This is a genomic window from Sphingomonas sp. S2-65, from assembly GCF_021513175.1.
In the GTDB taxonomy this organism is placed as follows: Bacteria; Pseudomonadota; Alphaproteobacteria; order Sphingomonadales; family Sphingomonadaceae; genus Sphingomonas.
The window spans coordinates 925,001-1,154,862 of record NZ_CP090953.1 but is presented as its reverse complement, the minus strand read 5'-3'; the positions used below and the strand labels follow the sequence as shown (position 1 = coordinate 1,154,862).

Here is a 229,862-nt window from a genome sequence, read left to right as displayed (position 1 = left end):
CAGCATCGCCGAGATCAGCAGGGTGCCGATCAGCGGAACCGCGATCAGCCGCGCCATGTAGCGATCGATCGAGTTCATGCGGTTCGCGGCTGCCTTGCTCTTGCTCTCGGCGCCGGCGCGCCGCCTGCTCGTGTAAAGCAAGAGCCTATAGCCCTGGTTCCGTAGCGTGCCACCCCCAAAGTAACGATGTGCCGCTACGGGGTGACGGATCGCCGCCAATCTCTATATGACGCTCCATGCATTTTCTCGACCAGGCCAAGATCTTCGTCCGTTCCGGCTCGGGCGGCCCCGGCGCCGTCAGTTTCCGGCGCGAAAAGTTCATCGAATATGGCGGCCCCGATGGCGGCAATGGCGGCAAGGGCGGCGACATCATCTTCGAAGCGGTCGCCGGCCTGAACACGCTGATCGACTTCCGCTACACGCAGCACTTCCGCGCGCAGCGCGGCCATGGCGGCTCGGGGTCGAACCGCACCGGCGCCGGAGGCGACGATCTGGTGATCAAGGTGCCGGTCGGGACCCAGGTGCTCGCCGACGATGATGAGCGCACCCTGCTCGCGGATCTGACCAAGGCGGGCGAGCGTATCGTCTTCCTGCGCGGCGGCGACGGCGGCCGCGGCAATGCCAGCTACAAGACCTCGACCAACCGCGCGCCGCGCCAGCATGGCACCGGCTGGCCGAACGAAGAGGCCTGGGTCTGGCTGCGCCTCAAGCTGCTGGCCGATGCCGGGCTCGTCGGGCTGCCCAATGCGGGCAAGTCGACCTTCATCAACCAGGTGACGAATGCTCAGGCCAAGGTGGGCGAATACGCCTTCACCACCACCCGGCCACAGCTCGGGGTGGTACGCCACAAGCAGCGCGAGTTCGTCGTCGCCGACATCCCGGGCCTGATCGCGGGCGCGGCGGAAGGTGCCGGGATCGGCGATCGGTTCCTCGGGCATATCGAGCGCTGCCAGGTCCTGCTGCACCTCGTCGACGCGAACGATGCCGATGTCGCGGAGAGCTTCCGGGTGGTCCGCGACGAGTTGGAGAATTACGGCGCCGGACTGTTGGACAAGAAAGTCATCGTCGCCCTCAACAAGATCGACACGCTCGACGACGAACTGATCGCCGCGCTGTCGGCCGAACTGGAGGAGGCGAGCGGCTCGCCGGTCATCCCGATCTCCGGGGCGAGCGGCGTGGGTGTGGACTGGGTGCTAGACCAGCTTCTCGAGGCGATCGGGCCGGAAGCGACCAGGGTAAGCGCCGACGACGAGGGCGAAGACACGATCGAGTGGTCTCCGCTTTAAGCGGCGATCTTCGCCCGCGACCGAGTTGGCGTGCGCGTCGGCGCGCGCTAAGCCCGCGGCATGCCGGTCTTTCCGCCCGCCTCCTGCCCGCGCCTGATCGTGAAGATCGGCTCGGCGTTGCTCGTCGATGCTGACGGCCAGGTACGCCGCGCCTGGCTGGAGGAGATCGCCGCCGCCATCGCCGACCGGGCCGCGCAGGGGCAGCAGGTCGCGATCGTGTCGTCGGGCGCAATCGCGCTGGGCGCGCGCCGGCTCAATCTGCCCAAGGGCGGCCGGGCCAGCCTGGAGGACGCCCAGGCCGCCGCCGCGACGGGCCAGATTGCGCTCAGCCAGACCTGGGCCGAGGTGTTGGGCGCGCAGCACCTTACCGCCGCGCAGATCCTGGTGACGCTTGGGGATTTGGAGGATCGCCGCCGCTATCTGAACGCGGCCGCCACGCTCGACCGGCTGCTCAACCTCGGCGTGGTGCCGATCCTCAACGAGAATGACAGCGTCGCGACCGAGGAGATCCGCTTCGGCGACAATGACCGGCTCGCCGCCCGCGTCGCGCAGGCAGCCGGGGCGCAGGGTGTCGTGCTGTTGTCCGACGTCGACGGTCTGTACGACCGCAACCCTGCCCAGCCCGGCGCGCAGCATATACCCAGGGTTGAACGGATCGACGCGGGGATCGAGGCAATGGCCGATGCCGGTTCGGCCTCGGGCATGGGTTCGGGCGGGATGGTGTCGAAGATCGCCGCCGCCCGCATCGCCAACGCCGCCGGCGCACACCTCGCCATCGCGTCGGGACGTGCGCCGCGCGCCCTGTCTGGCGAGGCACGGCATACGCTGTTCGTCGCCGAACGCGCAGCGCCGGCGCGCAAGGCCTGGCTTGCCGGCGGGCTCACCACGCGCGGCACGCTCCACGTCGACGCTGGCGCGGCCCAGGCGCTGGGGCAGGGGCGCAGCCTGCTCGCTGCCGGCGTAACCCGGGTCGAAGGCAGCTTCGCACGCGGCGACCTGATCGTCGTGGCGGCTGACGGACGGCCAATCGCGCGCGGCTTGTCCGAATATGCCAGCGACGAGGCGGACCGCATCCGCGGCCGCCGCAATGAGGAGCAGGCCGAATTGCTTGGATACGCGCCCCGCTCCGCGCTGGTCCACCGCAACCACATGGCGCTGCTGTGATCCAGAGGACAAAACCTTGAGCACCATTGCTGTCACGGGAGGCACTGGCTTTGTCGGCTCGCACCTGATCGAACTTGCGCTGGCCGCCGGGCATCAGGTCCGTGCGCTCGCGCGCCGCGACCAGGCGGAGAGGCAGGGCGTCACGTGGATCCGCGGCGATCTTGCCGCGCGCGAGGCGATGATCACTCTCTGCGCGGGCGCCGAGGCGGTGATCCACGTGGCGGGCGTGGTGAACGCGCCCGATCGCGCTGGCTTCGCAGCGGGCAACATCGACGGCACCCGCAACATGCTTCGCGCGGCAGCGGATGCCGGCGTGCGGCGCTTCGTCCATGTATCGTCGCTGGCCGCGCGCGAGCCAAGGCTCTCCGCCTATGGCTGGTCTAAGGCGGAAGGAGACGCGCTGGTCCAGGCTTCCGGCCTCGACTGGACCATCGTCCGCCCGCCGGCGATTTACGGCCCTGGCGACCTGGAGATGCTGGAATTGTTCAAGCTGGCGAAGCACGGTTTGGCGTTGCTGCCCCCTGGGGGCCGGCTGTCGGTGATCGAAGTGGGCGACCTTGGCCGCTTGCTGCTTGCGCTCGCGGCCACATCCAATTGTCCGCACATCCTCGACCCCGATGACGGGCGCGAACACGGATGGAGCCACCGTGAGTTCGCGCTCGCGATCGGCGCCGCCACCGGCAGGCGCATCGCTGCCTTTGCCCTGCCGCGGCTGGTGCTGAAAGCAGGCGCGCATGTCGATCGGCTGGTGCGGGGCAAGAACGCCAAGCTCACGCCCGACCGAGTCGATTATTTCTGCCACGCGGACTGGGTAAGCGACCCGGCCCGGCGCCCACCCGCCAATCTCTGGCTTCCCGGCATCGACACGCCGGCCGGGCTGGCCGCCACTGCCGCGTGGTATCGCGGGCAGGGGCTGCTCTAGGGCTTGCAATAGAAGATTTCAGCGGCTTCACTGGCGCGGCGGTAGCAGTGCCGGAGGTTCTCACCGGACACCAAGACTGGGAAAAACGCGTTTGGCCTGAACGTTTCTAAACTTTCGCGGCCGTCCTCGGCGTCCGCCTCTTCAACGCCGCGCGCCCGCCGCATTCGCTTGGCACGCGCCGGTCATAGCTTTAAGGACCCGCCGCATGACCGACCGTGCAGAAATCTTCGAAACCGTCACCGCCCAAATCGAGCCGTTCAACAAGAAGGGCGTGGCGCTGAGCGATGGCACCAGTTTCGCCGGCGACCTCGAATGGGACAGCCTCACCGTCATGGATTTCGTGGCGGCCATCGAGGACGAATTCGACATCATCATCACGATGAACATGCAGGCTGAGATCGAGAATGTCGGCCAATTGGTCGACGCAGTCCAGAAGCTGAAGGGCTGACCACGCCGTGACCGACGCGATCGATACGCCCGAGAAGCTGCCCGAGAACCCGGCCCAGGTCGCTCCCGAGCGCGACCTGATGAGCAAGTTCGACGGGCTCATCGCCGAGCGCGAGGCGCTGCTGGACAGCGGCGTGACCGATCCCTTCGCAATCGTGATGGAGCAGGTGACGTCGCCGACGCAGGCGGTGATCAAGGGCAGGGACACGATCCTGCTCGGTACCTACAATTACATGGGCATGACGTTTGATCCGGACGTGATCGCCGCCGGGCACAGCGCGCTCGACGCGTTCGGCTCGGGCACCAACGGCAGCCGCATGCTCAACGGCACCTTCCAGGATCATATGGAAGTCGAGCAGGCGTTGCGCGACTTCTACGGCGTTTCGGGCGCGATCGTGTTCTCGACCGGCTACATGGCCAATCTCGGCATGATCTCGACGCTGGCCGGCAAGGGCGAGTACGTCATCCTCGACGCCGACAGCCACGCCTCGATCTATGACGGCTGCAAGCAGGGCAATGCCGAGATCGTCCGGTTTCGCCATAACGACGTGAACGACCTCGACAAACGCCTCGGCCGTCTGCCCGCGGAAGCCGGTAAGCTGGTGGTGCTGGAAGGCGTCTATTCGATGCTGGGCGACATCGCGCCGCTCAAGGAGATGGTCGCCGTCGCCAAGAAGCATGGCTGCATGGTGCTAGTCGACGAGGCGCATTCAATGGGCTTCTTCGGTCCCAATGGCCGCGGCGTGTATGAGGATCAGGGCCTCGATGATCAGGTCGACTTCGTGGTCGGCACCTTTTCCAAATCCGTAGGTACTGTCGGCGGCTTCTGCATTTCGAGCCACCCGAAGTTCGAGGCGATCCGCCTGGCCTGCCGCCCGTATATCTTCACTGCCTCCCTCCCGCCGTCAGTGGTCGCGACCGCGGCGGCCTCGATCCGCAAGCTGATGACCGCGCATGACAAGCGCGCCCGGCTCTGGGACAATGCGCGGCGAGTGCATGGCGGGCTCAAGGAAATGGGCTTTCGCCTCGGCACCGAGGCACCGGAAAGCGCCATCGTTGCAGTGATCCTGGAAGATCAGGAGCAGGCGGTGGTGATGTGGCAGGCACTGCTCGACAACGGCTTGTACGTGAACATGGCTCGCCCCCCGGCGACGCCTGCCGGTACGTTCCTGCTGCGCTGTTCGCTATGCGCGGAGCACACCCCCGAGCAGATCGAGCGCGTGCTTGGCATGTTCCGAGCCGCAGGGCAGTCGGTCGGTGTGATCGGCTAAGGGGCGCGCCTAAGCTTTTCACATACGCCGGGCTCGCCTAAGCTGATGCCATGACGGATGCCGTGATGGCCACCGATACCGAGCAGAGGCTCCGGGACACCAACTGGCGGCTCAAGCTGCTGGGTGCCCTTGCGCTGTTGGGGATTGTCGTGCTCGGCGCGCTGATCTTTCTGCAGTACCGGACGGAGGCGCAGCGCGACGAGGCCATCCGCCTGCAGCAGCACACCTTCGAAGTGATCGTCCGGACCAACCAGCTGTCCGGCGGCATATCCGCAGCCGAGGCTGCGCTGGGCCGTTATGTGGTGAGCGCGGATAAGGCGCTTGGGCAGCAATATGTCGATCAATGGGGGCGTGCCGGCGAGCAATTGCTGCGTCTCCGCCAGCTCACCGGCGACAATCCCGATCAGCAGGCGCGGATCCGCGCGTTGCAGCAAGCCTTCGCCGCGCGCGGCCAGGAACTGAACGACACCGCCCTCTACTCGACCTTCAAGCGCCACAACGACGCTTGGGGCAGTTATTACCGCGTGCGGCAGAGCCCGGCGCGTACCCGGCTGGAATCGCTGCTGGCGCAAGTGGTCGATTCTGAACGCATCCTTTTGCGCGACCGTACCGCGGCAGCGGATGATCTGCTGCAGAGCGCGACCTATGCCTCGCGTATCCTGACGGCCTTTGGCGTTTTGATCGTGCTGGGCGCCATCCTGCTGGGCTGGCTCGCGATCGAGGCGCAAGGCGACAAGGTGGCTGCCGACGCGGAAGCGCATGCCGAGCGCGAGCGTGCCGTCGAGTTGGAGGACGCCGTCGCGGCAGCAACCGAACAGTTGCGTCAGGAAGCACGTGAGCGTGAGCAGGCCGAAGCCCAGCTTCGCCAGATCCAGAAGATGGAAGCGGTCGGACAATTGACCGGCGGCATCGCGCACGACTTCAACAACATGCTGGCCGTCGTCCTGGGCGGGCTGGAGATGGCGAAGCGCCAGTTGCACGGGTCCGCGCCCGAAGCGCGGCGGCACATCGAAAACGCCATGGACGGCGCGAGCCGAGCCGCAGCGCTGACGCGTCGTTTGCTGGCGTTTTCTCGCTCGGAGCCGCTGCTGCCCGAGGCAGTGGAAGCCGGCGCGCTGATCGCCGGCATGTCCGACCTGCTGGACCGCACGCTTGGCGATACGATCGCAGTGGAGACGCGGGACCTGAGCGACGGCTGGCGGGTGTTCGTCGACAAGCACCAGCTTGAAAATGCCGTCCTCAACCTAGCGGTGAATGCCCGCGACGCGATGAACGGCCGCGGGCGGCTGACCATCATCACCGGCAAGGCGGATCACGCGGTCGGGACGAGCGGCGAGCGGGTGGCGGGAGAGTTCGTCACGCTGACGGTGCAGGACAGCGGCTGCGGCATGGCGGCGGACGTGATGGAGCGGGTGTTCGAGCCATTCTTCACCACCAAGCCGGTCGGCAAGGGCACTGGCCTGGGCCTGAGCCAGATCTTCGGCTTCGTGCGGCAGTCCGGGGGTGAGATCACGCTCGTCTCGCAGGAAGGGCAGGGCACGACGGTCACGCTCTCCCTGCCGCGGCACTTCGGGGCGGTGGCGGCAGCGGTCGAGGTAGCGGTGGCGCAGGTGGCGAATGCCGAGCGGGCTTATGACATCCTGGTGGTGGAAGACGATCCGCGTGTGTTGAACGCCACCGTGGGCGCGCTGGAGGAGCTGGGGCACCGCGTGACCGCGTGTCAGGATCCGCTGCAGGCGCCGGGGGCGGTGGACGGAATGGCGGGGCTGGACCTGATTTTGTCCGACGTGCTGATGCCGACGCAGACCGGGCCGGAGATGGTGGCGGCGCTGGGCGAGCGGATCAGGGGGGTGGCGGTGCTGTTCGTCACCGGGTTTGCCGGAGAGGTGGATGCAGAGATATTCGCAGGGCGTTCGGTGCTGAGAAAACCGTTCACGATGGCGGGTTTAGCACGCGCCGTGGACGAGGCGGTGGAGCTGGAGGCGGGGCGGGGGGACCGGGTGGCGGCGGAGTAGGGTGAGCTTCTGGTTGACGGTGGAGAGGTCCCCGGCCGAAATCAGATTTTCCTTTGCATCGAATAGGTTAGGCGTCGCGTTGCCATTTGACGCGCGGTGTCGCGGCTCAAGCCAAGGGCGCGCGCCATCGCAGAACCGAGCAAAGCGTCGCCCAATGCCATCAAAACGAGCTGCAAAGTCTCTTCATGCAGCGAAATCGCGGCCAAATCCTGCCCTTCGGCGATGTGATCGACCAGATTGTGGATCGCCTCGAGGATCGGATCGAGCGCGTCCTGGTTGCCGTTCAAGATCATCCAGCTGGCCAGCGCCCCGGCCCCCTCGGTATCGAAGGCGTCGAAGGTGAGGTCGACCACCTCGCGCGGATCATGCGTTTCCGCCCGCGCGCGCACCACCGCCGCGCCGATCTTGGCCGTCACCCGCTCCGCAATGCACGCCGCCAGCGCCTTTTGCAGCCCCGCCGCCGACCCGAAATGGTGGAGCAGATTGGCATGCGTCCGCCCGATCGCGGCGGACACCGCCTTGAGCGTCACCGCCTGCGGGCCGGACGCCAGCAACAGCGCGCGGGCAGCCTCAAGCGCGGCGTCGCGCGATTCTTCGGGAGAAAGCCGCCGGCGCGGTGTTATTGACATCGATGTAAGTAGGGCTATCTTTGTGTTTCCCGATTGTCTCTGGAGGAAAGCCATGGCGAAAGCAAAGACTCCCGCCGACCTGGCGATCACGCCACGCGACCGGCGCTTCGGCCGCGGCGTGGAGCGTGCGCGCTGGTGGCTGAACGGCGACCCCGTCGCCACCGCGTTCTACAACGCGCTGTCGGTCACCTTCCCCAAGGGCGAGGGCTTCTTCATCGACAGCGTGCGGAAGTTCCGCGCGGGCACCCCGCCGCGGCTGGAGGCCGAGATCAACGCCTTCATCAAGCAGGAAGTGATCCACACCCGCGAGCATGTGGCGTTCAACCGCCATGTCACCGACCAGGGCTATGACATCCGCCCGCTGGAGGCCGATGTCGACGCGCAGCTGGCGCTGACCAAGGACCGCCCGCCGATCGGCAGCCTGGCCGCGACCCTGTGCCTGGAGCATTTCACGGCGATCCTGGCGCACGCGCTGCTCGCCGACCCGCGCCACCTGGAAGGCGCCGAGCCCGAGGCGGCGGCGATGTGGCGCTGGCACGCGATCGAGGAGATCGAGCATAAGGGCGTGGCGTTCGACACCTGGATGCACGCCACCAAGGACTGGAGCCGATGGCAGCGCTGGCGGATCAAGTCGTTCGTGATGCTGATCACCACCTGGCGCTTCTTCGACGGCCGCCGCCGTGGCATCCTGGAGCTGTTGCGCCAGGACGGGCTCACCGGCCCGCGGATATGGGCGAAGCTGGCCTGGTACGCGTTCGGCAATCCGGGGCTGGCGCGCAAGGTTGCGGGCCAATGGTTCGCCTTCTTCCTGCCGGGCTTCCACCCGTGGAATCATGACGACCGGGCACTGATCAACAAGGCCGATAGCGACTATGCGGCTGCCGTGATGGCGTGAGGGACGGGTGCCGCCGCTCCGGTCGGGCGGCGGCACACGGGCCGGTCAGGCGCCGGACGGCCGCTCCGTGGCGCTGACGATCTGGTTGCGGCCGTATTGCTTGGCGGCATAGAGCGCCCGGTCGGCGCGCGACAGTGCCTCTTCCAGCGTTTCCGCGCCGAGCTGGGCAGTGCCCGCCGAAAAGGTCACCGGGCCGGTGTCCAGCATCGCCAGCGGCGAACTCACCATTGCGCGCGACACGCGCTCCAGCACGGCCGTCGCCTGCGCCTCGACCGTGCCGGGGAAGAAGATGGCGAATTCCTCGCCGCCCCAGCGGGCGAGAAGGTCCTGCTTGCGGGTCTCGGCGGAAATGCGGGCGGCGAAATCGCGCAGCACCCGGTCCCCGGCAGCGTGGCCGAGCGCATCGTTGACCTGCTTGAAATAGTCGAGGTCGAGCAGCGCGAGCGTCCCTTCGCTCCCGACGTGATCCTCCATGCGGGCCAGCAGGCCGCGCCGGTTATAGGTGCCGGTGAGCACGTCGCGATGCGCCGCGGCGTCCAGCGTGATGGTGCGCCGTTCGGTGGCATAAGCGGCGCGGTTGATGCCGGCGAGCAGTTCGGCGCCGATGTCCCGGTTGCGGACGCTGGGGAGCGTGGGCATTCGGCCCTGTTCGAGATCCGCCAGCGCCTGCGCCGCGCTGCGCACCGGCGCCAGCAAGGCCCAGATGCCGCCGATCGCGAGCACCGCCCCGACCACCGTCGCGCCGGTGAGCAGCAGGGTTTCCCAGAGCTGGAACCGGCCGGCGAGCGCGTGGAGGAGGATGAAGGACAGCAACGGGATGTGCGTGGCGAGGAAGCACAAGGCGAACAGGCGCAGATGCAGGCTCTTGGGAAAAATGACTGCGCTTGCTTCGTAAATCCGCATCGACATGGCGGAACGCCTCTCCCTTGCTCGGCCGATGTCCTGCACATCGCGCGCGTGGAGAGCGGCTGTAAGCGGGAGGTGGTGGGAGGGCTAGATGGTATGGCGGTTGGTTGGGGCTTGGGGATTGGTCGGCAGTGGTGGGCATATTGGCGGTGCTGCGCCAGGACCGGCTGACGGCTGGCGGGTATGGGCGAAGCTGGCCTGGTACGCGTTCGGCAACCCGGGGCTGGCGTCGGAAGGTTGGGGGGATTGGTTCGCGTTCTTCCTGCAGGGCTTTTACCCGTGGAGCCATGACGATCGGGCGTTGATCAACAAGGCCGATAGTGAGTATGCGGCTGCTGTTGCGTGAGGCTAGATATCTTCAACTAATCTCGGAAGCTCTATCAACAGGATGTCAGGTCGTCCTGAGCTTTTTACATCTGCTCGAGGATTTTCGTAGGAGCGCGCCACAAGTTCTTTTACACGGTCCCATAATCGGGCGCATTGTTGCTGATCAACAGCATCGAGGCGCTGAAGAGCCTTATCGAGATGCGCAATTGCGGATGATAGCAGCTTCGGATCAGGTCTAGCAAATCTCGCTTCTCCCAGTATGTAGAATGTTGCGGCAGTGAATGTAAGATCATGTCTTTTTGAGACGCGGGAAAATCTAATTGCATCCATGTAGTGTCTTCCCGCCTCATCTACATGACCGGTTGTAAATGATAGCAAGCCAGCGCCTGCGCTGGCGAAAGCTTTCTCGGCGGTGCTGGTTGTAAGCTTAGAGAGTGCGTCTACGGCCGCTTGTGCCTTTCCGATTTCCTTGGTCTCGTTGTAGACCAAAAGCGCAGCGTTGACTGCGCCCCAGTCCGTGGCATGGCGAGCCATAATCACGTCTGCGTATCGCAACGCGCGAGCTGGCGCGTCTGTATAGATCGAGGCGCAGTTGCAGATGAACGCTAAAGGGTGAGCTTGGAACGGCTGGTCCGATGCCCACTGATAAGCCGAACGCAAGGCCGCCTCGTACTGACGAGCATCGCGTAGAAGATTTGCCCTTGCCTCGAACGCGTCGTCTTGTATTTCTAGATTAGGGAACCGGTAAGTGAGTGTTCGGTTGCTTTTATCACTTACCCAGACGGCTTGAGCGACCGCATTTTCTGTTGGGCTTGCTAGACCAGCCTTCACAAGCTTAAACACAGCGCGCTCAGTGACGCCATTTCTCTGTTCAAGTGTGGCGAGCGCGAGCGCAGCCTCGCTCTGTGTTTTTGGAACAGAGGCCAAGCCTTTCAGTCGCTTCTTAAGCGGCATTGCTGCCCGACTGCCTCTCCCGCTCAACTCAGCAGCAGCCACCTCTGCCGATTGAATGAGTGGATCAAACTTCAGAGCATCAGATCTCCAGAGGTAGGGTAGTGATGATCGCAAATCGCCGACGATATCATGGAACTGGACCAACGCACGAAGGACCAATCTATTTTGGGGAGATAGGAAGTACGCTCGCATCAACCAGTGGTGCGCCTGTTCATACTGTCCTAAAATTGAATAAAGTCGAGAAAGGTCCAGAGTGAGTATGGCGTTCCTAGGGTATTGTAGCAGACGACTCTTATATAACCGTATGCTGTGGCGGATGTATGACTCATCCTGCTCCAAAGCGGCCAAGTTGCGGCGAACATCCGTGAGGTCCGGGGTTGGAGCGATTTCCCTTTTAACAATGTCTATAACTCGTTCTTCTACGAGGCTTTCGTCGGCTAAGAGGCGAAGCCCACCCTCCCAGACGAGAGATTTATCGCCTAAAGCCAATCCTGTTGAGAAAATGTCCGCTGCGGCGGAAGCGGTAGCTTCTGACCGCCATCTTTCAAGGTCGACGACATATACATCTGGGTCAGCAGCGGCTGCAGTCGGGAGAACCCGCGCGGGAGAAAGTTCCCACGGCGCCATTGCACGAAGAGGGCGCCAACGTGGGATTACATTTCGGGATTCGCTAGACGGCTTAACCTGCATTTTTGCTCTTGCTGATGATGACCTTAGTGCGAGCAAGGTCCAAACGCGTGATATATCGAGCTAAGTCGTACTGATTAGGCTTTCCGATAAAGCGCCTGTCACCTCGCTCGCGCCATTTTGGTTCGCAGAGTTCCGCAATCAACGACACGACGAAATTGAATTCCTCGATCGCCATCTCGTCCCATGACTCGTCAGCGATAGCACGCGCCTCTTGCAAAAGATCGGCGAAGGCACTTTGCCAATACGGAAGTACAAGGGAAACGGTATCGCTCCAGCCGCCGCTTGAAGATAGCGGCCGATGTTCAGGTTTCAGCCTAGTAATAATCTCATCGGTCACGCTCGTGCCGGTAAGAAGGTAATGCGCTAGGCTGCCTAAATTGTAGAGGTCCCCTGCTCGGTAGAAGCCAAACCTGGCGTCAGCCCTTATCGCGCTGTCGAGAGCATATATTTGCTCAGGAGGCGCGAACCGTCGATCGCCAACGCATTGGCCGCCATCATGTGCTACACTCATCAGGGGAGTTGTGGCCCGACCTAGGTCAGCGATCTTCTGAGTTTCACCCGCGAAGACAAGCGCATTTGCGGGCTTGATATCGTTGTGGAAAACTTCCCCACGGTGCAGCTGTGATACTCCTACACAATACTCATGAAGCGCTGAAATAATCCATAGAAGATCAAATTCTGCTCGCTTAGAAACTCGCCTTCTAAGATCTCCTTCCGCAAGTTCGAAAACCAAAAAAAACAGAAAATCGGTTATACCTTCGTGGATTACGCTCTCATTTCCAAAATCTAGTGCTGTTACTACTCTATCCATTCTGTTTCCGAAGCAGTGTTCTAGAATGTCCCGCTCGAACTGATGTGCTTGTGTAGCTTTCAGAAGGTTTCCAACCATGTCACTTGGATCAGCGCCCAAGACTTTGCTGAGATCGGAAGCCTTCAAAAATGCCTCAGTCCCGCGAGCGTCACGACACCGGTAAGCGACGGAAAAGGCGCCCGGAGATTGTCCTTTGATAGACTCTACTTTTTCGTAGACGTGCCACTCACGTGGATTGCGACCTCGACCAGTGAGTGACCTTCCGACGAGTGAATCTGCAACCCCCAACTAAGCCCCCTCCAATTTAGCGCTTCGGTTCAAGTATCGCTCAGCTATTGCTGGTCGGATACCGCTCCTCTCCTCGTCTGGATCTCGAAGACTGAAGCGTTCGCACATCACTTCCAGAGAAGCTGTTGAATGTCGAGCTTTTCCCTCATTCTGTTATAGCGGCGCAACAAGCTCGGGCAGAAGGTTCGGGCGCTCATGCAGCACCTCCGCTTAACGCTGGAGTTTGGGCTGTGCCAATTGGAACAGCACGATCAGCGACGGAACAAGCGGTACTTCCGCCCCGCTCTACGAACTCCGGGCACCTCACCAGCGCCGCCGAGCTGGTCACGACCAGGGCGCAGCTGCGGTAGAGCGCCATGGTGGCGCTGCGCTGGGAGTTTGACCGCGGCGATGCGGCCGCTGAGATCGAGTACGGCCAGGCTGCTGTCTGACGCGAGAACGGTGTTGATCGCCGCGCCTGTGCTAGTGCCGGGACGGAAGGTCACCAGGTGCTGCCGGTTTCGAGGGGAACGCTGGCGGCGCAAAGGGCTCACCCGTCTGGCCCCGCGCCCCAAGGTTTCGTCAACGTCTCCCCGCATTTGCGCGGCCTTGCACAAGCCGGTATGGAATGCTCTATCTCCCCGAAACTCAAAGGACAGGGCATGCCGTCTGAAATGCCCCAGGCGCATGTCTGGGCGCCTGAACACCTCCAACTTGCAGTCACGGCGGCGGGCGTCGCTTTGTGGGCGTGGAACGTCGACGACGATGGGTTCACGATGGACGAACGCGGCTTCGCGCTGTGGGGGCTGCCGTGGCGCGACAAGGTGACGTTCGAGGAACTGTCCGCGAACATCCACCCGGCCGACCGCGACCGGGTGCGCGCGGCGTTCGCGGCGACGCGGGCGGTGCTGGGCAGCTATGAAACCGACTTCCGCATCCTGGTCGGCGAGGAAGTGCGCTGGGTCGCGGCGCGCGGGAAGGGCGAGGATGTCGGCATGGTCGGGCGGACGATGTTCGGGATCTTCCTGGACGTGACTGCGCGCAAGCATGCCGAGGAAGGCAATGAGCTGCTGGCCGGCGAGATGAGCCACCGGGTGAAGAACCTGTTGTCGATCGCGTCGGGGCTGACCGCGATCACCTCGCGATCGTCGGACAGCACGCAGGAGATGGCGCGCGAGCTGATCGAGCGGCTGAGCGCGCTCGGCAGGGCGCACGACCTGGTGCGGCCGCTGCCCAACGGGCAGGGCGGCGACGCGCTGCTGGGCGACCTGTTGTCGGTGCTGCTGGCGCCTTATGACGATCTGGGCGCGTTCAGCGGGCGGGTGCGGGTGGCGGTGGAGCGGCTGGGGGTCGGCGCGGGTGCCGCGACCAGCCTGGCGATGGTGATCCACGAGCTGGCGACCAACTCGATGAAATATGGCGCGCTGTCGGTGCCCACCGGCACGCTCGACGTGTCCAGCGTGGCCGATCCGGAGCAGGTGGTGCTGAGCTGGGTCGAGCGGGGTGGCCCGTCGGTGGAGGCGCCGGAGAAGCTGGCCGGTTTCGGCAGCGACCTGGTCCAGCGCAGCGTGCGCGGGCAGCTGGGCGGGCAGATCGAGCATGACTGGTCGTGCGACGGGCTGATCGTCACGCTGCGGCTGAGCCGGGCGCGGATCGCCATGTAGCGGGGTGGTGGGGCGGCGGTGGCGCCGGCCCCACGCCCGTCAGGCAGCCATGCGCGCTTCCGGGTCCGCGTCGCAGTCTCCGCCGGAGTCGCCGTCCAGGTCCAGCGCATAGCGGGCGCAGGGCGCCTCGCCGCCGCGCGCGGGCGCGTAGAGCTGGATGGTCTGGCCGAGGGGCTTGAAGCCGAGCTTGCGCAGCACCCTGCCCGAGGCGGGATTGTCGACGAAATGGCCCGACAGGACGCGGCGGATGCCGCGGGCGCGGGCGGCGCGCAGGGCGGCGCCGGCGGCTTCGGTGGCATAGCCGCGGCCCCAGGCGCTGGGGGTGAGCCAATAGCCGAGCTCGTGCGAATCGCCGATCCGCTGGACCGCGGCGGCCCCGATCAGGCGGACCTGCGCGCCGGCATGCTCGAAGACGAGGAATTTGGGGTCGAGGGGGTCGCGGAACTCGGCGACGAACTGCGCGGCGGCATCCTCGCCATAGGGCCAGGGCACGCGGCGCAGGTTGCGGCACACGGCTTCGTGGCCGATCGCGCGGGCGAGATCGGGGGCATCCTCCGGCCAGCCGGGCCGCAGCGTCAGTCTTTGCGTACGCACGAACATGACCAAACTCCTCGGTCCTGCGGAGCTCCAAAGCGCATCACTGTGACACGCCGTTTGCAGCCGCTTGTCGAGGGAGCATGAAAAAAGGGAGCCGGGGCGACCCGTCTCCCTTTATCAGCTGGTCCGTCTTGCTCGGACCCGGGTCACCCTGGTGGGCAACCCGGCTGGTTACCCGATGTTATTCGGCGGCTTCCGCAATCATATCCACCGAGCAGAATTTGCGGCCGAGACGGCCCTGCTTGAAGGATACGCGGCCGTCGGTAAGCGCGTACAAGGTGTGATCCTTGCCCATGCCGACATTGACGCCTGGATAGATCTTGGTGCCGCGCTGGCGCACGATGATGTTGCCCGCGACGACGGCTTCGCTGCCGAACTTCTTCACGCCGAGACGGCGGCCTGCAGAGTCGCGACCGTTGCGGGACGAGCCGCCTGCCTTTTTATGTGCCATTTGCTAAACTCCTCGTGCCTGCGCTCAGCCGATGGCCGTGATCTTCAGAATCGTGTGATTCTGACGATGGCCATTCTTGCGGCGATAATTGTGGCGACGACGCTTCTTGAAGACGATGACCTTCTCGGCCTTCGCCTGTGCGACGATCTCTGCGGAGACGGTCAGGCCGTCGACCGACTTGAAGTCGCCACCTTCGCCCGCGAGGAGGATATCCCCGAGCGTGATGGTCGAGCCGGCTTCGCCATCGAGCTTCTCGACGACGATCTTGTCTCCTGCGGCAACGCGATACTGCTTGCCGCCCGTGCGCACGATAGCGAACATCGGGTCTCTTCTCTAAATCAAATGCATGTGCCCGCCATGGCAAAGCCCGGCAGGAGGAACGGCGCAGCTAAGGGATCGCCCTTGCGAAGTCAACCGGGCAGGGGCAGTTTTTGGCCCCGGCGTGCCGTTAATGGCGGTGTTCGGGCTTCAGCGTGTAGCGCCCGCCGGCGCGGCCGTCGAACAGCCCGGCGATGGCGGGATGATCGACCGGCTCGTCGCTGTCGTCGACCACCAGGTTCTGCTGGCTGACATACGCGATGTAGCTCGAGTCGGCATTCTCGGCGAGCAGATGGTAGAAAGGCTGGTCCTTGGCCGGGCGGACATCCTCGGGGATCGAATCGTACCACTCGTCGGAATTGGCGAAGACCGGATCGACGTCGAAGATCACGCCGCGGAAATCGAACAGGCGGTGCCGCACCACGTCGCCGATCGCGAACCGCGCCGAGGAGACGGGAGGCATGGGCACCAGAGCTTCAAGGGGGGACGACAGAACGGGGGTACGCGGCATATCGTCCAATCTAATGCGCGGCGATCTTTGTACAAGGACCCGCTTGCGGACCCCGAAGCCTTGCGCTAGAGGCCGCCGCTCAATTCGACCGGTGCCGCGGTCCCCCCGAGGGATCAACGCACCGCGCCTTGCGGAGAGGTGCCGGAGTGGTCGATCGGGGCGGTCTCGAAAACCGTTGAGCCCGCAAGGGTTCCGAGGGTTCGAATCCCTCCCTCTCCGCCACTTCCTTTAGGGATTTTAGACTTAGCGATTTTGTAGCGGCACCGCGGTGCGTGATACACAGTCTGCCCGTAGGCGGGTATGCGGGTCTCGCTTGTTCCTCAGTTCGAAGGTGGAACTCCAACGGTCGCAGTTCGATGTTGCTGTGTTCCGTTCTCGCTCAATTCCCGGCGTCCTATAACTGGCTCCGTCCCGCTGCTGGTAGCTGTAGGTGTTTCTATGCGCCCTGAGTCGGCGCGACCGACGGACTGACACTAATCTGGATCCCCAAGTGGGATTTCAGACGCAGGCGGCTAAAAAGTCCCAACCTTGACATCCTGTTCTCCTTCTCGATGAGTTCCATCTTCGGAGTAAAGAGCAAAAAGCTGCACATATAAATGGCGACGCGCCGAGTCACGGCTCGAAGAGAAGCTCCACTCGGACGGAAGCGTTTGAGTAGAGAGGAAAATAAAGCAAAGTTGACTGTTAAGAACAAACTCAGCATCTTCGATCGGGACAAGATGGGAGGGGGCTATGAAATATTCAATTTGCGCTTCGGCCATTGCGGCGAGTCTGTTGGCCGGATGCGCGACCGTCACTGTTCCGGTGAACCGAAAAGTTCCTGTGAAGCAGGCTTGCGGGCCGTTGGCTGCACGTAAATGTGCACCCAGCATGGGCACCGCTCTCCCACTCACTCGACAATACAAGACAATCGAAACTGACGCCGCCGGCGAGCCTCGCCTCATGACCTATCTCGGTACAATGGTCGGTCACGACAATCGACGTGGTGAGCCGGGGGCAATTTGCGGCGGAGGTACAACATCGCCTTTCAAAGCCGAGGATAGGACGACTTCCACGTTCACGAACACAATCGAACTTGTTTACACACTAGAACAGACTATCGATGTGGGAATCAAAGCCGATTTAACGCAGGCTATGGTTGCGGCGGGAGTGCCGGTTCAAATCACGGATCGGCTTCAAACCGATCTTGACGCATCAATTTCACAGCTCAAGAAACAAGTGGTCAATGCTAAAGCGACTCTGGCAGAGTATCAGCTAAAGTCAGAGATCCTAACAGAGCTTGACGGCTCAGAGAATGATGGGCGGTTCGCAAAATGCCTTGCGGCTCTCCTGACCGGAAATTGGCGTCTATACCAAGCGGTGTCAGGATTTTATGTGTCCGATGGTCGGTTAGATTCTACCACGACGGATAATATAATCGTTAATTTGGTTGCCCGTGTGAAGTTGGCTGACCCGACCGTTGATGTCGCGAAGTCTCGGCGAATTTGAATTCTGTGGCCACTCAGCGAATTAAAACAGCTGTGAAGCCTTATTTTGTCGTAGTTGGAGTGTCGTTCTACAACAGTCCCCTTCATCCATCGATAAGCTGAATGTGCAGCCAGTTTCGAGCCCCATAACAAAGAGGCGGGATCGTCGTTTCGGCTGTTCTTGCGGGCCGCATACTAGCCAGGTTCATGCTTAGGCCAGCAAGCAACGCATCTGTGAGTGGAGCATGACGAAACAAATGCGCATTCTGTGGTAGGGCGTTACACGTGTCGGTTGCCCGCGCGGATAGATGCAACGCGGCCCTTCGGCTAACGGCCGAGTTCAAGCAAACGGCAGCACCTGAACCAGCCTGTTAGCTGCCGGTCCGCTTCTGCATCCCGGTTCGCCGCGGCAAACGGCGAGAAGTGGAGCGTGAACTGCCACTCCCGCCGCAGCGCAGCCGGCAACCGATTTCGTTCCAAGACGATCGACGGTGACGGTTCGGCAACGCCTGCTGCAGTGTTTCCGGTTGGCGCGCGCCGCGCCCCGCACCTGGCGTTCCGTTCGCCTGGCAGCGCCACTACACGTGGTTTTCGCGCACTCGGCTGTCGCGCTGATCGAAGATCTTCTGCATGTCCGCCATGTTCTCGGTCCCCCAGGAGCATAAGGGCTCGAGCGCCTGGGCAAGGCTTTGGCCGAGCTGGGTCAGCGTATAGTCGACCCGAGGCGGCACCTCCTTATAGTCGTTCCTGCGTAACACGCCGTCGGCTTCGAGTTCCTTCAACTGCTGGATCAGCACCTTGTCGCTGACGTCGCGCACGGCGCGCTTGAGCTCGCCATAGCGGGTCGGCCCACGCAGCAGGAAATACAGGATCAGCGGCTTCCACTTGCCCGAGATGATCTTGAGCGTCGCGTCGAGACCGCAAGTGAAACGAGGTGCGATGGAAGCGGGATCGGTGCCAGCGGTTTGGAGCGTTTCGGACATCAGGGGTACTTACCTAAAGGTGCATACTTGTCCGTTGGTAGGTAAAGGGCCAGCTGCATGCAACCAAGAATTGGAGGCATGTAATGAACCGACTGGAAGGCAAGACCGCGATCATCACCGGCGGCGGAACGGGTATCGGGCTGGCTTCGGCGAAGCGCTTCATCGAGGAAGGCGCGTTCGTCTACCTCTTTGGCCGCAGGCAGGAGAAACTGGCCGCCGCAGTGGCCACACTGGGTGGGAATGCCCGCGCGGTGGCGGGATCCGTCACCGATGCGGCCGACCTCGACCGGTTGTTCGACACGGTGAAGCAAGAGCGCGGGACGCTGGATATCCTGTTCGCCAATGCCGGAACCGGCGCGCTGGTGCCGCTCACCGAGATCACCCCCGAGCATTATGACGAAACCTTCGACATCAATGTGAAGGGCACGATCTTCACCGTGCAGAAGGGCCTGAAGCTGATGGGCGAGGGTGGTTCGGTCATCCTCACTGGATCGACCACCGGTGTGATGGGAACGCCCGCGTTCAGCATCTACAGCGCGTCGAAGGCCGCGGTTCGCAACCTGGCGCGCAGCTGGGCGCAGGACCTGCGCGGAACGGGTATTCGCGTCAACGTTTTGTCGCCTGGACCAACGCTGACCGAGCTGGCGGCCGAAGTGGTGGGTCGCGACGCGATGATCGAGATGGGAGCCACGACGCCGATCGGGCATGTCGGCGATCCGTCGGAAGTGGCGGCCGCCGCCGCGTTCCTCGCATCGTCGGACAGCAGCTTCATGACCGGCAGCGAGCTGTTCACCGACGGGGGTCTCGCCCAGATCTGATCAACTCCGCCAGCGGGCAGTGCTGCCCGCTGGCTCGAGACGTGGTGCTCGGGTCGGGCTGTCGGAATACGCTTCCTGTCGCGCTCGGCCGTCCTGCGATGCGCCCGTTGGACTACCTTGCTTCAAAGTTTCAGCTTGGACGAGACGAAGAAGTATCTTCCAACCTGATCGTAGATCGCCGTGTCCTTGTAGACGGGGTAGATTCGCGGCGGCCTTTGGTTCGTCGCGTTGCGCACGCCTGCCGAAAGCATCATCCCGCCGGGGAAGTCGTGGCTCGCCGTCAGATCGGCGTAGAGATAGGGCGGCAGCCTGTTGCGATCATAGACTTCGTCGGACGCGGCGCTGATGTCGTAGCGGCTCGCGCCGATGAACCGCAGGCTCAGTCCGACGCCGACCCGGCGCCCGCGCCACGAGGCCTGGCCGCTCGCCTGCAGCTTGGGATGTTGCCAGTCTCCGTCGTAGCGGACGTCGCCGACGACGAGGCCGGGCGCGCTCTGAACGATGTGGCGGAGCAGATAGGTGCCGTTGAGTTCGAGCGACAACTGCCCGCCGCTCCGTTCGTTTTCATATGCCAGGCCGAAGTCCAGCCCGCGCGCCACCATGCGCGAGGCATTGACCTGGCTGGTCGCGATGCTGGTGGCGCTGCCGGTTGCGGGATCGCGCGTCACGGCGGCGCAGAACGGGTTGGCGATGCTGGGCAGATCGACGCAGAGGTTGAGCACCGTAGTATAGTCGAACTGCGTCACGGCATCGCGAATGTCGATGTTCCAATAGTCGAGCGTGAACTCGGCACCGGGCAGGAAGCCCGGGCGCAGCACGCCGCCAAGGGTGAGACTGTTCGAAGTTTCCGGGCGGAGGTCCGGATTGCCCCGGGTGGTGACGACCGGGCCGACCTTGAAGTCGCCCAGCGGCACGACGATGCCGAGCGCCCGGCAATTGGCCGAGCGGGTGGGGTTCTGATAATAATCGGCGGCTTCGCACGGATCGGTGATCGAGCCTGTCTGCCGCAGGATCGGGACTTCATAGAGCTCGCCGAAGTTCGGCACCCGCACGCTGCGCGAGCCCATCGCCCGGAACATCATGCCGCGCGACGGCGACCAGGTGCCGCCCAGCTTCCAGGTGCCGGTACTCCCTATCGAATTGTAGCGTGAGGCGCGGTAGGCGCCCTCCAGATCGAGGCTCCTGGCGAACGGCAGGTCGCGCAGCAGCGGCACCTTGGCCTCGCCATAGGCCTCCCACACGCGTTGCTCGGCCGCGAGGTCGGGATGCACGGTGTAGCCCGACCCGCCATAGGCGTATTCGCTCGCGGCCAGCGGATCGTCGCGCGTCCGCAGCGCCTCGCGCCGGTGCTCGACCCCGAGCACTGCCTGCACGTCGCCATGCGGCAGCGACACCGCACGTCCCAACAGGCTCAGGCCCCAGATCGCCTGGGTGTTGAGCCGCCGTTCCTTGCGGGTGCCGAGCACATAGCCGGCGAGTGCGCGTGAGGGTGGTGCCTGGCTGAAGATGTCGAGCGGGACGCAGCCCGCGGCGCGCGCGGCCGGATCGCGGCAGACCGGGCGCCCGGTGGCCGGGTCGGCGATCGCATCTCGCGCGGCAAGCCAGTGCGAGGCCACGGGGTTGTTGGTGGTGCGGACGTCGTCGGTCATCCGGCCATATTGGTGGAATGCGCTCCAGCGGAACGCCTGCCCGAGATCACCGTCCAGCTGCTGTCCCACCGTCAGCGTTCGGCGGCGATGCGTTTCGCGCATCACCGGGAAATTGCCATAGGTCCGGTCGATCCCGATCGCGGCGAGCCCGTTGTCGGCCATGAAGCGGCGCACCCCGTCGGGCAGGAAGGGGTTGTCGAGCCTGGCGACCGCTCCGCCCGCGCCGGTGAACCAGGTCGTGCGGCTGTCATCGCGGTGGAGGGGAAAGCTGGCGGTGCCGCGATAGTCCGATCCGCCGAGATCGGCATAGCCGCGATAGGTGAGCGTGTCGCTTAGTGCGTAGTCGAGCCGGCCCAGCGCGGCGATCGCATCCAGTCCGCCGCGAAGCTGGTCGGCATCGCGCAGGTTGCGGCCGTCGCCGCCATTCCCATAGCTGAACTGGCCGGGATAATAGCTGCGGTCATATGCGGCCGGCCGCGGCACGCCGCCCTCGACGATGTAGGACTGACCCGCGACGTAGAAGCTGGGCAAATAGGAAAAGTAGATTTGCCGGAAGTCGGCGATGGTGACCTGATCGGGGATGCCGTCGTTCGCGCCCTTATTGTCGGGATTGGCGACGCTGCGCAGATAGGAGTTGTAGCGCTGGGCATAGGCTAGCGGCGCCACGCGGGAATAGGTGCCGCCGAGCACCAGCGATCCGCGGCCATCGGCGAAGCCGGCGCCGGCCGACAGCGAGATCGCGCGCTCGCCGGCGTCGCCGCGCTCGGACACACCCTGCGTCGCCGACAGCGTCACGCCTTCGACGCGCTTCTTCGTCACGATGTTGACTGCGCCGGTCACCGCGTCGGCACCGTAGATCGCGGTGGCTCCGCCGGTGATCACTTCGATGCGGTCGATCATCACCGCCGGGATCATCGTGATGTCCACCGCGGAAGAGCGCGCCGAGCCGGAGACGCGGCGCATGCCGTCTATAAGGGTAAGGCTGCGATTGGGGCCCAGTCCACGTAGCGACACCGACGAGACGCCTGCGTCCCAGGGCTGGCCGAACGCGTTGTTGAGCCCGATACCCGCCGCGACCGATGCTTCGCGGGTGAGCACGTCATAGGCCGAGTTCCGCCCGAACCGCGCTTCCGCTTCGAACTTGACGACGCGGACGGGCATGGCCGAACCGGTCCTGGCCTGGGGTATGCGGGATCCGGTGATGACGATCGGCTCGGGATCGGCGACGACGGGTGGTCGGGTGTCGATCGCCAGTACCGCGAGGCTGCCGTCGAAGGAAAGGACGCGCAGGCCCGAGCCGGCAAGCAGGTGATCGAGCGCGGTGCGGACGGGCATTCGGCCACGCACTCTTGCCGTCTGGCGACCGCGCGCGGCATCGCCGGAAACGAGGACCTGGATGCCGGCTTGGCGCGAAAAGCGGCGCAGGCCCGCGGCTGCCGGCTGGGCGGGTACGTCGAAGGCGCGCCAATCCTGCGCCTGGGCGGCGGGCGCGCCGCTGAAGGTGCTCAGCGCGGCGCCTATCGCCAGCAGAGTTGCACGATTGGGCATCGACGCAGCGCCTTAGTTCGCGCTCAAGGCTTCCCGATGACCAGCGTTCCGTGCTGCTCGCGAACGCGGGTGCCGCTCAGCGTGGCGGCGGCCTTGGCGAACTGGTCCGGGCGATCGGATCGGAAGCGCCCCACGATCGGGACGCGGCCGGTGGCTGGATCGGCGATCACGATACGCACCGCGTTGACCTGGTTGAACCGCTTCGCCGCGTCGGCGATCGAGATGTCCTCGAACCAGAAGCTGGCAGGCGCCGCAACGGACTGGATCGCCGGGTCGATCGTCAGCGCATTGCCCGCGTGGAGCATCACCGCGCGATCGCGTGCGCCCTCGCGCCACACCCGCACGCTGCCTTCGCGCACGCGGACCGCGCCGCCCTGTGCACCGACGCGGCGTACCGAATACACCGTGCCGGTCGCCTCGGCATAGACGAGCCCCGAGCGGACGACGAAGGGGCGCTGGCGATCCTTGGCGACATGGAAGGTGGCCGCGCCGCGCTCCAGGGTGATCTGGCGGAGGCCCGCGCTCATCCGGGCTGTGACCGCGCCATCGGCGGCAAGCGCGACCGACGAGCCGTCGGCCAGCGCCAGTTCGCGCGCCGATGGCGGCGCGGGGGCACGCAGCGCCGGTACGCCGAGGAACAGCCCGGCAACCGCGCACGCCGCAATCGCCAGCCCTGCGCCCACCGCGCGCCGCGGGATCGCCCAGCAGCGGCGCGTGGCGGAGAGGGGCAGATCGTCGTTGCCGGCTATTGGCAGAGTGCGGGCGGCCACGGCTCCCTCGAGCACATGATAGGACGCCTGCGCGCGCAGATATGCGCCCGCATGACGGCGATCCGCCGCGAGCCATGCCGCGAGTTCGGCCTCTCCGGCAGCATCCATGCTGGAAAGCGCGTCGCGGGCGACCCAGTCGGCAGCCTGCGCGTCAATGCGTTCCCGTGTCTCGAGCTCCGTCAAACGACGCCGCCTCCTGGCTGTTGATACCCTCGTCCTGATCCGCGGCCATTTTCATCACGCGTCGGATACCGCGGGCTACATGATTTTCGACGCTGTGTTCGCTGATCCCCAGCCGCTCCGCCGTCTCGCGCTGCGACAGCCCCTGCAGGCGGCGCAATTCGATGACGCGCCGACAGGTGAGCGAAACCGCGGACAGAAGTTTGTCGATTCGTACGAGCTCCTGCCTGGCCTCGACCGCGCGATCGGCACGGGGATATTCATCCTCGACGCTGCAGAAGTCGAAATCCGTCACCGCTTTCTGCCCGGCGACCTTTTCGCGCCGGAAAAGGTCCATCGCGATCGAGCGCGCGGTGGTGAAGAAATAGGCGCGGCCGCTTGCGATATGGTCGATCGTGTCGAGCGCGGCGAGGCGGCAAAAGGCTTCCTGGATCACGTCGTCGGGGTCGAGCTGGCTGCCCCAGCGCCGCACAAGCCAGCCGCGCACGTCGGCCTCGTGCGGCAGGATCTCCCGCGCCACCCATCGAACGATATGATCGCGTTGCGCCGTCATGACCTGCGCGGCCGACTCCGAAGCTGCAGCACCCAACCCATGTTGGGCCTGGGCACGCCCTAGCCTCGCTTCGATGACGTCCCGGTGACAGTCCTCGTGCTGCCGATGTCTGCCAGAACGTCGCGCACTCGCAACAAACCTGTCGTCAAACTGTAATTTAATTTCACGTGACGGAAACTTTCTAATCCCGCGTCGGAGAGCTGTTCGCTTTGACCACCGGGGGGTTTTCGTGTCGTTTCAGGATCGAATGGGTTTCGCGTCGCTTGGCGCATTGGCGCTCGCCATGGCTTTCCCGGCTGCGGCGCAGGTCGCTTCCCCACCGGACTCGACCGATGATGGCGAAGTCGTCGTCACGGGCAGCGCGCTGCGCAACCAGGAGACCATTTCGCAGCGTCGCAAGGCGCTGGGGATCGTCGACTCGATCGGGCAGGACGATACCGGCGACCTCGCCGATGAGACGCTGGCCGAGGCGTTGATCCGCCTGCCCGGCGTCAACGACATGCAGACGCTGTATGGCGAGCAGACCGCCAAATACATGTCGATCCGCGGCATCTCGCCCGACCTGAACTTCGTCTCGTTCGACGGCATCGGCATGTTCTCCGCCTCGAATGACGGCGCCGGCAGCCGCCGCGTCGACCTGGCGCTGATCCCCACCCAGGTCGCGCAGACCACGCAGGTCTACAAGACCTTCACCGCCGACCTCGACGGTGGCGTGATCGGCGGCGCTACCAATATCGTTCCCTACAGCGCGCTCGACGGGCGCAATCAGTGGAACCTCGACGCGCGCGTGGAATACCGGCCGAGCTCGACCGACGTGGATACGCGCAATGCGCTGGGCGACTATGCCGACACCAAGTTCGGCGGCAGCATCAAGGGGCTGATCGTCCAGCGTTTCGGTGCGCAGGATCAGTTCGGCGTGGTGGCGAGCGCAAGCTACACCCAAGAATCCTGGACCGCGTCGAAGCCCAACATCAACGCGCGCACCTATCTGACCGCAGCGGGCCGGCCCGCGAAGGAAGATCTGTCCGACTGGGACGGCAACGCCGCGATGCCGAACCGCGTGCGTACGCTGAACTATACCAAGTTCCGCAAGCTCTATGGCGGCTATCTGGGCCTCGAATATCGCGCGGCGCCCAACGTGACGCTCTCGGCTTCGGCGTTCGATTATCGCCAGGACGAGGATCAGACCCTCAACGACTACCGCGTCGACAGCATCGCCAGCCCGGTTTATTCGAGCCCCAACGTTGCGCGGATGAAGATCGGCGTGATCCGCCCCTTCGTGAACTATGACCGGTTCGCGACCGAATCCCGCGGTGCCATCCTCAAGACCCGGTGGGAAATCGATCCCGCCACCGTGCTCGAACTACGCGGCGCTTATGGCCTGAGCACGTTCGACAACACCGATCTTGGCGCCGCCTACACCTACAGCCCCGCCGCCGACTTCGTGACCTTCGACATGAGCAAGCCGCGGCCGACGTTCGAATTCTCGAACCCGGCCGACATGGTCAACCTGGCCAATTACCGCGCCTATTCCGCAGCCGACAGCACCAACGCCGCCGACTTCGAATCCTGGGAAGGCCGCGGCGACCTTCGCCACAATTACTCGAGCGACAGCCTGGGCCTCGGCTTCGCCGCCGGCGTGGATTTCCGCACAGTGGACGCAGCGCGCGACATGACCACCACCAACTATGTCGTTCCGGCGAGCGCGATCGGCGCGATCGGCTTCGTGCCCGGGAACGCCTCGTTCGGCTTCCCCTATCAGACGGTCTATGTCGACCTCGCCAAGTTCAACGCGCAGGTGAAGCCGTCGCTGGCGGTCAACCCCGCGTCGAGCGCCAGCGCCTCCTTCGCCAGCGACTATGGTTATCGCGAGTCGATCCTCGCCGGCTACGCCAATGCGATGTTCGCGGCCGACCGCACCCGGATCATCGCCGGGGTCCGGATCGAGGATGTCGATTATCGGGCGAAGGTCCCGCAACGGGTGGGCACCGTCTTCAACGGCACCGAGCAGCGCTATGACGGCGGCTATCGCTATGCGCTGCCGTCGGTCAGCGTCACGCAGGACTTCTCGGATACGCTGCGCCTGCGCGCGGCCTATTCGAAGTCGCTCGGCCGTCCCGCGTTCAGCGACATCGCCCAGGCCGAACTCGTCAACAACGAGAGCCTGACGATCACCAAGGGCAATCCGGACCTTCGTCCGCGCAAGGCCGACAATTTCGACCTGGCGCTCGAGCAATATTTCAACGGCGGAGACGGGCTGGTCGCGCTCAGCGGCTTCTACAAGAAGATCGACGACGAGATCTTCGAGCTGCGCACCACGCAGGATCGCGGCGGCATACTCTATGACGTGACCACCCCGCTCAACGCGACCAGCGCGTCGCTCAAGGGCATCGAGCTCCAGTTCATCGACAATGACATCGCCTGGCTGCCGGGCCCGCTGCGCAACAAGATGGGCGTGTCGTTCAACGTCGCGCGGATGTGGGCGCACATGTCCTATGTCTCGGGCGGCAACACCATCGAACGCGACAACCTGCTGTTCCAGCCCGACTGGGTGATCAACGCCAGCACCTATTTCAAGCTTCCCGGCGATGGCGAGCTGCGCGTCGCCTATCGCTGGGCCGACAAGAACCTCAACACCGTCAATGCCCAGCCTTATGCCGATTACGTGCTCAAGGCGCGCGGGCAGATGGACGCGTCGCTGCGGCTGCCGATCACCGAGCGCGTGATCGTCAAGCTCGAAGCGAACAACCTGCTCGGCAACGATTACAGCATGATGCACGGCTATTTCTCCGAGCGGTATACACTGACCCAGGACCGCAAGTTCTTCGCCGGCATCGTGTTCAAGAACTGAGGGTGGCGTGATGACCAGCTTCACTCGCCGCCGCCTGTTGCAGCGCACCGCACAGGGCCTCGCTTTCTCGGCTGGGGCCACGCTGATGCCGCCCAATGTCCGCAAGGCACTCGCGCACGCGCCGCGGCGCAGCGGATCGATCCGCGACATCAAGCATGTCGTGATGCTGATGCTCGAGAACCGTTCGTTCGATCATTATTTCGGCACGCTGCCGGGGGTCCGCGGCTTCGGCGACCCCAAGGCGATGACGCTGGCGAGTGGGCGGAGCGTCTTCCACCAGCCCGACGCGCAGCATCCCGACGGCTATATGCTGCCCTTCCACCTCGACACCCGCGACAGCGCCGAGCTGATCCCGTCGACCAGCCATGCCTGGGCGACGCAGCACGCGGCGTGGAACGGCGGCAGGATGGACAATTGGCTGCCCGCGCACCGCGCAGCCGATGGCGAGCATGGGCCCTATACGATGGGCTATTTCAAGCGGCAGGACATCCCGTTCCACCACGCGCTCGCCGACGCCTTCACCATCTGCGACGGCTATCATTGCTCGGTGCTGAGCTCGACCCGGCCCAACCGGCTTTATTATCTCACCGGCACCATCGACCCGGAGGGGCTGGCCGGCGGTCCGCACACCACGCAGAAGACGCCCAAGGAAGGTCTGCGCTGGACGACCTATGCGGAGCGGCTGGAAGCCGCCGGCGTCAGCTGGAAGGTTTACCAGCACGCCGATGATGGCACCGGCTTCAACGTGCTGCGGCTGTTCAGCCAGTTCATGGACGCAGGGCCACAGTCGCCGCTGCGGCTCAAGGGCATGCCCGCCGCGTCGGACGGCGAGTTCGAATGGGATGTGATGCACGATCGGCTGCCCGCCGTGACTTGGCTGTGCCCGAGCAACGAGGCGTCGGAGCATCCGCACAACTCGATTCCGTCCGCCGGCGCCGAGTTCATCGCCGCCAAGCTCGACGCGCTCGCCGCGAATCCCGATGTGTGGGCGAAGACTGCGTTCATCCTCAATTATGACGAGAATGACGGGCTGTTCGACCATGTCGCGCCGCCCGTGGCACCCGAGGGCACCCCGCACGAATTCGTGAACGGCGTGCCGATCGGCGCCGGCTTCCGCGTGCCGGCGATCATCATCTCGCCCTGGACCGCGGGCGGGTGGGTGTGCAGCCAGAATTTCGACCACACGTCGGTGCTGCAGTTCCTCGAACAGGTCACCGGCGTGCGCGAGCCCAACATCTCGCCCTGGCGCCGCCGTAGCTTCGGCGACCTGACCGCGGCGTTCCGCTTCGGCGCGCCGCCCGCGCGATTGCCGCAGCTGCCGAGCACCGCCGGACTGTTGCATCGCGGCCGCCACGCCAAAGGGCATCTCGAGCCGCCGCCGCTGCTCGAGGAGCAGCTGCCGCCGGTGCAGGAACGCGGCGCACGCCACCGCATCGGCTGACCGGCCACCTTTTCACGCAAGTTCAAATCCGGCCCGCGCCCAGGCGCGGCTTCTCAGGGGGTATCCATGACGTATCGGCAGTTCCTTCTTTGCAGCGGCGCGGCGGCAATCGCCTTCGCCCATGCCGTACCCGTACACGCGCAGGCCCAGGCCGAGGGGCCGTCGGCCGGCGCAGCCGCTGAGCAGGCGCGTGGCGAAGGCAGCGTCCGTGGCACGGTGTTCAACACCGTCACCGGCGACTATGTCCGCAATGCCGAAGTGCGCGTGGCGGGGGCCAGTGCCGTGACCTATTCGGAGGAGGGCGGTGTCTTCCGCCTGGGCAACCTGCCCGCGGGCGAGGTGCGCATCGTCGTGCGCTACACCGGACTGGCCGAGCAGGTGATGACCGCGACGGTGGTTCCGGGTGAGACCGCCACGCTCGACTTCCGCCTCTCCGCCCAGTCGCTCGACGGCGTCGGGACCGAGGGTGAGAATTCGGTCACCATCACTGCGATCCGCAACGGTCAGGCCGCGGCGATCATGGAACGCCGCGCCGCGACCAACGCCAAGACGGTCGTCGCCGCCGACAATTACGGCCTGCTGACGATGGGCGATGTCGGCGAGTTCATGAAGCAGATGCCGGGCATCTCGCTCGATTATACCGAAGTCGACGCCACCAGGGTGCGCATCGGCGGCCTCGATCCGAAATATTCGACCTTCACCACCGATGGCGAGCGCATGGCGACCGCCACGTCGAACAACAACAATGGCCGCGAGAACTCGTTCGAGCAGATGTCGATCACCGGCATCGAATCGATCGAGCTCAACAACACGCTGACCGCACGGATGGATGCCGATGCTCCGGGCGGGTCGATCAACCTGCGTTCAAAATACGCGTTCCAGCGCAAGGGGCGGACGCTGCGCCTGCAGGTCGGCGGCATCGGCACTTCGGATTCGAGCCTTTCGCCGATCTATCTGCCCGACGATCGCAAGCACGCCACGATCAAGCCCTCGGTCTCGTTCGGCTATGGTGACGTCTTTCTCGACGGCACGCTCGGCATCGCCTTCAACGCCAGCTACAACGCCAATTTCGTCCAGCAGGACCGCATCCAGACCGACTGGTCATACCTCGCCGACGGGCGCGTCCTGCCGTATCAGGTCATGTGGCGCCCGGGCCCCAAGGAAACCAGCCGCACCGCCGCCAATCTGAATCTGGACTATAAGGCCAGCGACGCGCTGACGCTGTCGCTGCACGGCACCTATTCGTTCTACGAAGTCGAATATTTCAACCAATACACCTATCTGATCTTCGGCACGACGACGCGCTCCTACGCCTCGGCTGATTCGACTCCGACGCACATCGTCGTCGCGCCGAACCTGACCAATACGCGCCTGCACACCCAATATTCGCACCGTTATGCCGGCACCCCGGCGATGCTGATCGCGCCCAAGCTGGAATATAAGGACGACAGCTTCGAAGCCCTCGCCCGCGCCAGCTATTCGAGCTCGGAGTTCAACTTCCGCGACAACGACAAGGGTTTCTTTTCGCGGACCGACAGCCGGCTGACGCGGATCGGCTTCACGCTCGACCGTGCCTCGGAAAGCTCGAACGAATGGACGCTGGCGCAGACCGCCGGCCGGCCCTGGGGCGATCCGACCAGCTACAATCGCGACGACGATATCGGCAACAACATCCGCACCTCGCAATCCGACGCGCGCAACGAGATGTATGGCGGCAATCTCGACCTGACGAAGAAGGCCTATCTCGGCACCGTGCCGGTCTCGTTCATGGCCGGCGCAGGCGCTCGCATCAACGAGTGGACCACCGACGAGGGCGCCTACGACCAGTTCCAATATGTCGGCCCGACCGGCGACCTCACCCAGCGCGCGCTGGAAGCGGTGATCCCCGCCACCCAGCGATACAAGTTCGAGATCATCGGCTTCGACGCGGGCAACCTTAACGCGCAGAACTGGCGCGCCGACAGCAACTATGCCGTCTACGACATCTACAAGGCGCACCCCGAATATTTCGTACCGGACACGATCGGAAACCTCCAGCGCGACCTCGACAACAGCAAGCGCGTCAAGGAAACCATCGCGTCGGCTTATGCCGAGGTGCAGGGCCAGGCGGGCCGCGCCAAGTTCGACCTCGGCCTGCGCTATGAGAATACGCGTACCGAGGCGCAGATCGCCGACATCCGTTCGGAAGCCGAGGTTCGCGCCGCCGGATTCAACTCGGCCACCGTGGCGGGGCTGCTGTACAAGTACAACAATGGCGCCTTCGGCACCCGCAAGGGCAAGTACGAAAACTGGTTCCTGAGCGGCGGACTGAAGTACGACTTCACCGACCGCCTGGTCGGGCAGGTCTCGTTCAGCCAGTCGATCCTTCGCCCCGATTATGGCAATCTCGGCGGCGTCGTTTCGATCAACGACGACGCGCAGACCGTGACCGTCCCGAACCCGCTGCTCAAGCCCGAGCAGTCGGTAAAATACTTCGCCAGCCTGCAATACTTCCTGGAGCCCTCGGGCATCCTCGGCATTTCCTATTACAAGCTCGACATCAAGGACATGCAGGTCACGGGCATCGAAGTCGATCCCGCGGCGGTCGGCTTCGACCCCAACGAATATGCCGGCTACATCTTCCGCAGCGCGCAGAACCTGCCCGGCACCAGCACCAACAACGGCGTGGTCGTTGAATATGACCAGCAGCTGACCTTCCTGCCGGGCGTGCTCAAGGGGCTCGGCCTGCGCGGCTCGGCGACGTTCGTCGATCCCGATGGCGAGCGCGTGAACCTGCCCAAGCAGTCGGCGAACTGGGGTGTCCGCTACAGCCTTGCCGGCTTCGACGCGCAGCTGACCGGCAACTGGCAGTCCAAGTACCGCGTCAGCGCGCTGAGCAACACGCCGACGACCGCCAATAACGGCATTCTCTATCACACCGATCGCGCGCTCTGGAACCTGAGCCTGGCCTACAAGATCGACAAGAACTTCGAGCTGCTGATCGCCGGACGCAACATCTTCAACTCACCCGACATCATCTACTCGAACGAGCGCAGCCGGGTGCGCTCGTACACGGTGTACGGATCGATGTGGAATGTCGGCCTGAAGGCCGCCTTCTGACCTGCCCTTTTTCGAAAGACGATGTCATGGCTCTTATGATCAATCGCCGCGGGCTGGTGCTCGGCGCGGGGCTTGGGCTCGGCGCGCTGCTGGTCCCCGGAGGGCAGGCGCTCGCCGCGCAAATGCTCGGCGCGCAGGGTTTCACCCATAGCGTGGCGAGCGGCGAACCCGCGGCGGACTCGATGCTGCTGTGGACGCGCTATGTGCCCCGCGGCGGCGTAGACAGCGTGCGGCTCGAGGCCGAGGTGTCGCTTGATGCAGAGTTCAGCCGGCCGATCCCCGCCGGCACGATCCGCACCGGCGGGTATCGCGACTGGACTGCCAAGATCACCGTCGACGGCCTGCGACCGGGCACCGTCTATTATTATCGCTTCATCGCTCCCGACGGCAGCAAGTCGCCCGTCGGCCGGACGAAGACGCTGCCGGTAGGCCACGTGCGCAGCTTCGGCCTTGCGGTCTTTTCCTGCTCCAACCTGCCTTATGGCCGGTTCAACGCGTATGGCCATGCCGCGGCGCGCGACGATCTCGACCTGTGGCTGCATGTCGGCGACTATATCTACGAGAACGGCACCGCGACGGTGAACCCGGACAAGTCGATCGCCGGGCGCGGGCTCGCCCCCGATCACGAGATCCTCGCGCTCGCCGATTATCGGATGCGCTATGCCTGCTATCGCGCCGATCCCGACCTGCAGCGGCTGCATCAGGTCGCGCCGATGGTGGCGCTGTGGGACGATCATGAGTCCGCGAACGACAGCTGGGAGGGTGGCGCCGCCAACCATCAGCCCGCGACCGAAGGCGACTGGAACATCCGCCGCGCTGCCGCGGTGCAGGTCTATCGCGAATGGATGCCGGTGTCGGACGAGCCCTGGAAGGCCTATCCGATCGGCACCCTGGCGACGCTGTACCGCACCGAATCGCGCCTGCTCGCCCGCACCCAACCGCTCGACATCAACGCCGCCTTCAAGTCGGGCGACGCCAATGCGCTGTCCGCGTTCCGTGACGGGCCGTGGCGCGATCCTTCGCTGACGATGCTCGGCACCACCCAGGAAAGCTGGCTTGCGCATGCGTTGCGGGCGAACGCGCGCACCACGGCGTGGCAGCTGGTCGGCATGGGGACGATCATCGGCCGCACGGTGATGCCGCGCGAGATCGTCGATTGGCTCAAGCCGGGTACCAAGAAGAGCACTGTCGATCGCTATCGCGACGGCATCCGCGCCGCCGCGCAGGGCCTGCCGATGTGGATGGACCGCTGGGACGGCTATCCTGCCGCCCGCGCGCGGCTGCTCCAGGCAGCGCAGCGTGCCGATGCCGACCTCGTCATGCTGGCGGGCGACAGCCACAATGCCTGGGCCTATTCGCTCGTCGAGGGTGGCAAGCCTGCGGGCGTCGAGTTCGCCGGACAGGCAGTGACGTCGGGAGGCATCGAAGGCGATCTGGGCGTCGATCCGGCGGTCTCGGCCGCGGGCTTCGTCGCCGCCAATCCCGAGCTCGACTGGGCCGATACCAGCCGGCGCGGCTATATGATGGTCGACGTCACGCCGCGGCGCGTGACGGGCAACTGGCTGTTCCTGCGAACGACCCAGGAGCGTGACCTCGCGCTTTCGGGAACCCACCGCATGCATGTCGAGCGCGGCCGCCGCGTGCTGGCTGCCTGATCCCCTCATCTAGCGAGTTCATGCCGATGCCCCGCACTTCCTGGCTGCTTCCGTTGTTGCTGACCCTAGCGGCACCGCTGGCTGCGGATCCCACACCCGCTACGCCATTCCCGGCCGAGCAGCATGCCGGCCCGTTCAAGTCCGGCCACGTCCAGGGCATCGCAGTCGATCGCAAGCGCGGGTACATCTATTACAGCTTCACCGACATGCTCGCCAAATACGACTTCCAGGGGCGCCTGGTCGGGACGCTGAGCGGCTGGACCGGGCACCTCGGCGACCTCGACTTCAACGATGCCGACGGCCGGGTCTATGGCTCGCTCGAATATGGCAAGCAGGACGCGTTCTACATCGCCGTCATCGATGCCCGCCGGATCGACCGCGTCGGCATGAGCGTGCGCGATCACGCGCTGCTGCGCGCGGTCTATCTGCCCGAGGTGACACGCGACTATGCCGCGCCCGGGCACCGTTATGGCTGTTCGGGCATCGACGGCGTCGCCTTCGGGCCCGCCTTCGGCCGAGCGGATGGCCGTCACTATCTGACGGTCGCGTACGGCATCTACGGCGACACCGCACGCAGCGACAACGATCATCAGGTGCTGCTGCAGTACGACGCGTCGGACTGGTCGCGCTTCGCGCGGCCGCTGGATGAGGCCCAGTTGCACAAGAGCGGTCCGGGCAGGCCGCGCGCGAAGGTGTTCGTGCGCACCGGCAACACGCGCTACGGCGTGCAGAACCTGGCCTATGACGAGAGCCTGCAGCGTTGGTTCATGGGCGTGTACCCCGGCGCGAAGCCGGCGTTTCCCAATTTCGGCCTGTTCGCGGTCGACGCGCGTTCGCAACCTGTGTCCGGCGACCTGATCGGGGTGCCGGCCAGCCAGGGCACCGGATGGGAGCAGGGCCGCCGCCTGCCGCTTGTGGAAGACGGGATTGGCGATCGCGGCGGTGTGCGAGGCTGGCACCAAAAGGCCGATGTCGGCATCCAGCCTCTAGGACAGGGACGGTATTTCCTCGTGACCAACGCGAAGACGCGCGAGGGACAAAGCGCGCACCTGGCGCTCATGCGCTCGACGGGGAACCCGCAGGCCCCCTTCGGTGTCGGCGGCCGTGACACGCAAAAGGGGCAGGGCGCAGAGCCACGCATCGTGAAGCGCTGACCTGCCGCACGCGCCCTTTACGTCGCTGTTTCAGGTCGGCTGCAAAGCCGAGCGTCAACGACGCCCGGCGAGAAGATCACGTTGCTGCTGTCCCTGCCGCTCCTGCATCCAGCCGGGATATTCGCTCGCGAGCTTGCTGACCGCGTCGAGCGAGGTGAGCTCTTCGGTGGTCAGGTCCACGGTTGTCGCCGCAAGATTGTCCGCGAGTTGTTCGGGCCGCTTCGCACCCACGATCACGCTGGTCACGACGCGCTGATGCAATAGCCAGGCGAGTGCGATGCGGGCTACCGATACCCCGCGTGCCTCGGCTATCGGGCGCATCGCCGCGACTACCGCGTCGCCACGCTCCGGATCTACCGGCGGAAAGTCGAAGGCGGCACGGCGGCCGTCCGTGGATCCGCCGTCGCTATACTTGCCCGACAGAAAACCCCCAGCCAGCGGGCTCCAGACCATCAGGCCGACTTCCTCGGACAGCAGCATGGGCGCGATCTCCCGCTCCAGGTCGCGCCCGACCAGCGTGTAATAGGCCTGAAGCGAGGCGAAGCGGTGCAGCCCCAACCGCTCGGCAATGCCGAGAGCCTTGGCGATTTGCCACGCGGCCCAGTTCGACACTCCGACATAGCGGACGTGGCCATGCTGGACGAGCGTGTCGAGTGCGCGCAACGTCTCCTCGATCGGCGTCGCGGGATCGAAGCCGTGGATCTGATAAAGATCGACATGGTCGAGCTGGAGGCGCTTCAAGCTGGCCTTGCAGGCATCGATCAGGTGGTAACGCGACGCGCCACGGCCATTCGGACCCTCGCCGGTCGCGCCGAAGCCTTTGGTCGCCACCACGATCTCGTCACGCTTGACGCCGAGATTGCGGATCGCCTGGCCGGTGATCTCCTCCGATCGTCCTCCGGCATAAACGTCGGCAGTGTCGATGAAATTGACGCCCCCCTCGATCGCGGCGGCCAGGAGCGCGTCGGACTCCGCTTGGCCGAGCTGCCCGATCTTGCCCCACATGTCCTCGCCGCTGCCGCCGAACGTCATGGTGCCGAGGCAAATCTCCGACACGAACAGGCCGGTTCGGCCTAGCGTATTGTAGCGCATGATCTGGAAGCTTTCTGTGGGCGTGCGGTTCGGCGACATAACGCGCCTGAAAGGGTTGTGGCGCAACGCGTGCGGATAATTGCAGTGCGCGCCGTCATGTATCTGCCAGAATCCTGACACGCGCGTGCAACGGGAAAGCCGCCAAAGTTTAAAAACCCGCTCTTAGTCGCGGCGTCCAACGGGCCAGGGAGGCTCGGGGGAGAAAACAACATGTCGCATCGTTCGCGCCTGCTTTGGGCGACGCTTCCGTTCACCACCTTCGCTTTGGCGGCCGCGTTTCCCGCAAGCGCGCAGACGGCGGACCCTGCTCCCGCGCCACAAGCCGAAGAGCAGACCGACGAAGTGGTGGTGACCGGCACCTATGCCCGCAGCCTTGCCGCCGCGACGGAGACCAAGCGCCAGGCCGCGTACGGCGTCGATTCGATCAATTCGACCGACATCGGCAAGTTCCCTACCCAGAATGTCGCCGAGGCGCTGCAGCTGGTGACGGGCGTCGCGATCACCCGCCCGCGCGGCGAGGGCCTGTATGTCAGCGTCCGCGGCCTTGGGCCGCAGTTCCAGAGCACGCTGCTCAACGGCCGCTCGGTCGCGCTCAACGACCTGATCGAGAATGGCGGCGCCAATGGCCGGCAGTTCCGATTCGAGATGCTGCCCGCCGAGTTCGTGTCGCAGATCGACGTGGTGAAGACCCCGACCGCCGACATGACCGAGGGCGCGCTCGGCGGCAACATCGACGTCAAGACCTTCCGCCCGCTGGACGTCGGTACCAAGACCACGCTCAACCTGCGCGGCACCTACACGACGATGACCGACAAGGTGAAGCCGAACGCCACGGCGCTCACCAGCTACAAGAGCGCCGACGGCACTTTCGGCCTGCTCGCCGGCGCGCAATATTGGGCCAAGGAAGTGCGCAACGACCGCTGGTACCAGGCCGGCTGGAACCTCGACAAGTTCGTCCCGGCGCTCGGCCGCGGTTTCTATACGCCGACCCGCACCCGGCCGACGGTCGAGACCGAGAACCGCGAGCGGCTGTCAGGCCTGGTGTCGGCGCAGTGGCAGCCCACGCCCGAGCTCCAGACCACGCTGGACGTGCTCGCGACGCGGCTGGACGTCGCCTATGACGAATATGGCCTCGACATCTATCCCGACGATCCCGGGACCACGATCGTCCCCGGATCGGTCAAGCTGGACGGCGACACCGTGGTCGGCGCGACGATCAACAATGTCCGCTTCATGGGCACGCGCGAATACAGCCTCAACCGGCACGACTTGCTGACCGTCGGTCTCAAGCAGAGCTGGAAGCCCGAGGGCTGGGATATCTCGGCGAACGTCAACTGGTCCTACGCGCACAGCTTCCACCCGAGCTACGACGTCGGCACGGTGCGCAGCCGCATCCAGTTCTTCGCGCCGCTGACCTATGACGCGTCGGGCGGGTACAAGGTGATCCCGACCTTCACCACCCCGACCGATCCGAACAAGCCGGCGAACTTCGTCCTGTATCCGTTCAACATCGCGCCCAAGAACAGCAAGGACTGGGACAGCTATGCCCGCCTTGATGTCGGGCGCGAAATGGGCGGTTTCCTGAGCAAGATCGCGGCCGGTGGCGAATATCATTGGCGCAAGCGCGACTATGCGCGCCGCGACTTCACGGTCGACCCGGGCAAGGTGCCGCTGAACACCTTCGCCCCGAATGGCTATGAAGCGATGCCGTTCGACGACTTCCTAGACGGCGTATCGGGCAACGCGCCGCGCAACTGGCTGGTGCCGATCACCGACGTCTTCTACGACAAGCTGTTCACCAGCGCGGTGGCCAACGCGCCGCTGAGCGCGGGCGATCGGCGTGCGTCGTACATCGTCACCGAGAAGACGGCGAGCGGGTATGTCCGCGCCGATTATGCGCTTCCGCTCGGCAGCGTCGACGTGACCGGCAATGTCGGCGTGCGCTATGTCCACACCGATCAGGTAGCGAGCGGCACGCTGACCATCGGCACCGCGCCGACGCCGGCCAGCTTTCCGCAGACGTTCAGCAACTGGTTGCCCAGCTTTAACCTGCGCGCTGAATTGAGCCCGACGCTGGTCGCCCGCCTGGCCGCCAGCCGCGTGCTGACCCGGCCGAACGTGACACAGAGCGCGCCGCAGATCAGCGTGTCCACCGACGCGCCGACTGCCAGCGGCGGCAATCCCGAGCTCAAGCCGTTCCTCGCCACGCAGTTCGACGGGTCGCTGGAATGGTATTTCAGCCGAAAGGGGTCGGTGACCGGCGCGCTGTTCTACAAGGCGATGGACGATTACATCACCGCGCAGAACATCAACGTGGAGATCCCGGGGCGCGGCACGATCCTGCTGAGCACCCAGGTCAATGGTGGCGATGCCAAGGTCTATGGCGCAGAGGCCGCGTACAATCAGGTGTTCGACTTCCTGCCCGCGCCGTTCGACGGGCTGGGCTTCCAGGCGTCGTACACCCACACTTCGGTGAAGGCGAACTACACCGCCGGCGCGCGGCCGATCAAGGACGAGCTGATCGGCCTGTCGAAGAACAGCTTCAACATGGTCGGCTTCTACGATTACGGTCCGTTCTCGGCGCGGCTGTCCTATGTGTGGCGCGACAAGTATCTGGCCGGCACCGGCAGCACGACCCAGGCGCCCAATTACATCGACGCCTTCGGCTCGCTGGACGGCAACGTGTCGTTCCGCCTGACCGACAAGACGATGCTAAGCTTGGAGGCGATCAACATCGCCGGCGCGCGCCAGTATAGCTACAATGACCGCGAAGTGCGGTTCGGCGAAATCCATTATTGGGGCCGCACGGTTTTGTTCGGGATCCGCACCGAGTTCTGAGCGGCGCCTCGGCATGGGCGGCCGAGTTGGGCCGCCCATGTTTCTACAGCCCTGAAGGCGCGAGGGGGAACGGGACCGGCGGGTCGCCGGGCGACCATGGCGGGACGCGCGCCATGATCGCAGTGAAAAGATCCGATGCCATGTGTCCGCTCAGCCAGGCGCGGAGATGCGGAAGCGGCTGGGCGTCGAACCACAAGCGGTCGACCGCGGCGAATTGGCGCACGAATGGCATGACCGCAGCGTCGGCGAACCCGCGGGTGGCGCCGCATAGCTGGGCACTGGTGGTCAGCCGATCTTCGAGTTCGCGCAGGAACTTCAGTCCCTGGCTGCGGTGTGCCAGGGCATCCACGCCGTAGCGCTCGGGATATTTGTATCGGTCGAGGGCGTGCTTGAAGGCGCCGTCGTTGGTGGCGATCAGCGCGGAGTCGTTGCGCGCCAGCCATGCTTCGGGATCGCGGTTCGCGAGCGCCCAGCGCATGATGTCGATGCTCTCGTCCAGCACCGTGCCGTCGGGCAGGACCAGGACCGGCACGGTGCCCTTGGGAGAAGCGGTGAGCATCTCCGCGGGTTTGGCGCGCAGGGTCACCTCGCGCAGCTCGCACCGCGTGCCGCCTACCGCCAGGGCGAGCCGTGCCCGCATCGCATAGGGGCAGCGCCGGAAGCTGTAGAGGATGGGGGCGAGCGGCGCGGTCAGGGCTGCGCCGCGCCGATGTGCGCCTGGCCTTGCGCGGCGGCGAGGGCCTCCTGCCGATGACGCTCGCGGTAAGAGTCGCGTTGCGCCTCGGTCCGCTCGCCATGGCAGGCCGCACAGCTCACCCCGGCTTCGTAGAGCGGGGAGGCGAGGTCCTGCTGGCTGACCGGGCGGCGGCAGGCATGGCAGAGTTCGTGGCTACCCTGGGCGAGGCCGTGGCCGATGGCGACGCGCTGGTCGAACACGAAGCACTCGCCTTTCCACAGGCTCTCCGCTTCGGGCACGGTTTCCAGATATTTCAGGATGCCGCCCTGGAGGTGGTACACGCTTTCCACGCCTTCCTGCTTGAGGAAGGCGGTCGACTTCTCACAGCGTATGCCGCCGGTGCAGAACATCGCCACCTTCGGCTGCTTGCCGGCGCCGAGCAGCCGTTCGCGCTCGCGGCGAAACCATTTGGGAAAGTCGCGAAAGGTGGCGGTCTTGGGATCGACCGCACCCTGGAAGGTGCCGATCGCGACTTCATAGTCATTGCGGGTGTCGATCAGGATGGTGTCGGGATCGGAGATCAGCGCGTTCCACTGCGCGGGCTCGACATAGGTCCCGGCGCTCGCGCGAGGATCGATGCCGGGCTCGCCCATCGTTACGATCTCCCGCTTCAGCCGCACCTTCATCCGGTGGAAGGGCATGGTAGGCGCGCTCGACAGCTTGACGTCGAGATCGGCGCAGTCGGGCAGCCCGCGAATGTGGTCGAGGACGGTGGCGATGCCCTCTTCAGAGCCTGCGATCGTACCGTTGATGCCCTCTGGCGCGAGCAGGAGGGTGCCGCGAACGCCCTGTGCACGGCACAGGTGCTCCAGTGGCTCGCGCATGCTGGCGCAGTCGGGAAAGCGCGTGAAGCGGTACAAGGCGGCGACGCGCAACGGCGAAGGGGAGGCGGAAACGGGACGGTCCATGGCACGCTCCATAGCGTCGAGTTGCAGGCGCGTCAGCAAACGGCTTGGCACGCGAGCGCGCGCGATGCACGGTCGGGCAAACCGGCTGGGGAGATATGTGGTGGGAATGGCGAAGCGAACAGGTTTGATACTCGCCGCGGCGATGCTTGCCGCAGCAGCCCACGCGAGGGAGCCCGATATCGCCAGTCGGATCCTGCCGCCTCGCGCCGCGCCGGGCGAAGCGGTGCGCCCCTATGTACGAGTGGACGCGCCGGTCATCGTGCTGCGCCATGTGCGCGTCATCGATGGCACCGGGGCGACGGCGCAGGCGAACCGGACATTGGTGATCGAGAACGGCAGGATCGCCGCGATCGGCGGGCCTGAACTGGCGGCGCCGGCGGGTGCGACCGTGCTCGACCTGACGGGACGCAGCGTCATGCCGGGCATCGTCGGCATGCACGATCACCTCTATTACATCGCCCGGCCAGGGCTGGACTCGGATGGCCACGCACATGGCCCGAGCCCGCTCGTGCCGCAGATGACCTTTTCGTCGCCGCGCATGTACCTGGCGGCAGGCGTCACGACGATCCGCACCACCGGCAGCGTCGAACCCTATGCCGATCTCAACCTGAAGGCGCAGATCGACGCCGGCGCGGTACCGGGCCCGCACATGGACGTGACCGCGCCGTATCTGGAAGGGCCGGGCAGCCCGTTCGTCCAGATGCACCTGCTGCGCGACGCGGCAGATGCGCGCCGGTTCGTGGCGTTCTGGGCGGACCAGGGTGCGACCTCGTTCAAGGCGTATATGAACATCACCCGCGCCCAGCTCCGGGCGGCGATCGACGAAGCGCATCGCCACGGCATGAAGCTTACCGGGCATCTCTGCTCGGTGACCTACCCGGAAGCCGCGGCGCTGGGCATCGACAATCTGGAGCATGGCTTTTGGGCGAATACCCAGGGCGATCCGGGGAAAGCTCCCGACACGTGCCCGGCAACCGTCGGCGCGCCGACCCTGGCGGCCATGGACCCGGACGGTGCGGACGCGAAGGCGCTGATCGCCAGGCTGGTTGCCGCCAAGGTCGCGGTCACGTCGACGCTGCCCGTCTTCGAGCCGAGCGCGCCAAGCTATCGTCCGCTGTCGCCCAAGATGCTCGCGACGCTGACCCCGCAAGCGCGGAACGATTACCTCTACCTTCGTACCCAGGCGCTGAGCGCCGCGCCCGAGCGCAAGGCGGCAAGGGCGAAGCTCTGGGCCAACGAGCTGCGCATGGAGCGCGCATTCGCGGCGGCCGGCGGGCTGCTGATCGCCGGTCCGGACCCGACCGGCGCGGGCAATGTGCTGCCGGGCTTCGGCGACCAGCGCGCAGTGGAGCTTCTGGTTGACGCCGGATTCACACCGCTGGAGGCGATCCGCATCGGTACGCTCAACGGCGCGACCTATCTGGGACTGGCCGACCGCATCGGCTCGATCGCAGTGGGCAAGAATGCCGACCTGGTCGTGGTGGAGGGCGATCCCTCCACGCGGATCGACGACATCGAGAAGGTGGAGATCGTGTTCAAGGACGGGGTGGGGTTCGACAGCGGCAGACTGCTCGACGCGGTTCGCGGAAGATATGGGCAGTATTGAGAAGTTGTTCGCCTAATCCGCTATGATCGCTGGCACTTTCGACTTGGTGCGGTTAGCCTTGGCATCATGCGCATTCTTCCTTTCGCCACGCTCCTCGCCTGTGCGGCACCGCTCGCAGCCCAGAACAGCCCGTCGCCGATCCAGGCCGACGCGATCAAGGAGGATGTGCGGGTCCTCTCTTCGGACGCGTTTCAGGGGCGGGGACCGGGCGAACGCGGCGAAACGGTCACGCTGGCATATCTGAAGCAGCAGTTCGAAGCGGCGGGGCTTCAGCCCGGCGGGCCGAACGGCTCCTGGTTTCAGGAGGTGCCGCTGATCCGCATGGACAAGGACGCCGTCGCGTTCGACGTCACCGTCGGCGGCGAGCGGGTGCCGACCGCCCGCGCGCGCGACTGGTCCCTTGGCGCCTCGCACGAGGGCAGCGCCCGAGTGCAGGATGCGCCGATCGTATTCGCCGGCTTCGGCATCAGCGCGCCCGAACTCGGCTGGGACGATTATGCGGGCGCGGACCTTCGGGGCAAGGTGGTGCTGATCCTGCCCAACGACCCGGATTATGACCAGCCCAGCGGTCCGTTCGGCGGGCGGCAGCGGAGCCGCTATGCCGGCGGCAAGGCAGCCGCAGCATTTGCACGGGGTGCCGCGGCCGTACTGACGATCCACCGCGAGGCGCTGACGAGCTGGCCGTGGCAGCAGGTATGGAATTCGGACCCGAATGCCACCTTCCGCCTCGCCTCGGCGTCGGCCCCGAGCGGTCCGGCACGGCTGACCGGATATGTCACGAGCGACCTTGCCGCCCAGCTGATATCGCGGGCCGGGCTGGACCTGGAGGCGCTGATCCGGGCGGCGAAACAGCCCGGCTTCAAGCCGGTCGCGATCCCCGGCGCGGCGCTGAGCGCGTCCGCCACGGTGAGGGCGACGCCGATGACCACCCGCAACATCATCGCGCGGCTCGACGGGACGAGCCGCGCCAAGGAGACCGTGGTGTTCGGGGCGCATTGGGATGCCTATGGCGCCGGCCCGGCGGACGCCGGCGGGGACCGCATCCGCAACGGCGCGATCGACAATGCGGTCGGCACGGCGACGCTGCTCGACGTGGCACGTGCCTTCGCGCGTGGACCCAGGACGCAGCGCACGCTGCTGTTCATCGGCTATACCTCCGAAGAGGACGGGCTGCTTGGCGCCTATCACTATGTCGCCAATCCAGTGCGCCCGCTCGAGACCACCGCGGCGGTGTTCAACCTCGACCCGCATCTCGCGCTGCCGGCGACGAAGTCGGTGGAGCTGATCGGCGCTGGCCGCGTCGACCTGGAAGACGATCTGGCCCGGCTGGCAGGCGCGCAGGGGCGCCGCATCGAGCCCGAGATCGCACCCGAGGCCGGCTGGTATCAGCGATCGGATCATTATGCGTTCGCGCAGGCTGGCGTACCGAGCCTGTACTTCCGTGCCGGCCGCGACCTGATGAGCGGTGCGCGTGCCGACGATGTCGTCCAGCAGTATAACGCGCAATGCTATCATCAGCGCTGCGACGAGTTCCAGGAAGGCTGGGACATGGCCGCAGCCGAGCAGGACGGCGCGCTGGTCTATGCGCTCGCGCTGGAGGTGGCGAATAGCGGGCGCTGGCCGCAATGGCGGTCGGGCAGTGATTTCACCGCGGCGCGGGAAAAGAGCCGCGCCGCGCGGCGCTGAGGCGGAGGAGGTTGGGTCCAGATGCTGTGGACCTCACACCTCAGGCTGATCCGCAACTGGGCCCCGGCCTTCGCCGGGGAGCTGCTTTCTCGGGTTGATGGCCGGTTCCTGGCGCCGCCGGGAGGGACGTTTTTTACCGAGCAGCCGGGCGCAGCGTACTTCCGGGCTTCCAGCTTGGGGCAGGGGCCTGATCGGCCACCCGCTCGACCAGCGAGAAGAAGAAGCAATTGAAGTCGCGCGCCGCCTTCCAGTCGATGAACTGCCGCGGGTCGTCCTGCGGCCGATGGTAGCCGGTGCGGTACCATTGGCGGTAGGTGCGCTCGCTCGGCGTGCCCGGACGATATCCGAAGACGAAGGCGGTCGCGGGGATGCCGGCCTGGAGGAACGGCCATTGGTCGGCGCGGCGCAGCAGATTGCGCGCCGGCTCCGGATCGTGCTGGACGGCGATGCCCATCGATGCCGCCACGGCCCGGGCATCGTCGCCGAGGCTGGTGTCGTCGAGCGCGTGGACGGTCAGCAGTTCGAGCGGGAAGATCGGCCGCAATTGGTCGAGGTTGATGTTGGCGGCGATGCCCGACTTCGCCACTGTCGGGTTTTGGACGAACCAGCGCGAACCGAGCAGGCCCTTCTCCTCGCCGGTGAACGCCGCGAAGAGGATCGGCCGGCGAAAGCCGCGCCCCTGCCGGGCCTTGGCGAGTTGGATCAGCAGCGCGACATAAGCGGCGTCGTCGAGCGTGCCGTTGTACATCCCGTCGCCGCGAACCGCCTCACCCGGGCCGTAGCCGTCGAGATGCGCCGAAAGCACGATCGCCTGGTTGGCCAGGGCGGGATCGGTGCCCGGAAGCATCCCGAGCACGTTGGGGGAGCGCAGGTCTCGCTCGCGCAGGGTGAAATCGGCGGAAAGGGCGCCCCGGACATCGAAGCGGGGAAGCGGTTTTCCGGCGCTGCCCGCGGCGACGAGTGCCTGCGCATCCTGACCGCTGCCGGCGATCAGCGTGGCCAGCGCATCGGCGTTCAGTGTCATCCGCAGCATCGTGTCGGACGGCGGCGGCGATCCGGCGAGCCACGTGGCACGGGCATAAGCGAAAGGCCAGCGCGGTGGCTCGACGGTGAAGCCGGGATCCGAAATGGTGATGATGCCGGCGGCACCGGCGGCCTTCGCCGCGGCAGTGCGGTCGGCGCCCGACGGCAGGCCGTCGCGGTTCACGCCGTGGCAGATGACGATCTTGCCGGTCGCCGCGCCGAGAGTGGTCGCCGCGCAATAACCGGCATAGACGAGCGGGGCCGACAGCCGGGTAGGCATCGACGGCCCGGGCTGGACGGTGAAGTCGTGGAGGAACCGCAGGGGCTTGCCCGCGACGGTGATCCGCGCGGACGCGATCGCCATTTCGTGCATGGGCACCGACTGGAGCCACGACCCGTCGGTCCCGGCCGGTCGTAGTCCGGCCGCCGCGAAGTGCTTCGCGACCAGTTCCGCGGCGCGATCATAGCCGGCGGAGCCGGTGTCGCGGCCTGCCATGGCATCGCTCGACAGTTCCGACGCGAGTGCCCACCAGGCGCGCGTTTCGGGATCCGGCGCTTTGGATAGCGGTGCCGCGCCTGCGCTTGCGGCCGCCAATGCCAGACCCGTCACTACCCGGCCGATCATCCACTTGCTCCCCGTCGTGGCGCCGCTGCCGTAGCGCGGTCGCGATGCGGGTTGTGCCCGACGGCTCGCGTGAAGTCGACGGGCGGATGCGAGAGATTCCCAGTGCCACCGCTCGATCTTCGGCACTGCATTGCAATATCCTACTTAGCTGATAGGAATTCGCTTCGCCAGCGCGGCAGCCGTCTCCGGCGGGGTCGCTCCGGCTCGCCGTGACAGCGATTTTCTGGAGGTAAGATGCGATTTGCCGTGCAATCTGGGCTGTTGATGACTGCTGCCATCGTGATGCCGTCTGCGTCGTTCGCGCAGACCGCGGGCGGCGACGACGCGGCGAACACGAGCACCGCGGCGGACCCGGACCAGCCTGCCGACATCGTCGTCACGGCGCTGCGGCGGCAATCCACGGTGCAGACGACGCCGATCGCAATCTCCGCCCTGGGGGAGGAGCAGTTGAGCAAGCTTGGCGCCACGACGATCGCCGACATCGTCCGCCAGGTACCGGGCCTGCAGCTGACCGAGAGCGATTCGGGGCGCACCCGCGTGTCGATCCGGGGCGTGCAGGCATCGGGCGAGAGCACGGTGGGGCTCTATTATGGCGAAACGCCGCTTACCGGCCCGTCCGGAACCAACTCGGACCCCGCCGGCAATACGCCCAATTTGAACCTGTTCGACGTCGAGCGCGTCGAAGTGCTGCGCGGGCCGCAGGGCACGCTGTACGGCTCGGGCTCGATGGGCGGAACGCTGCGCGTGCTGTTCAATCAGCCGGACGCCACCAAATATGAAGGCGCGGTCGAGCTTCAGGCGAGCGACACCCGCAATGGCGGCTTCGGCTATTTCGCCAAGGGCGCGCTGAACGTTCCGGTGGTCGCCGACAAGCTCGCGCTTCGAGTGGTCGGCTATCGCGAGCGGCAGAGCGGCTATGTCGATTACACGCGGCTCGACCGGGACAACGCCAACCGTGCGACGCTGGAGGGTGGCCGCGCGATCCTGGCCTGGACGCCCAGCGACGATGTGTCCCTTACCGCCACCGCGCTGTTCCAGACGCAGGATATCGACGGCACCGCGCAGTACAGCTCGGTGCTGGGGCCGTTCCGCACCGATTTCCAGATCTTCCAGCCCTGGCACGACGAGCTGCAGCTCTACAACGGCGTCGGTCGGTTCGACCTGGGCTTCGCAACGCTGACCACCAGTGCGTCCTGGTACCGTTGGGATGTCGAGAGCACCAACGACAACAACGCGGCGTTCGCCAGCGTGATCTCGAGTGCGCGGTGGTGCCCGCTCTATACGCGCGTGGCGCTGGGCATCCCGACCACGACCTGCAACGCCAACCAGCGCGCGGCGTATCAGGCCTATGCCCGGTCCAAGGCGCCGTTCGGGGCGTATCAGCCGCGCTACGTGACCAACTCGATCCAGGAGACGCGGCTGAGCTCGAACGGCGAGGGCGCGCTCAACTATACCGTCGGGCTGTTTCACGAGAACCGCTTCGACCGCGTCGACACGCTCCCGTTCGCGGGCGATCCGGTGACCGGCGGGCAGCGCGACCCGGTCGACAATCTTGGCGGACGCAACATCCTGACCAGCGTCGAGCAGACCGCGTTCTTCGGCGAAGTAAACTATCGCCCTGTGACCCCGCTGACGCTGACGGTGGGCCTGCGCCACTTCGACTATACCAAGACCGTAGGCGGCGAATATCAGGGGTATAACTTCACCAACGGCCAGGAGCCGCGGCCGTATGAGGAGACCACCGCGGACGCCAAGGGCTGGGTGAAGAAGTTCAACGTCGAGCTGCAGGCCGCACGCGACATCCTGGTCTACGCCAACGCAGCGCAGGGCTTCCGCCCGGGTGGCGCCAACAACATCCCGAACCTGCCCGCGCAATATCTGGTGTATCGCCCGGATTCGCTTTGGAACTACGAACTGGGTGCCAAGACCTCGTGGTTCGGGCGCAAGGCGACGCTGAACCTGGCGGTGTATCGCACCGACTGGGACGAGGTGCAGACGTCGGTCTCGACGCTTCAGCAGGGCGGCGGCAATTTCAACTTCATCTACAATTTGGCCGGCGTGCGCGTGGAGGGCGTCGAGGTGGAAGCGGGCCTTCGCCCCGTGCGGCACCTGAACCTCAACGCCAGCTTCAACTACAACAATGCGCGGCTGACGTCGGACCAGGTCGATTCGACCGGGTTCATCACCGCGCCCGGGCGGATGGGCGACGTGCTGACCTATATCCCGCGGACGACGGCAGCGGCTGGCGTCGAATACACGCCGCCGGTCACCGATACGCTGAACGGGCTGGTGCGGCTCGACTGGACGTACACGGGGCGGATGAACACCGAACTGCGCGAAACCAACGCCTTTTACCGCGAGATCGGCAATTTCAGCATCTTCAACGCGCGGGTAGGCATCGAGGCGGACAGCTTCAACATCTCGCTGTTCGCGAACAACCTGTTCAACAAATACGGGCTCAACCGCGTGGCCTCCGCCACCGGAAGCCCGGACTATTTCGTCGCCTCCCGCCCGCGCACCATCGGCGTGAACCTGCGCAGGGGCTTCTGACGGCGCGCGGGCCGGTGGCCAGGACCGGCACCGAATGGCATCCTTTCATTTCGATCGAGCAGGAAAGACAGCGATGAAGCGCATTGCACTGACTTTGGCGACGGCCGCCGCGATGACCACCCAGCCTGCAGGGGCGCAGGACACGCCGCAGCGGCCGGACCGGACGGCGTTCCATGATCTCTACAAGGAGCTGGTAGAGACCAACACCACTTCGTCGGTCGGCGACTGCACCCTGGCCGCGCGCCAGGTGGCGGCGCGGCTGCGCCAGGCCGGCTTCACCGATCGCGAGCTGACGCTCTACGTGCCGCCGGACCGCCCGCGTGACGGCGGGCTGATCGTCAACTGGGCCGGATCTAACGCGAAGCAACCGGCGATGCTGCTGCTGGCGCATATCGACGTGGTCGAGGCCAGGCGCGAGGACTGGGTCCGCGAGCCGTTCAAGCTGATCGAGGAAGGCGGCTATTTTTACGGACGCGGCACCAGCGACGACAAGGCGCAGGCGGCGATCTTTTCCGACACGCTGATCCGCTGGAAGCAGAGCGGCTTCAAGCCACGGCGGACGGTGAAGCTGGCGCTGACCTGCGGCGAGGAAGGCACCAACGAGCGGGTGCTGAACGGAGCGGGCTGGGCGGTGGACAATCTGCCCGAGCAGATGAAGGCGGGCTTCGCCTTCAACGAAGGCGGGGGCGGCAGCGAAGCGCCGGGAGGCGGGCCCGAGACGCTGGGCGTGCAGGTCTCGCAAAAGTCGCCGCGCAATTTCATCCTGGAAGTGACCAACCCCGGCGGGCACAGCTCGGTGCCCAAGCCCGACAACGCCATTTACCGGCTGGCCGAAGCGCTGCTCAAGGTACGGGGGCTGCAGTTCCCGGTGCGGCTGAATCCGGTGTCGACTGCGTATCTCGCCCAGGCCGGTGCGCTTCGCAAGGACGCGGTGGGTGCGGCGATGGTCCGTCTCTCGCAGCAGCCGGGCGACATCCAGGCGACGCAGACGGTGTCGGGCGACCCCAGTCTGAATGCGATCCTGCGCACCACTTGCGTCGCGACGCTGCTCGATGCCGGGCATGCCGCCAACGCGCTGCCGCAGCGGGCCACCGCCTCGATCAACTGCCGGATCGCGCCTGGAGAAACCGCCGAGCAGACCAAGGCCGCGATCGAGGCTGCGATCGCCGATCCAGAGGTGAAGGTGCTGCGCAGCAAGATCCAGGAACGCCCGGTCGCCGTCACGCCGCCGCTAGATCCGGCGATCCTGAAGCCGATCGCCGCGATCGGCGCCAAGCACTTTCCTGGCGTGCCGGTGATACCCACCCAGTCGACGGGCGCGACCGACGCGACGTATCTGAGCAAGCTGGGTATTCCGACCTATGGCATTCCCGGCCTGTGGAACGATCCAGCGACATCGGGGACGCACGGGCTGAACGAGCGTATCTCCGCAGACGCGCTGTATCGCGGCCGCGACTACATCCACGAGGTGGTTACGTACTTCGCGTCGCATTGACGGACTCATCGGGCTCCTAGGGATCTTCATGGCGCAGGCTGCCGAACGGTGGACCTGCGGCATGAAGTCGCTAGAGGGGCGGCATGCGTTCCACCCCGATCCGCCTCGCACTTTCCGCCAGCCTGATGGCTCCGGCGCTTCTCGCACCGGCGTTCATTGCGCAGGCCCGCGCGGATGCCGCAGCGCCTCCCGTCGCCGCGCTGGAGGCCTGGCTCAAACAGCCCGAGGCGGAGCGGCGGCTCGACGATCCGGCGCTTGCGCGTCCGCTGACCCGCGAGCAGGCGGAGCGCGCGCGCGCGCTGTTAGGCGCGGCCCGCATGCGCTCGGTGGCCGGAAACGCGGCGGCCGCGATCGCCGCCAAGCAGATCACGATCGGCGACAAGACGCTCAAATGGGAGAGCAAGCGCTTCGGGGACGCCGCACCCGGCAAGCGCAGCCTCTGGATCTCGATGCATGGCGGCGGCAACGCGTCGGCGGCGGTGAACGACCGCCAGTGGCAGAACCAGATCCGCCTCTATGAACCCGCCGAGGGCATTTATCTGGCGCCGCGCGCGCCGACCGACACCTGGAACCTGTGGCATGAGGGGCATATCGACGCGCTGTTCCAGCAGCTGATCGACGCGCAGATCGCAGTGAACGGCGTCGATCCCAACCGCGTCTATCTGATGGGCTATTCGGCGGGTGGCGACGGCGTGTGGCAGCTGGCGCCGCGGATGGCCGACCGCTTCGCTGCCGCGGCGATGATGGCGGGCCACCCCAATGATGCGTCGCTCGCGGGCCTGCGTAACCTGCCTTTCGCGATCTTCATGGGTGGAGCCGACGACGCCTATGACCGCAATCGGATCGCGGCGGAGAAGGCGGCCGCGCTCGACCGGCTGAGAGCCGCGGATCCCGGCGGCTATTCCCATATGGCGCGGATCTATCCGGGCCTGCCGCACTGGATGAACCGCAAGGATGCCGAGGCGCTGCCGTGGATGGCAGGCTTCACCCGCGATCCATGGCCCAAGCGCATCGTGTGGGAGCAGGACGACGTGCTCCACGATCGCTTCTATTGGCTGGAGGTGCCTGCGGGGGCGGCAAAGGCGGGGGACACGATAACCGCCGTGGCCGAGGGCCAGACGATCACGCTGACCGGAGCGGTTCCCGAAGGCATGATGCTGCGCCTGTCCGACCGCCTGATCGACCTCGATCGCCCAATCCGTGTGACCGTGAACGGGAAGGCGGCGTATTCGGGCAAGGTCGCCCGGACGGCACGCGCGGTGCAGCAGTCGTTGCTGGAACGAGCCGACCCTGCGTCTGCGGCGACCGCGCTGCTGAAGCTTCGCTAAGGCTGGGTGCCGCGTGCCGCGAGGCGCGCTAGCTTTTTGAAGAGCCAGGCTTTTCGCGTTAAGCGCGAGTGCTCATTCGGGAAATCGCATGCTCCGCCGCGTCCTCGCCGTCTTCGAACCTTTCATCGGCGCGTTGCTCGGCACCGTGCTGCTGGCATCGTTCCTGCCGGCGCGGGGCGTCGCCGCGTCGGTGTTCGATGTCCTGACGACAGCGGGCATTGTGCTGCTGTTCTTCCTGCACGGCGCCAAGCTCTCTCGCCAGGCGCTGATCGACGGGGCGCGCAACTGGCGGCTGCACCTCGCGGTGCTCGCCACCACTTTCGTGCTGTTTCCGCTGCTCGGCCTGGGCCTGGTGTCGTTGCCGCTGCTCGACGGACCGATGGCGGCGGGCCTGCTGTTCCTGACGCTGCTGCCCTCCACGGTGCAGTCGTCGATCGCGTTTACGGCAATCGCGCGGGGCAACGTGGCGGCGGCGGTGTGCAGCGCCTCCTTCTCCAACCTGATCGGCATCTTCGTCACCCCCGCTTTGGTGGCGCTGTTGATGACGGCACCCGGCGCATCGGCCGGCATCTCCATCGAGTCAGTCGAGACGATCGCGCTGCAATTGCTGCTGCCGTTCCTGCTCGGGCATGCGCTGCGACCGTGGCTTGGCGGGTTCGTGTCGCGGCAGAAGAGGCTGGTTACGATGGTGGACCGCGGCTCGATCCTGCTCGTCGTCTACACCGCCTTCAGCGCGGCGGTGGTGGAGGGATTGTGGCAGCGCGTGTCGGGCGAGACGCTGGCGGTGTTGCTGCTTGTCTGCTGCGTGCTGCTCGGCGCGGTGTTGTTGCTCACCTATTTGGCGGGCCGGTTGCTCCGGTTCGACAGAGGCGACGCGATCGTGCTGCTGTTCTGCGGCTCGAAGAAGAGCCTGGCGTCGGGCGTTCCGATGGCGGGCGTGTTGTTTCCCGCCGCGCAGGTGGGCGCGGTGATCCTGCCGGTGATGATCTTCCACCAGATCCAGTTGATCGCTTGCGCCGTCATCGCGCGGCGGTATGCGGGACCAGCGGCCGGGGAGCGCGACTCCTAGACCTCAGCTGCCACTGCCCAATATGTTGATGGTGAAGGCGACTACGCCGAGGTTGAACACGAACGCCGCGAAGGCGTGGATGATCGAGACGATCCGCATCTGGGTGGTCGTGATTTCGACATCGGAGGTCTGGAAGGTCATCCCCAGCGTGAAGCTGAAATAGATGAACTCCCAGTATCCGGGCTCCTCGATGTCGGGGAAGCGGAGCCCGCCGCGATCGCCCCGGTCACCGTCGCGCTTCAAGTAGAAGATATGCGCATAGTGCAGCGCGTAGACCATGTTCGCGAACAGCCAGGCGAGCAGCAGCGTGCCGACGATCAGCGCCACCGACAGCGGCCTGGACCCACCCTTGTCAGCCAGTTCGGTTCCCACAGCGACCAGCACGACCAGGTTGACCGCCACGCTGATGATGAGCAGCGCGGCTCGGTTCGCGTCGTTTTCCGTCGCCTTTTGCCGCATGTCGTTGGCGTTGAGGCGGATCAGCGCCGGCAGCGTGGCGAGGAAGGTGAGGGCGGCAAGGTCGAACGCCGCCATGATCCCGTGCCGCCATCCGGCAAGCGGCACCAGGCCCGCACAGGCGGCGATCAGTATCGCCCCGAACAGGATGAAGCGCCAGGGCGCGATCGTCTTTCCGAGTGTTCTGCCGAGCGCCATGCACCAGCCTTAGCGCGTTCACGCCAGGCGATCCATGGCCCGCCGGGCCGTGCTTCCGGCAGGGTAAAGGGGGCGGTGCCTTCCGGGCTCTACGTGTCCGCGGCACCACGCGTAGCGCCGGCGGCAAGGCCAAGGCGCTGCGCTATTGCAGGACCAGCTGGCTCACACGTCCGGCGCCAGCAGGGTTCCGCCGGCGGTGTCCTCTTCCGTTACTTCGTCTCTTGGGACGCAGTGCGTCACCCACTTCGGATATCCCTCTGGCGCCAATTCGATGGCGGGCAGGCTGATCGGATCGCTGCCGGTCTCCACCCAGCCGGCGCCCAGGCACCGTGGGCAGACCGCCCGTTTGCACCGGAAGCTGACCAGATCGATCTCGGTGTTCCACTCGCCATAACCGTGGCAGACGGGGCACCGGGCATCCAGCGTGCCGTTGCGGGGCTTCAGCGGGATGATATCGAACGCGTGCGGTGCGTCGGGACCTGAAGGGTAAACGATATTGCTGCCATGCGACATGGGGGCATCAACGTGCAGGTACCTCAGTGGGTCCGATAGCGTCCCGCTGTTGACCTTCGGGATGATGTCGATAGCGTTCGGCCCGAAGGTGAGGTGTTCATGAGCTTGTCCCGACGGGATAGTTTCGCGGTGGGGCTGGCGACGGCGGCGGCGGTGGTTCCCGGCCGGGCGATCGCGGCGGGCAAGGATGTTCCGCCCGACTGGCGCCGCGGCTTTGACGGGCAGCGGATCTGCGATCTCGGGGACGGGCGCTTCCTCAATCCCCTGGTGGCGGGCGATCATCCCGATCCGGCGATCCTGAAGGATGGCGCGGATTACTACATGACCTTTTCCAGCTTCGATTCCTATCCCGGGCTGACCATCTGGCACAGCCGCGACCTGGTGAACTGGCAGCCGCGCAAGGCGGCGCTCAACCGCAACATCGGGTCGGTCTGGGCAGTGAGCCTGGAGAAGCATGCCGGGCGGTACTTCCTGTACGTACCCGTCAAGGCGAAGCCGAATTCCATCTTCGTGATCTGGGCCGACCATATCGAGGGGCCGTGGAGCGACCCGGTCGACCTGCGCCTGCCGAACCATATCGATCCGTGTCACGCCGTGGGCGAGGATGGATCGCGCTGGCTGTTCCTGTCGGGTGGCGACCGCATTCGCCTGTCCGAAGACGGACTGTCGACCGTCGGGTCGGTGGAGCATGTGTACGATCCCTGGCGCTACCCCGACGATTGGGACGTGGAGGGATTTTCGCCCGAAGGGCCGAAGATCCACCGGCGCGGCGAATGGTTCTACATGATCACCGCCGTCGGCGGCACGGCGGGGCCCCCCACCGGACACATGGTGATCGCCGCCCGCTCACGCTCGATCCACGGACCTTGGGAGAATTGCCCGCACAATCCGCTGGTCCGTACCACGCGGCTGGAGGAGAAATGGTGGTCGCGGGGGCACGCCTCGCTGATCGAGGCGCCCGATGGCAGCTGGTGGTCGGTCTATCACGGGTTCGAGAATGGCTATTGGACGCTGGGCCGCCAGGCGCTGCTCGACCCGATCGAGTGGACGAAGGACGGCTGGTTCCGGATGAAGGGCGGCGACTTGTCGCAGCCGATCCGCAAGCCGCGCGGAGGGACCGCGGTTCCGCACGGCCAGCCGCTGTCGGACGATTTTGCCAAGCCACTCCAGCTCGGCCAGAAGTGGAACTTCTTCAAGCCGTCGCCCGGCGAAAGCAAGCGCGCGCGTACCGACGGGTCTGGGCTGTTGCTGACGGCTGCGGGATCGGCGCCGAGCGATTCCTCTCCGCTGCTGCTGATCGCGGGCGATCAGGCGTATCAATTCGAATGCGACATCGAGATCGAGCCGGGCGGGACCGCGGGTCTGGTACTCTTCTATGACGAGAAGCTGTATTGCGGGCTGGGGTTCGACGAGAAGCGGTTCGTCACGCACCAATACGGCATCGAGCGCGGGCGGCCCGCCAATCCACATGGCCGCCGGATGCGGATGCGGGTCACCAACAACCGGCACATCGTGTCCTTCCACAGCTCGGGCGATGGCGGGCATAGCTGGACCCGCTTCGACCGCGGCATGGAAGTATCCGGCTACCACCATAATGTCCGCGGCGGTTTCCTGATGCTCCGGCCCGGGCTCTATTCGGCGGGAGCGGGGACAGCCCGTTTCCGCGACTTCCGCTTCCGCGCGCTTTGAGAGTGCAGGCGGAGGCAGGCATGCGTCGGCGGTGGACGGACTTGCCGCTGTCGATGGAGGTCCGTACCCTTCCGGCATGAACCGGAACCAACTGCTGCTGAGCGCCGCCGCCCTTCTCTCCCTCGCTTCCACGCCCGTGCTAGCGCAGGCGAAGGATGCAGCGGCGCGGGTGACCGAAACGGTCAGAACGCTGGCTTCGGACGCGTTCGAGGGACGGGCGCCGGGAACGGCCGGAGAGAAAAGGACCATCGACTATCTGGTCGCGCGATTCCAGGCGCTGGGGCTGGAGCCGGCGGGGCCGAACGGACGATGGGTCCAGGAGGTCCCGTTGCTGCACACCCGACTGGGCGCGGCGACGCGGCTCGCCTTCAAGGGGCCGGAGGGGGCCGCACCGCTCGTCGCCGGCAAGGACCTGTACCTGTCGACCATCCGCCCAGACGATGTGGCGAGGGTCGACGCGCCGGTGGTGTTCGTCGGCTATGGCGCGAAGGCGCCGGAGCGCGGATGGGACGACTTCAAGAATGTCGACGTGCGCGGCAAGGTCGTGGTCTTCCTGGTCAACGACCCGGACTTCCACGCCGAACCCGGCGAGCCCGTGGCGGGCAAGTTCGGCGGCCGGACGATGACCTATTATGGGCGCTGGACCTACAAGTTCGAGGAAGCGGCGCGGCAGGGCGCGGTAGGCGCGCTGATCGTCCACGAGACCGCCGGTGCCGGCTATGGCTGGAACGTCGTGGTGAGCCCGGGCGGCGAGAATTACGATATCGACCGCCGCCCGGAGGACCTCACCAGCGTGCGCCTGCAGGGTTGGCTGGCGGATGCGGCGGCGCGCCGGCTGTTCGCCTTCGCCTCGCTGGATTTGGACAAACTGAAGGCCGCGGCGCGTTCGCCCGATTTCAGGCCGGTGGAACTGAAGGGCGTCACCTTCCAGGCCGAGATGCCGGCGTCGCACGAAGTGGTGACGAGCCACAATGTGCTCGCGCGCATCCCAGGTGCGCGCCGGCCCGACGAAGTCGTCATGTTCGGGGCGCATTGGGACGCCTATGGCAAGGGCGCGCCGGATGCGCTGGGCCGGATCTATCGCCCCGGCGCCAATGACGACGCGCTCGGCGTTGCCGGCATGATCGAGATCGCGCGGAGAATGAAGGCTGGTCCGCCACCTGCGCGCAGCGTGGTGTTCGCCGCATGGACCGCGGAGGAGCGCGGGCTGCTCGGTTCGGAGTATTACGCCGCCAACCCCGTCTATCCGATGGACAAGACGGTCGCCAACCTGACGCTCGACGTCCTTCAGACCGCGGGACCTGCCAACGATGTCGTGCTGGTGGGCAAGGGGCAGAATACGCTGGAGGACGACATGGCGCGGGTCGCGGCAACGCAGGGGCGCCGGGTGACGCCGGAAGGGCTGCCCGAGCGCGGGCTGTTCTACCGCGCCGACCATTTCTCGTTCGCCAAGCGCGGCGTGCCGGTGCTGCTGATCATGGGCATCGCCGGGGCATCGGACCTGAAGCAAGGCGGCACGGCCGCCGGGCAGGCCTGGATCGATGCCTATACCGGGTCCTGCTATCATCAGGCATGCGACGCGTGGAGCAAGGACTGGAACCTGGCCGGCGCGTTGCAGGACATCGCGCTGGTCGGCACGATCGGCAAAGAACTGGCACACGGGAGCGCCTGGCCGGCGTGGAAGCCGGGATCCGAGTTCGGGAAGCTCCGGACGCGCTCCGCCGTGCCGGCTGCGGCTGCGCACGGAGTGTCGCGATAGCCCCGAGGATAGGCTGCGCCGTTATTTAACCTCTAAAAATATTTATGCCGCCTATCTGCAAGTTCTGGCAAATTTTTAGGAAAAGGATAGCTACGGCAGCGGACGGGTGGGTTCGCAAGGGCGGGGGCGTGCGGGGTACGATACTAGCGATACTGGGGCTCGTGCTTTGCCTATGTGCGTGGCCGACGGCCGCCGCTGCGACGGGGATCGACCTTCATCGAAGCGCATGCAGCGCCGCGCTACCCGACGATGCGACGGATCGCGCGGTCTTGACGGCGCGCTATCGCTGCGGCGCCGACGCGTTGACCGATACCGATACGTGGCTCTGGCTGCGGCTCGACGCCGCCAGTGTGCGCGACCTCCCGGCGGGTTGGCATCTACTGGTCGACCAGACCCGGTTCGAGCGGATCGCGATCCTCACGGTGGCGGCGGATGGTGTTCACCGCCTGGTCCGGACGCCCGCGGAGCTGACGGGGCGTGGCGCGCCGGGCGGGATGCTCAAGTTCGACATGCATCCAGCGGGGCGTGAAATCCGCGGCCTGTATTTGGGGTTCCAGCACATCGACGACCTTTCGCTGATGCGGAAGATCAGGGCGGTCGGCGCTTCCGAGCAGGCGAAGGAGGATGCCCGCTGGCTGGTGCTGATGGGCGTGTTCGTCGGGACGCTCTTGTCGGCCTTGCTCTACAACATCGTGATCCATGCCGGGCAACGCTACGCGTTCCAGGGCTGGTACCTGCTGTGGGTAAGCCTGGCGTTCGCATATGGCATGGTGTGGACGAACGTCGCCAGCTTCGCAGTTCCGGGGCTGGTAGGTCCGGTGGCGGTACGGCTCGATTATGTTCTGGTCGGGCTGATGATCGCCGCCGGAAACATGTTCTTCTTCGCCGTCCTCGAAGAACGGTTGCTTCCCCGCTGGCTGGTGCGGGGTGGACATCTGCTCGCTGCGGCCGGCGCCGTGCTGGGCTTCGTCGCGGCGACCGACGCGCTGTTCCCCGCCGTGTTGACCGACCGGTGGCTGAACTATGCGGTCGCTTCCACCGCAATATGGGTAGGGCTGTCCAGCGCAGTCGCGGCGCGGCGGGGCAGCCGGGTGATCTGGTTCTATCTGATCGGCTGGGGCCCGGTGATCTGCGTGTTCCTGGCACGCCTGGCCCGCAACCTGGGGTTGATGCCCCAGCACGACGCCGTCGACATGGCGACGTTTGCGGCGCTGGCCTTCGAAGCGTTGGTGCTTTCGCTCGCGATCGCCGACCGCTTCCGGATGGTGCGGCGCGAGCTGGATCAAGCGCGGCAACGTCGTGAGATCGACCGGATCGAAGCCAAGGCGCTGCGCCGGGCGGCACATACGGACTTCCTGACGGGGCTGGGCAACCGCACTGCGTTTCAGGAGGCGATACGCGGCATGATCGAGCGGGACATGCCGTTCAGTCTGTTCCTGATCGATGTCGACTTCCTGAAGGACGCCAATGACCGGCTAGGCCATGCGGGAGGCGACGCGCTGCTGCAGCGCATTGCCACCGCATTGAGCGAAGTGGCGCAGGCCGGACGCGACACACAGGTCGCGCGCATAGGCGGCGACGAGTTCGCGATGCTGTTTCCCGGGGACCTCGAGCAGGAGAACGCCGTGGCCGAGCGGATCGCCGACCTGCAAGGCGAGCCTTGGCAGCATATGAGTCAGGGCCGAGTGATTTCCCTCAGCATCGGATCCGCGCGATTTCCGGAAGACGGCGAGGCGTCGGAGCCGCTGTACCAGAATGCGGATCTGGCGCTGTACAATGCGAAACGGCTCGGCCGAAGCCGCCACTGCCGGTACGATCCGCTGTTGCGGATATTGCGCGACATGCAAGTCGAATTCACCGCCGATGCCGACAAGGCGCTCCAGCGCGGGGAGTTCCGCCTGCACCTTCAGCCGATCATGAATCTGGGTTCCGAGAGTTGCTGCGGCTATGAGGCCTTGTTGCGCTGGGATCATCCCGAGCACGGCCTGATGCTGCCCGACCGCTTCGCCCATGTGCTGGTCGCGGAAAAGATCGGGACGCGCATCCAGGAGCACGTGCTCGAACTCGCGCTGACGCGGCTACGCGACCATGGCGACCAGATCGCCATGCTCAGCGTCAACTTCACCTCGGCGCAACTGGCCGGACCACGCGCCGCCCGCCGGGTGCTCGACCGGCTAGCACATTACGGTCTCTCGCCTTCGTCGCTGTGCATCGAAGTGACGGAGGGCGTGATGCTGGACCGCGCCGCCGACACGATCCTCGTCACGTTGAAGACCCTGCACAAGGCGGGTGTATGCATCGCTCTGGACGACTTCGGCACCGGCTTCGCGTCGTTGGTGCATCTGCGCCAGATGCCGGTCGACCGGATCAAGATCGACCGCTCGTTCGTGGCCGGGCTGGCGCAGGGGAATGGCGGCACACTGACGATCGTCCGGGCGATCATCGGTATGGGTCGCGGCCTTGGCAAGGTAGTCGTTGCCGAAGGGATCGAGACCGAAGCGCAAGCCGAACTGTTGCGCGAACTTGGCTGCCATCTGGGGCAGGGATTCCTGTACGGACGCGCCGCGCCCGAGTTGCTGCGTCGCGAGGCCGCGGTCGAGCAGCCTGTGGCCGCGAGCACCGAGATTGTCCCAGGCGCGGCCCCGGCTCAAGCAGCCTGATCTCCATACCCTGGCTGGTGTAAAGCGCGGCAGCTGTCGCTGCCCGTAAAGGCGCGCCGATTTACCCTCCATTGCAGCGCAAGTTCTGCTCGACATATCCGAAATGAAGATTCTGCGTGGAGTCGCGACATTGGCTTGTAATTCCCAGCACTGTTGTCGTCATCATATACAAGCGAAGTAAATATTGATGTGAGTCGCTGCATTGACTCCGATTATCAGAAGCGTAGTTTTGGATAAGAACGCGCTGGCAGTCTTTAAAGGGACTGCCTGGTAGCGGGCGTGTTCGCTTCGTAGAACTGATATGAAGTCAGATTTGCGAAGTGTGTCGTTGCCGACCTAAACCGAACAAAGGAGTATTCTGATGAAGAAGATCTCGGTTCTAAAGGTGCAGACGCTCAAGACCACCGCAGTGGCGTTCTACCCGATCTGGACCTGCTGGCCCTTCTGATCGCCTGAAGGCGGACCGGCGGCGCAGCCGGTCCGCCTCTTGGCCAGCGGAAATGGCTGCCTGTCTGCGCACGCGCACCGGTACCCGGGAGGGGCTGATGAGATTGTCTAGCTTTGCCGCCGCGGTGACGATCATGGCTGCTGTCGCAATGGGGGCGCTGATCCCCGTAGCTGGCGTCGCATGGGCCCAGCAGTCGGCTGGGCAGCCGGCGCAAGCGGCGCCGTCGGACCAGGCGCTGCTCCGGCTGGTCACTGATTTCCTGCAGGCGCAACGTGCCTTCGACGTAGCTGCGCTGACCGAGCTTACGACCCCCGATTATCTCGAGGTGTCCCCCGTCGGCGAGGTGGATGCGCGCGGCAGGATGTTGAGCTTCTACGCACCGGACAAGAAGGCGAGTGCACCCACGGTGGAGGTGAAGGACCCAGTGGTGCGCATGTTCGGCGACGTTGCGGTCGTGGTCGCCAAGCTCGCTTATGCCGTACCATCGCCTGGACAGCCGGCGCGGATGATGGAGCTTCGTGCGAGCTTCGTTGCCCATCGTTCGGGCGGACGCTGGAAGCTCGCATCGGCGCAGTACACCGGGATCCGAGCGCCGGATGAAAGGCATTCGGGCAATCATGGATGACGAACCCTATCGCGTGGTGCCGCTGTCAATCCAGCCGGAGGGAGAGGACTTCCTCATCGGTAACGCGGAAATGGACGCGTTCTATCAAGTGCCGGCGCAGGGCCGCGCCGTCGTCGAGATGCTCCAGCAAGGCCGTACGCCTTCCGAGATCAGCGCCCTGCTCAACGCGCAAGGCGAGGAAGCGGTCGATGTCGACGACTTCGTGGCGATGCTTCGCGAGATCGGCTTCATCTACCTGGCCAGCGAGGCCGATGGGCATCAGCAGCGAGTGGCGCCGAAGGGGGAAGACAACAGGATCCTCTTCCAGGCCGATCCGCGTCTTGCCAGAGCGGTTTTTTCCGTGCCCGCGTTCCTCTGCTACGCTGCGATAGTCGGCTATGCCGCATATCTGGCGGTTACCGATCCGGCATTGCGGATCGACCGCCACGCCTTCTTCATCGAGCGGGATTTCGCTCTGACGCTGGTGCTTTTGCTCCTGCTGTCTTCCTTGGCAGTGGCCCTGCACGAACTGGGGCACATGCTCGCCGCCGCGCGGTACGGAGTGCGTTCGAGGTTGGGGATCGGCCACCGCTTGTGGAACATCGTCGCCGAGGCCGACTTGTCGGGCATTTGGGCGTTGCCGAAGCGGCAGCGCTACCTGCCGCTGGTAGCGGGCATGATGGTCGACGTGCTGGTGATAGCAGTGGTGACGCTGGTGATCGCGGCGTTGCGCAGGAACGGCGAAACCGGCTTCCCGGTGTTCCTACTGCGCGCGCTGATCCTGCAGATCTTCGTGACGATGGTCTGGCAGTTCAACCTGTTTCTCAGGACCGACATATATTACGTGCTCAGCAACTATCTGAGCTATCCGAATCTCGATGCCGATGCTCGTGTCTATCTGCGCGATCGGCTTTACTGGATCAGTGGTGGTCGTCTGGGCACCAGCGCGGGCGGTGCCGGATACAAGAACGTCCGGGTTCTTCGCTTTTTCTCGATAGCGTGGGTGGTCGGACGAGTCTGTGCGCTGGCGGTTCTGCTGCTGGTCTTCCTGCCGACCTTGGCGCGCTACGCCGCCAAGAGCTACCAAGCATACCGCGACCCGGCTGCATCGATGTACACGGTGTACGATCTGGGCATCTTCGTCCTGCTGTCGGCGATCATCCTGGTCGCCGGAATGTACCTGTGGCTGCGCCGCCGCTGGCCGGCGCGGGGCGCATGAGGGAGCAACCGATGAACGCCGACGTGATGCATGCTTCGGTCCGCCACGCGGCACAGCCCGCAGTTGCAGACCCCATCGATCGGACATTCGAGCTCGACGCTTGCTTTGCGCGCAGCGGCGCCTGGGCAGGGGTGCATACGGTCGTCGCGCAGGCTTATGCCGAGCTGGTGGCGATGGGCAGGCGCGACATCCTGGATCGTCACAATTACGAGTTGCACATGGTGTTGCTCGAGCGGCGCGCGGAAATCCCGCTGGCCTATGCGTCGCTGACGGACTCCGCCGTCGGGGCGGAGAAGACCCGAAACTTCCCGCTCGACCGGGCATATCGCATCGTCCACGGACTGGTCGGCCTGATCCTCGAGTGGCGTGCCGCCGAGGGCGGGCCCGGCACATGGAGAATCCGCGTATCGCGGCTGGGCGAGGCGCAGCATCTCGCCCAGCGCTTCTTCACCGAGCTGGAACGGCGTGCCGCCCGGCGGGGTGACCTAGTGCTGGAGCAGGTGGAAATCGGGCCGGATTCGTCGGGCTTGGTATCGCGGCTGGACGCGGAAGCGGCGGCAGCGCTCGAGCGGGTAATTGCGATCAACGGCTTCGAAGCGGCGGAGGAGCATTACCCGGTGCTGCTGGCGCATTACCGCGAGATCGGCGACACGCTCGCGGCGGCAGGCATCGCGCTGAAGGCGCTCTGCCTCTACAACCATTATGGCTATTATCATGAGTCCGGCAGCTTCGCCGATACCGTACTCCCGCATCTTGCCGCTCTGGCGCGGGACGAGGACACCCGCTGGAACTATGTCGGCAACATATTCCAGGGCTTGGTGGTGATCGGCCGGCACGAAGACGCACTTCGAGTCGTGGAAACGCTGGCCGAGCCCTACCTGACCCGGCCCGACCTGCGCGCCAAGATGAGCTACCTGCTGTCGATGATCCACCTGCGCTATGCGGCCAAACCCGATCTGCCGTTGGCCGAAAGGTACATACTTGCAGCGGTGAACTATATCGACGCGGCCGAAGGCACGATTGCGCCGGACGACTTCCATTTCCTCAAGGTGTTCATCGACAATGGGCTGGCATTTCTGCGGGTACGGCAGAACCGGAAAGCCGAAGCATTGGCGTTGTGCCAGGCCGGCTTCGAACTCCTGACTGCGGCACTGGGCGATGCGCGCCACCGGCTGCACCGCTCGGTGCTGCAATATAATGCGGCGCAGGTCTATGTCGCGCTGGACCAGCCGAATGCGGCGCTGGACCATTATGCCAAGTCGATGGCGATGGACCCGCATTACTCCGAATATTACAATGAAAGCGCCAACCTGCTCCAGCGGCTGGAGCGTTATGACGAAGCGCTTGCGAACTATGATCTCGCGATCCGCTACAGCGCGCCCTATCCGGAAGTCTTCTTCAACCAGGCGGTGTGTCACAGTCAGTTGGGGCAATGGGACGCGGCGCTGCGAAGCTTCGAGAACAGCCTGGAACTGAACCCGGAGCAGCCGGAGGCGTATCTGCTTCGCGCCGAAGTGCTGGGCATGCTCGGCCGCAACGACGAAGCCATGGCCGATCTCGACTGGGTCATCACAAACGACGCGCAGGCGATCAGCGCGCGCGTCAATCGCGCGGTGATGCGGTTCGACGCCGGGGCCTACGACCTCGCATTGGCCGACATGGATCACGTGGTGGCGCTGCAGCCCGGCACCGCGGAGCATTATCGGAACCGGGCCGAGATATTCCGTGCGCTTGGCCGTGCCGACTCATGTGCTCGCGACCTGCAGCGCGCGGACGAGTTGAGCGTCGCCACGTGAGGCGCGGCGACGCTCGGCAGCGGCGGCCAGCCGACCTCAGAGCGGCTTTCGGTAGATCAAATATTCGCGGTTGATGCGGCTTACGATCGCGTCGGCGATGGCGAGCATCCCCTGATTGTCATCGAGGATCCAGCCGATTTCGCCGCGGGTCGCGCCATAGTTGGCGACCGAGGCGCGGCGGATATATTCGATCATCATGAAGGCCAGCTGGCTTGCCATGCGCGAGGATTGAAGCCGCTTCACGACGCCCATCAAGGGCACGCGCACGGTCCGAACCTTTGGCTTGCGCAGCCACAGCAACAGCTTTGCCCAGCCCAGCGGCAACAGCGATCCGCCCAGCGGCTTCACGGCTTCGTTGAGGTCGGGCAGGGTGACCATGAAGGCGACCGGCTCGCCGTCGAGTTCGGCGATCATGATCAGATCCTCGAACACCAGCGGCTTGAGCTTCTTGCCGACGTCGGCGACTTCGGGCGGAGTCAGCGGCACGAAGCCCCAATTGTCCGACCACGCATCGTTGAGGATCGCCAGGATGATCGCCGCTTCCTCGTCGAAACGCGACTTGTCGACGCCGCGAATGCGGATACGTCCGTTCTTTTCGCCATTGGCGACGATGCGCTGGACCAGGGGGGGGAAGTCCTGGGTGATGTCGACCTCGTAAGTCACGAGCTTCTTCGCCCGCGCATAACCAAGCGCCTCGATCCACGCCTGATATGCGGGCGAGTTGTGGCCCATGAGCACGGTTGGGGAGTGATCATGACCCATCACCAGCAGGCCGGGGTCCTCCCAGATCGACAGGCTCACCGGGCCGATCGCCTGGGTCATTCCCTGGTCGCGGAGCCACTGCTCGGCGCGGGCGATCAGGGCTTGGGCAGTCGCCGCATCCTCGGCCTCGAACAGGCCCCAGAAGCCGGTGCCGGGGCCGAAGCCCTGCTCGGGCGGCTGTTCGAGTGCGAGGCGGTCGATATGCGCGGAGATGCGGCCAACGACCTGGCCGCTCCGCTCAGCGAGGAACAACTGCGCCTCGGCATGGCTGAACCAGCCGTTCTTCTTGGGGTCGATCGTGCCGGCGACTTCCTGCTTGAGCGGCGGCACCCAGTGCGGGTCGTTGCGATTGAGGCAATAGGCGAGGTCAATGAACGCCTTGGTGTCGCGCTTGGTAGTGACGGGGCGAACCGTGAGAGCGGCGGTGGCCAAGGGGGACGATCCTTATGCAATGGGGCTGGCGCCCGAGGCGCGCCGTTGTGTGCAGATACAGGCGAGGGGGTGCGCGACGCAATGGGCGTCCGGGTGAGACAGCGTTGACAATCGCTGCGCCCACTCGGATGACCGAGTGACGATGCTTTCCGAAGAGGAAGCCAGGAAGATAGGGAGAGGGACATGAAGGTTTCCACGCGATCGCGCCAGATGTACTTGGCTACATCTGTCGCCGTGCTGGCCCTGGCGACGCCGGCCGCCGCGCAGCAAGCGCAGGCGCCGCAGGATGCGGCCGCCACCGCAGCCGAGCAGCGGGCCGAGACGCTGTCGGGCCAGATGACGCGCGAGGAGCAGCTTCGCTACGTCCACGGCTATTTCCCGCCAATGAGTAAGGACCAGCCCGCCGACATGATCCCGTCGGCCGGCTATGTGCCGGGCATCCCGCGGCTCGGCATTCCGACGCTCCGAGAGAGCGATGCTAGCTTGGGCGTCGCCAACCAGATCGAACAGCGCAAGGGGGACGTCGCAACCGCACTGCCTGCCAGCCTGGCGCTGGCGGCAAGCTTCGATCCCGACCTGGCCTATCGCGGCGGCGTGATGATCGGAAGCGAGGCGCGGGCAAAGACCTTCAACGTGCTGCTGGCGGGCGGGGTCAACTTGACTCGCGACCCGTGGGGTGGGCGAACGTTCGAATATCTGGGCGAGGACCCGCTGCTGGCGGGGATCATGGCAGGCGAGTCGATCCGCGGCGTGCAGGCGAACCATATCGTCTCCACGGTGAAGCATTTCGCCATCAACCCGCAGGAGACGCTGCGCACCACCATGGACGCCAAGATCGACGAGGCGAGCTTGCGCGAAAGCGACCTGCTTGCGTTCGAGATCGCGATAGAGCGCGGGCGGCCGGGATCGGTGATGTGCGCGTACAACAAGATCAACACCGACTGGGCGTGCGAGAACGACTGGCTGCTCAACCAGGTTTTGAAGCGCGACTGGGGCTATAAGGGCTGGGTCATGAGCGATTGGGGTGCGGTGCACTCCACGGTGAAGGCGGCCAATGCCGGGCTGGATCAGCAGTCCGGGCGAGAGCTCGACAAGGCGATGTATCTCGGCAAGCCGCTGGCGGATGCGGTGGCGAACGGGAGCGTCAGTCCAGAGCGGCTGCGCGACATGAACCGGCGCATCCTGTGGGGAGTGACTACGACCGGGCTGATCGACCATCCGGTCCCGCTTGCCGCCCAGCCGATCGACTATGCCGCGAATGCGCGGGTCGCGCAGGAGGTGGCGGAGAAGGGAAGCGTGCTCCTCAAGAACCAGGGCAATTTGCTGCCGCTGGCGCGTACCGCGAAGAAGATCGTGCTGATCGGCGCGCATGCCGATGTCGGGGTGCTTTCGGGCGGCGGATCGAGCCAGGTGCGTTCGGTGGGTGGCGCGCCGGTGGAGATCCCGCTGACCGAGGGGGCGGCCTCGTCCTTCGCGCGGGTGACCTGGCATGCTTCGTCCCCATTGACGGCGATCCGGGCGATGGCCCCGGGCGCGGAGGTTTCGTACATCGATGGGCGCGATCCGGCTGCCGCAGCGGCTGCGGCGCGGGGGGCAGACCTGGCGATCGTCTTCGCCTGGCAGTGGCGGACCGAGGCGCAGGACATCGAGACACTATCGCTGCCCGACAATCAGGATGCCCTGATCGAGGCGGTCGCGGGGGCGAACAAGCGCACCGCCGTGGTACTGGAAACCGGCGGACCGGTGCTGATGCCGTGGCTGGGCAAGGTCCCGGCGGTGCTTCAGGCCTGGTATCCCGGACAGAAGGGCGGGGAGGCGATCGCCAACCTGCTGTTCGGCGCGGCCAATCCATCGGGAAAGCTGCCGATGACCTTCGTTGCTAGCGAAGCGCAGGCGCCGCGGCATCCGGTGCCCGGGCTAGCCGACATGAAAGCCGCCGATGCCGCGAAGAAGGCCGGCGGCACCTATGGCATGGTCGAGCGCAAGCTGGCGCCGGTGGTGCCTTATGCCGAGGGTGCCGCAGTCGGGTATCGCTCGTTCCTCAAGACCGGACAGAAGCCGCTGTTTCCGTTCGGCTACGGGCTGTCCTACACGCAGTTCCGCTATGCCGGGCTGAAGGTCGAGGGCGGGCGCGAGCTGCGCGTCAGCTTCGACGTGACCAACACTGGCCGCGTGGCGGGCGCGGACACACCGCAAGTCTATGCGACCGCTGGACGGCGCGATGGCGCTACGGCGCGGTTGGTCGGGTTCGAGCGTGTGATGCTGCAGCCCGGCGAGACCCGGCGTGTACAGGTTGCCGTCGATCCGCGGCTGATTGCCGACTATGATGTGGCGGGCAAGCGCTGGCACGTGGCCGCCGGAACATATCCCGTGACGGTGGGGCATCATGCCGGCGACGCGGCACTGAGCGGCAGGGCGACCCTGATCGAGGCACAGGTGAAGCCATGACGCGGCCAGCCATGGCCGCAGCCATCGCGCTGCTCTGGTCGCCGGCCGTGTCGGCGCAGATCCGCGCGGATGCGCCGGAAATTCGCGAGTACACGCTGCGCAACGCTCACGGGATGACTGTGCGGTTCCTCGACCGGGGCGGAGTGATAACCGCTATCGAAACACCGGATCGTCAGGGGCGGCTCGCCAACGTCGTGCTCGGCTATGGCTCGACTGCGGAATATCGCGACAAGAACGGCAAGAACGGCTTCGGCGCGCTGATCGGCCGCTATGCGGGGCGGATCAGAGGCGCACGCTTTATGGTCGGCGGGCGTGAGGTCCGGTTGAAGGCGAATGACGGCGACAACGCGCTACATGGCGGACCTGGCGGGTTCGACGTGCAGCGCTGGGCCGTGGCGCCATTCCGAGGCAAGGGGTTCGATGGCGCGCGACTGACGCGGGACAGCCCGGACGGGTCGCAGGGGTTTCCCGGGCGGCTACGGGTGACGGTCACCTACCGGCTGTTCACCGACGATCGCTTCCAGATCGACTATGACGCGACGACCACACGCGCCACGCACGTCAACTTCACCAACCACAGCTACTTCAACCTGGCCGGGCCCGGCAGCGGGACTGTTGCGAACCAGCGCATGCGGATCGCCGCAAACCGATGGGTCGAGGCGGACCAGGCGGGTATCCCGACCGGGCGGCTGGCGTCCGTCGCCGGGACGCCACTCGACTTCCGCGAGGCACATGCGATCGGCGAGCGCTGGTATGCCGGCGGGCCGGTGATGTCGGCCCGCGGCGGCTATAATCATGGCTGGGCATTCGAGCATGGGGTGACCCGCTCGCCGCGGCCGGTGCTGTGGCTCAGCGATCCGGCATCGGGGCGGACACTAACGGTGGAGACAACCGAGCCTGGGGTGGTGATCTACACCGGCGACTATATCGATGGGAAGGATGTCGACGCGGCGGGTAACGTCATCCACCCGCGCGACGGTATCGCGCTGGAGACCCAGCACTTTGCCGACTCGCCGCATCACGCAAGCTTCCCGTCTACGCTGCTGACCCCGGACAAGCGCCTGCAGTCGACCACCATCTGGCGGTTCGGCGTTGCCGCCAAATGAAGGCTGCGAACGTTGCGGGGCGCGCCCGCGCACCCTAGGTGCGGGCCATGACTGCTAGCGACCTTCAGGACCTGCTGACTGCAACCTTGCTACGGCACTATGGCGGCAGCCGGAGGCGCTGGAAGACAGTGCTCGGTCCCGTTCGCGTCTATGATCCCGCGACTCACGCCCACTGCAACTGGTCGGCGGCGCCATCGGGCAGTGTCGCCGAAGTAGCCGCGATCGAAGCCTTGCTCGACCGGGTACGCGGCGAACATCCGATCGTGAGCGAAGGCTGAATCCGGTTCAGACCTCGAACACGGCGTAGGGACGGCCAAGCACCTCCGACACTACGAATTGCGCGACGTTGTACACCGGGATGCCGCGGCGGGTGCGTCCTTCATAGGTGCCGCGATGCGCGTGGCCATGGACGACGAGCTTCACATTGTCGAACCGGTCGACCGCATCGGCCAGGCGTGAAGAGCCGAGAAAAGGGTGGATCTCGGGCGGCTCGCCTTGAACGGTGTCGACGATCGGGGCGTAATGCAGCACGGCGACGGTGCGGTCGGTCCGCAGCGAGCGCAAGCCGTTCTCGAGCTTGCGGGCTTCGTTGAGCGACTCTTCGACGAAGGTTTTGACGGCGGTTTCACCGAACGCGCCGAGTTCGCCCCGGCCGAAGCCGCCGAGAAAGCCTTTCACGCCGGCGAAGCCGACACCCTTGATCACCACCGCCTGCTCGTCGAGCATCGTGACGCCGGCCTGGGTGAGGATGCGGTTCACTTCTTCGGGCTGACCGCATTCATAGTCGTGGTTGCCGAGCACCGCGACGGAAGGAATGGTGCAGGCGCGAAGATCCTCGGCAAGGCTTTCGACCTCCGCTGTCTTGCCGAAATTGGTGAGGTCGCCGCACAGCGCCACGACATCTGCCTTCTCAGAAATTTCTGCGAATAGTTCGCGATAGCGCTGTTCAGACTGTTCCGTCACGTGCAGGTCGCCGATTGCGGCGAGACGGATCGGCGCCTCAGAAGTGTCGCTCATGCTTCTCCTCCAGTCCCTTGCCGACAACGTCGGCGAAGCCCCAGCTGCTGATGTCGACGACATAGTCGCGCGGCGACAAAAGCCTGCCGCGACAAACCTTTACGTTTGCCGGGGGCAGTTCGGCCTGGGCCTGGACTCGCTCGATCAGGAGGTCGAACAGCCAGCGCGGAACGCAGTCGCGTTCGGTTGGATAGATGAAGCGGAAGTTGAGAATGTGCATCAATAGCACTTCCCAGTAGAGCTCCATCGCCGACAACAGCCGGTGCCAATCGATCTCGTCATGCTTCTTTAGGATCACGTGCGCGACGTCGGCACCGTCGTAGCGATAGCGGTCCTGAATGAACATTTTGGACAGGATGAACTCGGTGGGCGGCGTGATGCGGACGCAGCTGCCATAGACCTCAGCTTCGTAGGTTTCGGCGAACCACGCGTCGGTCACCGGAATCGAAGCCGACGAGATGTTGTAGATCACGTCGAAGAAGTTCTCGCCCTGCCAGACCTTGCCGATCCAGCGGTCGTCCTCGATCGTGATGGTGTAGCCCGCTTCCTTGAAGTGGGCGAGCAGGCGCGGCGCGTCTCCGGCCTTGCAGAACACGTCGATGTCCTTGGTGGGACGGATCACGCCGGTGTGGCAAGTCAGCGCGTAGGTGCCCGACAGGAGGTAGGGAATGTCCCACTGGTTCAGCAGCTTGAGGCTGTCGGAGTAAAATTCGACCGCGTCTTCAGGCGGTTCGAAGACCGAGGGATCGAGGGTGTCTGGCAGGTCCGACATGAGGCTCGCTATCTGGCGCGGCAGAGTGCCGCGTGGGACCAGATAACGGTATGAGCCGGATAGGGGTTCCCGGCCGGCGGCTTCCGAAGAGGCAGTCGGCCGGGGAGGCCGGTTACTCTGCGGGCTGGTTCTCGTTGCCACCCTCGTCGCGCGAGACGCGCGCGGTCATGCCGGTCGCGTCGGCGTCGTCGCGGGTCTGCTGGTCGTCGGACAGCACGGGTGCGGCGTCCGGCTGCGCCTCGGTATTGGCATTGTCGATGCGCGGCGCTGCGGGCGCCTCGGCCGGGATTTCGGAGAGATTCTCCGGCTCCGGCACCGTCAGGTTGTCGGTCGTCATCTCGGTGTTGGTGGTGGTCTCGTCCGAGGTCCGCTCGCCGCCGCCACAGGCGGCGAGCAAAAGGCCGGTGGCGAGGGCGGCGATAAGCGCGATGCGGTTGGTTTTCATCCGGTTTCCCCTGTTAGCGTGAAGCGACGGCGGTGACCGCCGAGCGATTCTCGATCTTCGATGCCAGCGTCTTGTCCCAGCTATACGGATCGGCGCGGAAGTTCATCTGGCCGTTGCCGCTGGCGAATGCAGTCCAATAGAGCAGGTACACCGAGACCTGATCCTGCGGCTGCAACTGGACGCGCTGGGTCTTGGCGGTCGCCAACGCGGCGTTGATCTGCTCGGGCTGCCAATTCTGATCGTTGCGGAACAGGAGCTCGGCCAACTCGCCCGGCTTTTCCAGGCGAACGCAGCCATGGCTTTCCAAACGGCTGAAGCCTGAGAAGGCCGCCTGCGCCGGCGTGTCGTGCAGGTACACGGCATAGGGGTTCTGGAAGTCGAACTTATAGCGGCCCAGCGCACTTTGCGGGCCGGGCTGCTGCTGGAGGCGGCGGCCGGCGCCGGTGCCGATCACCTTGTAATTGTGGGCGGCGAGATAGCCTGCTCCCTTGGGGAACAATTCCTTCGCGGCGATGCCGGCGGGCACGTTCCAGGGCGGATTGAGCACGACCGAGTGGATGCGCGACTGAAGCATCGGCGTTTCGTTGCCGGGGCGGCCGGTGACTGCCTTCATCGAGGCGATCGCCTGATCGCCCTCGAACACCGTCAGCACGGCGGCGGCGATGTTCACCTGGATGCGCTTGGCGGGCATTTCGGCAGGCAGCCAGCGCCAGCGTTCCATGTTCGCCATGATCTGGCGCACGCGGTCGCCAGCGGGCACGTTGAGCGCGCCCAGGGTACCGGTCGATACGGTGCCGGTGGGGCGCAGGCCGTAGCGGCGCTGGGCGCGGATCACGGCATCCTTCAGCGCGGCGTCGAAGGTCGCGCCGGTGGCCGCGACCTGGCTATCCTCGACGGCGAGGCGCTGGCGTAGCGCGGCGACGCGGGCACCTGTCGAACCGACCGAAAGGTCTGGGCCGGCGGGCAGCGTAGCCCAGCCGCCATTTGCTTCGATCGCGCGGTATTTCGCCAAGCCCTTTTGCAGGCCATCATACCCGGCATAAGGCGGCGGAAGCGTGCGGATCCAGGCGCTGATGCGATCCCGCTTCACTGCGTCGGCGAAGCCCGGCAGCGGGTCATAGGCGGCGGGACGCAGCCCCCAATCCTGCTGGAAGTCGCTTTCATCCAGGCGCCCCGAATGAACGGCGCGGGCATAGTCCAGCGCGGCGCGGACCAGCGCGTCGCTGCTCTGCGGGCGGGGTGTGGCGGCACCGTCGTGACGTAGCCCCTGTTCGTAACCGGCATCGGCCAGAAGCTGCGCGAGTTCGCTGCTCTGCTTTGCCGACAGCGTGGGAAGCGGCGTGGGCGCGGGTAGCTGCTGCACCAGCGGCGCCTGCACGCCTGGCGCGGGCGCAGGTGCCTGCTGCGCGAGCAGCGGCCCGGCCGCCAGGCCCAAGAGCCCGGCAGCTGCGGCGCCGCGGTAAAGAACGGAAATGAAGTGGTTACGCTTGCTTACTGGGTACATTCCCGCGCGGTTCCTGTTGCTAACCCGGCCGAAGTCACGCCCACATAGGCGACCATGCCCGCAGTTGCGAGCGGTGAATGCACCCAAGCGGCGCTTGACAAGGCATGTGGCACTGAAGGACGTGTCGAACCGCCGACGATGCTGGCTCGGACCAGCACGCGCGCACGGCAGAACCGGCGTGAATCTTCGGTTGGGAGAGACATTCTTGGCAACGGCACCTTCCACGCGGGCGGGCCCCGGCACGCAGACCACCCTGGCATTCGCCGCGGTAACCACCTTGTTTTTCGCCTGGGGGTTCATCACGTCGCTGGTCGATCCCCTCGTCGCGTCGGTGAAGGGGGTCTTCACCCTGACCAACCTTCAGGCGCAGGCGAGCGCGTCCGCGTTCTTTTTCGCCTATTTCGTGATGTCCTTCCCGGCGGCCGCACTCGTGGGCCGGCTGAAGGCAGTGCCGTCGATCCTGGTGGCGCTGTGCACGATGGTCGTCGGGTGTCTGGTCATGCTGGTGGCGGCCAACAGCGCCAATTACTGGCTGGTGCTGCTCGGCTTGTTCGTGCTGGCCAGCGGGATCACGGTATTGCAGGTCGCGGCGAACCCGCTCGCCGCCGCACTGGGGGACCCGCGCTACAGCCATTTGCGGCTGACGCTGAGCCAGACCTTCAATTCGTTCGGCACGTTCCTGGGGCCGTTGCTGGGTGCGCACCTGTTCCTGGAAGGGCTGGAGGTGAAGGGGGGCACCGTCGTCACCGAGGCGGTGCGCGACCAGGCGCTTGCCGGGATCGACAGCGCCTATTTCTGGATCTGCGGTCTGATCGCCGCGCTGGCGGTGTTCTTCTTCCTGAGCAGGCGCGTGGTGTCCGAGGCGGCGCCAGCGCCCGCGGCTACCGCCGGGCTGTTCTCGGCCTTCTCTTCGAAATGGGCGCTGTTCGGCGGGCTGGCGATCTTTCTCTACGTCGGCGCCGAGGTCGCGATCGGCACGCAGATGGCGCTGTTCCTCAACGACAACGGAGTCTGGGGTCAGTCCGACGCGCCGTTCGGGGTGCCGCTGCTCGGCTATCTGATGGGCAGTGACGGCGTGCCGGGCGTGTCGCTTCAGGAGGCAGGCAAGGCCGTCGCGCTATATTGGGGTGGGGCGATGATCGGGCGGGCGATCGGATCGGTTCTGCTGGCGCGGGCCCGTGCTTCGGTTCTGCTGGCGGTCTTCACTGCGATCGCCGCGGCGATGTGCTTCTATGTCTTCGCGGTGGGAGGAGTGTCGGCAGGGTTCGTCGCGCTCGCGATCGGGCTGTTCAACTCGATCATGTTCCCTGTGATCTTCACGTTGACGCTCGAGCGCTCAACCGCGAGCCAGGAATCGACGTCGGGCCTGCTGTGCACGGCGATCGTCGGAGGCGCGGTGCTGCCGCTGCTGGTCGGCAAGGTCGCGGATCTGCATGGCTATGCTTTCGCGCTGATCGTCCCGGCACTTTGCTACGTCGTGCTCTGTGGATTCGCGGTCGCGGCGGGGCGGGCGCAGGCATCGCGCAGCGAAGGTGTGGCGTCGATCCATTGAGCATTGCCGCGCTGCTCGCACTTGCGCTCCAGGCTGGTTCGCCGCAGCCGGCAGTGGTGCCGGTGACCGGCGGCCGCGTGGAAGGATCGCCGGCGGCGGGGGCCGGGGCATTGCTGTTCCGCGGCATCCCGTACGCCGCGCCGCCGCTGGCGGACCTTCGCTGGCGACCGCCGCAGCCGGTAAGGCCGTGGCCGGGCATCCGACCGGATCAGGCCGATGCTCCAGCGTGCCTGCAGAACGACAGCGGCTGGAACCGCGCGGACTATCTGCGATCGGCGGAAGATTGCCTGACGCTGGACGTGCGAACGCCCGGGCTGGCCGGCAAACGGCCGGTGATGGTGTGGATCCATGGCGGATCAAACCGGGCGGGATCGGCGCGCGGCACCGTGCAATCGCGGATCACCGACCGCGGCGTGGTGCTGGTGGCCGTGCAGTATCGGCTCGGCATCTTCGGCTTCCTGCCGCATCGCGGGGCGGCAGCCGAAGCAAAGGGGCATGCCGGCAATTACGGGCTGATGGATCAGGCCGCCGCGCTGCGCTGGGTACAGCAGAACATCGCGAAGTTCGGCGGCGATCCGGCGAATGTCACGATCTTCGGCGAATCCGCAGGTTCGCAGGATGTGTCACTGCAACTGGCTGCCCCGGGATCACGAGCGCTGTTCGCGAAGGCGATCCTTCAGAGCGGCACGCCCGGGTTCGGCATGCCGCCGAGGCCGCTGGCGGAGGGGTTGGCGATCGGGGATCAGGCGGACGCGCTGCTGCATACCGGTGGTTCGATCGCCGCGTTACGGCGGCGGTCGGTGTCGGCGCTGCTGGACGCCGACCTGAAGCTGAGCGACCCGAAGATCGTCACCAATGGCTTTGTGTGGTTGCGCACCACGATTGATGGCGCGTTCCTGCCGCGCTCGCCGCGCGAGCTGTTGGAAACCGCCCCGGCCCGGCCGGTCATCGTCGGCAGCAACCGGGCTGAGTTCGGCACCGGGGCGGTGGCGTGGGACACGGCGCTCCCCGCGCGTTTCGGGCGCGGTGCGGCCAAGGCGCGCGCTTTTTACCGTATCGGCGATGCGGGCAGGGAAGACGATCCGCGCCTCGGCCCGGTCGAACTTGAATATGGCACCGATTGGATCTTCCGGTGCCCCGCCGGGCGGGTTGCCGAACTGCTGGCGGGGCGCGGCGCGACGGTGTGGCGGTATGAGTTCGATCTGGCGCAGGACGGCGGGCGAACCTCGCATGCCGCGGAAATCCCGTACGTCATGAACGACCTCGGCTTCGGAACTGGCGCATCGCTGCAGCCATACTGGGTGAACTTCGCCAACACCGGCGATCCCAACGGAGCCGGGCTGCCGGCCTGGCCGCGGTTCACTCCCGCCGAACAGCGCCACGTGCTGTTCGATGCGCGGGGCGTCACGCCGGGCGCGAAGCTGCGGGCGCCGATCTGCTCGATGCTCGAGGAACTATGACCGATCGATCTGCCGGGAATTGCTCAGCACCGGGCTCCTGTTGCCGTTCGCGGCCCGTGCCCAGGAGGCGGAGATCCGGGACCAGAAGTGGACCGGATGCTTCGTGAGGACTGGCTCGGCCTGGGCCGCTATGCGGAGGAGAACCGCAGGCTGCTCGCCTCGGATGCCAGACCTTCATGACTATTGGTCCTTCCTTCTGACGCAGTGGGGCATCTGAATACACGCGCATCTCTCCCGTTCAGCCGGTCCCGGCCTCAGCGAGACCCTGACCTGACATATGAGGAGCGCACGCCTATAGGTGTGCGCTGACTGATGGAGGGAAAGGGATGATCCGCGCGGGGCTTATCGGGTTCGGCCTAGGGGGCACTGCCTTTCACGCGCCGCTGATCGACGCGGTGGAGGGACTTACGCTCGCCGCAATCGCGTCGTCGCGGACCGAGGCAGTGCGCGCGTCCTATCCCGAAGCGAAAGTCATGCACCCCGAAGCGCTGTTGAGCGATCCGGACATCGACCTGGTCGTGATTTCTACGCCTAATGCTACGCATTATCAGCTCGCGCGTGCTGCGTTGGAAAACGGAAAGCATGTGGTGATCGACAAGCCTTTCGCGACGAGCGTCGCGGAAGCGCAATCGATCGCTGACCTTGCCAGCGCGAAGGGCCGGCTCGCCATCGCGTTCCACAATCGACGGTGGGACAGCGACTTCCTGACCGTGCGCAAGCTGCTGGATGGCGGACGGCTGGGCGAAGTGCTGTTGTACGAGGCGCATTGGGATCGCCTTCGGCCCGGCCTGTCGCAGCGGTGGAAGGAGGTGCCGGAGGCGGGCGGGGGGCAATTGCTCGACCTCGGACCGCATCTGGTCGACCAGGCGCTGCTGCTGTTCGGCACGCCTGATGCAGTGACCGGGGACCTGGCGGCACAACGCCCACACGGCGCGGTCGACGACTATTTCTCCATCACCCTGCACTATGGCGAACGGCGCGTCGTGCTTGCATCCTCGCGGATGGTCGCGGCACCGCGCCCGCGGTTCGGGCTGCATGGGTCTCTGGGCAGTTTCGTGAAATTCGGCCTCGATCCACAAGAAGCCGCGATGCGTGCCGGGCGCCGCATCGACGATCCGAGGCACGGCATCGAAGAGCCGGCGGATCACGGCGTGCTGACGCTTGCCGACGGTTGCCGAGAGACGATCGTGTCCGAGCGAGGGGACTATCGGCGCTTCTATGAAGGCGTGGTGGCGGCGATTACGAACGGGGCGGCGCCGCCGGTGGCGCCGTCAGACGCTATTCTGGGGCTACGCATCATCGAACTCGCGCGCAGAAGCGCTGCGGAGGGCCGCCGCCTGGCGCTCGGTTGAAGAGTCAGGCGGCTTCCAACTGCGCGCCGCCGTCCAACGCCGTGTACCATTCGGTGAACGCCGCCGGGGCCATCGGACGGGCGAACAGGAACCCCTGGCCCTCGTCGCAGCCCATCTGCGTCAGCGCGTCGCGAATGTCGGCGCCCTCGACGCCTTCGGCCACGACTCTGTAACCGAGACCTTGCGCGAGCGAGATCATGGCGGCGACGAGCGAGCGCTCGCGTGGGCTGCTGATCATGTCCTGCACGAACGACCGGTCGATCTTCAGCACGTGCGCGGGAAGGCGTTGGAGATATGCAAGGCTGCTATAGCCGGTGCCGAAGTCGTCGATGGCGATCCGGACGCCGGCGTCGCTGAGCAGGGTGATCTGCGTCAGCGCCTTCCCGACATTCTCCATCATCGCGCTTTCGGTGACTTCCAGTTCAAGCGCCGCCGGCGGAATCCGGTACTTCATCAAGTGCAGTTGCACCCGCGCGGCAAAGTCCGCTTGCTGAAGATTGTTGGCCGATATGTTGATCGCGAGCTGGATCTCCAACCCGGCCGCACGCCAGGTGCGAAGCTGATTCAGGCCGGTGTTGAGCACCCAGGCGGTGGTGGCACCCGACAAGGAGGTCTGCTCGATGATCGGCATGAACTCGGCGGGCGAGATCGGACCCAGGACCGGGTGGTTCCAGCGGAGCAGCGCTTCAACGCCGACACAGGCGCCCGAGCGAAGATCCAGGCGTGGCTGATACTCGAGCGCGAGTTCAGAGGGTGAATCCAGCGCTGCGCCAAAATCGTTGAGCAGCCTGAACCGGCGCCGATGCGTTTCGTCCATGTTGGGCGAGTAGACGCAGATCGACGCTGCAGACTGGCGTGCGTCCTGGGCGGCGCTATGGGCGCGGCGGAGTACCGAAGCCGGACTTGCGCGGCCAACGACCAGCGGCGCGACTCCGATCGTAGTGGTCATCACAAATCGAGCCCGGGACGACGATCGGAAATAGTCGAGCATCATCGCCAGCCGCTCGACATAAAGCGTCTCGTCGGTGCCAGGCTCGGCCAGGAAAGCAAATTGAGTCGCCGCGACATGATAGGCGGTGCGGTGAGGCCCAAGCGCATTGGCGATGGTCCGCGCGGTCTCACGTACGATATCGTCGAAAAAGCCGGCGCCCATGGCGCGCATGCCGCTGCTGAGCTGGTCGTTGCGGGCCAGATCGACCAGCACCGCAAGGCGCTGCTGCCCGGGATGATCGCGGCCGAGATCGGCAAGGTCCTCCAGGAACTGGTTGCGATTCGGCAAGCCGCTCAGCGGATCGATCCGGCCGAATGCATGCTGCATCTCGATCTGGTCCATGACCATGCTGGCCAGATCCTTGAGCGCCTTGATCTCTGCGTCGGTGGTTTCGCGCGGCTCCGTACCCAGCACGCAAAGCGCTCCGAGGCTGTGGCCTTCGCGGGTGGTGAGCGGTGCGCCGGCGTAGTATCGGATGCCCTGTCCAGCCAACACGCTTTCACGGTAGCACGGGCTCTCGTGCAGGTCGGGGACCAGCAAAAATCGGTCCGACAGAGTAACTTCGGCGCATGGAGCGGCGTCACGCGGGATCGACCAATGCTCCACGCCCACTCGCGACTTGAACCATTGGCGGTTGTGGTCGGTCAGCGAAATCGCCGCGATGGGAAGCCCGAATATCTGGCTTGCCATACGGGTGATGCGATCGAAGCTCTCGCTCGGCGGCGTGTCCAACAGGTTCAGCCTGTGAAGCGCGTCGAGGCGGACATCTTCATTGTTAAGCGACATGAAATACCTTCCCCCTCAACCCAGCTAAATAGTTTAGGAAGAGTGACCAAAGACTGAAGATGTTCGCGGCGCATCGCGTCGAGTGAGACTTGCGGTTCTTTGCTTCCTGCCGTGATCGGCGTAGCGCCAGCGCATGAAGTTCAATCCATCTTCAAGGAGGCGCGCAGATCGCTCGCTTGACCTGCACCGACCCTTAGGAAAAAAGTTGCATTTGCGACGACCCCGGGCGAACCCTTAGTTCGCGATCGGGTAGGAATGCGTAGAAAGTGTTCCAAGGCGCGAGCTTCCGTGCCTAGGACTTTACGATGAGTGGTTTTTTGGCAGCAGGTTCGGCCATGGAGGATGTGGCGGCAAGCGCGGCGGGAGAGCCGGCGCTGACATGGGCCGCACTGGCCGCCGATGCCGTGACGGGCCTGTGCTTCCTGGCGATGCTGGGCGCGCTGTTCGCCCTGAGTCGCCGTCGCAGCGACTTGCCGCTTGGATGGCCCTTTTGGTGTATCGCCAAGTTCCTGATGGCTAGTGGGCTCATGCACCTCGTCGCGGCCTGGTCGCCATGGCGTCCGATGCCCATGCTGGAAACGGCATTTCAGATCATCGCTGCGTCTTTCGGAGTGGCTACTGCCGTTACGCTGTGGGCGCTGCTGCCGCGTGCGCTTGCCCTGCCGCGCCCGGGTGCGCTTGCCGAAGCGCAGGCGCAACTCGCTGCGGTCGGCACGGAGCGCGACGCGGCGCTGGCGCAGCTTCGCAGCGAGACCGAGCAGCGCCGCACGGTCGAGGTCGCCTTGTTGCGGGCGAAGAAGCTGGAAGCTGCCGGGCAGCTGACGGGCGGCATCGCCCACGACTTCAACAATCTTCTCCAGGCGATCGCCGGCAATTTGGAGCTCATCGCGCGCAAAGCCGACGATCCCGATCGGGTGGTGCGCTGGAGCGCCAGCGCGCTGGACGCGGTCGAGCGGGGGCGGGCGGTCACCGGGCAGCTGCTCGCTTTTTCGCGGCGGCAGCAATCCGTTGCCGCGCCGGTGCGGCTGGTCGAACTGATCGGCGGCGTCCGCGAACTCGCGGAGCGCGCCGTCGCGCCGCTCTCCCAGGTCATCGTGGAGCCGATCGATTCGAACTGGAACGTGCAGGTCGACGCGCTGCAGCTGGAGCTGGCCATCCTCAACCTGGCGTTCAACGCTCGGGAGGCGATGCCCGATGGCGGCGTCCTCACGCTCTTTGCCGAGCGTGCCTCGGGCACCGTGCCTGCGAGCCTGACCTTCGGCGACTATATCGCCCTCCATTTGACCGACACCGGCAAGGGCATGGACGAGGAGGCCATTGCCCGCGCGCTCGAGCCTTTCCCGTCGCAGCATGATGACGGCAGCCGCGGCGGCATGAGCCTGTCGATGGCCAGCGAAGTGCTTCGCCGCATGGGCGGCGCGATCGCCGTCCGCTCGAGTGAAGGCGAGGGTACCCGCGTGACGCTATACCTGCCGGTCGCCAAGAACGAGCCGCCGCGGGCCGCGATCGACGATCAGTTCAGCGACACCCGAGTGGATCTCAGCGGGATCACGATCGCGCTTGTCGATGACGACGCGCAGGTGCGCGCTACGCTGGCTGAAACGCTGGCCTCTGCCGGAGCGCGCGTCGTCGAGGCGGGAAGCGGGGCAGAAGGCGTGGTCCTGGTCCGCAACGAGAACCCCGATATCCTGGTGGTCGACTTCGCGATGCCCGGCATGAGCGGCGCCGAAGTGGCTGGCCAAGTGCGCGAACGCCGCGTCGACTTGCCGGTGCTGGTGGCCACCGGTTTCGCCGACGCGCCGAGCCTGGATCGGGTGCGCGGCGCACCCCCCGGACTGCTGCGCAAACCCTTCGATTCGAACGAGCTGCTGCGGCGGGTGAGCGAACTGCTCGGGCGGCATTTCTAGGCGCAGCCTGGCGGAGGTCAGCCCTCAGCCAGAAGCCATGGCCCGGACGCGATCAGTTCCTCGTCACCGGCACGTTGCGGCGGAGTTCTTCGATCCAGGCGGTGGCGACGCTGTCCGACGGCGCGCGCCAATCTCCGCGCGGGCTGAGCGCGCCGCCCGGGGAGACCTTCGGCCCATTGGGCAATGCCGACCGCTTGAACTGGCTGATTTGGAAGAACCGAAACAGGAAGGTCTCGAGCCACTTGGTGATGGTCTCCAGGTCATAGGCGTTGCGCGCCGCTTCCGGAAAGTTGACCGGCCACCTGCCGGCATCGCGGTCGCGCCAGGCATGCCAGGCCAGGAAGGCGATCTTCGACGGGCGCAATCCGTGGCGCACGACATAGTGCAGGAAGAAGTCGTGCAGCTCGTACGGACCGATGCGATCCTGCGTGCTCTGCATGTTACCCTCCGCGTCGGCAGGCACCAGTTCGGGAGAGATCTCGGTGTCGAGGATCGACAGCAGCGTGGTGGCCGCCTCCCCTGAGAACTGCCCGCTGTTGACCGTCCAGTGGATCAGATACTGGATCAGCGTCTTGGGCACGCCCGAATTGACGGTGTAGTGGCTCATCTGATCGCCTACGCCGTAGGTGCACCAGCCCAGCGCAAGCTCGGACAGGTCGCCGGTGCCGACCACGAAGCCCTCGCGCTGGTTGGCGAGGCGGAAGAGATAGTCGGTGCGCAGGCCCGCCTGCACATTCTCGAAGGTGACGTCATAGACCGGCTCTCCTCCCGCGAAGGGATGCCCCATGTCCTGGAGCATCTGGCGTGCGGCCGGGCGAATGTCGATCTCTTCGCCCGTGACGCCCAGCGCGCGCATCAGCGCCCAGGCGTTGGCCTTGGTCGAGTCTCCGGTCGCGAACCCGGGCATGGTGAAGCCCAATATGTCCGAGCGCGGGCGGCCCAGCCGATCCATCGCCTTGCACGCGACGATCAGCGCGTGTGTCGAGTCGAGACCGCCCGAAACGCCGATCACGAGATGCTTCGACCCTGTCGCTTCCAGCCGCTTGCGCAGACCTTCGACCTGGATGTTGAACGCTTCGTAGCAGTCCTCCTCCAGCCGCGCGGGGGTGTTGGGCACGAAGGGAAAACGGCGCATCTCGCGCATCAGCCCCCGGTCGCTCAGATCCGGGGCGTGATCGAACTTGATACGCCGGAAGCGGGTTTCCGGATGGCCGAGCGCGCGGGCGCTGTCGTTGAAAGTGCCATTGCGCATGCGGTCGTGGCGCAGCCGCTCAAGGTCGATATCGGCGCAGACCAGGCCGGTCGTGATCTCGAACCGCTCCGAGGCGGCGAGTTGTTCGCCGACCTCATAGATGATGCCTTGCCCGTCCCAGGCCAGGTCGGTGGTGCTCTCGCCAGGGCCCGACGCGGAATAGACATAGGCGGACAGCGTACGCGCCGATTGCGAGCCGCAAAGAAGTTCGCGCTCGCGTCCCTTGCCGATCACGATGTTGGATGCCGACAGGTTGCACAGCACCAGTGCGCCGGCGAGGGCGCCTTCGGTCGAGGGTGGCGTCGGGGCCCAATAATCCTCGCAAATCTCCACGTGGAAGATGAAGTCGTCCACGTCGGACGCCGCGAAGATCAGGTTGGTGCCGAACGGAACCACCTGCCCGGCGACTTCGATTTCGAGATCGGTCAGTCCCTGTCCAGACGCGAACCAGCGCTTCTCATAATATTCACGGTAGTTCGGAAGAAACTGCTTGGGCACCACGCCCAGGATGCGGCCGCGGGCGATGGCGAGCGCGCAATTGTACAGGCGGCCGTTGCGGCGCAACGCGGCACCGACGAGCAACACCGGCTTCAGCGTCCGGCTCGCCTCGAGCAGTTCGGCAATGCCTGCTTCGCTGGCGTCGAGGATGGCGTCCTGGAGGTGCAGGTCGTCGATCGCGTAGCTGGTGATGTTGAGCTCGGGATAGACGAGCAGATCCGCGCCCTGGGCGTCCCCCTCCTGCGCCAGAGCGATTGCCGAGCGCGCGTTTGCTAACGGATCGGCGACGCGCACCGCTGGAGTACACACGCCGACGCGGATCATCCCCTGGTGGTGAAGCGCGTAGAAGGGGTGTGTCTCGTTCATGCCAGTGCCTCTCCAAGCATCTTCAGGGCAATCCGCAGGCACTCGATCCGAACCGGGCCGCGGCCGATGTCGCCAAAGTGCATCTCGCAATGCGCCGTCGCCCCGCCCTTGCGGGCGCACCCGAAGTGCACGAGTCCCGGCTCGTCGCCTGGGGCGCCAGGACCTGCGAAGCCAGTGACGGAGAGCGCGATGTCGGCGCGGCTCGCCTCGAGCGCGCCTTCCGCCATGGCGCGGGCAACCGGCTCGCTCACGGCATTCTCGCGTTCGATCAGGTCGAGCGGGATGCCGAGTAGTTCGGACTTGGCATCGTTGGTGTAGACGACGAAGCCGCGTTCGAACGCATGGCTCGCACCCTCCACATCGGTCAGGAGCGACGCGAGCAAACCGCCGGTGCAGCTCTCGGCCGTGGCGAGGGTGAGGTGCTGTTCGCAAGCGCGCTCGAGCAACTTGCGGGCGCCCTCTTCGACTTCGGCAGGAAGCAGGGGCGACAGCGTCTCGGTCATGTGAGAATCCCTAGTACCGGTTTCGGTACGCTGCCAACCCCGCGCGTGGCGCTTTGATCCGGGGCGAAGCAGCGAAGAACGCGATAAAGGGCTGAATTGCTGGGCTAATCTGGCCGCGCAAGCGTAGCGATGTGCCGATGGCGCACGGCTGACGAAGGTTACACCTTAGCGGAGTAGATCATCCGGCCAGGCCCCAGGCGCTCGAACACCTTGGCCAATTCGCGTTCGCCGACGGCGAAGCAGCCCTGGCTGCGGCCCAGCTTGCCGTGCTGCGCGATCATGTCCGCGTTGGAATACCAGGCCGAATGGACGACGATGGCACGCTCATACGCATTGTTGTTGGTGGCATCGAGGCCCAGCAGCCGCTGCGAGTCGCCGTGCTTGCCGACATAATAGTCCGCCGTCAGGAACGCGCCTTCGCAGCTCGCTTCCGAATTGGGCTCGTTCGAAAAACGCTGGAGAAGGCCCGTGTGACTGGGATCCGAGCCGATGCCGTGCGCGACCAGGAAGCTTTCGCACTCGCCGGTGCCGAGATGGACCAGATGCAGCCGGGGGCGGTACGATGGCTGCGAGAAATCGGCGATGGCGATGCGGTCGTGCGTCGGGATCCGGCCGGCATGCTGGTCGAGCGCCGCGATGGCGCGCTTGAACAGTTCAGGGCGGATATTGGCCGGTGCCTTCGGGCCGAGCTTGGCCACCTCGACGGGTACCGGACGGACAGGAACGGGGATGGGGCGCGGCGCGGCCGCCATCTTCGCCGCAGGTGCGACACAGGAGGAAACCGCCAGGCCCCCCGCAGCGGCAAGCGCCGAGCGGATAAGCGTGCGGCGCGACTGCACCGTGTCGAATATCTCTGTCACTATGTCGTTGCCCGCTTCTGCTAACCCATCCGCTCTATACCAGAGCAGATCTTAAAGATGGGCATCGCAGGGGCGCTCTGCACAGCGATTCGGCGCGTCGCGGCCTCGGTTCGCCGTTCTTGCACGTCCAAATTGCCAAGTGGTTCCCGCCACTTGGATCGATCGATCACAACGACTCGGCATGGACCCTAATCCGGATTAACTGTGTTGTGGGGCTGCCGGGCGGGCGCCGCCGGCCAAGTTCAAGGAGGTTCGAGTGCTCACATCGCGCATGTTCGCTGCCGCAATGCTGGCCATTGCCCCGATCGCGACAACCGCACCCGCAAGCGCGAACGGCGTACCGGATCAGGCAGCCGAGCCGACAGCGTTGAAGCTGAGGCCCGGGCAATTTCGATGGTTCGAGACGCTCGAGCCGATATCGGCGACCGGCAATGGCGCGCCTGCCGTCGCGATGGTCGTCAGCTTGGCGGAGCAGCGTGCCTATGTGTTTCGCGGCGACAAGCTAGTCGGCGTCACCACGGTGTCGACAGGCAAGCCCGGGCATGAGACGCCCGCCGGCGAATTCACGATCCTGGAGAAGAAGGCGTTTCACCGCTCCAATCTCTACAGCGATGCGCCCATGCCGTTCATGCAGCGGCTGACCTGGGACGGCATCGCGCTGCACGCGGGAGATCTTCCGGGCAGGCCGGCTTCGCATGGCTGCATCCGCCTTCCCACTGCCTTCGCACGGCAGTTGTTCGAACTGACGGCGATGGGCGGCACCGTCAGTGTGGTCGAGGACACGTTCGGCGACCCCGGTCTGTACGCGCCGATCCCGGTGCTTACCGCGCAAACCGGCGGTCTTGGCGGCAGCGCCTATGACGTGCTGACGCTCTCGGGGGACCCTCCGGCATCCAGCCAGCCGGCATCCTGGGTCGTCGGTGCCCAGAACGATTGAAACCACTGATACCCAGGTTCGTTAGGAAGCGTCATGAGCAAGCAACCTCCTGTTCCGACTGGAAACCAGTCGCCGTACCCCCTCCAAGAATCGCCCCATGAGCATAGCGAAGGCGAAGCAGTCACTGCCGCGCGTGAAGCGGCCGAGGCAAGGCGCCGCCGGGCGTCCTCGTCCCGCCAGCTCGGCATCGGGGCAGCCGTCGGCGTGGGTTCGGCCGCAGTGGTCGCAGGGCTGCTATACTGGCGCGGCAATCGCAGAGACAAGAAATAGGCTGCGTGCCCCGCAAAGAAGCGGTCGCCTGAAGCGGGGGCAATCCCCGCTGGCACCCGGCTTCAGACCCGCTGACTGCTGGCGCGCCCGGCTGGATTCGAACCAGCGGCCCCAAGCTTAGAAGGCTCGTGCTCTATCCAACTGAGCTACGGGCGCGCGCAGCGGTGCACTAGCGCGGATTGCGTTGCGGCGGAACCAGTATCATACCGATGGCATGACCCAGCAGGCAGCGCAGCTGGCCCCGATCGCGGCACGCGACCTCGCCAGTCGCCAGTTCCGCTACTACGACTTCGTGATGGCGGCCTTCGTCGCGATCCTCCTGCTGTCCAACGTGCTGGGCGCCGGCAAAGTCGCGCTGCTGTGGTTGCCGGGCATCGGCTATTGGCCGTTCGGCGCCGGCATCCTGTTCTTCCCGGTCTCCTATGTCATCGGCGACGTGCTGACCGAGGTATATGGCTATGCCCGCGCCCGGCGGGTGATCTGGGCGGGCACGGCGGCGGTCTTGTTCATGGCCTTCATGTCATGGGTGGTCGTGGCGCTTCCGCCAGCACCCGACTGGCAGAACCAGGCCGCGTACCAGACCATCTTCGGGCAGGTGCCGCGCATCGTTCTTGCCTCGGTCTGCGCCTTCTGGGCCGGCGAGTTCGTCAACTCGTACGTGCTCGCGCGCATGAAGCTGTTGACCAACGGCCGCATGTTGTGGGCGCGCACGATCGGCTCGACGGTGGTGGGAGAGGGGATCGACAGCCTGATCTTCTACCCGTTGGCGTTCCTCGGCGCGGCGGGGTGGACCAGCCAATTGGTGTTGACGGTGTTGTTGACGCAGTGGGCGCTGAAAGTTGCGTGGGAGGTCGTGCTGACGCCCGTCACCTACGCAGTGATCGGCTTCCTGAAACGGCGTGAAGGCGTCGACGTCTATGACCGCGGAACCCAGTTCACGCCGTTCGCGGCCCGCATCTGATCCGGGTATTAATGCGCGGGTTCTGCTCGCCGACCGGCAAGCAAGAGCACGTCGCGGGTAGCTGTGCCGGGCCGAGCCGTGCAGGCCGATCGCGCCGGCTCAGGCGACGGCGTGCAGCAGCCCCTCGAACAGTCGGCGGCCGTCGGTTCCGCCATGCGCGGCTTCGGTGCGGCGCTCCGGGTGCGGCATCATGCCGAGCACGTTGCCGCTCTTGTTGAGCAGCCCGGCGATGTTGCGGGCCGAGCCGTTGACGTTCTCGCCATATCGGAACGCCACCCGGCCTTCACCCTCCAGCCGGTCGAGCGTGTCCGCGTCGGCGAAGTAGTTGCCGTCATGATGCGCGACCGGAACGGTGATCGACTCGCCCGAGCGATAGCCGGAGGTGAAGATCGACTGCGTGTTGTCCACGGTCAGCGCGACATCGCGGCAGACGAAGTCGAGCCTGGCATTGCGCATCAGCGCTCCGGGGAGCAGCCCGGTTTCCGTCAGGATCTGGAAGCCGTTGCACACGCCGATCACCGGCACGCCCTTTTCGGCGGCTTCGATCACCGAACGCACCACCGGCGACCGCGCGGCGATCGCGCCGCAGCGCAGATAGTCGCCATAGGAGAAGCCGCCCGGGACCGCGATCAGGTCGACATCCGCGGGCAAGTCGCTGTCACCGTGCCACACCATCTGCGGCTTGGTTCCGGTGACATCCTGCAGCGCGGTGGCGATGTCGCGGTCGCAATTGGAGCCCGGAAAGACGATGACCGCGGACTTCACAGCCGCTCGATCCGGTAATTCTCGATAACCGTGTTGGCGAGCAGCTTGCGGCACATCTCGTCGACCGCCGCGTCGCTCGTCGTGTCGGCCACGTCCAGCTCGAACAGCTTGCCGGCGCGGACATCGTCCACCCCGTCGAAGCCGAGGCCGGAAAGGGCGTGCTGGATGGCCTTGCCCTGGGGGTCGAGCACGCCGTTCTTGAGCGTGACGAAGATGCGCAGTTTCATGGCCGAGCCCTATGCCGCCGCGGACCCTTTCCCGCAACCCAAATAGCGGCTCGGCGGCGGCTTACTTGCCGCGAAGCTTGCGGTGGCTTTCCAGGTCGAGGACCGCGGAATCGGGACCCTCCGGGAACAGACCCAGCCGGCGTGCCACTTCCTGATAGGCTTCGACCTCGCCGCCCAGATCGCGGCGGAAGCGGTCCTTGTCCAGCTTCTCGCCGGACTGGACATCCCACAGGCGGCAACCATCGGGGCTGATTTCGTCGGCCAGGATGATGCGCCCGAAATCATTGTCCCAGATCCGCCCGAACTCCAGCTTGAAGTCGACCAGGCGGATGCCGACCCCGGCGAACAGGCCCGACAGGAAGTCGTTCACGCGGATGGCCATGTCGGCCATGTCGTGCAGCTCTTCCTGGCTGGCCCAGCCAAAGGCGAGGATATGCTCGTCGGTGACCATCGGGTCGCCGAGCGCGTCGTCCTTGAAATAATATTCGACGATCGTGCGCGGCAGCGCAGTGCCTTCCTCGATGCCCAGCCGCTTGGCGAGCGAGCCGGCGACGACGTTGCGCACCACCACTTCGATCGGCACGATCTCGACCTGGCGGATCAGCTGCTCGCGCATGTTGAGGCGGCGGATGAAATGCGTGGGGATGCCGATCCCGGCGAGCAGCGTGAACACATGCTCGGAGATGCGGTTGTTGAGTACGCCCTTGCCGTTGATCGTGCCCTTTTTCTGGGCGTTGAAGGCGGTCGCGTCGTCCTTGAAATACTGGATCAGCGTGCCCGGCTCGGGACCCTCGTACAGGATCTTGGCCTTGCCCTCGTAGATTTGCCGGCGGCGTGCCATGGCGGCTCTTACCTCTGAAAAGCGTGACCCCGGCGGCGCGGAGGGACCGCGCGGCAGCCGGGGCTGTTGGAAGGCCGGGCCTATACTGGAACCGTCACGGCCGTGCAATCACGCTTGCGGCACCTGCGGACTGGCGTGTCTCGTCGCGGGCGCGGCTCCACCCTGGAGAACGCAACCCGCTGTTCCACCGCAGCACTGCCGGCAGAGGATGCTCAATCCTCCCGTACGCGCTCCCACGGCGCATCATATTCGATCGCCTGCAAGCGTTTGAAGGCATAGGCCAGCTTGTCGAAGAAGTTGGTGAGCGAGCGAACGAGGTGGTGGCGGTTTTCGGCCCAGGCTTGGCTTTCAAAGTCTCCGTGCATGATGAAGCTCCTTTGTTGCCCCGAGTCTTGATCTGGCATTTGGCCGCCGCAGCTTCCAACAAATCGCTGGCGTCTAGAAACAAGCAGGGCTTATCCTTCAGGCATGCGCCGTATCCCGCCTCTGGCTGCCGTCCGAGTCTTCGAGGCTGCGGCGCGGCACGGCAATTTCACGCGGGCGGCCGACGAACTCGGCATGACGCAGGCGGCGGTCAGCTATCAGGTCAAGCTGCTGGAGGAGCGGCTGGGCGTGCCCCTGTTTCGTCGCGAGGGCCGCAAGATGGTGCTCACCGAGGCCGGCGCCCGCGCGGCGCCGCAGGTTTCGCATGCCTTCGATACGCTGAACGCCGCGTTCGCACGCGTGCGGGCAGAGGAGGAGGGGGTGCTCGTCATCTCCACGTCGAACACCTTCGCCAACACCTGGCTCGCCTGGCGGCTGGGCAGCTTTCAGATGGCGCATCCGCAAATGGGGGTTCGGCTGAATACCAGCGATGCCGTGGTCGATCTGGAGGGCGGCGACGCCGATTGTGCGATCCGTTCTGGCCGGGGAAATTGGCCGGGGCTCACGGCCGACCTGCTGCTGACCATCGACTTCACGCCAATGGTCAGCCCCGAATTCCTGGAGCGCCGCGGACCGTTTACGCCCGCCGACATCCCGCATTTGCCGGTGATCAGCCCGCACGATCCCTGGTGGCCGGTCTGGCTACGCGAGGCGGGGGTCGAAGTCGCCGAGGGGCCGGCGCGACCCGGTGTCCGACTCGATTCGCAGGCGCTGGAGGGCAATGCCGCGATCGCGGGTCAGGGCATTGCGATGCTGACGCCCTTCTTCTGGCGGCGTGACCTGGCCGAGGGCCGGCTGGTGCGCCCGTTCGCCCAGGTCACCACCCGCGGCTTCGGCTATTGGTTCGTCGCACCCGAGGGGCGGCGCAACGTCCACAAGATCAAGCGCTTTCGCGAATGGCTGCTCGACGAGATCAAGCGCGAGCGGCCCCAGCCGGTATGATGCGGACGCTGTTGGCCTCCGGGCTTCGGGCCTGCTAGACACCCCGCTCCATGACGCTCGACACCGATAATCCCGACCTCACCGGCGACGCTTCTGGCGCTTCGGACGTTGCGTTCGATAGCGCATTGTCCGAACGCTATCTGGTCTATGCGCTCTCGACGATCACTGCGCGTTCGCTGCCGGATGTCCGCGACGGGCTGAAGCCGGTGCACCGCCGCTTGCTCTGGGCAATGCGGCTGCTGCGCCTCGATCCCGCCAGTGGCTACAAGAAGTGCGCCCGCGTCGTCGGCGACGTGATCGGCAAATACCATCCGCATGGCGATGCCTCGGTCTATGACGCGATGGTGCGCCTGGCCCAGACCTTTGCGCTGCGCTATCCGCTGGTCGACGGACAGGGCAATTTCGGCAACATCGACGGCGATAACGCCGCTGCCTATCGCTACACCGAAGCCCGGCTCACGCAGGTCGCGATGGACCTGATGGAGGGCCTCGACGAAAACGCCGTCGATTTCCGCGCCACCTATAATGGCGAGGAAGAAGAGCCCGAGCTCTTTCCCGGCCTGTTCCCCAATCTACTGGCCAATGGCGCAGCGGGGATCGCAGTAGGCATGGCGACCAGCATCCCGCCGCATAACGCCGCCGAGATCATGAACGCCGCGGTTGCGCTGATCGACAATCCCACTGCGAACGTTCTCGATTATGTCCAGGGGCCTGACTTCCCGACCGGCGGCATCGTTGCCGACGGTCCGGCGTCGATCACGGAGGCCTATACCACAGGGCGGGGCAGCTTCCGGGTCCGCGCCAAGATCGATCGGGTGGCGGAAAAGGGCGGCGGCTGGCACCTGGTCGTCTCCGAAATCCCTTATGGCGTGCAGAAGGGCAAGCTGATCGAAGGGATCGCGGCGCTCATCAACGACAAGAAGCTGCCGATCCTGGGGGACGTGCGCGACGAATCGGCGGAGGATGTCCGCGTCGTGCTTGAGCCGCGCAGCCGCACCGTCAGCGCCGAGGATTTGATCAACAGCCTGTATCGGCTGAGCGACCTCGAAGTGCGCGTGCCGCTCAACCTCAACGTGCTCGACAAGAACCGCACGCCGCGGGTGATGAGCCTTCAGGAGGCGATCGCCGGGTGGGTAGAGCATCAGTTCGTCGTCCTGCGCCGCCGCTCAGAGCACCGGCTGAGCAAGATCGCCGACCGGCTCGAACTGGTCGGCGGCTATATCATCGCCTTCCTAAACCTGGACCGCGTGATCGAGATCATCCGCACCGAGGATGAGCCCAAGCCGATCATGATGGCGGAGTTCGAACTTACCGACCGCCAGGCAGAGGCGATCCTGAACATGCGGCTGCGCAGCCTGAGGCGGCTGGAGGAGATGGAGCTTCGCCGCGAACAGGGCGCGCTGGAGAAGGAGCAGGCCGAGCTGCAGCTGCTCCTGTCGTCCGATGCGCGGCAGCGCACCCGGATGAAGCGCGATCTGGGCCGGATGATCGTCCGCTATGGTCAGGATACGCCGCTGGGCAAGCGGCGCACCGAGATCAAGGAAGCCGGGCCGACCCGCGAAATCCCGCTGGAAGCGATGATCGAGCGTGAGCCGATCACGGTGATCCTTTCCCAGCGCGGCTGGATCCGCGCGATGAAGGGGCATGTCGACCTCGCCTCCGCGGACACCGCGAAGTTTAAGGAAGGCGACGGCCCGCTGTTCGCGTTCCATGCCCAGACCACCGACAAGCTGTTGCTGGCCGCCGACAATGGCCGTTTCTACACACTGGCGGGCGACAAGCTGCCGGGTGGCCGCGGCTTCGGCGAGCCGGTGCGGGTGATGATCGACCTGGAGGGCGAGCGCACGATCGTGAACCTGCTGCCGGCCAGTGCCGGTGCGCGGCTGCTGATCGCCGCCAGCGACGGGCGTGGCTTCATCGTCAAGGCTGAAGACGTGATCGCCGAGACCCGCAAGGGCAAGCAGGTGATGACTCCGCGCGCCGGTGCGCTGTTGAAGATCGTTCGCCCCATCGCCACCGAAGATGACGCCGTCGCGGTGATCGGCGACAATCGGAAGCTGGTCGTCTTCCCGCTCTCCGAAGTTGCCGAGCTGGCACGCGGACAGGGTGTCCAGCTACAGCGCTACCGTGACGGCGGCATGTCGGACGCGATTACCTTCAAGATGGCCGAAGGGCTGCGCTGGCGCATGGGTGGCGAGCAGGGCCGGGTGCGCAGTGAGGCGGACGTGTCGCCGTGGCGGGCCGCGCGCGGCGCCGCCGGGCGTATGCCGCCGACCGGCTTTCCACGCGACAACCGCTTCTGAGCCAACAGGAAAATGCGCGCCGCCTGGTGAGGTTCAGCGCGATTTAACCAATTCGGCTTAGCGATCATGCCTGATGACGTGGGGCGTATCGCAGCTGGCCGAGTTCTTGGCCTCGGAATCGGCGTTGCCGGACGCGCCGGAGGCGCGCGCGCCCGGTTCCGCACCTGAAGAGCCGCTCCTGCACCTGCTGCCGATCCCGGCCGCCCTGGTGCATCTGCGGCATGGGACGCTGCACTTCGAGGCGACCAATCAGCCGTTCCAGCTGCTGGGGTTCGGGACGGCGGCATCGGACTCGCCGCTGATCCGCTTGCTCGGGTCGAAGATTCACGCCTTCCTCGATTCGGATCAAACGCAGTCGGAATTCGGATGGCAGGTCGGCGAGCAGGTGGATTGCCGCCGCTTCAGGGTACTCTTCGCCCGCAGGGCCGTGGATCCCGAGGCGAAGCGCTGCCTGATCACTCTGGTCGACCAGACCGGCGAGCTTCGCACCGAACACAGCCTGCGCCGCGAAATGGCGATCGACAGCCTTACCGGCCTTCCCAACCGATCCGGGTTCGGCGACGTGCTGGAGGCCCGCGTCCAGCCGGAGCTCGCCGCCAGCTTCGCCGTGCTGGTGATCAACCTCGACCGTTTCAGCCGAGTGAATGCGTGCCTGGGCGGCATAGCCGGCGATGAATTGCTGATATCGGTCGCGCGCCGGCTGAAAGGAGCGCTTCGGGGCCATGATATCCTGGCGCGGATGGGCGGCGACGAGTTCGGCGTGCTGCTCGCGGTCGAGGATGGCTATGCCGACGCCGCGCAGGTCGCCAAACGCATCCAGGGCGCGTTGGTGACGCCGTTCCGCCTGTCCGACTTCGAGATTCGCGTGGACTGCTCGATCGGCATCGCTCTGGGCTCGGAAGTGGGCGGAGACACCGAGGACTTGATCCGCCACGCGCAATTCGCAGTCAAGCGCGCCAAGAAAAGCGGCAGGGTGGAATATTACCACACCCGCGCGTTCGACATCGCCCGCGAACAATTCGGCATCGAGACCGAGCTGCGGCGCGCGGTCGAGAATGGCGACATGACGCTCAGCTATCAACCGATCTGCGATTTCGCGAGCGGCCGGATCGTGTCCTTCGAGGCGCTGGCGCGCTGGACCATGGAGGGCGGCGTGAAGCTGTCGCCCGACGCGTTCATCCCGGTCGCGGAAGAATCGGGGCTTATCATCCCGCTCGGCCGCTGGGCGATGGACGAGGCGGCACGGACGCTGGCGTTGTGGGACGCCGCGGCGGGGCGAGACTGCGGCGTAAAGATCGCCGTCAATCTTTCGGCGATCCAGTTGCAGCGCGACAATGTGCCCGAAATGGTGGGCGCGGTGCTCGATCGTCACGGAGTCGCGGGGAATCGCTTCACGCTGGAACTGACCGAGAGCGCCATCGTCAGCGACCCCGACCGGATCAGCCGCACGATGCAGGCGCTGAAAGGGTTGGGCACCACCTTGGCAATGGACGATTTCGGCACCGGCTATTCCAATCTCGCTTATCTTCAGAAACTGCCGATCGATCTGCTGAAGATCGATCGCAGCTTCGTGTCGGGCATGCTGGCCGACCGCGACAAGATCGCGATCGTCCGCGCGGTCTTGGGCCTGGCGCAGGCGCTGGGGATGCAGACCACCGCCGAGGGGATCGAGACGCTTGAGCTGTCACAGACGCTGGCGGCGATGGGCTGCACCTATGGCCAGGGCTTCTTCTACGCCCAGCCGCTGGAAGCCGACGACGCCTACCGCTATCTGTGCGCGCGGAGCGCCTGAGCGAGCACGCTCGCCACTATCTCCTCGACGCGGCTTCCCTCCGGAAAGCCTTCGGCGACCCATTGATCCTCGATCGCACGAAGGGCACGCGCCACGTCCGGCCCCTTGGCAAGCCCCTGGGCGACCAGCGCGCCGCCGCCGATTGGCAGGCGTGGCACCGCCCATGTGCTGACCTGCGCGGCGTCGGCGCTGCGGCCGGCGAGCAGCAGAGCGTCGACTGCGGTCTGCACGCCAAGCCGGTATGCCAGTGCCCGGGGCCTGGACTCAGGGTGCGGCGTGGCAGTCGCGACCAGCCGCTTGCGCTGATTGTTGGAGAGTTTCAGCCGGGCGCCGATCTGCTCGGCCAGTTGCGGGTCCTGCGGCAACAGCGCTCCCAGCCGGCGGATCGGATCGGGCGCTATTGCGGCCGCGGCTTCGGCTTGTGCCAGCGCGGTCAGGCGGTCGGGGGAGACGACCTCCGGAAGCACGGGCGCGAAGATGCCGCGCTCGATCATCAGCCCGGTGACGCGCACCGCGTCGCGCGCGACCAGCAGCTTGAGCAACTCGTCGGCGATGCGCTCGCGTGACAGTGCCATCAGGTCCCGCGCACGTGCGGTGCATGCGTCGAGCCCGGCAGGATCGGGGGTATCGCCGAATCGGGCGAGGAAGCGGAAGAAGCGCAGGATGCGCAGATGATCCTCGGCGATCCGCTGGAGCGGGTCGCCGATGAAGCGGACGCGCCGCACCGAAAGGTCGTCCAACCCATTGAAATAGTCGAAGATCTGGCCAGTGCCGGGATCGGCGTAGAGCGCGTTGATGGTGAAGTCGCGGCGCGCCGCGTCGGCCTGCCAGTCGTCCGTGAACGCCACCGTCGCGCGTCGACCGTCGGTGGAGACGTCGCGGCGCAACGTCGTCACTTCCACCGGGCCGCTTTCCAACACCGCAGTAACGGTGCCGTGCTCGATACCCGTGGGTACGGCGCGGATGCCTGCCGCCTTCAGGCGGTCGATCACGCTATGAGGGGGGAGCGGTGTCGCGAGGTCGACATCGGCAACCGGCATCTCGAGCAGCGCGTCACGCACCGCCCCGCCGACGAAGCGCGCCTCACCCAGCGCGTCAACGAGAGCGTCCAGCCCCGCTCGCCTGCGCCATTCGACGGGAGGCAGGGTCACGCCGTCCATCGCAGCCGCCGCGAGAGGTTGACCAGCATCGCCGCGGTGGCGCCCCAGATGCGGCGATCGTTCCACAGGATCTCGTAATAACGGCGCTCGCGTCCGGCCACCTGCACCGATCCCCGGCGCTGATTGGCGGGATCGAGCAGGAAGCCGAGCGGCACTTCGAACCAGTCCGCCACCTCCGCTTCCGCGGGCACCAGCGGCAAGTCGGGCGGCACCACGCCAAGCACTGGGGTCACGTGATAGCCGGTGACCGTGCGATAGGCGTCGACAATCCCGACGATGTCGACCTGGTCGACGGGCAGCGCGATTTCCTCTTGGGCTTCCCGCAGCGCGGCTGCCACCGGGCCATCGTCCTCGGGATCGATGCGCCCGCCGGGAAAAGCGACCTGGCCGGCATGCCGCCGCAGCGTCTCGGTACGCTGGGTGAGCAGCACGCCGGGCTCGGCGCGGTCGGTCACGGCGATCAGCACCGCGGCTTGATGTGCCGAATCGTCCGGATCGAAGTCGTGATGGTCGCCGGCGAGCAGGACGGGCGCGGTTCCGTGCGGCGCGTCCAATGCAGCGCGCAACCGATCCGCCAGCGTCACTGCGCCGGCTCCAGCGGGAACAAGGCGCCGTCGCTCCAGATGCCAGGGGGCGTGGTGCCGTTCGCCAATGCGATCTCGGCGAGTTCGTAATAGACCGGGCGCGCGACCAGCGCCTCGAGCCCCCCACGGACATGGAGATAGGGGCGGGGGCCGTCCTCGCGCTCGTCGAAGCGCAGGCCGTGCTCGGCGCCCGCCGTGACGAAGTCCCCGGTGTTCAAGCGAAAGGCGAGGCGCATGGCGTCGCCGTTGCCTTCGCGCTTCATCTCCACGGCGACGAACGGCGCATCCTCGACCTCGATATCCAGCTTCTCCACTGGCGTCACCAGTACGAAGCGGCCGTCGGCTTCGCGGCGGAGGATCGTCGAGAACAGGCGGACCATGGCCCGACGCGTGATCGGTGAAGCTTGGTGGAACCAGGTCCCGTCGCGGGCGATCCGCATCTCGCTGTCACCGCAATGCGTCGGGTTCCAGGTGTCAACCGGCGGCAGGCGGTTCTCCTCGGCCAAACGGGCGATCTCGGCGAGCGAGAGACTGGCGAAGTCGGGCGGGGGCGGCGTGGGCATCGGCTACCCGTTAGGGCAGCGGGATCGTGCCCTCAAGCGGCTTGGCGCAGCATCGGTCCGACGGCGCCGGCACAATCGGGGACGGCGCTGCCCAGCGCGAGCAGGCGGTGCTGCTCATAGGGGCCCGGCAGGCGCCAGCCGCCGGTCCGCTCGGCAGTGAAGCCGAAGAAGCGGCTGTAATATTCGGGATCGCCGACCAGCATGAGCGCATCATGGCCAGGAACGTCGGACTCGAGCGCGGCGTCCAGCATGTGGCGCATCAGCATGCGGCCGATGCCGCCGCGCTGCAGACCAGGCTCGACCGCGACCGGGCCTACCATCACCATCGGCCGGCTACCGCCTTCGTCGCAAGCGAGCGCGACCGGCCAGGATTGGGTCGTGCCCAGCAGCGCTCCGTCCTCCGCAAGGGCCGCGAAGCTGAGTTCGGGAATCGCCGTCGTACCGCTGCGGATCCGGTATGCGGTACGCGTGTGCCGATCCGCACCGAAAGCGCGGTCGAGCAGGTCCTCGACTTGGGCGGGGGCGATAGTGGCAAGCGGTACCAGGGTGATCACCCAGTCGATCCTTCGCGAGACGTGGCCGGCACTAGCGGGCGGCGCGCTTTAGCGCCCACGCGGCGTGGCGCAAGCAGTAATGGAGGGCTGGACCTTCCCCCGCGCGGCGCTTCTGCTATGGGGCGCGCCAGTTTCCCAGAAAGGCACGTCCTTGCCCGATCTCCTGCAGCTTCAGGTCCATGACCTGGAAGTCGAAGTCCTTACCGGCGTCTATTCCGAAGAGACGCACCTGCCGCAGCCGTTGCGCATCTCGGTGACGGCCGATCTCGATCTACCCGAGCGCTTCGAGCCCGACACACCGCTCGGCGCGTCGAAAAGCTATCTCGACCTGAAGCATGCGGCAACTGACAGCATCCCCAAGGATGTACATTTTACGCTGATCGAGGCGGTTGCGGAGCATATCTGCGATACGATCTTCATTTCGGACGCAAGGGTGCGGCGCGTCGAGATCCGCATCGTCAAGCTGGCGATCGCCGAAGCCGACGAATCGATCGGGATCACGCTGGTACGGCATCGCCGCTGATCCGCACCGGCGGGTCCGCGGACTATATGCCTATCGGCAGGGCCCGAGCGACTTCATCACGAAGCGATAATCCTCGCGCGCGATCGCGGCGTTGGCGGGATCGTCGCTTTCGATGTTGCCGGCCGGCAGTTCCGCGGGAAGGCCGCACGCCAGTCGGTACCAAAGCAAGGTGTTGGGCTGAACGGGGCCGCCGCTTTCATCGACTATGTCGCCCAGCGACACCGACCAGCGGGGCTGCTCGCCCGGCCGTCGCAGGATCTGCAGCGACACGGGTGCATTGTTTGCCGTCTGCAGGAATATCTGCGTCTCGCCTTCGCCTGGAAGCGACCCGGGGACGTGAAACGCGTTGCCGACGCCGGTGACGGCGGGCGGGGCATTCGCGGCGAGGACTTCGCGGGTGATGCCGCGCACGAACGCATCGAGCTCGGCCGACCATAGCCGCTGGCCGTCAAGGTCGACGAGTTGCACTTGATCCGCGCGGCCTGGGACCGGGCGGGCGAACAGCAATACGCGCTGCTTCTTGAGCCGGGGCGGCTTGCCGCGGGCGTCCAATGCCACGTCGACGACATATCCCAGCCGCAATGGCACCGAATCGGTCCCGCGAATCAGGGCAAGCACATCGGCCTCTACATAGAAGCGGGCACGGCCCGACGCGACGTTTACCGCTTCTTCACCCTTGATCCGCGCCGCGCTGCGAATTCGCGCGTCGATGACAAGCGGTGCCGCCAAGATCTGGCGAGCGGCGGTGCTATAGCTTGGCAATACGGCAGCCGCGACCGCACTATTTTGCAAGGGATTCCCAAGGCTCACGGTGGGAACGGCTAATGATGCGGCGCAACAAAACGCTATCACAGGAACGCGGATCATGCGCTCCGTTACCGGATCGAGGGCGCCGGATACAGAAATAAATCCGTCATGCACCGGAGATAGTTCAAAATGTCAGACAAAGCGTTTGCGTACCCTGGGAGGTCGCGATAGAGACTCGCGCTCTGCCGAACCGACGCAACACAGCGAACGGCGGGCGGACTTGTGCGCGGGTCGATGGTCCGCCGCTCGGGGTCGCAGCAGATTAGAGGAGTGACGTTGCCGAATGGCTTACGCTGACCGTAATACAGGTGGCAGCCGGGTCGTGGCGATCGTTCTGGTCGCGTTGATCGTGGCTGGCATGGGTTATGCCTTCGTCACGGGTCTGGCATACCAATACATCAAGAAGAAGGCGGAGGAGCTGAAGACCTTCGAGGTCGAAGAGCCGCCGCCCCCTCCTGAAGAAGTTCCGCCGCCGCCGCCGCCGCCCGACACGCCGGTGCCGCCGCCCCCGACTCAGGTCGTGGTGCCGCCGGCCCGAGTGCAGGTGCCGGTTCCGGCTCCGCCGATGAGCACGACGACGATCATACCGCCGTCGCCGCCTATCTCGCCGCCTGCGCCGCCGGCTCCGCCATCGCCGCCAGCACCGCCTGCTCCCGCCGCTCCGCCGGCGATCAGCAAGGCAGCCGCTGCTCGTGGCAACCCTGGCGAGTGGGTGACGAACGACGACTATCCGGCATCCGCGCTGCGCAACGAGGAAGAAGGGTCCGTCGGGATCTCCTTCAACGTGAACGCTCGAGGACGTGTGGAAGGTTGTTCGGTGACCGCAGGGTCGGGTTCGCGTGCACTGGATGATGCGACCTGCCGCCTGGTGACGTCGCGCGGACGTTATTCGCCCGCTCTCGACGCAGCGGGCAATCCGATCCCCGGTGGACGCAAATCGCTGCGCTTCACCTGGAAGATTGCGCAGTAAAGTAGGCGAAACCAAGCTGGCGCCAGCCAGCATTGACGGCAACTCTACAGAGGAAAGAAACGACGATGCTCACCACCATTCTCGCTGCTGCGGCACCCGCCGGCGAAAATCCGTACGGCCTGACTCAGGCGCTCAAGGAAGGCGGCCTGATCTCGCAGACCGTGTTCGCCATCCTGGTCCTGTTCCTGTTCGTGTCGCTCTACATCTTCTTCACGAAGATCTTCGAGCAGCAGAAGATCATCAACCAGGCGAAGCGCGTGCGCACTGGCTTCTGGACCTCGAACAGCCTGCGTGAAGGCGCAGCGAAGCTCGAGAAGAACTCGGCCTACCGCCAGATCGTCGACGACGGCATCCAGGCGCAGGAGCAGTACAAGGAACTGACCGATCCGGTGGAAGCCCATGACTGGCTGCACGGCTCGCTCGCCCGCTCGGAAGGCGTGATCAACTCGTCGCTCGGTGGCGGTCTGGCGTTCCTCGCGACCGTCGGCGCGACCGCACCGTTCATCGGCCTGTTCGGTACCGTGATCGGCATCTACCGCGCGCTCATCAAGATCGGTTCGGCCGGTCAGGCTTCGATCGACGCCGTTGCCGGCCCGGTCGGTGAAGCACTGATCATGACCGCGCTCGGTCTGGTCGTCGCGGTTCCGGCCGTGCTCGCCTATAACTTCCTGCAGCGCCGCAACAAGTCGATCGCCGAGAGCCTCAGCGCTTTCTCGAACGACGTGCTCGGCTACCTCGCTTCGGACGGCCGCGTGCGCCCGACCGTGAAGAAGGTCGCTACGGCTCCGGTTGCAGGCACCAAGGCGCCGGGCACCACCACGACCGCCGGCCAGACCGGTGGCGTGCAGACCCGCGCGTAACTGAAAACGGGACCGCGCGGCTTCCTCCGCGCGGTCCGGCTTCCGGGTCGCCCGGTGGCTCATACGAAGATAGGATAACGCCCAATGGCGATGAGCGTAGGCGAAGGCGGCGACGACTCCCCGATGTCGGACATCAACACCACGCCCCTGGTGGACGTGATGCTGGTTCTCCTGATCATCTTCCTGATCGCCGTTCCCGTCGTGATTCAGACCGTCGACCTGCAACTGCCAAAGGTGCAGTTCGAGCCGACCACCACCAAGCCCGAGAATGTCGCGCTTTCCGTCACGGGCGCCGGCGGCCAGTGCCAGGTCTTTTGGGGCCTGTCGCCGATCGGTCACCAGGAACTGCTCGACAAGGCTGTCGCCAAGCTGAAGGCCGAAATCGATCGTCAGGGCGGTCCGAACGCGGCTGGTCTGGAACTGCCGGAAGTGCATATCCGCGGGGACGTGAATACCCCGTACCGTTGCATCGGCGGCACCATCTACACGATGCAGATGGCGGGTTTCGCGAAGGTCGGGTTCATTTCGGAGCCGGAGCCCGGTTCCAACAATGCCCGCATGTGATCCTGCGCGGTTGAGGAGTATTTGACATGTCAATGAGCGCGGGCGGCAAAGACGACGAGCCGATGATGGAAATGAACACGACGCCGTTGATCGACGTCATGCTCGTTCTCCTCATCATGTTCATCATCACCATTCCGATCCAAACCCATGCGGTGAAGGTCGACCTGCCCCAGAACACCGGCAGCAGCCCGCCGGTCGATGCGGAAAAGAACAAGGTCTATATCGACGCGAACGGCAACGTGTTCTGGAACAGCGTGCAGATCGACGATGTAACCCTGCGTCAGTATCTCGACGCGTCGCTGGCGAAGAACCCGGAGCCGGAGCTGCATTTCCAGCCCGACCCGGCGGCACGCTATGACGTCGTCGACCGGGTGCTGGCGATCATCAAGCGTGCGAACGTCTCGAAGCTCGGCTTCGTCGGCAACGAGCAGTATCGCAACGACTTCTGATCCGCCGCGCTTCGGCGCAGCACGGTTCTTAGAAGGCGGCCCTCACGGGCCGCCTTTTTTGTTGTGCAATCGCTTGTCGAACTGCAACGGAACTGTCACACAAGAGTCATGGTAATGTCACGAGCGTGTCATCGTGGCGTCATGAGTCGAGGAGGATGTCATGCGGTTCGTTGCTTTGGCTTTGGTTCCGCTGGTCGCCGCCGCCGCGCCTGCGCTCGCGCAGGATCGCGTCGCAACTACCCAGATCTCGCAGGGCGCATATCAGGATGCCGAGTCGCGGCTGGTCGAGGCGCTGCGCGCCGACCCCAACCGCCCCGAGCTGCTGATCAACCTGGCGGCGGTCTATGCCCGTACCGGGCGCGAGGATGCCGCACGCTTGCTCTACACTCGCGTGCTCTCGCAGTCGGACGTGCTGATGGACCTGTCGTCGGGCCGCACCGCCGGATCGCACATGATCGCGACTTCGGGCTTGCATCGCCTGCAGCCGGTGCAGTTCTCCGCCCGCTGAGGGGCTCCTGCGCGGCCCGCTGCGCAAGGGAGCAGGGCGCCCGGCCGGCGGCAATCCCGCCGGCTAGGACGCCGCTTGGGGTAACGCTCAGAGCCGCGGCAGGGTTACGCCGCGCTGACCCATATATTTGCCGGCGCGGTCGGCATAGCTGGTTTCGCAGGGCTCATTGCCCTTGAGGAACAGGAACTGGCACGCGCCTTCATTGGCGTAGATCTTCGCCGGCAACGGCGTCGTGTTCGAGAATTCCAGCGTCACATGCCCCTCCCATTCGGGTTCGAGCGGCGTGACGTTCACGATGATGCCGCAACGCGCATAGGTGGACTTGCCGAGGCAGATGACCAGCACGTCGCGCGGCACTCGGAAATACTCCACCGTGCGCGCCAGCGCGAAGCTGTTCGGCGGGATGATGCACACATCGGTCTTGCGATCGACGAAGCTGTTCGCGGCGAAATCCTTGGGGTCCACCGTCGCCGAATCGACGTTGGTGAAGATCTTGAACTCGTCGGCGACCCGCGCGTCATAGCCGTAGGAGGACAGTCCGTAGCTGATGCAGCCTTCGCGACGCTGGGCCTCGACGAACGGCTCGATCATGGCGTGCTCGCGCGCCTGCTCGCGAATCCAGCGGTCGGATAGGATGCTCATGATTCCCCCTGCTTGTGCCGCTCCGTTTCGCCGGAAGCGCCGGGGAGGGCAAGGCGCTTGATGGCTTCTGCCGCAGCCTAGCCGATGCCCAGGTCGGCCGGACCGAAGGCGTGGGGAAGCAGGTCGGACAGCTTGTGCGCGGCGATCTCGTCCCCGCTGGCGCCGCCGCAGAAGACCGGAAGGTCCCGCCCGGCAAGCTGGGCGGCTTCGTTGATGACCTGGCGGCAGCGCCCGCAGGGGCTGACCGGCGCAGTGTCGGCATGCCCCATCCGGCCGCCGATCACCCCGATCGCCACGACGTTGCGCAATTTGCCCTGGGCGTTGACCGTCGCCAGCGCCACCGTCTCCGCGCACAGCGACAGGCCATAGCTGGCATTCTCGAAATTGGCCCCGGTCACCACCGATCCGTCGTCGAGCAGCACTGCCGCGCCGACCGCGAACTTGGAATAGGGGGCGTGTGCGTGCCGCGCGGCGGCGCGCGCCGCCTTGATGAGTGCCTGAGCGCCCTGATCGATCATCGTGCCATCACGTCCCAATTTACCGGTCCCGCCGCACCCTGGATGCGGCGCAGGTGCGACGCCTGCCACATCGTCCACGGCCGGGCTAGGTAGCCGGGCGCGAAAAACACACCCCGCGCCCACAGCGGCGCGGTGGTGAGGGTGCTGAGCTGATAAGCGCCCTCGAACCGCTTGGTGATGCCCAGGATCACGCGCTTGCCGGAATGCGTCTCCACCGCGGCGATGAACCTGGCGAGTTCCATCAGCATCGCGCTGCGCGAGGGTCTCGGGCAGTCGCCGCTCAGGTCGAGCAGGATCGCGGGCGACAGCTGATCGTCGGTGCGCGCCACGGTGGAGACGAAGTTGCCGGCCTGGGCGAGGCCCGGCTGGCAGATCGCGTACAGGTGAAGCGCGCCCCGCTGCAGCCCGGCTTCGGCGGCGGTGCGCCAATGCTCGGCAAAGCGCGAGTCGCGCCCATGCGCCCCGATCGTCGCACGGGCATATACGAACTGCACGCCGCTGGTGCGCGCCTGCCACCAGTCGATGGCGCCGTCGCCTTCGCTGACGTCCACGCCCTGGACGGGATAGTCCGTGATCGAGGGCCGCCAGCGGCCGAAGAAGCTCCAGCCGGTGCCGCCGATCAAGATGCTCGCCAGCAGGAGGAGCGCGACGAACCGCAGCCGCCGCGTGGAACCGGAAACCAACAATGCTCAACCCTTGATGTGGAGGACGCAGAGCAGGGTGAAGAGCCGGCGGGCCGTGTCGAAATCAACCTCGATCTTCCCCGTAAGCCGTTCCTGGAGCAGCTCGGCGGCTTCGTTGTGCGCCGCGCGGCGGGCCATGTCGATCGGCTCGATATGCTGGGGAGATGCGGCGCGTACCGCCTGGAAATAGCTGTCGCAGATCGCGAAATAATCCCGGATCGGGCGCCGGAAGCGGGCAAGGCCCAGAACGATGGTCTCGAGATGCGACTCGTCGGCGCGGCGGATCTCCAGGACCAGCCGGTTTTCCTGGACACTGAGATGCAGCCGGTAAGGGCCCGCATAGCCATCGGCGTGGCGGCGCCGGGGCGCGAAATGATTCGCCGCGAGCAGGTCGGTGATGGCGACCTGCCGCTCCTGCTCGATGTCCGCCGAGCGCCACAAAATGGTGCGCTCGTCGAGCGTCACGTCTATGATGCGCGGGTCGGCCATGCGCGGTCCCTATCCGGTCATGCCCGTTATCCACAAGCCGCACAGTTGATGCGGCGGCGGGTATGCGCGACAGGCAGATCATGGCTCAACCAATACCGTTCCCCGCTCCTGAAGTGCCTGAAGGCATCAGCCTGCCCGCCAATGTGGAGGCCGAGGCCGCACTGCTCGGCGCGATGATGATCGACAACCGCGTCGCCGAGGACGTTCTTCAAAAGATCCGCCCGGAGCATTTCTTCGAGCCGTTGCACGGGCGCATCTATGATGCGATCTCGACCATGGTCGGCGACAACCGTCTGGCGACGCCGGTGACGCTGCGCCCGCTGTTCGCCGCCGACGCGGCGATGAAGGAACTCGGCGGCCCGGCCTATCTGGCGCAGCTGACCGGCAACCCGGCTAGCCTGATCGGTGCGCGCTCGTTCGCCGACCAGATCTACGACCTGGCAATGCTGCGTGCGCTGGTGACGGTGGGCCGCGATCTGGTCGATGGCGCGCTCGACACCAGCCAGGACATCAACCCGGCCAAGCAGATCGAGCAGGCCGAATTGAAGCTCTACGAAGTCGCCGAGAAGGGCGACAGCGACGCCGGGCTCAAGTCGTTCAACCGCGCTTCGATCATGGCGGTGCGCCAGGCTGAAAAGGCGATGAACTCGGGGGGCGGCATCTCCGGCGTCACCACCGGGCTGAGCGATCTCAACGCCTCGACCGGCGGGTTCAACCGCTCCGATCTTCTGATCCTTGCAGGTCGCCCGGGCATGGGTAAGACCTCGCTGGCCACCAACATCGCCTTCAATGCCGCCAAGCGCTATGCCGACGATATCGAGGGCGGCATTCCCGAGGAAAAGTCGATCGGCGCGCCGGTCGCTTTCTTCAGCCTGGAAATGTCGGCCGATCAGTTGGCGATGCGTATCCTGTCCGAACAGGCCGAAGTGGTGTCGGAAAAGCTGCGCACCGGCCAGATCAGCCATGCCGAGTTCCAGAAATTCGCGCGCGCGGCGGGCGATCTGGAGAAGCTGCCGTTGTTCATCGACGATACGCCCGGCCTGACCATCGCCGCGCTGCGCACCCGTGCGCGGCGCATGAAGCGCCAGCACAAGATCGGCATGGTGATCGTCGATTATCTCCAGCTGCTGACCGGCAGCGCCAAGGCCTCGGGCGACGGGCGCGTACAGGAAATCTCGGAGATCAGCCGCGGCCTGAAGACGCTGGCGAAGGAACTGAATGTGCCGGTGCTGGCGCTGTCGCAGCTCAGCCGCGCCGTGGAAAGCCGCGAGGACAAGCGGCCGCAGCTCTCGGACCTTCGCGAGTCGGGCTCGATCGAGCAGGACGCCGATATCGTGCTGTTCGTGTACCGCGACGAATATTATCACGACTTCAAGGCACCGACCAAGGTGCCCGACGGCACCGAAACCGCCGAAGAGCGCATCGCCTATGAAGAATGGCAGGCCAAGCAGCTGGAGGTCGCCAACAAGGCGACGGTCATCATCGCCAAGCAGCGCCACGGTGCGACCGGATCGGTGCACATGCGCTTCGATCGCCAGTTCACCAAGTTCAGCGACCTGGTGCATGAGGAATATTGAGGCGATTGTTTGGTTCGCGAGGAGGCGCGGAGGCTTTCAGTAGCCATGGCCGCGTCACGTGCGCGACGTGCTGAGCAACCGGATTTGGTATCAGCCGTGAGATCGTGCGCGCTTTGCTCTCTTTGCGCCTCCGCACGAACTACTTTCTTCGCGTCATAGCGCCTTCGCGTGAAATCAGGACGCGCGGCAGAAACCGTCAGCGTTGCAGGAACTCGCCGATCACCGCGTAGATCAGGTCAAGGTCGGCGTCCTCGATGCAGTAGGGCGGCATCACGTACACCGTGTTGCCCAGCGGGCGGAGCAGAACGCCCCGGCTCCGCGCCAGCGCCCCGAGGGCGGGCCCCATGGCGGCTAGATAGTCCGAGTTCGGGTCGGCTACCTCGAACGCCGCAATCGTACCCAGGCGGCGGGCATTGCGGACGCTTGCGTGGGCAGACAGCGCGTCAAGCCGCCGCTGCTGGCGCACGCCCAATGCCGCGATCCTGTCGAGCACCGGCTCTTCGCGCCAGATGGCCAGATTGGCGTTGGCTGCCGCGCAGGCCAGCGGGTTGGCGGTGTAGCTGGACGAGTGGAAGAACATCCGCGCGCGATCGCTCGAGCGATGCGCTTCGAAGATCGGCGCCGTCGCCAGTGTGACGGCGAGCGGCACCGAGCCGCCGGTCAGGCCCTTGGAGAGGCAGAGGATGTCGGGAACGATCCCGGCCTGTTCGCAGGCGAGCAGGGTGCCGGTGCGGCCCCAGCCGGTCATCACTTCATCGGCGATGAACAGCACCTCGTAGCGCGCGCAGATCGCCCGCATCTCCTCAAGCACCGCGGGCGTATAGGTCTTCATGCCGCCGGCGCCCAGGATCAGCGGCTCGACCAGGAAAGCAGCCGGCCCCTCTCGGCACTGCGCTTCCAACGCATTGAGCGTCGCCTGCTCGCGGCCGGCGTCGGGAAAGGGGATAGTGGCGACATCGAACAGCAATGGCTGATAGGGCCGGTTGAACACGCCCCGCGCCCCGACCGACATGCCGCCGACGGTGTCGCCGTGATAGCCATGCTCCATCACGACGACCCGGTGACGCGGCGCGCCATGATTGTCCCAGAAGCCCAGCGCCATTTTCAACGCCACTTCGACGCTGGTCGAGCCGCTGTCGGAAAAGAACACATGGGCGAGCGGCGCGGGCAGTATCGCCGTCAGGCCCCGCGCGAGGTCTTCAGCCGGGGCATGAGTCCAGCCGGCGAAGATGATCTGGTCGAGTTGAGCCGCTTGCGCCTGGATCGCGGCCATGATCCGGGGGTGACAATGGCCATGCGTCGTGACCCACCATGAGGAGATCGCGTCGACATAGCGCTCGCCCGAGCGTGCGTGCAGCACCGCACCTTCGGCGCGGGCGATCTCGGGGATTTCCTCACCAAGCCCGTGTTGCGTGAAAGGGTGCCAGACGGGCGAGTTCACGCGGTGAAGTCCCCCAGGCGAAAGTTCTGCGCAAAGGCTTGGCCAAGACGGCCGGGATCCAGCGAGGCGAGGATCGGCAGGCGACCGAGCCGGCGGGCCTTGCCGATCGCGCAGATCGTCGCCTCGCTGTCCTCGTTCGCGTCGCCGACAAAGGCGATGCCGAGCATGTTTACCCCCCGTGCGCGCAACGCTTCCAGGGAAAGCAGGCTGTGGTTGATCGTGCCCAGCGCGGTGCGGGCGACAAGGACGGTGGGAAGCCCCCACCGGGCGAACAGATCCGCGTAGAGCAGGGTGCGCGTGACGGGCACGAGCACGCCGCCGGCGCCTTCGATGATCAATTGGCGCTCGATTTGGGGAAGCTGGAGGCGTTTCGGCTCGATTTCGACCCCGTCGATCTCGGCAGCGCGGTGGGGAGAGCAGGGCGTGCGCAGGCGATAGGCGGGGGGAAGGATGCGCTCGGGCGGAAGCGCGGCAAGCTGCGCGACGGTGTCGCTGTCTTCGCCTTCCTCGAGCCCACTTTGCACCGGTTTCCAATAGGTTGCGTCCAACGCCGCAGTAAGTGCCGCGGCAAAGACGGTCTTGCCGATGCCTGTATCGGTGCCGGTGACGACGATGGCGCGGGTCATTGTGCCTCTCCGGTAAGCGCCTGCGCCAGTGCCGCGACGTCGTCAAAAGACACATTCAGCGTCAACGAGATGCGCAACCGCGACGTCCCTGCTGGCACGGTAGGAGGGCGGATGCCCCGGACATCGAAGCCCTGCGCCTGAAGCGCGGCAGCGACGTGCATGGTGCGGGCATCGTCGCCCAGAACGAGCGGGAGGATCTGCGACCCTGTTGCGCGGGCTCCTGCGGGGACGAGCAACCGGTGCGCATGGGCGACCAGCGCGTCGAGCCGCTCGCGACGTTCGGGCTCATCCTGAAGGATGCGCAGGCTCTCGCGCACGGCTGCGGCCATAAGCGGGGAGGGGGCGGTGGAGAAGATGAAGGCCCGTCCGCGATTGACCAGGAAGTCGGTGACGATCGCGGGTCCTGCGATCAGCGCCCCTTCGCACCCCAGTGCCTTGCCGCAGGTATGCAGGCTGACGACATTGTCGCGGGAGGCCATTGCGGCGGAAAGGCCACGGCCATGCGCGCCGAACACACCGGTTGCATGCGCTTCGTCGATAAGCAGGATCGCGCCGGTGCGATCCGCCAGCTCGGCAAAGCCGGGCAAGGGCGCCTGGTCGCCGTCCATGCTGTAGAGGCTTTCCAACGCGATCCACGGGCGGCCGATGCCGCCCTGTCGGCGCCAGCTGGAGATCACATCCTCGAACGCCGTGATGTCGTTGTGCGTGGCTGGGTGACTGCTCGCTCGACTAAGCCGCATGCCTTCATGGGCGCTGGCGTGGATCAGCTCATCATAAACGATCAGGTCGCCGCGTTGAGGCAGCGTCTCGAACAGCATGGCGTTGGCAGCATAGCCGCTCGACAAGTAGAGGGCGGATTCGCTGCCGAAGAATGCAGCGGCTTCGGCCTCAAGCGCTTGATGCTCCGGGTGATTACCGCGCAGCAGTCGCGAGCCGCCGGAACCTACAGGCACGCCGCGGGTCAGCGCGCCGTCGATCGCTGCGGCGAGGCGAGGCGAACTGGCGAGGCCAAGATAATCGTTCGAGGCGAAGTCGCGGCCAGTCCGGGGTGCCAGCACCCGGCGCCGACTTGCGGCACCCAGCGCCGCCAAGTCGCGATCGAGGTCGGGAAACAGGGCCATCGGCTCGCGTAACCACAAACGGTGGCGTACGCCAAGCGCCGGCTCAGAACACCGGCTGGTCCGGGTCGTCATCCTTCGCCGGCGTGTGGATGCCGCATTCGGTCTTGTTCCAGCCACGCCAACGTCCGGCACGTGGGTCTTCGCCCGGTTTGACGATGCTGGTGCATGGTGCGCAACCGATCGATGCGTATCCTTGCTCGACAAGTGGATGCTGGGGAAGGTTGTGCCGGGCGAAATAGGCATCCAACTCAGCCTTGGTCCAGTCTGCGAGAGGGTTGAACTTCATCCGGCCGGTGTCATCGCTGGGGTCGACCTCGAAGCGGGCCAACGCATTGCGTGTGCTGGCCTGGAACGACTTGCGCCCGGTGATCGTCGCGTCGAAACCGACTAGCGCGCTGGCGAGCGGCACGACCTTGCGGATCTCGCAGCAGCCGTCGGGATCGAACGACCAGCGCAATTCGGTGGCGTCGCGTGCGGCGATCACCTGCGGGTCTGGCTGAAGATTGCGCAGGTCTCTGAGGCGCAGACGGGCGGCGAGTTCATCACGATAGGCGAGCGTTTCAGGAAAGTGCCTGCCGGTATCTAGGAACAGCACGGGCACGCTTGCGTCGACGCTTGCGACCAAGTGAAGCAGTGTTGCGGCTTCCGCGCCGAACGAGGACACCAGCGCGATCTCGCCGAGCAGGTGCTCGCGCAGAACCGCCTGGAGTACTTCTTGCGTCGTAGCGTCGCGGAAGCGGGTGTTGAGCCGAATCGCATCGGCCGCCGTGAAGCAAGGTGCGACGTCCACCCGGTCGATCTTTCGCATTGCTTCAGCCATGGCGGCGTTTCCAGACGGGGACATGGCCGTCCGCGGCAGCCTGATATGTATGCTCGTAGCGGGTGAGGCTGGCGTGGAGCACGGCTTCGTCCACCGGCGCCTCGGGTGCGAAGCTGTCGAAGCCGCAGCGGCGCATCAGCGGGATTTGATCCACCAAGACGTCGCCCTGCGCGCGTAGTTCGCCGGCATAGCCCGCCTCTCGCAGGATCCGGGCGGAGGAATAGCCACGGCCATCGCGAAACTTGAGGAAGCTGACTTCCACCAGAGCGATGCGGTCGAGATGCGGCAGGAGCACGCGAGCGTCCTCGCCGGCTTCGATGCGGACGGCCGTGGCGTTGGACTGGCCCAGAAATCCGTCAAGTGTGACGGCTGGTTCGTCATGCGCGTCATCGTCGCGGTAGCGCAGCAGGCTGGTCATGCTGGCGATCCCTGCAGAAGTTGGCCTTGCGGAAGTTGCGCGACGACCTTGATCTCGAAGCGGAAGCCGGCGAGCCAGTTCACGCTTACACCCGTGAGCGTAGGGTAGGGCGCTTCGCCCCAATAGTCGGGCAGGACCTTCATCAGCGTTTCGAAATCCCCGTCGGGATCGATCATGAACAAGGTCGTATCGACCACGTCGGCGAAGGTGCAGCCCGCCGCCTCAAGGATCGCCACGAGATTGTCGAAGGCGAGGCGGATCTGGGCTTCGGTGTCCGGTTCGGGGCTACCGTCGGTACGTGCGCCGACCTGGCCCGAAACGAACAATAGGCCACCTGCGCGGATTGCCGGCGAGTAGCGATGCTCGGCGAACAGGGCGTGGGGGTTTGCGGGAAATACCGCGTCGCGCTTAGCCATAGATGGCCTCCTTGAATGGCTCCATGCCGATGCGGCGATAGGTGTCGACGAAGCGCTCGCCTTGTTCGCGTTGGGCGAGATAGACGTCGGTGGTCTTCTCGATCGCGTCGACGATGCCATCTTCTGAGAAACCCGGGCCGGTAATCTTGCCCAGACTGACGTCCTCCGCGCCCGAGCCGCCTAGGAGAAGCTGGAAGTTTTCGGTGCCCTTACGGTCTACGCCGAGGATGCCGATGTGGCCGGCGTGGTGGTGGCCACAGGCGTTGATGCAGCCGCTAATCTTGAGCTTCAGTTCACCCAGGTCGCGCTGGCGGTCGAGGTCCGAAAAACGGGTCGCGATCTTCTGCGCCAGGGGGATCGAGCGGGCGTTGGCGAGGCTGCAATAGTCGAGACCGGGGCAGGCGATGATGTCGCTGATCAGGTCTAGATTGGGTTCGGCCAGGTTTGATTCTTTGAGTATCTGGTAGACGGGGTAGAGGTCGCGTTTGGCGACGTGGGGGAGGACGATGTTCTGGGCGTGGGTTACGCGTAACTCGTTGAAACTGAAGCGTTCCGCCAAGTCGGCCATGACATCGATCTGATCCGCGGACGCGTCGCCCGGGATTCCGCCGCTCGGCTTCAGGCTGATGTTGACGATCGCGTAACCCGCTGTTTTGTGAGCAGAAACATTCTGATCGACCCAAACGGCGAAGTCGGGATCGGTGCGATCGATGTCGTCAGAAAGCCCGTTTTCGTACGGCGGCGGCGCAAAATGCGCGGAAATACGCTCAAGCTCCACGCGTGGCGGATCAATTGCGAGCTTCTTCACTTCGAGGAACTCATCCTCGACCTGCCGGCGATAGTCGTCGGCGCCGATCTCGTGGACGAGGATCTTGATCCGCGCCTTGTACATGTTGTCGCGGCGGCCATAGCGATTGTAGACGCGCAGGCAGGCCTCGAGATAGCTGATGAAGTCTTCGTAGGGCACGAAATCGCGGATCAGCGGCGCGATCATCGGCGTGCGGCCCATGCCGCCACCGACATAGATGCGCCCGCCGAATTCGCCGGCGTCGTTCCGGACGATCTGGATGCCGATATCGTGGAGGCGCATCGCCGCCCGGTCGGTGTCCGACGCGATCACCGCGATCTTGAACTTGCGCGGGAGGTACGTGAATTCGGGGTGGAAGGTGCTCCACTGACGCAGCAGCTCGGCCCAGGGACGCGGGTCGGTCAGCTCGTCGGCGGCGGCGCCCGCATATTGGTCGGAGCTGATGTTGCGGATGCAATTGCCGCTGGTCTGGATGGCGTGCATCTCGACCGTGGCGAGTTCTTCCAGGATGTCGGGCGTGTCGCCGAGCTTGATCCAGTTGAACTGGATGTTCTGCCGCGTGGTGAAATGGCCGTACCCGCGATCATATTTGCGCGCGATGTGGCCGAGCATGCGCATCTGGCGCCCGTCGAGGGTGCCATAGGGCACGGCGACGCGCAGCATGTACGCGTGCAGCTGGAGATACAGGCCGTTCATCAGCCGCAGCGGCTTGAACTGATCCTCGGTCAGATGGCCTTCGAGGCGGCGGCGAACCTGGTCGCGGAACTCGTCGATCCGCGAGGCGACGATGGAATGGTCGTATTCGTCGTACTTGTACATCAGATCGCCTGGAGTTGGGGGGCGCTTTGGGGCGTGAAGAAGAGTGGGTTCACGCGAAGGCGCGAAGACGCGAAGGAAGAAGAAGTTAGAGGTTCGCGCAGAGGCGCGGAGGCGCAGAGAGATATGCTTGCGGCTTCGGCCGGGAGACCTTCGACTCCTCTCGGCACGCTGCTCCGGCGGGAGATTTCCTGCCGCTGACGCGGCGACTGACTCTCCGCGCCTCCGCGCCTCTGCGCGAACCTCTTCTTCGCGTCTTCGCGTCTTCGCGTGATCAAATTCATATCACCCAGCTTCCGGCGTTGGGGTCTGCCGGCTTGAGCGTCAGGTCCGGCCGCACGGTGGGGCCGAGCGCGCGGATGCGGTCTTTGATGTGGGCGGGGCGGGGGCCCTCGGGCGTCGCCTCGGCTTCGATCACATAGGGCGTGTTGACGCGGCGGGCGGCTTCCTCGGTATGGGCGAGGATGTCGCCCTGGTCGCCGACGTCCTTGGCGTCCTCGATATGGCGCGACCAGCCTTCGCCGGTCCACCAGGTGACGTCGCCGGTGACGAGGTCGTTGCCGGTGAGCAGCCTCATGCCAGCACCTCCGCCGCCTGGGCCCATTTGGCGAGCTTGTCCTGCGCGTCGGCCAAGCGGACGACTTCGCCGACGACGATCACGGCCGGGCTCTTCACGTCTTCGCGCGCGACCATCGGGCCGAGATCGGCGAGCAAGGTACGCAGCGCGCGGTGGCCCTGGAGCGTGGCGCGTTCGAGGACGGCGACGGGCATGTCGGGGGCGACGCCGTCGGTCATCAGCTTGTCGGCGATGGCGCTGGCGGTGGCGACCCCCATGTAGATGACCAGCGTGCGGCCCTTGCCGGCGAGGCCGGACCAGTCCTGGTCGGTCAGGCCCTTGCACTGGCCCGCGACGAAGCTGACCGCGCTGGACCAGTCGCGATGAGTGAGGGGGAGCATCGCTTCGGCTGCGGCGCCGAGGGCTGCCGACACGCCGGGGATGACTTCGACCGGCAGGCCGGCTTCCCGGACGGCTTCGACTTCCTCGCCGCCGCGGCCGAAGATGAACGGGTCGCCGCCCTTCAGACGCACGACGATCGCGCCGGTCTTCACATGCGCGACGATGAGGGCGTTGATCGACTCCTGCGGCAGGGTGTGGCGGCTGCGGCGCTTGGCGACCGAGATGCGGTGCGCCTGGGGAGCGAGATCGAGCACGCGCGGATCGACCAGGCCGTCATGGACGAGGACGTCGGCTTGGGCGAGCGCCTCGACGGCGCGGACGGTGAGCAGGCCGGGATCGCCGGGGCCTGCACCAACCAGGATGACGCGGCCGCGTGCGGCGGGATCGAGGAGAGATGCCATGGATGGCAGATGGGCCTGTGGGCCTTGGGCGGCAATCGACGGATGCTTGGGGGGGACGTAGCGGAACTTTTGTGTGGGGGTGAGACGAGGATCCTCCCCCGCCAGGGGGAGGTGGCATGCGCAGCATGACGGAGGGGGAGGTGAGCGACCACAGCCGGCAGGGAGTCCTCCCCCTCCGACGCCTTTGGCGCCACCTCCCCCTGGCGGGGGAGGATGTTGGTTCACGCGAAGGCGCGAAGACGCGAAGGAAGGCAGAAGAAGGTAGAGGTTCGCGCAGAGGCGCAGAGGCGCAGAGAAGAAGTGAGAGAAAGGCCGCGCAGCGGCAGGAATGATTTTACGGGCCCAGCACGCTGCGATGCTTGCGGTCTTCCGATCGCGTCGCTGGGCAAACCGTCTCTGCGCCTTCGCGCCTCTGCGTGAACCCCTATCTTCTTCTAAACCCTTCGCGTCTTCGCGCCTTGGCGTGAAATCAACTTAGCGATGGGGCGACAGAAGAAGCGGGATCCCGGCTCAAGGCCGGGATGACTGGGGGCTAGCGGGCGGCGGTGGGGGCTGCTGCGACGGCTAGCGCCTGGGCGTGGGACTTGATCAGGGCGTGCGTGGAGGCGTCGGTGTCGTAGACGCCGTACCAGCCCTGGGGCTCATGGGGCGGGTCGCCGACCCAGCTGGTGTCGCCGGTGCGGAAGCGGTGGTCGCCGTGGACGGCGCGGCCTTCGCCGTTCCAGGCCCAGAAGTTGGAGCCGGCGATCGGTCCGCCGGTGCGGACGCTGTCGCGCACCGCGGCCAAGATCTGGCCATAATAAAGGTCCTTGAAGGCTGTCGTGCTTTCGGGATCATAGCCGCCGCCGTCGCGGGGATAGCCGAACTCCTCGATCACCAGCGGCTTGTTCAGGCCGCGCGCGAGCGCTTCGTGCTGCTGGAGATATTCGGCGACCTTGGCGCGGCCGGCTTCGTGGGTGCCGGGCAGGTCCTTGGCGCTTACCCAGCTCCAGTTGAGCGGCCAGATATGCGCGGTGCAATAATCGATCTCGGGGAAGCCGTGCTCGGTGTTGTAGATGTCGGCGCGCTCGACGCTGCCCTTCAGCCCCTCGCTGCCGGTCGAGACGAGGTGGTTCTGGTCGAGCGTCTTGATGAGGCGGGCGGTGCCGCGGACCCAATCCTGGAAGAAGGGGAGGTTGCGCGCGGCGACCTGTGGCCCGCCGCCGGGGCGTGGCTCGTTGGCGAGCTGCCAGGCCATGATCGTGGGATCGTCGCGATAGGGCGTGCCGGTGACGGCATTGGTGCGCCCGACCAGCGCGCGGACCCAGTCGTGGTAGAGCGCGATCGCCTTGGGCGTGCGGTAGAATTCCGATGTCGCGTCGGCGAATTGCGGCCAGGGGTGGGCGGGGTCGTTGGCGTCGATGTACTTCCCGCCGTTGACGTAGCTGAGATACGTCATCATGCCGCCCGACCATTCCCAGAAATTGGTGAGGTAGAGCACCGCCTTCATGCCGCGCTTGCCCATTTCGGCGAGGCAGAAGTCTAGCCCGTCGAGCAGCGCGGGATTGTAGACGGTGCCGCGGCTGCGGAAGCTGGGGCTGACTGCGTTCTTGAGCGGCGATGTTTCCGAGGAGGCGAGCAGGCGCAGGTTGGTGACGCCGATCGACTGGAGTTTGTCGAGCTCGCGGCGGAGGCGGTCGCGGTTGCCGTATTCGGTATTGGCGCCGAGATAGGCGCCGTACCAGATGTTCGCGCCTACGAAGCGGTAGGGCTTGTTGCGGAGCGTGAGCCGGGTGCCTTCGCGGCGGACGAATTGGCCGGGTGTGGCCTTGGCGAGGGTGGTGGCGGGGAGTGCCAGCGTGCCGGTCAGGGCTGCGGCGGCGCCGAGTAGGTCGCGGCGGGTGGTCATGTGGTGGGGCCCCTCTCTTGTGTTTGGGGAGGGGTGTAGCTGCGGTGAGGGCTCGACGTAAATCCTCCCCGGAACGGGGAGGGGGACCGCCAGCGCTCGCTGGTGGTGGAGGGGGATATCCCCAAGCGATACCCCTTGTGGAGAGCCCCCTCCACCAGCTTCGCTGGTCCCCCTCCCCGTGCCGGGGAGGATTTATTTGGGTCACGCGAAGGCGCGAAGCTCGCGAAGAAGATAGTGGTTCGCGCAGAGGCGCAGAGGACGCAGAGAAGAAGCTGGTTCAGCCGCAGGAATTATCGCTAGTCGGCGATTAGCCTTGGGGTGCTTAGTCTCCCGACACAGTGGCAGGTCCTGTTTCTCTGCGTCCTCTGCGCCTCTGCGCGAAAAAATCTTCGCGTCTTCGCGTGAAAGATCAGGCGTCGCGCAGGCCGAGGCCGATCGAGGCGCGGGCTTGTTCGGATTCGGAGGACACCACCGGATAGGCGCAGTAATCCGCCGCGTAATAGGCGCTGGGGCGGTGGTTGCCGGACCAGCCGACGCCGCCGAACGGCGCGGAGGAGGAGGCGCCGTTGGTGGGGCGGTTCCAGTTGACGATGCCGGCGCGGATATTGGCCCAGAACTGGTCGTAGAGGCGCGGGTTCTGGCTGACCAGGCTGGCGGACAGGCCGTAGCGGGTGTCGTTGGCCTCGGCGATCGCTTCCTCGAAGCTGGTCTTGCGGAAGACCTGGAGGATTGGGCCGAACAGTTCGACATCGGGCTTGTCGGTGGCGTTGGTCATGTCGAGGATGCCCGGGGTGAGGAACGGGCGGCCTTCGATCGGGCGCTCCATGTGGCGGATCGGTCGGCCGCCGAGCGTGAGCAGCGCGACGAAGCTTTCGGTCAGCATGTCGGCGGTGTCGTTGTCGATCACCGGGCCCATGAACGGGGCGGGATCGGCATGCGGCTCACCGATGATCAGCCGGCCGACCAGCTTGAGGATCTCGGCCAGCAGCGGCTCGGCGAGCGCTTCGTCGACGATCAGCCGGCGGGCGGCGGTGCAGCGTTGGCCGGCGGTGGTGAAGGCGGACTGCACGACCAGCACGGCGGCGGAATATAGGTCGGGGGTGTCCCAGACGACGATCGGGTTGTTGCCGCCCATCTCCAGCGCGAGGATCTTTTCGGGGCGCGTGGCGAACTGGCGGTTGAGGGCGATGCCGGTGTTCGCCGAGCCGGTGAACAGCAGGCCGTCGATGTCGGGGTGGCCGGCGAGCGCCTTGCCCTGGTCCGGGCCGCCGATCAGCAGGCGGATGCATCCCTCAGGCAAGCCGGCGGCGTGGAAGCATTCGACCAGGAACGCGCCGCTGGCGGGGGTCTTTTCCGACGGCTTGAACACCACCGCGTTGCCGGCGAGCAAAGCGGGGACGATGTGGCCGTTGGGCAGGTGGGCGGGGAAGTTGTAGGGCCCGAGGACCGCGAGCACCCCGTGCGGCTTGTGCCGGAGCGCCAGGCGGGTGTTCATCGGGGCTTCGATGCGGCGCTGGCCGGTGCGTTCGGAATAAGCGGTGACCGACACGTCCACCTTGGCGATCACCGTCTCGACTTCGGTGCGCGCCTCCCAGATCGGCTTGCCGGTCTCGCGCGCGATCACATCGGTGAAGGCATCGGCCTTTTGCCGGACGACGTTGGCGAAGCGGCGCAGTGCCTCGATCCGATAGGCGAGCGGGCGCGCGGCCCATTCGGCCCAGCTTGCACGCGCGGTGGCGACCTCCGCATCGACGTCGCCGATGCGCTGGCGCCAGAGCACGGCGCCGGTCGCCGGCTCGGTGGAGATGATTTCCTGTCCCGGCATTATCGTTCTGGTGTCTGCCCCCGGAGATGTGGCTACGCTCTTGCCCGAATTGCAGGGGCGATGCCAACCCCTTGGCGGGGATCAGGCCAGGGCTTCTCCGAACCGGCGGACGGCGGCGACCTTGTCGTGGAGCGGCTGCCAATCGTCGGCGGCGGCGATCGGGGACCAGATCGCCTCGACCTCGTCGATCAGCATCGCGCAAGGGTGGTCGCCGGACCAATAGGGATGCTCGCGGGATTTGCGCGGGGCATAGCCGGCGAGCTGCGCGCGGAAGGGGTCGAACGCCTCGCCATAATCGGGGGGAAGCTGGCCACCGAACGCGTCGAAATAGAAGCGGTCGAGCGGGCAGCCGCTGGTGGAGAGCGCGCGTTCGAGCGACTGGACGAGCGGGCGGTCATGCTCGGCGCCGCGCGGGAGCAGTCCCAGGCGCCAGAGGATCGCGGCGGTGACTGCCTCGTGATAGGCCGGGGCATAGCCTTCGAGCGCTTCGATCAGCGGCGCCTCCTCGGCGATCAGGCGGAGCGAGGTGGCGAGCTGCATCACGTCCCAGTAGATCGCCTCGGGCTGGCGGCCGTAGGCATAGAGGCCGGACTGGTCGAAATAGGCGGCGGTGAAGGCCGGCGCCCAGCTGGGGGTGAAGCGCCAGGGGCCGTAGTCGAAGCTTTCGCCGGTGACGTTGATGTTGTCGCTGTTGAGCACGCCGTGGACGAAGCCGGCGGCCATGAACTGGCCGGCGAGCGCGGCGGTGCGGCGGGCGACATAAGCGAGCAGGCGCTGCGGGGCGTCGTCGCCTGCGTCTTCGCCGTAATAGTGGCGCAGGACATAGGCGGTGAGCTTGGCCAGGCCTTCGGTGTCGTGGTCGTAGGCCAGGCGCTGGAAGGTGCCGATGCGGATATGGCCGTGGTTGAGGCGGACCAGCACCGCCGAGCGGGTGGGCGAAGGCTCGTCGTTGCGGTGGAGCTCCTCGCCGGTCTCGATCACCGAGAAGGTGCGCGAGGTGTGGACGCCGAGCGCCTCGAGCATCTCGGTCGCCAGGATCTCGCGGACGGCGCCCTTGAGGGTGAGGCGGCCGTCGCCGAAGCGGCTATACGGGGTCTGGCCCGAGCCCTTGGTGCCGAGGTCCATCAGGCGGCCGGCATCGTCGCGCATCTGGGCGAACAGGAAGCCGCGGCCGTCGCCGATCTCGGGATTGTACACGCGGAACTGGTGGCCGTGATAGCGCAGCGCCAGCGGCTGGGGCTGGGCGCCCTCCAGCGGCACGAAGCGGCCGAAATGGGCGCGCCACGCGTCGTCGCTGAGGGTGTCGAGGCCGACGCTGGCCGCCGCGCGGTCGTTGCGGAAGCGCAGGACCGTCTTGGGGAAGTTCGCCGGGGTGACGGGATCGTAAAAGGCGTCGCCGAGCTCGAGGATCGGCTGTTGCGGTGTGAAGTGCATGGCGCGATATGGGGGGCGATGGCGGAGCGGCGCAACTACGTAGATGGGTATTGGTGGTCGCGGGACGGGCTGCGGCTGCATTATCGCGACTATGCCGGGCCGAGCGACAAGCCGCCGGTGCTGTGCATGCCGGGGCTTACCCGCACCGCGCGCGACTTCGAGGGACTGGCGAGCCGGCTGGCCGGGCAATGGCGGGTGCTGTGCCTGGAGTTTCGCGGGCGCGGCGAGAGCGCCTATGCCAAGGACCCCATGAGCTATGTGCCGCTTACCTATCTGCAGGATGTCGAGGCGCTGCTGGCGGAGGCCGGAATCGAGCGCTTCGTGAGCGTCGGCACCTCGCTGGGCGGGATCGTGACGATGCTGCTGGCGGCGACCGACGGCGCGCGGCTGGCGGGGGCGGTGCTCAACGATGTCGGCCCCGATCTGAACCCGGCGGGGCTGTCGCGGATCCGCAGCTATGTCGGCAAGGCGGTGTGGCACCCGACCTGGATGCACGCGGCGCGCTACGTGGCCGACGCTAATGGCGACGTGTACCCGGCCTATGACATCGAGGACTGGCTGCGGGTCGCCAAGCGGCTGTACCGGGTCAACAGCTCGGGCCGGATCGTGCTCGATTACGACATGAAGATCGCCGAGCCGTTCCGAGTGCCGGGCAACGAGGCGGGGCCGGACCTGTGGCCGACGATCGACGCGATGGCGGATCGGCCGGTGCTGGTGGTGCGCGGCGAGAAGTCGGACATATTGAGCGCCGCCACCGCCGAGAAGATGGCCGCGCGGCTGGGCGATGGCGAACTGGTCACGGTGCCGGGGGTCGGCCACGCGCCGACGCTGGAGGAGCCCGAGGCGGTCGCGGCGGTGGACCGGCTGCTCGCGCGTATCGGCTAGCGGTTCCCGTCCGAAACGGTTCCACTTCGTCACGGCCCGCCGTCGCGGGATGATACCTTCGGCGGAGCGGTGGCGCGTCGAGTGACGGCTACCGCTCCGATACCGTGATGTCGGAGCGTCCGTTGCTGCCGAACCCTTCGGTGGCGAGCACCTGATAGCCCAGGGTCCCGAGATGAAGCCCGGCCCGGCGCCACGCCGCGACATGGTTGGCGAAAGTGATGACCGCATCCTGGCCGAGCGGCCGCCTGGACGTCCGCACGCTCCAATATTGATGGAAGGTCGCGGTTCCCGCGATCGAGGGCTGGTTCACGCGCTGCGTCCGGTAGATGCGGTAGGTGCCGCCATCGCTCTCCACGGTGCCGAGCGTCGTTGCATCAGGTCCGGGCGGGGTGAAACCGCCCCAATTGTCGACGACATAATATTCGATCAGCGGCCCGGTCGACCAGCCATAGAGCGTGAGATAGCCGTTGGTACCCGGATCGAACGCGCGCGCCCGGTAGCGGATGACGCGGCGCGCCGATCCCTTGGCCCAGCCCTTACCCGCGACCAGGTTGCCGCGCTCGCCCAGGCGCCACTCGACTCCATAGCCGCCACCAGGGCGAAGCTGCATGCAGCCCGACCCGGTGTCGTGCCAGAAGGTGTAGAAGTCGCCGTGATCGGTGCCCGTGCCGTTACGGCAGACGGTACGCGTGTCCGCGCCGACGGCGAGACCGATGGCCGCGGCCAAGGCTGGGCGTAGCAGGAACAGCATGTCGAGGGCCTTTGGCGAGTGGTTCGGCCCGCATTTATCATGCGGTGCGGGGGCGCGCTAACGGGCAATGCAAGGCTGTATCGGAGGTCTGAAAAGGTGAAAGCGGCCGGTCCACTGTCGCGCGGCGACGTAGTGTCTCCGGACGTTCATTCAGCGGATTGGCGATGCTCCTACGCGGCCCGATGCGGGTCCTCCTAGTTGCACGCAGCACCAGCGATGCCATACACTCCGTTTATCGCCGTTGGAATATGAGGTCTCGAAGATGCTGTTGGCGCTAGCGTTCTTCCTGGTTCAAGCAGCAGAGCTTCGCCGCGATCAAGAAGTCGTAATAACTTCCGAGAAGGGCGACCAGGCGCACCAAGCTCGTCGATACATAGAGAGCGTAACGGAACCAGGCTTTGGCGATCCGCCGTTGGCGAGGTTCTCCGGCTCGGTTTGTGTCGCTACTTGGGGCCAGCCTCAAGCAGCCGGCCAGATTGTTGTTGATAGAATTAGCAGCATCGCGGCGTCGCTGGGGCTTCGAATGGGTGAGACGGGTTGCTCGCCAAACCTGCTGGTGGCCTTCGTTGAAGACAGTCGAGAGGCGGTTCGCCAGTTGGCGCGTGGGAATTCGGGTGCGCTGAAAGGCCAGACGTCGCGCGACATAAAGAGGATCGTGGCCGAGCCGGGACATGCGCGGTCCTGGCGCGAGGTGGAGCTTCGCGGACGCGATGGTGAGCGGCCATTTTACTCACCTGATCAACGTGAACCCCCGATGATGCGAGGAACGGCCATCTCACGGCTTTCGTCCCCGATTCGTCTTGAGGTGGTTAGCGCCACCGTCTTCATCGACAGGAGCGCGTCATCAGGCCGAGATTTAAACCAGATGGCCGATTACGCCGCAATGCGGGCGTTGGGAGGCGTGCGATTGCGCGGACGCGTAGGCGATGCATCGATTTTAGCACTTTTCACGCCAGACGGTGATAAACAAGCGCCGCGCACCCTGACGAAGTTCGATCTCGGCTATCTCAAGGGCCTATATGCAGGCCGCAGCGATCTCTCTGGCAGCATGAAGAAGCAAAGTATGGTTTCATACATGCTAGATGAAAAGCGCCCATAGCTCTTACACAACAACCAGCTGATGACTCGAAAGCGCTTAGCCGTTGCCTTCGGGCGCGGCAGCAAGCACCCGGAACGGCTGAAACTAAGGCGTTAGCTGCCATGGCCGGAAGTGTGGATAGAGGCCGTCACCTAGCCGGAGGGGCGAGTTCCAGTCGCTGCAGTCGAAGCCGATAGGTAGTTTGAAGGTAATCTAAACGATGACGGGTCTCGTCATCGACACAGGCTAAATGGGCTGGATTGCCGCCAGTGCCTCCGCTCCAAAGAGCCCTTTCGGCTTCGCACGTCGCGCCCCGATAGGCGAGCGCCGTCCGCTTTTCGGAAGATGTTCTCGCATAGAGGACGCTTCCATTCACCAGTCCTTTAGCCATGAGCCCTACTTGAGGCATCTGTTTAGAGGAGCTTCCGTTGATCCATCAGGCTGGCGTAATGGCGGTGTCGATCTGGGCTTCGCTCGCTGATACAGTGGATAATCCTAAAGCCGCTCAAAGAGATGCGGCTCCTCTCGCGATAGAGATGGTTGAGATCAGAGATGAGGGTATTCCTCCATTTCGTCTAGCCAAGTTCGAGACGACATGGGCTCAATATATGGCCTCGGTCCGAGAAGGGGCATGCCCGATGCCGCAGAACGGCTTGCACAGGCCAATAGTGGCAAGTGATGCGAGCTTGGCCGACGATTACCCCGTGACCGGTATAACTACGCCAGCGATGGACTGCTACATCGCTTGGCTCAATCGTCGGTCAGGCAAGCGGTACCGCTTGCCGACACCGGCGGAGTGGCGGGCCGCGGCCGCTCACGCGCCGGCGGCGCCCCGACGTCTGGACTCGGTCGCGCGCAGTCGAGGCGCGAGCGAAACTGCCTCAGATCCCCGCGAAGCGGTCAGGGGCGGCATCGTGTGGCGGGTGGGTCAGGGTGATCCCACGCCAGACGGCGTGTTCGATCTGGAAAGTAATGCCGATGAGTTCACGTCCGCGCGACGTCCAGGCAAGGCATCGGATTACGCCTGCCGTGAACTGGGCCCAGCGTTCTGCGCCGAGGCGATGATCTTTGCCAATCCTGGCGCTGAGGACCCGAACGGTCCTCGTCGCGAAATCTGGGGCTTTCAGGGATACCCATATATTTTCTCCGGCTTCCGCTTGGCAGCGGACCTTTAGGCCGGCCTACGCGGCCGCTTTGAGGTTCGCCACCTTGCCGGATGAACGGCGACGATTGGGTGCTAGCTTCTAGGCAATCAACCGCGCCATACTCCTCGCGAGTAGTCGAGCAAGCGCCAGACAATGGCCGCTGGCACAGACACCATTCTGCCGTTCACCCGTGCGCGAGCGAACGCAGCATCCACGTAATTCGGGTATTCCATAACGAGCAGATCGCGGCCGGCCTCGCCGTCAACAAAGACAACGATCTTGGGTATGAAATCAGCCCCGGAATGGTCAGCATTGGCTAAGTCCGGGCTGCAGATGATCTTTGCCGCCTTTCGCCAGAAGGAGCCTGGAATTTTACCGCTGCCGCCCTGCTCAACAATCTTCTTCGGCGACGGATACACGCGCCGGATTTCGTCACTCGGGAATGTGCGCAGTTGAATAGCACGTCGCGACACGGAAGGGCTGCAGATCGTCGAAGTCTCCTCAACCACTGGTGCTTTCGGAGGATCACCCGCCATGATTGCCATGGCCGCGGCCATTGATGCCGCAATTGCGCTTCCGAACATCTATCGGTCTCCTGTTTCGACGCTGACACTAGCAGAAGATTTGCCGAGCGTGACCCGCGGACGGCAACTTTCAGGTGGCGTTGGCAATACGCTGGACGGCAGGAAATGGGCCGTTAATCGCCGTTCCGCATCCGCCGTGCTGTTGGCGTTTGACCGGTGCCGGCAGCGCCACCTTCGCGACTATTGAAAGCGCAGCGTCTTCTCGAAGCCTTCGTTCGCCTTGGTCATCTTGGCGAGCTTGCGCAGATGGGTGCGGACGTGGCGTTCGAAGCGGGTGTCGTCATAGATGCCGGTCACCGGATACTCGTCCTGGGCGACCAGTTGCTTGATCCGTGCCGCGAGCAGGGCCTGATCGTTGGTGAACTCCGCGCCGTCCAGCGCGCGGCAGACCCATTCCTCGGCGGCGGCCTTGTCATAATCGTCCTGCGCCTCATAGCCGCGCCGGTCCGCTGCCGCCTGGTCCAGCTGCGCCGCTTTCAGCCGGCGTTCGAGCCATGTGCGCACCCGTTCGCCATCCCAGGGTTTCGGCGAGTCCGTCATTCGCTTCCTCTTTCGCTGTCGCGCGCCGCTGTGCCGCAAGGATGGCGACAAGGACAGCGGCTATGCGAGGCGAAGCCGCTGTCCCTGGGTTCAGGGGATCAGCCGGTCGTCCCGCAGCCGCTCGAACAGCGCGAAGAAGGCGTCGTCGGTCGGTTGGTAGGCCATGAAGCCCAGGCGGCGGCTCTTGGACATGTCGGTGACGACTTCGAGCGGGCGGCCGAGATCGGCGTCGGTGTGCCAGGGGGAGGCCAGGCGGGCGAGATCGGGCTCGGCCAGGCCTTCGCGTTCGGCGATGGTGCGCCAGAGCGGGGCGTCGTCGGCCATCTGCTGCTCCAGCGGGCGGACGATGCCGTCGAACGGCGCGGCCTCGACCCCGAACCATTCGGCGATGCGGCTCCACATCCACTGCCAGCGGAAGACGTCGCCATTGACGATGTTGAACGCTTCGTCGTGGGCGGCCTGGGTTTCAGTCGCCCAGAGCAATTGGCGGGCGAGCTGGCCGGCGTCGGTCATGTCGGTGAGGCCGCTCCACTGCGCCTGCGAGCCGGGGAAGACGAACGGGCGGCCGGTCTCGCGGCACAGGGTGGCGTAGACGGCGAGGGTGGTGCCCATGTTCATGGCGTTGCCGACGGCCTTGCCGATCACGGTGTGCGGGCGGTGGACGCTCCAGGTGAAGCCGTCGCGCGCGGCGGCGGCGAAGACTTCGTCTTCCTGGGCGTAATAGAAATTCTCGACGTCGAGCCGGCCCTGTTCCTCGCGGAACGGCGTCTGGGGCAGCACGCCCTTGCCATAGGATTCGAACGGCCCGAGATAATGCTTGAGCCCGGTGACGAGCGCGACGTGGCGCGGGGCGCTGGGCTTGGGCAGGCCATCGAGCAGATTGCGGACCATCGCCGAATTGACGCGGATATTTTCCGCCTCGCTATCCTGGCGCAGCCAGGTGGTGATGAACACCGCGTCGGGCTGGACGCCCTGGAGCGCGGCGGCGGTGCCGGCGGGATCCTGGAGATCGGCAGCGAGCGGGGTGACGCCGGGCTGCGCGCCGGGGCGGCGGGCGAGCCCGTGGACGGTCCAGCCCTGCTCGACCAGCAATGCGGCGGTCGCGCTGCCGACGATGCCGCTCGCGCCTACGACCAATGCGGTTTTCGCCATGTTCTTCGTCCTTTGGTTCCTGAACGCAGGAGGTAGGCAAGCGGCTGCATGGCTTCTAGACGGCACCAATTCGGAACCTAGGCACCAGGAGGTACCCAGTCATGCAGGCGGACAATGCCGACGACGAGGATTGGCGCGAGGATTGCGCGCCGCGGCGCGTGCTGGGGCTGTTCGCGACCAAATGGACGAGCATGCTGCTCCACACGCTGCACGCGCGGCATGGCGGCGCGGCGCGGACCGGGGCGCTGCTCCGGAGCCTGCCGGGCATCTCGAAGAAGATGCTGACGCAGACGCTGCGCGAGATGGAGGCGATCGGGCTGATCAGCCGGCATGTGCAGAGCGTGGTGCCGCCCGCGGTGGAATATCGGCTGACCGAATTGGGCGAACGCTTCGTCGAGCCGGTGGCGCTGCTCTATGCCTGGGGGCGCGACAATGCCGATGCGCTGGACGCGCTGGGGCGGCGGCCGACGGCGCGGCGGGCTTAGTCCGGAGGGGAGACTCGGGCGCGCGATCTGCTAAGGCGCTGGGCCATGTCGATCCACATCCTGCACCTGCATTCGACCTTCAACTATGGCGGCAAGGAAGCGCGCGCCATCCGGCTGATGAACGCGTTCGGCGACCGCGCCCGGCACACGATCGTCTCGGCGATGCCCGACCAGCTGGAGGCGCGGGCCTATGTCGCCAAGACCGTGCAATATGAGATCGCACAGAACCCGCCGCCGCTCTCGGGGAGGCCCTCGGTCGGGCGCTATGAGGCGATCGCCAAGTTCATGCGGCGCTTCGACCTGGTGCTGACCTATAATTGGGGCGCGATCGACGGAGTGATGGCGGCGCGGGTGTTCGGCAAGGGACTGCCGCCGATCGTGCACCATGAGGACGGGTTCAACGCCGACGAGGCCGAGCGGCTGAACCCGGTGCGCAACATGTATCGCCGCTTCGCGCTGCCCGCCGCCAACGCGCTGGTGGTGCCGAGCCATGTGCTCGAGCGGGTGGCGCTCAAGCATTGGCGCCAGCCGGCCGATCGGGTCCACCGCATCGCCAATGGCGTGCCGACCGCGCTGTTTGCGGGGAAATCCGACGCCAAGCTGATCCCGCAGCTGCAGAAGCGGCGCGAGGGCGAGGTCTTTATCGGCTGCGTTGCCGGGCTGCGGCCGGTCAAGGACCTGCCGATGCTGGTGCGCGCGTGCGGCGGGCTCAACACGCGCTTCAAGCTGGTGATCCTGGGCGAGGGGCCCGAGCGGCAGAACATCCTCGACGCGGCCGAGGCGATGGCGATCGAGGACCAAGTTATCCTGCCGGGATTCCTGCCCGAGGCGCACCGCTATATGGGCTTGTTCGACATCTTCGCGATGTCTTCCAAGAGCGAGCAGGCGCCGATCTCGGTGCTGGAAGCGATGGCGGCGGGGCTGCCGGTGGTGGCGCCACAGGTGGGCGACATCCCGAAGATGGTCGCCGAGCCGAACGCGCAATTCCTGTCCGAACGTACCGAGGTTTCGATCCGCGACCGCATCGAGACGCTGGCGAAGCATCCCGACGAAGCGAAACGTATCGGCGCGGCGAACCGCGAGCGCGCCCGTGCGTTGTTCGATGAAGCCGCGATGATCGCGTCCTATGCGCGGCTTTATGGCGAGGCGATGGGGCGGCCCGGCGTACTGCAGTAACGAATCTACCTCGCTTGTTGCGGCAAACCGGATTAGGCGAGCGTTGAAATTTAGCTGGAGGCAGAATTGTTCAAGGGTCTGACGCCCATCAACTATAACGGTCGCGAAGTGTGGCCGCTGGTCGAGGGCGGCAAGGGCGTGGCGGCAACCAACCACGCGAGCGCGGGCGCATGGGCGGCGGCGGGCGGCATCGGCACGGTAAGCGCGGTGAATGCCGACAGCTATGACGCCGAGGGCAAGATCATCCCCCAAATCTATCGCGCGCTGACGCGGCGCGAACGCCACGAGGAGCTGGTCCAGTACGCGATCGAAGGCGCGGTGGAGCAGGTCAAGCGCGCGTTCGAGATCTCGAACGGCAAGGGCGCGGTGAACATCAACGTGCTGTGGGAGATGGGCGGCGCGCAGCGGGTGCTGCACGGCGTGCTGGAGCGTACCCGCGGCATGGTGGCGGGCGTTACCTGCGGAGCGGGCATGCCGTACAAGCTGAGCGAGATCGCCGCGTCGTACAACGTTTCCTACCTGCCGATCGTGAGCTCCGGCCGCGCCTTCCGCGCGCTGTGGAAGCGGGCTTATTCCAAGGCGCAGGAATGGCTGGCGGCGGTGGTCTATGAGGATCCCTGGCTCGCCGGCGGGCATAACGGGCTGTCCAACGCCGAGGATCCGCTGGCGCCGCAGGATCCTTATCCGCGCGTGAAGGCACTGCGCGACACGATGCGCGAAGGCGGCATTCCCGACGACGTGCCGATCGTGATGGCCGGCGGCGTCTGGTATCTGCGCGACTGGAACGACTGGATCGACAATCCCGAGCTCGGCAAGATCGCCTTTCAGTTCGGCACGCGGCCGCTGCTGACCCAGGAAAGCCCCATTCCCCAGGAATGGAAGCAGAAGCTGATGGAGATCGAGGAAGGCGAAGTGCTGCTGCACCGCTTCTCGCCGACCGGCTTCTATTCCAGCGCGGTGCGCAACCCCTTCCTGCGCAGCCTGGAGGCGCGGTCCGAGCGCCAGATCCCCTATTCCACCGAGAATGCGGGCGATCACAGCTTCCAGCTGGACGTGGGCGTGAAGGGCAAGAACTTCTGGGTGACGCGGGGCGACCTGCTGCGCGCGCGCGAGTGGTTCGGCCTTGGCTATACCTCGGCGCTCAAGACGCCGGACAACACGCTGGTGTTCGTCACGCCCGAGGAACAGCAGATCATCCGCAAGGACCAGGCCGACTGCATGGGGTGCCTGAGCCAGTGCGCTTTCTCGAGCTGGGCGGATACCGAGACCAACTCGACCGGGCGGCTGGCCGACCCGCGCAGCTTCTGCATCCAGAAGACGCTCCAGGACATCGCGCATGGCGGGCCGACCGACCAGAATTTGATGTTTGCCGGGCACGCCGCGTACAACTTCAAGCGCGATCCGTTTTATTCGAACGGGTTCGTGCCGAGCGTGAAGCAGCTGGTCGACCGCATCCTGACCGGGGATTGATGCTTGTAGCTCCGTCCTCGAAGGGGAGGGAACTAGCCGCAGCTGGTGGTGCAGTAGTTTCCACAGGCTTCTTCGCTTGGGGGGAATACCCCTCCACCATGCTTCGCATGGTCCCCCTTCCCCTCCGGGGGAGGATTTGTTTGGTTGAAGCCTGGGGCGTGCCCGCGTTAGGGATCGGCATGGACAGGAAGCGCGTGCGGTTCGGAACTTGGATGGCGATGATCGCGCTGGCGGTCGGGCTGGCGCTGCCGGCCTGGGCGCAGCGCAAGCCGCCTTATTACGTGTCGATCAAGGCTTCCAAGGCGCTGCTGCGCACCGGGCCGGGGCGCAATTATCCCGGAAGCTGGCTGTACCAGCGCCGGGCGCTGCCGGTGAAAGTCGTCGACGTCTATGGCGAGTGGCGCAAGATCGAGGATCCCGACGGTACCCAGGGGTGGATGCTGCGCGTGTTGCTCGACGAGGCGCGGACCGCGATGGTGCGCGGCACGATCATCGAAATGCGGTCGACCCCCAGCCCGGACGGGCATGTGAACTGGCGGGCGGCGCCCGGCGTTGTCGGGCGGATCAGCAAATGTTCGAGCGGCTGGTGCTGGTTCGAGGTCGAGGGACGCGGCGGCGGCTATGTCGAGCAGTCGCGCGTCTGGGGCGTCGATCCCGGTGAAGCAGTGGATTGAGCCGATCCTCCCCCGTCAGGGGGAGGATGATTGGTCGCCTGTCTCAATTCCTCCCCGGCACGGGGAGGGGGCGGATCGCGCAGTGATGGTGGAGGGGCGGCCGCGGAACGCGGCGGTGAACCGCCGCGCCCCTCCACCACGCCGCTTCGCGTCGCGGTCCCCCTCCCCGTGCCGGGGAGGAGTTTAGGGCCGAACTAGACCAGCAGTTCCACGGCCATCGCGGTGGCTTCGCCGCCGCCGATGCAGAGCGAGGCGAGGCCGCGCTTCTGGCCGGTGGTTTCCAAGGCAGAGAGTAGCGTGGCGAGCACGCGCGCGCCGCTGGCGCCGATCGGGTGGCCGAGCGCGCAGGCGCCGCCGTGGATGTTGAGTACTTCCTCCGAAAGCCCCAGTTCCTTGACCGCGATCATCGCCACGCAGGCAAAGGCTTCGTTGACTTCGAACAGGTCGACGTCGCCGACCTTCCACCCGGCCTTGTCCAGTGCCTTCTGCATCGCGAACACCGGTGCCGTGGTGAAACGCGACGGCGCGTGGGCGTGTGCGGCATGGGACACGACCCGCGCGATCGGAGTCAGGCCGAGGCGGTCGGCGACGCTGCGGCGCGTCATCACCAGAGCAGCGGCGCCGTCGGAGATCGATGAGGCGTTGGCGGCGGTGATCGTCCCTTCCTTGGAGAAAGCGGGCTTTAGCGTCGGGATCTTGGCGACGTCGCCCCTGGATGGCTGCTCGTCCAGGGTAACGGTGGTCACGCCCTTGCGGCCTTTCACCTCGACCGGGACGATTTCGCGGTCGAACGCGCCGGAGCGCTGCGCCTTTTGCGCGCGCTCGAGCGATCGGATGGCGAAGGCGTCCTGCGCCTCTCGCGTGAACTGATATTCCTGCGCCACTTCCTCGGCGAAATTGCCCATCAGCTTGCCGGGCTCATACGCATCCTCGAGCCCGTCGAGATACATATGGTCCTTCATAACATCATGGCCGATACGCGCGCCGCTGCGGTGGCGCAGCGAAAGATAGGGGGCGTTGGTCATGCTCTCCATGCCCCCCGCGACCAGCAGGTCGACCGAGCCGGCGGCGAGCGCGTCAGCGGCCATGATCGCCGCCTGCATGCCCGATCCGCACATCTTGTTGATCGTCGTCGCTTCGATATGATCGGGCAGGCCGGCATTGAGCGCGGCCTGGCGGGCGGGGGCCTGGCCGAGGCCGGCGGGAAGCACACAGCCCATATAGATGCGCTCGACCGCGTTGCCCTTCAGCCCGGCACGCTCGACCGCCGCGCCCACTGCGGCCGCGCCGAGGTCGGTCGCGCTGGCACCGGTCAGGCAGCCCTGGAAGCTGCCCATCGGCGTGCGGGCATAGGAAGCGATGACGACATCGTCGGCGGACATATTGGATCCTCTCATGTGTTTGCGCCGATCTAGTGACCCGGCGGGCGGTTTGCAAAACCGGTCCTGCCCCGCCAAGGAAGGCTTCGCATGAACCTTATCGACGTTTGCAAATGGTATGCCTCGATCAGCGGGATCATTGCGTGCTTCATGGTCTCGCTCGATCTGGGGCGGCGGATAACCGGCTGGGGGTTCGTGCTGTTCGTCTCGTCGAGCATCGCGTGGATCACCGGCGCCTTCCTGTCCGACGACGAGCCGCTGCTGACGCAGAACCTGGTCCTGATCTGCATCAACTGCTTCGGCGTGTTCCGCTACCTGATCCGCAAGCGCGCGCCGCAGCATGGCGGTTGAGCCCTGGCTCTGGCCGGCCGGACTGGGGCTGCTGGGGCTGATCTTCGGCAGCTTCATCGCGACGCTGGCGATCCGCTGGCCGCAGGGGCGGACGATCGCGCGCGGGCGCTCCGAATGCGGCGGGTGCGGCGTGGTGCTGCGCCCGCACGAACTGGTGCCGGTGCTGAGCTACCTGCTGCAGCGCGGCCAATGCCGGGGCTGCGGCGCACGCATCGCGCCGAGCCATTTGGCGGTCGAGCTGCTGGGGCTGTGCGTCGGGGCGGCGGCGGGGTGGGCCGCGCCCGGCGCCGCGGGCGTGGGCGGCGCGGTGTTCGGCTGGATCCTGCTGACGCTGGCGGCGCTCGACCTGGCCGCGTTCTGGCTGCCCAACCTGCTTACCGGCGCCCTGGCGGTGACCGGCCTGATCGCGGCGGGGGCGGGGTTGGAGCCTTCGCTTTCCGACCGGCTGATCGGCGGTGCGGCGGGCTTCGGCATGCTGTGGCTGGTAGCCGAGGGATATCGGCGGGCACGGGGGCGCGTGGGCCTGGGCGGCGGAGATCCCAAGCTGTTCGGCGGGATCGGGCTATGGCTTGGCTGGCGGGCACTACCCGGCGTGCTGTTCGCGGCGTGCCTGATCGGGCTGGCCGCGGTGCTGATCCTGAGGCTGCGGGGGCGGGCGCTGGGCGCGGGCGCCGCGCTGCCGCTCGGTGTGCTGCTTGCCGCGGCGGCGTTCCCGGCCTGGTTGCTCGGGTCGTTGATAGTCTGAACCGGCAGCGTTGGCGGACGAAAAAAAGGCCGCCCCGAGGGACGGCCTGGAAAGTCTTAGGAGAGGATGCCTGAAAGGCCCGTCCTTTTTGCGTCGCGGCGCGACGTGTTGCAAGTGCGAAATGTTACCGGTCCCATTGCAAAAACTGCAACCTGCCAGCGTTGTCAGTTGCGTATAACGGAATGCCCGGCAAAGAAGCAGCAATGTCCACGCTGAAACTCGATGACTTTCTGCCTTATCGGCTGTCGATCGCATCCAACGCCGTGTCGGACGCGGTCGCGACGGCATATCGGACATTGTTCGGGCTGCGCATCCCCGAGTGGCGGCTGGTCACGGTGCTGGCCGAGGGCGGGGCGATGAGCCAGCAGGCGCTGTGCGGCCGTACCCGGATGGACAAGGTGACGGTGAGCCGCGCGGCGATCGCGCTGGCGGACCGGGGGCTGATCGCGCGCGCCGCGAACCCGGACGACCAGCGGTCGCACCTGCTGACGTTGAGCAAGGAGGGCGCAGCGCTGTACGAGCAGGTGGCGCCCAAGGCGCTGGAACTCGAGCGGCGGATGTTCGACGGTTTCACCCAGGCCGAGCGCGAGCAGCTGCTGGCCATGCTGAAGCGCGTCGAGACGGTGGCGGGATCGGTCGACGCGGGAAGCTGAGCTTGCCCGCCGCGTTTTGGCACGCTTGCTCTTTTTGTGCAGGTAGCGGGAGCCAAATGGAAAATTACTTGTTACGGCATGCGGGAGGGCCGGGGTTACGCGGCTCGAGGAGGCGCGTGGTCAAAGGGGTGAAGGCAGTTTGGATTGCCGCGCTGGCAGGATCTGCATTCCTGCCGGGCGTGGCGTGCGCGCAGATCGGAACGCCGGCCACGGGGCAGGGCGCGCCGACTCCTGCGCCTGCCGCTACGCCTGCGCCATCGCCTTCGCCCGACAGCCAGGATGCGCGGTCCGGCACGACCGCGCCCACGGCCGGTTCCACGAGCGACGAGGAGATCCTTCCCGACGCCGAGTTCAACGCCGCACTTCCCTCGCTGAGCGGGGATATCAACGCGCCGCTCGAGTCGCTGGAAGGGTTCAAGGCGGGATCGACCGCCACGGCGCCGGCGACGCCCGCGCAGATAACCAACGATGTCGAGGAAAGCTTCGCCGCGCCGGTCGCCGAGTCGCCGGAGTTCGCCCAGCCGCTGCCTGCACTCTCCGAGTTCCGCGTCGAACCGGTCAAGATCGAGGGGCTGGAGGAAGAGAAGGCGGGCACGATCCGCTATACCACCGTGGTGCAGGGGCTCGACGATGTCGCCCTGACCGGCCAGTTCCGCTCGCTCTCCGCGCTCGAGCAAGGCGATGGCGAAGCGTCGAACGCCGCGATGATCTCGGCGCGTGCCCGCGAGGACGAGGCGCTGGCCGTCCGGCTGATGCATTCGCTTGGCTATTATGACGGCACCGCGGTGTCGACGATCGAGCAGACGCCGCGCAATTCGGGCCGGGTGCGCGCCACGATCAACGCGACGCCGGGCAAGCTGTACCGGCTGAGCAGCGTTCAGATCGAGGCCGGCCCCACGGTGCCGGTCGGGCTGGTCGATCGCGAGCTGAACCTCAACCCGGGCGATCCGATCGACGCGGTTCGGATCCAGGGAGCGGAGGCCAATGTCAGCCTGCGCCTGCCGCAGCAGGGCTATCCCTTCGCCAAGGTCGGGCAGCGCGACATCCTGCTCGACGAGGAAACCCATTTCGGCGATTACACGCTGCCCGTCGATGTCGGTCAGCGGGCGAGCTTCGGCGAGATCGTAACCGAGGGGCAACGCCAGGTGTTCGGCGTCGACCATATCGAGCTGCTCCGCCGCTATACGCCTGGCGACATCTACGACACGCGCAAGGTGGACGACCTGCGCCAGGCGCTGATCGCGACCAGCCTGTTCTCCACGGTATCGGTCGAGCCCGTTCGCACTGGCCAGCCAGGACCCGAGGGCACAGAGATCGTCAACCTGCTGGTGCGCCAGAATGCCGGCCGCGCGCGGACCCTGGCGGGCGAAGTGGGCTACAGCACCGGGCAGGGCCTGCGCGCCGAAGCGACCTGGACGCATCGCAACCTGTTCCCCGATGAAGGCGCGTTGATCGCCAGCGGCGTGCTCGGCACGCAGGAGCAGGGTGTCTCGGGCACCTTCCGCCGCTCCAATGCCGGGCAGCGCGACCGCACCTTCCAGGCGCAGGCGGCGGTCAATCATTCCGATTATGCCGCGTTCGAATCCTACACCGGCACGCTGTCGGTGCGCTGGTCGCGCGATTCAACGCCGATCTGGCAGAAGCGCTGGACCTATTTCTACGGCGCCGAGCTGGTGGGGTCGAACGAAGACCAGTATAACTTCAACCTGGGCGAGCGGGATCGCGGCACCTGGCTGATCGCGGCGCTGCCGACCTATCTCGGCTACGACACGTCCGACAATCTGCTCAACCCGACGCGCGGCTTCCGGATCAAGGGCAATGTCAGCCCCGAGACCTCGGTCCGCGGCGCGGCACGTCCTTATGCCCGGCTGATGGCCGAGGCGACCGGGTATTTCCCGGTGACGAACAGCGTCGTGCTGGCCGGCCGGGCGCGGGTGGGGTCGATCCCGGGTATCGCGCGCGACGACCTGCCCCCTTCGCGGCGCTATTATGCGGGCGGCGGCGGATCGGTTCGCGGCTTCGGCTATCAGGAACTGGGACCGCGCTCGCCGGACGACCGTCCGGTGGGCGGGCGCTCGCTGAACGAATTCGCGATCGAGGCGCGCTACCGCTTCGGCAATTTCGGCATCGTGCCGTTCGTCGACGCGGGCCAGGTCTATGAAGGCATCACCCCGACGCTGAAGGACATCCGGCTAGGGCTGGGCGTCGGCGCGCGCTATTACACCAATTTCGGACCGCTGCGGATCGACATCGCCACGCCGATGAACCGCAAGCCCAACGAGTCCAAGGTGGCGCTCTACATCTCGATCGGGCAGGCATTCTGATGGCGTCGGACGCACCCGAGATGGTCGAGCAGGACATGCCGATCCAGCATGTCGTGATCAAGCCGCCGCTCTGGCAGCGGGTGGCGAAGTGGACGGCGATCGTGGTCGGCGGCGTGGTGCTGCTGCTCGGGGCGCTGGTGCTGGGGGTGAATACCCAGCCCGGGCGCGACCTGCTGGTGAAGCAGATCAACAAATACACCATGGCGTCGGGCCTGAACTTCCAGGTCGGGCGGATCGAGGGCTCGCTATACGGCGCGATGGTGCTGCGCGACGTGCGAGTGCGCGATCCCAAGGGCGTGTTTGCCTCGGCCAACGAACTTGCCGTCGACTGGCGGCCGTTCAGCTACCTGCACAGCCAGATCGACGTGCGCAGCCTGACCAGCCCCGAGGTCCGCTTCCTGCGGCTCCCCGAGCTCAAGCAGACGCCGAGCGACCCCAACGCGCCGCTGCTGCCCGACATCAACCTCGACATCGGCCGGCTCGACATCGCGCGGATCGACGTGTCGCCTGCCGTTGACGGCCAGCGGCACATCGCGAGCCTGCGCGGCAGTGCGCATCTGGCGGACGGGCGCGCGCAGATCGACGCCGCGGCGGGCACGATCGCCGCACCCGGCTTGGCCGGCGGCGACCGGGTGACGCTCAAGCTCGACGCGGTGCCCGAACAGAACAAGCTCGACATCGACATGCGGCTCGATGCGCCGGCCAAGGGGCTGGTGGCGGGTCTGGCCGGGCTCGACCGGCCGGTGACCTTCACCGTCGGCGGCAAGGGGAGCTGGAAGGACTGGCGTGGCCGTGCCGTCGGGACGCTGGGCGGACGGCAGCTCGCCGACCTCAGCCTGATTGCGCAGAATGGCCGCTTCCAGTTGCGCGGGCCGACTTATCCCGGCGCCTATATGGAGGGTCCGGTCGAGCGCCTGGCCTCGCCGCAGCTGAACGTCGAAGCGGACGCAGTGCTTGCCGACCGCAAGGTGAACGGCACCTACAAATTCCGTTCGGACGCGCTGTCAGTCGAGGCCAAGGGGTTGATCGACCTGGGGCAGAACCGCTTCGGCAACTTCAACATCGACGCGCTGCTGCTCAAGCCCGGCTCGATCGCGCCGAACCTGAACGGACGCGAAGTGCGCGCGGCGCTGGCGCTGAACGGCGCGTTCGCGACGCCGGTGGTGGATTACAAGATCCGCGCCGCGCGGATCGGCTTCGGCGAGACCGTGGTCGAGCAGCTTTATGCCGAAGGACGTGCACGCGTCGATGCCGACCGCATCATGGTCCCTGTGCGCGCGCGCGCGGCGCGGGTGTTGGGGCTGAACGCCGCTGCCGGTGGGCTGGTCACCAACCTCAGCATCGCCGGCGACCTGGCGATCTCGGGCGACCAGATCCTGTCCGACAATCTGAAGCTGCGGTCCGATAGAGTCGACGCGACCGCGATCATTGCCGCCGACATGAGCGAAGGCCGCTATACCGGCGCGCTCAAGGGGCGGATCAACGACTACGAGATCAACGGTGTCGGCATCGTCAACCTCAAGACCGATGCCGAACTGTTTGCCGCCCCCGGGGGCGGCTGGGGAATTCGCGGGCAAGTCGCCGCGGAAACCAAGCGGATCACCAACGAGGCCGCGCGCAACTTCCTGGGTGGCAATGCCGTCGCCTCGGCGCGCGTGGCGTTGGGACCCACGGGCATCATCACGTTCGACAATGTCCGCCTGCGTGCGCCGCAGTTCCGCGTCACCAGCGGCTCCGGCCGCTATGACCCGCGCGGGCCGCTGCTGATCAACGCCAATGCCGTGTCGAGCCAATATGGGCCGCTGACCGCGCGGGTGAGCGGAACCTTGACCGCGCCCGAAGTGCTGCTGCGCATGCCGCGGCCGGGGCTTGGAGTCGGGCTGGCAAATCTGGAAGCGCGCGTGCGCGGGCGCGGCAACGCCTATGCCATCACCGCGACAGGCGGCACCAAATACGGACCGTTTGACGCCAACGTGCTGGTGCGTACCGGCGGGGCGCTGATGGTCGACATCCAGCAGGCGCATTTCGCGGGCATGGCGATCGCCGGCCAGGTCCAGCAGACCGCCGCGGGGCCTTTCGCCGGCCGAGTGACCTTCGAAGGATCGGGCATCGTCGGCAGTGCGCAACTCGCCAACCAGGCCGGCGTGCAGCGTGCCGATCTTCAGGCGCGCGCGCTCAACGCCGCCATTCCGGGCATGGATCAGTTCGCCATCGGCCGGGCGCTGGTCTCGGCGAGCGTCGTGCTGACCGACACGCCGCAGATCGTGGCGGACGCGCAGATCGCGAACCTGCGCAGCGGCCAGTTCGTGCTCCAGACGGCGCGTGCCAAGATCAACTATCAGGGCGGCAGCGGCACCGCGCAGCTGGTGGCCAATGGCTCCTCGGGGGTGCCGTTCCAGATCGCCGCCAACGCGCAGCTCTCGCCGCAGCAATGGCTGGTGGCGCTGCAAGGACAGGGTAGCGGCATCCGCTTCCGGACCGCGAGCCCGGCGCGGATCGCCGTTGGCGATGGCTATCGCCTGCTGCCGACGCGGATCGACTTCGATCAGGGCACGGTGCGCCTGGCGGGCAGCTATGGCAACGGCATGGTCGTACAGGCGCGGCTCGACCGGTTGGATCTCGCGGTCGTGAACGGCTTTGTGCCGGGCCTCGGCCTGGGCGGCACCGCCACCGGCAGCCTGGACTTCGCCCAGACGACGCCGAACGCATTCCCGACGGCCGATGCGCGAATCCGCGTCGACGAATTCACGCGCTCGAGCCTGGCGACGGTGTCGACTCCGGTGGACTTCGACTTCGTCGGCAAGCTGCTGCCCGATGGGGGCGACGCCCGCGCGATCATCAAGCGCGGCACCACCACGATCGGTCGGCTCGTCGCGACGATGCGGCCGCTAGGGCCCGGCGCCGGCAGCTGGATGGAGCGGCTGACGGCAGCGCCCTTGTCGGGCGGTGTGCGCTACAACGGGCCCGCCGCGGTGCCCTTCTCGCTCGCTGGGCTGCCCAACCAGCAGCTCACCGGCGCGATGGGCTTCGCCGCCGACTTCTCCGGGCGGGTGAATGCGCCGCAGCTGACCGGCGTCGTGCGCGCCGACGACCTGATCTATACCAACGAGACCTATGGCACCCGCCTGACCAACATGAAGATCGACGGGCGCTTCTCGAATGACGCGCTGATCCTGAACAGCCTGAGCGCGCGGGCCGGCGACGGCACAGTGACGGCGCAGGGCCGGGTCGGCCTGTCGTCGGCAAGCGGCTATCCCATCGAACTCACCGCCGATCTCAACAACGCGCAATTGGCGCGCAGCGAGGCGCTGGGGGCGACTGCGACCGGGCGGCTCACCGTCACCAAGAACGCGCAGGTTTCGAAGATCGAGGGCAATCTAACGATCCCCGAGGCGCGCTACGAGATCATTCGCCAGGGCGCCGCCGAAGTGCCCGAGCTCACCGGTATCCGCCGGCGCAGCCAGCTTGCGGCGAACGGCAATGGGCGTGGCCAGCAGGCGCAACCGTCCCAGGCGGCGGGCACGTTCGACCTCAACATCCGGGTGCGGGCCGACAACCGGCTGTTCGTCTCCGGCATGGGGCTTGAGTCTGAATGGAGCGCGCGAATCAACGTCGGCGGCACCAGCGCGGCACCACAGGTACGCGGCCAGCTGGAGATCGTGCGGGGTACCTACAGCTTCGCCAGCCGGCGGTTCGAGGTCGAGCGCGGCACGATCACCTTCCAGGGCAATCAGCTGACCAACCCGACGATCGACATCTCGGCGAGCACGACAGCCGAGGGGATCACCGCGACGCTGAACGTGTCGGGGACCGCCCAGCAGCCGCAGATCGCCTTCACCTCGTCGCCTAATCTGCCGCAGGAGGAAGTGCTCGCGCGGCTGTTCTTCGGCACCAATGTGACGAACCTGTCGGCGACCGAGGCGATCCAGCTGGCCGCGGCGGTGAATTCGCTGCGGGGCTCCGGCGGGGGCGGGCTCAACCCGCTCGGCACGCTCAAGTCGGCGACGGGTATCGACCGGCTGCGCATCCTGGGCGCTGACGAGAATAGCGGGCGGGGTACCTCGCTGGCGGCGGGCAAGTACATCACCGATGACATCTATATCGAGATCATCACCGATGCGCGCGGCTTCACCGCCACCCAGCTCGAGATCGCGCTCAGCCGTGCGCTCAGCCTGTTGTCGCAGACGGGGTCGTTCGGCGGATCGAGCGTGAGCCTGCGCTACTCGCGCGATTATTGAACCGGGCAGCGCAGATACCCTTGCCGGGGGAAGGTGCGATGGCTGAGCATTTTGATGTGGTGGTGGTCGGCGCCGGGCTTTCGGGCATCGGCGCGGGCTATCATCTGCAGGCGAACAGCCCCGAGCGCAGCTATGTGATCCTGGAAGGCCGCGAGCGGCTGGGCGGGACCTGGGACCTGTTCCGCTATCCCGGCATCCGTTCGGATTCCGACATGCACACGCTGGGCTTTTCCTTCCGCCCCTGGACCGGGGACAAGGCGATCGCCGACGGGCCGTCGATCCTGCGCTATCTGGAAGACACGGCGCGCGAGTTCGGTATCGACCGGCACATTCGCTTTGGCCAGCGCGTGACGCATGCCAGCTGGTCGAGCGCGGATGCGCAGTGGGCACTGACCGTAGCGGCAGGAGGCGAAGAGCGGCGTCTGACCTGCTCGTTCCTGCTGATGTGCAGCGGCTATTACGACTATGAGCGGGCGCATATGCCCGCTTATCCAGGGGTGGAGGCGTTTCGCGGCGCTGTGGTGCATCCGCAATTCTGGCGCGAGCGGATCGACTATTCCGGCAAACGGGTGGTGGTCATCGGCAGTGGGGCGACCGCCGTCACGCTGGTGCCGGAACTCGCCAAGCAGGCGGCGCATGTCACGATGCTGCAGCGGTCGCCGACCTACATCGTCGCGCAGCCCGCACGGGACCGGATTGCGAACTGGCTGCGGCGCTGGCTGCCGGCGAACGCCGCGTACGGCGCCGCGCGGTGGAAGAACGTGGCGGTACAGCAATTCTACTACCGCATCATGCGGCGGCACCCGGCCAAGGCGAAGGCGCGGCTGATCGAGATGGTGCAGGGCGAACTTGGCCCCGACTTCGACGTCGCGACGCATTTCACGCCGCGCTACGATCCGTGGGACCAGCGGCTGTGCCTTGTGCCCGACGGCGACTTGTTCGCGGCGATCCGCAGCGGCAAGGCCGAGGTGGTGACCGACACGATCGACCGGTTCACGCCCACCGGCATCCGACTGGCATCGGGCCGGGAGCTGGAAGCCGATCTGGTGGTGAGTGCGACCGGGTTGAACATCCAGCTGTTCGGCGGAATGGCGGTGTCGATCGATGGGGTGCCGTTCGAGCCTGCCCGGCACCTGACCTACAAGGGGATGATGTTCGCCGATGTACCCAATCTGGCGATCGCGTTCGGCTATACCAATGCGAGCTGGACGCTGAAGGCGGACCTGACCGCCAAGTACGTCACGCGCCTGCTCAACGCGATGCGCAAGCGCGGGATGCGGCAGGTGACGCCGCGGGTGGCCGGCGCAGTCGAGGAGATGCCGTTCCTCGATTTCACCTCGGGCTATGTCCAGCGCGCCGCCGCTGCGCTGCCGCGCCAGGGAAACCGCGCGCCGTGGCGGCTTCACCAGAACTATGCCCGCGATCTGTTGTCACTGAAGTTCGGTTCGATCGACGACGAGATGGAGTTCTCCAATCCCGCGCGGCACGAGGCCGGCTGAGCGGGGTCGGACCCTAACCGATCAGTGCATGCGCGGCGTCGACTCCGGTCTTGTAGGCGCCGTGGGCAGTGGAGAATTCGGTGGGGGAGCAGGCTTCTCCGGCGAAGCGGATGCGGGCGTCGACCGGGGTGGCCAGCACCTGCCGCATCGTGGCGCGGCCGGGCAGGGCGTGGCTGTAGCCGCCCAGGATATGCGGGTCCTTGCCCCAGGCGGAGCCCGCCACGAGGCGCAGCCGGCGACGCCAGCCGGTGCCGAGCAAGGCGCAGAGTTCGTCGATGGCGAATGCCGCAGCGCCGCCCAGCCCCTCGGCCTCCATCGCCCGTGCGCCTTCGCCACCGAACATCGCCTCGATCACCGGTCGGCCGAATGGGCACAGCGTATAGGTGGCAGTGACGGGCGAGCGCGGGTTGCCGAGGAGATGGGCGTCGGCTTCGAGTTCGGCGGCGCCGTCCACCGCGAGGAAAAGCTTGTCGGCGAGGCCGAGCGGGAGGCAGGCGGCGGCGTGCAGCACGTCGTCGAAGCGCGGATCGAAGCCGATCGCTCCGGCGGCGAGGACGTTGGTGGAGGTGGTGACGATCGCCGCGTCGGCGGTCAGGGCGCCGCGCGGGGTGTCGATCCGCAACACCTTGGCGCTGGCGCCGATGCGAGTCACCGGCGTACCGAGCGCGACACGGCCACCCACGGCGTGGCGGGCGACAAGCGCGCCATAGCCTTCGGCCACGCGCCAGTCAGTCGCCGTCGCGGCATCGTCATAGGCCAGGTAGTCGGCGATCGAGACTTGCGAACTGCCGGCGCCGTTGATGTAGCCGCTGATCGCGTCGAGATAGCCGTTCCACGCGCAGCCCGGCTCCAGCGCATCTCCGGCGCGGTCACTGGCCGGGGAGACTTCCCGCATGCGGCGGTCGAAAGCGGCATAGGCGGCGATGGCCGCCGCCTTGTCGTCGGGGGAGAAGCCCAGGTCGCGCCACTGCTCGTACCAGCGGGGCAGGGTACGGTCGACGGTGAAGCCCTCCGCCTCGGCGATGGCGACCCAGGGGTTGTGCTCGGCAGAATGCAGCCAGCCGGCGCCGAGGTCGAGCGGTCCCCCATGAGTCCAGACGGTGTGGGCGCGGCCGCCCAGGCGGTCCTTGGCCTCGAGCAGCAGCGCGTCCTGGCCGGCATCGACGAGGGTGCGCAGCGCGGCGACGCCCGCGGCACCGCCGCCGACGACCGCGACCCCGACGTGAGTCACTGGCCCGGTATCGGCTTCGGCTCGGCGGCGCCGGCGGCGGAAAGGTGCTTGGCCTCTTCCTGGGCGCGGAGCGAGGCGGCGTCTCCTGCGACTGCCGGGCTGGCCGGATTGCTGGGCGTTGCGGTCTGCGCGACGCGGGTGGCGTCGGGGGCGCTTTGCGCGGCGCTCAGCCCGCCCAAGCCGCCACCGGCCGCACCGTCCTGCAACGGCTCGTCGGCGGTAAGCTGGTGCGCGGCGGTGGTTTCCTCGCGCAGCTCAGGGGTCTCGTTCAGGGGGGCGCGGTTGGGTTCGGTCATGGCATATCTCCTTGGACCTCCAACGCCGCTCAGGCCGGGCGGCTCCGCAGCAGCGCCGAGCGGAGGCATTCGCAGACCAGTTCGCCGCGCTGGTTGAGCATCCGGTGCTTCCAGGTGACGATGCCCTGGCCGGGGCGCGACTTGCTGGGGCGCAGCTCGACGACTTCGCTCTCGGCATGGAGCGTATCGCCGAGGAACACCGGCGCGGGCATGCGTAGCGCATCATAACCGAGATTGGCGACGAGCGTGCCGGCGGTGGTGTCGCCGACGGTGATGCCGACCATCAGGCTGAAGGTGAAGGTGCCGTTGACCAGGATCCGGCCGAACTCCGAGGCGCGCGCTGCTTCGGCATCGATGTGCAGCGGCTGGGTGTTGTGCGTGAGGGTGGAGAAAAGGAGATTGTCGGTCTCGGTCACGGTGCGGCGCAGATCGTGGTGGACGGTGTCGCCGACCTGCCATTCATCGTAAAAGCGGCCGGGCATCACTGCGCCTCCCGTAGTTTGAGTTTGAAGCCGGTATGGCTCTTTGCCCAGCCGAGCCGTTCGTAGAAGCGGTGCGCGTCGATGCGCGGGTTGGACGAGGTGAGCTGCACCAGGAAGCAGTCGCGCTCGCGGCAGCGCTCGACCGCCCAGGCGATGAGCTGCTCGCCATAACGGCGGCCGCGCTGGTCGCCGGCGATCCGCACCGCCTCGATCTGTCCGCGCCAGGCCCCGCGGAAGGAGAGACCGGGGAGGAAGCTGAGCTGGAGCGTGCCGATCACGCGCCCGTCCAGCTCGGCGGCGACGAGCAACTGGTTGGGATCGGAGTCGATCGTGTCGAACGCCGCGCGGTAGCGGGGATCGGCGGGATCGGTCTCGCGATCGTCGGGGATCGTATCCTGGGCGAGGAGCGCGAGGATGGCGGGGAGGTCCTCGGCGGTTGCCGCGCGGATCGTGAGGGGGCCTGCCGCTGGTAATGGGTCTGTCATCGCAACCTTCCTGTTCCCGGCGAAGGCGTGCCCAGCCTCCCGCCGCTCGCACCTGGGCCCCGGCCTTCGCCGGGGAACCGATGCTTCGGCTATGGGTGCTGGTCTATCTTCACCAGCAGCGTGCCTTCGCTGACTTGCCCGCCCGCCTGGGCGTTCAGCTCGGCGACCACGCCGTCGAACGGCGCGACCAGGCTGTGCTCCATCTTCATCGCTTCCAGCGTGACGAGGCGCTGGCCCTTGGTGACGCTGGCGCCGGACGCGACCTCGACCGCAGTGATCCGGCCGGGCATCGGCGCCAGCAGCGCGCCGTCGGCGGCGGCACCGGCACCGCCGCTGCCGCGTGGATGGTGCAGGCGATAGCCGCGGGCCTCGCCCAGGAAGAAGCTGACCACTTCTTCCTGCGCTTCGCCATCGTCCGGTGCGGCATCTTCGACGATGTGGACGCCGCCGGTGTCGTCGACCAGGCGAATCTCGCTTCGCGGCGCGGCATTGGCCCGGAAGCCCAGAGCGGCGCTCCAGACGCCGGTGGCCGGGCGTGCGGCCAATGCCGAGGCCACCTCACGCAGATGCTCCGCTTCGGGTTCGGGCGGCACGGTAAGCGCTTCGCCGCGACGCTCGATGAGGCCCGTGTCGAGGTCGCCGCGCTGGAAGTCCTCGTCCAGGCAGATCCGCGCCAGGAACCCGGCATTGGTCCGCACCGGCCAGACCTCTACGTCAGTGGTCGCTTCCCACAAGGCTTCGATCGCGCCTATGCGGTCGGCGGCATGGACGATGATCTTGGCGATCATCGGATCGTAGAAAGCCGAGACGGCGCCGCCTTCTTCCACGCCGGTTTCTACCCGCGCAGATTCGGGGAGCCGCAAATGCTCGAGCGGGCCGATGCTGGGCAGGAAGCCGGTGGCCGGGTTTTCGGCATAGAGCCGCGCTTCCATCGCCCAGCCGGTGATGCCGAGTTCGTCCTGCCGCCTGGGCAGCGGCTCGCCGCTGGCGACGCGGAGTTGCCATTCGACCAGATCCTGGCCGGTGATCTCCTCGGTCACCGGATGCTCGACCTGGAGCCGGGTGTTCATTTCCATGAACCAGATGCGATCGGCGCGCAGCCCTTCGGAAGCGTCGGCGATGAACTCGATCGTGCCGGCGCCGACATAATCGACCGCCTGGGCGGCGCGGACCGCCGCGGCGCAGATCGCCTCGCGCGTGGCCGGGTCCATGCCGGGGGCGGGGGCTTCCTCGATCACCTTCTGGTGGCGGCGCTGGAGCGAGCAGTCGCGCTCGAACAGGTGGACGACATTGCCATGCGTGTCGCCGAACACCTGAACCTCGATATGGCGGGGGCTGAGGATGTATTTTTCCAGCAGCACGCGATCGTCGCCGAACGAAGAGGCGGCCTCGCGCTGGCAGGAGGCGAGAAGGTCGGCGAAATCCGCGGCGTCGTCGACGCGGCGCATGCCCTTGCCGCCGCCCCCGGCAACCGCCTTGATCAGCACGGGATAGCCGATCGCATCGGCTTCGGCCTGGAGGCGCGCGGGCGACTGGTCTTCGCCGAGATAGCCGGGGGTGACCGGAACGCCGGCGGCGATCATCCGCGACTTGGCGGCGTCCTTGAGCCCCATCGCGCGGATGCTGTCCGGATCGGGGCCGACCCAGATCAGGCCGGCATCGCGCACCGCCTGCGCGAAATCGGCGTTTTCGGAGAGGAAGCCATAGCCGGGATGGATCGCCTGCGCGCCGGTCTGCAGCGCGGCGGCGATGATCTTGTCGCCGACGAGATAGCTTTCGCGCACCGGAGAGGGGCCGATATGCACGGCTTCATCGGCCTGGCGAACGTGGAGCGCCTGGGCGTCGGCGTCCGAATAGACGGCAACCGTGCGGACGCCCGTCGCCCGGGCGGTGCGGATGATGCGGCAGGCGATCTCGCCGCGATTCGCGATCAGCAGCGACGCGATCATCGTGAACCAACCTTTTGGTTGGATGTGAAGTTGTGGAAGTTGCACTTTGAAAACGGCGCATTTCCTGGCGAAAGCGTTTCGCAGGGGCCCTGCGGTGCCGCGGTGAAGTTGATGAAGTTGCGGTCCGTGCGGGGTTTGCGAACTTCGCAAGGGCGCGATGGCGGTCGGCACAGGGGGGCGGGGAGCAGCTTCATGGTGGCGGAGTGAACCATGCGAAATCCTATTTTGGAAGTCATGGATGGCGCTCCGGAAAGCCGTGGCGTTCGTGGAGCGCGCGCAGCAGGCCGGGCATGTCGTTTGCGAAGGCGGTGCTGCCGTCGGAAAGCGTCCAGGCAAGTGCGGGAAGGTTCTGATTGGCCTCGCCAAGAACCTCGACCACCGCGGCGCGCGGGCGTGGCCAGGCGACGCGGCTGATGTCGAGGTTGGCGGCGCGATCGGGGAAGGCGGCCAGCAGGCCTTCGACGGTCATGCAATCCTGGCAGTAGAAGCGCCGATCCCCGCCATAAGCGGGATCGGCCCAGTCGCTGTCGAGCAGGAACAGGCGGTCCTTGGTCATCGGCTCTTTCCGGGAGTGGGGCGGGGCATGGCGTCAGGCCCTCAGCATGCCACGCCGGCATCGCCGCGCAGGGTGACGCTGGCCTTGCCGCTGGTCACGCGAAGCGCGGCTGGCCAGCCGGCGCCGTCGCTTTCGGGGAAGCTGCGCGTGCGGCCGGTCTGGCGCAGCTGCAGCGCGCGGTTGCCGCAGGTGAGCGGGCGCTTGCCGCCGGTGAAGGCGTCGAGCCCCGCCTGGTCGAACCGGCAGAGCGCGAACCCCTGCGGCGTACGGATCATGAGGTCGCGGCCGATCGCCTGGAGCAGAGTCGCGTTGCCCCGGCTGAAGGTGAAGGTGCAGCCGGTTTCCTGAGTGCGGTCGAGGTCGGCCTCGGTGAGCGGGTGGAGGGGGGTGTCTGCCGTGGCGGGGATGGCGAGGGCGAGCGGCAAAGCGAGGAGCATGGGCATCCTTACAATACCTCCCCGGAACGGGGAGGGGGACCGCCGGCCGCAGGCCGGGGGTGGAGGGGCGCCCGATCGCGGCAGGCGGTCACGATCGTGGTGATTACTGCAGACAGATCCGACAGCACTTCGCGAGCGGGGACGCGCAGCGTGGCGAAGCCGTGTTCGGCAACGGCCACGTCACGGATGATATCGGCAGCGGGGCGATCTCCGCGCGCGTGGTGCTCGCCATCAACCTCTACGCAAAGACGCGCCTCAAGGCAGGCAAAGTCCAGCGAATAGGCGCCGAGTGGATGCTGGCGCCTGAACTTGAAGCCCTCCGGTCGCTTGCGGAGCTCGCGCCAGAGAACCACCTCCGGGACGTTGCCCGACCTGCGCTCACGGCGGGCCATCCGAATGGTTCTCGACGGCGCGCCGAAGGGCGAGGGGCGGGCCCCTCCACCACCCGGCTGTGCCGGGCGGTCCCCCTCCCCGTTCCGGGGAGGTATTGCTTTGTGCTCCCTCACATCCGGAACACGCCGAACTGCGGGCGCTCCGTGATCGGCGCGTTCAGCGTGGCTGCCAGTGCCAGGCCGAGCACATCGCGGGTCTGGGCGGGGTCGATGATGCCGTCGTCCCACAGCCGCGCAGTGGCGTGCCAGGGATTGCCTTCGTCTTCATATTTCGCGCGGATCGGCGCCTTGAAGGCTTCGGCTTCCTGGTCGCTCCATTTGTCGGCGTCGCGGTGGACCGTGGCGAGGACGCTGGCGGCCTGTTCGCCGCCCATCACGCTGATCCGGCTGTTGGGCCAGCTGAACAGGAAGCGCGGCGAATAGGCCCGGCCGCACATGCCGTAATTGCCCGCGCCGAAGCTGCCGCCGATCAACACGGTGAGCTTGGGCACGGTCGCGGTGGCGACGGCGGTGACTAGCTTTGCGCCATGTTTCGCAATGCCTTCGGCTTCGTATTTGCCGCCGACCATGAAGCCGGAGATGTTCTGGAGGAAGAGCAAGGGGATCCGACGCTGGCAGGCGAGCTCGATGAAATGCGCACCCTTTTGCGCGCTCTCGCTGAACAGCACGCCGTTGTTCGCCAGGATGGCGACAGGCATGCCCCAGATATGCGCGAAGCCGCAGACCAGGCTGCTGCCGTAGAGCGCCTTGAACTCGTGGAATTCGGAACCGTCGACGATGCGGGCGATGACTTCGTGGACGTCATAGGGCGCGCGGACGTCCTGGGGGACGATGCCGTAGAGCTCCTGCGGATCGTGCCGGGGCGGGCGCGGATCGACCAGCGCGATGTCGGGAGTGCGATCGGCGGGCAAGTGGCTGACGATGTCGCGGACGATGGTCAGCGCATGTTCGTCATTCTCGGCGAGATGATCGACTACGCCGGACTTGCGCGCATGCAAGTCGCCGCCGCCCAGATCCTCCGCCGAGATCACTTCGCCGGTCGCGGCCTGGACCAGGGGCGGGCCGGCGAGGAAGATCGTGCCCTGGTTGCGGACGATGATGCTTTCGTCGGACATTGCCGGGACATAGGCGCCGCCCGCGGTGCAGCTGCCCATCACGCAGGCGATCTGCGGGATGCCGAGCGCGGACATAGTGGCCTGGTTGAAGAAGATCCGGCCGAAATGGTCGCGGTCGGGGAAGACCTCGGCCTGGTGGGGCAAATTGGCGCCGCCGCTGTCGACCAGATAGATGCAGGGGAGGCGGTTCTCCTGCGCGATTTCCTGCGCGCGGAGGTGCTTCTTGACGGTGAGCGGGTAATAGGTTCCGCCCTTCACGGTCGCGTCGTTGCACACGATCATCACCATCCGGCCCGAGACGCGGCCGATCCCGGCGATGAGGCCGGCGCCGGGGACTTCGCCTTCATACAGGCCGTTGGCGGCGAGCTGGCCGATTTCGAGGAAGGGCGCGCCGGGATCGAGCAGCCGCTCGACCCGCTCGCGCGGGAGGAGCTTGCCGCGTGCAGTGTGGCGGTCGCGCGCGCTGTCGCTGCCGCCCAGCGCCGCACGCGCGACATCGGCGCGCAGCCGCTCGGCCAGTGCGCGATTGTGCGCGGCATTGGCGCGGAACGCCTCGCCGTCGATCGTGACCTTGGTGTCGAGCACCGGGGCGCTCATGCATCCTCCCTCATTGGCCTTGTTCTTTGGAACCAGCCCTAGACGCGGCGAACCGGGTTGGGAAGGACTGGCGCGCCGCTGCGCCCGGGAGTAGCAAACCGCACCCCATTGTGCGTTCGGAGAATGATGTTGAACCCTCGCGCCCTGCTGCTCTCCGCCCTGCTCGCCACCACGGCCTGCACCCCCGGCGGCGACGCGGCCAAGACCGAAGCCGCCGCCACCCAGCCCGGAATCGGAGTGGATCTGGCCGGGCTCGACAAAGCGGTGAAGCCGGGCGACGATTTCGAGCAATATGCCAATGGCGGCTGGCGCGCGAAGACTGAGATCCCGGCGGACCGATCGAGCACGGGCGTGTTCCTGGAAGTGTTCAACAAGGCCGAGGCGAACAATGCCGCGATCGTCCAGGCGGCGCTCAAGGCCAATGCGGCGGTGGGCACCGACCAGCGCCGGATCGCCGACTGGTTCAACGCCTATACCGACACTGCCGCGATCGAGCAGCGCGGGCTGGCGCCGCTGGGCGAGGAGATGGACGCGATCGCCGGGCTCACCGACAGGAAGGCGCTCTCGGCGATGCTGGGGGGCAATATCCGCGCCGATGTCGACCCGCTCAACGCGACCAATTTCGAGACCGAGAATTTGTTCGGGATCTTCGTCACCCAGGCGTTCGACCGGCCCGACACGACCGTGCCCTATCTGCTCCAGGGCGGGCTCGGGCTGCCCGACCGCGATTACTACGTCTCCGACAAGCCCGAAATGGCGAAGATCCGCGACCAGTATCGCGCCTATATCGGCAAGCTGCTGAGCCTGGCCAACGTCACCGAGCCCGACGCCCGCGCGCAGCGGATTGTCGAGCTGGAGACCAAGATCGCGCGCGCCCATGCCGACATCGTCACCAGCCAGGATGCGCACAAGGCGGACAATCCGTGGAAGAAGGCCGATTTCGCCAAGCAGGCGCCGGGGATCGACTGGGACGCCTTCTGGAACGCCGCGGGGCTGGGCAACCAGCAGGACTTCATCGTCTGGCAGCCCGGCGCGGTCACCGGCATCGCCAGGCTGGTCGCGAGCGAGCCGATCCAGACCTGGCAGGACTGGCTGACCTTCCACCGGATCAACGAAGTCACCGAAATGCTGCCCGCGGCGTTCGACCAGGCGCATTTCGAATTCTTCAGCCATCAGCTGAACGGCACGCCCAAGCCACGCCCGCGCGACAAGCGCGCGATCGCGAGCCTCAACGCCTGGCTGGGCGACGCGGTGGGCCAGCTCTACGCCAAGGATTATTTCCCGGCTTCGTCCAAGGCCGACATCCAGACGATGGTGAAGGGCATCCTCGGCGCCTTCGACAAGCGCGTCGCGGCGCTCGACTGGATGGCCCCGGCGACCAAGATCGAGGCGCGCCGCAAGATCGAGACGATGCAAGTCGGGATCGGCTATCCCGAAACGTGGCGGAGCTATGCCGGGCTCGACGTGAAGGCCGACGATCCGGTCGGCAATGTGCGCCGCGCACAGCTGGCCGAATATCGCCACCAGCTCGCCAAGATCGGCAAGCCGGTGAACCGCGGCGAATGGTGGATGACGCCGCAGACGGTCAACGCCGTCAATCTGCCGCTGCAGAACGCACTGAACTTCCCTGCGGCGATCCTGCAGGCGCCGTTCTACGATCCCAAGGCCGATGCGGCGGCCAATTACGGCTCGATCGGCGCGGTGATCGGGCATGAGATCAGCCACAGCTTCGACAATCTGGGCGCGACCTTCGATGCGAGCGGGCGGCTGCGCAACTGGTGGACCAAGGAGGATCTGGCGCATTTCGATCAGGCCGGCGCGGCGCTGGTCGCGCAATACGACGCCTATGAAGCGCTGCCGGGGCTCCACCTCAACGGCAAGCAGGAACTGGGCGAGAACATCGCCGACGTCGCCGGGCTGACCGCGGCCTATGAAGCCTATCATGCCTCGCTGGGCGGAAAGCCGGCGCCGGTGATCGGCGGGCTGAGCGGCGACCAGCGCTTCTTCCTCGCCTTCGCGCAGAGCTGGCGCGACAAGAGCCGCGAGCAGCAGCTGCGCGCGCGGATCGCGACCGACGTGCATGCACCGTCGCGGTTCCGGGCACAGACGGTGCGCAACCTCGATGCCTGGTACGGCGCGTTCGGGGTGCAGGCGGGGCAGGCGCTGTTCCTGGCGCCGGAGAAGCGGGTGAAGGTCTGGTGAGGCGCCATATCTTGCCGCCCCTTGGATGCGCCGCCGCGGAGCCGTCTGCTTCACGGAACCTCGTGCTCGACTGTGCGTAGCTTTCGGCAGCGTAACGAATGGAGAGCGTGATGCGACACTTGCAGGCAGCCGTATTTCTGACCTTGGCTTCGGCAGCAGCGTTCACGGCCGCGCCGGCGCATGCTCAAGCGCAGTTCGAGGGCGCCGGAGAGACGTCGGAGCTCGATTGCGGCGGTGAAAGTGCGACGATCGAAGGCGCCAGCAACGTTCTGACGATTACAGGTGCCTGCACCAACCTCCACGTTATCGGCGCCAGCAACCGCATCAATGTCGACCTTGCCAAGACATCATCGATCCAGGTCGAGGGCGCAGGGAACGAGATTTACTGGATTGCTCCCGGCACTGCCAAGCCGCGCCTTCGAGTGACCGGAGCAGCCAACCGTATCTCCCGCCGGCGGTGACGGAGCGGGTGTTCATTCTTCCCTGATACTCGAGTAGCGCTTCTCCCCTTGTTCCGAAAAGACAAAGGGCGAACGTCTCCTCGCCAGAGGATGTTGTGTCACCCCCCGATCAATTCGCGGCCGATCAGCATGCGGCGGATTTCGTTGGTGCCGGCGCCGATGTCGAGCAGCTTGGCGTCGCGGGCGAAGCGTTCGACGGGCCAGTCCTTGGTGTAGCCCGCACCGCCAAGCGCCTGGATCGCTTCCAGCGACACCCGCACGGCGTTTTCGCTCGCGAGCAGGATCGCGCCGGCGGCATCGAAGCGGGTGGTCTTGCCCGCGTCGCAGCTCTTGGCGACGGCGTAGACATACGCGCGCGCCGAATTGAGCGCGACATACATGTCCGCGACCTTGGCCTGCATCAGCTGGAAGGTGCCGATCGGCTTGCCGAACTGCTGGCGCTCGCGGAGATAGGGGAGGACGACGTCGAGGCAGGCCTGCATGATGCCCAGCTGGATGCCGGCGAGCACGGTGCGCTCGTAATCGAGGCCCGACATCAGCACGCCGACGCCGCCATTCACCGGGCCCATCACGTTTTCGTCGGGCACTTCGCAATCGGTGAACACCAGCTCCGACGTAGGCGATCCGCGCATGCCCATCTTGTCGATCTTCTGGCCGATCGCGAAGCCGGGCATGTCCTTCTCGATCAGGAAGGTGGTGATGCCCTTGCTGCCCTCTCCGGTCTTGGCATAGACCACCAGCGTCTCGGCATAAGCGGCGTTGGTGATCCAGAATTTGGTGCCGTTGAGCCTGTAGCCGCGATCGGTCTTTTCGGCGCGCAGCTTCATGCTGACCACGTCGGAGCCGGCGCCGACTTCGGACATCGCCAGGCTGCCGACATGCTCGCCGGAGATCAGCTTGGGGAGGTATTTGGCCTTTTGCTCGGGATTGGCCCAGCGGCTGATCTGGTTGACGCACAGATTGGAATGCGCGCCGTAGCTGAGGCCGATCGAGGCCGAGGCGCGGCTGACTTCCTCGCAGGCGATGACGTGCTCGAGATAGCCCAGGCCCAGCCCGCCCTGATCCTCGGGCACGGTGATGCCGTGGAGGCCGAGCTCGCCCATGTCGGCCCAAAGCTCGTCGCGCGGGAACCAGTCCTCTGCGTCGATGCGGGCGGCGAGCGGGGCGATGCGGTCCTTGGCGAAGCGCGCCGTGGTCTCGCGGATCATGTCGGCATTGTCGCCGAGTGCGAAATCGAAATCGGGGGTCATGGCATGTCTCTCCGGCAGCGTGCTCCGTGTCCCGGGCAGCGCATTCTATGACCGCCGCTCTGCCGTAGTGTTCCGCTGATCGCAAGAAGTGGCGGGCCCGCGCCTGCGAGCCCGCGATCCGTCAGTCGAGGCCTGTGAGATCGGGACCCCCGCCGAGATCCTCCTCGACCAGCCCGGCGCTGGTGGGCCAGACGCCGATCCACACCGAAGGCCGGTCGAGCCCGACCCAGGTCCACGACTTGTCCCCGCGCATCAACGTGATTTCCGCGCCTGGGAAGCGGATCTTCAGTTGCGAGCCGTTGGACTGATAGGCGCACCCTTCGGCAACCTGCCCGTTGAACACGACGCGGCAGGTGCCCGACTGGCTGAGATCGGGCATGACGATTTCCACTTCGCCGGCGAACTGATGCCCGAGGATCGACGCCCTGCCGTGGAGCTTGAGGTGCAGCGACTCGACGATGTCGGCCGAGCCGTCGCCGATCTGCGGGGTCCGGTTCAAATAGACGTCGACGGTCTGCCCCGAATGGAGGGCGGAATTCACGAACTGCAGAAGATCTGCCATGCGGTTTCCCCTGTGTAATAGTGGAAGCGGCTTGCCTCCACCACGGGGCAGGGTACGCCCGGGGCACGCTTCCTTCCAACCGGGGTGCATCGGGTCCGGATCATTCGCCGGCTGCCGCCAGCCAAGGACGGTCAGGCCGTGACGAGCAATCCTTCGCGCACCGTGACCGGCCAGGGCTGCAAGGACGCGCCGCCGCACGGGCCGCCCACGCAATAGCCATCCTCGATCCGGAAGAACGCGCCGTGCCACGAGCACATCAGCAACGTGCCGTCGGGCGAGACATATTCGTCCAGTTCCTGGGCGAGTGGCAGGCCCATATGCGGGCAGCGATCGACATAGCCGTGAACGGTCTCGCCGCGGCGGACGATGAAGCCGTGGAAACGGCCGGCGCGTAGTTCGATCACGAAGTTGCGGGCGCGACCGTCGGGGACGAGGGTGAGTGGACCCAGGGTGACGTTGGGGGGCGTGGTGGTGAGGCGGTCCATCGTTAGAAATCCTCCCCCAGCTTGCTGGGGGAGGGGGACCGCGCCCGCAGGGCGTGGTGGAGGGGCCGGCGCGAACGCGCCGGTGCCCGGCGCGCCCCTCCACCACCCGCTGCGCGGGCGGTCCCCCTCCCCGAGACGAGCTCGGGGAGGATCAAGGGAGTTTCGCCTTCGGGAATCCCGCCCAGGCGTCATCATAGTCGGGCTGGGCGCAGCCCATTGCGTAGGCCGTCGGGCGGTATGGCCAGCAGCTTTCCAGCATGAACGCCATCGTGCCTTCGATCTTGTGCGGCTTGAGCGCGGCGTCGCTTGCGCCGCGCCAGCTCGCCACGTCCGGTCCGTGCCCGGACATCAAATTGTGCAGCGACAGCCCGCCGGGTGCGAAGCCCTCCGCCTTGGCGTCATAGGCGCCGGTGATCAGCCCCATCGCCTCGGACATGATGTTGCGGTGGAACCAGGGCGGGCGGAACGTGTCCTCGGCCACCATCCAGCGCGGCGGGAAGATCACGAAATCTGCATTGGCGCGTCCGGGAACGTCGCTGGGCGAAGTCAGCACGGTGAAGATCGACGGATCGGGATGGTCGAAGCTGACCGTGTTGATCGTGTTGAACCGCGACAGGTCGTAGCGCCACGGCGCGAGGTTGCCGTGCCAGGCGACCACATCGAGCGGGCTGTGGTCGAGTGTGGTCGTCCACAGCGATCCCATATATTTCTGGACGATCTCGGTGGGGTCGTCGCGATCCTCGAACCAGGCGGAGGGCGTTTCGAAGTCACGCGGGTTGGCCAGGCCGTTGGCGCCGATCGGGCCGAGATCGGGGAGGCGGAACAGCGCGCCGTGATTCTCGGCGACATAGCCCTGGACTTCGCCATCGGGGAGCAGGGCGCGGAACTTCACGCCGCGCGGGATCAGGGCGATCTGACCGGGGGCGATGTCGATGCGGCCAAGCTCGGTGAGCAGCGCCAGCCGGCCATGCTGCGGGATGAACAGCAGTTCGCCGTCGGCATTGGTGAAGACCCGGGCGTCCATGTCCTTGTTGGCCGCGTAGACGTGCAGCGCGACGCCTTCCAGGTCCGCCGGATCGCGGTTGGCGAGCATCGTCGTCATGCCGTCGATCAGGTCGGTGGGATGCGCCGGAGAAGGCGGCGGTGCTGGGCTCCAGCGCAACCGGTTGGGCGCCAGCGGCGCGTCCACCGTGCCGGGAGCGAAGCGCTCTGCGCCGCCATAGCGGACGAATGGCGGGTGCTCGGCAGTGGGGCGCAGGCGATAGAGCCAGGAGCGGCGGTTCTCGTGGCGCGGCGCGGTAAAGGCGGTGCCGGAGAGTTGCTCGGTGTAGAGGCCGAAGGCGGGCTTTTGCGGCGAGTTGCGGCCGATCGGCAGCGCGCCGGGGACGGCCTCGGTCGAGACGTGGTTGCCGAAGCCGGGTACGTAATCGGTCATGGCCAATCTCACTCCCCTCCCTGAAAGGGAGGGGCTGGGGGTGGGTGCGAGCGCAGCGAGCCTCCCCGCGCTCTGGCGTGAAAGCGAAAGCCGGGCATCGAGCCCGCCTTCCGCTAGACCCACCCCTAGCCCCTCCCTTGCAGGGAGGGGAAATAGATGGGCTTACTTTCCTCTCCCCAAGGGCAGAGGCTTAGAAGTGGGATGAGGGAGAAACGCTGGTCGGCGCATCTCCCTCATCCTCCTGCGGCTCCCCTCGCTCAGATTTGAGGACGGGATCTTTCGGGGCCAGGTTGATCCCGGCTCTCCTCTCCAAACTCGTTCAGGCGTCGACCTTTATGACTCCGCGGCGGATCTGGTCGAGCTCGATGCTCTCGAACAGTGCCTGGAAATTGCCGTTGCCGAAACCTTCATTGCCCTTGCGCTGGATGATCTCGAAGAAGATCGGGCCGAACATGTTCTCGGTGAAGATCTGGAGCAGCAGGCCTTCGCCGCGCTCGACCGATCCGTCGATCAGGATGCGGTTCTTGCGTAGCCGCTCGAGGTCTTCGCCGTGTCCGGGGACGCGCTTGTCGACCAATTCGAAATAGGTTTCGATCGTGTCCTGAAGCCGCACGCCGCGGGCGCGCAGGCGCTCGACCGTGTCGTAGATGTCGTCGGTGGTCAGCGCGAGGTGCTGGATGCCCTCGCCCTTATACTGGCGGATGAACTCCTCGATCTGGCTCTTGTCGTCCTGGCTCTCGTTCAGCGGAATGCGGATCGCCTTGTCGGGGGCGATCATCGCCTGGCTGAACAGCCCGGTCGCCTGGCCCTTGATGTCGAAATACTTCTGCTCTTCGAACCCGAACAGCGTCTTGTAGAACTCCGACCACACCCGCATCTGGCCGCGGCGGACATTGTGGGTGAGGTGGTCGAGCAGGTCGAGCCCGACATTGTTCTCGGCCTCGGCCTGCTGCCAGCCGGGGATCTCCTGCCAGTCGGCATAGAGGTCGATGCCGTCCTGGATGAAGTAGAGATAGGATCCGCCGATGCCGATGATGACGGTGTCGTCTTCCTCGGTACGCTCGCCGCCATGCTGGAGCGCCCATTCGAACGCCGCCTTGGGATCGTTGACGCGGAACGCCATCGCGCTGGCCGAGGGACCGTGCTCGGCGCGAAACGCGGCGACGCGGCCGGTTTCGTCGCGGTTGAGCATCAGGTTGATCCTGCCCTGCTTGTAGCGGGTGATCGCCTTGCGCGGATGGATGTGGGTGGGAACGAAGCCCATCTGCTCGAACTGCTTCGCCATCGCGTCGGGATCGGGCGAAGTGAATTCCACGAACTCGAAGCCGTTGAGGCCGAGCGGGTTTGCTGCGTCGTTCATGCAGTGCGTTTACCGTGATGCGCGGGATAGTGTCAATTGATACTATCCCGCGCTCAGGCCGTCCTACAGTCCTTCGCCCCCCACCCAATGGGCGTTGGAGAGGCGGCGGGCGACGCTCCAGGTCTGGGTGCGGATGTCGGGCACTGCCACGATCTCCCAGAACGCGCCGCGCGTCATCGGGCCGAGCGCGTAGAGGTTGGTGTTGGGCAGGCCGTCGGCGTTGATCGTCTGGGCCTGGTTGTCGACTTCGATGCCGAGATGGGCGGGATCGGGCCGGATGCAGCCGCGCTCGGCCAGGCGGCGCAGCAGCGGCTCGGCACTGCGGCTGAGATCGCCGAGCGGGCCGGTGCAGTTGATGATGCGCTGGGCGAGCAGCGTTTCCGACGCGTCCGCGCCACGACGCCGAAAGCTGACCTGGATGCCATCGGCCTGCTCGCTGAAGGCCAGCGTCTTGCCGGCGATGACCTGAAGCCGGCCGCTGTCGAGCATCGCGTGCAGCCGCGCGTCGACCTGCGGCGCCAGGCGGTGGCGGTGGACGTCCCACCACGGGCGCAGGTGGCGCAGGAAGCGGCCGCGCTCGGCTTCGCTGGCATTGCCCCACATCGACTGGGTGAAGGGGCGAAGCTCGTCGACCGCGTTGCGCCAGCCGATCGCCGCGCCCCGGGCGCGCACCGCGTGCAGGAGGGCCGAGGCGACCGTCGAGGGGCGCTGGTCGATCCGCTGCCAGTCGCTGCCGGGGGCATGCGCGCGGGGGAGGAGCCCGCGGCGGGAGAGGGCGACGATGTGGCCGCGAAAGCCGCGCGATTCGAGCAGCAGGACGACGTCGACCATCGTCAGGCCGGTGCCGATCACCAGCACGGTGTCGTCGTCCGACAGATCCTCGGGCACGCTGGGGTGCCAGGGATCGCCCTTGTAGCGTGTGGCCGACAGCAGCTGCGGATCGAGCCCGGGCGGATCGTGGGGCGGCAGGTTGCCGACCGCGAGCACCGCGGCATCGGCTTCGAGCGTGCGGTTGGCGAGCTTCACGCGGACGGTAGCGCCGGTCTCCACGTCGCAGACTTCATCGCGGATCAAGGTCAGGCGCCCGTTGGAGGTGCGCAGCGCTTCCTCCAGCAGTTCGCGCAGATACTCGCCATAAGTCGTGCGCGGGATGAAGGCGGCGGGGGCGTCGGCCACGCCGCGCGCTTCGAGCCAGCGGACGAAGTGCGAGGGATCGTCCGGAAAGGCGCTCATGTTCGCGGCACGGACGTTGAGCACGTGGCTGGGGTGGGCGGCGCCATAAGCGAGGCCGGTGCCGGCGACCGGCGCGCGCTCGATCAGCGTCGCGCGCGGCCCGTCGTGCCGGAGCAGGTTGATCGCCTGGAGCGTGCCGGAAAAGCCCGCGCCGATGATCGCGACATGTTCGATCAAGCGATCAGATCTCGTATTCGAGCTGCCACTCGGGCTGTTGGAACGCCGGCTTTTCCTGCGAGAAGGCCGGCTGGCGCGCCTTCATCTGCGCGTAGAGCCGCTTCACCGTGTCGCTGGCGGTGCGGGTGAACAAGGGCGGCAGGACGGCGTGGACGATGCACGCGGCGCCGCCGACGATCATGGCCACGCCGAAGCGGGTGGCCGTGGCGGCGTGCTCGCCATAGCTCTCACCGACGCTGCGCGGGTGGTCGAGGAAGATGCGGTCGATCATGCGGCGAGCTTAGGCCGTGACTGCGCGCTTGTGAACCTGTGGCGTGCCGGATCGCAGGCGTTGCGCGGCGGTTCGCAATCGCTACCCTGCCCGCACGTTCGAGCGGAGGTGTTTTCGATGAAGCGGGTTACCCTGGCGTGTTTGTTGGCGGCGGGTGCGGTGGCACCCCTGATGGCCCATGCTCAAGCCGGAACACAGGCGCCCGGCGCAGCCAGCCAGACCGCGGAGGACCAGCGGCTGCTCACCTTCCTGGACGCCGCGTTCGACGAGGCGGTGGCGCTGAGCCCCGAACAGATGACAAGCCTGGGATTGAAGACCAAGCAGGACCGGCTGGACGATTATACCGACGCCGCCGAAGCGCGCCGCCTCGCGCTGGCGGAGCGGCAGCTGGCCGAGATGAAGCGGCAATTCTCGCCCGATCGGCTGAGCGTGACGGGCCGGCTGAGCTACCGCCTGTTCGAGAAGAATGTCGAGACGGCGCGGCGGCAGTACCAGTTCCGCCAGTACAGCTTCCCGGTATCGACCAATGGCAGCCCGGCCGGCGACATTCCGGTGTTCCTGATCAACGAGCACCGCATCGACACGGTCGAGGATGCCCGCGCCTATGTCGCCCGGCTGGTGGATAGCGAGCGGGTGATGGGCGAGGTTTCCGCACGGATGCGCGAGCAGGCCCGGCAGGGCATCGTCCCGCCCAAGATGGTGTTCGCGCCGGCGCGCGGCGACGCGCAGAAGGTGATCAGCGGCGCGCCGTTCGATGGCGGGCCGGACAGCACGATCCTGGCCGATTTCCGCAAGAAGGTGAGTGCACTCAAGGCGGACGACGCGACCAAGAAGCAGCTGATCGAGCAGGCCAAGGCGGCGCTGACCGGCCCGTTCAAGCGCGGGTTCGCCACGCTGTTTGCCGCGCTCGACGCAATCGAGCCGCAGGCCAAGGGCAATGACGGGGCGTGGAGCCTGCCGGGCGGCGACGCCTATTACCAGTCGCAGCTGGCCTTCTACACGACGACGAACCTGAGCGCCGACCAGATCCACCAGACCGGCCTCGCGCAGGTGAAGGCGATCCGCGCCGAGATGGAGCGGGTGAAGGCGCAGATCGGCTTCAAGGGCAGCCTGGAGGCGTTCTTCGACGCGATCCGCACCGATCCCGCCTACAAATATCCCAATGACGAGGCTGGCCGCGAGCAGTATCTGAGCGACGCCCGCGCAGTGATCGCCAGGATGATGGCCACCGGACCGCGCTTCTTCCACCGGCTGCCCGAGGCGAAGCTGGAAGTGCGCGCGGTCGAGAAGTGGCGGCAGGAGACCGCATCGGTGGCGTTCTACAATCGTCCGGCGCCCGATGGATCGCGGCCCGGCATCTTCTACGTCAACCTGGCCGACATGAACCAGGTCAACAAGCAGCAGGTGAACGCGATCGCCGTGCACGAAGGCGCGCCGGGGCACCATTTCCAGATCGCCCGCGCGCAGGAACTGCAGGGCCTACCCAAGTTCCGCCGCTTCGGCTTCTATGGCAGCTATATCGAGGGGTGGGGGCTCTACACCGAGCGGTTGGCGCAGGAGATGGGGGCGTATCCGACGCCGGATACCGAGTTCGGCATGCTGTCGCTGCAGATATGGCGCGCGATCCGCATGGTGGTGGACACCGGCATGCACGCGAAGCACTGGAGCCGCGAGCAGGCTGTGGCCTTTTTCCAGAAGAATTCGCCGCTGTCGCAGCGCGACATCGTCAAGGAAGTCGACCGCTACATCAACAATCCGGGCCAGGCGACGAGCTACATGGTCGGCCAGCTGAAGATCGCCGGGCTGCGCGTGAAGGCGCAGAAGGCGCTGGGATCGCGGTTCGATATTCGCGATTTCCATGAGGCGGTGCTGGCGAACGGGGCGCTGCCGCTCGATGTGCTGGAGGAGCAGGTCGACGCGTATATCGCCGCGAAGCGGGGGTAGGTTGAGGGTTCGCACCCCGCGTCGTCACCCCGGCGTTGCGCCGGGGTCCCGCTTTCTTTGCGCCCGTAGCTAAGAAGAAGCGCGATCCCGGCTCAAGGCCGGGATGACGGGGTTGGGGGAGTGAGCAATCCTCCCCTTGCAGGGGAGGATTTGCGAATGGCTGGTTACCCCTTCAGCATTCGCTCCGTCACCACCCGCTCCAGCACGGTGAGCGGCATCGGGCCTTCGGCCAGGATGGCGTGGAAGGCGCGGGGGTCGAAGCGGGCGCCCTGCTTGCGCTTCACCTGGTCGCGCAGGCGGGTCCAGACGGTGTGGCCGATCTTGTAGCTGCACGCCTGGCCCGGCCAGGCGGTGTAGCGGTCGATCTCGCCTTGGCTGCGGCCCCGCGCGATGCCGGTGGTGGCGATCAGATAGTCGGTCGCCTTTTCCCGGCTCCAGCGCTTGTGGTGCATGCCCGAGTCCACGACCAGCCGGGTGGCGCGGAACAGCAGCGACTGGAGATAGCCGACCTGGCCCAGCGGGTTGCCCTCGTACATGCCCATCTCGTCGGCGAGCTGCTCGGCATAGAGCGCCCAGCCTTCGCTATAGCCGCTGAAAAAGGTGCGGCGGCGGATCAGCGGGATGCTGGTCGATTCCAGCGCGGTCATGACCTGGAGATGGTGGCCGGGGATCGCCTCATGATGCGTCAGCGTGGCCAAGCCGAACTTGGGCCGGTCGAACGTGTCGCGCAGGTTGATGAAGTAGATCGCCGGGCGCGAGCCGTCGAGCGAGGCGTTCTGGTAATAACCGCCCGGCGCCCCGGCCTGGATCGAGGGCGGCACGCGGCGAACCTCGACCGGCGCCTTGGGCACCGTCGTGAATTGTTCGGGCAGGCGCTTGGCCATCGCCGCGATCTGCGTGTTGAGCGCGGCGAGCAGCTGGTCGCGGCCGGGATCGGTGTTGGGGAAGAGCTGGTCGGGGCGCTCGTTCAGCGCCACCAGCCGCGCACCTACGGTCCCCTGGGTCATGCCTTGCGCCTTGAGGATCGTGTCTATCCGCGCGCTGATCTGTGCGACCTGATCGAGGCCGAGGCGGTGGATCTCGTCGCCCGACAGCGCGGCGGTGGTGGCCGCTTCCGCGGCGGCGCGGTAATAGGCCTCGCCGTCCGGGAGCCGCCAGACACCGGCGTCGTGAGTCGCCTTGGCGCGCAGTTCGGTGACGAGTGCGCGCTGCCGGTCGAGCGCCGGGAAGACGCGGTCGGCGACGATGCGGCGGGCCTGGGCGACATGGGTGTCGGGCAAGCCCGCGGCCTTCAGCTTGGCGGCGAGCGAGGACACCATCACCGTCGTGTCGGGCTGCTGGTCGCGCAGCGCCGAGAGCTGCTTCAGCGTCGTGTCGAGCAGGTAATCGGGGGCGAAGACGCCGCGAGCGGCGTCGCCGCGCTGGCGTTCGGTGTCGTCGTCGATCGCTTTTTCGAAGGCGGACAGGCGGGCGACATAGGCGTCCGCGTCGGCCGCATCCTTGATGCGATGCTGCGAGTCGAGGAAATCGGGGACGTTGCGATAGGCGCCGGTCAGCTGGCTGAGCACATAGGGGGCATAGCGGCCCATGCTGGCGCCATAGGTGAACCGCTCGCCGCCGGCGATCGCGCCGTGGAGCTGGTAGGCTATGACTTCGTAATCGAGCTTGGCCGAAGGGGAGAGCGCGCCCGGATCGATCGCGCGCAACTCCGCCAGCTCACGCTTGGCGCGGGCGAGATCCGCGGCGGTGGCCTTGGCCGAGTCGTCGGTCAGCTTCGATTTCAGCGCGGCCCGCTCGCCGGTATCCAGGCCGAGCCGGGTGGCGCCTTCAGGATCATCGGCGAGTCGATCGTAGAAGATGCGGTCGAGCAGCGTCCGCAGCCGGATATCCGCTGCGGAGGGATCGGCCGGGCGCGCTGCCGCGGGAACCGCCGCTGCGAGCGTCGCCGCGCTGGCACTGCCGATGAAGGAACGACGATCCACGAACTTCTCCCGCTAGCGAACTTGCCTTTACCCTGTTCGGCTGGCGGGCGCCCGGCAAGCGCTATTTGGACGTGCGGAGACTCGGTAGTGGCTGGCGATCCGGATCGCTTTGAAGGAGTGGCGACTGCGCCGGCGGCGGACCGAAGTGCCGAACTGAATCGGGTCCGCCGTACGAGGATGCGCGATTACTCCGCAAATCGTCGAAACCGGCGAACATGGTCAAAACTTTACGCTGTGACGCCGTATATTTGCTCGAAGCGACCAATCGTCCCGAGCCCTCTACATTCATATTGTCCGGCGATCCCCAGACGATCCAGCCGATCGTTCCCGGACCACTCGACCGAGGAGGAAGACATGGCATTTCCGACAGCCGTCAACGACCAGATCACCGATTCCGTCACGCAGGCGAACACCAAGGTTCTAGGCGATGCGCCGGCGATCGCGATGGGCAATTTGTACCAGGCGACGGCGCAGGCGCTGGCGAACGCGGCGCACAACGCGACCAATGCCCAGCAGCAAAGCTATGTCACGGCGCAGTCGGCGACGACCATGGGCGTCGCCACGCTGTATGCGATCGACACCGCGTCGACGGGGATTGCCACCGAAGACATCCTCAACAGCAAGGTCCGCGGCCTGGGCTGAGCGGACGGGGCCGCCCCCGGCGGCTGACCGGACGGCGCCGCCGCGGCGGCTGACCGAATAATGCCGCCGCAGCCGCATGGCGCGAATGCGAGCATGACCTGACAAGGAGCCCGACATGGCCTTTCCCACTTCCGTCAACAGCCAGATCACCGATTCGATCACCCAGGCCAACACCAAGGTGCTGGGCGACGCGCCGGCGATCGCGATGGGCAATCTGTACCAGGCGACCGCGCAGGCGCTGGCGAACGCCGCGCACAACGCCACCCTGGCGCAGCAACAGAGCTATGTGACCGCGCAGGCGGCCACGACGATGGGGGTGGCGACGCTGTATTCGCTCGACACCGCCTCGGCCGGCAAGGCGACCGCAAGCATCCTGTCCAGCTAGGCGGACGCTCTCCGCCAGGCATCAGGCTGCGCGATCTTCCAAGCCGATTTTCCGAGCCGATTTTCCAGGATAGTCCCCCATGGCGTTTCCGACTTCCGTCAACGACCAGATCACCGACGCGGTGACGCAGGGCAACACCCAGATCCTCGGCTCTTCACCGGCGATCGCGATGGGCAATCTGTACCAGGCGACCGCGCAGGCACTGGCGAACGCGGCGCACAACGCCACGTTGGCGCAGCAGCAGATGTACATGACCTCGCAGGCGGCCACGACCACGGGCGTGGCGCTGCTCTATTCGCTCGGCGGAGCCACTACCGGCGCCGCCACCCACAAAACCGGAAGCTGAGCGCCGCGCACCGTCGCCTGCGCTCGAGGAGATAGATCATGGCTTTTCCAACCGCGATCAACGACCAGATCACCGATTCCATATCGCAGGTGAACACCAAGGTGCTGGGCGACGCGCCGGCAGTTGCGCTGGGCAATCTGTTCGTCGCGACGGGGCAGGCGCTGTCCAACGCCGCGCACAATGCCACCAACAGCCAGCAGCAAAGCTATGTCACGATGCAGGCATCGACCACCCAGGCGGTCTCGACGCTGTATTCGATCGATACCGGATCGGGCGGCAAGGCGACGCAGGACATCGACAGCAGCGGCGCGCCGGCGCCGCGCAGGCGGGCTTCGCGCGGGCTGTACTGATTTCGGTGCCGCAAGAGGGCGGCAGCGCCCTCCGGGTCTGACTGCTCTGCCGGAGCCTCGCCATGGCTGATGTGCCCGCTGCCGTCCCGGTGCTGATCGGCGTCGGCGAGGCGCCGTCCGTCGCGATGGGGATGACCTATCTCGCGATGGGCCAGAGCATCGGCCTGGTGATGTCGAACGCCGCCGCCGCGCAGCAGCGCGGCCAGCTGATCGGGCAGACCGCAATGGTGCAGGTCCTTGCCCTGATCCTCGCGAAAGGAGCGAGCTGATGTCGGACAATCTCGTCAACGGCCAGATCGTGGACTCGGTCGCCGACGTCGTCACGCTGACGCACGGCACCGCGCCGTCGCAGGCCTTCGCGATGCTCGACACCGTGATGGTCGAGACGCTGGGCATGGCGATGTACAACGCGGTGAGCCGGCAACAGGGCAGCAGCATGATCGGGTCGGCCGCGGTGACGGCCGCCTGCGCCAAGATGCTGTCCACGCCGTTCGGCCCCGCGCCGCTGCCGCCCGTGCCGCCGCCTCTGCCGCATGTCGAGCCGCTCCCGCCCGTGCCGTCGCAGCCCGGCGACGTGATCGCAGCCGCGACTGCCCAGGCCGAGGACGCGATCGACACGATCCGGGCCATGCGCGACTTGTCCACCGATACCGCGGAGCAGGCGGACAGCGACCTGCAGCGGCTGGTTCGCGACGCTACACCCACGCCGCCGCCGAAGCCGACACCTACACCCACGCCTACGCCGCACATGATGGCTTCGGTGCATCCAGAGTCGGCAGCGGTGTTGGCGCCGGCGCCGCTGGTGACGACGGGCGCGGCGGTGATGGAGCCGACGTCGACTACGACTCCGGCGCCTACGCCCACTCCTGCGCCTGCGGACCCATGCCCTCCGCCCGCGCCGCAGACCGCCGCGACGGTCGTCACCGTGACGACGACCGTGCCGGCGCCCACGCCCTGCCCCCCGAAAGGGTGACCTGCCCTTAGAAGCGAGAGACCGCCATGCCCGACCCGAGCTATGTGAATTCGCAAGTGATCGACGTCATCAACCAGTCGCAGGCCGCGACCATGGGGCATCAGGTCGTACTCACCAGCGGTGCCGGCAAGGCATACCAGTCGGTGGCGCAGTCGAGCGCGATCGCAGTGCAGGATGCAACCGACGCGCTGCGCAACATCTCCACGATCGCGACCACGGCGGCAGGCGTGGCCATGGCCCAGTTTCTTGCCACTGGAGACAAGAAATACTCCGACGCGCTGCAGAACGCGCAGGCGATGATGAAGAACGCGACGCAGGACTTTGCCGATATCGGCTCCGCCGCCGCGACGATCCTCAAAGCCTTCCCATCGGGATGAGAGGAGTGGAATCATGACGGTATCGGTGGCGAGCCGGCTGTATCGGCCCGCCGGGCTTTCGGAAGTCGGACGCCTGGTGCTCGGCTTCATCGACGGCGGAGCACAATGGCTCGACTGGGCGATGACCGACCCGCAGGCACGCTATCATTTCAACGACGAAAGCGCGCTCGTCGCCGGGGTGCAGTCGGGACTGCATGGCACGCCGTATCTGATCCTCCACCGGCTCCAGCTGATGGTGAGCCCGGTCAAGCTGATGACGATGAGCGTCGCGGATCTCCGCACGCTCGCACGCGCCGAAGCGGGGACCGATGCCGCACCCTCGCCGGCGAACGTCGCGGTCATCCTGCAGGCGCACGGGCTGGCTAGCCAAGCCGATCTCCGCCGCAGCGGCATGCTGACGGACTCGCTGCGCGTCGCCGATGCCGCGGCGCTCCAGGGGCAGGGGCTCGACGCCCAGCTGGCGTTGTTGGAGCTTGAGCGGGAGGTGGGGCTACCGACCGGAGGGCTGGCGGTGGAAGCGGCGAGCTTCGCCGCCGCGCGGGCGCAGAACCCCTTCGAATTCGCCGACTATTTCCGCGCCTGCCGGTCCGCATGGTCGGTCCTGCCTACCATGCCTACCGCCGAGGAGCGCGCCGCGGCGATAGCAGCGGCGATCGACACGCTGATGCCGCGGACCTTCGCGGCGATCGACTGCCCCAGCGTGGAAGGGCTGGTCGCGCCGTGGGAAGTCAGTGCGGCGATCAGCGAGTGGCTGCTGATGGGGCGGCAGATCGGCTTCGCGCGCAGCTCGCTCGCGATCCAGCAGATAATCACCAATGGCGGCTATACCGGGCAGACCGGCAGGGAGGCCGACGCGCTGGTCCGCAACTACCTGGCCCGGGCGCAGGTTCTGCTCAACACGGCCGAGGTGGGACAAGGCAGGCTCGGGCAGGACGGGGCGACGTGCCTGTTCCATGTCGAGGCGCGAGGCGACCAGGCCGACATCGAGCTTGGCCCGAGCGGGATCATCACGCTTCGCCGCTTCGGCGCCGTTCCGGCGCCTTCGCCGGTTCCGGTTCCCGATCCCTTGTTCGGCACTGGAACGGCGCCGTGACAGATCCCACCGATGACGCGCGGGGAGGCCATCCCGCGGTGATGCCGCCCCCTGACGGGGCTCCGGCGTGGGGCAGCGCTCCGGTAGCGCGCTCGGACACGCTGGACCCGCCGTCCTTGCCGACAAACGCCGAGCTGGTGCAGCCAAGCTGGGTAGGAGGCAGCACACCGGCGCCGCCGGGCCCGCCTTCCTACAACCCGATGACCGCGGGCGAGCAGGCGGTGCGCGATACCGAGGCGATCGTACGCGGCCTGATGGCGGAAACCGCGGCGCTGCAGGCGGAGTCGATGGCGCTCGCGAGTGCGGCGGTGACGGGCACTGCCGCCAATGTCGCACATGCCGGCCGCATGGCGCCGGCGGCATCGAGGCCGCCCGCGCTGCCCCCACGCCCCTGACCGGAACGGAGTAGGCCGCGATGTCCAAGCTTGGCGATAACGATCCCGCGGTCAGGGCACTGGCCAGAGTGGCGGAGTGGGTCACGTCGGACATGGCGCGCGACATGGTTACGATGCCGGTGCCGAAGGATAGCGCGCTGGGCTGGAAAGCAGCGTCGGTGCACCCGCTCCAGATCCTGGCGACCCAATATCAGGCCATCGTCAACGACGCGACCCGCGGAGTCACCGATTTCGCCGCCCGGCAGCGCATCGAATCCGCCGCCATGTCGGATTTCTACTTCTTCGACGGCAGCGAGCCGCGGCTGCTGGGAGTCGGCAAGGGACAGGGTTATGGGGGCGATCCCTTCCCGCTGGCCACGGACGGGCTTCTCGACGCGAGCAAGAGGCTGAGCCGGGCGAGGGTGCTCGCAACCCTTCCGCATTCGGGCCCCGCCATCCGCGAGGCGATAAGTGCGGCTTATCTGCAGGCCTCCAACGTGCTCGGTGGATTTCACCGGCTGCCGATGTCCGACGCCTGGGGCGTTGCGCCCATAGTCGCCGCCGAGCGGCTCCTCGCCAATCTGGGGCCGGCGATCGCGGCGATCGCGACGCCCGCCGATGTCGACCGCGTCACCAAGGTCATCGCGGGGGCGATCACTCAGCTGGAAGCGGCGCTGGAGGGCGTGGGATCCGTCCAGATGTTCTACTCGATCGAGCGGTTTTATCTGTTCCGGCTGCTCGTCCGCTACAAGCTGCATTCGGACAATCTGATCAGCGCAGGCGAAATCACCGCGGCCAGCTCGGCACTGACGAAGCTGGTCACCAACGGCCACGCCTTCCTCACCGAATGGCTGGCGGAAAAGATCGTCGACCTGGGCAATCGCGTCATCGCCGCCGACGGCACCGGCAATACGCTGTTCTTTCTGAAGGGCGGACGCGCGCTCAACTACGCGCTCGGAACGCCGGACCTCGGTACTAACGATTGGGATACCCAGATCGTCATCAATCCGCAGCTGCCGGCGGAACGCTGGTATGCGATCTTCTTGCGAACCTCCAACGCCGCCTTGCTGGCGCTGAAGGAGTACAAGACCGAGCTGTACATGCTGATGTCGCATCACGCCGGGCAGTTTTACGACGAGCTTTCCCGGGCCGAGGGCGGCGGCCTGCCCGATGCTCCGGTCAAACCGGCCGAAACCTATTCCTATTCCGCGAACGTCAAGGCCGAGCTCATCGACGTCGGACTGCCGCGCTACGACACGGTGGAAGCGCATGAGCAGTGGCGTACGCTGCGCGAGAATATTCTGCCCGCTGCACCGGGCGCCATGCCGATCCCGGGCTATGTCTATTACATCAACGAATATCTGACGATGGTCCGGGAGTTCTTCTCCGCGGCTTCATCCTCTCCCGACAAATTGAAGAAGCGGCTCGAGCGACTGCTGCAAGTGCTGTCGCGGCCGGAGGTCGACCAGCTGGCCGGGCCGCTGGCGCAGTCGCTGCACGCCGCGCTGCCGCTTTCGGTCGCGAGCATCGCCGGGCTGATGATCGCCCAGCCGATCAAGAACGGCCTGATCTACCAGCTCGATCATTTCTACCACGCGTACCGCCTGCAGGCCGAGCCCCGCATGGCAGCGCGCTTCGACGCGTTCTTCGCCACCAGCCTGCCCAACAGGCTTGCGCTTGCGATGTTGGTGTACCCCCCCGGGGCGCGACAGACGCTGGCGGCAGCCGAAACGGCGAACCCGCCGGAGCTTGCGCCGGGATGCACCGAGCTGACGGACTCGGTCGGCTTCTGCCAATGGGTGTCGAACCAGATGCAAGCCCATCTGGACGCGCGCGCGGCAGCGGTCGCGGCCAGGCCCGAGCTTGACCGGTTCGAGCGGTGCCTGGTGGCGAATTCGATCTTCAGCCAGGCAGAAGAGCTGGAGATCCAGCTTGCAGGCGGGTTCGCCAAGGCTGCCGCCAGCTATGCCGATTACCTCCAGTTCAACCGCGCCGCCGACCTCGATCCGGCTACCTACCTCGCGCTTGGCATCTATTGCGCGCGCGCGAACACCGATCCGCACACGGTTCTGGAGGTGGTCCAACCCGCGGTTCAGCAATGTCTGACCGAAACGATGGGCACACTGGACGTCGACGACCAATATCCCGCGCCGCCCGGCGTGCTGCGAATACTGTGGGGCGAGGAGATGACGTTCGCGCCCCTTGGCGCCTACCAGCCACTGGCGGCGGAGATCGCGATCCATGCCGATCCGCCGCGCCGTCCGCTGCTCAATTACATCTGGGGCCTGCCGGTTCTGAGCCTGCGCGACCTGATCCTGGAATATCAGGAACGCGCCGCCGAAGTGGATGAGTTCGGCATGCGGGCACGGCTTACCAGGACCATCGCCGCGCTGAGCGAAATGGCGATGCACGCGGCGAACGTCCAGCCGCCCAATCTTACGATCGATGCGCTGATCCGTAACCGATGCCATCACCTGATGATCAGCAGCACTAGCTACGCCATCGCGCGGGACGGCGAATATCCCTCCAGCTACCGGCCCGACCGCGCCTTCCAGTTGATGATGACCGGCAACAGGCGCGCCTTTGCCGCGCAGTTTGCGGAGGGCTTCGCATGACCCGGAACCTCGACCTGTTGGTGCTCAACCAGGGACATGGCGGGATCGGCTATTTCGAGGACTGGTCCGCGACCGACCTGCTGACGTACATGGTCCAGCCGATGGTGGCGGCGGAGATCAGCGTCAACATCCTGGTCCTCGACTTCTGCGTCTCGGCCTCGCTGCTCGGCGCGTTCTCTCCGCTGCTGTCCGATCAGGGCGTCCTGATCTCGACGGTGTACAGCACCGGCGCCATCGTCTCGACCGACATATGGCGCCAGCTCGATGCGCCGCTCCAACGCCGCGACCTGTTCGCCATTCAGACGGTGCTGAATAGCCGTATGCGTGCCCTGAGCGCGGGGATCACCGGCCTCTCGCACCTGGAGCAGGTGCGCGGTTGGAGCGAAGTCCAGACCGCGCAACATCTCCAGGCGCAGCCGCAGGATCGGGACGCCGTCTCGATCATCCGCTATCTTCCCCAGATCGCGGACGCGGTGCGCCGCCAGTCCTTGGCACAGGCCTATGCCGACCTGGTGCATTTGCGGCAGAACCCCAATGTGGGCGGCGCAGAGCGAGCGATCTTCGACTTCCTGCCCCCTGCCGCCAACCAGTATGACGCGCACGCGAACGCAGTGATCCAGGCGAGGCTGAGCGACCGGGTCGTCGCGATCCTGACGCTCGCCCAATATGGGCTGCAGCGTGCCGTTGCTGGTCTCCAGCTGTTCGCGGGCACCCCCAATCTGTGGGAGATGGTGCAGCACGGACGCGAGCAACTGCTCGCGCAGGCAACGGGCCTGCGGCGCTGCCCCAGCCCCTATGTCGTCTATGGCGCGGACGGGGGATGGCTCCAGCTGGATGCGGAGTTCATGCGGACGCCGCTCGATCCTGCCGTTTCGACGTTGCTGGGACGGATCCACCCGAGCGCGGCCCAGGACGCGGTTCAGATCACCCAAGGGCTGTTGAGCGGTCCCCCCGTCCAGGTGGCGCGGCCCGAAGTCCACTTCCTGCAGTGACCCATTTCGGTCGCACTTCCGCACCCCCCGATCTTGCTTCGGGGTGTCATCGGCGCTGCAATGGTAAGCCGGGGTTTGGGGGAGAGGGAAGATGAGCAACAATCCACCGGAAGGGGCGTCCGGCTCGCCGCGGCCACAGCGCCGTTCCTCATCCAACTGATCCGAGCGACATGGCCTTTTCCGCCGAGCACCTGGGAGACGAGATGCTGACCAGCATTTCGGGTCCATTCCGGAAGCTTCCGGACCTGCTCGACGCGCTGATGCGCGCAGTCGCGGAGCAGGTGCGCCCGATCGGCGGATCGATCCGGCTGCGCGGGGTAGGCACGCTGGTGATCGGTCACCATGGTGGGGCCACCGCCACCGACTGGCTCAGCGAGCCTGCCGCCGAGCAAGTGCCGGCGAGTGGCTATCACGATGCATGGCCGCCAGCCGCAGGCGCGGCGGCCGTGGAGCCGGACGGAGCGCAGCGCTCGCTCCGTTTTCCCATCTGCTATGCCGGAAACGAGCTTGGCGAGTTGCTGCTCGATATGCCCACCGCCCTGGCTGCGGATGATCCCGCTTTGGAGGCGCTGGGCCATTTCGCGCGGCATTGCGGGTTGATCGTCAAGCGCTACGAAGTCCGGCGCTGGGCCGAGCAGCGTCTTGGCCGGCCGCTGATGCTGGTCGGCATGAGCAAGCCGCTGCGCGACCTGGAGCGGTTCCTCGAAGCCGCGGCGCGCGGCGACCTGCCGGTGTTGCTTCGCGGCGAGTTCGGCACGGAAAAGGCGCTGATCGCCGCGACGATCCATTGCAGCAGCGCACATGCGGCCGGCCCCTTTTTCCAGGTCGAGTGCGCGGATGCCTCGGGCTCTCCGGGGTCGTGGATCCAGCAGGCCGCGGGCGGTACGCTGTTCCTGAGCGGGATCGACGAGCTCGATCCGGGCCTTCAGAAGCAACTCCCGCAATATCTGCCGTCGCGGCTGGACCAGTGGCTGCCTTCGTCCAAGCGCGAGTCCGTGCGGCTGATCGCGTCGACCACCACCGACCTCCACGCGCTGGCCCGAGACGGGCAATTCTCGCGCGCGCTGCTTGCCGAACTAGACTTCCTTTCGGCGGTGATACCGCCGCTTCGCGAGCGGACCGGCGACATCGAGGCACTGATCGGCCAGGCGCTGGAGCGCAACGGATACCGCGCGGAGGAGAAGCGCACCGACGCGCTGGTGGCGATGTGCAAGGCGCATAGCTGGCCGGAGAATTTGTCCGAGCTGGAGCGGGTGATCGCCAGGCTGGCGGTGATGACCGAAGGGCGCCCGATCGGGCGCGGCGACATCTTCCAGCACGCGCCGGGGCTCTTCGCAGAGGGGAGCGAGGACGCGGAGGATGCCGACGGCGCGGCGGTGGACGCGAGCCGATGGGTGCAGGCGGCGCTGGGGACGGATCGGGCGGCGCTGGGGGGGATGCACGAGGCGCTGCGCCGCGCGTTGACCTATCTGGGCGGTCATCACGGCGAGGCGATCACGTTGCCGCAACTGGCATGGCATGCCAATGTCAGCTCTTCGCATCTGAGCTATCTGTTCCGGACGAGCATCGGCATGCCGTTCAAGGCGCTGCTGTGCCATATCCGCGTGCACCGTGCGCGCGAAATGCTGGCTGCGGAGATGCGGCGCAGCATCACCGATGTGGCGCTGAGCGTCGGGTTCGCGGACCTCAGCCATTTCGAACGCAGCTTCAGGCGGATCGCGGGACAAAGCCCGCGCGACTTCCGGCGGGCGCTGGGCGGGCTGGAACGGATCGGCGCGGCCGGACCTCGTGCCGCGCGCCCCAACGCTTCGGCCTGAGCGGTGTCTGTAGACCGGCGGACTGCGGACCGAGAATGATATCGCCCTTTAACCTGTCTTAAAGCGGCGGATGTCATCTGGGCGAGCCATAGTGTCATTGCCCGCAGCGCGGTTCTTGCATATCGTGCGGGCTGCGACTGACATGAAGACGGCGAGACACGTCGTCTTTAGGTTGAACGCAAGTTTGAGGATCCGCAGCCTGTCGTGAACATGACCGTCTTCTTGTACCCGCCGAGTTCGGCGGTGGAAGTGGTGGGCTGGTGTGCCCTCGGTTAACGCGCTCGCGGACCTGTTACGGGATTGCGAGGTCCGTCTGATCGAGAGCCGGCGCTCGGTTGAAGCCGCGCTCGATCTCGTGCGGCGCGCGACCGGTCTGCTCACCTCGCAGGCGGATATTCCTCATGCGGAGGAGGGTCCGGAAAGGCTGCTCGGCACGCAGCGCGACGAGCTGGTCAACCTGGTGCTCTCGGCTCTGGATCAGAGCGATGCCCCGCGCCAGGCGCGCGACGAATTCGTGAACGCGCTGATCTACCGCGTCGACGAAAAACGGTACCGGGTCGGGCGGCGCGTGGTGGGGCTGACCGAGTCAGAGCGGCACGTGCTCGATATCCTGTGGGCAGCGATGCCGACGCCGGTCTCGCGCCAGCAGCTTCATGCCCAGCTTTATGCCGGCAATGAGAAGGCGGCGTTGGCGACGATCGACGTGTTCGTGTCGAACCTGCGCCAGAAGCTCAAGCTTGCCAGCGGGGGACGGGACTTCATCCAGTCCGTGCGGGGACATGGCTGGGCGCTCAAGCCGGAGCTTTGCCGGAACCGCCCGATCGGTCCCGAAGATCCCAACGGGCAGCGGGCCAACGCGTGATCGAACGGGCCTGACGGCCGCGTGCCGTCAGGTGCGGCCACCCTCGATGAGTTGAAGCTTCACTTGCGGGCGCTCGCCGGCTTCGTGGGCGCGTTCGAACCCTTCGGCGTAGCTGATGATCCGATCGCCCAGCGCGGCGGCAATCTCGGGGTGCCGATGCACCGGGCTGGCGGCAAGCTTGCCGAGCGTCTTCAGCCGGAGCGCCGCTGCCTTCGATTCGATCAGGCCGAGGTTCACGAGCTCGACATAGATGGACGATGTGATCAGCGCCTGCGCCTCTATCAGTGTCTCGATGACCCCGTCATGGGCGCCGCACTCACATCGTTCCTTCATGACGCTCCATTAAGAGGGAGCGTCATGGACGTCAAACCGCGAAGTTTAAGATTAAGAGGCGGATGCCCTGTAACCCTGAGAAGGTAGCCATTCGCAGGGGGGCTGAGCTGATTAAAGCGGTTGAATGTTAAACATCAGGCGGTCGGTGTCGAAACCCTGGGGCCCGGCCTCCGCATAGATCGCCCGCGTCCGAGAACGGGGGCCCGTCGCCCGGCTGACCACCGTGTGTCCGGATCCGTCGAGCACGACGCGCTCACCTTCGAGGACGACGACCGCGTTCTTCATCGTGCCGGGCTTGTAGTCCAGCGTCAGCGCATAGCCGTTCGCCGCGTTGCAGAACTCGCGAAGATCGCCCAGCCTGTAACCACTGCCGGACGGCGTAAGCGAAGCCGCATGGCTGACCGTGCAGACCAGCGGCACGGAGAGATGAAGCGCGACGCTTCCCTGGGAAACCGACTCCGCGCCCGCGGCAGAACCGCAGCACAGCAGGAGTAGAACCGACAGCTTCTTGGACGATCCGAACCGCATTCGACGCACTCGCCATGGTTGATGTGGCACCGTAACAATGTCGATTTGAATATAAGGTTGCGCAAACTAGTTAAAATTGCACTCACCTAGAGCCGCCGAAACGCGCCGACGCGCCCGATTCGTGCCTGCCGATCTTTAAGATTCGCCTGCCGATCATGGCTGTTCCTGCCGCTGTTGCGTGGAAGATGCTCTCCAAGGCGGGTTCGAGCATCCAATACGGCGTCGGAAAATTCTCTTAAATCAACGCATTATAAGAATTGTGCAGTTTCGACCCGGGTTAATCACTCTTCCTATCGACACAGGCGCCCGATAATCTTATTAAAGATTTAACAGAGCTTGAAGGGAAACAAGGATGTGCTCCGGGGGGGGCTGTCCACGCGATCGGACCATCGCGCAGCGACGGAAGAATTTTCTGCAAGGGGAGGGCGGAAGCCAGCCCGCCACAATGCGCCGGATGGTTTCCGCGCTTCGCCGGCATGCCGGCGTTGCTGGGGCAGCCTTTCTCGCCACCTCCGCACCGGCCTGGGCTCAGGACATTGCGAAGGTGAAATCCCTCGACATCGCAGTCGAGGGGCGGATCGCGCAGCGTTGTGCGCTGGGGACCATCTCCACGGCCGATTTCGGCGAACTGACACGGCCAGGGCTTACCGCCACGGCGCTGGTCAGTCTCGACTGCAACGTACCCTTCACGATGGGGATCAAGGCTCAGCATGGCGCGCTGGCGCATGCGGCAATGCCGCAGGGTCAAGGTCCCTATGCCGGGTCGGTCCCCTACGTCCTGAGTGTCGAGGTTCCGGTCCGCCGGCCCGAAAGCGAACTGGTGTCGCGGATATTCGAAGGCCGCACGCTTGTCGGCGGCCAGAGGATGTCGAGCAATGGCGGGATCGCGATCGACGGCATGCGGCTGCGGCTCACGCTGGGCAGCACCGGCAGCGAGGCAGGCTTGCTTGCCGGGCAATATGGCGACGTCATCGAGGTGACGATCGCGCCGAACTAGACGAGTTTCACAAACACACGAGATACCTCGGGTCGCATCCGGGCATCACTACACAACAGATCATGTAATACTGGTAAGTATACCAGCCAAGAATGTTGGCTTGCTTGCCCCGTTCCGCGTACTTCCCAAGCAACACAGAATTCATGCTGTGCACGGTCGGCAATCATGCCGCCTGGTCAGCATCATATGAGGACTATATCATGAAGAAGCTTCTTGCCACTGCAGCCATCGCCCTGCTCTCGACCACTGGCATTGCCAGCGCAGACTCCCTCGTCGTCGGCACCGTCGGCACCCTCTTCCCGATCCCCACCGGTGCGGTGTATTCGGACATCAGCAAGGTCGCCGGCAACGTCGAGACCGCCACCCCGACCGTCACCAACACCTGGACGATCAAGGGCAACGTGACGCCTGACTGCTCGTACTTCGGCGGCAATGGCTCCAAGACGCTCGACTTCGGCCAGATCGGCGTGAACACCCAGTCGAACACCACCGCTGACGAAGCATTCAGCATGCGTGGCGGCGCCCGCGCCAGCGTGACCAGCACGACCGCTGGCTGCAACTTCAACAACGAAGTGAAGATCAGCAAGGGCAACGGCACCCAGGGCCTCGTCAACAAGGCAGCCAAGGGGTACGACACCAACGAGTTCCAGGCGAACATCCCCTACACGGTGACCGCTTCGTTCACCGGCACGACCGACCAGGCAGCCGGCGCAGCAGGCAAGGCTCAGAAGCTGGTCGTCGACGCCAACAAGGGCACCAACAGCTGGGTCGGTGGTGCATGGCGCTCGTCGCTGAACATGCTGATCGAAGCGAACTCGCCGGACAAGGCACTGGTCGCTGGCGACTATTCGGACACGCTTGAAGTGGTCCTGGCCGCCAAGTAAGCGGTACGGCGAAGGGGGAGGTCCACGACCTCCCCCTTTGTTTTGACCATTCAGGAACGCCGATCGGCGTTTCGTCGCGTACAGAGCGGGGCTCTTCCTTTGGTAAGCAATTTCGCGCGGGTTCTGACCCGTTCGGCGATCGTCGCCACCGCCGTGATCGCAAGCGCGACCGCGGTATACGCCATGCGGGTGTCTCCCATGGTGGTGGAGATGACGACGACAGGTTCGGATTCGACTGCGCGCGTCGAGGTGCAGAACCTCAACACGACCAGCCTGCCGTTCGAAACCCGCATCACGCGCGTCGATTTCGCCGCCGACGGGACGACGACCGAAACGCCCGCCGACGCCGATTTCGTGGTTTTTCCGCCCCAGGGCATCCTTCCGCAGGGCGCGCGCCAGGTCGTTCGCCTGCAATGGGTGGGCGGTGCCGATATTCCCGCCTCGCGTGCCTATTACCTGTCGGTGAATCAGCTGCCGACCGCAGCAGAACCGGGGCAGGGCAATGGCGGCCAGGTGCAGCTCGTCTATCACATGAAGGCGCTGATCGTGGTGTCGCCACCCGGCGCGCAGCCCAATGTCGAGGTTTCCGCCGCCAAGGCCGTCGATTTTCAGCCGCCCGCCGCCAAGCAGGGCGATCCGCTGCCGCCCAAGGTGCCCGGCGTCGAGATCACGCTGAAGAATACCGGCCGCCGCCATGCGCTGATGGCGCAGCTGCGCTGGGTGCTGGAAGGCACCGGCACCGATGGCAAGGCGCTGAGATTGCTGGTGTCGTCCGAGGAATTGTCGCGTGCGATCGGCAGCGGCTATGTTCCCGCCGCAGGCGGCGTCCGGACCTACCAACTGGCCGTCGTCTCGGCGTTCGGTCCCGGTCCGATCAAGGTAAAGTTTTTAAGGTGAGCCGCGCGGCGCTCCTATGCGCGGCAGCCACGCTTTCGCTGGTCACTGGAACTGCGGGGGCGCAGGTAGCGGTCCCGTTGCCGCGCTCCGGGCAGTCCGGCCCGGCCCCGCAGCGGAGCACGCCGCAGCAGTCCGCGCCGGTGCCCCTGCCGGGCGCCCCGGCGCCTACGCCCGCGCTTCCTGAACTAGGCCAGGATTCTGCTTCCAAGCTGCCGATCGGCAAGCACGGCCGCCCGGACATCAACCCGTTCGAGCGGGACATGGACCTGACCGTCCCGATGATGTTCAAGCGGCGGCAGATGGGCGATCTGCCGATCCGGCTGACCTTCGACGATCGATTGCTGGTCGAGGCGAAGACATTCCGCGCGTTGATCGAGCCGCTGTTGAACGCGGAGGCGCGCACCAAGGTGTCGACGCGCCTGAACGGCCTCGAACGCTTCACGTCCGACGATCTGACTCCGCTGGGTATCGCCTTCGAATATGATCCGAGCACGCTTGCCGTCGTGGTCCTCACCATCGATCCGAAGGAGCGGTCGGCCGAGCGCCTGTTCGCGCCATCCAATGCGGGCGACGAGAAGCCGGATCTTTTGCCCGCCAGCGTCGCCGCCTTTCTGAACCTGAACCTCGTGCAGGCTTATGCCTGGAACGGTGACAATAACGGTCCGCCCAGCGTCGCCTTGAACGGCGCGGTTCGTCTGGCCGGCGTGGTGTTCGAAGGGGACGCGCAGTGGGGCAGGAGCGGCCTGGGCCAACGCGCGACCTTCGACCGCAATTATGCGCGCCTTGTCTATGATGAGCCGGAAGCGTTCCGCCGCTGGTTTCTGGGCGATCTGACGCCGGAGATTCGCGGCCAGCAAGGGTATGTGCAGATCGGCGGCATCGGGGTTAGCCGCCAGCGCCAACGCTTCGATCCGTACCGCTCCTCGGTGCTGCAGGGCAATCGGCAGCTGGTGCTTCAGCGCGATTCCACCGTTCGCATCCTGCGCAACGGGGCGCCCTATCGGGAGCTGCGGCTGGACGCCGGCGCCTATGATCTTGCCGCGCTGCCCATGCTTGCGGGCAGCAACGACATCCAGGTCGAGGTGCGGGACAATAGCGGCGCCATTCAGTCGCTGTCCTATAACGCCTATCTGGATCCGATCGACCTGGTGCCGGGGGACTATGAGTATTCGGCGTATCTCGGCCCGACGAGCAACAATTTCGGTCGCTCGCCAATCTATGACGGGCCGGTCGCCTTTTCCGGTTTTTTCCGCAAGGCATTTCTAGATGCTCCTGCGGTGGGCATCGGCCTCCAGCTGAGCCAGCGCGTGCAGACGGTGACCGGCCAGACGCAGTTCGTGCTGAGTGGTGGTTCGCGGCTCGTGCTGGACGGCGGAGTCAGCCACTCGCGCGACGTCGGCACAGGCATGTCGCTAGGGGTGGGCTTCGACCAGCTGATCGATCGTGGCGGGCTGGTGGATTCTGCCACCATCCGCGCCGACTATGTCTCGCGGCGCTACGCATTCCTTTCCAGCCCGACTGCCGACAACAGCAACGCGATCAATGTCAGCGGCCAGTATACGCGATCGGTCGATCCGCGCTTTTCCGTGGTGTTGAGCGGCAACTATCTTCACAGCCGTGCTGAGGATCGCAACGACAGCTATCGGCTGGCGCTGCTTGGCAATTACAACCTCAACTCGCGCCTCAGCGTCCGGGCCGGGGTGGACTATTCCAAGTTCGACACCGTGCTGGGGCGCGCTTCCGGACTGGGCTTCAACGTCGCGCTGGTGTTCCAGCCGAGCTTCCGCGACCGCTTCGAAGCCCGGCACGACAGCGCCAGCGATACCAGCTCGCTTTCCTATCTCCGCTCGTCGTCCAACCAGATCGGCAGTGTCGGCTATGGCGCGGTGGTCGCGCGCGAACAGAGTTCGGTGAGCGCGCAAGGCTCCGCCGACTATATCGGCAACCGCTTTGATGCGACGCTCAGCCATTCGACCTACGGCCCCAATCTGGGCGGTCTTGGCAGGAACAACATCACTGCGGTGCGCGTGGGCACCAGCATCGCCTTTGCCGACGGCGCGTTCGGCGTCGGGCGCCGTGTGAACGACAGTTTCGCCGTCCTGCACGCGCATGAGAACCTGAAGGGCCACAGCGTCGTCGCCGGGCAGTCGCTCGTCAACAACGAGTATATGAGCAAGAGCGGGACGTTCGGGGCGGCCGTGAACGGCTATTTGAATTCCTACGTCTCGCAGTCGATCCAGTACGATGTCGAAAATCCGCCGCTGGGCTATGACGTCGGCACCGGCGTGGTTCGGGTGAACCCCCGCTATCACAGCGGCTACAAGCTCAAGGTCGGCACCGACGCCTTTGTCAGCGCGACCGGAACGCTGGTCCTTCCCGATGGGAACCCGGTTTCGCTTGCCGGCGGCCGCGTGATCGCCAGCGACGGCAAGGACAAGGAGCCGCTGCCGTTCTTCACCAATTCGGTGGGGCGCTTCGCGATCCAGAACCTGCGCCCGGGCGTCCGCTACCGCGTCGAACTGGGTGGCGGCGCTGCCATGTTCGAGTTCGTCGTGCCGAGCGACACCAAAGGCTTGGTCGACCTGAAGTCGACCGCGCTCACTCTGGTACATTGAGGTGCCCATGAAGACGATGATTGCCGCTTCGGCTCTGGCCGCCGCTCTTGCCGTCAGCGCACCCGCCGCAGCCCAGCGCAGCAGTGTCGGGGGAAACGCCGACTGCAAGCTTCGCATCGACACCAGTGCGTCGAACTGGGTGATCCAGGGCTATGACCCGTTCGGAAACAATGCGCCGGGCGCCACCTTCGACCTGGTGTTCAGCAACGACGGTCGGGGAAACTGCGAGTTCGATCCGGTGTTCCTGGTGGATGCCGAGCCGTTCGGGCTGTCGACCGCCGGACAGCAGCGGCGCGTGCCCTATACGCTGCAGGACCAATTCTCGAACAGCAACGCGACTCCGATATCGGGTCGCACCATCCAGCGGGCGACCAACCGTCCGGTGGTGGTGACGGCCGGCGGCCAGCAACTGGTGCGCTATCAGCTGGCGGTAAGCGAAGACGCGATCGCCAGCGATGGTCTTTTCACTCAGCGGGTGATGGTGCTGGCCGAGGGCCGGGACCGCAACCAGACGCTTGCCGCGCGTCCACTGGTCCTCGGGATCAACGTGCTTCCATCCGCGGCGCTTGGCCTTTCCGGCGCGTATCGCCGGAACGGCAGCCAGGCGGTCGTCGATCTGGGCGAGTTGAGCGAAGGCGTGGCACAGGCGCCGCTGCAGCTGCGTGTCGCGAGTACCCGCGCGTACCGGCTGGAGTTCACGTCGAAGAATGCCGGATTGCTCAAGCTCGGCGATTCCGGATGGAGCATTCCGTACCAGATCGGCGTGGGTGACAGCATGCTCCCGCTGGCGGGTGTGGCACGCTACAGCTCGACGGGCACCGACCCCACCCGGGACTCGCTGCCGCTTCGCTTCGCGATCGGCAGCGTGGCGGGGAAGCGGGCCGGGCTGTATTCCGACATCATCACGGTCTCGATCGCGCCCAAATGACTTGAGCTGGCGCCGCGCGCGCCGGCGGGAACGCTCGCACGGGGCTTGTCAGCGGCCAGCATGTGCTGCATCGCTGCAACACAGCTTCTTGCTCCGGGAATATCATCTTGCGCGCTTCCTATCTCGTCGCCGTATCGGCGACGGCTATTCTCCTCTCCGCCTGCACCACGGTGCGCGGTCCCGCGCAGTCGCCGCAAGAGGCGGCCGCACCCGCTCCGGCGCAGCCCGGCGCTGCTGCCGAACAGGACGCATCCGCCGCGCTCCATGCGCTGTTCAAGGCGAGTGACGAGGACAATCTCCGGCGCAATCCGCTCAACGCCTTGTTCCGTGGCGACATGCGCTACGCCGACCAGCTCGGCGACTCGATCACCGATGCCTATTTCGATGCGGAGCGGGCGGCGGGCGACAAGGATCTGGCGGCGCTGGGCCGCATCGACCGCGCGGCGCTCAGCGAGACCGACCAACTCGCCTATGACGTCTTCAAGTGGCAGACCGAGCTCGCGCTGCGCTCGCTCAGTCCCGAGATCCTGCCGCTCAACGTCGTACGCCCGATCGATCACTTCACCGGCTTCCATACCTTCTATCCCGATCTGGCGTCGGGGCAGGGCGCGGCACCGTTCAAGACCGTCAAGGACTATGACGACAACATCAAGCGGCACCATCGCTATGCGTGGCTGATCGACCAGGCGATCGTCCGCTTCCGCCAGGGCATGGAGTCCGGCGTGGTCCAGCCGAAGCTGGTCGTCCGCAACGTGATCGACCAGCTCGATCTTCAGCTGAAGCAGGGCGTCGAAGGCTCGACCTTCTATGCGCCGCTCAAGACCTTCCCGGCGGACATTCCGGCAGCGGATCAGGCCCGGCTGCGTACCCAGACCGCGGCGGTCATCCGCGACGAGATCCGGCCCGCCTATCAGCGGCTCCGCGACTTCCTCGCGCGGGAGTATTTGCCGGCCGCACGCGCGGGTGACGGCCTGATCCACATGAAGGGTGGCGCCAAGCTCTATTCCTACCTGATCGAGCAGAACACCACGCTGCCGCTGACCGCCGAGGACGTGCACCAGCTCGGCTTGAGCGAGGTGGCGCGTATCCACCGCGAAATGGAGACGGTGAAGGCGCAAGTCGGCTTCAAGGGCACGCTGCAGGAATTCTTCGAATATCTGCGCACGAACGCCAAGTTCCGCCCGGCGAGCAAGGAGGCCTTGCGCGACGAATATTATGCGATCGGCAAGCGCGTGGATGCGCGGGTGGGCGAGATCTTCTCGACCCTGCCGAAGACCAAGCTGGAAATACGCCCAGTGCCGGATTATCGCGAGAAGAACGACGCCGGCGGCTCGTACATGCAGGGCGCGCCCGATGGATCCCGGCCGGGCGTGTTCTACTACAACACCTATGATCTGCCTTCGCGCTCGACCTGGGGTCAGGAGACGCTTTACCTGCACGAAGGTGCGCCTGGGCACCACTTCCAGATCAGCCTTGCGCAGGAAAACGAGGCGCTTCCCAACTTCATGCGCTTCGGCGGCAACACGGCCTATGTCGAGGGATGGGCGCTTTACGCCGAGACGCTTTGGGACGAGCTTGGCATGGAAACCGATCCTTATCAGCGGTTTGGCGGCCTGAACGACGAGATGCTTCGCGCGATGCGGCTGGTGGTCGACTCCGGCATCCATGCCAAGGGTTGGACCCGTGATCAGGCAATCAAGTATATGCTCAACAACAGCTCGATGGGGCGCACCGACGCGACCAGCGAAGTCGAGCGCTACATCGCGATGCCGGGTCAGGCGCTGGCCTACAAGATCGGGCAGCTCAAGATCCTGGAGCTGCGAGCCAAGGCCGAACAAGCGCTCGGCGCCAAGTTCGACCTCAAGGCGTTCCACGCGCAGGTGCTGATGACGGGCTCGCTCCCGATGAATATCCTGGAGCAGAAGATCGACCGCTGGATCGCCTCGCAACGGAACTGAGGGATGGCGTTGGGCCCGCACGAATAGCTGGAGGCTAGGGCAAGGTGACCGCGTTCTCGATCGAGCAGATGAAACGCGCCGCAGCCCATGCTGCGGTGGCGGATATCCAGGCAGGCATGATCGTCGGCCTCGGCACCGGCTCGACGGCGGCTTACGCGATAGAGGCGCTGGCCGCGCGCGTGGCCGAGGGGTTGGCGGTGGAGGCCGTCGCCACTTCCTTGCGCACCGCAGACGCGGCACGCGCTTCGGGCATCCGCATCCTCGACTTCGCCGGGATTGCCGAAGTCGATCTCTGCATTGACGGCGTCGACGAGATCGATCCCTCGCTGCGCGCCATCAAGGGGGCGGGTGGGGCGATGCTGCGCGAAAAGATCGTCGCGGCGTCGGCCACGCGGATGATCGCGATCGCGGACGAGTCGAAGGACGTACCGCGTCTCGGGACCAGGCCGGTGCCGGTCGAGTTCCTGCCGTTCGGCCGCGCGTTCATCGAACGCCGCATCACCGAACTTGGTGGGCGCCCCACGCTTCGCCTGACGGAGGAAGGAGCGCTCTATGGTACCGATCAGGGCAACCCGGTGCTCGATTGCGGCTTCGGGCCCATCGACGATCCGGATGGGCTAGGCGCGGCGCTCTCCAGCTGCCCGGGCATAGTGGGGCATGGACTTTTCCTGACGGAAATCGCCACAGTGTATGTCGGTACCCAACAGGGAGTCGTCCGGCGCGACAGGCAGTTCTGAGATAACGACCGAAAGCGCGTCTGCGACGGCATCCTTCGAAGCCTTCCCTCGTTAGTCGTTCACCTGGATCAAGGACGAAGATGACCCAAGCTCCCAATGCCACCGGCTTCGCCGAGGATGGCTCCCCGTCCCGCCTTGCGATCGACACCATTCGAACCCTGGCGATGGACGCCGTGCAGAAGGCGAACTCCGGTCATCCGGGAACGCCTATGGCCCTGGCGCCCGTCGCGCATACGCTGTGGCACGATTACCTGCGCTACGATCCCGAGGCGCCGGACTGGCCCAACCGCGACCGCTTCGTGCTGTCGGTCGGCCATGCCTCGATGCTGCTCTACGCATTGCTGCACCTGGCAGGGGTCCGCGAGATCGATGCCGATGGCAAGCCGACGGGCGAACCGGCGGTCAGCCTGGAAGACATCAAGCAGTTCCGCCAGATGTCATCGAAGACCCCTGGCCATCCCGAATACCGGATGACCACCGGTGTGGAGACCACCACTGGGCCGCTCGGCCAGGGCTGCGGCAATTCGGTCGGGATGGCGATCGCCGAGCGCGCGCTGGCCGCCAAGTACAACCGGGACGGCTTCGACCTGTTCGATCATGACGTCTATGTGCTCTGCGGTGACGGCGACATGATGGAGGGCGTATCGAGCGAGGCCGCCTCCACCGCCGGTCATCTCAAACTGTCCAATCTGTGCTGGATCTACGACAGCAACCACATCTCGATCGAGGGCGACACCGCGCTCGCGTTCGACGAGGATGTCGGCAAGCGGTTCGAAGCCTATGGCTGGAACGTCATCCATGTCGACGACGCCAACGACACCGCTGCGTTCGCGCGGGCGCTCGACACCTTCAAGGCGACCGACGACCGCCCGACCTTCATCGTCGTCCGCTCAGTGATCGGCTGGGGCAGCCCCAAGGCTGGCAGCGAAAAGGCGCATGGCGAGGCTCTGGGCGAGGACAATGTCCGCGCGACCAAGAAGGCCTATGGTTGGCCGGAAGACGCGCAGTTCCTGGTACCCGATGGCGTCAAGGAAGCGTTTGGCGGCGCGATCTCGGCACGCGGCAAGCCGGCGCGCGAAGCGTGGGACGCACTGTTCGAGCGTTACGCAGAGGCGTACCCCGAGGAAGCCGCGCAAATCCAGGACCTGCGCCGCGGCAAGATCAAGGACGGCTGGCAGGGGGCGATCCCGAGCTTCCCTGAGGACCCCAAGGGCCTCGCGTCGCGCGACAGCGGCGGCAAGGTGCTCAACGCGCTCGCCCCGCTGATCCCGGCGCTGATGGGCGGTGCAGCCGATCTCTCGCCCTCGACCAAGACCGACATCAAGGGCAAGCCGTCGTTCGAGGCCGACGATTATGCCGGCCAGAACATGCATTTCGGCGTGCGCGAACATGCCATGGGGTCGATCGCCAACGGCATGGCGCTGTCGTACCTGCGATCCTACACCGCCACCTTCCTGGTGTTCGCCGATTACATGCGCGCGCCGATCCGGCTGGCGGCGATCATGGAGCTGCCGGTGGTGTTCGTGTTCACGCACGACTCGATCGGCGTCGGCGAGGATGGTCCTACCCATCAGCCGATCGAGCATCTCGCGACGCTGCGCGCGATTCCCGGGCTCGACACCATCCGCCCGGGCGACGCCAATGAAGTGGCGGTGGCTTGGAGGGTTGCGCTGGAGCATACGCACGAGCCGACCGCGATGATCCTGTCGCGCCAGGCGATCCCGACGCTCGACCGAGAGAAATATGCCTCGGCCGACGGGTTGGAAAAGGGCGCCTATATCCTGGCCGATGCCGAGGGGGGCGACCCCGAGGTGATCCTGATCGGCACCGGCTCCGAACTGCCGATGGTCGCCGACGCGCACGAGAAGCTGACCGCGCAGGGGATCAAGTCGCGCGTCGTGTCTATGCCGAGCTGGTATCTGTTCGAAAAGCAGGATCAGGCCTATCGCGAGCAGGTGCTGCCGCCGAGCGTCACCGCGCGGCTTGCGGTGGAGCAGGGCGGATCGATGGGCTGGGATCGTTATGTGACCAGCGATGGCGCGACGATCACCATGTCGACCTTCGGGGCTTCCGCGCCGCTGTCGAAGCTGCAGGAAAAATACGGCTTCACGCTCGACAACGTCATCAAGGTGGCGCGCGAGCTCATCGAAAAGAAGAACGCGAAATGACCAGCCGGTTGCAGCAGCTCGGCGAGGCCGGGCAAGCCGTGTGGCTCGACTTTGTCGACCGCAAGTTCCTGTCCGAGGGCGGCTTGCGCAAGCTTGTCGAGGAAGACGGGCTGACCGGCGTGACGTCGAACCCGTCGATCTTCGAGAAAGCGATGGGGCATGGTGAAGCGTATGACGAAGGGCTGCACGCCTTTCTCGGCAAGGCCGATGCCAGTGTGGTCGACACCTATGAAAGCCAGGCGATCGCCGACATCCAGGCGGCCGCCGCCGATCTGCGGCCCGTCTTCGACCGGTTGGACGGTCGCGACGGCTATGTCAGCCTGGAGGTCTCGCCCTATCTCGCCGAGGGCACCGACACGACGGTTGAGGAAGCACGGCGGCTATGGGCGGCGGTCGGCGAGCCCAATTTGATGGTCAAGGTGCCGGGCACCAAGGCCGGCGCCCGTGCGATCCGCACGCTGATCGAGGACGGGCTCAACATCAACGTCACGTTGCTGTTCTCGCTCGAATCCTACCAGGCGGTGGCGGAGGCCTATCTCGCCGGACTGGAAGCGCGGGTGAAGAAGGGGGAGCCGATCGACGGGATCGCCAGCGTCGCGAGCTTCTTCGTCAGCCGCATCGACGCCAAGATCGACAAGGCGATCGACACGCGTCTGGCCGCAGGCGGTGCCGAGAGCGAGGCGCTGAAGGCAGTGCGCGGCAAGGTGGCGATCGCCAACGCCAAGCTGGCCTATGCCTGGTACCAGGACATGATCGCCAGCCCGCGCTGGCAGGCGCTTGCCGCCAAGGGCGCGATGCCGCAGCGGCTGCTCTGGGCGTCGACTGGGGTCAAGGACCCGGCCTATCCCGACACGCTGTACATCGACACGTTGATCGGTCCCGACACGGTCAACACGATGCCGCCCAAGACCATGGACGCGTTTCGCGAGCATGGCACGGTGGCGCAGACACTCACGCAGGACGTGGACGCGGCGCGCCACGTTCTCGCCGAGGCCGAGCGGCTAGGGCTCGGGCTGGACGAAGTCACGACCGCGCTGGTGCCCGACGGCGTCAAGCAGTTCGCCGATGCTGCCGATGCGCTGCTCGGGGCCGTCGCGGGCAAGCGCACCGCGTTTCTCGGCGATCGGCAGAACGGCATGGACGCCGACCTGCCCGAGCCGCTGGAGAAGGCCGTGGAGGGCCGGCTGGAGGCCGCCCGTGCCGAGGGCTGGTCGCGCCGGCTGTGGCAAGGCGACGCGTCGCTTTGGACGGGCAAGGATGAAGCCAAGTGGCTCGGCTGGCTTCCCGCGGCGCGCGGTACCCAGACCGATCCGGAGGCGCTCGCCAGGCTGACGGCGCTGGCCAAGGGGCACAGGGATGTGGTGCTGCTCGGCATGGGCGGATCGAGCTTGGGCCCCGAGGTGCTGTCGCTGATCCTCGGTAGCGCCAATGGCGGCCCCAAGCTGCACGTGCTCGACACCACCGATCCTGGCCAGATCTCCAGCGTCGTCGGCGCCATCGATCCGAGCGAGGCGCTGTTCATCGTTTCATCCAAGTCGGGATCCACCATGGAGCCCGAGCTGCTGCGCGCCTATTTCTGGGACTTGGCGGGTAAGGACGGCAGCCGCTTCGTGGCGGTCACCGATCCTGGCTCCAAGCTGGAAGCGGCGGCGAAGGCCGAAGGCTTCGCGATGATCTTTCCGGGCGATCCGGCGATCGGCGGACGTTATTCGGTGCTGTCGGCTTTCGGCATGGTGCCGGCCGCAGCGATGGGCATCGATATCCACGCGTTCTTCGAGGCGACGGCACCGATGGTGTTCGCCTGCGGCCCCGATGTGCCGCCGTCAGCCAATCCCGGCTTCCAGCTCGGCGCCCTCCTGGGCGAAGCTGCGCTTTCCGGCCGCGACAAGCTCACCATCCTGCCATCGCCGGGACTGGTCCCGTTCGGTGCCTGGCTGGAGCAGTTGATTGCCGAAAGCACCGGCAAGCAGGGCAAGGGCATCGTTCCCGTCGATCTGGAGCCCGCTGGTGAGGCCGTCGATTATGGCAGCGACCGGCTGTTCGTGCACCTGCATCTCGCGGGTGACGACGACGCCGCCCTCGAGGCGAAGCTAGCCGCGCTCACGCAAGCCGGCCAGCCGCTCGTCACGATCCGCGTCGCCAAGCGCGAGCTGATCGGCCAGGAGTTCTTCCGCTGGGAAATCGCCACGGCGGTGGCGGGCGCGGTGATCGGCATCGATCCCTTCGACCAGCCGGACGTGGAGGATGCCAAGATCGCGACGCGCAAGCTGGTCGATGCCTATGAGCAGACCGGCGCGCTCGATCCGGCGACCGCGCTGGGCGAGACTGCGGACTTCGCGATCTTCGCGCCCGGGGACGCCGAATTCGCTGCCACCGACCCGATCGAGCTGTTGCGTCTGCACTTCGCGAGCCTGTTTCCACCGCGCTATGCCGGTTTTCTCGCTTATATCGAGCGGAACGATGCGAACGCGGCTGCGATCGAGGCCATGCGAGTGGCGGTGCGCGATGCCACCCAAGCCGCCACCGTTGCCGGCTTTGGCCCGCGCTTCCTGCACTCGACAGGCCAGGCGTATAAAGGCGGACCTGCCACAGGGGACTTCTTGGTCATCACCCGCGATCCCGATCCTGACGTCGCCATCCCCGGGCACCGCGCCAGCTTCGGCACCGTGCAGATCGCCCAGGCGCGCGGCGACATGGACGTGCTCGCCAGCCGCGGACAGCGCGTCATGCGGGTTCATTTAAAGCGCGGCGGTAGGGGCATCGCTGCCTTGGTCGACGCGGTTCGCGCGGCCGTCCGCGTCTAAACGAAAGGAAGAAAACGATGCGTCTTGCCATGATCGGCCTTGGCCGGATGGGCGCCAATATCGCGCGCCGGCTGATGCGCGGCGAGCATGAGATCGTCGCATTCGATCGTAATGCCGAGGCTGTCGCTGCCCTGGCCGGCGAAGGCGCGACTGCTGCTGCTTCGCTGGAGGATGTCGTCGCCAAGCTGGCGGCGCCGCGCATCTTCTGGGTCATGCTGCCGGCCGGCGATCCGACCCAGAGCACGGTCGATCGGCTGATGGAGCTGGCAGAGCCTGGCGACATCATCATCGACGGCGGCAACAGCTTCTACAAGGACGACATACGCCGCGGCGCCGAAGCCAAGGCGAAGCAGCTCCATTATGTCGATGTCGGCACGTCCGGCGGCGTGTGGGGCCTGGAACGCGGCTATTGCATGATGATTGGCGGTGACAAGGAAACCGTCGATCTGCTGGACCCGATTTTCGATACCCTCGCGCCGGGGTACGGCACGATCTCGCGCACCCCCGGCCGCGATGCGCCGGACGATCGCGCCGAGCGGGGCTATATCCATGCCGGTCCCACGGGCGCCGGCCACTTCGTGAAGATGGTCCACAACGGCATCGAATACGGCCTGATGCAGGCCTATGCCGAGGGCTTCGACATCCTGAAGGGCAAGTCGTCCGAGAAGCTGGTTCCCGAAGAGCGGTTCGACATCAACCTGCCTGACGTAGCCGAGGTGTGGCGGCGGGGCAGCGTGGTCTCTTCCTGGTTGCTCGACCTGTGCGCGATAGGCCTTGCCAAGGATCATTCGCTGGAAGGCTTTACCGGACGCGTTGCCGATTCTGGCGAGGGCCAGTGGACGATCGACGCGGCAATGGAGGAGGCGGTGCCTGCCAATGTTCTCACTGCCGCGCTGTTCGCCCGCTATCGCAGCCGGGTTGACACCACCTTTGGCGACAAGCTGCTTTCCGCGATGCGCTTCGGATTTGGCGGCCATGTCGAGATGCCGCAATGAGCAATGCGCCGCGCGCGCCGGCCGCGACGCTGGTCATCTTCGGAGCGATGGGGGACCTCTCCAAGCGCCTGCTGGTGCCGGCTATCGTCAACCTGGCCGAAGGCGGGTTGATCGACGATGCCACGGCCATTCTGGGCGTCAGCCATCATGAGGGCGATGACGAGGCGCTGCGCGGCGCCATGGACGATTTCGTCGAGGACAAGGAAGGCTGGAAGGCGCTTCGCACGCGCATCAGTTACCTGAAGGGCGATTTCGAGGATGCCGCCACCTTCCAGGCGCTCGCCGATAAGGTGAAGGGCAATGCCGTTTTCTATCTTGCCACTGCGCCCGGCTTTTTCGGGCCAGTGGTGGAGGCGCTGGCCGACGCCGGGCTGATGAACGAAGGCGACGGCTTCCGCCGGGTGGTCATCGAAAAGCCGTTCGGCACCGACCTTCCCTCCGCCCAGGCTCTGAATGCCCAACTCCTGGCGCGTGTAGACGAGCAGCAAATTTACCGGATCGACCATTTTCTGGGCAAGGAAACCGTCCAGAACATCATGGTCACTCGTTTCGGCAACGCGCTGCTCGAAGCGGTGTGGAACAGCCGGTACATCGACCATGTCCAGATCACCGCCGCCGAGACCGTGACAGTGGGCACCCGTGGCAAGTTCTACGATGCGACCGGTGCCCTGCGCGACATGGTTCCAAACCACCTGTTCCAGCTGCTTTCGCTCGTCGGCATGGAGCCGCCCAACAGCTTCGATGCCGACGCAATCCGCACGGAAAAGGCCAAGGTCATCGCCGCCGCCAAGCCGGTCCAGCCCGACCGAGCCGCGCGGGGCCGCTACGAGGCCGGCACGATTGCCGACAAGCCGGTGCCCGCTTATGTCGATGAGGCCGACATAGACGCTGAGCGCCACACCGAAACCTATGCCGCGCTGAAGGTGGAGGTCGAGACTTGGCGCTGGTCGGGAGTTCCTTTCTACCTGCGCACGGGCAAGGGGCTCGAGGCGCGGGATACCGAGATCGTGATCCAATTCCGGGACGTGCCGATCGCACTCTTCCGCGAGACAGGGGCCGCGAACCGGCCGCCCAACCGGCTGGTCCTTCAACTGCAACCGAACGAGGGGATCAGCCTCGACTTCGTTGCCAAGAAGCCAGGACCTTTGACCGAGATCGCGCCGGTCAGCATGGACTTCCACTATGCCGACCATTTCGCCGTCGGGCACCAGACCGGATATGAGACACTCCTCTACGACGTGCTGACGGGCGACCAGACGCTGTTCCAGCGCGCCGACCAGATCGAGGGGGGCTGGCGGGTCGTCCAGCCGCTGCTGGATGCCTGGGCGGAAGGCGAGCCCGAGGGCTACGCCGCGGGTGGCACGGGCCCGGCAAGCGCAGACGAGTTGATCGCCCGCGATGGTCGCCAGTGGAACGAGATCGCGTGATGGCTGGGCCAAATGCGATCCGTCTGCTCGTGTCGGATATCGACGGCACGCTAGTTCGAAGCGACAAAACCTTGTCCGACGCAGTGGTGGAAGCAGTGGCGAAAGTTCGCCAGGCCGGGGTGCCAGTCACGCTGATCAGCGCGCGCCCGCCGAGCGGGATGCTGTGGATCGCCGAGCGGCTGGCGCTAACCGGCCCCATCGGCGCATTTAACGGCGGCACAATTGCAATGCCCGACGGCCGGATCGTCTCGGCCGATCGCCTGGCACCGGACATCGCTGCAAGAACGCTCGCCATGCTGGATCGGCCCGGCGTCACCCCGTGGCTGTTCGCCGATGGGCATTGGTATGCGCAGGATGGGGAAAATCGGAACCTGCCGCGCGAGCGGCTGGCGGCCAATGTCGATCCGATCTTTCAAGCGGACTTCACGCCGTTGCTCGGCCGCGTCGACAAGCTGGTGGGCGTCAGTGACGATCATCCGTTGCTCGCAGCGATCGAAGGCGAGATGAAGGCGGCATTGGGCGATGGCGCGAACGTCGTGCGGTCTCAGCCTTACTATCTCGACGTTACCGCACCAAGCGCCAACAAGGGCGACGGGATCGCCGCACTGGCAAAAGCCTACGACGTGTCGCTGTCCGCCGTCGCGGCGATGGGGGATCAGTATAACGACCTGCCTATGTTCGCGCGCGCTGGGCTGTCAGTCGCGATGGGGCAGGCTCCTGCGGACGTGCAGTCAGCGGCGGACCATGTCGCCAAAACAAACCAAGATGACGGCGTAGCCGATGCGATTACTCGATTCGTCCTCCCGGCCTTGGCCGGGTGAGCAACCGGCTGCGTATCGCGCCTTCGATACTGGCAGCCGATATCGGCCGACAATCGCCTCCATTCGCTCCGTAGCGGGGGACTAACAGCATGAAGCAACTGATCGCGTTCGACCTCGACGGCACGCTTGCCGAGAGCAAACAGCCGATCGGGGAGCCGATTGCGACTGCCCTCGGCAGGCTGCTGGGCGTGACAAAGGTGGCGGTGATTTCCGGCGGCGACTGGCCGCAATTCGAGGCTCAAGTCATCTCGCGATTGCCGAGTGACGCAGACCTTACGAAGCTGTTCATCATGCCGGCCACCGGCACCAAGCTCTACCGCTTCGAGGGCGGCGCCTGGCACTGCGTTTACGCGGATGATTTCTCGCGAGACGAAAGTGCCGCGATACGGAAGGCGCTTGAAGTAGCCAGTGCCGACCAAGGGCTGGACAAGGACCAAAGCTGGGGGAAGCGGATCGAGGGTCGCGGGAGCCAGGTTACGTTTTCCGGACTAGGCCAGGAAGCGCCGCTCGATGCTAAAAAGGCGTGGGACCCGGACTTTGCCAAACGCAAACGGCTGCAGGCAGCGCTGCAGCGGCAACTGCCGGACTTGTCTATCAATATCGGCGGATCGACCTCTATCGACATCACGCGCCAGGGGATCGACAAGGCCTATGGCATGCGCCGGCTCACGGAGCATTCAGGGGTTCCCGCGCGCGCAATGCTGTTCCTGGGTGACGCCATCTATCCAGGCGGCAATGATTATCCCGTCGCGCAGGCAGGCATCGACGTGATTGCGGTCCGCGATCCGCTTGAGACGATGCGGATCGTCACTGCTATCGCGCTTTGCCTGGCTAGCAGCGATCCATGACGCTGAGCAGGTCATCCACGCTACCGACGGCAAAGGCAGTGAATTCATCCGCGACTGCGTAGGGCAACAGCACCTGGCGTTTGTGGAGCAGTGCACCACAGCTATACGTCACGTTGGGAACATAGCCGCCGCGCTGCTCCGCACTCGGGAACAGGAGCGGGGAGGGCGTACGGGCCAGCACCTTGGAAGGATCCGTCTTGTCGAGCAGGCATGCCCCCACACAATAGCCGCGGACCATGCCGACGCCGTGCGTGAATACCAGCCAACCCTCATCGATCTCGATAGGCGAGCCGCAATTGCCGATCTGCACGAATTCCCAAGGATATTCCGGGCCCATGATCCTCGTGCCGGTGTCCCAGTTGAACAGGTCATCCGAGTAGAGCAACCACAGGTTCTCACTGTCCTGGCGCCCGATCATGGCGAACCGTCCGTCGATCCGGCGGGGAAACAGCGCCATGCCCTTGTAGCCCGCCATGGCACCGGTCAGCGCGCGCATCTCATAGGTGCGTGCGTCGATGCCGCGAAGGAGTTCGGCCCGGGCGGTGACGCCGTCGAAAGCAGTGTAAGTGCCGATCACGCTCTCGACGCCGTCGTGATCGGTGAAGTGGACGAGGCGAAGGTCCTCGACTCCGCGAGCTTGGCTCGGCAGCATCGGGAAGATCACCGTTTCCGAGATGTTCTCGCTGTCATCGGCGCGCATCCGCGCCCAGCCGTCGCGATGTGTTTCGATCCGGGGCGGCACGCCTTGTGAACTCGGCGGGTCGACCACAAGCCCGTTGCGACCATCCCAAGTGCCCGTGCGGAAGGTTACCGAAGAGATATGTCCTTCCCCCACGCCGCGCAGGGAAAGGATGAACCGGATGCTGTCGTCGTCAGCGTCCTGATCGGGAATGGACACGATGCTGGGGTTGAACAATGCTGCGGATTCGAATGCATATTCCTGGCTGAAATAAGCGCCGAGCAGCAGGCGGTCGCGTGTTTCGTCCACCACCAAGCCACCGAGCGCGCCTTTCACCTCGTCGAACCGCCTGAGGAACACGTCATCGACATTGCGATGGCGCGTTTCCATGGCCTCTCGCAGCAGATGAAGCATGCGCTCCCGCATCGCCGGATCAAGTTCCATCACGCGGCTGGCCACCGCTTCGGCCCGCGTCGGCCGGTCCTCGGCAAACGCCGACGGATAACCGAAGTCGAACGGACGGATCACGGTGCGGGATGGATCGGGTTTCAGTTCGATGTCGAGGGTGCTGAATACATCCGCTGCTTTCAAGATTATTCGCCCCTCACGCAGATTTCCAATGCCGGTCGAAGCGAAGCAGCGCGCCTTTAGATCCGCGGCGCGTTCAACTCGCGAGGTTTAGATGCCTAACGCTCTCACCGAGTTTTGTTCAACCATCCAGAGAACGGCGCAAAAATTGGCTGCTCTCCAGAACGTGGTGACCCCTACGGGAATCGAACCCGTGCTTCAGCCGTGAAAGGGCCGCGTCCTAACCGCTAGACGAAGGGGCCATGCCGGAGCGTGGAAGGGCCGGTTAGGGAAGGATCGCGCGGCGGTCAAGCGCCTTCCGCACCTAATCTGCCCATGCAGCATCTTCGACGTGCAATTCAGCGGCGGGGCGGGCGCCCCAGTCGTCGATCTTGGCGCGGCCCGCGAGCCAAAGCTTGCGGTGCCGGGGTGCGGAGAGGAGCGCGGCGCCCAGTTCGGTTTCCGCCTGGCGAAAGGCGACGGCCTTGATGCTGCGGCCGTCGTCGCCCGCTACGATCGCGCGGACATGGCCGTTACCGACCACATCGGCCTTGATGACGGAGAGCGGACCCGCGGCGACGCGTGGCGCCGGCCAACCCATGCCATAGGGGCCGCCGGCTTCCATGGCGGTCACCAGGTCGGGACAGACGCCACCGGGTGCCAGGACCGCGTCGAGCAGCAATGCGCGCTCGCCGATCGCTTGGGTGATCCGTTCGGAGAGGCGATCCTCGAGGAATTGGGCAAAGGCATCGAGCTGGTCCTCGGCGATCGTGACGCCGCACGCCATGGCGTGGCCGCCGCCGGCGAAGAGCAGCCCTGCATCCTTGGCGGCGAGCACGGCGGCACCGAGGTCGACGCCGGGGATCGACCGGCCCGAGCCTTTGCCCACGCCATGATCATCGAGAGCGATGACGATCGCGGGGCGATTGAGCTTCTCCTTGAGCCTGCCGGCAACGATTCCGATCACGCCCGCGTGCCAGCCACGAGCGGCGACGATCGTCAGGCTGCGGTTGCTGCGAGCGAAACAAAGCGATTCTGCCGCCTGTTGGACTTCGGTTTCGATCGCCCGGCGTTCTTCGTTGAGCAGGTCGAGTTCGGCGGCGATGCGGCGGGCCTCGTCCGGGTCGCGGGTGGTGAGCAGGCGAACCCCGAGGTCCGAACGGCCGACGCGGCCGCCGGCATTGATGCGCGGGCCTAGCGCGAAGCCGAGGTCGGTGCAGGTGGGCGAACGCGTCAGGCGCGAGGCCTCGATCAAGGCGTTGATGCCGATGTTGCGGCGCTGGGCCATGACCTTGAGCCCCTGCGCGACGAAGGCGCGGTTGAGCCCCTTGAGCTGGGCGACGTCGGCGACGGTGCCGAGCGCCACAAGATCCAGCAATTCCAGTAGCTTGGGCTCGGACCTGGCGGCGAAATAGCCGCGGGCGCGGAGGGTCCGTATCAGCGCCGCACCCAGCAGGAAGGCCATGCCGACGGCGGCAAGATGGCCATGCGCCGCACCTTCGCCTTCGTCGAGACGGTTCGGGTTCACCACCGCGACCGCCACCGGCAATTCGGCCGCGCATTTGTGATGATCGCAGACGATCACGTCCGCGCCGGCGTCACGCGCCATGGCAAGCGCCTCAAAGGCCTGCGCGCCGCAGTCGACGGTGACGATCAGGCTTGCGCCTTCCTGCTTCAACCGGACCAGCGCTTCGCCCGAAGGGCCATAGCCCTCCATCAGGCGGTCGGGGATGTAGGGCCGGGCCTCCAGTCCGAGATCGCGCAGGAGGAGGATCATCACTGCCGCCGAAGTCGCGCCATCGACGTCATAGTCGCCGAAGATCGCGACGCGCTCGCCGGCCTGGACCGCGTCGGCGAGCCGATCGGCGGCCTTGTCCATGTCGCGGAAGATCGACGGGTCGGGCATGAAGGCGCGGATGCTCGGCGCCTTGTGTGCCTCCAGCGCATCGCGCGGGCAGCCCCGGGCGAGGAGCAATTGCGTCACCAGATCGTCCGGCGCGAAGTTCGGATCGCGGCCGTCCGCCGCCAGCCCCCGCCAACGCCAGGGCTGGCCGAGGATCGAGCGATGGATGTTCAATACGGACATGGGGGCACTTTGACGCGAGGGCGTGGCGATATCGAGGCAGTCCCGCTCAGCTGCCGGTCTGCTGCTTGGCAGGGGCGAGATAGGTCGGGATCGGCCCCTTGATCCAGGCTTCCTCGCGGAACCACTTGGTGATGATGTACTTGGTGCCCTCGATCACGCGCATGCCTTCATGGAGCGTGTCGTAATTCGGGCTGCCGTCCGGGGACATGTTGTTCCAGATGACCAGCATGCCGCGCTTGGGCTTGAAGCGGATGCCTGCTCTTGGAAACCAGGTCGCCCCACCTTCTTCCACATGGTTGAGATAGGCCATGGCGGTCCAGGTGCGCTGGCCGCCGCTTTCCTTCATCTTGTCCCAATAATGGCTATTCTCGTGGAAATAGTCGCAATGCGCGCGGAATTGCTGGCCCGGCGAGTAGCGCTGCCCCTGCATGGTCTCAGCGTTCTCCTCTGGAATGCCCAGCAGTTCGGCGATGCGCAGGTCGATCGCGTATACGTCCTCCGACCAGCGCTGGAGGTCCGAGCTGTCGCTGGTGCGGTATTCGGGGTCTTCGGTGACCGCGAGCAGCGTGGAGGGCCGTGCCTTCTCGTCGATCAAGCCGATCAGCGTGTCGCATTCGGCATCGCTGAGATAGGCTTCGTAGGTGTACATCTGCGCCGCGTCGACCTTGGCGCGCTTGATGTTCGGGTTGGCTTCGAGCCGGGCAGCGACCGCATGGCCGATCCTGGCGCGGGCAGGCGAAGGGCCGCCCGATATCAATCCGTTGTTCTTGCTCACCATGCTGAAATCGCGCGGCTTACGCCCGATTGCAAGCGCCGCGGACGCGAGAAGGGCCCGACCGATGGTCGAGCCCTTCCACGCAGCTTACCAGAAGATGTCGTAGATCGTGTCGACGACCTGGCCGCTGTAGATGTCCACCAGCAGGGCGTCGTTATAGTAGCGCACCCAGCGATAGGGACCGTCTACCTCCGGCAGGCGGTAGCTGAACGGATCGTTGATCCAATATTGCGACGAGTAGAGCAGCGCGCTCAGCTGGAAGCCGGTCGAGAAGCGGCGATAGCCATAGCCCCAGCCGGCCGGGGCGTAATAGCGCGGCAGGCGGTACAGGTTGCGGTTCTGGGTGCGGTAGCCGCGCCAGTCATAGCGGCGGTCGTTGCGCCAGCCATTGTCCCAGCGGCCGTTCCGGTCGCCACGATAGGCGCTGCCGCCGTTCCAGCCGCGGTTTGACCCGCGATCGTTGTTCCATCCCGAATTGCCGCGATCGAAGCGGCCACGGTCGTTGCGGTCGTTGCGGTCGCCGCCGCGGAACTGCTGCGCACCGGCATAGCCCTGCTGACGCTGCCCGCCGGCCCACTGTCCGCGGTTGCCGCGATCGCCGTCGCCGCGGAACTGCTGCGATTGCGCTTGTGGTTGAGCGTCGGGACGGCGCCGCTCGCCGCCATTCCATTGGCGCTGCGGCTGAGGCTGCTGCGGCTGGGCCTGTTGGGTTTGGCCTTGCTGACGCGACCATCCGCCGCGGTTGCCGCCGTTCCACTGCCGCTGGGCTTGCGGCTGAGGCTGCGCGGTCGGCGCCGGGCGGCTCCAGTTGCGCTGCTGCTGCTGCTGCTGCTGGGCGGGCTGCGACGCGCCGCCCTGGCGTCCGCCACCCCAGCGGCCGCCGCGATCTTGCGCGAACGCTGGCGGGACCAGAGCCGTTGCGGCGATCAGTGCCGCGAGCAAGGTCTTCTTCATGTCCATGTCTCCGCTCGGGCGGCCGAGTGCCGTTTCCGAGATGCAATCCGTTTAGGCCGCAGCGGATGAGCCGTTGCTGAATTGCGGCGACAGGTGACTGAAAGGAATGACGATTACTCGGCCGGCGGCCCTTCGGCATCAACCACCGCGTCGCCGCGAGCGATGCGGGCGGCATCGGTGACCGCGCCCAACAGGCGGGGGTAGATCCCGCAGCGGCAAAGATTGGGGATGCCTGCCTTGATGTCGTCCTCGGACGGGTTGGGATTGGTGCGCAGCAGCACCGAAGCGGCCATGACGATGCCCGGAATGCAATAGCCGCACTGCGGCACGTTGGCGGCGATCAGCGCCTGCTGGACGGGATGGCTGCGGTCGTTCGACAAGCCCTCGATCGTCGTGACGAAGGTGCCTTCCAGGCCGCCGAGCGTCTCCTGACAGGCGAGGCGGAGCGTGCCGTCGACATCGACCGAGCAGGCGCCGCAATCGCCGGTGCCGCAGCCATATTTGGTGCCGGTCAGGTTGGACGCGTCGCGCAGCGCCCATAGCAACGGCGTGCGCGGGTCCATCTTGTACTCGACCGGCTGATTGTTGACGGTGAAGCGAGTCATTTCGCGCGTCTAGCGGGAAACCCGTCGTTTCCGAAGCCGGGATTGCGCAGGCCGGGCGAGGGAGCGATCCTGCCGCGATGTCCAGCAATCTTCCCAGTCCGCGACAGCCCACAGTCTTCATCCCGCATGGCGGCGGTCCCTGCTTCTTCATGGACCCGAACGGCGGTCCCGCCGATCCGATGTGGCAGAAGATGCAGGCCTATCTCGCCGGGCTGATCGGCAGCCTGCCCGAACGCCCCCGCGCGATCCTGTTGGTGTCGGGCCACTGGGAAGAAGCGCAGATCACGGTGCATGCCGGCGACGGCCAGCCGCTGCTGTTCGATTATCATGGCTTCCCCGAGCACACCTACCGGCTGCGCTGGGATGCCCCGGGATCGCCGGCGCTGGCGGCGCGCGCGCAGCACCTGCTGGAAGGCGCGGGCTTTCCCGTCGGCGTGGAGCAGGCGCGGGGGTGGGATCACGGCGTGTTCATCCCGATGATGGTCGCGGTGCCGGAAGCGGACATTCCGCTGGTCCAAGTGTCGCTGCGCCAGGATCTGGATCCCGCCGCGCATGTCGCGGCCGGACGCGCGCTGGCGCCGCTGCGCGACGAAGGCGTGCTGATCGTCGGCAGCGGCATGAGCTTCCACAATCTGCGGGCGCGCGGCCCGCAGGTCACGCCGATCGCCGACGCGTGGGATGACGCGCTGGTGGACGCCGTCACCGATCCCGATCCGGCGCGCAGGGCCGAACGCGTGATCGGATGGGACCAGCTGCCCCACGCGCACTTCGCCCACCCGCGCGAGGAGCATCTGCTGCCGCTGATGGTCGCGTTAGGCGCGGGCGGCGAGGAGCCTGCAGTCTGCGACTATCGCGACCATGTTCTCGGCTGGGCGGTCAGCGGGTTCCGCTTTGGCTGATCGCCCGCCGGGCTTATGATCCACACAGGGTAGCTGCGGTTCCCCGGCGCAGGCCGGGGAACTGGCTAAGACAGCAGCAGGCTCTAGTCGCGCCAGCTCCGGTCCACGCGGTCGACCAGCCGCACCATCGCCGCGAAGTCTGCGGCGCCGGGTCCGCCGGGGACCTGTGCCATGTGGAGGTCGCGTTGATGCACGGCGATCACTTCGTCGGACACCAGCAGCGGCTCGCCCATGCTGGCGGTGGCGAGCTGGATCTCGCACGCGCGCTGGAGCGACCAATGCTTGATGAAGGCCTCGGCAACGGTGCGGCCCATCACCAGGATGCCGTGGTTGCGCAGCAGCATCACCCGCCGGTCACCCAGATTGCCGAGCAGGCGTTCGCCTTCCTCGTCGCGAACGGTCACGCCCTCGAAATCGTGATAGGCAATCTGCCCGGCAAAGGCGCAGGCGTAGAAGTTGATGGGGCGCAGGCCGCCCTCGACGCTGCTTACCGCCATGCCCGCGGTGGTGTGGGTGTGGGCGATGCAATGCGCGTCGGGCAGATGCCGATGGAACAGCGCGTGCTGGACAAAGCCGGCGCGGTTGACGGGATAAGGCGAGTCGTCGAGCTTGTTGCCGTCGATGTCGATCTTGACGAGGTTGGACGCCTTCACTTCGGAAAAGTGGAGTCCGAACGGGTTGATCAGGAAGGCGCCTTCCTCGCCCGGCACCTTCAGGGTGATGTGGTTGTAGATCATCTCGGACCAGCCGAGATGGTCGAACACCCGGTAGCAGGCGGCGAGCTGCTGGCGCGCCTCCCATTCCGCCTCAATCATGCCGGGCTTCTGCTGGAGCGCAGTGGCCATGGTTCCTCTCCTTATCTTGTCGCGCGAATATGCCATGGCGGCGCATAAGGCGGCAACCGGAGAAGCCGTTCGGGGGTTGGTCGGGCGAAGGAGACGCATCATGGCACATGACGATCGGCGCATGCATGAGGGCCGCTCGCGCAGCGAGGGTGAGCACCGCGGGCACGAGCATTTCGAAACCGCGGTAAGCGAGAACGACCGGATCGGTGCGGGCGAGCAGGCGCCGCAGGACGGCGCGGTGGACGACATTCGCGATGTCGACAGCACCACTGACCGCGCGCAGGACAGCGCGCTGGGCGGGCATGTCGGGACGCGGTCGGGGGCTTAGGCCGTCCTCCTCGTCCTCCGGCGTTGCAATGACAGAAGAAGAAGCGGGATCCTGGCTCAAGGCCGGGATGGCGAGGTTATTGCCTGTTCGAGGGATTCTGACGCGCGCAGGCGGAGGGCGATCGGACGCGTAATAATGTTGCGCCCGCCCGCCAACTCTGGTTGATGCGGGGCGAGAGGAGAAGCCATGTCGTCGACCATCGAGGAACTCGAGCGGCGCCGCGATGCCGCCCGGCTGGGCGGCGGACAGAAGCGCATCGACGCGCAGCATGCCAAGGGCAAGCTGACCGCGCGCGAGCGGCTTCACGTGCTGCTGGACGAGGGCTCGTTCGAAGAACTCGACATGTATGTCGAACACAATGCCGTCGATTTCGGCATGGCGCAGCAAGTGATCCCCGGCGACGGCGTGGTCACCGGATCGGGCACGATCAACGGGCGGCTGGTGTTCGTCTTCTCGCAGGATTTCACGGTGTTCGGCGGGTCGCTTTCCGAGCGGCATGCGCAGAAGATCTGCAAGATCATGGACATGGCGCTGAAGGTCGGCGCCCCGGTAATCGGCCTGAACGATTCGGGCGGCGCCCGCATCCAGGAAGGCGTGGCGAGCCTGGGCGGCTATGCCGAGGTGTTCCAGCGCAACGTGCTGGCTTCGGGCGTGGTGCCGCAGCTCAGCCTGATCATGGGGCCGTGCGCGGGCGGGGCGGTGTATTCGCCGGCGATGACCGACTTCATCTTCATGGTGAAGGATTCCTCCTACATGTTCGTGACCGGGCCCGACGTCGTGAAGACGGTCACCAACGAAGTGGTGACGCAGGAAGAGCTGGGCGGCGCGTCGACTCATACGGTGAAATCGGGCGTGGCGGACGTGGCGTTCGAGAACGACATCGAGGCGCTGCTGGCCGCGCGCGACTTCATCGACTTCCTGCCGGCGTCGAACCGCGAGGCGGTGCCCGAGCGGCCGTGCGACGATCCGTGGGACCGGCTGGAGGAAAGCCTCGACACGCTGATCCCGCCTTCGGCCAGCCAGCCCTACGACATGCACGAGCTGATCCGGAAGGTGGTCGACGAAAGCGAGTTCTTCGAGGTTCAGCCTGCGCATGCCGGCAACATCCTGATCGGCTTCGGGCGGGTGGAAGGGCGCACCGTCGGCATTGTCGCCAACCAGCCGATGGTGCTGGCCGGGGTGCTCGACATCAATTCGAGCAAGAAGGCGGCGCGCTTCGTGCGCTTCTGCGACGCGTTCGATATCCCGATCCTGACCTTCGTCGACGTGCCGGGCTTCCTGCCCGGCGTCGGACAGGAGCATTCTGGGATCATCAAGCACGGCGCCAAGCTGCTCTTTGCCTATGCCGAGGCGACGGTGCCCAAGATCACGGTGATCACGCGGAAGGCCTATGGCGGCGCCTATGACGTGATGGCGTCGAAGCATCTGCGCGGCGACTTGAACTATGCCTGGCCGACCGCCGAGATCGCGGTGATGGGGGCCAAGGGCGCGGTGGAGATCATCTTCCGCGGCAAGACGCCCGAGGAGATCGCCGAGCGTACCGCGGAATATGAAGCGCGCTTCGCCAACCCGTTCGTGGCGGCGAGCAAGGGCTTCATCGACGAAGTGATCCTGCCGCACTCGACGCGGCGGCGGGTGGCACTCGGGCTACGCAAGCTGCGCGGCAAGCAACTGGAGAACCCATGGAAGAAGCACGACAACATCCCGTTGTGACCTGGGCACATCAGGCTGCCAACAATTTGGGGGTCTTGGGGATTGTTTTTCTCTGCGCCGGTTTAGCGGCACTGTTCTTCGTTCCTAAGGCGTTGGGGATCATCGTGAGCCTTTCTTGGGCAAATCAGACTTTCCGTCAGGTACGCAACGCCGTCGTGTGCGGTGAGCTGACAGCGTTGGATGGGCAGAAAATACCTTCGGAGGAGCAGCGATTTCGGTCGGCGCTCGCTTGGCGCGCGGCTTTGCTCACCGTCTGGCTTGTGATGGGGGGATTGCAGCTTTGGATCCTGTTGTCATGAAGCTGGGTCACTTGAACCATATCGGCGTAGCGACACCGTCGATCGAAGCGTCGATCGCGTTGTATCGAGACGTGCTGGGTGCAACGAGCATCGGCGAGCCGTTCGACTTGCCGGCGCAGGGCGTGCGGGTGTGCTTCGTCGATACGCCCAATACCCAGATCGAATTGATCGAGCCGCTGGGCGAGACCTCGCCGCTGCACGGCTTCCTCGCCAAGAACCCGGCGGGTGGCCAGCATCATCTGTGCTACGAAGTGCCCGACATTCACGAAGCCAAGGCCTGGTTCGAGTCCAAGGGGGCCAGGCTGCTGGGCGAGCCCCGCGTCGGTGCGCACGGCACGCCGATCTTCTTCCTTCACCCCAAGGATATGGGCGGCGTGCTGACCGAGATCATGGAATCGCCAAGGGGCGAGCATTGATGGCCTATGAGCATATCCTGACCGAGCGGCGCGGCGACGTGCTGGCGATCACACTCAACCGGCCCGAACGGCTCAATGCCGCACCGACGGCGATGTTCGACGAGATCCGCGCCGCGCTCGAGACGCTGGACGGCGCGCGGGCGGTGCTGCTGCTGGGCGCGGGCAAGGCGTTCTGCTCGGGCGCGGATGTCGGCGGCGCTGCGCTGACCGGAGACGATCCCGGTGCGGCGACGCACGCAGCGCTGACCGAGCATTACAACCCGACGCTGCTGGCGATCGCCGAGCTGGGCGTGCCGGTGGTGAGCGCGGTGCGCGGACCCGCCGCGGGGATCGGCTGCAGCCTGGCGCTTGCCGCGGATTTCTGCGTGGCGGCGAGCAGCGCCTATTTTCTCCAGGCGTTCGTCAATATCGGGCTGGTGCCCGATGGCGGCGCAAGCTGGATGTTGCCGCGGCTCATCGGGCGCTCTCGCGCGTTGGAGATGATGCTGCTGGGCGAGCGCATCTCGGCGGAGAAGGCGCGGGACTGGGGCATGGTGCACCAGGTCGTGCATGAGGACATGCTGGACGCCGAGGCCTGGCGGCTCGCCGAGCGGCTTGCCAAGGGGCCGACGCTGGCGCTGGGCATGATCCGGCGGCAGCTGCATGCCGGGCTCTCGTCGAGCTATGGCGAGGCAATGGCGTTGGAAGCCGACAACCAGCGCATGGCGCGCGGTACGGCGGACGCGATCGAGGGCGGCATGGCGTTCCTCCAGAAGCGCAAGGCGGAGTTCAAGGGCCGGTGACCGACAAAGCCGATCTCGATGCCTGGGCGAAGCTCGCGGCCAAGGAAGTACGCGACGCCGATCTGACTTGGCACACGCCCGAAGGTATCGCAGTCAAGCCGCTGTATACGCAGCAAGATGCGCCAGATCCTGGGTTGCCAGGGTTCGCGCCGTTCACGCGCGGCGTGAAGGCGAGCATGTATGCCGGGCGGCCCTGGACGATCCGGCAATATGCCGGCTTCTCGACCGCCGAGGAGTCCAACGCCTTTTACCGGCGCAATCTGGGGGCGGGGCAGAAGGGGCTCTCGGTCGCGTTCGATCTGGCGACGCATCGCGGCTATGACAGCGATCATCCGCGCGTGACCGGCGATGTCGGCAAGGCGGGCGTCGCGATCGACACGCTGGCCGACATGCAGATCCTGTTCGCCGACATCCCGCTGGACGAGATGAGCGTGAGCATGACGATGAACGGCGCCGTGCTGCCGTGCCTGGCGTTCTACATCGTCGCCGCGGAAGAGCAGGGGGTGCGCCAGGACCAGCTTACCGGGACCATCCAGAACGACATCCTCAAGGAGTTCATGGTCCGCAACACCTATATCTATCCGCCCGAGCCTTCGATGCGGATCGTCGCCGACATCATCTCGTACACCGCGCAGCACATGCCGCGGTTCAATTCGATTTCGATCTCGGGCTATCACATGCACGAGGCCGGGGCGACGGCGGTGCAGGAGCTGGCCTTCACGCTGGCCGACGGCATGGCCTATGTCCGTGCCGCGCTGGAGCGCGGGCTGGATATCGACGCCTTTGCAGGGCGTTTGTCGTTCTTCTTCGGGATTGGTATGAATTTCTTCATGGAAGTGGCGAAGCTTCGCGCGGCGCGCACGCTGTGGAGCCGGATCATCGCCGATTTCGGGGGGAATGCGCGCAGCCAGATGCTGCGGACGCATTGCCAGACCTCGGGCGTGTCGCTGCAGGAGCAGGACCCGTATAACAACGTCATCCGCACGACCGTGGAAGCGATGGCGGCCACGTTGGGCGGCACGCAGAGCCTGCACACCAACAGCCTGGACGAAGCGGTGGCGCTGCCGACCGACTTCTCCGCGCGGATCGCGCGCAACACCCAGCTGATCCTGGCCGAGGAGACCGGGATGACGCATGTCGTCGATCCGCTGGGCGGAAGCTATTATGTCGAGGCGCTGACCAAGGAACTGGCCGACAAGGCCTGGGCGCTGATCGAGGAGGTCGAGGCCAGCGGCGGCATGATCCACGCAGTCGAGAAGGGTTTCCCCAAGGAGCATATCGAGCGCGCCGCGGCGGCTCGGCAGGCTCGGGTCGACCGGGGCGAGGACGTGATCGTCGGCGTGAACAAGTATCGGCTGGCCGAAGAGACGCCGATCGACATCCTCGACATCGACAATGCCCGGGTTCGCGCCGACCAGATCCGCCGGATCGAACGGACGCGCGCCGAGCGCGATTCCGCGAAGGCCGAGGAAGCGCTGGGCAATTTGCGCCGGGGCGCGGAAGGCAACGAGAACCTGCTGGCGCTGTGCGTCGAGGCGGCGCGGGCGCGGTGCACGTTGGGCGAGATGTCGGCGGCGATGGAAGTGGCGTTCGGGCGGCATGCCGTGGGCGTCACCCCGATCAAGGGCGTCTATGGGCCGGCGCATGCCGCCGATGCCGGCTGGCTGCGCGCGCTGGACGGCGTTGCCGCGTTCGAGCGGCGGATCGGCCGCAAGCCGCGCGTGCTGGTCGCCAAGATGGGGCAGGACGGGCATGACCGCGGCGCCAACGTGGTGGCGAGCGCCTTTGCCGATCTGGGGTTCGACGTGATTTCGGGTCCGCTGTTCCAGACCCCCGCCGAAACCTCGGCCCTCGCGATCGAGCGCGAAGTCGACGTGGTCGGCGCGTCGAGCCTGGCGGCGGGGCACAAGACGCTGATCCCCGAACTGATCGACCGGCTGAAAGAGGCCGGCCGGGCCGACATCAAGGTGGTTGCCGGTGGCGTCATCCCGCCGCAGGACTATGAGTTCCTGCGCGCTGCCGGCGTTCAGGCCATCTTCGGCCCAGGCACCAATCTGGTGAACGCCGCGGCCGAAGTGTTGCGATTGCTGGGGCATAATCTGCCGCCCCTTGGAGAAGCTGCCGAATGACTGAGTTCGTTGCCCCTGTTGCCGAGGGAAGCCGCACGCGCACCGATTGGACGCGCCCGGAAATCGCGGCATTGTTCGACCTGCCCTTCACCGAATTGCTGTTCCGCGCCGCGCAGGTGCATCGCGCGCATCACGCTGCGGACGAAGTGCAGATGTCGACCCTGCTGTCGATCAAGACCGGCGGCTGCCCCGAGGATTGCGGCTATTGCTCGCAATCGGTGCATTCCGAGAGCGGGCTCAAGGCGACCAAGCTGATGGACGTGCGCGCGGTGCTGCAGGCGGCGGCGCAGGCGAAGGACAATGGCAGCTCGCGCTTCTGCATGGGCGCGGCGTGGCGCAATCCCAAGGACCGCGACATGCCTGCGATCATCCAGATGGTGCAGGGCGTGCGCCAGATGGGCATGGAAACCTGCATGACTTTGGGCATGCTGACGCCGCCCCAGGCCAGGATGCTCGCCGATGCCGGGCTGGATTACTACAACCACAATATCGACACGTCGCCCGAGCGCTATGGCGAGGTGATCACGACCCGCAGCTTCGAGGAGCGGCTCGACACGCTCGAGCATGTCCGCGACGCCGGGATCAACGTGTGCTGCGGCGGGATCGTAGGGATGGGCGAGACGCGCGAGGACCGTGTCGGCTTCATCCACGCGCTGGCGACGCTGCCGCGGCATCCCGAGAGCGTTCCGGTCAATGCCCTGGTGCCGGTGAAGGGCACCGTGCTGGGCGACATGCTGGCCGATACGCCGCTGGCCAAGATCGACGACATCGAATTCGTGCGGACCGTGGCGGTGGCGCGGATCACGATGCCGGGGAGCATGGTGCGGCTATCGGCGGGGCGCGAGAGCATGAGCGATGCGGCGCAGGCGCTGTGCTTCCTTGCGGGGGCGAACTCGATCTTTACCGGTGACAAGCTGCTGACGGCGGGCAACGCCGGCGACGACAAGGACGCGGCGCTGTTCGCCCGGCTGGGGCTCACGCCGATGGCGGCGGAGGTGAAGGCGGAACTGCAGGCGGCGGAGTGAGGGCCCCCGGAGCCTCGTCAATTGTCTTTTTGACTCTCTCGCTGGTTGGCGCGGGTTGGCTGTTGCTGACCCTCGTGGATTACTCAACCGCAGCCTTCGATTGTAGTCTCCCAGACCTGTATGGCGCAGCCTGCGCAGATGCCGCTCGCACTAGCATTGCAAAAAAGGCCGCACTCCAAGCTGTGGTTGTCCTGCCGATCTGGTGTGCCGCCCTTTGGCTCTTCATTCGAGAACGGAAGAAGCGATAGTGTTCAAGAAAATCCTGGTCGCCAATCGCGGTGAGATCGCCTGCCGCGTCATCCGCACCGCCAAGAAGATGGGGATCGCCACCGTGGCGGTCTATTCGGATGCGGACGCGCGGGCGCCGCATGTGCGGATGGCCGATGAGAGCGTGCGGCTGGGGCCGGCTCCGGCGGCGGAGAGCTATCTCAAGGCCGAGCTGATCCTGCTCGCCGCAAAGGAGACCGGGGCGGATGCTATCCATCCCGGCTATGGCTTCCTGTCGGAGCGCGAGAGCTTCGCGCGGGCGTGCGCCGAGGCGGGGATCGCGTTCATCGGACCGCCGCCCGAAGCCATTGCGGCGATGGGCGACAAGATCGAATCCAAGAAGCTGGCGCTGCAGGCGGGCGTCAACGTCGTGCCGGGGTTCGTCGGCGAGATCGACGATACCGAGCATGCGGTGCGGATCGCGGGCGAGATCGGCTATCCGGTGATGATGAAGGCCTCGGCCGGGGGCGGCGGCAAGGGGATGCGGCTGGCCTGGTCCGAACAGGACGTGCGCGAAGGCTTCGAGGCGACCAAGCGAGAGGGGCTGGCGAGCTTCGGCGACGACCGCGTGTTCATCGAGAAGTTCATCGAGCAGCCGCGGCATATCGAGATCCAGGTGCTGGGCGACCAGCAGGGCAACATCGTCTATCTGGGCGAGCGCGAATGCTCGATCCAGCGCCGCCACCAGAAGGTGGTGGAGGAAGCGCCGTCGCCCTTCGTCACGCCCGAGATGCGCAAGCGGATGGGCGAGCAGGCCGTCGCGCTGGCGCGGGCGGTGGGCTATTATTCGGCGGGTACGGTCGAGCTGATCGTCAGCGGCGCGGACACCAGCGGGGAGGGGTTCTACTTCCTCGAGATGAACACCCGGCTCCAGGTCGAGCACCCGGTGACCGAGCTGGTGACCGGGCTGGACCTGGTCGAGCAGATGATCCGCGTGGCGGCGGGATTTACACTCTCCTTTACACAAGACGAGGTGTCGCTTTCGGGCTGGGCAATCGAAAATAGAGTATATGCTGAAGACCCTTATCGGGGCTTCCTACCAAGCACGGGAAGGCTGGTCCGCTACCTTCCGCCGAGCGAAGGCAATGGCGTCCGCGTCGACGACGGGGTGACCGAGGGATCGGAGATCTCGATGTTCTACGATCCGATGATCGCCAAGCTGATCACCTATGGCGCGACCCGCGAAGAGGCCGCCGACCTGCAGATCGCGGCGCTCGACCGCTTCCGGATCGACGGCATCGGCCACAATATCGATTTCCTCTCGGCGATCATGCAGCACCCGCGCTTCCGCGACGGCGCGCTGACCACCGGCTTCATTGCCGAGGAATATCCCGACGGGTTTGCAGGCGCGCCGGCGTCGCCCGCGCTCCGGCGCAAGCTGGCGGCGATGGCGGCGGTGATCGACCTGGAGCGGAGCCATCGCGGCGCGCAGGTTTCCGGGCAGCTCAACGGGCCGGTGCTCGGATCGAGCGAGCGCGTGGTCACGGTGGATGGCGAGCGCTTCGTGCTGAGCGTCGAGAGCCATGAAGGCGAGCGGCTGGTGAAGGGCGCAGGCGAGCCGATGGAGCTGATCGGCCAATGGCGGCCGGGCGAGCCGCTGTTCGTCGCGCGGATCGACGACGAGCCGCTGACCGTGGGCGTCGACCGCAAGGGCTCGGCATGGCGGCTGACCGCGCGCGGCGCGACGCACCGCGTGGAAGTGCTGCCCTCGCATGTCGCGCAATATCGCCACCACATGATCGAGAAGGTGCCGCCGGACCTGTCGAAATTCCTGCTCGCGCCGATGCCGGGGCTGCTGACCCAGCTGCATGTCGCGCCGGGGGACCAGGTCGAGGCGGGGCAGGCGCTCGCGGTGGTCGAGGCGATGAAGATGGAAAACATCCTGCGCGCCGAGCGGGCGGGCGTGGTGAAGGCGGCGAACTTCGCGGCCGGGGACAGCCTGGCGGTGGATGCGGCGATTTTGGAGTTCGAGTGAGGGTTTACATCCTCTCCCCTTGATAGGGGAGAGGATAGCGAAGCTTGGCAGCTTGCTGCCTAGCGTAGCTTGGAGAGGGGTAGGGCGGCGCTGAGCGCCGCGCGGCTGCTTGCGCAGCCGCAACCCCCTCTCCCAGCTTCGACTAAGCCTCCGCTTCGCAGAGACTAAGTCTGCGCAACCCTCTCCCCCTTGCGGGGGCGAGGGGGATAAAGCCGAGTTCTTCAGCAGCAGCGGCCGTTGCGGCTGTTGAAGCGGGCGTCCTGGCGGTTTCGGAAGAATTGGGCGCGGGTCATTGGCGGTTGGTCGGGGTGATTCGCGGCCATGTGGGTGCGATAGGCCTCATAGGGGGGCTGGCCGATCATCAGCCTTGCGGTCTCCGCGATCCGCGCGAGGAGGGGGCGGATCATTCCGTCTGCACCAAAGGCAGTTCGTGGATGCTGGGATAAGGCAGGCGCCGGGCCGCGACGCAGGTCTTGATCGCGTAGAACAGGATCGACAGCACCACGAACAGGAAGACCGCGCACAGCGCTGCGTCCACGCGGTCGTTGGTGATGATGCGGCGCATCTCGCCCGCCGACTTGGCAGGCGCGAGCAGCGCGCCGCTGGCCAGCGCATCCGAATAGCGATGGGCATGGGCGAGGAAGCCGATTCCGGGATTGGCCGAGAACAGCTTGAGCAGGCTCGCCGTGACGGTGCAGGCGAGCAGCCAGGCGGTGGGGACCATCGTCACCCAGGCATAGCGTTCGCGCTTCATCCGGAACAGCACGGCAGTGGCGAGCATCAGCGCGACCGCCGCGAGCATCTGGTTTGAGATGCCGAAGAGCGGCCACAGCGTGTTCACGCCGCCGAGCGGATCGGTGACGCCCTGATAGAGGAAGAAGCCCCAGGCGCCGACGCAGACCAGCGTGCCGATCAGCGCGGGCAGGAAGGACGAGGAATTGCGGAAGCTCGGCACCGCCAGCCCGATCAGATCCTGGAGCATGAAGCGGCCCGAGCGCGTGCCGGCATCGACCGCGGTGAGGATGAAGAGCGCCTCGAACAGGATGGCGAAATGGTACCAGAAGGCCATCATCGCCTTGCCGCCGATCAGCTGGCTGAAGATGTGCGCCATGCCCACTGCGAGCGTGGGGGCGCCGCCGGCGCGCGAGATGATCGTATGCTCGCCAACGTCGGCGGCGGTGCTGGTGATCAGATCGGGAGTGATCGGGAAGCCCATCGCGCTGACCGCGGCGGCGGCGCTGGCGGCATCGGTGCCGATCACTGCGGCCGGGCTGTTCATCGTGAAATAGATGCCGGGCTCGATCACCGAGGCGGCGACCAGCGCCATGATGGCGACGAAGCTTTCCATCAGCATCGCGCCATAGCCGATGAAGGTGGCGTCGCCTTCGGACGCGATCAGCTTGGGCGTGGTGCCGCTGGCGATCAGCGCATGGAATCCCGAGACCGCGCCACACGCGATGGTGATGAACAGGAAGGGGAAGAGCGAGCCCGACCAGACCGGGCCGGTGCCGTCGATGAACCTGGTGAGCGGCGGCATCTGGAGCGGCGGCGCGACGATGACGATGCCGACCGCGAGCGCGGTGATCGCGCCGATCTTGAGGAAGGTCGAGAGATAGTCGCGCGGGGCGAGCAGCAGCCACACCGGCAGCAGCGAGGCGATCGCGCCATAGCCGATCAGGATCCAGCAGAGCTGGACGGGGGTGTAGGTGAACCAGGGCGCCAGCGACGCGCTTTCCGCGACGGCGCGGCCATAGACGATGGCGAGGATCAGCCCGACCAGCCCGATGATCGAGGCCTCGCCGACGCGGCCGGGGCGGATCCAGCGCATATAGACGCCCATCACCACGGCGAGCGGGATGGTGGCGGCGACGGTGAACAGCCCCCAGGGGCTGCCGGCGAGCGCGCGCACGACGATCAGCGCCAGCACCGCCAGGATGATGATCATGATCATGAAGGCGCCGAACAAGGCGATCGTGCCGGGGACCGGACCCATTTCCATGCGGACGAGCTCGCCGAGCGAGCGCCCGTCGCGGCGCATCGAGAGGAACAGGACCATGAAATCCTGCACCGCGCCGGCAAGGACGACGCCCGCCAGGATCCACAGCATGCCCGGCAGATAGCCCATTTGCGCGGCGAGCACCGGGCCGACCAGGGGGCCGGCGCCGGCGATGGCGGCGAAATGGTGGCCGAACAGGACGTTGCGATTGGTGGGGACGAAATCGAGCCCGTCGCCGTGACGCATCGCCGGGGTGGGGCGCGCGGGATCGAGCTGGAGGACGTTCTTCGCAATGTAGAGCGCGTAGAAGCGATAGGCGATCAGGTAGACCGCGACGGCGGCGACGACGATCCACACCGCGTTGACCGGCTCGCCCCGCGCCGTGGCGATGATTCCCAGCGCCACCGCGCCCAGCAAGGCCAAGAGAATCCAGCCAATCCTGCCGATCGTCACACGCTTTCCCCTCATCTGCTGCCGGCCATGCTATCCTATTGCCGCGCGCCGCGGAATTGACCGAAGCTAGGCTATGCGGCGCCGGGCCCCATGGAAGCCAAGTTTTTCTTGGCGATTTCCGGCGGCAAAAGGGGTCGTGGCGCGCGGCAAATCGTGCCAAGGGGCGCGATCCTTTGTTTCGGGCCCGTGGCCCGCAGACCCAAGCGAATGTGGGAGCAAGACGTGAACGAGACGGTCGACCTGGAGCAGATGCGCGAGATCGGCGCGAAGCGCGGGCTGGACGTGCAGGAAGTGACCTGGGTCCATCACTGGACCTCCGGCCTGTTCAGCTTCCGGATCAAGCGCCCGCAAAGCTTCCGCTTCCAGTCCGGCGAGTTCATCATGATCGGGCTGGCCGGTCCCGAGGGCAAGCCGCTGCTGCGCGCTTATTCGGTGGCGAGCCCGGCCTGGGAAGAGCATCTCGAATTCTTCTCGGTCAAGGTGCAGGAAGGCGCGCTCACCTCGCGGCTCCAGCATCTGCAGCCCGGCGACCACATCTTCCTGGGCCGCAAGCCGACCGGCACGCTGGTGGTCGACGCGCTCAAGCCGGCCAAGCGGCTGGTGATGGTGGGCACCGGCACCGGGCTGGCGCCGTTCCTGAGCGTGCTGCGCGATCCCGAGACGCACGAGAAGTTCGAGCAGATCATCATCACCCACACGGTGCGCCAGTCCGAGGAGCTCGCCTATCGCGACTTCCTGGAAGAAGAGATCCGCACCGACGAGATCTTCGGCGAGCTGCTGCAGGACCGGTTCACCTATTACCCGACGGTGACGCGCGGCGAGTTTCACCGCAAGGGGCGGATCACCGACCTGATCCGCGAAGGCACGTTCCGCGAGGAACTGAACCTGACGGTGGAGGATCGCGCCGACACGCGTTTCATGATCTGCGGCTCGATCGCGTTCAACAAGGACATGATCGAGATCCTCGAAGGCTGGGGAATGAACGAAGGCACGCGCAACGATCCCGGCGAGTTCGTGGTGGAGCGGGCGTTCGTCGGCTGAGCGAGGCGGTACAGTCGCCGGATGGTTCGGGGCGCGCAGCCTTTCGAGCGTCCGGCGGTTGTTGGGGAGATCCCCAACCGCAGGAGGCTGCAGATGACCGACCCTGAAGACGACAAGCCGCTGGGCGACGAGACGCATCACGACAGCGGCGCGCCGACCGACGACGCGCATGCCGAAGTAGGCGACGGCACGCTGCAGGGATCGGTGCCCGCAGGCGAGGCGACGTCGGACATCGACGATGACGAGAGCGTTCAGCCCGGCACCGGCTGACCCTTGGCGGTCTTCTTCACCGCCGACACGCATTTCGGCGATCACCGCACGATCAACATCTGGAAACGCGCCTTCGCCACGACGGCGGAGATGGATGCCGTGATGATCGCGCGGTGGAATGCCGCGGTCGGCCCCGAGGATGTCGTGTGGCATCTGGGCGACGTCGCGCGCAAGGCGAGCGACGTGCCCGCGCTGTTGGCGCGGCTGCACGGCACCAAGCATCTGATCCGCGGCAACAACGATCCCGACGCGACGGCGACGGCGGCGGGCTGGGCGAGCGTCAGCGACTATCGCGAGCTGGAGCTGGACGGGCGGCGGCTGGTGCTGTGCCATTATCCCTTTCGATCGTGGAACGGGCAGCATAAGGGCGCGCTCAACCTGCATGGGCACAGCCATGGCCGGCTGAAGCCGGTGCCGCGTCAGTTCGACGTGGGGGTGGACGTGCACGGCTTTGCGCCGGTGCGGCTGGAGGCGCTGCTGGGGGTTAGCGCGCCTTGAATATGGGAGCGATGCTAGTCGAGGCGGTAGATGCGGGCGGCGTTGGCGGCGAATATCGCGGCGTGATGCTCTGCCGGGACCAGGCTCTGGGCGAGCGCCAGCCAGTCGGCATGGCTTGCCGCGAGCGTGACCACCGGCCAGTCGCTGCCCCAGAGCAGCCGGTCCGGGCCGAACAGCCGCCATAGCGTGTCGAAGGCGGGGCGGAGCGCATCGGGACCCGCGCCCGGCGCCAGCTCGGTGAGCAGGCCCGACAGCTTGCAGGCGACGTTCGGATACGGTGCCAGGCCGGCGATGGCGGCGGACCAGGCGGGGAGATCGGCGAAGTCGGGCTTGGCGGCGTGATCGACGACGATCGTCAGATCGGGGTGGCGCGCGGCGAGGCGGGCGAGCGCGGGGAGGTGTGCCGGGCGGACGAGCGCGTCGAGCACCAGGCCGCGCGCGGCCATCGCCTCGAAGCCCGCGGCCAGCTCGGGGCGGTCATACCAATCCGGCGCGCGGCCCTGGACCATCGGGCGCAGGCCCTTGAGCTTGGGGTGCGCCGGGATGCTCTCAGGCCGTTCGAGATCGGCCCAGCCGACGACCCCGAGGATTCGCGGATCCTGCGCCAGCGCGAGCAGCCAGGCAGTGTCGCGCGCATCCTCCTGGGTCTGGACGAGGATCAGCCCGGCGTCGCCGGGATAGTCCGCCAGGGTGAAGTCGCGGTGGATCGGCGCGAGGTCGGGCGTCGGCCAAATGCAGCCATGCCGGCCGAGCTGCCAGACATGGACGTGCGCGTCGATCACGCCGCGCGCCGCGCCCGCAATGCGAAGAGCAGCACGACGAGGAAGCACAAAGCCGGGACCAGCATCGCGTTGACCATCGATCCGCTCAGATCCGAGACATAGCCCATGATCGCCGGGAACACTGCGCCGCCGACGATCGCCATGACGAGCAGCGCCGCGGCGGACTTGGTGCGCGGGCCCAGGCCGTCGACCGATTCGGCGAAGATCGTCGGATACATGATCGACATGAAGAAGCTGCTGAGCACCAGCGCGCCGATGCCGAGCTGGCCGCCGGCGAGCGCGGCGATCAGGCAGAGCAGCCCGGCGATCGCCGCGAAGCCCGCGAGCAGGAGCAAGGCGGGGAGGCGGCTCATCAAGGCGGCGCCGGCGAAGCGGCCGACCATGAACAGGATCAGCGAGAGCGTCAGGAAACCGGCGCCTTCATGCTCGGTGGTGCCGGGGGCGGCGACCTGCGAATAGCGGATCAGGAAGCTCCAGATGCCGACCTGCGCGCCCACATAGAAGAATTGCGCGGCGACTCCGCCGAGCACGCGGCGGTTGCGGAGCAAGGCGGCGAAATCCTGCGCGGCGCCGACGCCTTCCTCGACTTCGCGCTCGGTGGCGACCTTGGGGAAGGGCGTGATGCGGATCAGCAGCGCCCAGACCAATACGCCGAGCCCGATCAGCAGATAGGGGATCTGCACCGCCGCAGCCTCGGCCGCGCGGAAGCTGGTGAGCGCGTCTGGCGTCATCGCCGCCATCTGCGCGGGGCCGACTTCGACGCCCGAGAGGATGAACTGGCTGCCGACCGCGACGCCGGCGATCGAGCCGAGCGGGTTGAACGCCTGGGCCAGGTTGAGCCGGCGCGATGCGGTGTCCGCCGAGCCCAGCCGGGCGATCAGCGGGTTGGCGGAGGTTTCGAGGAATGCGAGGCCGCTGGCGATAACGAACAGAGCGGCGAGGAAGAAGGGGTAGCTCTGCGCGCCGGCGGCGGGCCAGAAGAGCAATGCCCCGAGTGCGTAAAAGCACAATCCGAGCAGCACCGCGGCGCGATAGCCCTTGGCGCGCATGAACAAGGCGGCGGGGATGGCGAGGCAGAAATAGCCGAGATAGAAGGCCGACTGGACGAGCCCGGCGCGCAGATCGGTGAGCGTGAACAGCTTCTTGAAATGGGCGATGAGCACGTCGTTGAGGTTGTTCGCCACGCCCCACAGGAAGAACAAGGCGACGATGAGGACGAAGGGCAGCGCCGCCGTCCGCGGGATCGAGGAGCGGGTGTCGGTCATGCGTGGAGTCCCCGTCCGTTGATGCGTACGATCGGCACGAAGCCGCCGTCGGGCCTGGGTGGCAGCGTGAAATGGAGCCCGGCCCCGTCGTGGCGGTGACGAACCGGGCCGCCGCCCAGCAGCGTGACCTGCTCGACTTCGCCCTGCCATTTGCCGCGGGCGAGCGAGGCGATCGTCACCGGCCCGCTGGGCCAGGCGAGCATCGCGGCATAGAGCGCGCCGTTGTTGGTGGTGAAGCGGATGTCCTGTGGCGTGAAGGCCGAGGCATTGCTTTCGTTCTGCATGCCCGCGGTGAGCACCGTCGGCCCCTCGCCATAGCGAGTCCAGGGGCGCGAGCCGTAGATCGCCTCGCCATTGACGGCGATCCAGCGGGTCATGCCGTCGAGGATCTTTTCCTCCTCGGCATCGATCGAGCCGTCGCCGGGCTGCGGGATGGAGAGCAGCAGATTGCCGTTCTTCGACACCACGTCGGCCAGGCGCTGCATGACCATCTCGGCGGTCTTGTAGCTGCGGTCGTTGAGCCGGGCGACATTGTAGAACCAGTCGCCGATGCAGGTGTCGGTCTGCCAGGGCTCGTCCCACAGCCGATCGGTGAAGCCGCGCTCGACATCCTGGACGATGCCGAAGCGCTCATGGGGCTTGAGCTGCTTGCCGGTGAGGACGACGTCGATCTTGCCGTGCCACTCGATCGAGCGGTTGTAATAATCCGCCGCCGCCTCGAGCCCGACGGGGCCGAAGGGCAGGCCGTAATCGTCGAAATAGACCATGTCCGGCCGGTATTTCTCGATCATGTCGGTCTGGCGGAGCAGCCAGTTGGTGACGAAGCGGGTGTCACCCGGCGGACCATGTTCGACCCACTGGCCGTTATGGGCGTCGTGCCATTGGTTCATCGCCTCGATACTATCGATGCCGTCGGGTATCACGGCATGGCGGCCGGTGTAGAGCTGCTGCGGATCGAGGCCGTCCCACCATAAGCCGGCGCCATCGGACTTTTGCAGGCGATAGGCGTCGTAGCGCTCGCCCTGGTGCGGGCCGACGGGATCATAGCCATAAGCCGGCTGATACCAGTGCCAGGCATGGGCGACATGGTTCGAGATGCCGAACTTGAGCCCGGCGCGGCGCGCGGCCTTTTCCCAGATGCCGACGACATCCTTCTTCGGACCCACGCGGGTGGAATTCCACGCATGGTAGCGGCTGTCATAGCAATCGAGATTGTCGTGATGGCAGCCCAGCGACATGAAATATTTGGCGCCGGCCCTGGTATAGCGGGCGATCAGCGCATCGGGATCCCAGCGCTCGGCGGTCCAGAGCTTCTGGATGTCCTTCATCCCGAATTTGGAAGGATGGCCGTAGGTCTTGAGGTGATGCTCGTACATCGGGTGGCCCTGCATGTACATGAAGCGGCCATACCAGTCGCCCTGCTCGGGCACCGATTGCGGCCCCCAATGCGACCAGATGCCGAGCTTGGCGTCGCGGAACCAGTCGGGGTAGCGATAGTGATCGACGAGCGAGGGCCAGTTCGCCTGGACCGGCCCGCGGGCCTGGCCCATCGGGCTGGCGGCGCGCGCCGCCTGCGCCACGCCGAGCGCGGCAGTGCCCGCCAGGAAGCCACGGCGTCCAATCTGCATCGAAATTCCTTACTTGCCGAGGGTCTTGGCGATCGCCGCCAGCGCGATCGGGCGCATGACGGCATAGCCTTGGGCCGTGGGGTGGACGCCGTCGCTGGCCAGGCCGGGCTTCATCGCGCCGTCGCCCTGCGCCATCGCGCGGTGATAATCGACATAAGTGAAGCCGTTGCGCGCGGCATAGTCGCGCAGCCAGGCGTTCATCGCCGCGATCTGCGGCACCGGGCGCTTGTCCTTGGCCCAGGGAAACTCGCCGGCGGGCGGCACCGAGGCGAGGATCACCTTGATCCCGTTGGCGCGGGCGAGTTCGGCCATGCCGCGGATATTGCCCTGCACCGTCTCCATCGTCGCGGCGCCGGTATTGCCGGCGATGTCGTTGGTGCCGGCCATGATGTGGACCGCCTGGGGCTTGAGATCGAGCACGTCCTGGCGGAAGCGGACCAGCATCTGCGGCGTGGTCTGCCCGCTGATCCCGCGATCGACCAGGCCGTTCTGGAAGAAGGTCTTGTCCAGGTTGATCCAATTGTCGGTGATCGAATCGCCCATGAAGACGACGCGGACCTTCTGCCCCTTCACTGCGGCATTCTGATCGCGGTAGCGGCAGAGCTGGCCGAAATCGCGGGTGAGCATGTGGAGGTTCCACATCTGCCAGCCCTGGCTGTCGCTGGGCCCGGCATGCTTCGGGCAGGAATCGGCGACGATGCCGACGGGATCGTCCGCATGCGGATCGCCCGGCACCAGCGTCTGCGCCGCAGCGGGCGTCGCCAGCGCGAAGAGCAGCCCGAGGGGTGTCAGGGAATATCGCCGCGCCATCGCCATCTCTCCTAGTGCCGGACGCGGATAGGCGGTTCCGCGTCATCTAGCTACTCGCGGCAGTGTAGGCGCAATATCGTGCGCTAATAAAGCATCAATTCACTGATGAACGACGACGATGAAAAGGTCGTAGAGCCTTCATAAGTCGCGATGCCGGGGATACACCGGAGCGGCCAACAGGGAGTGGGGAATGAAGAACGGGGAGGGCGCCGTCGACGCGCGGTATCGCGCGCCGGCGCTGGAAAAGGGGATCGACATTCTCGAGCTGCTCGCGGCCGAGCCGCGGCCGATGACGCTGACCGGGATTGTGAACAGCCTGGGCCGCTCGCACGGCGAATTGTTCCGCATGGTCCAGGTGCTCGAATATCGCGGCTATATCGAACAGGATCCGTCGAACGAAGGCTATCGGCTGACCGACCGGCTGTTCTCGCTGGGCATGCAGCAGCCGCGCACCAAGAACCTGATCGAGCTGGCGCTGCCGGTGATGCGCGAGCTGGCCTCCAGCGCGTGCCAGTCCTGCCATCTGGCGCTGCACACGCGCGGCGAGATGGTGGTGGTGGCGCGGATGGAATCGGGCGAGCAACTCGGCTTCTCGGTGCGCGTCGGCTATCGTCGGCCGCTGATGCAGGCGGCGTCGGGCGCGGTGCTCTATGCCTTCCAGCCCGACGACACGCGCGAGCGCTGGGAGGCTTTGTTCGATCCGCAGCCGAGCGCGGCGGAACTGGCGGCGTTCCGCGCGCATGCCGACAGCGTGCGCGAACGGCATGTCGAGCTGACGCCGAGCAAGTTCGTCGCGGGGGTGACCGACATTTCGGCGCCGATCCTGCGCGGCGGCATCGCGGCCGCGGCGCTGACTGTGCCTTATCTCAAGAAGCTGCAATCCTCGCCCTCGATCAAGGACACCGCGGTGCTGGTCCGGCAGGCGGCGGATCTGATCTCGGAGCAGCTGGTGGAGGGGGATAGCCGGGTTTGAGGGGGGGGGCGGTTTCCCGGGGGGAGTTGTACTTTGATTTTTCGTCACCCCGGCCTTGAGCCGGGGTCCCGCTGGCTTTGGTCGGCAGGAGAAGCGGGATCCCGGCTCAAGGCCGGGATGACGAAGTAAGGGCCGGGATGACGGGGGTGGGGGATGGGATGACGGAGTAGGGGCCGGGGTGACGGGGTAAGGCCCTGGACGACGAAGTGAGGGTCGGAGGACGGAGTGGGGGCCGGATGCCCGGGACGGGCGCCGGGCGCCGGATCCGCCCTCTGGCCTAGGTGGTCCAGCCGCCGTCGATCACGTGGATCTGGCCTGTGGTGAAGGCGGATTCGTCGGAGGCCAAGTAGAGCGCCAGGGCGGCGATCTCTTCGGGCTTGCCGACTCGGCCCATGGGCTGGCGGGCGGTGAAGCTGGCCCAGGCGCCTTCGTAATCGCCGGTGTCGCGCAGCCGCTGGTGGAGCGACGGCGTCTCGACCGTGCCCGGGCAGATCGCATTGCAGCGCACGCCCTTGGCGACGAAATCGGCGGCGACCGCCTTGGTCATGCCGATCACCGCGGCCTTCGACGCGCCATAAGCGAAGCGGTTCGGCACGCCGGTGATCGAGCTGGCCACCGAGGCGATGTTGACGATCGAGCCGCGGCCCGCCGCGACCATCGCGGGGAGCGCGGTGCGCATCGTGCGGTACATCGCGGTGACGTTGAGATCGAAGGAGAAGGACCAGTCCTGCTCCGAGCAGGCGAGGATGTCGCCCGCGGCGACATAGCCGGCGCAGTTGAACAGAATGTCGAGCGTGCCGGCTTCGGCGAACACGCGCTCGATCGCCTGGGGATCGAGCACGTCGAGCGCGCGGTGGACGCCGGCGAGCCCTTCGAGCAATGCCGGATCGCGGTCGGTCGCCCAGACCGTCGCGCCCTCGGCGGCGTACACTTCCGCGGTGGCGCGGCCGATGCCCTGGCCGGCGCCGGTGACGAGCGCGGTCTTGCCTGCGAGCCGGCCGGTCACGCCGCCACCTGCACTGCCGGGGTCGGCGCGTCGGCGGCGATCAGCCGCTCCTGCTTGAGTTCGGCCCAGAGATCGGTGGGAATGTTTAATATCGCGCGGTCCATGGTTTCCTGCACTTCCTTGACGCTTGCTAATCCGGGGATGACGCTCGCCACGAGCGGATGGGCCATGGCGAATTGAAGGGCTGCGGCGCCGAGCGGCACGCCGTGGCGCGCGCAGATCGCGGCGATCCGCCCGGCCTTTTCCAGAACGGCGGGCGGCGGCGGGGCATAATCATAATGCCGCACCGGCTTCGGGCCGCCGGCGAGGATGCCGGAATTATAGGGGCCGCCGATCACGATCGCCGTGCCCGCCTGGGCGCAGCGCGGGAACAGCGTTTCGAGCGCGCCTTGTTCGAGCAGGGTATAGCGCCCGGCGAGCAGGATCGCATCGAGCGGGGCCTGATCGAGCAGATCCAGGCAGATCGCGACTTCGTTCACTCCGGCGCCGATTGCGGCGACGGCGCCTTCGTCGCGCAGCCGCGCGAGCGCGCGCAGGCCGCCCCCCTCGGTCAGTTGCCGCCAATGATGGGGGTGGGCGTCGCCATGCGTCAGCCGGCCGATATCGTGGATGTAGAGGATGTCGATCCGCGCGAGGCCGAGCCGCTGGAGGCTGGCTTCGTGCGAGCGCAGGATGCCGTCATGGCTGTAATCGAAGCGCGCATCGAAGGGCATCGGCGTGCGGAAGCCATAACGCTCCGCGGCGACATCGGCATCGGGCGCGGGGAAGAGGATGCGCCCGACCTTGCTCGACACGATCGCCCCGGTGCCGCGCACCGCATCGCCGACGCGGCGCTCGCTGAGGCCCAGGCCGTAATGCGGCGCGGTGTCGACATAGGTCAGCCCGAGCGCCAGCGCGGCGTCGATCGTCGCGCGGGCTTCGCCATCGGGGAGCGCGCGATAGAGGTTGCCGAGCGGCGCGGCGCCGAAGCCGAGCGCGGGGAGCTGGAGCCCGGTCTTGCCCAAAGGGCGCGATGCCGGCCTCATTGTTCGTCCAGGCTGAAGATGCGCTGCATCGGCACCCATTTCTCGCCCGCGGCGGCATGCGCCAGCGGCTTCTGGAACTTCCACATCAGCGCTTCCCACGCGTCATTCTCGGGCGGGGGCGCGATGGCGCGCGGAAAGTCGTCGGCGACGTCGGCGACCATCACCAGCCGATCGGCGGTGCGCCAGATTTCCATCCCCTCGAACCCCTGGGCATGGATGTGCGCGACGATCTGCGGCCAGACCGCGCCGGGGGCGTGGCGCGCTTCATAGTCGGCGATCAGCGCGGCATCGTCGACCAGATCGAGCGCGAAGCAGAGACGGCGGCTCATTGCGGGGCGGACCTTGCGAACATTCAACTCTCCTTGCCTGGCCACTTCAGCATGGTCTTCTTTGCGCAAGCGAATAGCATATCACGATGCTTGCGCCAGACATTGTTCACACATATGAAAACGCCCATCACCAGCGAACGATCGTTGGCGAACAATGAAAGCCGCGCCATCCGGTAGCGGCCAGTGAGAGGCGACCCTTCGATGCTGCATACCGCGCACAACCCGTTCCAGGTCGCCTGCCCGCAATGACCAAGATCACCAAGCTTCGCGTCGTCGACGTCCGCTTTCCCACCTCGCAGCAGCTCGACGGTTCGGATGCGATGAACCCCGATCCGGATTATTCGGCGGCCTATTGCATGCTGGAGACCGATGCGCCGGGGCTGACCGGGCACGGGCTGACCTTCACGATCGGGCGGGGCAACGACATTTGCTGCGCGGCGATCGCGGCGCTGGCGCCTTTGGTCGAGGGGCTGGATCTCGACTGGATCAAGGAAGATGCCGGGCGCTTCTGGCGGCACATCACCGGCGACAGCCAGCTGCGCTGGATCGGGCCGGAGAAAGGCGTGATCCATCTCGCCACCGGCGCGGTGGTCAATGCTGTGTGGGACCTCTGGGCCAAGGCCGAGGGCAAGCCGCTGTGGCGGCTGATCGGCGAGATGAGCCCCGAGGAGATCGTGCGGCTGATCGATTTCCGCTACATCACCGATTGCATCACTCCCGACGAGGCCGTGGCGCTGCTGACCGCGCGGATGGCGGGCAAGGCCGAGCGCGTCGCGACGCTCGAGGCGAAGGGCTATCCCTGCTACACGACGTCGGCGGGGTGGCTGGGCTATTCGGACGAGAAACTGGAGCGGCTGTGCCATGAGGCGGTGGCCGAGGGCTTCAACCATGTGAAGCTCAAGGTCGGGCGCTCGCTGGAGGACGACATCCGCCGGGTGGGGATCGCGCGCGCGGCGATCGGGCCCGACCGCAAGCTGATGATCGACGCCAACCAGGTGTGGGAAGTCGGCGAGGCGATCGACCATGTCCAGGCGCTGGCCTTCGCCAAGCCGTGGTTCATCGAGGAACCGACGAGCCCCGACGATGTCGAGGGGCACCGGAAAATCCGCGACGCGATCCTGCCGATCCAGGTCGCGACCGGCGAGATGTGCCAGAACCGCGTGCTGTTCAAGCAGTTCATCATGCGCGAGGCGATCGACGTGGTGCAGATCGACGCCTGCCGGCTGGGCGGAGTCAACGAGATCCTGGCGGTGCTGCTGATGGCGGCGAAATACGAGCTGGCGGTGTGCCCGCATGCCGGGGGCGTGGGGCTGTGCGAATATGTCCAGCACCTCTCGATGATCGACTATCTGTGCTTCTCGGGGACGACGCAGGGCCGGGTGGCCGAATATGTCGACCATCTCCACGAGCATTTCGTCACGCCGTGCGTAGTGGAAGAAGGCGCCTATAGGCCGCCCGAAGCGCCGGGATTCTCGATCGAGATGAAGGCGGAGTCGATCGCAGCCTATACCTGGCGCGGGGCCTGAGCCTGCGCTGATCCTCCCCCCTGGCGGGGGAGGATCATGCCGTCATTTCGCGGCGTCGCCATAGACCACGCCGCGGCCGTCGGTGCCGATATAGACTCGGCCGAAGATGCGCGGATCGCCCGAGATCACGCGGAAGCGATTGCCCCAGCGATGCGCGTCGTCGTTGATCCGGCGCCAGCGGGTGCCGCCGTCGAGGCTGCGCCAGATCGCCGTGGCGCCGCCGCGTGCCGCCACGGTGAAGACCGCCGGCTGGCGCTTCGACGTGCCGAGGCCGAGGCCGAACAAGGCGATGTCGAGGTCCGCGGAGATGCGGCGGAACGTCTCGCCGCCATCGGTGCTGCGATAGAGCGCGCCGGCGCAGTTTAGAAACAGATCGTTCGCGGCGAAGGGGGAGGCGACCAGCGCCGCCTGATCCTCGCGGTTGCGCGGGCGCGTGGCGCCGAGATCGGGGCAGGCGCCGCGGGCGGGCACCGGCGCAAAGTGCAGGCCGCCATCGGTGCTGCGCAGCAAGGCCTTGGCATCATAGTCGATCGCCCAGGCGCGGCGCGGATCGACCTTGTCGGCGGTGATGCGGGCATTGGCGGGAAGGCCGGCGATCACGGTCCAGCGCGCGCCGCGGTCGGTGGTCAGCAGCGGGCGCTCGGCGCCGACATAGAAACGCGCGCCGTCGGCCGAGACGCTGATCGGAGCGCGGCCGTTTTCCTCGAGCGGGCGGCCGTCGCCGCGCCAGTGCGGCGTGCGCAGCGGGCGCCAGTGATGGCCGCCATCGCCGGACCAGCCGAGCCCGGCCTCCAATGCCTGCTTCGCATGGACGTTGCCGCTGCGCACCAGCACCTGCGGCGCGGCGCCGGCATGATCGAGCGTGTTGGTGTTGGTGTTGCGCGGGTTGAGATGCATGCCCGGCGGCGAGCGGCGGAGATCGTCATGGACGAAGCCGCCGAGATCGCCGAAGCCGGTGACGAGATGCGTGCCGCCGCTGGGGCTGGCGAGCGTGATGATCGCGGTCTGCTCGATCCCCTGCACCCAGGGCGTCCAGTTCAGCCCGGGCTTGTCCGCGTCGCGCGTCGCATAGACCGTGGCGCCGGTGGTATAGGCCAGGCGCGAGGGCGCGAAGGGATCGAGCGCGAGCCCGGCGATCCAGTGGCCGAACTCCGCCTCGGCCCTGCCCCAGTTTAGGAAGGGACTGATGCGCGTGTCGCGGTGGCTGCGCGCGCCGAGATCGCTCCAATGGGCGCCGCCGTCGGTCGAGCGCCAGATCGTGTCGCCGGGGCGCCAGCGGTTGAAGGTCGAGACGTAGACGGTGCCGGCGCGATGCGGGTCGGTGGCGACGCCGATATAGCCGCCCTCGGGCACGGAGGGGCCCTGTTGCGGCGTGACGTCGCGGAAGCTGCCGTCGCTGCCGAGCGCCCAGACCGCGCCGCGCAGCACGCCATTGGGGCCGATCCCGTCGGCATAAGTGACATAGAGCGTGCCGGCGCCGTCGATCGCGGCCTTGATCGGGAGCAGATCGCCCGGCCCGCCGGGGATCCGCGCCCAGCTTCGCCCGGAATCGGCGGATCGATATAGGCCCTGCGCGCCGCGATCGGCGACTGCGGCGAAGACGGTGGCCGTGCCGGGGCGGGGATCGAACAGCACGAAGCCGACGCCGCCATGCGTGCTGCGCGGGGCGGGAGCTCCGGCGCCTGCATAGGGGAAACCCGTCACCCGCGACCAGCGCGCGCCTTCGTCGTCGCTGCGCCAGAGCCCGTCATGGCGCGAGCCGAAGAACAGAGTGCCGGGGTGGCGGGGGTCGATCGCCAGCCGTTCGCCCAGGCCGCGGCCATCCTCGTTGCCGCCCATGCGGAAGGGGACGGGATAGGTGGTCCAGTGCGTGCCGCGATCGTCCGAGCGCAGGATCGCGGAGGCGCCGCGGGCATGCATCCCCACGGCGGCATAGACGCGCCCGGCGCGGACGGGATCGGGGGCGATGCTCTCGACCCCGTAGAAGCTGCCCTCGGCAAAGCCGTCCATCAGCGGCACCCAGCGGCCGGCGCGATCCTCCCAGCGATAGGCGCCGCCCATGTCGGTGCGCAGATAGGCCAGGCCCGGCGCCGCCGTGCTGAAGACGATGCCCGGCGCGAAGCCGCCCGCGCCGACGACCACATTCGACCAGCGATACGGCACCGGCGCATCGGGACGCTGCTCGCCGGTGTTGGCGAGGCAAAGCGCAGCCAGGGCGAGAAAGGCAGTTTTGGGCGCCATGTCGGATCAGCTCTGAAGGGGTGGGGCCGCGCAATTTCGCGCGATGAAGTCGCCATGAGTGGGCATGGCATCGGCACCGCGGCGCAGCGTGTCCCGCATCCGCGCCAGCGTCGAGCGCAGCTGATCGAGCGGGACGCCGGAGGCCATGGGGTCGAAGCCCGCCGGAGTGACACCCTGGCCCTCGAACACTGCCTGCCAGCTCGTCGTCGTGAACAGCTCGTCCTCGAAGCGGAAGAAACGGCCGCGACTGCGGTAGAGCTCGATCTTGTCCGCAAGGCTGTCGGGGATCGCCATGGTTCGGCAGCGGTCCCAGAACGGCATGCCGGTCCGTTGGTTGGCGGCATAGTGCAAGATCAGGAAGTCGCGGATCCGCTCGTACTCGAGCGCGGAGGCGCGGTTGAACTGGTCAATATCGGCCTGCGCAAATCCGGTGTCGGGGAACATCGTCATCAGCCGCGTCAGCGCGCTCTGGATCAGGTGGATGCTGGTCGATTCCAGCGGCTCCATGAAGCCGCCGGCGAGGCCGAGCGCCACCACGTTGCGGTTCCAGAACTGGCGGCGGCGGCCGGTGGTGAAGCGCAGGAGCTTCGGATCGGCGAGCGGCCGCCCTTCCAGGTTCGCGAGCAGGACCCTGCACGCGTCGTCGTCGCTGACATGGTCACTGCAATAGACATGGCCGTTGCCGGTGCGATGCTGCAGCGGGATGCGCCATTGCCACCCGGCCGCCCGCGCGGTGGAACGGGTGAATGGGGGCGGAGGGCCGACATTCTCCGAAGGCACGGCGACGGCGCGGTCGCAGGGCAGCCAGTGGCTCCAATCCTCATAGCCGGTGCCGAGAAGCTGCTCGATCAGCAGCCCGCGAAACCCCGAGCAATCGACGAACAGCTCGGCATCCAGCCGGCGGCCATCGTCGAGCCGGACCGCCGCGACGAAGCCGCGCGCGTCCAGTTCGCCGTCGACCACGCGGCCCTCGTGCCGGACCACGCCCAGTCCCTCGGCATAGTCGCGCAGGAAGCGGGCATAGAGGCTGGCATCGAAATGGAAGGCGTAGGCAAGGTTGGACAGCACATTCTTGGGATTGGGATCGGGGCGCATGAACTTGCCCGCCCGCGCCGCGACGGTGGGGAGGCTATAGTCCTCCAGCGTGCCGGCTTCCGCTCCAGTCTCGTGCTGCAGGCGGCGCCAGTAATGGGCAAAGTCGACATGGCCGACATCGGCGCCATAGCGGCCGAAGGGATGGAAGTAGCGGGCGCCTTCCTCTTTCCAGCCGACGAACTCGATGCCGAGCTTGAAGGTCGCCTGGGTGCGCTGGATGAAGACGTTCTCGTTGATCCCCAGAACCTTGTTGAGCTCGAGGATCGGCGGGATCGTCGCTTCCCCGACGCCGACCGTTCCGATCGCGTCCGACTCGACCAGCTCGATCCGGCAAGGCTGGTCCTGGAGCAGCCGTGCGAGCGTCGCCGCGGCGATCCAGCCCGCAGTTCCACCACCGACGATCAGCACCTTAGTGATTGGCGCGAAAGGCAAATCGCTTCTCCTCTCCCATTCCACCGCTGCCGCAAGCGCCGCGCGGTTTTCATATCTGGGTGAAATTTTTGTAGACGATGTTACCGGTACCGTGTAGCCCCTATGTTGCTCAACGTCCTCCGACAGGCAGATGCCTGTGCACAGAACAGAGGGGACGGGCAGGAGAGGCGAGTTCCTAGTGCTGCGAAGCTGCGATCACGGCTCGCTTCTCTTCAATCAGCGTCCGGCATCGATGCAGCGCCAGTGCGGCGTGCGCTCGTTATCGGCGGCTCTGGGGAGGATGAAGCGATGGGCTCGACAGCCGAACAAAGGAACAAGTTGATGGAAATGACGCTTCGCCGTGCGCTGATGCTCGGCGTCTCGGTAGCGGCGCTGGGCGTTGCGCCGGGGGCGATGGCACAGGCCGTTGCCGGCGACGGCGCGTCCGCCAGCGCGCAGGACGCCGCGGTGACCGCCGGCCAGGAAGTGCCACCGCGCACGGGCGCGACCCAGGCCGAAGCCGATGTCGCGGAAACCGATGACATCGTTGTCACGGGCCTTCGTGCCTCGCTTCAGTCGGCGCAGGCGATCAAGCAGAACGCCGATCAGTTCGTGGACTCGATCACCGCGATCGACATCGGCAAGCTGCCCGACAAGAACGTTGCCGAGACGCTGCAGCGCATCTCGGGCATCCAGATCACCCGCAACCGCGGCGAAGGATCGGGCATCGCGATCCGCGGCCTGACCCAGGTTCGCACCGAGATCAACGGTCGCGACGCGTTTAGCGGCTCGGGCGGGCGCTCGCTGAGCTTCGAGGACGTGCCGTCCGAGCTGCTCGCCGGCGTAGACGTCTACAAGAACCCCTCGGCCGAGCTGATCGAGGGCGGCATCGGCGGCACCGTCAACCTGCGCACGCGCATGCCGTTCGACGAGCGGGGCACCGACTGGCTGGTCGCCGCCACGGTGGGCGCCAACAATTACGACCTGGTGGGCGACACCAAGTTCAATGCGTCGGGCCTGATCAGCAAGCGCTGGAACACCGGCATCGGCGACATCGGCATCCTGTTCGACGCCTCCTATTTCGGCGGCGCGTTCCGGACCGACGAACTGGTGATCGAGCCGTATCGCAGCACCACCGCGATCGACGGCACCAGCCGTTCGGTGCCGGTCGGCGCCGGCATCGGCATCACCTATGGCGAGCGTGAGCGGAAGGGCTATTACGGCGCGCTGCAATGGGCGCCGAACGACGATCTGGAGTTCTACGCGACCGGGCTGCGCTCCGAATATTATATCGAGACGCCGAACTACACCTCGTTCGTCACGCGCGGCACCGACGCGGTCGGTCTTGCCGGCCTGGCGCCGCTGCCCGGTTTCCAGTTCGACGAGGACGGCGTGTTCCAGTCCGGCGGCTTCTCGGGCTTCACGCCCGACTGGTCGCTCCCGCCGACCTACGACAACCGCAACCAGCTCAACCTCGCCAACAACAGCCAGCTTTCTTACAACGAAAGCGAGACGACCGACTTTTCGGGCGGCATGAAGTGGAAGATCAACGATCGGCTGCGGCTAAACGTCGATCTTCAGTATGTTAAGGCGAAGTTCGAGAACCGCAGCTACACTGCATTCAACCAGCGCGATCTCGCGTCCTATGCCATCGATCTGTCCGGCGATCTGCCGCAGATCAGCTTTGGCGGGCTCCCCGGTTCGGCGCCGATCAGCGCTATCAACACCTACCGCGTGACCGCGCTGATGGATCACAAGGAAAACAGCGACGCGGAGCAGAAGACCGCGCGCGCCGACCTTACCTGGGACTTCGAGGAAGGCTTCCTGAAGAGCATCTCGGTGGGCGGGCGGGTGACCGACCGCAGCGCCATCAACCGCAGCACGCCTTATAGCTGGTCGGGCGCCATCGGCACCGCCGGGCTTGACGATCCTCGGTTCCGGGCGATCAACAATCCCTTCGCGAACGACTTCTTCCACGGTGACAGCACGAGCGTCGGCAACGTGCCGTTCGTGGGCATGTCGGTGCTGAACGAAGGCACCGTCGCTGGGCTGTTCCAGAGCGTGGTCGGCCGCGGGCTGACCGATTACGGCTCGCAGGACATCAACACGCAGAAGGAAAACACGTACGCCGGCTATGTGATGGCGCGCTTCGAAGCGGGTCCGATCGACGGCAATATCGGTGTGCGTGTCATCAAGACCAAGAACGAGGCGATCGGCAGCACGCGGCTGACCTATCGCCCCGACCTGCTGCCGGGCACCGCGCAGCTGACGGTCGACCAGCCGTTCAACGCCGACCAGGATTATACCAAGGTCCTGCCGACGCTGAACCTGCGCGCGCACATCACCGACAATCTCCAGGCGCGCTTCGCGGCGGGCAAGGCGATGGCGCGTCCGGCGTTCGGCGATCTGCGCGCGATCCGCTCGCTGTCGCTCAACTACAACCAGACGACGGCGCCGGACGGCACGGTGACGGGGTACATCCCGACGACGCGGACCGGTTCGGGCGGCAACCCGCTGCTCAAGCCCGAAGAGAGCAAGCAGATCGACGCGGCGCTGGAATGGTATGCCAAGCCGGGCACGCTGGTCTACGGCACGGTCTTCTACAAGGACCTGACCAACTTCATCTATGACTCGGTCTTCGACGTGCAATATGCGGTGCCGAACGGCGCGGCGCAGACGTTCCAATATACCGGGCGGCTCAACGGCACCAACGGATCGGTCAAGGGCTTCGAGATCGGTGGCAACACCTTCTTCGACTTCCTGCCGGGTCCGCTGTCGGGCTTCGGCGTCCAGGCCAATCTGACCTATGCGGACTCCGATGCCCCGGGCAGCGGCGGTACGCTGGTCGGCGGCGAGAGCGTCTCGACGCCGCTCCAGGGCCTGTCCAAGTGGAGCTACAACCTGATCGGCATGTACGAGAAATACGGCTTCACCGCGCGTGCGGCGTATAACTGGCGCGACGATTATCTCGAGACGGTGGCGGGCAACGGCACCGGCGGCGTGCCGATCTATCGCAAGGCTTACGGCCAGCTCGATGCATCGATCTCGTACGACTTCTCGCCCAAGGTGTCGCTGACGATCGACGCGGTGAACTTGCTGCGCCAGCGGCAGGAGAGCTATCAGAATGTCGAGACCAACCCGCGCTTCATCCGCCTGGAAGATCGCCGGGTCGGCCTGACCTTCCGCATCCGCAACTGAACCAGAGGGGCCGAGTGCCAGCGATGACCAAATCTCTCCGCCTGGCCTCGGCACTTCTTTGCCTCACCGCCGCCGCCGCACCGATCGCGGCGGCGGCGCAGGATGTGCCGCACATCGCCACGCGCAACGGCAAGCATGCGCTGATTGTGGACGGTGCGCCGTTCCTGATGCTCGGCGCGCAGGCCAATAATTCGAGCAACTATCCCGACGCCTTGCCCAAGGTGTGGCCGTTCCTGAAGCGGATCCACGCCAATACGCTGGAGATCCCGGTCGCCTGGGAACAGGTCGAGCCGGTCGAGGGGCAGTTCGACTTTTCCTATGTCGACACGCTGGTCGCGCAGGCGCGCGCCAACGACATGCGGCTGGTGCTGCTGTGGTTCGCCAGCTGGAAGAATACCGGCAACACCTATGCGCCGGCCTGGGTGAAATCGGACACGCGCCGCTTCGCGCGGATGACCAAGCCCGATGGCAGCCCGCATTACGTGATCAGCCCGCATGGCCGCGCGACGCTGGAGGCCGACAAGCGCGCCTTCGTCGCATTGATCACGCACCTCAAGCGGATCGATCCGCAGAACACCGTCATCATGGTGCAGCCCGAGAATGAAAGCGGCAGCTATGGGCTGGACCGCGATCATTCGCCGGCAGCGCAGAAGCTGTTCGCCGGGCCGGTGCCCGCGGCATTGCTCAAGGCGATGAACAAGCGTCCGGGCAATTGGAGCGCAGTCTTCGGCGCCAATGCCGACCGCTATTTCAACACCTGGTATTACGCCAAATATATTGGCGAGATCGCCGCGGCGGGCAAAGCGGTGAAGCCGCTGCCGATGTATGTGAACGCCGCATTGGGCGACGCCTTCGACCCGGCCAAGGGGGCAGGGCCTTCGGGTGGGCCCAATTGGGACGTGATGCCGATTTGGAAGGTCGCGGCGCCCGCGCTCGACCTGATCGCGCCCGACATCTACAATCGCAATCCCGAGCAGGTGACCGGCTTCCTCGCGGCTTATGCCAAGCCCGACAATGCGCTGATGGTGCCCGAGATCGGCAACGCGGCAGAATATGGCCGCTTCCTGTGGCCGGCCTTGGGCCATGGCGCGATCGGCTTCGCGCCGTTCGGCATGGATGAGACCGGCTTCTTCAATTACCCGCTGGGCGCCAAGAGCTTCGACGACGCGACCGTCGCGGCCTTCGCCGATCCCTATGGCCTGTTCCACCCGATCGCGCGCGACTGGGCGCGGATCGCGTTCGAGAACCCAACCTGGGGCACCACCAAGGGCAGCGACGGCAAGGACCAGTCGCAGGTCCTCGGCCGCTGGCGGGTGAGCGTGCAATATGGCCATTGGCAGATGGGCGAGGCGAGCTGGACCTGGCTCAAGCAGGACAAGCATCCGATGGCCGACCAGCCCGAGGGCGGCGCGCTGGTCGCGCAGCTCGGTCCCGACACCTTCCTGATGACCGGCCGGCACGTCCGCATGCGCATCGGCCTGGCCGAGGGGAAGCAGGCCACGCAGATCGTCAGTGCCGAGGAAGGCACGTTCGTCGGCGGCCAATGGCGGATGTCGCGTCGCTGGAACGGCGACCAGATCGACTATGGGTTCAACTTCACCGACAAGCCTGTGCTGCTGAAGGTGACGATGGGAACCTATCGCTGAGCCGGCTGGCCGGCGAAACGAAACAACGAAGGAGTTCGAGATCGTGAAGCACTGGTTCCTCGGCGCTGCCGCAGCGCTTGCCCTGGCCCCCGGCCTTGCCGCCGCGCAGACCGTCGAGCGTGTGCCGAACGGCGTGCTCGTCACCCCGGCCGAAGGCGCGGCCAAGCGCGTCCGCGTGCTCGTCTATGGGGATGACAGCTTCCGCGTCACGGCCTCGCCCGCCGAGGACCTGAACCTGCCGACCAGCCTGATGGTCGTGGCGAAGCCGCATGGCGACTTCACGGTGACGCAGGCGAACGGGCTGGTGACGGTGAAGGCCGCGCGTGCCTCCGCCGAAATCCGGCTGCGCGATGGCCATGTCCAGTTCCGCGACGCCGCGGGTACGGTGGTGCTTGACGAAACCCGCCGCGGCTTCACGCCGGTGACCGTGGAGAACAAACCGTTCCTCGCGACCCAGCAGCAGTTCAACCGCGGCACCGACGAGGGCTTTTACGGCCTGGGCCAGCACCAGTTCCGCCAGATGAACTATAACGGCCAGGACGTCGAACTGGCCCAGCACAATATGGACATCGCCGTCCCGTTCCTGGTCTCGACGCGCAACTACGGGCTGCTGTGGGACAATAATTCGATCAGCCGCTTCGGCAATCCCAAGCCCTATGATCATGTCGGCCAGGGGCTCAAGGTCACCAGCGGCGGCAAGCCGGGCTGGAAGGCCGAGTATTTCCTCGACGGCAAGCCCGCGGTGACGCGCCAGGAAGCGTTCATCGACTATCAGTTCATCAAGGACCAGGCCAATTGGCCTGCAGCCGCCAAGGCCAAGACCATCGCTTCGGCGAATGCGGGGCAGAACACCGCCGGCGTTGTGGTAGGCAAGCAGAATGTGGTGTGGACCGGCACGCTCCACCCGGACGTTACCGGCACCCACAAGTTCCGGCTCTATTCGTCGAGCTACATCAAGGTCTTCGCCGACAACAAGCTGGTCTATGACGGCTGGCGGGTGAACTGGAACCCGTGGTTCGAGAATATCGACTTGCCGATGACCAAGGGCAAGCCGGTCAACCTGCGTATCGAGTGGGAGCCCAATGCGGGCTATCTCGCGCTCTTCCACAGCGATCCGTTGCCCAAGCAGGACCGCAACTCGCTGTGGATGTCGTCCGAAGTCGGCCATTCGATCGACTATTATTATGTTGGCGGTCGCAACATGGACGAGGTCATCGCGGGCTATCGCGGGCTGACTGGCAAGGCGTCGCTGATGCCGAAATGGGCCTATGGCTTCTGGCAGAGCCGCCAGCGCTACGAGACCCAGGACCAGCTCGTCGGCGTGGTGCGCGAATATCGCAACCGCCAGATCCCGCTCGACAACATCGTCCAGGATTGGTTCTACTGGCCCGAGGACCAGTGGGGCAGCCACGACTTCGACAAGAAGCGCTTCCCCGATCCCGACAAGATGGTCGACGACGTCCACAAGATGAACGCGCGGATCATGATCTCGGTCTGGCCCAAATTCTACCCGAACACCGACAATGCGAAGGAACTGGCGGCCAAGGGCTATCTCTATCGCGGCAATCTCGACGCGCATGAGAAGGACTGGGTCGGTCCGGGCTATGAGAATACCGATTACGATCCCTATGCGCCCGAGGCGAGGCAGATCTATTTCCGCCAAGTCCGCGAGAAGCTGGTCAGCAAGGGCTTCGACGCCTGGTGGATGGACGCGACCGAGCCCGACATCCACTCGAACCTGTCGATCGACCAGCGCAAGCAGCGGATGGGGCCGACGGCGATCGGGCCGGGTGCCGAGCTGTTCAATTCCTTCCCGCTCGTCCACGCCGATGGCTTTGCCGAGGGCCTGCGCAAGGCGGTGCCCGACAAGCGTCCGTTCATCCTGACGCGCTCGGGCTTCGCCGGCACGCAGCGCGCTTCCTCGGCTTTGTGGTCGGGCGACGTCGCCGCGCGCTGGGAGGATTTCCGCGACCAGATTTCGGCGGGCGTCAACCTGTCGATGTCGGGCATCCCGAACTGGACGCACGATATCGGCGGCTTCTCGGTCGAGGACCGCTACACCCAGCAGCGCCCCGACGCGGTCGCCGAATGGCGCGAGCTCAACCTGCGCTGGTTCCAGTTCGGCGCCTTCTCGCCGCTGTTCCGCAGCCATGGCGAGACTCCGTTCCGCGAGATCTACGAGATCTCGAAGGGCGATCCGGCGATGTATGATTCGATGCTGTGGTACGACAAGCTGCGCTACCGCCTGCTGCCCTATATCTACACCGTGGGTGCCGACACGCACTTCAAGGACGGCACGATCATGCGCGGGCTGGTCATGGACTTCCCGCAGGACCGCAAGGGCTGGAACGTCGACGACCAATATCTGTTCGGCCCGTCGCTGCTCGTCGCTCCGGTGACGGCGTTCCAGGCGCGCTCGCGCAGCGTCTATCTGCCGGCGGGCACCGGCTGGTATGCGCTGGAAAGCGGCCGCTTCTTCAAGGGCGGCCAGTCGGTCACGGCCGAGGCCCCGCGCGAGCGGATGCCGGTGTTCGTCCGCGCCGGCGCGATCGTGCCGACCGGGCCGGACATTCAATATACCGCGCAGGCGCAGGGCGGGCCGCTGGTCCTCCACGTCTATACCGGCGCGAACGGCCAATTCTCGGTCTATGAGGATGACGGCACCAGCCGCGACTATGAGAAGGGCCAGTTCACGCGGATTCCGGTGACCTGGAACGACGCCAGCGGCACGCTGACGATCGGCGCGCGCCAGGGAAGCTATGAGAAGATGCCGGCGCGCCGCAGCATCTCGGTGCGCTTCTACGGTCCGAACAAGGCCAACGCGCTGAGCTTCGACACCGGGCCGCAGGCGGTCGTTTATGACGGCAAGGCGATCACGATCCGGCGCCCGTAACCCCTCTACCTTCCAGCAATTTCTGCCGAGCCGCGTCCAGCAATGGGCGTTGGCTCGGCAGGATCACCGTTTCGGCTTCTTCCAAACCAAGCCAGCGCGCCGCGTCCACTTCGGGAAAGGCGGCGCGCCGGCCGCTTCTCGGCGGCCA

General features: G+C 66.1%; 204 protein-coding genes and 3 tRNA genes (2 of these 207 running past the window's edge). 109 read left to right on the top strand and 98 right to left on the bottom strand.

Features of this window, described 5'->3' with window-relative positions:
- On the bottom strand, positions 1-78 hold the 5' end (the start) of the coding sequence (gene lptF / locus LZ586_RS05375; RefSeq protein WP_235078640.1) for an LPS export ABC transporter permease LptF. The gene continues 1,125 nt to the left of window position 1, outside the view; the window shows 78 of its 1,203 coding nt (coding positions 1-78); the start codon lies at positions 76-78; the stop codon falls past the left edge of the window.
- Between the two features lie 158 nt (positions 79-236).
- On the opposite strand from lptF, the gene obgE reads away from it, so the two are divergent.
- From obgE to LZ586_RS05345, 6 genes are all read left to right on the top strand, one after another.
- Entirely contained in the window at positions 237-1,286 is a 1,050-nt protein-coding gene (obgE, locus tag LZ586_RS05370) for a GTPase ObgE (protein ID WP_235078639.1), read from the top strand.
- Positions 1,287-1,346: 60 nt separating this feature from the next.
- Positions 1,347-2,450 (top strand): glutamate 5-kinase, encoded by a 1,104-nt coding sequence (gene proB / locus LZ586_RS05365; RefSeq protein ID WP_235078638.1) that lies wholly within the window; start codon positions 1,347-1,349, stop codon positions 2,448-2,450.
- A gap of 16 nt (positions 2,451-2,466) precedes the next feature.
- Positions 2,467-3,372, top strand: a complete 906-nt coding sequence (locus tag LZ586_RS05360; protein ID WP_235078637.1) for an NAD-dependent epimerase/dehydratase family protein — start codon at positions 2,467-2,469, stop codon at positions 3,370-3,372.
- A 205-nt stretch (positions 3,373-3,577) separates the two neighbouring features.
- Positions 3,578-3,820 carry an acyl carrier protein gene (locus tag LZ586_RS05355; protein ID WP_235078636.1) on the top strand — a complete coding sequence of 81 codons (243 nt, stop codon included), beginning with the start codon at positions 3,578-3,580 and terminating at the stop codon, positions 3,818-3,820.
- A 7-nt stretch (positions 3,821-3,827) separates the two neighbouring features.
- Positions 3,828-5,090 (top strand): serine palmitoyltransferase, encoded by a 1,263-nt coding sequence (gene spt, locus LZ586_RS05350; RefSeq protein WP_413777317.1) that lies wholly within the window; start codon positions 3,828-3,830, stop codon positions 5,088-5,090.
- Between the two features lie 50 nt (positions 5,091-5,140).
- Positions 5,141-7,105 (top strand): ATP-binding protein, encoded by a 1,965-nt coding sequence (locus LZ586_RS05345; RefSeq protein ID WP_235078635.1) that lies wholly within the window; start codon positions 5,141-5,143, stop codon positions 7,103-7,105.
- Positions 7,106-7,146: 41 nt separating this feature from the next.
- On the opposite strand, the gene LZ586_RS05340 is transcribed toward LZ586_RS05345, so the two are convergent.
- Complete coding sequence (locus LZ586_RS05340) at positions 7,147-7,734, bottom strand: TetR family transcriptional regulator (RefSeq protein ID WP_235079735.1); 588 nt, start codon at positions 7,732-7,734, stop codon at positions 7,147-7,149.
- 52 nt (positions 7,735-7,786) lie between these two features.
- On the opposite strand from LZ586_RS05340, the gene LZ586_RS05335 reads away from it, so the two are divergent.
- Positions 7,787-8,629, top strand: coding sequence for a metal-dependent hydrolase (locus tag LZ586_RS05335; RefSeq protein WP_235078634.1), 843 nt, complete (start codon positions 7,787-7,789; stop codon positions 8,627-8,629).
- A gap of 45 nt (positions 8,630-8,674) precedes the next feature.
- Here the strand turns inward: LZ586_RS05335 and LZ586_RS05330 are convergent, their stop codons facing one another.
- A complete protein-coding gene (locus LZ586_RS05330) occupies positions 8,675-9,538 on the bottom strand; it encodes a GGDEF domain-containing protein (protein ID WP_235078633.1) in 864 nt (287 codons plus the stop codon).
- An 88-nt stretch (positions 9,539-9,626) separates the two neighbouring features.
- On the opposite strand from LZ586_RS05330, the gene LZ586_RS05325 reads away from it, so the two are divergent.
- Positions 9,627-9,881, top strand: a complete 255-nt coding sequence (locus LZ586_RS05325; protein WP_235078632.1) for a hypothetical protein — start codon at positions 9,627-9,629, stop codon at positions 9,879-9,881.
- Between the two features lie 2 nt (positions 9,882-9,883).
- Here the strand turns inward: LZ586_RS05325 and LZ586_RS05320 are convergent, their stop codons facing one another.
- Entirely contained in the window at positions 9,884-11,443 is a 1,560-nt protein-coding gene (locus LZ586_RS05320) for a hypothetical protein (RefSeq protein WP_235078631.1), read from the bottom strand.
- Positions 11,444-11,495: 52 nt separating this feature from the next.
- Positions 11,496-12,443, bottom strand: a complete 948-nt coding sequence (locus LZ586_RS05315; RefSeq protein ID WP_235078630.1) for a protein kinase domain-containing protein — start codon at positions 12,441-12,443, stop codon at positions 11,496-11,498.
- An 803-nt stretch (positions 12,444-13,246) separates the two neighbouring features.
- Here LZ586_RS05315 and LZ586_RS05310 point away from each other — a divergent pair.
- Positions 13,247-14,248 carry a sensor histidine kinase gene (locus LZ586_RS05310; protein WP_235078629.1) on the top strand — a complete coding sequence of 334 codons (1,002 nt, stop codon included), beginning with the start codon at positions 13,247-13,249 and terminating at the stop codon, positions 14,246-14,248.
- A gap of 39 nt (positions 14,249-14,287) precedes the next feature.
- Here the strand turns inward: LZ586_RS05310 and LZ586_RS05305 are convergent, their stop codons facing one another.
- The 4 genes from LZ586_RS05305 to hspQ form a co-directional block, all read right to left on the bottom strand.
- On the bottom strand, positions 14,288-14,848 hold the full coding sequence (locus LZ586_RS05305) for a GNAT family N-acetyltransferase (RefSeq protein WP_235078628.1): 561 nt from the start codon (positions 14,846-14,848) through the stop codon (positions 14,288-14,290).
- Positions 14,849-15,026: 178 nt separating this feature from the next.
- A complete protein-coding gene (gene rpmA / locus LZ586_RS05300; protein WP_235078627.1) occupies positions 15,027-15,296 on the bottom strand; it encodes a 50S ribosomal protein L27 in 270 nt (89 codons plus the stop codon).
- A gap of 24 nt (positions 15,297-15,320) precedes the next feature.
- Complete coding sequence (gene rplU, locus LZ586_RS05295; protein WP_235078626.1) at positions 15,321-15,617, bottom strand: 50S ribosomal protein L21; 297 nt, start codon at positions 15,615-15,617, stop codon at positions 15,321-15,323.
- Positions 15,618-15,744: 127 nt separating this feature from the next.
- Entirely contained in the window at positions 15,745-16,125 is a 381-nt protein-coding gene (gene hspQ / locus LZ586_RS05290) for a heat shock protein HspQ (RefSeq protein ID WP_413777316.1), read from the bottom strand.
- A 132-nt stretch (positions 16,126-16,257) separates the two neighbouring features.
- Between hspQ and LZ586_RS05285 the strand changes: the two genes are divergently transcribed.
- A tRNA-Ser gene (locus tag LZ586_RS05285) sits at positions 16,258-16,347 on the top strand.
- Between the two features lie 290 nt (positions 16,348-16,637).
- Here LZ586_RS05285 and LZ586_RS05280 read toward each other — a convergent pair.
- The gene (locus LZ586_RS05280; protein ID WP_235078625.1) at positions 16,638-16,997 is read right to left on the bottom strand and encodes a hypothetical protein; all 360 of its coding nucleotides are present in this window, start codon (positions 16,995-16,997) and stop codon (positions 16,638-16,640) included.
- Between LZ586_RS05280 and LZ586_RS05275 the strand changes: the two genes are divergently transcribed.
- Positions 16,996-17,613 carry a hypothetical protein gene (locus LZ586_RS05275; protein WP_235078624.1) on the top strand — a complete coding sequence of 206 codons (618 nt, stop codon included), beginning with the start codon at positions 16,996-16,998 and terminating at the stop codon, positions 17,611-17,613. The two genes, LZ586_RS05280 and LZ586_RS05275, sit on opposite strands and share 2 nt — an antisense overlap.
- A gap of 556 nt (positions 17,614-18,169) precedes the next feature.
- Here the strand turns inward: LZ586_RS05275 and LZ586_RS05270 are convergent.
- Positions 18,170-18,574: a winged helix-turn-helix transcriptional regulator gene (locus tag LZ586_RS05270; RefSeq protein WP_235078623.1), complete on the bottom strand. Its 405-nt coding sequence runs from the start codon at positions 18,572-18,574 to the stop codon at positions 18,170-18,172.
- Positions 18,575-18,657: 83 nt separating this feature from the next.
- On the opposite strand from LZ586_RS05270, the gene LZ586_RS05265 reads away from it, so the two are divergent.
- A complete protein-coding gene (locus LZ586_RS05265) occupies positions 18,658-19,392 on the top strand; it encodes an SDR family NAD(P)-dependent oxidoreductase (protein ID WP_235078622.1) in 735 nt (244 codons plus the stop codon).
- Between the two features lie 122 nt (positions 19,393-19,514).
- Here the strand turns inward: LZ586_RS05265 and LZ586_RS05260 are convergent, their stop codons facing one another.
- Genes LZ586_RS05260 through LZ586_RS05250 form a run of 3 tightly spaced genes read right to left on the bottom strand, consistent with a single transcriptional unit; the run spans position 19,515 to position 24,059 of the window.
- Positions 19,515-22,589, bottom strand: a complete 3,075-nt coding sequence (locus LZ586_RS05260; RefSeq protein WP_235078621.1) for a TonB-dependent receptor — start codon at positions 22,587-22,589, stop codon at positions 19,515-19,517.
- A 23-nt stretch (positions 22,590-22,612) separates the two neighbouring features.
- Positions 22,613-23,542, bottom strand: coding sequence for a FecR family protein (locus LZ586_RS05255; RefSeq protein ID WP_235078620.1), 930 nt, complete (start codon positions 23,540-23,542; stop codon positions 22,613-22,615).
- Positions 23,511-24,059 (bottom strand): RNA polymerase sigma factor, encoded by a 549-nt coding sequence (locus LZ586_RS05250; protein ID WP_235078619.1) that lies wholly within the window; start codon positions 24,057-24,059, stop codon positions 23,511-23,513. The genes LZ586_RS05255 and LZ586_RS05250 overlap by 32 nt, the downstream gene beginning before the upstream one ends.
- A 280-nt stretch (positions 24,060-24,339) precedes the next feature.
- On the opposite strand from LZ586_RS05250, the gene LZ586_RS05245 reads away from it, so the two are divergent.
- The 5 genes from LZ586_RS05245 (at position 24,340) to LZ586_RS05225 (ending at position 34,292) form a co-directional block, all read left to right on the top strand.
- The gene (locus tag LZ586_RS05245) at positions 24,340-26,943 is read left to right on the top strand and encodes a TonB-dependent receptor (protein ID WP_235078618.1); all 2,604 of its coding nucleotides are present in this window, start codon (positions 24,340-24,342) and stop codon (positions 26,941-26,943) included.
- A 10-nt stretch (positions 26,944-26,953) separates the two neighbouring features.
- Positions 26,954-28,384, top strand: a complete 1,431-nt coding sequence (locus tag LZ586_RS05240) for an alkaline phosphatase family protein (RefSeq protein ID WP_235078617.1) — start codon at positions 26,954-26,956, stop codon at positions 28,382-28,384.
- A gap of 66 nt (positions 28,385-28,450) precedes the next feature.
- Positions 28,451-31,483, top strand: coding sequence for a TonB-dependent receptor (locus LZ586_RS05235; RefSeq protein ID WP_235078616.1), 3,033 nt, complete (start codon positions 28,451-28,453; stop codon positions 31,481-31,483).
- A gap of 26 nt (positions 31,484-31,509) precedes the next feature.
- Positions 31,510-33,138 (top strand): alkaline phosphatase D family protein, encoded by a 1,629-nt coding sequence (locus LZ586_RS05230; protein ID WP_235078615.1) that lies wholly within the window; start codon positions 31,510-31,512, stop codon positions 33,136-33,138.
- Positions 33,139-33,164: 26 nt separating this feature from the next.
- Positions 33,165-34,292 (top strand): hypothetical protein, encoded by a 1,128-nt coding sequence (locus LZ586_RS05225; protein ID WP_235078614.1) that lies wholly within the window; start codon positions 33,165-33,167, stop codon positions 34,290-34,292.
- 54 nt (positions 34,293-34,346) lie between these two features.
- On the opposite strand, the gene LZ586_RS05220 is transcribed toward LZ586_RS05225, so the two are convergent.
- Positions 34,347-35,384, bottom strand: a complete 1,038-nt coding sequence (locus LZ586_RS05220) for an aldo/keto reductase (RefSeq protein ID WP_235078613.1) — start codon at positions 35,382-35,384, stop codon at positions 34,347-34,349.
- Between the two features lie 210 nt (positions 35,385-35,594).
- Here LZ586_RS05220 and LZ586_RS05215 point away from each other — a divergent pair, with 210 nt between their 5' ends.
- Entirely contained in the window at positions 35,595-38,222 is a 2,628-nt protein-coding gene (locus LZ586_RS05215) for a TonB-dependent receptor (protein WP_235078612.1), read from the top strand.
- Between the two features lie 43 nt (positions 38,223-38,265).
- Here LZ586_RS05215 and LZ586_RS05210 read toward each other — a convergent pair whose 3' ends face one another.
- Together LZ586_RS05210 and LZ586_RS05205 are read right to left on the bottom strand one after the other, a co-directional pair.
- A complete protein-coding gene (locus LZ586_RS05210) occupies positions 38,266-38,862 on the bottom strand; it encodes a glutathione S-transferase (protein WP_235078611.1) in 597 nt (198 codons plus the stop codon).
- A 50-nt stretch (positions 38,863-38,912) separates the two neighbouring features.
- On the bottom strand, positions 38,913-39,866 hold the full coding sequence (locus tag LZ586_RS05205) for a rhodanese-related sulfurtransferase (protein ID WP_235078610.1): 954 nt from the start codon (positions 39,864-39,866) through the stop codon (positions 38,913-38,915).
- 142 nt (positions 39,867-40,008) lie between these two features.
- Here LZ586_RS05205 and LZ586_RS05200 point away from each other — a divergent pair, with 142 nt between their 5' ends.
- Both LZ586_RS05200 and LZ586_RS05195 read left to right on the top strand, forming a co-directional pair.
- A complete protein-coding gene (locus LZ586_RS05200) occupies positions 40,009-41,472 on the top strand; it encodes an amidohydrolase family protein (protein ID WP_235078609.1) in 1,464 nt (487 codons plus the stop codon).
- 66 nt (positions 41,473-41,538) lie between these two features.
- Positions 41,539-43,158, top strand: a complete 1,620-nt coding sequence (locus tag LZ586_RS05195; protein ID WP_235078608.1) for a M28 family peptidase — start codon at positions 41,539-41,541, stop codon at positions 43,156-43,158.
- Positions 43,159-43,291: 133 nt separating this feature from the next.
- Here LZ586_RS05195 and LZ586_RS05190 read toward each other — a convergent pair whose 3' ends face one another.
- The gene (locus tag LZ586_RS05190) at positions 43,292-44,806 is read right to left on the bottom strand and encodes a M28 family peptidase (RefSeq protein ID WP_235078607.1); all 1,515 of its coding nucleotides are present in this window, start codon (positions 44,804-44,806) and stop codon (positions 43,292-43,294) included.
- A 264-nt stretch (positions 44,807-45,070) separates the two neighbouring features.
- Between LZ586_RS05190 and LZ586_RS05185 the strand changes: the two genes are divergently transcribed.
- From LZ586_RS05185 to LZ586_RS05170, 4 genes are all read left to right on the top strand, one after another.
- The gene (locus LZ586_RS05185; RefSeq protein ID WP_235078606.1) at positions 45,071-47,356 is read left to right on the top strand and encodes a TonB-dependent receptor; all 2,286 of its coding nucleotides are present in this window, start codon (positions 45,071-45,073) and stop codon (positions 47,354-47,356) included.
- A 73-nt stretch (positions 47,357-47,429) separates the two neighbouring features.
- The gene (locus tag LZ586_RS05180) at positions 47,430-48,851 is read left to right on the top strand and encodes a M20/M25/M40 family metallo-hydrolase (RefSeq protein WP_235078605.1); all 1,422 of its coding nucleotides are present in this window, start codon (positions 47,430-47,432) and stop codon (positions 48,849-48,851) included.
- 83 nt (positions 48,852-48,934) lie between these two features.
- Positions 48,935-50,179 (top strand): dienelactone hydrolase family protein, encoded by a 1,245-nt coding sequence (locus LZ586_RS05175; RefSeq protein WP_235078604.1) that lies wholly within the window; start codon positions 48,935-48,937, stop codon positions 50,177-50,179.
- An 88-nt stretch (positions 50,180-50,267) separates the two neighbouring features.
- Complete coding sequence (locus LZ586_RS05170; protein WP_235078603.1) at positions 50,268-51,248, top strand: bile acid:sodium symporter family protein; 981 nt, start codon at positions 50,268-50,270, stop codon at positions 51,246-51,248.
- Positions 51,249-51,251: 3 nt separating this feature from the next.
- On the opposite strand, the gene LZ586_RS05165 is transcribed toward LZ586_RS05170, so the two are convergent.
- Positions 51,252-51,902, bottom strand: a complete 651-nt coding sequence (locus tag LZ586_RS05165) for a DUF1345 domain-containing protein (protein ID WP_235078602.1) — start codon at positions 51,900-51,902, stop codon at positions 51,252-51,254.
- 162 nt (positions 51,903-52,064) lie between these two features.
- Entirely contained in the window at positions 52,065-52,415 is a 351-nt protein-coding gene (locus LZ586_RS05160) for a hypothetical protein (protein WP_235078601.1), read from the bottom strand.
- Positions 52,416-52,514: 99 nt separating this feature from the next.
- Here LZ586_RS05160 and LZ586_RS05155 point away from each other — a divergent pair, with 99 nt between their 5' ends.
- From LZ586_RS05155 to LZ586_RS05130, 6 genes are all read left to right on the top strand, one after another.
- Positions 52,515-54,104, top strand: coding sequence for a family 43 glycosylhydrolase (locus LZ586_RS05155; protein ID WP_235078600.1), 1,590 nt, complete (start codon positions 52,515-52,517; stop codon positions 54,102-54,104).
- 76 nt (positions 54,105-54,180) lie between these two features.
- Entirely contained in the window at positions 54,181-55,863 is a 1,683-nt protein-coding gene (locus tag LZ586_RS05150) for a M28 family metallopeptidase (RefSeq protein WP_235078599.1), read from the top strand.
- 269 nt (positions 55,864-56,132) lie between these two features.
- Positions 56,133-58,523 carry a putative bifunctional diguanylate cyclase/phosphodiesterase gene (locus LZ586_RS05145; protein ID WP_235078598.1) on the top strand — a complete coding sequence of 797 codons (2,391 nt, stop codon included), beginning with the start codon at positions 56,133-56,135 and terminating at the stop codon, positions 58,521-58,523.
- Positions 58,524-59,068: 545 nt separating this feature from the next.
- Positions 59,069-59,596: a nuclear transport factor 2 family protein gene (locus LZ586_RS05140; RefSeq protein ID WP_235078597.1), complete on the top strand. Its 528-nt coding sequence runs from the start codon at positions 59,069-59,071 to the stop codon at positions 59,594-59,596.
- Positions 59,589-60,794: a hypothetical protein gene (locus LZ586_RS05135; protein WP_235078596.1), complete on the top strand. Its 1,206-nt coding sequence runs from the start codon at positions 59,589-59,591 to the stop codon at positions 60,792-60,794. Before LZ586_RS05140 ends, LZ586_RS05135 begins: the two co-directional genes overlap by 8 nt.
- 11 nt (positions 60,795-60,805) lie before the next feature.
- Positions 60,806-62,590, top strand: a complete 1,785-nt coding sequence (locus LZ586_RS05130; RefSeq protein WP_235078595.1) for a tetratricopeptide repeat protein — start codon at positions 60,806-60,808, stop codon at positions 62,588-62,590.
- A gap of 36 nt (positions 62,591-62,626) precedes the next feature.
- Here LZ586_RS05130 and LZ586_RS05125 read toward each other — a convergent pair whose 3' ends face one another.
- Positions 62,627-63,784, bottom strand: a complete 1,158-nt coding sequence (locus tag LZ586_RS05125; RefSeq protein WP_235078594.1) for an N-acetyltransferase — start codon at positions 63,782-63,784, stop codon at positions 62,627-62,629.
- A 183-nt stretch (positions 63,785-63,967) separates the two neighbouring features.
- On the opposite strand from LZ586_RS05125, the gene LZ586_RS05120 reads away from it, so the two are divergent.
- The 3 genes from LZ586_RS05120 to LZ586_RS05110 are packed head-to-tail and all read left to right on the top strand — an operon-like array spanning position 63,968 to position 67,616.
- The gene (locus tag LZ586_RS05120) at positions 63,968-66,232 is read left to right on the top strand and encodes a beta-glucosidase (protein ID WP_235078593.1); all 2,265 of its coding nucleotides are present in this window, start codon (positions 63,968-63,970) and stop codon (positions 66,230-66,232) included.
- Positions 66,229-67,338, top strand: a complete 1,110-nt coding sequence (locus LZ586_RS05115; protein ID WP_235078592.1) for an aldose epimerase family protein — start codon at positions 66,229-66,231, stop codon at positions 67,336-67,338. Before LZ586_RS05120 ends, LZ586_RS05115 begins: the two co-directional genes overlap by 4 nt.
- Positions 67,339-67,385: 47 nt before the next feature.
- The gene (locus tag LZ586_RS05110; RefSeq protein ID WP_235078591.1) at positions 67,386-67,616 is read left to right on the top strand and encodes a hypothetical protein; all 231 of its coding nucleotides are present in this window, start codon (positions 67,386-67,388) and stop codon (positions 67,614-67,616) included.
- Positions 67,617-67,623: 7 nt separating this feature from the next.
- Here LZ586_RS05110 and LZ586_RS05105 read toward each other — a convergent pair whose 3' ends face one another.
- The 4 genes from LZ586_RS05105 to LZ586_RS05090 form a co-directional block, all read right to left on the bottom strand.
- Complete coding sequence (locus LZ586_RS05105; RefSeq protein WP_235078590.1) at positions 67,624-68,355, bottom strand: metallophosphoesterase family protein; 732 nt, start codon at positions 68,353-68,355, stop codon at positions 67,624-67,626.
- Positions 68,339-69,127, bottom strand: a complete 789-nt coding sequence (locus tag LZ586_RS05100; protein WP_235078589.1) for a nucleotidyltransferase family protein — start codon at positions 69,125-69,127, stop codon at positions 68,339-68,341. The genes LZ586_RS05105 and LZ586_RS05100 overlap by 17 nt, the downstream gene beginning before the upstream one ends.
- A gap of 112 nt (positions 69,128-69,239) precedes the next feature.
- Positions 69,240-69,572, bottom strand: coding sequence for a hypothetical protein (locus tag LZ586_RS05095; protein ID WP_235078588.1), 333 nt, complete (start codon positions 69,570-69,572; stop codon positions 69,240-69,242).
- A 13-nt stretch (positions 69,573-69,585) separates the two neighbouring features.
- Complete coding sequence (locus LZ586_RS05090; RefSeq protein ID WP_235078587.1) at positions 69,586-71,076, bottom strand: L,D-transpeptidase family protein; 1,491 nt, start codon at positions 71,074-71,076, stop codon at positions 69,586-69,588.
- 205 nt (positions 71,077-71,281) lie between these two features.
- Between LZ586_RS05090 and LZ586_RS05085 the strand changes: the two genes are divergently transcribed.
- The 3 genes from LZ586_RS05085 (at position 71,282) to LZ586_RS05075 (ending at position 75,440) form a co-directional block, all read left to right on the top strand.
- Entirely contained in the window at positions 71,282-72,628 is a 1,347-nt protein-coding gene (locus LZ586_RS05085) for an MFS transporter (RefSeq protein WP_235078586.1), read from the top strand.
- Positions 72,625-74,088, top strand: a complete 1,464-nt coding sequence (locus tag LZ586_RS05080; RefSeq protein WP_235078585.1) for a carboxylesterase/lipase family protein — start codon at positions 72,625-72,627, stop codon at positions 74,086-74,088. Before LZ586_RS05085 ends, LZ586_RS05080 begins: the two co-directional genes overlap by 4 nt.
- A 326-nt stretch (positions 74,089-74,414) precedes the next feature.
- The gene (locus LZ586_RS05075) at positions 74,415-75,440 is read left to right on the top strand and encodes an oxidoreductase (protein WP_235078584.1); all 1,026 of its coding nucleotides are present in this window, start codon (positions 74,415-74,417) and stop codon (positions 75,438-75,440) included.
- Positions 75,441-75,444: 4 nt separating this feature from the next.
- On the opposite strand, the gene LZ586_RS05070 is transcribed toward LZ586_RS05075, so the two are convergent.
- Positions 75,445-77,217 (bottom strand): putative bifunctional diguanylate cyclase/phosphodiesterase, encoded by a 1,773-nt coding sequence (locus LZ586_RS05070; RefSeq protein ID WP_235078583.1) that lies wholly within the window; start codon positions 77,215-77,217, stop codon positions 75,445-75,447.
- A 305-nt stretch (positions 77,218-77,522) separates the two neighbouring features.
- Here LZ586_RS05070 and LZ586_RS05065 point away from each other — a divergent pair, with 305 nt between their 5' ends.
- Positions 77,523-79,124: a response regulator gene (locus LZ586_RS05065; RefSeq protein ID WP_235078582.1), complete on the top strand. Its 1,602-nt coding sequence runs from the start codon at positions 77,523-77,525 to the stop codon at positions 79,122-79,124.
- A 52-nt stretch (positions 79,125-79,176) separates the two neighbouring features.
- On the opposite strand, the gene LZ586_RS05060 is transcribed toward LZ586_RS05065, so the two are convergent.
- The 3 genes from LZ586_RS05060 to LZ586_RS05050 all read right to left on the bottom strand — a co-directional run bounded on the left by LZ586_RS05060 (position 79,177) and on the right by LZ586_RS05050 (position 82,603).
- Positions 79,177-81,240: an NAD(+) synthase gene (locus LZ586_RS05060; RefSeq protein ID WP_235078581.1), complete on the bottom strand. Its 2,064-nt coding sequence runs from the start codon at positions 81,238-81,240 to the stop codon at positions 79,177-79,179.
- Positions 81,237-81,743 (bottom strand): CinA family protein, encoded by a 507-nt coding sequence (locus tag LZ586_RS05055; protein ID WP_235078580.1) that lies wholly within the window; start codon positions 81,741-81,743, stop codon positions 81,237-81,239. The genes LZ586_RS05060 and LZ586_RS05055 overlap by 4 nt, the downstream gene beginning before the upstream one ends.
- A gap of 158 nt (positions 81,744-81,901) precedes the next feature.
- Positions 81,902-82,603 carry a murein L,D-transpeptidase catalytic domain family protein gene (locus tag LZ586_RS05050; protein ID WP_235078579.1) on the bottom strand — a complete coding sequence of 234 codons (702 nt, stop codon included), beginning with the start codon at positions 82,601-82,603 and terminating at the stop codon, positions 81,902-81,904.
- 256 nt (positions 82,604-82,859) lie between these two features.
- Here LZ586_RS05050 and LZ586_RS05045 point away from each other — a divergent pair, with 256 nt between their 5' ends.
- Entirely contained in the window at positions 82,860-83,540 is a 681-nt protein-coding gene (locus tag LZ586_RS05045) for a L,D-transpeptidase family protein (RefSeq protein ID WP_235078578.1), read from the top strand.
- Positions 83,541-83,889: 349 nt separating this feature from the next.
- Here the strand turns inward: LZ586_RS05045 and LZ586_RS05040 are convergent.
- Positions 83,890-83,966 (bottom strand) — tRNA-Arg (locus LZ586_RS05040).
- Positions 83,967-84,024: 58 nt separating this feature from the next.
- Between LZ586_RS05040 and LZ586_RS05035 the strand changes: the two genes are divergently transcribed.
- Complete coding sequence (locus LZ586_RS05035) at positions 84,025-84,771, top strand: queuosine precursor transporter (RefSeq protein WP_235078577.1); 747 nt, start codon at positions 84,025-84,027, stop codon at positions 84,769-84,771.
- A 99-nt stretch (positions 84,772-84,870) separates the two neighbouring features.
- Here the strand turns inward: LZ586_RS05035 and purQ are convergent, their stop codons facing one another.
- The 4 genes from purQ to LZ586_RS05015 all read right to left on the bottom strand — a co-directional run bounded on the left by purQ (position 84,871) and on the right by LZ586_RS05015 (position 86,969).
- Complete coding sequence (gene purQ / locus LZ586_RS05030) at positions 84,871-85,536, bottom strand: phosphoribosylformylglycinamidine synthase subunit PurQ (RefSeq protein ID WP_235078576.1); 666 nt, start codon at positions 85,534-85,536, stop codon at positions 84,871-84,873.
- Positions 85,533-85,763 (bottom strand): phosphoribosylformylglycinamidine synthase subunit PurS, encoded by a 231-nt coding sequence (gene purS, locus LZ586_RS05025; protein WP_235078575.1) that lies wholly within the window; start codon positions 85,761-85,763, stop codon positions 85,533-85,535. The genes purQ and purS overlap by 4 nt, the downstream gene beginning before the upstream one ends.
- A gap of 61 nt (positions 85,764-85,824) precedes the next feature.
- Positions 85,825-86,604 carry a phosphoribosylaminoimidazolesuccinocarboxamide synthase gene (gene purC / locus LZ586_RS05020; protein WP_235078574.1) on the bottom strand — a complete coding sequence of 260 codons (780 nt, stop codon included), beginning with the start codon at positions 86,602-86,604 and terminating at the stop codon, positions 85,825-85,827.
- 212 nt (positions 86,605-86,816) lie between these two features.
- On the bottom strand, positions 86,817-86,969 hold the full coding sequence (locus LZ586_RS05015; protein WP_235078573.1) for a hypothetical protein: 153 nt from the start codon (positions 86,967-86,969) through the stop codon (positions 86,817-86,819).
- A 103-nt stretch (positions 86,970-87,072) separates the two neighbouring features.
- Between LZ586_RS05015 and gcvA the strand changes: the two genes are divergently transcribed.
- From gcvA to LZ586_RS05000, 3 genes are all read left to right on the top strand, one after another.
- The gene (gene gcvA, locus LZ586_RS05010; protein WP_235078572.1) at positions 87,073-87,969 is read left to right on the top strand and encodes a transcriptional regulator GcvA; all 897 of its coding nucleotides are present in this window, start codon (positions 87,073-87,075) and stop codon (positions 87,967-87,969) included.
- A 50-nt stretch (positions 87,970-88,019) separates the two neighbouring features.
- The gene (gene parC, locus LZ586_RS05005; RefSeq protein WP_235078571.1) at positions 88,020-90,272 is read left to right on the top strand and encodes a DNA topoisomerase IV subunit A; all 2,253 of its coding nucleotides are present in this window, start codon (positions 88,020-88,022) and stop codon (positions 90,270-90,272) included.
- A 73-nt stretch (positions 90,273-90,345) separates the two neighbouring features.
- Positions 90,346-92,064, top strand: a complete 1,719-nt coding sequence (locus tag LZ586_RS05000; protein ID WP_235078570.1) for a putative bifunctional diguanylate cyclase/phosphodiesterase — start codon at positions 90,346-90,348, stop codon at positions 92,062-92,064.
- On the opposite strand, the gene LZ586_RS04995 is transcribed toward LZ586_RS05000, so the two are convergent.
- From LZ586_RS04995 to LZ586_RS04980, 4 genes are read right to left on the bottom strand one after another with little or no spacing between them, the layout of a single operon-like run.
- A complete protein-coding gene (locus LZ586_RS04995) occupies positions 92,040-93,224 on the bottom strand; it encodes a CCA tRNA nucleotidyltransferase (RefSeq protein WP_235078569.1) in 1,185 nt (394 codons plus the stop codon). The two genes, LZ586_RS05000 and LZ586_RS04995, sit on opposite strands and share 25 nt — an antisense overlap.
- The gene (locus LZ586_RS04990; RefSeq protein WP_235078568.1) at positions 93,212-93,808 is read right to left on the bottom strand and encodes a CoA pyrophosphatase; all 597 of its coding nucleotides are present in this window, start codon (positions 93,806-93,808) and stop codon (positions 93,212-93,214) included. The genes LZ586_RS04995 and LZ586_RS04990 overlap by 13 nt, the downstream gene beginning before the upstream one ends.
- Positions 93,805-94,371, bottom strand: coding sequence for a DUF1285 domain-containing protein (locus tag LZ586_RS04985; RefSeq protein WP_235078567.1), 567 nt, complete (start codon positions 94,369-94,371; stop codon positions 93,805-93,807). Before LZ586_RS04985 ends, LZ586_RS04990 begins: the two co-directional genes overlap by 4 nt.
- Positions 94,372-94,403: 32 nt before the next feature.
- Entirely contained in the window at positions 94,404-94,925 is a 522-nt protein-coding gene (locus tag LZ586_RS04980) for a GNAT family N-acetyltransferase (RefSeq protein WP_235078566.1), read from the bottom strand.
- A 151-nt stretch (positions 94,926-95,076) separates the two neighbouring features.
- Here LZ586_RS04980 and LZ586_RS04975 point away from each other — a divergent pair, with 151 nt between their 5' ends.
- Positions 95,077-95,448: a dihydroneopterin aldolase gene (locus tag LZ586_RS04975; protein ID WP_235078565.1), complete on the top strand. Its 372-nt coding sequence runs from the start codon at positions 95,077-95,079 to the stop codon at positions 95,446-95,448.
- A 30-nt stretch (positions 95,449-95,478) separates the two neighbouring features.
- On the opposite strand, the gene LZ586_RS04970 is transcribed toward LZ586_RS04975, so the two are convergent.
- Positions 95,479-96,177, bottom strand: a complete 699-nt coding sequence (locus tag LZ586_RS04970) for a hypothetical protein (RefSeq protein WP_235078564.1) — start codon at positions 96,175-96,177, stop codon at positions 95,479-95,481.
- A 361-nt stretch (positions 96,178-96,538) separates the two neighbouring features.
- On the opposite strand from LZ586_RS04970, the gene LZ586_RS04965 reads away from it, so the two are divergent.
- The 5 genes from LZ586_RS04965 to LZ586_RS04945 all read left to right on the top strand — a co-directional run bounded on the left by LZ586_RS04965 (position 96,539) and on the right by LZ586_RS04945 (position 99,606).
- On the top strand, positions 96,539-97,225 hold the full coding sequence (locus tag LZ586_RS04965) for an energy transducer TonB (protein ID WP_235078563.1): 687 nt from the start codon (positions 96,539-96,541) through the stop codon (positions 97,223-97,225).
- 65 nt (positions 97,226-97,290) lie between these two features.
- Positions 97,291-98,085, top strand: a complete 795-nt coding sequence (locus tag LZ586_RS04960; protein ID WP_235078562.1) for a MotA/TolQ/ExbB proton channel family protein — start codon at positions 97,291-97,293, stop codon at positions 98,083-98,085.
- 84 nt (positions 98,086-98,169) lie between these two features.
- On the top strand, positions 98,170-98,649 hold the full coding sequence (locus LZ586_RS04955) for an ExbD/TolR family protein (RefSeq protein WP_235078561.1): 480 nt from the start codon (positions 98,170-98,172) through the stop codon (positions 98,647-98,649).
- Positions 98,650-98,675: 26 nt separating this feature from the next.
- Complete coding sequence (locus LZ586_RS04950; RefSeq protein WP_235078560.1) at positions 98,676-99,098, top strand: ExbD/TolR family protein; 423 nt, start codon at positions 98,676-98,678, stop codon at positions 99,096-99,098.
- 160 nt (positions 99,099-99,258) lie between these two features.
- Positions 99,259-99,606 carry a tetratricopeptide repeat protein gene (locus LZ586_RS04945; RefSeq protein WP_235078559.1) on the top strand — a complete coding sequence of 116 codons (348 nt, stop codon included), beginning with the start codon at positions 99,259-99,261 and terminating at the stop codon, positions 99,604-99,606.
- A gap of 87 nt (positions 99,607-99,693) precedes the next feature.
- Here the strand turns inward: LZ586_RS04945 and dcd are convergent, their stop codons facing one another.
- The 4 genes from dcd to LZ586_RS04925 form a co-directional block, all read right to left on the bottom strand.
- On the bottom strand, positions 99,694-100,248 hold the full coding sequence (gene dcd, locus LZ586_RS04940; RefSeq protein ID WP_235078558.1) for a dCTP deaminase: 555 nt from the start codon (positions 100,246-100,248) through the stop codon (positions 99,694-99,696).
- A 77-nt stretch (positions 100,249-100,325) separates the two neighbouring features.
- Positions 100,326-100,766, bottom strand: a complete 441-nt coding sequence (locus LZ586_RS04935; RefSeq protein WP_235078557.1) for a cytidine deaminase — start codon at positions 100,764-100,766, stop codon at positions 100,326-100,328.
- Complete coding sequence (locus LZ586_RS04930; protein WP_235078556.1) at positions 100,763-101,452, bottom strand: GH25 family lysozyme; 690 nt, start codon at positions 101,450-101,452, stop codon at positions 100,763-100,765. The genes LZ586_RS04935 and LZ586_RS04930 overlap by 4 nt, the downstream gene beginning before the upstream one ends.
- 3 nt (positions 101,453-101,455) lie before the next feature.
- A complete protein-coding gene (locus tag LZ586_RS04925) occupies positions 101,456-101,938 on the bottom strand; it encodes a UPF0262 family protein (RefSeq protein WP_235078555.1) in 483 nt (160 codons plus the stop codon).
- An 80-nt stretch (positions 101,939-102,018) separates the two neighbouring features.
- On the opposite strand from LZ586_RS04925, the gene LZ586_RS04920 reads away from it, so the two are divergent.
- On the top strand, positions 102,019-103,515 hold the full coding sequence (locus LZ586_RS04920; protein ID WP_235078554.1) for a replicative DNA helicase: 1,497 nt from the start codon (positions 102,019-102,021) through the stop codon (positions 103,513-103,515).
- A gap of 196 nt (positions 103,516-103,711) precedes the next feature.
- On the opposite strand, the gene LZ586_RS04915 is transcribed toward LZ586_RS04920, so the two are convergent.
- The 12 genes from LZ586_RS04915 to LZ586_RS04860 form a co-directional block, all read right to left on the bottom strand.
- Positions 103,712-104,956, bottom strand: a complete 1,245-nt coding sequence (locus tag LZ586_RS04915) for an adenosylmethionine--8-amino-7-oxononanoate transaminase (protein ID WP_235078553.1) — start codon at positions 104,954-104,956, stop codon at positions 103,712-103,714.
- Entirely contained in the window at positions 104,953-105,582 is a 630-nt protein-coding gene (gene bioD, locus LZ586_RS04910) for a dethiobiotin synthase (protein ID WP_235078552.1), read from the bottom strand. Before bioD ends, LZ586_RS04915 begins: the two co-directional genes overlap by 4 nt.
- Positions 105,579-106,703 (bottom strand): 8-amino-7-oxononanoate synthase, encoded by a 1,125-nt coding sequence (locus tag LZ586_RS04905; RefSeq protein WP_235078551.1) that lies wholly within the window; start codon positions 106,701-106,703, stop codon positions 105,579-105,581. The genes bioD and LZ586_RS04905 overlap by 4 nt, the downstream gene beginning before the upstream one ends.
- A gap of 43 nt (positions 106,704-106,746) precedes the next feature.
- Positions 106,747-107,511: a phosphoadenylyl-sulfate reductase gene (locus LZ586_RS04900; protein ID WP_413777328.1), complete on the bottom strand. Its 765-nt coding sequence runs from the start codon at positions 107,509-107,511 to the stop codon at positions 106,747-106,749.
- A gap of 4 nt (positions 107,512-107,515) precedes the next feature.
- On the bottom strand, positions 107,516-107,941 hold the full coding sequence (locus LZ586_RS04895) for a DUF934 domain-containing protein (RefSeq protein ID WP_235078549.1): 426 nt from the start codon (positions 107,939-107,941) through the stop codon (positions 107,516-107,518).
- Positions 107,938-108,357 (bottom strand): RidA family protein, encoded by a 420-nt coding sequence (locus LZ586_RS04890; protein ID WP_235078548.1) that lies wholly within the window; start codon positions 108,355-108,357, stop codon positions 107,938-107,940. Before LZ586_RS04890 ends, LZ586_RS04895 begins: the two co-directional genes overlap by 4 nt.
- On the bottom strand, positions 108,350-109,984 hold the full coding sequence (locus LZ586_RS04885) for a nitrite/sulfite reductase (RefSeq protein WP_235078547.1): 1,635 nt from the start codon (positions 109,982-109,984) through the stop codon (positions 108,350-108,352). Before LZ586_RS04885 ends, LZ586_RS04890 begins: the two co-directional genes overlap by 8 nt.
- Positions 109,985-110,261: 277 nt before the next feature.
- Positions 110,262-110,558 carry a DUF2849 domain-containing protein gene (locus LZ586_RS04880; RefSeq protein ID WP_235078546.1) on the bottom strand — a complete coding sequence of 99 codons (297 nt, stop codon included), beginning with the start codon at positions 110,556-110,558 and terminating at the stop codon, positions 110,262-110,264.
- Positions 110,555-111,340: a uroporphyrinogen-III C-methyltransferase gene (cobA, locus tag LZ586_RS04875; protein WP_235078545.1), complete on the bottom strand. Its 786-nt coding sequence runs from the start codon at positions 111,338-111,340 to the stop codon at positions 110,555-110,557. Before cobA ends, LZ586_RS04880 begins: the two co-directional genes overlap by 4 nt.
- Positions 111,341-111,872: 532 nt before the next feature.
- Positions 111,873-113,228: a glycoside hydrolase 5 family protein gene (locus LZ586_RS04870; protein ID WP_235078544.1), complete on the bottom strand. Its 1,356-nt coding sequence runs from the start codon at positions 113,226-113,228 to the stop codon at positions 111,873-111,875.
- 409 nt (positions 113,229-113,637) lie between these two features.
- On the bottom strand, positions 113,638-115,053 hold the full coding sequence (gene astD, locus LZ586_RS04865) for a succinylglutamate-semialdehyde dehydrogenase (RefSeq protein ID WP_235078543.1): 1,416 nt from the start codon (positions 115,051-115,053) through the stop codon (positions 113,638-113,640).
- Between the two features lie 81 nt (positions 115,054-115,134).
- Positions 115,135-116,487, bottom strand: coding sequence for a protein adenylyltransferase SelO family protein (locus LZ586_RS04860; protein ID WP_235078542.1), 1,353 nt, complete (start codon positions 116,485-116,487; stop codon positions 115,135-115,137).
- A gap of 18 nt (positions 116,488-116,505) precedes the next feature.
- On the opposite strand from LZ586_RS04860, the gene LZ586_RS04855 reads away from it, so the two are divergent.
- Positions 116,506-117,372: an alpha/beta fold hydrolase gene (locus tag LZ586_RS04855; RefSeq protein WP_235078541.1), complete on the top strand. Its 867-nt coding sequence runs from the start codon at positions 116,506-116,508 to the stop codon at positions 117,370-117,372.
- Between the two features lie 88 nt (positions 117,373-117,460).
- Here the strand turns inward: LZ586_RS04855 and LZ586_RS04850 are convergent, their stop codons facing one another.
- Positions 117,461-118,123, bottom strand: coding sequence for a glycoside hydrolase family 11 protein (locus LZ586_RS04850; protein WP_235078540.1), 663 nt, complete (start codon positions 118,121-118,123; stop codon positions 117,461-117,463).
- A gap of 262 nt (positions 118,124-118,385) precedes the next feature.
- On the opposite strand from LZ586_RS04850, the gene LZ586_RS04845 reads away from it, so the two are divergent.
- Positions 118,386-119,222, top strand: a complete 837-nt coding sequence (locus LZ586_RS04845) for a hypothetical protein (RefSeq protein WP_235078539.1) — start codon at positions 118,386-118,388, stop codon at positions 119,220-119,222.
- Positions 119,223-119,650: 428 nt separating this feature from the next.
- Entirely contained in the window at positions 119,651-120,376 is a 726-nt protein-coding gene (locus tag LZ586_RS04840; RefSeq protein ID WP_235078538.1) for an SUMF1/EgtB/PvdO family nonheme iron enzyme, read from the top strand.
- A gap of 77 nt (positions 120,377-120,453) precedes the next feature.
- On the opposite strand, the gene LZ586_RS04835 is transcribed toward LZ586_RS04840, so the two are convergent.
- Positions 120,454-120,891, bottom strand: a complete 438-nt coding sequence (locus LZ586_RS04835) for a hypothetical protein (RefSeq protein WP_235078537.1) — start codon at positions 120,889-120,891, stop codon at positions 120,454-120,456.
- Here LZ586_RS04835 and LZ586_RS04830 point away from each other — a divergent pair.
- Positions 120,881-121,117, top strand: a complete 237-nt coding sequence (locus tag LZ586_RS04830) for a hypothetical protein (protein ID WP_235078536.1) — start codon at positions 120,881-120,883, stop codon at positions 121,115-121,117. The two genes, LZ586_RS04835 and LZ586_RS04830, sit on opposite strands and share 11 nt — an antisense overlap.
- On the opposite strand, the gene LZ586_RS04825 is transcribed toward LZ586_RS04830, so the two are convergent.
- Positions 121,111-121,470: a hypothetical protein gene (locus LZ586_RS04825; RefSeq protein WP_235078535.1), complete on the bottom strand. Its 360-nt coding sequence runs from the start codon at positions 121,468-121,470 to the stop codon at positions 121,111-121,113. The two genes, LZ586_RS04830 and LZ586_RS04825, sit on opposite strands and share 7 nt — an antisense overlap.
- A 90-nt stretch (positions 121,471-121,560) precedes the next feature.
- Positions 121,561-122,622 (bottom strand): SDR family oxidoreductase, encoded by a 1,062-nt coding sequence (locus LZ586_RS04820; protein ID WP_235078534.1) that lies wholly within the window; start codon positions 122,620-122,622, stop codon positions 121,561-121,563.
- 101 nt (positions 122,623-122,723) lie between these two features.
- Here LZ586_RS04820 and LZ586_RS04815 point away from each other — a divergent pair, with 101 nt between their 5' ends.
- From LZ586_RS04815 to LZ586_RS04800, 4 genes are all read left to right on the top strand, one after another.
- Positions 122,724-123,107: a winged helix-turn-helix transcriptional regulator gene (locus LZ586_RS04815; RefSeq protein WP_235078533.1), complete on the top strand. Its 384-nt coding sequence runs from the start codon at positions 122,724-122,726 to the stop codon at positions 123,105-123,107.
- Positions 123,108-123,152: 45 nt separating this feature from the next.
- The gene (locus tag LZ586_RS04810) at positions 123,153-124,283 is read left to right on the top strand and encodes a glycosyltransferase family 4 protein (RefSeq protein ID WP_235078532.1); all 1,131 of its coding nucleotides are present in this window, start codon (positions 123,153-123,155) and stop codon (positions 124,281-124,283) included.
- A 66-nt stretch (positions 124,284-124,349) separates the two neighbouring features.
- Positions 124,350-125,753: an NAD(P)H-dependent flavin oxidoreductase gene (locus LZ586_RS04805; protein WP_235078531.1), complete on the top strand. Its 1,404-nt coding sequence runs from the start codon at positions 124,350-124,352 to the stop codon at positions 125,751-125,753.
- A 179-nt stretch (positions 125,754-125,932) separates the two neighbouring features.
- Positions 125,933-126,427 (top strand): SH3 domain-containing protein, encoded by a 495-nt coding sequence (locus LZ586_RS04800; protein ID WP_235078530.1) that lies wholly within the window; start codon positions 125,933-125,935, stop codon positions 126,425-126,427.
- A 194-nt stretch (positions 126,428-126,621) separates the two neighbouring features.
- On the opposite strand, the gene LZ586_RS04795 is transcribed toward LZ586_RS04800, so the two are convergent.
- The gene (locus tag LZ586_RS04795) at positions 126,622-127,809 is read right to left on the bottom strand and encodes an acetyl-CoA C-acyltransferase (protein WP_235078529.1); all 1,188 of its coding nucleotides are present in this window, start codon (positions 127,807-127,809) and stop codon (positions 126,622-126,624) included.
- 87 nt (positions 127,810-127,896) lie between these two features.
- Between LZ586_RS04795 and LZ586_RS04790 the strand changes: the two genes are divergently transcribed.
- From LZ586_RS04790 to LZ586_RS04765, 6 genes are all read left to right on the top strand, one after another.
- Positions 127,897-128,157, top strand: a complete 261-nt coding sequence (locus LZ586_RS04790) for a hypothetical protein (RefSeq protein WP_235078528.1) — start codon at positions 127,897-127,899, stop codon at positions 128,155-128,157.
- Complete coding sequence (locus tag LZ586_RS04785; protein WP_235078527.1) at positions 128,147-128,902, top strand: prepilin peptidase; 756 nt, start codon at positions 128,147-128,149, stop codon at positions 128,900-128,902. The genes LZ586_RS04790 and LZ586_RS04785 overlap by 11 nt, the downstream gene beginning before the upstream one ends.
- Before the next feature lie 203 nt (positions 128,903-129,105).
- Complete coding sequence (locus LZ586_RS04780; RefSeq protein ID WP_235078526.1) at positions 129,106-129,555, top strand: MarR family winged helix-turn-helix transcriptional regulator; 450 nt, start codon at positions 129,106-129,108, stop codon at positions 129,553-129,555.
- A gap of 56 nt (positions 129,556-129,611) precedes the next feature.
- Positions 129,612-131,879: an autotransporter assembly complex protein TamA gene (locus LZ586_RS04775; RefSeq protein WP_235078525.1), complete on the top strand. Its 2,268-nt coding sequence runs from the start codon at positions 129,612-129,614 to the stop codon at positions 131,877-131,879.
- Positions 131,879-136,117: a translocation/assembly module TamB domain-containing protein gene (locus LZ586_RS04770; RefSeq protein WP_413777315.1), complete on the top strand. Its 4,239-nt coding sequence runs from the start codon at positions 131,879-131,881 to the stop codon at positions 136,115-136,117. Before LZ586_RS04775 ends, LZ586_RS04770 begins: the two co-directional genes overlap by 1 nt.
- A gap of 38 nt (positions 136,118-136,155) precedes the next feature.
- Positions 136,156-137,616, top strand: a complete 1,461-nt coding sequence (locus LZ586_RS04765) for a flavin-containing monooxygenase (RefSeq protein WP_235078524.1) — start codon at positions 136,156-136,158, stop codon at positions 137,614-137,616.
- Between the two features lie 13 nt (positions 137,617-137,629).
- Here the strand turns inward: LZ586_RS04765 and LZ586_RS04760 are convergent, their stop codons facing one another.
- From LZ586_RS04760 to LZ586_RS04720, 9 genes are all read right to left on the bottom strand, one after another.
- A complete protein-coding gene (locus LZ586_RS04760; protein WP_235078523.1) occupies positions 137,630-138,847 on the bottom strand; it encodes a flavin monoamine oxidase family protein in 1,218 nt (405 codons plus the stop codon).
- Positions 138,844-139,143, bottom strand: coding sequence for a hypothetical protein (locus tag LZ586_RS04755; RefSeq protein WP_235078522.1), 300 nt, complete (start codon positions 139,141-139,143; stop codon positions 138,844-138,846). The genes LZ586_RS04760 and LZ586_RS04755 overlap by 4 nt, the downstream gene beginning before the upstream one ends.
- A gap of 29 nt (positions 139,144-139,172) precedes the next feature.
- Entirely contained in the window at positions 139,173-139,625 is a 453-nt protein-coding gene (locus LZ586_RS04750; protein WP_235078521.1) for a MaoC family dehydratase, read from the bottom strand.
- Complete coding sequence (locus LZ586_RS04745; protein WP_235078520.1) at positions 139,625-140,110, bottom strand: GNAT family N-acetyltransferase; 486 nt, start codon at positions 140,108-140,110, stop codon at positions 139,625-139,627. The genes LZ586_RS04750 and LZ586_RS04745 overlap by 1 nt, the downstream gene beginning before the upstream one ends.
- Positions 140,111-140,199: 89 nt before the next feature.
- Positions 140,200-142,059 (bottom strand): acetyl/propionyl/methylcrotonyl-CoA carboxylase subunit alpha, encoded by a 1,860-nt coding sequence (locus LZ586_RS04740; protein ID WP_235078519.1) that lies wholly within the window; start codon positions 142,057-142,059, stop codon positions 140,200-140,202.
- 232 nt (positions 142,060-142,291) lie between these two features.
- The gene (locus tag LZ586_RS04735) at positions 142,292-142,615 is read right to left on the bottom strand and encodes a DUF3088 family protein (protein WP_235078518.1); all 324 of its coding nucleotides are present in this window, start codon (positions 142,613-142,615) and stop codon (positions 142,292-142,294) included.
- Between the two features lie 41 nt (positions 142,616-142,656).
- Positions 142,657-143,052, bottom strand: a complete 396-nt coding sequence (locus tag LZ586_RS04730; protein ID WP_235078517.1) for a hypothetical protein — start codon at positions 143,050-143,052, stop codon at positions 142,657-142,659.
- A gap of 8 nt (positions 143,053-143,060) precedes the next feature.
- Positions 143,061-143,444 carry an endonuclease domain-containing protein gene (locus LZ586_RS04725; RefSeq protein ID WP_235078516.1) on the bottom strand — a complete coding sequence of 128 codons (384 nt, stop codon included), beginning with the start codon at positions 143,442-143,444 and terminating at the stop codon, positions 143,061-143,063.
- A gap of 110 nt (positions 143,445-143,554) precedes the next feature.
- Positions 143,555-145,156 (bottom strand): carboxyl transferase domain-containing protein, encoded by a 1,602-nt coding sequence (locus tag LZ586_RS04720; RefSeq protein ID WP_235078515.1) that lies wholly within the window; start codon positions 145,154-145,156, stop codon positions 143,555-143,557.
- Positions 145,157-145,279: 123 nt separating this feature from the next.
- Here LZ586_RS04720 and LZ586_RS04715 point away from each other — a divergent pair, with 123 nt between their 5' ends.
- Together LZ586_RS04715 and LZ586_RS04710 are read left to right on the top strand one after the other, a co-directional pair.
- Entirely contained in the window at positions 145,280-147,358 is a 2,079-nt protein-coding gene (locus LZ586_RS04715) for a M13 family metallopeptidase (protein ID WP_235078514.1), read from the top strand.
- 98 nt (positions 147,359-147,456) lie between these two features.
- Positions 147,457-147,819: a DUF3060 domain-containing protein gene (locus LZ586_RS04710; protein WP_235078513.1), complete on the top strand. Its 363-nt coding sequence runs from the start codon at positions 147,457-147,459 to the stop codon at positions 147,817-147,819.
- Positions 147,820-147,917: 98 nt separating this feature from the next.
- Here the strand turns inward: LZ586_RS04710 and LZ586_RS04705 are convergent, their stop codons facing one another.
- The 7 genes from LZ586_RS04705 to LZ586_RS04675 all read right to left on the bottom strand — a co-directional run bounded on the left by LZ586_RS04705 (position 147,918) and on the right by LZ586_RS04675 (position 154,592).
- Positions 147,918-149,069 (bottom strand): isovaleryl-CoA dehydrogenase, encoded by a 1,152-nt coding sequence (locus tag LZ586_RS04705; RefSeq protein WP_235078512.1) that lies wholly within the window; start codon positions 149,067-149,069, stop codon positions 147,918-147,920.
- Between the two features lie 121 nt (positions 149,070-149,190).
- Positions 149,191-149,631 carry a hypothetical protein gene (locus tag LZ586_RS04700; protein ID WP_235078511.1) on the bottom strand — a complete coding sequence of 147 codons (441 nt, stop codon included), beginning with the start codon at positions 149,629-149,631 and terminating at the stop codon, positions 149,191-149,193.
- Between the two features lie 131 nt (positions 149,632-149,762).
- Positions 149,763-150,116, bottom strand: a complete 354-nt coding sequence (locus LZ586_RS04695) for a Rieske (2Fe-2S) protein (protein WP_235078510.1) — start codon at positions 150,114-150,116, stop codon at positions 149,763-149,765.
- Between the two features lie 151 nt (positions 150,117-150,267).
- Positions 150,268-151,551, bottom strand: coding sequence for a homogentisate 1,2-dioxygenase (gene hmgA, locus LZ586_RS04690; RefSeq protein ID WP_235078509.1), 1,284 nt, complete (start codon positions 151,549-151,551; stop codon positions 150,268-150,270).
- Positions 151,552-151,870: 319 nt separating this feature from the next.
- Positions 151,871-152,911 carry a 4-hydroxyphenylpyruvate dioxygenase gene (hppD, locus tag LZ586_RS04685; protein ID WP_235078508.1) on the bottom strand — a complete coding sequence of 347 codons (1,041 nt, stop codon included), beginning with the start codon at positions 152,909-152,911 and terminating at the stop codon, positions 151,871-151,873.
- 63 nt (positions 152,912-152,974) lie between these two features.
- Positions 152,975-154,321, bottom strand: coding sequence for an FAD/NAD(P)-binding protein (locus LZ586_RS04680; RefSeq protein ID WP_235078507.1), 1,347 nt, complete (start codon positions 154,319-154,321; stop codon positions 152,975-152,977).
- A gap of 4 nt (positions 154,322-154,325) precedes the next feature.
- A complete protein-coding gene (locus LZ586_RS04675; RefSeq protein WP_235078506.1) occupies positions 154,326-154,592 on the bottom strand; it encodes a DUF6356 family protein in 267 nt (88 codons plus the stop codon).
- Positions 154,593-154,709: 117 nt separating this feature from the next.
- On the opposite strand from LZ586_RS04675, the gene LZ586_RS04670 reads away from it, so the two are divergent.
- A complete protein-coding gene (locus LZ586_RS04670; RefSeq protein ID WP_235078505.1) occupies positions 154,710-156,536 on the top strand; it encodes a DUF885 domain-containing protein in 1,827 nt (608 codons plus the stop codon).
- 164 nt (positions 156,537-156,700) lie between these two features.
- Here LZ586_RS04670 and LZ586_RS04665 read toward each other — a convergent pair whose 3' ends face one another.
- Positions 156,701-158,518 (bottom strand): DUF885 domain-containing protein, encoded by a 1,818-nt coding sequence (locus LZ586_RS04665; protein ID WP_235078504.1) that lies wholly within the window; start codon positions 158,516-158,518, stop codon positions 156,701-156,703.
- A 354-nt stretch (positions 158,519-158,872) separates the two neighbouring features.
- Between LZ586_RS04665 and LZ586_RS04660 the strand changes: the two genes are divergently transcribed.
- The 13 genes from LZ586_RS04660 to LZ586_RS04600 all read left to right on the top strand — a co-directional run bounded on the left by LZ586_RS04660 (position 158,873) and on the right by LZ586_RS04600 (position 169,344).
- Positions 158,873-159,160, top strand: a complete 288-nt coding sequence (locus tag LZ586_RS04660) for a RebB family R body protein (protein WP_235078503.1) — start codon at positions 158,873-158,875, stop codon at positions 159,158-159,160.
- 115 nt (positions 159,161-159,275) lie between these two features.
- Positions 159,276-159,545, top strand: a complete 270-nt coding sequence (locus tag LZ586_RS04655) for a RebB family R body protein (protein ID WP_235078502.1) — start codon at positions 159,276-159,278, stop codon at positions 159,543-159,545.
- 79 nt (positions 159,546-159,624) lie between these two features.
- The gene (locus tag LZ586_RS04650; protein WP_235078501.1) at positions 159,625-159,891 is read left to right on the top strand and encodes a RebB family R body protein; all 267 of its coding nucleotides are present in this window, start codon (positions 159,625-159,627) and stop codon (positions 159,889-159,891) included.
- 38 nt (positions 159,892-159,929) lie between these two features.
- A complete protein-coding gene (locus LZ586_RS04645; RefSeq protein WP_235078500.1) occupies positions 159,930-160,241 on the top strand; it encodes a RebB family R body protein in 312 nt (103 codons plus the stop codon).
- 62 nt (positions 160,242-160,303) lie between these two features.
- A complete protein-coding gene (locus LZ586_RS04640) occupies positions 160,304-160,510 on the top strand; it encodes a RebB family R body protein (protein WP_235078499.1) in 207 nt (68 codons plus the stop codon).
- Positions 160,510-161,214 (top strand): RebB family R body protein, encoded by a 705-nt coding sequence (locus LZ586_RS04635; RefSeq protein ID WP_235078498.1) that lies wholly within the window; start codon positions 160,510-160,512, stop codon positions 161,212-161,214. The genes LZ586_RS04640 and LZ586_RS04635 overlap by 1 nt, the downstream gene beginning before the upstream one ends.
- 26 nt (positions 161,215-161,240) lie before the next feature.
- The gene (locus LZ586_RS04630) at positions 161,241-161,591 is read left to right on the top strand and encodes a hypothetical protein (protein WP_235078497.1); all 351 of its coding nucleotides are present in this window, start codon (positions 161,241-161,243) and stop codon (positions 161,589-161,591) included.
- A 13-nt stretch (positions 161,592-161,604) separates the two neighbouring features.
- Positions 161,605-162,684, top strand: a complete 1,080-nt coding sequence (locus LZ586_RS04625) for a hypothetical protein (protein ID WP_235078496.1) — start codon at positions 161,605-161,607, stop codon at positions 162,682-162,684.
- Positions 162,681-163,079 (top strand): hypothetical protein, encoded by a 399-nt coding sequence (locus LZ586_RS04620; RefSeq protein WP_235078495.1) that lies wholly within the window; start codon positions 162,681-162,683, stop codon positions 163,077-163,079. Before LZ586_RS04625 ends, LZ586_RS04620 begins: the two co-directional genes overlap by 4 nt.
- A 20-nt stretch (positions 163,080-163,099) precedes the next feature.
- Positions 163,100-165,673: a hypothetical protein gene (locus LZ586_RS04615; protein WP_235078494.1), complete on the top strand. Its 2,574-nt coding sequence runs from the start codon at positions 163,100-163,102 to the stop codon at positions 165,671-165,673.
- The gene (locus tag LZ586_RS04610) at positions 165,670-166,665 is read left to right on the top strand and encodes a hypothetical protein (RefSeq protein ID WP_235078493.1); all 996 of its coding nucleotides are present in this window, start codon (positions 165,670-165,672) and stop codon (positions 166,663-166,665) included. The genes LZ586_RS04615 and LZ586_RS04610 overlap by 4 nt, the downstream gene beginning before the upstream one ends.
- A 170-nt stretch (positions 166,666-166,835) precedes the next feature.
- On the top strand, positions 166,836-168,482 hold the full coding sequence (locus LZ586_RS04605; protein ID WP_235078492.1) for a helix-turn-helix domain-containing protein: 1,647 nt from the start codon (positions 166,836-166,838) through the stop codon (positions 168,480-168,482).
- Between the two features lie 262 nt (positions 168,483-168,744).
- Positions 168,745-169,344: a helix-turn-helix domain-containing protein gene (locus tag LZ586_RS04600; protein ID WP_235078491.1), complete on the top strand. Its 600-nt coding sequence runs from the start codon at positions 168,745-168,747 to the stop codon at positions 169,342-169,344.
- A gap of 27 nt (positions 169,345-169,371) precedes the next feature.
- On the opposite strand, the gene LZ586_RS04595 is transcribed toward LZ586_RS04600, so the two are convergent.
- Positions 169,372-169,677: a hypothetical protein gene (locus tag LZ586_RS04595; protein ID WP_235078490.1), complete on the bottom strand. Its 306-nt coding sequence runs from the start codon at positions 169,675-169,677 to the stop codon at positions 169,372-169,374.
- Positions 169,678-169,788: 111 nt separating this feature from the next.
- The gene (locus LZ586_RS04590; RefSeq protein ID WP_235078489.1) at positions 169,789-170,205 is read right to left on the bottom strand and encodes a hypothetical protein; all 417 of its coding nucleotides are present in this window, start codon (positions 170,203-170,205) and stop codon (positions 169,789-169,791) included.
- 445 nt (positions 170,206-170,650) lie between these two features.
- On the opposite strand from LZ586_RS04590, the gene LZ586_RS04585 reads away from it, so the two are divergent.
- The 13 genes from LZ586_RS04585 (at position 170,651) to LZ586_RS04525 (ending at position 188,284) form a co-directional block, all read left to right on the top strand.
- On the top strand, positions 170,651-171,202 hold the full coding sequence (locus LZ586_RS04585) for a hypothetical protein (protein ID WP_235078488.1): 552 nt from the start codon (positions 170,651-170,653) through the stop codon (positions 171,200-171,202).
- A gap of 200 nt (positions 171,203-171,402) precedes the next feature.
- Positions 171,403-172,086: a hypothetical protein gene (locus tag LZ586_RS04580; protein WP_235078487.1), complete on the top strand. Its 684-nt coding sequence runs from the start codon at positions 171,403-171,405 to the stop codon at positions 172,084-172,086.
- 99 nt (positions 172,087-172,185) lie between these two features.
- Positions 172,186-172,983: a molecular chaperone gene (locus LZ586_RS04575; protein WP_235078486.1), complete on the top strand. Its 798-nt coding sequence runs from the start codon at positions 172,186-172,188 to the stop codon at positions 172,981-172,983.
- Positions 172,984-173,060: 77 nt separating this feature from the next.
- Positions 173,061-175,598: a hypothetical protein gene (locus tag LZ586_RS04570; RefSeq protein ID WP_235078485.1), complete on the top strand. Its 2,538-nt coding sequence runs from the start codon at positions 173,061-173,063 to the stop codon at positions 175,596-175,598.
- A 7-nt stretch (positions 175,599-175,605) separates the two neighbouring features.
- Positions 175,606-176,526: a hypothetical protein gene (locus LZ586_RS04565; RefSeq protein WP_235078484.1), complete on the top strand. Its 921-nt coding sequence runs from the start codon at positions 175,606-175,608 to the stop codon at positions 176,524-176,526.
- Positions 176,527-176,633: 107 nt separating this feature from the next.
- Positions 176,634-178,484 (top strand): DUF885 domain-containing protein, encoded by a 1,851-nt coding sequence (locus LZ586_RS04560; protein ID WP_235078483.1) that lies wholly within the window; start codon positions 176,634-176,636, stop codon positions 178,482-178,484.
- A 44-nt stretch (positions 178,485-178,528) separates the two neighbouring features.
- Positions 178,529-179,221 (top strand): ribose-5-phosphate isomerase RpiA, encoded by a 693-nt coding sequence (rpiA, locus tag LZ586_RS04555; RefSeq protein WP_235078482.1) that lies wholly within the window; start codon positions 178,529-178,531, stop codon positions 179,219-179,221.
- Between the two features lie 80 nt (positions 179,222-179,301).
- Complete coding sequence (gene tkt, locus LZ586_RS04550) at positions 179,302-181,389, top strand: transketolase (protein ID WP_235078481.1); 2,088 nt, start codon at positions 179,302-179,304, stop codon at positions 181,387-181,389.
- Positions 181,386-184,193, top strand: coding sequence for a bifunctional transaldolase/phosoglucose isomerase (locus LZ586_RS04545; protein ID WP_235078480.1), 2,808 nt, complete (start codon positions 181,386-181,388; stop codon positions 184,191-184,193). Before tkt ends, LZ586_RS04545 begins: the two co-directional genes overlap by 4 nt.
- Positions 184,194-184,210: 17 nt before the next feature.
- The gene (gene gnd / locus LZ586_RS04540) at positions 184,211-185,188 is read left to right on the top strand and encodes a phosphogluconate dehydrogenase (NAD(+)-dependent, decarboxylating) (RefSeq protein ID WP_235078479.1); all 978 of its coding nucleotides are present in this window, start codon (positions 184,211-184,213) and stop codon (positions 185,186-185,188) included.
- The gene (gene zwf / locus LZ586_RS04535; protein WP_235078478.1) at positions 185,185-186,615 is read left to right on the top strand and encodes a glucose-6-phosphate dehydrogenase; all 1,431 of its coding nucleotides are present in this window, start codon (positions 185,185-185,187) and stop codon (positions 186,613-186,615) included. Before gnd ends, zwf begins: the two co-directional genes overlap by 4 nt.
- Positions 186,615-187,436: a Cof-type HAD-IIB family hydrolase gene (locus LZ586_RS04530; RefSeq protein WP_235078477.1), complete on the top strand. Its 822-nt coding sequence runs from the start codon at positions 186,615-186,617 to the stop codon at positions 187,434-187,436. Before zwf ends, LZ586_RS04530 begins: the two co-directional genes overlap by 1 nt.
- A gap of 89 nt (positions 187,437-187,525) precedes the next feature.
- Positions 187,526-188,284 carry an HAD-IIB family hydrolase gene (locus LZ586_RS04525; protein ID WP_235078476.1) on the top strand — a complete coding sequence of 253 codons (759 nt, stop codon included), beginning with the start codon at positions 187,526-187,528 and terminating at the stop codon, positions 188,282-188,284.
- On the opposite strand, the gene LZ586_RS04520 is transcribed toward LZ586_RS04525, so the two are convergent.
- The 6 genes from LZ586_RS04520 to LZ586_RS04495 all read right to left on the bottom strand — a co-directional run bounded on the left by LZ586_RS04520 (position 188,268) and on the right by LZ586_RS04495 (position 193,950).
- Positions 188,268-189,554: a glycoside hydrolase family 130 protein gene (locus tag LZ586_RS04520; RefSeq protein WP_235078475.1), complete on the bottom strand. Its 1,287-nt coding sequence runs from the start codon at positions 189,552-189,554 to the stop codon at positions 188,268-188,270. The two genes, LZ586_RS04525 and LZ586_RS04520, sit on opposite strands and share 17 nt — an antisense overlap.
- Before the next feature lie 164 nt (positions 189,555-189,718).
- A tRNA-Glu gene (locus tag LZ586_RS04515) sits at positions 189,719-189,793 on the bottom strand.
- 62 nt (positions 189,794-189,855) lie between these two features.
- Complete coding sequence (recJ, locus tag LZ586_RS04510) at positions 189,856-191,616, bottom strand: single-stranded-DNA-specific exonuclease RecJ (protein WP_235078474.1); 1,761 nt, start codon at positions 191,614-191,616, stop codon at positions 189,856-189,858.
- 46 nt (positions 191,617-191,662) lie between these two features.
- Positions 191,663-192,394 carry a 2OG-Fe(II) oxygenase gene (locus LZ586_RS04505; RefSeq protein ID WP_235078473.1) on the bottom strand — a complete coding sequence of 244 codons (732 nt, stop codon included), beginning with the start codon at positions 192,392-192,394 and terminating at the stop codon, positions 191,663-191,665.
- A gap of 84 nt (positions 192,395-192,478) precedes the next feature.
- Positions 192,479-193,345 carry an RcnB family protein gene (locus tag LZ586_RS04500; protein WP_235078472.1) on the bottom strand — a complete coding sequence of 289 codons (867 nt, stop codon included), beginning with the start codon at positions 193,343-193,345 and terminating at the stop codon, positions 192,479-192,481.
- A gap of 113 nt (positions 193,346-193,458) precedes the next feature.
- Complete coding sequence (locus LZ586_RS04495; protein WP_235078471.1) at positions 193,459-193,950, bottom strand: (2Fe-2S)-binding protein; 492 nt, start codon at positions 193,948-193,950, stop codon at positions 193,459-193,461.
- Positions 193,951-194,027: 77 nt separating this feature from the next.
- Here LZ586_RS04495 and LZ586_RS04490 point away from each other — a divergent pair, with 77 nt between their 5' ends.
- Positions 194,028-194,849, top strand: coding sequence for a DODA-type extradiol aromatic ring-opening family dioxygenase (locus tag LZ586_RS04490; RefSeq protein ID WP_235078470.1), 822 nt, complete (start codon positions 194,028-194,030; stop codon positions 194,847-194,849).
- An 83-nt stretch (positions 194,850-194,932) separates the two neighbouring features.
- Here the strand turns inward: LZ586_RS04490 and LZ586_RS04485 are convergent, their stop codons facing one another.
- Positions 194,933-195,694, bottom strand: coding sequence for a class II aldolase/adducin family protein (locus LZ586_RS04485; protein WP_235078469.1), 762 nt, complete (start codon positions 195,692-195,694; stop codon positions 194,933-194,935).
- A gap of 100 nt (positions 195,695-195,794) precedes the next feature.
- Between LZ586_RS04485 and LZ586_RS04480 the strand changes: the two genes are divergently transcribed.
- The 8 genes from LZ586_RS04480 (at position 195,795) to LZ586_RS04445 (ending at position 204,628) form a co-directional block, all read left to right on the top strand.
- Complete coding sequence (locus LZ586_RS04480) at positions 195,795-196,022, top strand: hypothetical protein (protein ID WP_235078468.1); 228 nt, start codon at positions 195,795-195,797, stop codon at positions 196,020-196,022.
- A gap of 186 nt (positions 196,023-196,208) precedes the next feature.
- The gene (locus LZ586_RS04475; RefSeq protein ID WP_235078467.1) at positions 196,209-197,735 is read left to right on the top strand and encodes an acyl-CoA carboxylase subunit beta; all 1,527 of its coding nucleotides are present in this window, start codon (positions 196,209-196,211) and stop codon (positions 197,733-197,735) included.
- A complete protein-coding gene (locus LZ586_RS04470; RefSeq protein WP_235078466.1) occupies positions 197,705-198,034 on the top strand; it encodes a hypothetical protein in 330 nt (109 codons plus the stop codon). The genes LZ586_RS04475 and LZ586_RS04470 overlap by 31 nt, the downstream gene beginning before the upstream one ends.
- The gene (gene mce / locus LZ586_RS04465; RefSeq protein WP_235078465.1) at positions 198,031-198,450 is read left to right on the top strand and encodes a methylmalonyl-CoA epimerase; all 420 of its coding nucleotides are present in this window, start codon (positions 198,031-198,033) and stop codon (positions 198,448-198,450) included. Before LZ586_RS04470 ends, mce begins: the two co-directional genes overlap by 4 nt.
- Positions 198,450-199,232 carry an enoyl-CoA hydratase-related protein gene (locus LZ586_RS04460; protein WP_235078464.1) on the top strand — a complete coding sequence of 261 codons (783 nt, stop codon included), beginning with the start codon at positions 198,450-198,452 and terminating at the stop codon, positions 199,230-199,232. The genes mce and LZ586_RS04460 overlap by 1 nt, the downstream gene beginning before the upstream one ends.
- On the top strand, positions 199,229-201,361 hold the full coding sequence (gene scpA, locus LZ586_RS04455; RefSeq protein WP_235078463.1) for a methylmalonyl-CoA mutase: 2,133 nt from the start codon (positions 199,229-199,231) through the stop codon (positions 201,359-201,361). The genes LZ586_RS04460 and scpA overlap by 4 nt, the downstream gene beginning before the upstream one ends.
- Positions 201,358-202,386: a biotin synthase BioB gene (bioB, locus tag LZ586_RS04450; protein ID WP_235078462.1), complete on the top strand. Its 1,029-nt coding sequence runs from the start codon at positions 201,358-201,360 to the stop codon at positions 202,384-202,386. The genes scpA and bioB overlap by 4 nt, the downstream gene beginning before the upstream one ends.
- 247 nt (positions 202,387-202,633) lie before the next feature.
- Complete coding sequence (locus tag LZ586_RS04445; RefSeq protein WP_235078461.1) at positions 202,634-204,628, top strand: acetyl/propionyl/methylcrotonyl-CoA carboxylase subunit alpha; 1,995 nt, start codon at positions 202,634-202,636, stop codon at positions 204,626-204,628.
- A gap of 221 nt (positions 204,629-204,849) precedes the next feature.
- Here LZ586_RS04445 and LZ586_RS04440 read toward each other — a convergent pair whose 3' ends face one another.
- Together LZ586_RS04440 and LZ586_RS04435 are read right to left on the bottom strand one after the other, a co-directional pair.
- A complete protein-coding gene (locus LZ586_RS04440; RefSeq protein ID WP_235078460.1) occupies positions 204,850-205,035 on the bottom strand; it encodes a YbdD/YjiX family protein in 186 nt (61 codons plus the stop codon).
- Complete coding sequence (locus LZ586_RS04435) at positions 205,032-207,092, bottom strand: carbon starvation CstA family protein (protein WP_235078459.1); 2,061 nt, start codon at positions 207,090-207,092, stop codon at positions 205,032-205,034. Before LZ586_RS04435 ends, LZ586_RS04440 begins: the two co-directional genes overlap by 4 nt.
- A gap of 234 nt (positions 207,093-207,326) precedes the next feature.
- Here LZ586_RS04435 and LZ586_RS04430 point away from each other — a divergent pair, with 234 nt between their 5' ends.
- The 3 genes from LZ586_RS04430 to LZ586_RS04420 all read left to right on the top strand — a co-directional run bounded on the left by LZ586_RS04430 (position 207,327) and on the right by LZ586_RS04420 (position 208,886).
- Positions 207,327-208,118 (top strand): ferredoxin--NADP reductase, encoded by a 792-nt coding sequence (locus LZ586_RS04430; protein WP_235079732.1) that lies wholly within the window; start codon positions 207,327-207,329, stop codon positions 208,116-208,118.
- 93 nt (positions 208,119-208,211) lie between these two features.
- Positions 208,212-208,388 carry a hypothetical protein gene (locus LZ586_RS04425; protein WP_235078458.1) on the top strand — a complete coding sequence of 59 codons (177 nt, stop codon included), beginning with the start codon at positions 208,212-208,214 and terminating at the stop codon, positions 208,386-208,388.
- A 3-nt stretch (positions 208,389-208,391) separates the two neighbouring features.
- Positions 208,392-208,886 carry a metallophosphoesterase family protein gene (locus LZ586_RS04420; RefSeq protein WP_235078457.1) on the top strand — a complete coding sequence of 165 codons (495 nt, stop codon included), beginning with the start codon at positions 208,392-208,394 and terminating at the stop codon, positions 208,884-208,886.
- Positions 208,887-208,900: 14 nt separating this feature from the next.
- On the opposite strand, the gene LZ586_RS04415 is transcribed toward LZ586_RS04420, so the two are convergent.
- Genes LZ586_RS04415 through LZ586_RS04400 form a run of 4 tightly spaced genes read right to left on the bottom strand, consistent with a single transcriptional unit; the run spans position 208,901 to position 213,371 of the window.
- Positions 208,901-209,668 (bottom strand): amidohydrolase family protein, encoded by a 768-nt coding sequence (locus LZ586_RS04415; RefSeq protein WP_235078456.1) that lies wholly within the window; start codon positions 209,666-209,668, stop codon positions 208,901-208,903.
- Positions 209,665-210,933, bottom strand: coding sequence for an L-fucose:H+ symporter permease (gene fucP, locus LZ586_RS04410; protein ID WP_235078455.1), 1,269 nt, complete (start codon positions 210,931-210,933; stop codon positions 209,665-209,667). Before fucP ends, LZ586_RS04415 begins: the two co-directional genes overlap by 4 nt.
- Complete coding sequence (locus tag LZ586_RS04405; RefSeq protein WP_235078454.1) at positions 210,930-212,561, bottom strand: alpha-L-fucosidase; 1,632 nt, start codon at positions 212,559-212,561, stop codon at positions 210,930-210,932. Before LZ586_RS04405 ends, fucP begins: the two co-directional genes overlap by 4 nt.
- Before the next feature lie 9 nt (positions 212,562-212,570).
- The gene (locus LZ586_RS04400; protein WP_235078453.1) at positions 212,571-213,371 is read right to left on the bottom strand and encodes an SGNH/GDSL hydrolase family protein; all 801 of its coding nucleotides are present in this window, start codon (positions 213,369-213,371) and stop codon (positions 212,571-212,573) included.
- 190 nt (positions 213,372-213,561) lie between these two features.
- Between LZ586_RS04400 and LZ586_RS04395 the strand changes: the two genes are divergently transcribed.
- Complete coding sequence (locus tag LZ586_RS04395; protein ID WP_235078452.1) at positions 213,562-214,344, top strand: IclR family transcriptional regulator; 783 nt, start codon at positions 213,562-213,564, stop codon at positions 214,342-214,344.
- 277 nt (positions 214,345-214,621) lie between these two features.
- Here LZ586_RS04395 and LZ586_RS04390 read toward each other — a convergent pair whose 3' ends face one another.
- Genes LZ586_RS04390 through LZ586_RS04380 form a run of 3 tightly spaced genes read right to left on the bottom strand, consistent with a single transcriptional unit; the run spans position 214,622 to position 216,704 of the window.
- Complete coding sequence (locus LZ586_RS04390) at positions 214,622-215,350, bottom strand: SDR family oxidoreductase (RefSeq protein ID WP_235078451.1); 729 nt, start codon at positions 215,348-215,350, stop codon at positions 214,622-214,624.
- Positions 215,347-216,375, bottom strand: a complete 1,029-nt coding sequence (locus tag LZ586_RS04385) for an aldo/keto reductase (RefSeq protein ID WP_235078450.1) — start codon at positions 216,373-216,375, stop codon at positions 215,347-215,349. Before LZ586_RS04385 ends, LZ586_RS04390 begins: the two co-directional genes overlap by 4 nt.
- Positions 216,372-216,704, bottom strand: a complete 333-nt coding sequence (locus LZ586_RS04380; protein WP_235078449.1) for an L-rhamnose mutarotase — start codon at positions 216,702-216,704, stop codon at positions 216,372-216,374. Before LZ586_RS04380 ends, LZ586_RS04385 begins: the two co-directional genes overlap by 4 nt.
- A gap of 245 nt (positions 216,705-216,949) precedes the next feature.
- Between LZ586_RS04380 and LZ586_RS04375 the strand changes: the two genes are divergently transcribed.
- Entirely contained in the window at positions 216,950-218,230 is a 1,281-nt protein-coding gene (locus tag LZ586_RS04375) for an L-fuconate dehydratase (protein ID WP_235078448.1), read from the top strand.
- 42 nt (positions 218,231-218,272) lie between these two features.
- On the opposite strand, the gene LZ586_RS04370 is transcribed toward LZ586_RS04375, so the two are convergent.
- Both LZ586_RS04370 and LZ586_RS04365 read right to left on the bottom strand, forming a co-directional pair.
- The gene (locus tag LZ586_RS04370; RefSeq protein WP_235078447.1) at positions 218,273-220,471 is read right to left on the bottom strand and encodes a WD40/YVTN/BNR-like repeat-containing protein; all 2,199 of its coding nucleotides are present in this window, start codon (positions 220,469-220,471) and stop codon (positions 218,273-218,275) included.
- A gap of 6 nt (positions 220,472-220,477) precedes the next feature.
- Entirely contained in the window at positions 220,478-221,998 is a 1,521-nt protein-coding gene (locus LZ586_RS04365; protein WP_235078446.1) for a tryptophan halogenase family protein, read from the bottom strand.
- 321 nt (positions 221,999-222,319) lie between these two features.
- Here LZ586_RS04365 and LZ586_RS04360 point away from each other — a divergent pair, with 321 nt between their 5' ends.
- From LZ586_RS04360 to LZ586_RS04350, 3 genes are read left to right on the top strand one after another with little or no spacing between them, the layout of a single operon-like run.
- Positions 222,320-225,175: a TonB-dependent receptor gene (locus LZ586_RS04360; RefSeq protein ID WP_235078445.1), complete on the top strand. Its 2,856-nt coding sequence runs from the start codon at positions 222,320-222,322 to the stop codon at positions 225,173-225,175.
- A 23-nt stretch (positions 225,176-225,198) separates the two neighbouring features.
- Positions 225,199-226,821 carry a DUF5597 domain-containing protein gene (locus LZ586_RS04355; protein ID WP_235078444.1) on the top strand — a complete coding sequence of 541 codons (1,623 nt, stop codon included), beginning with the start codon at positions 225,199-225,201 and terminating at the stop codon, positions 226,819-226,821.
- A gap of 43 nt (positions 226,822-226,864) precedes the next feature.
- Complete coding sequence (locus tag LZ586_RS04350; RefSeq protein WP_235078443.1) at positions 226,865-229,714, top strand: TIM-barrel domain-containing protein; 2,850 nt, start codon at positions 226,865-226,867, stop codon at positions 229,712-229,714.
- Positions 229,715-229,719: 5 nt separating this feature from the next.
- Here the strand turns inward: LZ586_RS04350 and LZ586_RS04345 are convergent, their stop codons facing one another.
- On the bottom strand, positions 229,720-229,862 hold the final stretch of the coding sequence (locus LZ586_RS04345) for an NUDIX domain-containing protein (RefSeq protein ID WP_235078442.1). Its footprint extends 319 nt past the window's final position; the window shows 143 of its 462 coding nt (coding positions 320-462); the start codon falls outside the window, past its right edge; it ends in the stop codon at positions 229,720-229,722.

Coding starts and splice junctions, on each gene's coding strand:
- obgE (WP_235078639.1), top strand. CDS start 237: ATGCATTTTCTCGACCAGGCCAAGATCTTCGTCCGTTCCGGCTCGGGC.
- proB (WP_235078638.1), top strand. CDS start 1,347: ATGCCGGTCTTTCCGCCCGCCTCCTGCCCGCGCCTGATCGTGAAGATC.
- LZ586_RS05355 (WP_235078636.1), top strand. CDS start 3,578: ATGACCGACCGTGCAGAAATCTTCGAAACCGTCACCGCCCAAATCGAG.
- LZ586_RS05345 (WP_235078635.1), top strand. CDS start 5,141: ATGACGGATGCCGTGATGGCCACCGATACCGAGCAGAGGCTCCGGGAC.
- LZ586_RS05340 (WP_235079735.1), bottom strand. CDS start 7,734: ATGTCAATAACACCGCGCCGGCGGCTTTCTCCCGAAGAATCGCGCGAC.
- LZ586_RS05335 (WP_235078634.1), top strand. CDS start 7,787: ATGGCGAAAGCAAAGACTCCCGCCGACCTGGCGATCACGCCACGCGAC.
- LZ586_RS05330 (WP_235078633.1), bottom strand. CDS start 9,538: ATGTCGATGCGGATTTACGAAGCAAGCGCAGTCATTTTTCCCAAGAGC.
- LZ586_RS05325 (WP_235078632.1), top strand. CDS start 9,627: ATGGTATGGCGGTTGGTTGGGGCTTGGGGATTGGTCGGCAGTGGTGGG.
- LZ586_RS05320 (WP_235078631.1), bottom strand. CDS start 11,443: ATGGCGCCGTGGGAACTTTCTCCCGCGCGGGTTCTCCCGACTGCAGCC.
- LZ586_RS05310 (WP_235078629.1), top strand. CDS start 13,247: ATGCCGTCTGAAATGCCCCAGGCGCATGTCTGGGCGCCTGAACACCTC.
- LZ586_RS05305 (WP_235078628.1), bottom strand. CDS start 14,848: ATGTTCGTGCGTACGCAAAGACTGACGCTGCGGCCCGGCTGGCCGGAG.
- rpmA (WP_235078627.1), bottom strand. CDS start 15,296: ATGGCACATAAAAAGGCAGGCGGCTCGTCCCGCAACGGTCGCGACTCT.
- rplU (WP_235078626.1), bottom strand. CDS start 15,617: ATGTTCGCTATCGTGCGCACGGGCGGCAAGCAGTATCGCGTTGCCGCA.
- hspQ (WP_413777316.1), bottom strand. CDS start 16,125: ATGCCGCGTACCCCCGTTCTGTCGTCCCCCCTTGAAGCTCTGGTGCCC.
- LZ586_RS05275 (WP_235078624.1), top strand. CDS start 16,996: ATGGGCACCGCTCTCCCACTCACTCGACAATACAAGACAATCGAAACT.
- LZ586_RS05280 (WP_235078625.1), bottom strand. CDS start 16,997: ATGCTGGGTGCACATTTACGTGCAGCCAACGGCCCGCAAGCCTGCTTC.
- LZ586_RS05270 (WP_235078623.1), bottom strand. CDS start 18,574: ATGTCCGAAACGCTCCAAACCGCTGGCACCGATCCCGCTTCCATCGCA.
- LZ586_RS05265 (WP_235078622.1), top strand. CDS start 18,658: ATGAACCGACTGGAAGGCAAGACCGCGATCATCACCGGCGGCGGAACG.
- LZ586_RS05260 (WP_235078621.1), bottom strand. CDS start 22,589: ATGCCCAATCGTGCAACTCTGCTGGCGATAGGCGCCGCGCTGAGCACC.
- LZ586_RS05245 (WP_235078618.1), top strand. CDS start 24,340: ATGGGTTTCGCGTCGCTTGGCGCATTGGCGCTCGCCATGGCTTTCCCG.
- LZ586_RS05240 (WP_235078617.1), top strand. CDS start 26,954: ATGACCAGCTTCACTCGCCGCCGCCTGTTGCAGCGCACCGCACAGGGC.
- LZ586_RS05235 (WP_235078616.1), top strand. CDS start 28,451: ATGACGTATCGGCAGTTCCTTCTTTGCAGCGGCGCGGCGGCAATCGCC.
- LZ586_RS05230 (WP_235078615.1), top strand. CDS start 31,510: ATGGCTCTTATGATCAATCGCCGCGGGCTGGTGCTCGGCGCGGGGCTT.
- LZ586_RS05225 (WP_235078614.1), top strand. CDS start 33,165: ATGCCCCGCACTTCCTGGCTGCTTCCGTTGTTGCTGACCCTAGCGGCA.
- LZ586_RS05220 (WP_235078613.1), bottom strand. CDS start 35,384: ATGCGCTACAATACGCTAGGCCGAACCGGCCTGTTCGTGTCGGAGATT.
- LZ586_RS05215 (WP_235078612.1), top strand. CDS start 35,595: ATGTCGCATCGTTCGCGCCTGCTTTGGGCGACGCTTCCGTTCACCACC.
- LZ586_RS05210 (WP_235078611.1), bottom strand. CDS start 38,862: ATGCGGGCACGGCTCGCCCTGGCGGTAGGCGGCACGCGGTGCGAGCTG.
- LZ586_RS05205 (WP_235078610.1), bottom strand. CDS start 39,866: ATGGACCGTCCCGTTTCCGCCTCCCCTTCGCCGTTGCGCGTCGCCGCC.
- LZ586_RS05200 (WP_235078609.1), top strand. CDS start 40,009: ATGCTTGCCGCAGCAGCCCACGCGAGGGAGCCCGATATCGCCAGTCGG.
- LZ586_RS05195 (WP_235078608.1), top strand. CDS start 41,539: ATGCGCATTCTTCCTTTCGCCACGCTCCTCGCCTGTGCGGCACCGCTC.
- LZ586_RS05190 (WP_235078607.1), bottom strand. CDS start 44,806: ATGATCGGCCGGGTAGTGACGGGTCTGGCATTGGCGGCCGCAAGCGCA.
- LZ586_RS05185 (WP_235078606.1), top strand. CDS start 45,071: ATGACTGCTGCCATCGTGATGCCGTCTGCGTCGTTCGCGCAGACCGCG.
- LZ586_RS05180 (WP_235078605.1), top strand. CDS start 47,430: ATGAAGCGCATTGCACTGACTTTGGCGACGGCCGCCGCGATGACCACC.
- LZ586_RS05175 (WP_235078604.1), top strand. CDS start 48,935: ATGCGTTCCACCCCGATCCGCCTCGCACTTTCCGCCAGCCTGATGGCT.
- LZ586_RS05170 (WP_235078603.1), top strand. CDS start 50,268: ATGCTCCGCCGCGTCCTCGCCGTCTTCGAACCTTTCATCGGCGCGTTG.
- LZ586_RS05165 (WP_235078602.1), bottom strand. CDS start 51,902: ATGGCGCTCGGCAGAACACTCGGAAAGACGATCGCGCCCTGGCGCTTC.
- LZ586_RS05160 (WP_235078601.1), bottom strand. CDS start 52,415: ATGTCGCATGGCAGCAATATCGTTTACCCTTCAGGTCCCGACGCACCG.
- LZ586_RS05155 (WP_235078600.1), top strand. CDS start 52,515: ATGAGCTTGTCCCGACGGGATAGTTTCGCGGTGGGGCTGGCGACGGCG.
- LZ586_RS05150 (WP_235078599.1), top strand. CDS start 54,181: ATGAACCGGAACCAACTGCTGCTGAGCGCCGCCGCCCTTCTCTCCCTC.
- LZ586_RS05140 (WP_235078597.1), top strand. CDS start 59,069: ATGAGATTGTCTAGCTTTGCCGCCGCGGTGACGATCATGGCTGCTGTC.
- LZ586_RS05135 (WP_235078596.1), top strand. CDS start 59,589: ATGGATGACGAACCCTATCGCGTGGTGCCGCTGTCAATCCAGCCGGAG.
- LZ586_RS05130 (WP_235078595.1), top strand. CDS start 60,806: ATGAACGCCGACGTGATGCATGCTTCGGTCCGCCACGCGGCACAGCCC.
- LZ586_RS05120 (WP_235078593.1), top strand. CDS start 63,968: ATGAAGGTTTCCACGCGATCGCGCCAGATGTACTTGGCTACATCTGTC.
- LZ586_RS05115 (WP_235078592.1), top strand. CDS start 66,229: ATGACGCGGCCAGCCATGGCCGCAGCCATCGCGCTGCTCTGGTCGCCG.
- LZ586_RS05110 (WP_235078591.1), top strand. CDS start 67,386: ATGACTGCTAGCGACCTTCAGGACCTGCTGACTGCAACCTTGCTACGG.
- LZ586_RS05105 (WP_235078590.1), bottom strand. CDS start 68,355: ATGAGCGACACTTCTGAGGCGCCGATCCGTCTCGCCGCAATCGGCGAC.
- LZ586_RS05100 (WP_235078589.1), bottom strand. CDS start 69,127: ATGTCGGACCTGCCAGACACCCTCGATCCCTCGGTCTTCGAACCGCCT.
- LZ586_RS05095 (WP_235078588.1), bottom strand. CDS start 69,572: ATGAAAACCAACCGCATCGCGCTTATCGCCGCCCTCGCCACCGGCCTT.
- LZ586_RS05090 (WP_235078587.1), bottom strand. CDS start 71,076: ATGTACCCAGTAAGCAAGCGTAACCACTTCATTTCCGTTCTTTACCGC.
- LZ586_RS05075 (WP_235078584.1), top strand. CDS start 74,415: ATGATCCGCGCGGGGCTTATCGGGTTCGGCCTAGGGGGCACTGCCTTT.
- LZ586_RS05070 (WP_235078583.1), bottom strand. CDS start 77,217: ATGTCGCTTAACAATGAAGATGTCCGCCTCGACGCGCTTCACAGGCTG.
- LZ586_RS05065 (WP_235078582.1), top strand. CDS start 77,523: ATGAGTGGTTTTTTGGCAGCAGGTTCGGCCATGGAGGATGTGGCGGCA.
- LZ586_RS05060 (WP_235078581.1), bottom strand. CDS start 81,240: ATGAACGAGACACACCCCTTCTACGCGCTTCACCACCAGGGGATGATC.
- LZ586_RS05055 (WP_235078580.1), bottom strand. CDS start 81,743: ATGACCGAGACGCTGTCGCCCCTGCTTCCTGCCGAAGTCGAAGAGGGC.
- LZ586_RS05035 (WP_235078577.1), top strand. CDS start 84,025: ATGACCCAGCAGGCAGCGCAGCTGGCCCCGATCGCGGCACGCGACCTC.
- purS (WP_235078575.1), bottom strand. CDS start 85,763: ATGAAACTGCGCATCTTCGTCACGCTCAAGAACGGCGTGCTCGACCCC.
- purC (WP_235078574.1), bottom strand. CDS start 86,604: ATGGCACGCCGCCGGCAAATCTACGAGGGCAAGGCCAAGATCCTGTAC.
- LZ586_RS05015 (WP_235078573.1), bottom strand. CDS start 86,969: ATGCACGGAGACTTTGAAAGCCAAGCCTGGGCCGAAAACCGCCACCAC.
- gcvA (WP_235078572.1), top strand. CDS start 87,073: ATGCGCCGTATCCCGCCTCTGGCTGCCGTCCGAGTCTTCGAGGCTGCG.
- parC (WP_235078571.1), top strand. CDS start 88,020: ATGACGCTCGACACCGATAATCCCGACCTCACCGGCGACGCTTCTGGC.
- LZ586_RS05000 (WP_235078570.1), top strand. CDS start 90,346: ATGACGTGGGGCGTATCGCAGCTGGCCGAGTTCTTGGCCTCGGAATCG.
- LZ586_RS04995 (WP_235078569.1), bottom strand. CDS start 93,224: ATGGACGGCGTGACCCTGCCTCCCGTCGAATGGCGCAGGCGAGCGGGG.
- LZ586_RS04985 (WP_235078567.1), bottom strand. CDS start 94,371: ATGCCCACGCCGCCCCCGCCCGACTTCGCCAGTCTCTCGCTCGCCGAG.
- LZ586_RS04965 (WP_235078563.1), top strand. CDS start 96,539: ATGGCTTACGCTGACCGTAATACAGGTGGCAGCCGGGTCGTGGCGATC.
- LZ586_RS04960 (WP_235078562.1), top strand. CDS start 97,291: ATGCTCACCACCATTCTCGCTGCTGCGGCACCCGCCGGCGAAAATCCG.
- LZ586_RS04955 (WP_235078561.1), top strand. CDS start 98,170: ATGGCGATGAGCGTAGGCGAAGGCGGCGACGACTCCCCGATGTCGGAC.
- LZ586_RS04950 (WP_235078560.1), top strand. CDS start 98,676: ATGTCAATGAGCGCGGGCGGCAAAGACGACGAGCCGATGATGGAAATG.
- LZ586_RS04945 (WP_235078559.1), top strand. CDS start 99,259: ATGCGGTTCGTTGCTTTGGCTTTGGTTCCGCTGGTCGCCGCCGCCGCG.
- dcd (WP_235078558.1), bottom strand. CDS start 100,248: ATGAGCATCCTATCCGACCGCTGGATTCGCGAGCAGGCGCGCGAGCAC.
- LZ586_RS04935 (WP_235078557.1), bottom strand. CDS start 100,766: ATGATCGATCAGGGCGCTCAGGCACTCATCAAGGCGGCGCGCGCCGCC.
- LZ586_RS04925 (WP_235078555.1), bottom strand. CDS start 101,938: ATGGCCGACCCGCGCATCATAGACGTGACGCTCGACGAGCGCACCATT.
- LZ586_RS04920 (WP_235078554.1), top strand. CDS start 102,019: ATGGCTCAACCAATACCGTTCCCCGCTCCTGAAGTGCCTGAAGGCATC.
- bioD (WP_235078552.1), bottom strand. CDS start 105,582: ATGACCCGCGCCATCGTCGTCACCGGCACCGATACAGGCATCGGCAAG.
- LZ586_RS04905 (WP_235078551.1), bottom strand. CDS start 106,703: ATGGCCCTGTTTCCCGACCTCGATCGCGACTTGGCGGCGCTGGGTGCC.
- LZ586_RS04900 (WP_413777328.1), bottom strand. CDS start 107,511: ATGCGAAAGATCGACCGGGTGGACGTCGCACCTTGCTTCACGGCGGCC.
- LZ586_RS04895 (WP_235078549.1), bottom strand. CDS start 107,941: ATGACCAGCCTGCTGCGCTACCGCGACGATGACGCGCATGACGAACCA.
- LZ586_RS04890 (WP_235078548.1), bottom strand. CDS start 108,357: ATGGCTAAGCGCGACGCGGTATTTCCCGCAAACCCCCACGCCCTGTTC.
- LZ586_RS04885 (WP_235078547.1), bottom strand. CDS start 109,984: ATGTACAAGTACGACGAATACGACCATTCCATCGTCGCCTCGCGGATC.
- LZ586_RS04880 (WP_235078546.1), bottom strand. CDS start 110,558: ATGAGGCTGCTCACCGGCAACGACCTCGTCACCGGCGACGTCACCTGG.
- cobA (WP_235078545.1), bottom strand. CDS start 111,340: ATGGCATCTCTCCTCGATCCCGCCGCACGCGGCCGCGTCATCCTGGTT.
- LZ586_RS04870 (WP_235078544.1), bottom strand. CDS start 113,228: ATGACCACCCGCCGCGACCTACTCGGCGCCGCCGCAGCCCTGACCGGC.
- astD (WP_235078543.1), bottom strand. CDS start 115,053: ATGCCGGGACAGGAAATCATCTCCACCGAGCCGGCGACCGGCGCCGTG.
- LZ586_RS04860 (WP_235078542.1), bottom strand. CDS start 116,487: ATGCACTTCACACCGCAACAGCCGATCCTCGAGCTCGGCGACGCCTTT.
- LZ586_RS04855 (WP_235078541.1), top strand. CDS start 116,506: ATGGCGGAGCGGCGCAACTACGTAGATGGGTATTGGTGGTCGCGGGAC.
- LZ586_RS04850 (WP_235078540.1), bottom strand. CDS start 118,123: ATGCTGTTCCTGCTACGCCCAGCCTTGGCCGCGGCCATCGGTCTCGCC.
- LZ586_RS04845 (WP_235078539.1), top strand. CDS start 118,386: ATGCTGTTGGCGCTAGCGTTCTTCCTGGTTCAAGCAGCAGAGCTTCGC.
- LZ586_RS04840 (WP_235078538.1), top strand. CDS start 119,651: ATGGCGGTGTCGATCTGGGCTTCGCTCGCTGATACAGTGGATAATCCT.
- LZ586_RS04830 (WP_235078536.1), top strand. CDS start 120,881: ATGATTGCCATGGCCGCGGCCATTGATGCCGCAATTGCGCTTCCGAAC.
- LZ586_RS04835 (WP_235078537.1), bottom strand. CDS start 120,891: ATGGCAATCATGGCGGGTGATCCTCCGAAAGCACCAGTGGTTGAGGAG.
- LZ586_RS04825 (WP_235078535.1), bottom strand. CDS start 121,470: ATGACGGACTCGCCGAAACCCTGGGATGGCGAACGGGTGCGCACATGG.
- LZ586_RS04820 (WP_235078534.1), bottom strand. CDS start 122,622: ATGGCGAAAACCGCATTGGTCGTAGGCGCGAGCGGCATCGTCGGCAGC.
- LZ586_RS04815 (WP_235078533.1), top strand. CDS start 122,724: ATGCAGGCGGACAATGCCGACGACGAGGATTGGCGCGAGGATTGCGCG.
- LZ586_RS04810 (WP_235078532.1), top strand. CDS start 123,153: ATGTCGATCCACATCCTGCACCTGCATTCGACCTTCAACTATGGCGGC.
- LZ586_RS04800 (WP_235078530.1), top strand. CDS start 125,933: ATGGACAGGAAGCGCGTGCGGTTCGGAACTTGGATGGCGATGATCGCG.
- LZ586_RS04795 (WP_235078529.1), bottom strand. CDS start 127,809: ATGTCCGCCGACGATGTCGTCATCGCTTCCTATGCCCGCACGCCGATG.
- LZ586_RS04790 (WP_235078528.1), top strand. CDS start 127,897: ATGAACCTTATCGACGTTTGCAAATGGTATGCCTCGATCAGCGGGATC.
- LZ586_RS04785 (WP_235078527.1), top strand. CDS start 128,147: ATGGCGGTTGAGCCCTGGCTCTGGCCGGCCGGACTGGGGCTGCTGGGG.
- LZ586_RS04780 (WP_235078526.1), top strand. CDS start 129,106: ATGTCCACGCTGAAACTCGATGACTTTCTGCCTTATCGGCTGTCGATC.
- LZ586_RS04775 (WP_235078525.1), top strand. CDS start 129,612: ATGGAAAATTACTTGTTACGGCATGCGGGAGGGCCGGGGTTACGCGGC.
- LZ586_RS04770 (WP_413777315.1), top strand. CDS start 131,879: ATGGCGTCGGACGCACCCGAGATGGTCGAGCAGGACATGCCGATCCAG.
- LZ586_RS04765 (WP_235078524.1), top strand. CDS start 136,156: ATGGCTGAGCATTTTGATGTGGTGGTGGTCGGCGCCGGGCTTTCGGGC.
- LZ586_RS04755 (WP_235078522.1), bottom strand. CDS start 139,143: ATGACCGAACCCAACCGCGCCCCCCTGAACGAGACCCCTGAGCTGCGC.
- LZ586_RS04750 (WP_235078521.1), bottom strand. CDS start 139,625: ATGCCCGGCCGCTTTTACGATGAATGGCAGGTCGGCGACACCGTCCAC.
- LZ586_RS04745 (WP_235078520.1), bottom strand. CDS start 140,110: ATGACAGACCCATTACCAGCGGCAGGCCCCCTCACGATCCGCGCGGCA.
- LZ586_RS04740 (WP_235078519.1), bottom strand. CDS start 142,059: ATGATCGCGTCGCTGCTGATCGCGAATCGCGGCGAGATCGCCTGCCGC.
- LZ586_RS04735 (WP_235078518.1), bottom strand. CDS start 142,615: ATGACCAAGGACCGCCTGTTCCTGCTCGACAGCGACTGGGCCGATCCC.
- LZ586_RS04730 (WP_235078517.1), bottom strand. CDS start 143,052: ATGCTCCTCGCTTTGCCGCTCGCCCTCGCCATCCCCGCCACGGCAGAC.
- LZ586_RS04725 (WP_235078516.1), bottom strand. CDS start 143,444: ATGGCCCGCCGTGAGCGCAGGTCGGGCAACGTCCCGGAGGTGGTTCTC.
- LZ586_RS04720 (WP_235078515.1), bottom strand. CDS start 145,156: ATGAGCGCCCCGGTGCTCGACACCAAGGTCACGATCGACGGCGAGGCG.
- LZ586_RS04715 (WP_235078514.1), top strand. CDS start 145,280: ATGATGTTGAACCCTCGCGCCCTGCTGCTCTCCGCCCTGCTCGCCACC.
- LZ586_RS04710 (WP_235078513.1), top strand. CDS start 147,457: ATGGAGAGCGTGATGCGACACTTGCAGGCAGCCGTATTTCTGACCTTG.
- LZ586_RS04705 (WP_235078512.1), bottom strand. CDS start 149,069: ATGACCCCCGATTTCGATTTCGCACTCGGCGACAATGCCGACATGATC.
- LZ586_RS04700 (WP_235078511.1), bottom strand. CDS start 149,631: ATGGCAGATCTTCTGCAGTTCGTGAATTCCGCCCTCCATTCGGGGCAG.
- LZ586_RS04695 (WP_235078510.1), bottom strand. CDS start 150,116: ATGGACCGCCTCACCACCACGCCCCCCAACGTCACCCTGGGTCCACTC.
- hmgA (WP_235078509.1), bottom strand. CDS start 151,551: ATGACCGATTACGTACCCGGCTTCGGCAACCACGTCTCGACCGAGGCC.
- hppD (WP_235078508.1), bottom strand. CDS start 152,911: ATGAACGACGCAGCAAACCCGCTCGGCCTCAACGGCTTCGAGTTCGTG.
- LZ586_RS04675 (WP_235078506.1), bottom strand. CDS start 154,592: ATGATCGACCGCATCTTCCTCGACCACCCGCGCAGCGTCGGTGAGAGC.
- LZ586_RS04670 (WP_235078505.1), top strand. CDS start 154,710: ATGAAGCGGGTTACCCTGGCGTGTTTGTTGGCGGCGGGTGCGGTGGCA.
- LZ586_RS04660 (WP_235078503.1), top strand. CDS start 158,873: ATGGCATTTCCGACAGCCGTCAACGACCAGATCACCGATTCCGTCACG.
- LZ586_RS04655 (WP_235078502.1), top strand. CDS start 159,276: ATGGCCTTTCCCACTTCCGTCAACAGCCAGATCACCGATTCGATCACC.
- LZ586_RS04650 (WP_235078501.1), top strand. CDS start 159,625: ATGGCGTTTCCGACTTCCGTCAACGACCAGATCACCGACGCGGTGACG.
- LZ586_RS04645 (WP_235078500.1), top strand. CDS start 159,930: ATGGCTTTTCCAACCGCGATCAACGACCAGATCACCGATTCCATATCG.
- LZ586_RS04640 (WP_235078499.1), top strand. CDS start 160,304: ATGGCTGATGTGCCCGCTGCCGTCCCGGTGCTGATCGGCGTCGGCGAG.
- LZ586_RS04635 (WP_235078498.1), top strand. CDS start 160,510: ATGTCGGACAATCTCGTCAACGGCCAGATCGTGGACTCGGTCGCCGAC.
- LZ586_RS04630 (WP_235078497.1), top strand. CDS start 161,241: ATGCCCGACCCGAGCTATGTGAATTCGCAAGTGATCGACGTCATCAAC.
- LZ586_RS04625 (WP_235078496.1), top strand. CDS start 161,605: ATGACGGTATCGGTGGCGAGCCGGCTGTATCGGCCCGCCGGGCTTTCG.
- LZ586_RS04615 (WP_235078494.1), top strand. CDS start 163,100: ATGTCCAAGCTTGGCGATAACGATCCCGCGGTCAGGGCACTGGCCAGA.
- LZ586_RS04610 (WP_235078493.1), top strand. CDS start 165,670: ATGACCCGGAACCTCGACCTGTTGGTGCTCAACCAGGGACATGGCGGG.
- LZ586_RS04605 (WP_235078492.1), top strand. CDS start 166,836: ATGGCCTTTTCCGCCGAGCACCTGGGAGACGAGATGCTGACCAGCATT.
- LZ586_RS04595 (WP_235078490.1), bottom strand. CDS start 169,677: ATGAAGGAACGATGTGAGTGCGGCGCCCATGACGGGGTCATCGAGACA.
- LZ586_RS04590 (WP_235078489.1), bottom strand. CDS start 170,205: ATGCGGTTCGGATCGTCCAAGAAGCTGTCGGTTCTACTCCTGCTGTGC.
- LZ586_RS04585 (WP_235078488.1), top strand. CDS start 170,651: ATGCGCCGGATGGTTTCCGCGCTTCGCCGGCATGCCGGCGTTGCTGGG.
- LZ586_RS04580 (WP_235078487.1), top strand. CDS start 171,403: ATGAAGAAGCTTCTTGCCACTGCAGCCATCGCCCTGCTCTCGACCACT.
- LZ586_RS04565 (WP_235078484.1), top strand. CDS start 175,606: ATGAAGACGATGATTGCCGCTTCGGCTCTGGCCGCCGCTCTTGCCGTC.
- tkt (WP_235078481.1), top strand. CDS start 179,302: ATGACCCAAGCTCCCAATGCCACCGGCTTCGCCGAGGATGGCTCCCCG.
- LZ586_RS04545 (WP_235078480.1), top strand. CDS start 181,386: ATGACCAGCCGGTTGCAGCAGCTCGGCGAGGCCGGGCAAGCCGTGTGG.
- gnd (WP_235078479.1), top strand. CDS start 184,211: ATGCGTCTTGCCATGATCGGCCTTGGCCGGATGGGCGCCAATATCGCG.
- zwf (WP_235078478.1), top strand. CDS start 185,185: ATGAGCAATGCGCCGCGCGCGCCGGCCGCGACGCTGGTCATCTTCGGA.
- LZ586_RS04530 (WP_235078477.1), top strand. CDS start 186,615: ATGGCTGGGCCAAATGCGATCCGTCTGCTCGTGTCGGATATCGACGGC.
- LZ586_RS04525 (WP_235078476.1), top strand. CDS start 187,526: ATGAAGCAACTGATCGCGTTCGACCTCGACGGCACGCTTGCCGAGAGC.
- recJ (WP_235078474.1), bottom strand. CDS start 191,616: ATGTCCGTATTGAACATCCATCGCTCGATCCTCGGCCAGCCCTGGCGT.
- LZ586_RS04505 (WP_235078473.1), bottom strand. CDS start 192,394: ATGGTGAGCAAGAACAACGGATTGATATCGGGCGGCCCTTCGCCTGCC.
- LZ586_RS04500 (WP_235078472.1), bottom strand. CDS start 193,345: ATGAAGAAGACCTTGCTCGCGGCACTGATCGCCGCAACGGCTCTGGTC.
- LZ586_RS04495 (WP_235078471.1), bottom strand. CDS start 193,950: ATGACTCGCTTCACCGTCAACAATCAGCCGGTCGAGTACAAGATGGAC.
- LZ586_RS04490 (WP_235078470.1), top strand. CDS start 194,028: ATGTCCAGCAATCTTCCCAGTCCGCGACAGCCCACAGTCTTCATCCCG.
- LZ586_RS04485 (WP_235078469.1), bottom strand. CDS start 195,694: ATGGCCACTGCGCTCCAGCAGAAGCCCGGCATGATTGAGGCGGAATGG.
- LZ586_RS04480 (WP_235078468.1), top strand. CDS start 195,795: ATGGCACATGACGATCGGCGCATGCATGAGGGCCGCTCGCGCAGCGAG.
- LZ586_RS04475 (WP_235078467.1), top strand. CDS start 196,209: ATGTCGTCGACCATCGAGGAACTCGAGCGGCGCCGCGATGCCGCCCGG.
- LZ586_RS04470 (WP_235078466.1), top strand. CDS start 197,705: ATGGAAGAAGCACGACAACATCCCGTTGTGACCTGGGCACATCAGGCT.
- mce (WP_235078465.1), top strand. CDS start 198,031: ATGAAGCTGGGTCACTTGAACCATATCGGCGTAGCGACACCGTCGATC.
- LZ586_RS04460 (WP_235078464.1), top strand. CDS start 198,450: ATGGCCTATGAGCATATCCTGACCGAGCGGCGCGGCGACGTGCTGGCG.
- bioB (WP_235078462.1), top strand. CDS start 201,358: ATGACTGAGTTCGTTGCCCCTGTTGCCGAGGGAAGCCGCACGCGCACC.
- LZ586_RS04440 (WP_235078460.1), bottom strand. CDS start 205,035: ATGATCCGCCCCCTCCTCGCGCGGATCGCGGAGACCGCAAGGCTGATG.
- LZ586_RS04435 (WP_235078459.1), bottom strand. CDS start 207,092: ATGAGGGGAAAGCGTGTGACGATCGGCAGGATTGGCTGGATTCTCTTG.
- LZ586_RS04430 (WP_235079732.1), top strand. CDS start 207,327: ATGCGCGAGATCGGCGCGAAGCGCGGGCTGGACGTGCAGGAAGTGACC.
- LZ586_RS04425 (WP_235078458.1), top strand. CDS start 208,212: ATGACCGACCCTGAAGACGACAAGCCGCTGGGCGACGAGACGCATCAC.
- fucP (WP_235078455.1), bottom strand. CDS start 210,933: ATGACCGACACCCGCTCCTCGATCCCGCGGACGGCGGCGCTGCCCTTC.
- LZ586_RS04405 (WP_235078454.1), bottom strand. CDS start 212,561: ATGCAGATTGGACGCCGTGGCTTCCTGGCGGGCACTGCCGCGCTCGGC.
- LZ586_RS04400 (WP_235078453.1), bottom strand. CDS start 213,371: ATGGCGCGGCGATATTCCCTGACACCCCTCGGGCTGCTCTTCGCGCTG.
- LZ586_RS04395 (WP_235078452.1), top strand. CDS start 213,562: ATGAAGAACGGGGAGGGCGCCGTCGACGCGCGGTATCGCGCGCCGGCG.
- LZ586_RS04385 (WP_235078450.1), bottom strand. CDS start 216,375: ATGAGGCCGGCATCGCGCCCTTTGGGCAAGACCGGGCTCCAGCTCCCC.
- LZ586_RS04380 (WP_235078449.1), bottom strand. CDS start 216,704: ATGAGCCGCCGTCTCTGCTTCGCGCTCGATCTGGTCGACGATGCCGCG.
- LZ586_RS04375 (WP_235078448.1), top strand. CDS start 216,950: ATGACCAAGATCACCAAGCTTCGCGTCGTCGACGTCCGCTTTCCCACC.
- LZ586_RS04370 (WP_235078447.1), bottom strand. CDS start 220,471: ATGGCGCCCAAAACTGCCTTTCTCGCCCTGGCTGCGCTTTGCCTCGCC.
- LZ586_RS04360 (WP_235078445.1), top strand. CDS start 222,320: ATGGAAATGACGCTTCGCCGTGCGCTGATGCTCGGCGTCTCGGTAGCG.
- LZ586_RS04355 (WP_235078444.1), top strand. CDS start 225,199: ATGACCAAATCTCTCCGCCTGGCCTCGGCACTTCTTTGCCTCACCGCC.